Annotated in this window: 210 protein-coding genes, 3 tRNA genes, 2 pseudogenes and 1 riboswitch (2 of these 216 cut by a window edge); of the genes and pseudogenes, 135 read left to right on the top strand and 80 right to left on the bottom strand. The window is 65.9% G+C overall.

Annotation, left to right across the window (positions count from 1 at the left end):
* From ACQZF9_RS11035 to dkgB, 5 genes are all read left to right on the top strand, one after another.
* Nucleotides 1–228, top strand: the final stretch of a protein-coding gene (locus tag ACQZF9_RS11035; RefSeq protein ID WP_428313279.1) for a bifunctional transaldolase/phosoglucose isomerase. 2,604 nt of this gene lie to the left of the window's left edge; 228 of the gene's 2,832 nt are visible here — the last part of the coding sequence; its start codon lies beyond the left edge, outside the window; it ends in the stop codon at nt 226–228.
* Between the two features lie 105 nt (nt 229–333).
* The gene (gene gnd, locus ACQZF9_RS11030; protein ID WP_428313278.1) at nt 334–1,311 is read left to right on the top strand and encodes a phosphogluconate dehydrogenase (NAD(+)-dependent, decarboxylating); all 978 of its coding nucleotides are present in this window, start codon (nt 334–336) and stop codon (nt 1,309–1,311) included.
* On the top strand, nt 1,311–2,873 hold the full coding sequence (gene zwf / locus ACQZF9_RS11025) for a glucose-6-phosphate dehydrogenase (protein WP_428313277.1): 1,563 nt from the start codon (nt 1,311–1,313) through the stop codon (nt 2,871–2,873). The genes gnd and zwf overlap by 1 nt, the downstream gene beginning before the upstream one ends.
* Complete coding sequence (locus ACQZF9_RS11020) at nt 2,870–3,700, top strand: HAD family hydrolase (RefSeq protein ID WP_428313276.1); 831 nt, start codon at nt 2,870–2,872, stop codon at nt 3,698–3,700. Before zwf ends, ACQZF9_RS11020 begins: the two co-directional genes overlap by 4 nt.
* Before the next feature lie 15 nt (nt 3,701–3,715).
* Nucleotides 3,716–4,519 (top strand): 2,5-didehydrogluconate reductase DkgB, encoded by an 804-nt coding sequence (gene dkgB, locus ACQZF9_RS11015; protein ID WP_428313275.1) that lies wholly within the window; start codon nt 3,716–3,718, stop codon nt 4,517–4,519.
* Nucleotides 4,520–4,544: 25 nt separating this feature from the next.
* Here the strand turns inward: dkgB and ACQZF9_RS11010 are convergent, their stop codons facing one another.
* Nucleotides 4,545–5,435, bottom strand: a complete 891-nt coding sequence (locus tag ACQZF9_RS11010; RefSeq protein ID WP_428313274.1) for a LysR family transcriptional regulator — start codon at nt 5,433–5,435, stop codon at nt 4,545–4,547.
* Nucleotides 5,436–5,563: 128 nt separating this feature from the next.
* Here ACQZF9_RS11010 and ACQZF9_RS11005 point away from each other — a divergent pair, with 128 nt between their 5' ends.
* Nucleotides 5,564–6,385, top strand: coding sequence for an alpha/beta fold hydrolase (locus tag ACQZF9_RS11005; protein WP_428313273.1), 822 nt, complete (start codon nt 5,564–5,566; stop codon nt 6,383–6,385).
* An 11-nt stretch (nt 6,386–6,396) separates the two neighbouring features.
* Entirely contained in the window at nt 6,397–6,936 is a 540-nt protein-coding gene (locus ACQZF9_RS11000; RefSeq protein WP_428313272.1) for an HD domain-containing protein, read from the top strand.
* A 235-nt stretch (nt 6,937–7,171) separates the two neighbouring features.
* Here the strand turns inward: ACQZF9_RS11000 and ACQZF9_RS10995 are convergent, their stop codons facing one another.
* Entirely contained in the window at nt 7,172–7,561 is a 390-nt protein-coding gene (locus tag ACQZF9_RS10995) for a hypothetical protein (RefSeq protein ID WP_428313271.1), read from the bottom strand.
* 127 nt (nt 7,562–7,688) lie between these two features.
* On the opposite strand from ACQZF9_RS10995, the gene ACQZF9_RS10990 reads away from it, so the two are divergent.
* Complete coding sequence (locus ACQZF9_RS10990) at nt 7,689–8,141, top strand: PaaI family thioesterase (RefSeq protein ID WP_428313270.1); 453 nt, start codon at nt 7,689–7,691, stop codon at nt 8,139–8,141.
* 48 nt (nt 8,142–8,189) lie between these two features.
* Here the strand turns inward: ACQZF9_RS10990 and ACQZF9_RS10985 are convergent, their stop codons facing one another.
* The 3 genes from ACQZF9_RS10985 to ACQZF9_RS10975 all read right to left on the bottom strand — a co-directional run bounded on the left by ACQZF9_RS10985 (nt 8,190) and on the right by ACQZF9_RS10975 (nt 11,797).
* Nucleotides 8,190–8,729 (bottom strand): hypothetical protein, encoded by a 540-nt coding sequence (locus ACQZF9_RS10985; protein ID WP_428313269.1) that lies wholly within the window; start codon nt 8,727–8,729, stop codon nt 8,190–8,192.
* A gap of 174 nt (nt 8,730–8,903) precedes the next feature.
* Nucleotides 8,904–11,360 carry an endopeptidase La gene (lon, locus tag ACQZF9_RS10980; protein ID WP_428313268.1) on the bottom strand — a complete coding sequence of 819 codons (2,457 nt, stop codon included), beginning with the start codon at nt 11,358–11,360 and terminating at the stop codon, nt 8,904–8,906.
* Between the two features lie 41 nt (nt 11,361–11,401).
* Entirely contained in the window at nt 11,402–11,797 is a 396-nt protein-coding gene (locus ACQZF9_RS10975; protein ID WP_428313267.1) for an Hsp20/alpha crystallin family protein, read from the bottom strand.
* A 324-nt stretch (nt 11,798–12,121) separates the two neighbouring features.
* Between ACQZF9_RS10975 and ACQZF9_RS10970 the strand changes: the two genes are divergently transcribed.
* On the top strand, nt 12,122–13,423 hold the full coding sequence (locus tag ACQZF9_RS10970) for a DUF2272 domain-containing protein (RefSeq protein ID WP_428313266.1): 1,302 nt from the start codon (nt 12,122–12,124) through the stop codon (nt 13,421–13,423).
* Nucleotides 13,424–13,427: 4 nt separating this feature from the next.
* On the opposite strand, the gene ACQZF9_RS10965 is transcribed toward ACQZF9_RS10970, so the two are convergent.
* The 3 genes from ACQZF9_RS10965 to ACQZF9_RS10955 all read right to left on the bottom strand — a co-directional run bounded on the left by ACQZF9_RS10965 (nt 13,428) and on the right by ACQZF9_RS10955 (nt 18,253).
* Nucleotides 13,428–14,816 (bottom strand): ATP-binding protein, encoded by a 1,389-nt coding sequence (locus tag ACQZF9_RS10965; protein WP_428313265.1) that lies wholly within the window; start codon nt 14,814–14,816, stop codon nt 13,428–13,430.
* The gene (locus ACQZF9_RS10960; protein WP_428313264.1) at nt 14,813–15,502 is read right to left on the bottom strand and encodes a response regulator transcription factor; all 690 of its coding nucleotides are present in this window, start codon (nt 15,500–15,502) and stop codon (nt 14,813–14,815) included. Before ACQZF9_RS10960 ends, ACQZF9_RS10965 begins: the two co-directional genes overlap by 4 nt.
* Nucleotides 15,503–15,865: 363 nt before the next feature.
* Nucleotides 15,866–18,253, bottom strand: a complete 2,388-nt coding sequence (locus tag ACQZF9_RS10955) for a TonB-dependent receptor (protein ID WP_428313263.1) — start codon at nt 18,251–18,253, stop codon at nt 15,866–15,868.
* Nucleotides 18,254–18,508: 255 nt separating this feature from the next.
* Between ACQZF9_RS10955 and ACQZF9_RS10950 the strand changes: the two genes are divergently transcribed.
* Nucleotides 18,509–19,465 carry a beta-propeller fold lactonase family protein gene (locus tag ACQZF9_RS10950; RefSeq protein ID WP_428313262.1) on the top strand — a complete coding sequence of 319 codons (957 nt, stop codon included), beginning with the start codon at nt 18,509–18,511 and terminating at the stop codon, nt 19,463–19,465.
* Nucleotides 19,466–19,609: 144 nt separating this feature from the next.
* Here ACQZF9_RS10950 and ACQZF9_RS10945 read toward each other — a convergent pair whose 3' ends face one another.
* On the bottom strand, nt 19,610–20,356 hold the full coding sequence (locus ACQZF9_RS10945) for a hypothetical protein (RefSeq protein WP_428313261.1): 747 nt from the start codon (nt 20,354–20,356) through the stop codon (nt 19,610–19,612).
* 84 nt (nt 20,357–20,440) lie between these two features.
* Here ACQZF9_RS10945 and ACQZF9_RS10940 point away from each other — a divergent pair, with 84 nt between their 5' ends.
* The 4 genes from ACQZF9_RS10940 (at nt 20,441) to ACQZF9_RS10925 (ending at nt 24,267) form a co-directional block, all read left to right on the top strand.
* Nucleotides 20,441–21,325, top strand: a complete 885-nt coding sequence (locus ACQZF9_RS10940; RefSeq protein ID WP_428313260.1) for a pseudouridine synthase — start codon at nt 20,441–20,443, stop codon at nt 21,323–21,325.
* A 124-nt stretch (nt 21,326–21,449) separates the two neighbouring features.
* The gene (locus tag ACQZF9_RS10935) at nt 21,450–22,574 is read left to right on the top strand and encodes a ferredoxin reductase (RefSeq protein ID WP_428313259.1); all 1,125 of its coding nucleotides are present in this window, start codon (nt 21,450–21,452) and stop codon (nt 22,572–22,574) included.
* Between the two features lie 11 nt (nt 22,575–22,585).
* A complete protein-coding gene (locus tag ACQZF9_RS10930; protein ID WP_428313258.1) occupies nt 22,586–23,767 on the top strand; it encodes a fatty acid desaturase family protein in 1,182 nt (393 codons plus the stop codon).
* Entirely contained in the window at nt 23,767–24,267 is a 501-nt protein-coding gene (locus ACQZF9_RS10925) for a CinA family protein (RefSeq protein ID WP_428313257.1), read from the top strand. The genes ACQZF9_RS10930 and ACQZF9_RS10925 overlap by 1 nt, the downstream gene beginning before the upstream one ends.
* Before the next feature lie 517 nt (nt 24,268–24,784).
* Here the strand turns inward: ACQZF9_RS10925 and ACQZF9_RS10920 are convergent.
* The 4 genes from ACQZF9_RS10920 to ACQZF9_RS10905 all read right to left on the bottom strand — a co-directional run bounded on the left by ACQZF9_RS10920 (nt 24,785) and on the right by ACQZF9_RS10905 (nt 28,293).
* The gene (locus tag ACQZF9_RS10920; RefSeq protein WP_428313256.1) at nt 24,785–26,113 is read right to left on the bottom strand and encodes a HipA domain-containing protein; all 1,329 of its coding nucleotides are present in this window, start codon (nt 26,111–26,113) and stop codon (nt 24,785–24,787) included.
* Nucleotides 26,113–26,382, bottom strand: coding sequence for a hypothetical protein (locus ACQZF9_RS10915; RefSeq protein ID WP_428313255.1), 270 nt, complete (start codon nt 26,380–26,382; stop codon nt 26,113–26,115). The genes ACQZF9_RS10920 and ACQZF9_RS10915 overlap by 1 nt, the downstream gene beginning before the upstream one ends.
* 315 nt (nt 26,383–26,697) lie before the next feature.
* Entirely contained in the window at nt 26,698–27,507 is an 810-nt protein-coding gene (locus tag ACQZF9_RS10910) for a class I SAM-dependent methyltransferase (protein ID WP_428313254.1), read from the bottom strand.
* A 105-nt stretch (nt 27,508–27,612) separates the two neighbouring features.
* On the bottom strand, nt 27,613–28,293 hold the full coding sequence (locus tag ACQZF9_RS10905) for a DUF2845 domain-containing protein (RefSeq protein ID WP_428313253.1): 681 nt from the start codon (nt 28,291–28,293) through the stop codon (nt 27,613–27,615).
* Nucleotides 28,294–28,505: 212 nt separating this feature from the next.
* Here ACQZF9_RS10905 and ACQZF9_RS10900 point away from each other — a divergent pair, with 212 nt between their 5' ends.
* Nucleotides 28,506–29,798, top strand: a complete 1,293-nt coding sequence (locus ACQZF9_RS10900; protein WP_428313252.1) for a hypothetical protein — start codon at nt 28,506–28,508, stop codon at nt 29,796–29,798.
* On the opposite strand, the gene ACQZF9_RS10895 is transcribed toward ACQZF9_RS10900, so the two are convergent.
* A complete protein-coding gene (locus tag ACQZF9_RS10895) occupies nt 29,795–30,667 on the bottom strand; it encodes a DUF808 domain-containing protein (protein WP_428313251.1) in 873 nt (290 codons plus the stop codon). The genes ACQZF9_RS10900 and ACQZF9_RS10895 overlap by 4 nt on opposite strands.
* Nucleotides 30,668–30,791: 124 nt before the next feature.
* Between ACQZF9_RS10895 and ACQZF9_RS10890 the strand changes: the two genes are divergently transcribed.
* Nucleotides 30,792–31,865 carry an alkene reductase gene (locus ACQZF9_RS10890; protein WP_428313250.1) on the top strand — a complete coding sequence of 358 codons (1,074 nt, stop codon included), beginning with the start codon at nt 30,792–30,794 and terminating at the stop codon, nt 31,863–31,865.
* A gap of 15 nt (nt 31,866–31,880) precedes the next feature.
* Here ACQZF9_RS10890 and ACQZF9_RS10885 read toward each other — a convergent pair whose 3' ends face one another.
* The 4 genes from ACQZF9_RS10885 to ACQZF9_RS10870 all read right to left on the bottom strand — a co-directional run bounded on the left by ACQZF9_RS10885 (nt 31,881) and on the right by ACQZF9_RS10870 (nt 36,765).
* Nucleotides 31,881–32,516 (bottom strand): LysE/ArgO family amino acid transporter, encoded by a 636-nt coding sequence (locus ACQZF9_RS10885; protein ID WP_428313249.1) that lies wholly within the window; start codon nt 32,514–32,516, stop codon nt 31,881–31,883.
* A gap of 10 nt (nt 32,517–32,526) precedes the next feature.
* Nucleotides 32,527–33,408 (bottom strand): serine hydrolase, encoded by an 882-nt coding sequence (locus ACQZF9_RS10880; protein WP_428313248.1) that lies wholly within the window; start codon nt 33,406–33,408, stop codon nt 32,527–32,529.
* Between the two features lie 152 nt (nt 33,409–33,560).
* Nucleotides 33,561–35,792: an NADP-dependent isocitrate dehydrogenase gene (locus ACQZF9_RS10875; protein WP_428313247.1), complete on the bottom strand. Its 2,232-nt coding sequence runs from the start codon at nt 35,790–35,792 to the stop codon at nt 33,561–33,563.
* A gap of 307 nt (nt 35,793–36,099) precedes the next feature.
* Nucleotides 36,100–36,765, bottom strand: a complete 666-nt coding sequence (locus tag ACQZF9_RS10870; protein ID WP_428313246.1) for a MarC family protein — start codon at nt 36,763–36,765, stop codon at nt 36,100–36,102.
* 64 nt (nt 36,766–36,829) lie between these two features.
* Between ACQZF9_RS10870 and ACQZF9_RS10865 the strand changes: the two genes are divergently transcribed.
* Nucleotides 36,830–37,444 (top strand): DUF2939 domain-containing protein, encoded by a 615-nt coding sequence (locus ACQZF9_RS10865; RefSeq protein ID WP_428313245.1) that lies wholly within the window; start codon nt 36,830–36,832, stop codon nt 37,442–37,444.
* A gap of 15 nt (nt 37,445–37,459) precedes the next feature.
* On the opposite strand, the gene ACQZF9_RS10860 is transcribed toward ACQZF9_RS10865, so the two are convergent.
* The gene (locus tag ACQZF9_RS10860) at nt 37,460–38,953 is read right to left on the bottom strand and encodes a mannitol dehydrogenase family protein (RefSeq protein WP_428313244.1); all 1,494 of its coding nucleotides are present in this window, start codon (nt 38,951–38,953) and stop codon (nt 37,460–37,462) included.
* Nucleotides 38,953–39,585: a TetR/AcrR family transcriptional regulator gene (locus ACQZF9_RS10855; protein ID WP_428313243.1), complete on the bottom strand. Its 633-nt coding sequence runs from the start codon at nt 39,583–39,585 to the stop codon at nt 38,953–38,955. The genes ACQZF9_RS10860 and ACQZF9_RS10855 overlap by 1 nt, the downstream gene beginning before the upstream one ends.
* A 178-nt stretch (nt 39,586–39,763) precedes the next feature.
* Between ACQZF9_RS10855 and ACQZF9_RS10850 the strand changes: the two genes are divergently transcribed.
* On the top strand, nt 39,764–41,146 hold the full coding sequence (locus ACQZF9_RS10850) for an FAD-binding oxidoreductase (RefSeq protein WP_428313242.1): 1,383 nt from the start codon (nt 39,764–39,766) through the stop codon (nt 41,144–41,146).
* A 99-nt stretch (nt 41,147–41,245) separates the two neighbouring features.
* Here ACQZF9_RS10850 and ACQZF9_RS10845 read toward each other — a convergent pair whose 3' ends face one another.
* Nucleotides 41,246–41,725, bottom strand: a complete 480-nt coding sequence (locus ACQZF9_RS10845) for a DUF3574 domain-containing protein (RefSeq protein ID WP_428313241.1) — start codon at nt 41,723–41,725, stop codon at nt 41,246–41,248.
* Between the two features lie 95 nt (nt 41,726–41,820).
* A pseudogene (locus tag ACQZF9_RS10840) lies at nt 41,821–42,030 on the bottom strand (transposase); the annotation flags it as partial.
* Between the two features lie 20 nt (nt 42,031–42,050).
* Here ACQZF9_RS10840 and ACQZF9_RS10835 point away from each other — a divergent pair.
* Entirely contained in the window at nt 42,051–42,239 is a 189-nt protein-coding gene (locus ACQZF9_RS10835) for a hypothetical protein (protein ID WP_428313240.1), read from the top strand.
* Between the two features lie 59 nt (nt 42,240–42,298).
* Here the strand turns inward: ACQZF9_RS10835 and ACQZF9_RS10830 are convergent, their stop codons facing one another.
* Together ACQZF9_RS10830 and ACQZF9_RS10825 are read right to left on the bottom strand one after the other, a co-directional pair.
* Nucleotides 42,299–43,693, bottom strand: a complete 1,395-nt coding sequence (locus ACQZF9_RS10830) for a sigma-54-dependent transcriptional regulator (protein ID WP_428313239.1) — start codon at nt 43,691–43,693, stop codon at nt 42,299–42,301.
* On the bottom strand, nt 43,690–45,441 hold the full coding sequence (locus ACQZF9_RS10825) for a sensor histidine kinase (protein ID WP_428313238.1): 1,752 nt from the start codon (nt 45,439–45,441) through the stop codon (nt 43,690–43,692). Before ACQZF9_RS10825 ends, ACQZF9_RS10830 begins: the two co-directional genes overlap by 4 nt.
* A 125-nt stretch (nt 45,442–45,566) precedes the next feature.
* Between ACQZF9_RS10825 and ACQZF9_RS10820 the strand changes: the two genes are divergently transcribed.
* The 7 genes from ACQZF9_RS10820 to ACQZF9_RS10790 all read left to right on the top strand — a co-directional run bounded on the left by ACQZF9_RS10820 (nt 45,567) and on the right by ACQZF9_RS10790 (nt 51,644).
* On the top strand, nt 45,567–46,646 hold the full coding sequence (locus ACQZF9_RS10820) for a porin (protein ID WP_428313237.1): 1,080 nt from the start codon (nt 45,567–45,569) through the stop codon (nt 46,644–46,646).
* Entirely contained in the window at nt 46,646–47,122 is a 477-nt protein-coding gene (locus tag ACQZF9_RS10815; protein WP_428313236.1) for a hypothetical protein, read from the top strand. The genes ACQZF9_RS10820 and ACQZF9_RS10815 overlap by 1 nt, the downstream gene beginning before the upstream one ends.
* 190 nt (nt 47,123–47,312) lie before the next feature.
* Nucleotides 47,313–47,978: a thermostable hemolysin gene (locus ACQZF9_RS10810; RefSeq protein ID WP_428313235.1), complete on the top strand. Its 666-nt coding sequence runs from the start codon at nt 47,313–47,315 to the stop codon at nt 47,976–47,978.
* Between the two features lie 11 nt (nt 47,979–47,989).
* Entirely contained in the window at nt 47,990–49,486 is a 1,497-nt protein-coding gene (locus ACQZF9_RS10805; RefSeq protein WP_428313234.1) for an AMP-binding protein, read from the top strand.
* A 22-nt stretch (nt 49,487–49,508) separates the two neighbouring features.
* Complete coding sequence (locus ACQZF9_RS10800; RefSeq protein ID WP_428313233.1) at nt 49,509–50,171, top strand: TenA family transcriptional regulator; 663 nt, start codon at nt 49,509–49,511, stop codon at nt 50,169–50,171.
* Nucleotides 50,162–50,998 (top strand): SDR family oxidoreductase, encoded by an 837-nt coding sequence (locus tag ACQZF9_RS10795; protein WP_428313232.1) that lies wholly within the window; start codon nt 50,162–50,164, stop codon nt 50,996–50,998. The genes ACQZF9_RS10800 and ACQZF9_RS10795 overlap by 10 nt, the downstream gene beginning before the upstream one ends.
* Complete coding sequence (locus ACQZF9_RS10790; protein ID WP_428313231.1) at nt 50,988–51,644, top strand: tetratricopeptide repeat protein; 657 nt, start codon at nt 50,988–50,990, stop codon at nt 51,642–51,644. The genes ACQZF9_RS10795 and ACQZF9_RS10790 overlap by 11 nt, the downstream gene beginning before the upstream one ends.
* Before the next feature lie 242 nt (nt 51,645–51,886).
* Here ACQZF9_RS10790 and ACQZF9_RS10785 read toward each other — a convergent pair.
* Nucleotides 51,887–51,971: transfer RNA gene (locus ACQZF9_RS10785), tRNA-Leu, on the bottom strand.
* A gap of 73 nt (nt 51,972–52,044) precedes the next feature.
* On the opposite strand from ACQZF9_RS10785, the gene rnr reads away from it, so the two are divergent.
* From rnr to ACQZF9_RS10735, 10 genes are all read left to right on the top strand, one after another.
* The gene (rnr, locus tag ACQZF9_RS10780) at nt 52,045–54,372 is read left to right on the top strand and encodes a ribonuclease R (RefSeq protein ID WP_428313230.1); all 2,328 of its coding nucleotides are present in this window, start codon (nt 52,045–52,047) and stop codon (nt 54,370–54,372) included.
* Complete coding sequence (locus ACQZF9_RS10775) at nt 54,369–55,061, top strand: OmpA family protein (protein ID WP_428313229.1); 693 nt, start codon at nt 54,369–54,371, stop codon at nt 55,059–55,061. Before rnr ends, ACQZF9_RS10775 begins: the two co-directional genes overlap by 4 nt.
* Nucleotides 55,062–55,126: 65 nt before the next feature.
* Nucleotides 55,127–55,873 carry a 23S rRNA (guanosine(2251)-2'-O)-methyltransferase RlmB gene (gene rlmB, locus ACQZF9_RS10770; protein WP_428313228.1) on the top strand — a complete coding sequence of 249 codons (747 nt, stop codon included), beginning with the start codon at nt 55,127–55,129 and terminating at the stop codon, nt 55,871–55,873.
* Entirely contained in the window at nt 55,870–56,814 is a 945-nt protein-coding gene (locus tag ACQZF9_RS10765; RefSeq protein WP_428313227.1) for a hypothetical protein, read from the top strand. The genes rlmB and ACQZF9_RS10765 overlap by 4 nt, the downstream gene beginning before the upstream one ends.
* A 183-nt stretch (nt 56,815–56,997) precedes the next feature.
* Nucleotides 56,998–57,417, top strand: coding sequence for a 30S ribosomal protein S6 (gene rpsF, locus ACQZF9_RS10760; protein ID WP_428313226.1), 420 nt, complete (start codon nt 56,998–57,000; stop codon nt 57,415–57,417).
* A complete protein-coding gene (rpsR, locus tag ACQZF9_RS10755; protein WP_428313225.1) occupies nt 57,417–57,686 on the top strand; it encodes a 30S ribosomal protein S18 in 270 nt (89 codons plus the stop codon). Before rpsF ends, rpsR begins: the two co-directional genes overlap by 1 nt.
* Before the next feature lie 18 nt (nt 57,687–57,704).
* Nucleotides 57,705–58,163, top strand: coding sequence for a 50S ribosomal protein L9 (rplI, locus tag ACQZF9_RS10750; RefSeq protein ID WP_428313224.1), 459 nt, complete (start codon nt 57,705–57,707; stop codon nt 58,161–58,163).
* A 131-nt stretch (nt 58,164–58,294) separates the two neighbouring features.
* Nucleotides 58,295–59,647, top strand: a complete 1,353-nt coding sequence (gene dnaB / locus ACQZF9_RS10745) for a replicative DNA helicase (RefSeq protein WP_428313413.1) — start codon at nt 58,295–58,297, stop codon at nt 59,645–59,647.
* 7 nt (nt 59,648–59,654) lie between these two features.
* A complete protein-coding gene (gene alr, locus ACQZF9_RS10740; RefSeq protein WP_428313223.1) occupies nt 59,655–60,752 on the top strand; it encodes an alanine racemase in 1,098 nt (365 codons plus the stop codon).
* A gap of 294 nt (nt 60,753–61,046) precedes the next feature.
* Nucleotides 61,047–61,733: a sugar transferase gene (locus tag ACQZF9_RS10735; RefSeq protein ID WP_428313222.1), complete on the top strand. Its 687-nt coding sequence runs from the start codon at nt 61,047–61,049 to the stop codon at nt 61,731–61,733.
* A 16-nt stretch (nt 61,734–61,749) separates the two neighbouring features.
* Here the strand turns inward: ACQZF9_RS10735 and ACQZF9_RS10730 are convergent, their stop codons facing one another.
* A complete protein-coding gene (locus ACQZF9_RS10730) occupies nt 61,750–62,562 on the bottom strand; it encodes a Stp1/IreP family PP2C-type Ser/Thr phosphatase (RefSeq protein WP_428313221.1) in 813 nt (270 codons plus the stop codon).
* A gap of 118 nt (nt 62,563–62,680) precedes the next feature.
* On the opposite strand from ACQZF9_RS10730, the gene radA reads away from it, so the two are divergent.
* The gene (radA, locus tag ACQZF9_RS10725) at nt 62,681–64,048 is read left to right on the top strand and encodes a DNA repair protein RadA (RefSeq protein WP_428313220.1); all 1,368 of its coding nucleotides are present in this window, start codon (nt 62,681–62,683) and stop codon (nt 64,046–64,048) included.
* A gap of 37 nt (nt 64,049–64,085) precedes the next feature.
* Here the strand turns inward: radA and ACQZF9_RS10720 are convergent, their stop codons facing one another.
* From ACQZF9_RS10720 to ACQZF9_RS10705, 4 genes are all read right to left on the bottom strand, one after another.
* Nucleotides 64,086–64,415, bottom strand: a complete 330-nt coding sequence (locus ACQZF9_RS10720) for a hypothetical protein (RefSeq protein ID WP_428313219.1) — start codon at nt 64,413–64,415, stop codon at nt 64,086–64,088.
* A 12-nt stretch (nt 64,416–64,427) separates the two neighbouring features.
* Complete coding sequence (locus ACQZF9_RS10715) at nt 64,428–65,816, bottom strand: PhoH family protein (protein WP_428313412.1); 1,389 nt, start codon at nt 65,814–65,816, stop codon at nt 64,428–64,430.
* Between the two features lie 95 nt (nt 65,817–65,911).
* Nucleotides 65,912–66,379 (bottom strand): peroxiredoxin, encoded by a 468-nt coding sequence (locus tag ACQZF9_RS10710; RefSeq protein ID WP_428313218.1) that lies wholly within the window; start codon nt 66,377–66,379, stop codon nt 65,912–65,914.
* Nucleotides 66,380–66,431: 52 nt separating this feature from the next.
* Nucleotides 66,432–66,971, bottom strand: a complete 540-nt coding sequence (locus ACQZF9_RS10705) for a glycine cleavage system protein R (protein WP_299691302.1) — start codon at nt 66,969–66,971, stop codon at nt 66,432–66,434.
* Between the two features lie 228 nt (nt 66,972–67,199).
* Between ACQZF9_RS10705 and dapA the strand changes: the two genes are divergently transcribed.
* The 3 genes from dapA (at nt 67,200) to ACQZF9_RS10690 (ending at nt 68,559) form a co-directional block, all read left to right on the top strand.
* Nucleotides 67,200–68,081, top strand: a complete 882-nt coding sequence (gene dapA, locus ACQZF9_RS10700; RefSeq protein ID WP_428313217.1) for a 4-hydroxy-tetrahydrodipicolinate synthase — start codon at nt 67,200–67,202, stop codon at nt 68,079–68,081.
* Nucleotides 68,078–68,380: a hypothetical protein gene (locus ACQZF9_RS10695; protein WP_428313216.1), complete on the top strand. Its 303-nt coding sequence runs from the start codon at nt 68,078–68,080 to the stop codon at nt 68,378–68,380. Before dapA ends, ACQZF9_RS10695 begins: the two co-directional genes overlap by 4 nt.
* Nucleotides 68,381–68,467: 87 nt before the next feature.
* Nucleotides 68,468–68,559: transfer RNA gene (locus ACQZF9_RS10690), tRNA-Ser, on the top strand.
* Between the two features lie 83 nt (nt 68,560–68,642).
* Here the strand turns inward: ACQZF9_RS10690 and ACQZF9_RS10685 are convergent.
* Nucleotides 68,643–68,719, bottom strand: a tRNA-Arg gene (locus ACQZF9_RS10685).
* Between the two features lie 238 nt (nt 68,720–68,957).
* Here ACQZF9_RS10685 and ACQZF9_RS10680 point away from each other — a divergent pair.
* From ACQZF9_RS10680 to ACQZF9_RS10670, 3 genes are all read left to right on the top strand, one after another.
* Nucleotides 68,958–69,221: a hypothetical protein gene (locus tag ACQZF9_RS10680; protein ID WP_428313215.1), complete on the top strand. Its 264-nt coding sequence runs from the start codon at nt 68,958–68,960 to the stop codon at nt 69,219–69,221.
* A 178-nt stretch (nt 69,222–69,399) separates the two neighbouring features.
* Nucleotides 69,400–72,243: an SLBB domain-containing protein gene (locus ACQZF9_RS10675; protein ID WP_428313214.1), complete on the top strand. Its 2,844-nt coding sequence runs from the start codon at nt 69,400–69,402 to the stop codon at nt 72,241–72,243.
* Nucleotides 72,244–72,246: 3 nt separating this feature from the next.
* Nucleotides 72,247–74,394 carry a YjbH domain-containing protein gene (locus ACQZF9_RS10670; RefSeq protein ID WP_428313213.1) on the top strand — a complete coding sequence of 716 codons (2,148 nt, stop codon included), beginning with the start codon at nt 72,247–72,249 and terminating at the stop codon, nt 74,392–74,394.
* A gap of 19 nt (nt 74,395–74,413) precedes the next feature.
* Here the strand turns inward: ACQZF9_RS10670 and ACQZF9_RS10665 are convergent, their stop codons facing one another.
* Nucleotides 74,414–75,094: a YjbF family lipoprotein gene (locus ACQZF9_RS10665; RefSeq protein ID WP_428313212.1), complete on the bottom strand. Its 681-nt coding sequence runs from the start codon at nt 75,092–75,094 to the stop codon at nt 74,414–74,416.
* Nucleotides 75,095–75,310: 216 nt separating this feature from the next.
* On the opposite strand from ACQZF9_RS10665, the gene ACQZF9_RS10660 reads away from it, so the two are divergent.
* From ACQZF9_RS10660 to ACQZF9_RS10650, 3 genes are all read left to right on the top strand, one after another.
* Nucleotides 75,311–76,327, top strand: a complete 1,017-nt coding sequence (locus tag ACQZF9_RS10660; protein ID WP_428313211.1) for a class I fructose-bisphosphate aldolase — start codon at nt 75,311–75,313, stop codon at nt 76,325–76,327.
* Nucleotides 76,328–76,429: 102 nt separating this feature from the next.
* The gene (locus ACQZF9_RS10655) at nt 76,430–77,218 is read left to right on the top strand and encodes an SDR family NAD(P)-dependent oxidoreductase (RefSeq protein WP_428313210.1); all 789 of its coding nucleotides are present in this window, start codon (nt 76,430–76,432) and stop codon (nt 77,216–77,218) included.
* A gap of 3 nt (nt 77,219–77,221) precedes the next feature.
* Nucleotides 77,222–78,136 carry a 5'-nucleotidase gene (locus ACQZF9_RS10650; protein WP_428313209.1) on the top strand — a complete coding sequence of 305 codons (915 nt, stop codon included), beginning with the start codon at nt 77,222–77,224 and terminating at the stop codon, nt 78,134–78,136.
* A 14-nt stretch (nt 78,137–78,150) separates the two neighbouring features.
* Here the strand turns inward: ACQZF9_RS10650 and ACQZF9_RS10645 are convergent, their stop codons facing one another.
* The 6 genes from ACQZF9_RS10645 to map form a co-directional block, all read right to left on the bottom strand.
* Complete coding sequence (locus tag ACQZF9_RS10645) at nt 78,151–79,149, bottom strand: YheT family hydrolase (RefSeq protein ID WP_428313208.1); 999 nt, start codon at nt 79,147–79,149, stop codon at nt 78,151–78,153.
* A gap of 106 nt (nt 79,150–79,255) precedes the next feature.
* Entirely contained in the window at nt 79,256–80,524 is a 1,269-nt protein-coding gene (locus tag ACQZF9_RS10640) for an esterase-like activity of phytase family protein (RefSeq protein WP_428313207.1), read from the bottom strand.
* Between the two features lie 62 nt (nt 80,525–80,586).
* Nucleotides 80,587–81,738: a succinyl-diaminopimelate desuccinylase gene (dapE, locus tag ACQZF9_RS10635; protein WP_428313206.1), complete on the bottom strand. Its 1,152-nt coding sequence runs from the start codon at nt 81,736–81,738 to the stop codon at nt 80,587–80,589.
* Between the two features lie 4 nt (nt 81,739–81,742).
* Entirely contained in the window at nt 81,743–82,558 is an 816-nt protein-coding gene (gene dapD, locus ACQZF9_RS10630) for a 2,3,4,5-tetrahydropyridine-2,6-dicarboxylate N-succinyltransferase (protein WP_428313411.1), read from the bottom strand.
* An 18-nt stretch (nt 82,559–82,576) separates the two neighbouring features.
* Nucleotides 82,577–85,270: a [protein-PII] uridylyltransferase gene (gene glnD / locus ACQZF9_RS10625; RefSeq protein WP_428313205.1), complete on the bottom strand. Its 2,694-nt coding sequence runs from the start codon at nt 85,268–85,270 to the stop codon at nt 82,577–82,579.
* Nucleotides 85,271–85,359: 89 nt separating this feature from the next.
* Nucleotides 85,360–86,172 carry a type I methionyl aminopeptidase gene (map, locus tag ACQZF9_RS10620; RefSeq protein ID WP_428313204.1) on the bottom strand — a complete coding sequence of 271 codons (813 nt, stop codon included), beginning with the start codon at nt 86,170–86,172 and terminating at the stop codon, nt 85,360–85,362.
* Between the two features lie 202 nt (nt 86,173–86,374).
* Here map and rpsB point away from each other — a divergent pair, with 202 nt between their 5' ends.
* The 17 genes from rpsB to ACQZF9_RS10535 all read left to right on the top strand — a co-directional run bounded on the left by rpsB (nt 86,375) and on the right by ACQZF9_RS10535 (nt 105,873).
* Entirely contained in the window at nt 86,375–87,181 is an 807-nt protein-coding gene (rpsB, locus tag ACQZF9_RS10615; protein ID WP_428313203.1) for a 30S ribosomal protein S2, read from the top strand.
* Nucleotides 87,182–87,292: 111 nt separating this feature from the next.
* A complete protein-coding gene (tsf, locus tag ACQZF9_RS10610) occupies nt 87,293–88,174 on the top strand; it encodes a translation elongation factor Ts (protein ID WP_428313202.1) in 882 nt (293 codons plus the stop codon).
* A 122-nt stretch (nt 88,175–88,296) separates the two neighbouring features.
* Nucleotides 88,297–89,019 (top strand): UMP kinase, encoded by a 723-nt coding sequence (gene pyrH, locus ACQZF9_RS10605; protein ID WP_428313201.1) that lies wholly within the window; start codon nt 88,297–88,299, stop codon nt 89,017–89,019.
* Between the two features lie 53 nt (nt 89,020–89,072).
* The gene (frr, locus tag ACQZF9_RS10600; RefSeq protein ID WP_428313200.1) at nt 89,073–89,630 is read left to right on the top strand and encodes a ribosome recycling factor; all 558 of its coding nucleotides are present in this window, start codon (nt 89,073–89,075) and stop codon (nt 89,628–89,630) included.
* 44 nt (nt 89,631–89,674) lie between these two features.
* Nucleotides 89,675–90,394: a polyprenyl diphosphate synthase gene (gene uppS / locus ACQZF9_RS10595; RefSeq protein WP_428313199.1), complete on the top strand. Its 720-nt coding sequence runs from the start codon at nt 89,675–89,677 to the stop codon at nt 90,392–90,394.
* Nucleotides 90,395–90,461: 67 nt separating this feature from the next.
* Nucleotides 90,462–91,304: a phosphatidate cytidylyltransferase gene (locus ACQZF9_RS10590; RefSeq protein WP_428313198.1), complete on the top strand. Its 843-nt coding sequence runs from the start codon at nt 90,462–90,464 to the stop codon at nt 91,302–91,304.
* Nucleotides 91,304–92,545 (top strand): 1-deoxy-D-xylulose-5-phosphate reductoisomerase, encoded by a 1,242-nt coding sequence (locus tag ACQZF9_RS10585; protein ID WP_428313197.1) that lies wholly within the window; start codon nt 91,304–91,306, stop codon nt 92,543–92,545. The genes ACQZF9_RS10590 and ACQZF9_RS10585 overlap by 1 nt, the downstream gene beginning before the upstream one ends.
* Nucleotides 92,538–93,890 carry an RIP metalloprotease RseP gene (gene rseP / locus ACQZF9_RS10580; RefSeq protein WP_428313196.1) on the top strand — a complete coding sequence of 451 codons (1,353 nt, stop codon included), beginning with the start codon at nt 92,538–92,540 and terminating at the stop codon, nt 93,888–93,890. The genes ACQZF9_RS10585 and rseP overlap by 8 nt, the downstream gene beginning before the upstream one ends.
* A 42-nt stretch (nt 93,891–93,932) precedes the next feature.
* Nucleotides 93,933–96,245 carry an outer membrane protein assembly factor BamA gene (gene bamA, locus ACQZF9_RS10575; RefSeq protein ID WP_428313195.1) on the top strand — a complete coding sequence of 771 codons (2,313 nt, stop codon included), beginning with the start codon at nt 93,933–93,935 and terminating at the stop codon, nt 96,243–96,245.
* Nucleotides 96,246–96,316: 71 nt separating this feature from the next.
* Nucleotides 96,317–96,841: an OmpH family outer membrane protein gene (locus ACQZF9_RS10570; protein ID WP_428313194.1), complete on the top strand. Its 525-nt coding sequence runs from the start codon at nt 96,317–96,319 to the stop codon at nt 96,839–96,841.
* A 33-nt stretch (nt 96,842–96,874) separates the two neighbouring features.
* Nucleotides 96,875–97,954 (top strand): UDP-3-O-(3-hydroxymyristoyl)glucosamine N-acyltransferase, encoded by a 1,080-nt coding sequence (lpxD, locus tag ACQZF9_RS10565; protein WP_428313193.1) that lies wholly within the window; start codon nt 96,875–96,877, stop codon nt 97,952–97,954.
* Nucleotides 97,935–98,411, top strand: a complete 477-nt coding sequence (gene fabZ, locus ACQZF9_RS10560) for a 3-hydroxyacyl-ACP dehydratase FabZ (protein WP_428313192.1) — start codon at nt 97,935–97,937, stop codon at nt 98,409–98,411. Before lpxD ends, fabZ begins: the two co-directional genes overlap by 20 nt.
* Nucleotides 98,408–99,208, top strand: coding sequence for an acyl-ACP--UDP-N-acetylglucosamine O-acyltransferase (lpxA, locus tag ACQZF9_RS10555; protein ID WP_428313191.1), 801 nt, complete (start codon nt 98,408–98,410; stop codon nt 99,206–99,208). The genes fabZ and lpxA overlap by 4 nt, the downstream gene beginning before the upstream one ends.
* Before the next feature lie 7 nt (nt 99,209–99,215).
* Complete coding sequence (gene lpxB, locus ACQZF9_RS10550; RefSeq protein WP_428313190.1) at nt 99,216–100,448, top strand: lipid-A-disaccharide synthase; 1,233 nt, start codon at nt 99,216–99,218, stop codon at nt 100,446–100,448.
* A gap of 102 nt (nt 100,449–100,550) precedes the next feature.
* Nucleotides 100,551–101,309 carry a ribonuclease HII gene (locus tag ACQZF9_RS10545; protein WP_428313189.1) on the top strand — a complete coding sequence of 253 codons (759 nt, stop codon included), beginning with the start codon at nt 100,551–100,553 and terminating at the stop codon, nt 101,307–101,309.
* Nucleotides 101,306–104,896: a DNA polymerase III subunit alpha gene (dnaE, locus tag ACQZF9_RS10540; RefSeq protein WP_428313188.1), complete on the top strand. Its 3,591-nt coding sequence runs from the start codon at nt 101,306–101,308 to the stop codon at nt 104,894–104,896. Before ACQZF9_RS10545 ends, dnaE begins: the two co-directional genes overlap by 4 nt.
* Nucleotides 104,897–104,910: 14 nt before the next feature.
* Nucleotides 104,911–105,873, top strand: coding sequence for an acetyl-CoA carboxylase carboxyltransferase subunit alpha (locus ACQZF9_RS10535; protein ID WP_428313187.1), 963 nt, complete (start codon nt 104,911–104,913; stop codon nt 105,871–105,873).
* Nucleotides 105,874–106,009: 136 nt separating this feature from the next.
* Here the strand turns inward: ACQZF9_RS10535 and ACQZF9_RS10530 are convergent, their stop codons facing one another.
* The gene (locus tag ACQZF9_RS10530) at nt 106,010–106,390 is read right to left on the bottom strand and encodes a thioredoxin domain-containing protein (RefSeq protein WP_428313186.1); all 381 of its coding nucleotides are present in this window, start codon (nt 106,388–106,390) and stop codon (nt 106,010–106,012) included.
* Nucleotides 106,391–106,484: 94 nt separating this feature from the next.
* Here ACQZF9_RS10530 and tilS point away from each other — a divergent pair, with 94 nt between their 5' ends.
* From tilS to ACQZF9_RS10515, 3 genes are all read left to right on the top strand, one after another.
* Nucleotides 106,485–107,774 carry a tRNA lysidine(34) synthetase TilS gene (gene tilS / locus ACQZF9_RS10525; protein ID WP_428313185.1) on the top strand — a complete coding sequence of 430 codons (1,290 nt, stop codon included), beginning with the start codon at nt 106,485–106,487 and terminating at the stop codon, nt 107,772–107,774.
* An 88-nt stretch (nt 107,775–107,862) separates the two neighbouring features.
* The gene (locus tag ACQZF9_RS10520; protein WP_428313184.1) at nt 107,863–109,494 is read left to right on the top strand and encodes a 3-(methylthio)propionyl-CoA ligase; all 1,632 of its coding nucleotides are present in this window, start codon (nt 107,863–107,865) and stop codon (nt 109,492–109,494) included.
* Nucleotides 109,495–109,706: 212 nt separating this feature from the next.
* Nucleotides 109,707–111,365 (top strand): CTP synthase, encoded by a 1,659-nt coding sequence (locus ACQZF9_RS10515; RefSeq protein ID WP_428313183.1) that lies wholly within the window; start codon nt 109,707–109,709, stop codon nt 111,363–111,365.
* Nucleotides 111,366–111,491: 126 nt separating this feature from the next.
* Here ACQZF9_RS10515 and ACQZF9_RS10510 read toward each other — a convergent pair whose 3' ends face one another.
* Entirely contained in the window at nt 111,492–112,724 is a 1,233-nt protein-coding gene (locus tag ACQZF9_RS10510) for a cytochrome P450 (protein WP_428313182.1), read from the bottom strand.
* 28 nt (nt 112,725–112,752) lie between these two features.
* Nucleotides 112,753–113,088 carry a 2Fe-2S iron-sulfur cluster-binding protein gene (locus ACQZF9_RS10505; RefSeq protein ID WP_428313181.1) on the bottom strand — a complete coding sequence of 112 codons (336 nt, stop codon included), beginning with the start codon at nt 113,086–113,088 and terminating at the stop codon, nt 112,753–112,755.
* A 79-nt stretch (nt 113,089–113,167) separates the two neighbouring features.
* Here ACQZF9_RS10505 and ACQZF9_RS10500 point away from each other — a divergent pair, with 79 nt between their 5' ends.
* The gene (locus tag ACQZF9_RS10500; protein ID WP_428313180.1) at nt 113,168–113,836 is read left to right on the top strand and encodes a TetR/AcrR family transcriptional regulator; all 669 of its coding nucleotides are present in this window, start codon (nt 113,168–113,170) and stop codon (nt 113,834–113,836) included.
* A gap of 129 nt (nt 113,837–113,965) precedes the next feature.
* Here ACQZF9_RS10500 and ACQZF9_RS10495 read toward each other — a convergent pair whose 3' ends face one another.
* Complete coding sequence (locus ACQZF9_RS10495; RefSeq protein ID WP_428313179.1) at nt 113,966–115,267, bottom strand: hypothetical protein; 1,302 nt, start codon at nt 115,265–115,267, stop codon at nt 113,966–113,968.
* Between the two features lie 99 nt (nt 115,268–115,366).
* Between ACQZF9_RS10495 and kdsA the strand changes: the two genes are divergently transcribed.
* Complete coding sequence (kdsA, locus tag ACQZF9_RS10490; RefSeq protein ID WP_428313178.1) at nt 115,367–116,200, top strand: 3-deoxy-8-phosphooctulonate synthase; 834 nt, start codon at nt 115,367–115,369, stop codon at nt 116,198–116,200.
* Nucleotides 116,201–116,285: 85 nt separating this feature from the next.
* Here kdsA and ACQZF9_RS10485 read toward each other — a convergent pair whose 3' ends face one another.
* The 4 genes from ACQZF9_RS10485 to ACQZF9_RS10470 all read right to left on the bottom strand — a co-directional run bounded on the left by ACQZF9_RS10485 (nt 116,286) and on the right by ACQZF9_RS10470 (nt 120,170).
* Nucleotides 116,286–116,537 carry a hypothetical protein gene (locus ACQZF9_RS10485; RefSeq protein WP_428313177.1) on the bottom strand — a complete coding sequence of 84 codons (252 nt, stop codon included), beginning with the start codon at nt 116,535–116,537 and terminating at the stop codon, nt 116,286–116,288.
* Nucleotides 116,522–116,668 (bottom strand): hypothetical protein, encoded by a 147-nt coding sequence (locus ACQZF9_RS10480; RefSeq protein ID WP_428313176.1) that lies wholly within the window; start codon nt 116,666–116,668, stop codon nt 116,522–116,524. The genes ACQZF9_RS10485 and ACQZF9_RS10480 overlap by 16 nt, the downstream gene beginning before the upstream one ends.
* Nucleotides 116,669–116,830: 162 nt before the next feature.
* Nucleotides 116,831–119,773 (bottom strand): M4 family metallopeptidase, encoded by a 2,943-nt coding sequence (locus ACQZF9_RS10475; RefSeq protein WP_428313175.1) that lies wholly within the window; start codon nt 119,771–119,773, stop codon nt 116,831–116,833.
* 208 nt (nt 119,774–119,981) lie between these two features.
* Nucleotides 119,982–120,170: a hypothetical protein gene (locus tag ACQZF9_RS10470; RefSeq protein WP_428313174.1), complete on the bottom strand. Its 189-nt coding sequence runs from the start codon at nt 120,168–120,170 to the stop codon at nt 119,982–119,984.
* Between ACQZF9_RS10470 and eno the strand changes: the two genes are divergently transcribed.
* The 5 genes from eno to ACQZF9_RS10445 are packed head-to-tail and all read left to right on the top strand — an operon-like array spanning nt 120,157 to nt 123,747.
* Nucleotides 120,157–121,443, top strand: coding sequence for a phosphopyruvate hydratase (gene eno / locus ACQZF9_RS10465; RefSeq protein WP_428313173.1), 1,287 nt, complete (start codon nt 120,157–120,159; stop codon nt 121,441–121,443). The two genes, ACQZF9_RS10470 and eno, sit on opposite strands and share 14 nt — an antisense overlap.
* Nucleotides 121,444–121,482: 39 nt before the next feature.
* Nucleotides 121,483–121,761 (top strand): FtsB family cell division protein, encoded by a 279-nt coding sequence (locus ACQZF9_RS10460; RefSeq protein WP_428313172.1) that lies wholly within the window; start codon nt 121,483–121,485, stop codon nt 121,759–121,761.
* 52 nt (nt 121,762–121,813) lie between these two features.
* On the top strand, nt 121,814–122,548 hold the full coding sequence (ispD, locus tag ACQZF9_RS10455; RefSeq protein ID WP_428313171.1) for a 2-C-methyl-D-erythritol 4-phosphate cytidylyltransferase: 735 nt from the start codon (nt 121,814–121,816) through the stop codon (nt 122,546–122,548).
* A gap of 5 nt (nt 122,549–122,553) precedes the next feature.
* Entirely contained in the window at nt 122,554–123,051 is a 498-nt protein-coding gene (gene ispF, locus ACQZF9_RS10450; protein ID WP_428313410.1) for a 2-C-methyl-D-erythritol 2,4-cyclodiphosphate synthase, read from the top strand.
* A 51-nt stretch (nt 123,052–123,102) separates the two neighbouring features.
* A complete protein-coding gene (locus ACQZF9_RS10445; protein WP_428313170.1) occupies nt 123,103–123,747 on the top strand; it encodes a TetR/AcrR family transcriptional regulator in 645 nt (214 codons plus the stop codon).
* A gap of 31 nt (nt 123,748–123,778) precedes the next feature.
* On the opposite strand, the gene ACQZF9_RS10440 is transcribed toward ACQZF9_RS10445, so the two are convergent.
* Nucleotides 123,779–124,318, bottom strand: a complete 540-nt coding sequence (locus ACQZF9_RS10440) for a Smr/MutS family protein (protein WP_428313169.1) — start codon at nt 124,316–124,318, stop codon at nt 123,779–123,781.
* 87 nt (nt 124,319–124,405) lie between these two features.
* Between ACQZF9_RS10440 and surE the strand changes: the two genes are divergently transcribed.
* From surE to murI, 6 genes are all read left to right on the top strand, one after another.
* Complete coding sequence (gene surE, locus ACQZF9_RS10435; protein WP_428313168.1) at nt 124,406–125,152, top strand: 5'/3'-nucleotidase SurE; 747 nt, start codon at nt 124,406–124,408, stop codon at nt 125,150–125,152.
* Nucleotides 125,149–125,823: a protein-L-isoaspartate(D-aspartate) O-methyltransferase gene (locus tag ACQZF9_RS10430; protein ID WP_428313167.1), complete on the top strand. Its 675-nt coding sequence runs from the start codon at nt 125,149–125,151 to the stop codon at nt 125,821–125,823. The genes surE and ACQZF9_RS10430 overlap by 4 nt, the downstream gene beginning before the upstream one ends.
* The gene (locus ACQZF9_RS10425) at nt 125,823–126,437 is read left to right on the top strand and encodes a DedA family protein (protein WP_428313166.1); all 615 of its coding nucleotides are present in this window, start codon (nt 125,823–125,825) and stop codon (nt 126,435–126,437) included. Before ACQZF9_RS10430 ends, ACQZF9_RS10425 begins: the two co-directional genes overlap by 1 nt.
* Nucleotides 126,438–126,442: 5 nt before the next feature.
* Entirely contained in the window at nt 126,443–127,357 is a 915-nt protein-coding gene (locus ACQZF9_RS10420) for a peptidoglycan DD-metalloendopeptidase family protein (RefSeq protein WP_428313409.1), read from the top strand.
* A gap of 230 nt (nt 127,358–127,587) precedes the next feature.
* Nucleotides 127,588–129,477, top strand: coding sequence for a signal peptide peptidase SppA (sppA, locus tag ACQZF9_RS10415; RefSeq protein WP_428313165.1), 1,890 nt, complete (start codon nt 127,588–127,590; stop codon nt 129,475–129,477).
* A gap of 16 nt (nt 129,478–129,493) precedes the next feature.
* Nucleotides 129,494–130,258, top strand: a complete 765-nt coding sequence (gene murI / locus ACQZF9_RS10410; protein ID WP_428313164.1) for a glutamate racemase — start codon at nt 129,494–129,496, stop codon at nt 130,256–130,258.
* A 136-nt stretch (nt 130,259–130,394) separates the two neighbouring features.
* Here the strand turns inward: murI and nadC are convergent, their stop codons facing one another.
* The 3 genes from nadC to ACQZF9_RS10395 all read right to left on the bottom strand — a co-directional run bounded on the left by nadC (nt 130,395) and on the right by ACQZF9_RS10395 (nt 132,826).
* Nucleotides 130,395–131,255, bottom strand: coding sequence for a carboxylating nicotinate-nucleotide diphosphorylase (gene nadC, locus ACQZF9_RS10405; protein ID WP_428313163.1), 861 nt, complete (start codon nt 131,253–131,255; stop codon nt 130,395–130,397).
* 10 nt (nt 131,256–131,265) lie between these two features.
* Nucleotides 131,266–132,162 (bottom strand): ornithine carbamoyltransferase, encoded by an 897-nt coding sequence (argF, locus tag ACQZF9_RS10400; protein WP_428313162.1) that lies wholly within the window; start codon nt 132,160–132,162, stop codon nt 131,266–131,268.
* Between the two features lie 88 nt (nt 132,163–132,250).
* A complete protein-coding gene (locus tag ACQZF9_RS10395) occupies nt 132,251–132,826 on the bottom strand; it encodes a superoxide dismutase (RefSeq protein ID WP_428313161.1) in 576 nt (191 codons plus the stop codon).
* A 301-nt stretch (nt 132,827–133,127) separates the two neighbouring features.
* Between ACQZF9_RS10395 and grxD the strand changes: the two genes are divergently transcribed.
* The 3 genes from grxD (at nt 133,128) to ACQZF9_RS10380 (ending at nt 136,127) form a co-directional block, all read left to right on the top strand.
* Nucleotides 133,128–133,454 (top strand): Grx4 family monothiol glutaredoxin, encoded by a 327-nt coding sequence (grxD, locus tag ACQZF9_RS10390; RefSeq protein ID WP_428313160.1) that lies wholly within the window; start codon nt 133,128–133,130, stop codon nt 133,452–133,454.
* A gap of 139 nt (nt 133,455–133,593) precedes the next feature.
* The gene (gene icd / locus ACQZF9_RS10385) at nt 133,594–135,363 is read left to right on the top strand and encodes an isocitrate dehydrogenase (NADP(+)) (protein WP_428313159.1); all 1,770 of its coding nucleotides are present in this window, start codon (nt 133,594–133,596) and stop codon (nt 135,361–135,363) included.
* 2 nt (nt 135,364–135,365) lie between these two features.
* A complete protein-coding gene (locus ACQZF9_RS10380) occupies nt 135,366–136,127 on the top strand; it encodes a competence/damage-inducible protein A (RefSeq protein ID WP_428313158.1) in 762 nt (253 codons plus the stop codon).
* A gap of 2 nt (nt 136,128–136,129) precedes the next feature.
* Here ACQZF9_RS10380 and ACQZF9_RS10375 read toward each other — a convergent pair whose 3' ends face one another.
* Nucleotides 136,130–136,996: a DMT family transporter gene (locus tag ACQZF9_RS10375; protein WP_428313157.1), complete on the bottom strand. Its 867-nt coding sequence runs from the start codon at nt 136,994–136,996 to the stop codon at nt 136,130–136,132.
* Here ACQZF9_RS10375 and ACQZF9_RS10370 point away from each other — a divergent pair.
* The 4 genes from ACQZF9_RS10370 to yjgA all read left to right on the top strand — a co-directional run bounded on the left by ACQZF9_RS10370 (nt 136,979) and on the right by yjgA (nt 141,296).
* On the top strand, nt 136,979–137,611 hold the full coding sequence (locus tag ACQZF9_RS10370) for a response regulator (protein ID WP_428313156.1): 633 nt from the start codon (nt 136,979–136,981) through the stop codon (nt 137,609–137,611). The genes ACQZF9_RS10375 and ACQZF9_RS10370 overlap by 18 nt on opposite strands.
* Nucleotides 137,611–139,404, top strand: coding sequence for a putative bifunctional diguanylate cyclase/phosphodiesterase (locus ACQZF9_RS10365; protein WP_428313155.1), 1,794 nt, complete (start codon nt 137,611–137,613; stop codon nt 139,402–139,404). Before ACQZF9_RS10370 ends, ACQZF9_RS10365 begins: the two co-directional genes overlap by 1 nt.
* Before the next feature lie 13 nt (nt 139,405–139,417).
* Nucleotides 139,418–140,608, top strand: coding sequence for a sensor histidine kinase (locus ACQZF9_RS10360; protein ID WP_428313154.1), 1,191 nt, complete (start codon nt 139,418–139,420; stop codon nt 140,606–140,608).
* Between the two features lie 79 nt (nt 140,609–140,687).
* Nucleotides 140,688–141,296, top strand: a complete 609-nt coding sequence (yjgA, locus tag ACQZF9_RS10355) for a ribosome biogenesis factor YjgA (RefSeq protein WP_428313153.1) — start codon at nt 140,688–140,690, stop codon at nt 141,294–141,296.
* Nucleotides 141,297–141,427: 131 nt separating this feature from the next.
* On the opposite strand, the gene ACQZF9_RS10350 is transcribed toward yjgA, so the two are convergent.
* The 3 genes from ACQZF9_RS10350 to ppsA form a co-directional block, all read right to left on the bottom strand.
* On the bottom strand, nt 141,428–142,240 hold the full coding sequence (locus ACQZF9_RS10350; RefSeq protein WP_428313152.1) for a crotonase/enoyl-CoA hydratase family protein: 813 nt from the start codon (nt 142,238–142,240) through the stop codon (nt 141,428–141,430).
* Nucleotides 142,241–142,252: 12 nt separating this feature from the next.
* Nucleotides 142,253–142,816, bottom strand: coding sequence for a ribonuclease T2 family protein (locus ACQZF9_RS10345; RefSeq protein ID WP_428313151.1), 564 nt, complete (start codon nt 142,814–142,816; stop codon nt 142,253–142,255).
* Between the two features lie 98 nt (nt 142,817–142,914).
* Nucleotides 142,915–145,293 carry a phosphoenolpyruvate synthase gene (ppsA, locus tag ACQZF9_RS10340; RefSeq protein WP_428313408.1) on the bottom strand — a complete coding sequence of 793 codons (2,379 nt, stop codon included), beginning with the start codon at nt 145,291–145,293 and terminating at the stop codon, nt 142,915–142,917.
* A 137-nt stretch (nt 145,294–145,430) separates the two neighbouring features.
* Here ppsA and ppsR point away from each other — a divergent pair, with 137 nt between their 5' ends.
* Nucleotides 145,431–146,252, top strand: coding sequence for a posphoenolpyruvate synthetase regulatory kinase/phosphorylase PpsR (ppsR, locus tag ACQZF9_RS10335; RefSeq protein ID WP_428313150.1), 822 nt, complete (start codon nt 145,431–145,433; stop codon nt 146,250–146,252).
* Between the two features lie 132 nt (nt 146,253–146,384).
* On the opposite strand, the gene ACQZF9_RS10330 is transcribed toward ppsR, so the two are convergent.
* Genes ACQZF9_RS10330 through ispZ form a run of 3 tightly spaced genes read right to left on the bottom strand, consistent with a single transcriptional unit; the run spans nt 146,385 to nt 147,517 of the window.
* Entirely contained in the window at nt 146,385–146,669 is a 285-nt protein-coding gene (locus tag ACQZF9_RS10330) for a BolA family protein (RefSeq protein WP_428313149.1), read from the bottom strand.
* Nucleotides 146,666–146,965 carry a YciI family protein gene (locus tag ACQZF9_RS10325; RefSeq protein ID WP_428313148.1) on the bottom strand — a complete coding sequence of 100 codons (300 nt, stop codon included), beginning with the start codon at nt 146,963–146,965 and terminating at the stop codon, nt 146,666–146,668. Before ACQZF9_RS10325 ends, ACQZF9_RS10330 begins: the two co-directional genes overlap by 4 nt.
* Nucleotides 146,966–146,974: 9 nt before the next feature.
* Nucleotides 146,975–147,517 carry a septation protein IspZ gene (gene ispZ, locus ACQZF9_RS10320; protein ID WP_428313147.1) on the bottom strand — a complete coding sequence of 181 codons (543 nt, stop codon included), beginning with the start codon at nt 147,515–147,517 and terminating at the stop codon, nt 146,975–146,977.
* Between the two features lie 75 nt (nt 147,518–147,592).
* Between ispZ and ACQZF9_RS10315 the strand changes: the two genes are divergently transcribed.
* The 6 genes from ACQZF9_RS10315 to ACQZF9_RS10290 all read left to right on the top strand — a co-directional run bounded on the left by ACQZF9_RS10315 (nt 147,593) and on the right by ACQZF9_RS10290 (nt 153,103).
* Complete coding sequence (locus ACQZF9_RS10315; RefSeq protein WP_428313146.1) at nt 147,593–148,219, top strand: L-threonylcarbamoyladenylate synthase; 627 nt, start codon at nt 147,593–147,595, stop codon at nt 148,217–148,219.
* A 154-nt stretch (nt 148,220–148,373) separates the two neighbouring features.
* Nucleotides 148,374–149,045 (top strand): site-2 protease family protein, encoded by a 672-nt coding sequence (locus ACQZF9_RS10310; protein ID WP_428313145.1) that lies wholly within the window; start codon nt 148,374–148,376, stop codon nt 149,043–149,045.
* A 14-nt stretch (nt 149,046–149,059) separates the two neighbouring features.
* The gene (gene trpS, locus ACQZF9_RS10305) at nt 149,060–150,064 is read left to right on the top strand and encodes a tryptophan--tRNA ligase (RefSeq protein ID WP_428313144.1); all 1,005 of its coding nucleotides are present in this window, start codon (nt 149,060–149,062) and stop codon (nt 150,062–150,064) included.
* Nucleotides 150,061–150,918: a segregation and condensation protein A gene (locus ACQZF9_RS10300; protein WP_428313143.1), complete on the top strand. Its 858-nt coding sequence runs from the start codon at nt 150,061–150,063 to the stop codon at nt 150,916–150,918. Before trpS ends, ACQZF9_RS10300 begins: the two co-directional genes overlap by 4 nt.
* Entirely contained in the window at nt 150,911–151,729 is an 819-nt protein-coding gene (gene scpB / locus ACQZF9_RS10295; protein WP_428313142.1) for an SMC-Scp complex subunit ScpB, read from the top strand. The genes ACQZF9_RS10300 and scpB overlap by 8 nt, the downstream gene beginning before the upstream one ends.
* 147 nt (nt 151,730–151,876) lie before the next feature.
* Complete coding sequence (locus ACQZF9_RS10290; protein WP_428313141.1) at nt 151,877–153,103, top strand: pseudouridine synthase; 1,227 nt, start codon at nt 151,877–151,879, stop codon at nt 153,101–153,103.
* A 260-nt stretch (nt 153,104–153,363) separates the two neighbouring features.
* Here the strand turns inward: ACQZF9_RS10290 and ACQZF9_RS10285 are convergent, their stop codons facing one another.
* The 5 genes from ACQZF9_RS10285 to ACQZF9_RS10265 all read right to left on the bottom strand — a co-directional run bounded on the left by ACQZF9_RS10285 (nt 153,364) and on the right by ACQZF9_RS10265 (nt 157,882).
* Nucleotides 153,364–154,176 (bottom strand): TonB family protein, encoded by an 813-nt coding sequence (locus tag ACQZF9_RS10285; RefSeq protein ID WP_428313140.1) that lies wholly within the window; start codon nt 154,174–154,176, stop codon nt 153,364–153,366.
* A gap of 203 nt (nt 154,177–154,379) precedes the next feature.
* Nucleotides 154,380–155,150: an SDR family NAD(P)-dependent oxidoreductase gene (locus ACQZF9_RS10280; protein WP_428313139.1), complete on the bottom strand. Its 771-nt coding sequence runs from the start codon at nt 155,148–155,150 to the stop codon at nt 154,380–154,382.
* Nucleotides 155,151–155,182: 32 nt separating this feature from the next.
* Complete coding sequence (locus ACQZF9_RS10275; protein WP_428313138.1) at nt 155,183–155,845, bottom strand: HAD family hydrolase; 663 nt, start codon at nt 155,843–155,845, stop codon at nt 155,183–155,185.
* Nucleotides 155,842–156,543: a bifunctional 2-polyprenyl-6-hydroxyphenol methylase/3-demethylubiquinol 3-O-methyltransferase UbiG gene (gene ubiG, locus ACQZF9_RS10270; RefSeq protein ID WP_428313137.1), complete on the bottom strand. Its 702-nt coding sequence runs from the start codon at nt 156,541–156,543 to the stop codon at nt 155,842–155,844. The genes ACQZF9_RS10275 and ubiG overlap by 4 nt, the downstream gene beginning before the upstream one ends.
* Nucleotides 156,544–156,556: 13 nt before the next feature.
* Nucleotides 156,557–157,882 (bottom strand): TRZ/ATZ family hydrolase, encoded by a 1,326-nt coding sequence (locus ACQZF9_RS10265; RefSeq protein ID WP_428313136.1) that lies wholly within the window; start codon nt 157,880–157,882, stop codon nt 156,557–156,559.
* A 99-nt stretch (nt 157,883–157,981) separates the two neighbouring features.
* Between ACQZF9_RS10265 and mtnA the strand changes: the two genes are divergently transcribed.
* Nucleotides 157,982–158,980: an S-methyl-5-thioribose-1-phosphate isomerase gene (gene mtnA, locus ACQZF9_RS10260; protein ID WP_428313135.1), complete on the top strand. Its 999-nt coding sequence runs from the start codon at nt 157,982–157,984 to the stop codon at nt 158,978–158,980.
* A gap of 242 nt (nt 158,981–159,222) precedes the next feature.
* On the opposite strand, the gene ACQZF9_RS10255 is transcribed toward mtnA, so the two are convergent.
* The 5 genes from ACQZF9_RS10255 to ACQZF9_RS10235 all read right to left on the bottom strand — a co-directional run bounded on the left by ACQZF9_RS10255 (nt 159,223) and on the right by ACQZF9_RS10235 (nt 163,302).
* Entirely contained in the window at nt 159,223–160,770 is a 1,548-nt protein-coding gene (locus ACQZF9_RS10255; protein WP_428313134.1) for a M48 family metalloprotease, read from the bottom strand.
* An 85-nt stretch (nt 160,771–160,855) separates the two neighbouring features.
* Complete coding sequence (locus tag ACQZF9_RS10250) at nt 160,856–161,338, bottom strand: N-acetyltransferase family protein (protein WP_428313133.1); 483 nt, start codon at nt 161,336–161,338, stop codon at nt 160,856–160,858.
* Complete coding sequence (gene asd / locus ACQZF9_RS10245) at nt 161,335–162,249, bottom strand: archaetidylserine decarboxylase (RefSeq protein ID WP_428313132.1); 915 nt, start codon at nt 162,247–162,249, stop codon at nt 161,335–161,337. Before asd (ACQZF9_RS10245) ends, ACQZF9_RS10250 begins: the two co-directional genes overlap by 4 nt.
* A gap of 4 nt (nt 162,250–162,253) precedes the next feature.
* Nucleotides 162,254–162,682 carry a copper chaperone PCu(A)C gene (locus ACQZF9_RS10240; RefSeq protein WP_428313131.1) on the bottom strand — a complete coding sequence of 143 codons (429 nt, stop codon included), beginning with the start codon at nt 162,680–162,682 and terminating at the stop codon, nt 162,254–162,256.
* Nucleotides 162,682–163,302, bottom strand: a complete 621-nt coding sequence (locus tag ACQZF9_RS10235; protein ID WP_428313130.1) for an SCO family protein — start codon at nt 163,300–163,302, stop codon at nt 162,682–162,684. Before ACQZF9_RS10235 ends, ACQZF9_RS10240 begins: the two co-directional genes overlap by 1 nt.
* 296 nt (nt 163,303–163,598) lie before the next feature.
* Here ACQZF9_RS10235 and prmB point away from each other — a divergent pair, with 296 nt between their 5' ends.
* The 6 genes from prmB to ACQZF9_RS10205 all read left to right on the top strand — a co-directional run bounded on the left by prmB (nt 163,599) and on the right by ACQZF9_RS10205 (nt 171,094).
* A complete protein-coding gene (gene prmB, locus ACQZF9_RS10230) occupies nt 163,599–164,507 on the top strand; it encodes a 50S ribosomal protein L3 N(5)-glutamine methyltransferase (protein WP_428313129.1) in 909 nt (302 codons plus the stop codon).
* A gap of 155 nt (nt 164,508–164,662) precedes the next feature.
* Nucleotides 164,663–165,754, top strand: coding sequence for a chorismate synthase (gene aroC, locus ACQZF9_RS10225; RefSeq protein WP_428313128.1), 1,092 nt, complete (start codon nt 164,663–164,665; stop codon nt 165,752–165,754).
* A gap of 163 nt (nt 165,755–165,917) precedes the next feature.
* Nucleotides 165,918–166,643 (top strand): phosphatase PAP2 family protein, encoded by a 726-nt coding sequence (locus tag ACQZF9_RS10220; RefSeq protein ID WP_428313127.1) that lies wholly within the window; start codon nt 165,918–165,920, stop codon nt 166,641–166,643.
* A 20-nt stretch (nt 166,644–166,663) separates the two neighbouring features.
* Nucleotides 166,664–168,649 carry an LTA synthase family protein gene (locus ACQZF9_RS10215; protein ID WP_428313126.1) on the top strand — a complete coding sequence of 662 codons (1,986 nt, stop codon included), beginning with the start codon at nt 166,664–166,666 and terminating at the stop codon, nt 168,647–168,649.
* A gap of 61 nt (nt 168,650–168,710) precedes the next feature.
* Entirely contained in the window at nt 168,711–169,442 is a 732-nt protein-coding gene (locus ACQZF9_RS10210) for a phosphatase PAP2 family protein (RefSeq protein ID WP_428313125.1), read from the top strand.
* Between the two features lie 38 nt (nt 169,443–169,480).
* Nucleotides 169,481–171,094 carry a phosphoethanolamine transferase gene (locus ACQZF9_RS10205; RefSeq protein WP_428313124.1) on the top strand — a complete coding sequence of 538 codons (1,614 nt, stop codon included), beginning with the start codon at nt 169,481–169,483 and terminating at the stop codon, nt 171,092–171,094.
* 51 nt (nt 171,095–171,145) lie between these two features.
* On the opposite strand, the gene ACQZF9_RS10200 is transcribed toward ACQZF9_RS10205, so the two are convergent.
* Together ACQZF9_RS10200 and ACQZF9_RS10195 are read right to left on the bottom strand one after the other, a co-directional pair.
* Nucleotides 171,146–172,504: a sensor histidine kinase gene (locus tag ACQZF9_RS10200; protein ID WP_428313123.1), complete on the bottom strand. Its 1,359-nt coding sequence runs from the start codon at nt 172,502–172,504 to the stop codon at nt 171,146–171,148.
* Nucleotides 172,504–173,196 (bottom strand): winged helix-turn-helix domain-containing protein, encoded by a 693-nt coding sequence (locus tag ACQZF9_RS10195; RefSeq protein WP_428313122.1) that lies wholly within the window; start codon nt 173,194–173,196, stop codon nt 172,504–172,506. The genes ACQZF9_RS10200 and ACQZF9_RS10195 overlap by 1 nt, the downstream gene beginning before the upstream one ends.
* A gap of 112 nt (nt 173,197–173,308) precedes the next feature.
* Between ACQZF9_RS10195 and hutH the strand changes: the two genes are divergently transcribed.
* Nucleotides 173,309–174,853, top strand: coding sequence for a histidine ammonia-lyase (gene hutH, locus ACQZF9_RS10190; RefSeq protein ID WP_428313121.1), 1,545 nt, complete (start codon nt 173,309–173,311; stop codon nt 174,851–174,853).
* Entirely contained in the window at nt 174,853–175,308 is a 456-nt protein-coding gene (locus ACQZF9_RS10185) for an acyl-CoA thioesterase (RefSeq protein WP_428313120.1), read from the top strand. Before hutH ends, ACQZF9_RS10185 begins: the two co-directional genes overlap by 1 nt.
* Before the next feature lie 88 nt (nt 175,309–175,396).
* Here ACQZF9_RS10185 and ACQZF9_RS10180 read toward each other — a convergent pair whose 3' ends face one another.
* Together ACQZF9_RS10180 and ACQZF9_RS10175 are read right to left on the bottom strand one after the other, a co-directional pair.
* Nucleotides 175,397–175,993, bottom strand: coding sequence for a TMEM165/GDT1 family protein (locus ACQZF9_RS10180; RefSeq protein WP_428313119.1), 597 nt, complete (start codon nt 175,991–175,993; stop codon nt 175,397–175,399).
* 11 nt (nt 175,994–176,004) lie between these two features.
* Nucleotides 176,005–176,188, bottom strand: a riboswitch (yybP-ykoY riboswitch).
* A 53-nt stretch (nt 176,189–176,241) separates the two neighbouring features.
* Nucleotides 176,242–177,399 (bottom strand): diguanylate cyclase domain-containing protein, encoded by a 1,158-nt coding sequence (locus ACQZF9_RS10175; RefSeq protein ID WP_428313118.1) that lies wholly within the window; start codon nt 177,397–177,399, stop codon nt 176,242–176,244.
* Nucleotides 177,400–177,847: 448 nt separating this feature from the next.
* Here ACQZF9_RS10175 and ACQZF9_RS10170 point away from each other — a divergent pair, with 448 nt between their 5' ends.
* From ACQZF9_RS10170 to ACQZF9_RS10160, 3 genes are read left to right on the top strand one after another with little or no spacing between them, the layout of a single operon-like run.
* Nucleotides 177,848–181,336: a response regulator gene (locus ACQZF9_RS10170; RefSeq protein WP_428313117.1), complete on the top strand. Its 3,489-nt coding sequence runs from the start codon at nt 177,848–177,850 to the stop codon at nt 181,334–181,336.
* Nucleotides 181,337–181,374: 38 nt separating this feature from the next.
* Nucleotides 181,375–182,208, top strand: coding sequence for a CheR family methyltransferase (locus ACQZF9_RS10165; protein ID WP_428313407.1), 834 nt, complete (start codon nt 181,375–181,377; stop codon nt 182,206–182,208).
* Complete coding sequence (locus tag ACQZF9_RS10160; RefSeq protein ID WP_428313116.1) at nt 182,205–182,786, top strand: chemotaxis protein CheB; 582 nt, start codon at nt 182,205–182,207, stop codon at nt 182,784–182,786. Before ACQZF9_RS10165 ends, ACQZF9_RS10160 begins: the two co-directional genes overlap by 4 nt.
* 35 nt (nt 182,787–182,821) lie before the next feature.
* Here ACQZF9_RS10160 and ACQZF9_RS10155 read toward each other — a convergent pair whose 3' ends face one another.
* On the bottom strand, nt 182,822–185,932 hold the full coding sequence (locus ACQZF9_RS10155) for an error-prone DNA polymerase (RefSeq protein ID WP_428313115.1): 3,111 nt from the start codon (nt 185,930–185,932) through the stop codon (nt 182,822–182,824).
* A gap of 163 nt (nt 185,933–186,095) precedes the next feature.
* Here ACQZF9_RS10155 and ACQZF9_RS10150 point away from each other — a divergent pair, with 163 nt between their 5' ends.
* A complete protein-coding gene (locus tag ACQZF9_RS10150; RefSeq protein ID WP_428313114.1) occupies nt 186,096–186,653 on the top strand; it encodes a peroxiredoxin in 558 nt (185 codons plus the stop codon).
* Nucleotides 186,654–186,798: 145 nt separating this feature from the next.
* On the opposite strand, the gene ACQZF9_RS10145 is transcribed toward ACQZF9_RS10150, so the two are convergent.
* The 3 genes from ACQZF9_RS10145 to ACQZF9_RS10135 all read right to left on the bottom strand — a co-directional run bounded on the left by ACQZF9_RS10145 (nt 186,799) and on the right by ACQZF9_RS10135 (nt 189,401).
* Nucleotides 186,799–188,226, bottom strand: coding sequence for a Y-family DNA polymerase (locus ACQZF9_RS10145; protein WP_428313113.1), 1,428 nt, complete (start codon nt 188,224–188,226; stop codon nt 186,799–186,801).
* Complete coding sequence (imuA, locus tag ACQZF9_RS10140; protein WP_428313112.1) at nt 188,223–188,852, bottom strand: translesion DNA synthesis-associated protein ImuA; 630 nt, start codon at nt 188,850–188,852, stop codon at nt 188,223–188,225. The genes ACQZF9_RS10145 and imuA overlap by 4 nt, the downstream gene beginning before the upstream one ends.
* Before the next feature lie 165 nt (nt 188,853–189,017).
* Entirely contained in the window at nt 189,018–189,401 is a 384-nt protein-coding gene (locus tag ACQZF9_RS10135) for a hypothetical protein (RefSeq protein ID WP_428313111.1), read from the bottom strand.
* A 108-nt stretch (nt 189,402–189,509) separates the two neighbouring features.
* Between ACQZF9_RS10135 and ACQZF9_RS10130 the strand changes: the two genes are divergently transcribed.
* Nucleotides 189,510–190,688: an MFS transporter gene (locus ACQZF9_RS10130; RefSeq protein ID WP_428313110.1), complete on the top strand. Its 1,179-nt coding sequence runs from the start codon at nt 189,510–189,512 to the stop codon at nt 190,686–190,688.
* A 116-nt stretch (nt 190,689–190,804) separates the two neighbouring features.
* The gene (locus ACQZF9_RS10125) at nt 190,805–193,285 is read left to right on the top strand and encodes an EAL domain-containing protein (RefSeq protein ID WP_428313109.1); all 2,481 of its coding nucleotides are present in this window, start codon (nt 190,805–190,807) and stop codon (nt 193,283–193,285) included.
* A 138-nt stretch (nt 193,286–193,423) separates the two neighbouring features.
* Here the strand turns inward: ACQZF9_RS10125 and ACQZF9_RS10120 are convergent, their stop codons facing one another.
* Nucleotides 193,424–193,882, bottom strand: a complete 459-nt coding sequence (locus ACQZF9_RS10120; protein WP_428313108.1) for an RcnB family protein — start codon at nt 193,880–193,882, stop codon at nt 193,424–193,426.
* A 133-nt stretch (nt 193,883–194,015) separates the two neighbouring features.
* On the opposite strand from ACQZF9_RS10120, the gene baeS reads away from it, so the two are divergent.
* Both baeS and ACQZF9_RS10110 read left to right on the top strand, forming a co-directional pair.
* The gene (gene baeS, locus ACQZF9_RS10115; protein ID WP_428313107.1) at nt 194,016–195,473 is read left to right on the top strand and encodes a sensor histidine kinase efflux regulator BaeS; all 1,458 of its coding nucleotides are present in this window, start codon (nt 194,016–194,018) and stop codon (nt 195,471–195,473) included.
* Entirely contained in the window at nt 195,470–196,177 is a 708-nt protein-coding gene (locus tag ACQZF9_RS10110) for a response regulator (RefSeq protein WP_428313106.1), read from the top strand. Before baeS ends, ACQZF9_RS10110 begins: the two co-directional genes overlap by 4 nt.
* Nucleotides 196,178–196,200: 23 nt before the next feature.
* Here ACQZF9_RS10110 and ACQZF9_RS10105 read toward each other — a convergent pair whose 3' ends face one another.
* The 3 genes from ACQZF9_RS10105 to ACQZF9_RS10095 all read right to left on the bottom strand — a co-directional run bounded on the left by ACQZF9_RS10105 (nt 196,201) and on the right by ACQZF9_RS10095 (nt 198,604).
* Nucleotides 196,201–196,776: an alpha-ketoglutarate-dependent dioxygenase AlkB gene (locus ACQZF9_RS10105; protein WP_428313105.1), complete on the bottom strand. Its 576-nt coding sequence runs from the start codon at nt 196,774–196,776 to the stop codon at nt 196,201–196,203.
* Nucleotides 196,777–196,850: 74 nt separating this feature from the next.
* Nucleotides 196,851–197,705, bottom strand: a complete 855-nt coding sequence (locus ACQZF9_RS10100; RefSeq protein WP_428313104.1) for an alpha/beta fold hydrolase — start codon at nt 197,703–197,705, stop codon at nt 196,851–196,853.
* Between the two features lie 29 nt (nt 197,706–197,734).
* The gene (locus ACQZF9_RS10095) at nt 197,735–198,604 is read right to left on the bottom strand and encodes a LysR family transcriptional regulator (RefSeq protein ID WP_428313103.1); all 870 of its coding nucleotides are present in this window, start codon (nt 198,602–198,604) and stop codon (nt 197,735–197,737) included.
* Nucleotides 198,605–198,712: 108 nt separating this feature from the next.
* Between ACQZF9_RS10095 and leuC the strand changes: the two genes are divergently transcribed.
* The 6 genes and pseudogenes from leuC to asd (ACQZF9_RS10065) all read left to right on the top strand — a co-directional run bounded on the left by leuC (nt 198,713) and on the right by asd (ACQZF9_RS10065) (nt 203,481).
* Complete coding sequence (gene leuC / locus ACQZF9_RS10090) at nt 198,713–200,137, top strand: 3-isopropylmalate dehydratase large subunit (protein WP_428313102.1); 1,425 nt, start codon at nt 198,713–198,715, stop codon at nt 200,135–200,137.
* Nucleotides 200,137–200,256: pseudogene (locus ACQZF9_RS10085) on the top strand (3-isopropylmalate dehydratase small subunit); the annotation flags it as partial. The gene leuC and the pseudogene ACQZF9_RS10085, both read left to right, overlap by 1 nt.
* A 38-nt stretch (nt 200,257–200,294) precedes the next feature.
* Complete coding sequence (locus ACQZF9_RS10080) at nt 200,295–200,453, top strand: hypothetical protein (protein ID WP_428313101.1); 159 nt, start codon at nt 200,295–200,297, stop codon at nt 200,451–200,453.
* The gene (gene leuD / locus ACQZF9_RS10075; protein WP_428313100.1) at nt 200,453–201,094 is read left to right on the top strand and encodes a 3-isopropylmalate dehydratase small subunit; all 642 of its coding nucleotides are present in this window, start codon (nt 200,453–200,455) and stop codon (nt 201,092–201,094) included. Before ACQZF9_RS10080 ends, leuD begins: the two co-directional genes overlap by 1 nt.
* A gap of 41 nt (nt 201,095–201,135) precedes the next feature.
* Complete coding sequence (gene leuB, locus ACQZF9_RS10070; RefSeq protein ID WP_428313099.1) at nt 201,136–202,212, top strand: 3-isopropylmalate dehydrogenase; 1,077 nt, start codon at nt 201,136–201,138, stop codon at nt 202,210–202,212.
* A 153-nt stretch (nt 202,213–202,365) separates the two neighbouring features.
* Nucleotides 202,366–203,481 carry an aspartate-semialdehyde dehydrogenase gene (asd, locus tag ACQZF9_RS10065; RefSeq protein WP_428313098.1) on the top strand — a complete coding sequence of 372 codons (1,116 nt, stop codon included), beginning with the start codon at nt 202,366–202,368 and terminating at the stop codon, nt 203,479–203,481.
* A gap of 2 nt (nt 203,482–203,483) precedes the next feature.
* Here asd (ACQZF9_RS10065) and ACQZF9_RS10060 read toward each other — a convergent pair whose 3' ends face one another.
* Nucleotides 203,484–204,266 carry a DUF6683 family protein gene (locus ACQZF9_RS10060; protein WP_428313097.1) on the bottom strand — a complete coding sequence of 261 codons (783 nt, stop codon included), beginning with the start codon at nt 204,264–204,266 and terminating at the stop codon, nt 203,484–203,486.
* A 258-nt stretch (nt 204,267–204,524) separates the two neighbouring features.
* On the opposite strand from ACQZF9_RS10060, the gene ACQZF9_RS10055 reads away from it, so the two are divergent.
* The 19 genes from ACQZF9_RS10055 to ACQZF9_RS09965 form a co-directional block, all read left to right on the top strand.
* On the top strand, nt 204,525–206,780 hold the full coding sequence (locus ACQZF9_RS10055; RefSeq protein ID WP_428313096.1) for a FimV/HubP family polar landmark protein: 2,256 nt from the start codon (nt 204,525–204,527) through the stop codon (nt 206,778–206,780).
* 41 nt (nt 206,781–206,821) lie between these two features.
* Nucleotides 206,822–207,601, top strand: a complete 780-nt coding sequence (truA, locus tag ACQZF9_RS10050) for a tRNA pseudouridine(38-40) synthase TruA (RefSeq protein ID WP_428313095.1) — start codon at nt 206,822–206,824, stop codon at nt 207,599–207,601.
* A 39-nt stretch (nt 207,602–207,640) separates the two neighbouring features.
* A complete protein-coding gene (locus ACQZF9_RS10045; RefSeq protein ID WP_428313094.1) occupies nt 207,641–208,279 on the top strand; it encodes a phosphoribosylanthranilate isomerase in 639 nt (212 codons plus the stop codon).
* A complete protein-coding gene (gene trpB / locus ACQZF9_RS10040; RefSeq protein WP_428313093.1) occupies nt 208,276–209,484 on the top strand; it encodes a tryptophan synthase subunit beta in 1,209 nt (402 codons plus the stop codon). Before ACQZF9_RS10045 ends, trpB begins: the two co-directional genes overlap by 4 nt.
* A gap of 82 nt (nt 209,485–209,566) precedes the next feature.
* Nucleotides 209,567–209,725, top strand: a complete 159-nt coding sequence (locus ACQZF9_RS10035; RefSeq protein ID WP_428313092.1) for a DUF3309 family protein — start codon at nt 209,567–209,569, stop codon at nt 209,723–209,725.
* A gap of 218 nt (nt 209,726–209,943) precedes the next feature.
* Nucleotides 209,944–212,667 (top strand): DNA gyrase subunit A, encoded by a 2,724-nt coding sequence (gene gyrA / locus ACQZF9_RS10030; RefSeq protein ID WP_428313091.1) that lies wholly within the window; start codon nt 209,944–209,946, stop codon nt 212,665–212,667.
* A gap of 96 nt (nt 212,668–212,763) precedes the next feature.
* The gene (locus tag ACQZF9_RS10025; protein ID WP_428313090.1) at nt 212,764–212,991 is read left to right on the top strand and encodes a ribbon-helix-helix domain-containing protein; all 228 of its coding nucleotides are present in this window, start codon (nt 212,764–212,766) and stop codon (nt 212,989–212,991) included.
* A gap of 115 nt (nt 212,992–213,106) precedes the next feature.
* Complete coding sequence (locus tag ACQZF9_RS10020) at nt 213,107–213,532, top strand: type II toxin-antitoxin system VapC family toxin (protein ID WP_428313089.1); 426 nt, start codon at nt 213,107–213,109, stop codon at nt 213,530–213,532.
* A gap of 34 nt (nt 213,533–213,566) precedes the next feature.
* Nucleotides 213,567–214,649: a 3-phosphoserine/phosphohydroxythreonine transaminase gene (gene serC, locus ACQZF9_RS10015; protein ID WP_428313088.1), complete on the top strand. Its 1,083-nt coding sequence runs from the start codon at nt 213,567–213,569 to the stop codon at nt 214,647–214,649.
* Nucleotides 214,650–214,830: 181 nt separating this feature from the next.
* The gene (locus tag ACQZF9_RS10010; protein WP_428313087.1) at nt 214,831–216,006 is read left to right on the top strand and encodes a phosphoglycerate dehydrogenase; all 1,176 of its coding nucleotides are present in this window, start codon (nt 214,831–214,833) and stop codon (nt 216,004–216,006) included.
* Between the two features lie 74 nt (nt 216,007–216,080).
* A complete protein-coding gene (gene pheA, locus ACQZF9_RS10005) occupies nt 216,081–217,166 on the top strand; it encodes a prephenate dehydratase (protein WP_428313086.1) in 1,086 nt (361 codons plus the stop codon).
* An 80-nt stretch (nt 217,167–217,246) separates the two neighbouring features.
* Nucleotides 217,247–218,317, top strand: coding sequence for a histidinol-phosphate transaminase (hisC, locus tag ACQZF9_RS10000; RefSeq protein ID WP_428313406.1), 1,071 nt, complete (start codon nt 217,247–217,249; stop codon nt 218,315–218,317).
* 147 nt (nt 218,318–218,464) lie between these two features.
* Nucleotides 218,465–219,334 (top strand): prephenate dehydrogenase, encoded by an 870-nt coding sequence (locus tag ACQZF9_RS09995; RefSeq protein ID WP_428313085.1) that lies wholly within the window; start codon nt 218,465–218,467, stop codon nt 219,332–219,334.
* On the top strand, nt 219,331–220,647 hold the full coding sequence (gene aroA / locus ACQZF9_RS09990; protein WP_428313084.1) for a 3-phosphoshikimate 1-carboxyvinyltransferase: 1,317 nt from the start codon (nt 219,331–219,333) through the stop codon (nt 220,645–220,647). Before ACQZF9_RS09995 ends, aroA begins: the two co-directional genes overlap by 4 nt.
* A 10-nt stretch (nt 220,648–220,657) precedes the next feature.
* Nucleotides 220,658–221,353: a (d)CMP kinase gene (cmk, locus tag ACQZF9_RS09985; RefSeq protein ID WP_428313083.1), complete on the top strand. Its 696-nt coding sequence runs from the start codon at nt 220,658–220,660 to the stop codon at nt 221,351–221,353.
* 127 nt (nt 221,354–221,480) lie between these two features.
* Complete coding sequence (gene rpsA, locus ACQZF9_RS09980) at nt 221,481–223,157, top strand: 30S ribosomal protein S1 (RefSeq protein WP_428313082.1); 1,677 nt, start codon at nt 221,481–221,483, stop codon at nt 223,155–223,157.
* A 112-nt stretch (nt 223,158–223,269) separates the two neighbouring features.
* On the top strand, nt 223,270–223,560 hold the full coding sequence (locus ACQZF9_RS09975; protein ID WP_428313081.1) for an integration host factor subunit beta: 291 nt from the start codon (nt 223,270–223,272) through the stop codon (nt 223,558–223,560).
* Nucleotides 223,561–223,621: 61 nt separating this feature from the next.
* Entirely contained in the window at nt 223,622–223,912 is a 291-nt protein-coding gene (locus ACQZF9_RS09970) for a LapA family protein (RefSeq protein ID WP_428313080.1), read from the top strand.
* Nucleotides 223,905–224,289: the 5' end (the start) of a hypothetical protein gene (locus tag ACQZF9_RS09965; RefSeq protein WP_428313079.1), read on the top strand. The gene runs 809 nt beyond the window's last position; only the first 385 of its 1,194 coding nucleotides appear in the window; its start codon is at nt 223,905–223,907; its stop codon lies beyond the right edge, outside the window. The genes ACQZF9_RS09970 and ACQZF9_RS09965 overlap by 8 nt, the downstream gene beginning before the upstream one ends.

Below are 224,289 nucleotides of genomic sequence, written 5' to 3'. Positions count from 1 at the left end.
GGCGGCCCGAACAGCGGCGTGTTCCTGCAGATCACGTCTGACGCGGCGAAGGATCTGGCGATACCGGATCGCAAGGCCAGCTTCGGCGTGGTCCTGCTGGCGCAGGCTCAGGGCGATCTCGGCGTCCTGCGCGAACGCGGCCGCCGCTGGCTGCGCATCCATATCAAGGACGGCGATGTCGCCGGTGGGCTGGAGCGGATTGCGGCGGCGGTAAAGCAGGTGGTTTGAGCAGGATTTGAAACCACACTCCGTTCCTCCCAAGTAGTCGCTTGCGGCGTATCGAGGGACCGATCGCGACGTTGTAAACGGATCATCTTCAATCAGGAGTCAGTCATGCAGCTCGGCATCATCGGACTCGGTCGCATGGGCGGTAATATCGCCCGGCGCCTGATGCGCAAGGATCACACGACGGTCGTCTACGATCGCAGCAAGGACACCGTCGCGGCCCTGGTGAAAGAAGGCGCGACCGGCGCCGACGATCTCAAGGATTTCGTCGCCAAGCTCGACAAGCCGCGCGCGATCTGGGTGATGCTGCCGGCCGGTGCGCCGACCGAGGACACGATCAACCAACTCGCGGCGATGCTCGACGCCGACGACGCGATCATCGACGGCGGCAACAGCTTCTACAAGGACGACATCCGCCGCGCCAAGGCGCTGGCCGAGAAAAAAATCCACTACGTCGACGTCGGTACTTCCGGCGGCGTCTGGGGCCTGGAGCGCGGCTACTGCATGATGATCGGCGGCGACACGCCGGTATTCGAGCGGCTGGAGCCGCTGTTCGACACATTGGCGCCGGGCATCGGCACGATCGATCGCACGCCGGGCCTCGGCACGGCCAACGCGCGCGCGGAGCGCGGCTATATCCACGCCGGCCCGGCCGGCTCCGGGCACTTCGTCAAGATGGTGCACAACGGCATCGAGTACGGCCTGATGCAGGCCTATGCCGAAGGCTTCGACATCCTCAAGAACAAGAATTCGACGGCGCTGCCGGAAGATCAGCGCTTCGATCTGAACATGACCGACATCGCCGAAGTCTGGCGCCGCGGCAGCGTGGTGTCGTCGTGGCTGCTGGATCTGACTGCGCTGGCCCTGGCCGGCGATCCCGAACTGTCCAAGTACAGCGGCGACGTCGCCGACAGCGGCGAAGGCCGCTGGACCATCGACGCCGCGGTCGAGCAGGCGGTACCGGTGCCGGTGCTGGCGACCTCGCTGTTTGCGCGCTTCCGTTCGCGCGAGCAACACACTTACGCCGACAAGCTGTTGTCGGCGATGCGCTTCGGCTTCGGCGGCCACGTCGAGATTCCGCAGTAATGGCCAAGGCCAGGGATGGCGCGAGCGGCAAAAAAGCGCCGAAGCGGAAAGCCAGACCCGATCTGAAAGTGGCGCCGGTCGCCCCAGCGGCGACGCTGTTCCTGTTCGGCGCCGCAGGCGATCTGGTCAGGCGCCTGCTGATGCCGGCGCTGTGCAACCTGCGCCGCGACGGACTGATCGACGACGGCCTGCGCATCGTCGGCGTCGATCACAATGCGCGCAGCGATCGCGAATACGCCAATAGCCTGCGCGATTTCATCCGCGACGAAGTCAAGAATCAGAAGCTCGATACCAAGTTGTGGGCGAAGATCGCCAAGCGCATCTCCTACATACAGGGCGATTTCCTCGACGACGCGACTTACGCCGCGATCGCCGAGCGGATCGGCGACGGCGTCAACGGCAACGCGGTGTTCTATCTGGCGACGGCGCCGCGCTTCTTCGGTGACATCGTCGAGCACCTCGGCAAGGCGCAGCTGCTGCTTGAGACCCGGGCTACTTTCCGCCGTGTGATCATCGAAAAACCCTTCGGCTCCGACCTGAAATCCGCGCAGGAACTCAACGCGCGCATCCTCGAGGTCATGGCGGAGAAGCAGGTCTATCGCATGGACCATTTCCTCGGCAAGGAAACGGTGCAGAACATCCTGGTCAGCCGCTTTGCCAATGGTTTCTTCGAGGCGATCTGGAACCATCACTACATCGATCACATCCAGATCACCGCGGCCGAGACCGTCGGCGTCGAGCAGCGCGGCTCGTTCTACGAAGGCACCGGGGCGCTGCGCGACATGGTGCCGAATCACCTGATGCAGTTGCTGGCGATGGTCGCGATGGAGCCGCCGTCGGCTTTCGCGGCCGACGCGGTGCGCGACGAGAAAGCCAAGCTGCTCGGTGCGATCCGTCCGACCACGGCTGAAGAGGCTCGGAGCAATGGCGTGCGCGGCCAGTACGGCGCCGCCACCGTCGCCGGAGCGAGGCTGGCGGCGTATCGCAAGGAAGCGAAGGTCGCGCCCGACAGCGACACCGAAACCTACGTCGCGCTGAAACTGATGATCGACAACTGGCGCTGGGTCGGCGTGCCGTTCTATCTGCGCACCGGCAAGCGCCTGAGCGCGCGCGATACCGAGATCGCGGTCTGCTTCAAGCCGGCGCCGTATGCGCAGTTCCGCGGCACCAAGATCGGCGAGCTCAAGCCGAACTACCTGGTGATGCAGATCCAGCCGAACGAGGGACTGTGGCTGGATTTCCATGCCAAGCGCCCGGGGCCGGTGGTCGAGCTCGCCGACGTCGACATGGGTTTCGCCTACGCCGACGCGTTCGAACTACAGCCCTCGACCGGCTATGAAACCCTGGTCTATGACTGCCTGATCGGCGACCAGACCCTGTTCCAGCGAGCCGATGCGATCGAATCCGGCTGGCGCGCGGTGCAGCCTTTTCTCGATGCATGGAAAAAAGGCCAGGGCGAGGTGCAGCGCTACGCCGCCGGCAGCGCCGGCCCTCAATCTGCAGACGAACTGCTCGCGCGCGATGGCCGGCGTTGGCATGTGCTCGGCGACGAGGCCGCATGAGCAGCGCACTGCCGCCCATCGAGCTGATGATTTCCGATGTCGACGGCACCCTGGTGCACGCCGACAAGACGGTCGGCGAGGCGACCATCGCCGCGGTGCAGGAACTGCGTGCGGCCGGCGTGCCGTTCACCATCGTCAGCAGCCGGCCGCCGCGCGGCATGCTGTATCCGCGGCGCATGCTGGGTATCGACCAGCCTTTCGCCGCATTCAACGGCGGCAGTATCGTCAATGCGGACGGCAGCATCGCGCTCGCCAACCGGCTGACGAAGGCTGCGGCGAAAACCGCGCTGGACATGCTGCTCGGCTACCAGATCGAAACCTGGGTCTATGCCGACGACGACTGGATGGTGCTCGACGTCAATGGCGAATACGTGCCGCGCGAGCGCCGCACGATCGCGTCCGAGCCGGTGGTGGTCGAAAGCTACGAGCCTTTTCTGGACCGTATCGACAAGATCGTCGCCGCGAGCTCGGATCATCCGCGCCTGGCGCAGATCGAAAAGCAGCTGGCCGCCGCGGTCGACGGCCAGGCACGCGCGCTGCGCTCGCAGGCCTATTACATCGACGTCACCGCGCTGCAGGCGACCAAGGGCTACGCCGTCACCGCGCTGGCCGAACGCTACGGCGTGCCACTGGAGCGCGTCGCCGTGATCGGCGACGCCGACAACGATCTGCCGATGTTCGAGAAGGCGGGCCTGGCGATCGCGATGGGCCAGGCCAGCGACGCGGTGAAAGCCAGGGCGGCGTTCGTCACCGACAGCAACGTCGACGATGGCGTGGCCAGCGCGATCCGCCGATACGTATTGCCGCGAGTTCACGCCAACCGCTAGAAAATGGAGCAGCAGATGAGCATTCCCGCATTCGGTATCGGCACTTTCCGGCTCAAGGACCAGGTCGTGATCGACTCGGTGAGCAACGCGCTGGAGCTGGGTTATCGCGCGATCGATACCGCGCAGATTTACGACAACGAGGCCGAGGTCGGCAAGGCGATCGCCGACAGCGGCGTGCCGCGCAGCGAGCTGTTCCTGACCACCAAGATCTGGGTCGACAACTTTGCGCGCGACAAGCTGATCCCCAGTCTGAAAACCAGCCTGGAAAAACTACGCACGGATCACGTCGATCTGTGCCTGATCCACTGGCCGTCGCCGGGCGGCGCGGTACCGCTGCCCGAGTTCATGGGCGCGCTGGCCGAGGCCAAGGCGCAGGGGCTGACGAAGCACATCGGCGTTTCCAATTTCACCATCGACCTGACCAAGCAGGCCGTCGCCGCGGTCGGCGCCGGTGCAATAGCGACCAACCAGGTCGAGCTGCATCCCTATCTGCAGAACCGCAAGCTCGCCGACTGGTCGCGCCGCAACGGCGTGCATCTGACTTCCTACATGACGCTGGCCTACGGCGAAGTGCTGAAGGATCCGGTGATCATCAGGATCGCCAATGAACGCGGCGCAACGCCGGCACAGGTGGCGCTGGCCTGGGCCCTGCAGCTGGGCTATTCGATAATTCCGTCGTCGACGCGCCGCGAGAATCTGCAGAGCAACCTGCAGGCGCAGCAGCTCAAGCTCAGTGCCGACGACATCGCGCATATCGCGACGCTGGACCGTGGCCGCCGCCTGGCGGCTCCGGCGCGCTTGGTGCCGGACTGGGATTGACGCGCGGGCTCGCCCGCGACCACGCTCAGCCTCTCAGCCGGCGCGAGTCCATTTCGAAGGCTTCTACCAGCCAGTCGCCGACCGCGCGAAAGCGCCGGATTTTGGCCGCGTCGCGGTGGCTCAGCAGCCACAACTCGCGGTGCAGTTCCGGTGCAGCCGACAGCCGTTTGAGGCCGTGCTTTTCGCCGATGATGCAAGGCAGCAGCGCCAGGCCGAGGCCGGCTTCGCAGGCACGCAGCAGTGTGCCGACATTGCTGGCTTTCAGCACCTGTCGCGGTGCCGGCTGCAGCTGCGCCAGCCACTGCATCTCGGGCATCGTGGCCAGCTCGTCGTCGTAGGCGAGCCAGGGCTGCGCACTCCAGTGTTCGCATGACACGCCGGCGAAGCGCTGGCTGGCGTAGACCGCCATGCCGACTTCTCCAAGCTTGCGCATCAGCAGCGCCGCGTCCTGCGTCGGCTGAGCCAGGCGCAGTGCAAAGTCGGCTTCGCGGCGAGTGAAAGACAGATTGCTGTCGCTGCTGATCAACTTGATCTGCAACTGCGGGTGCTGTTGCAACAGCGACGGCAGATGGGCCATCAGCCAATGATCGAACAGCGCGTTGACCGCGGTCAGGCGCACCGTGCCGCCGATGCCTTCGGCCTCCGCGCGCGTCTCCAGTTGCAGTGCCTGCATGTCGCCAACGATCTGTTCGGCGCGGGCGATGAACACCGCACCGGCGTCGGTCGCCTGATAGCCGAGATTGCTGCGGATGAACAGCCGCGTGTTCAATGCCGCTTCCACCGCGGCGACGCGCCGGCTGATCGTCGACACGTCGACGCCCAGGTCGCGCGCGGCCGCGCTCATGCTGCCGGTGCGTGCCAGGCTCAGCATCAGCGGGATGTCGTTCCAGTCCAGTTGCGGCGCGGCCTTGCTCATCGGTGGCGTCTTCCCGGGCGGGCAGGGCGCTTTGCAGATTTGCAAAGCAGGCTTTCCAGTTTAGTGATTCCGTCGCGGGCTCGCGAAGCCCAAGCTGTTCCCACACCACGACAGCTGCTGGGAAGACGATGAGCAGTTTCACGGCGAAGGACGGCACGCGGATTTTCTACAAGGACTGGGGCAGGGGGCAGCCGGTGCTGTTCAGCCATGGCTGGCCGCTCAGCGCCGACGCCTGGGACGCGCAGTTGGTGTTCCTCGGCCACAAGGGTTTTCGCGTGATTGCCCACGATCGCCGCAGCCACGGTCGCTCCGACCAGACCTGGAACGGCAACGACATGGACACCTACGCCGACGACCTCTCCACGCTGATCGAGAAGCTGGAGCTGAAAGACCTGATCATGGTCGGCCATTCCACCGGCGGCGGCGAAGTCGCGCGCTATCTCGGCCGCCACGGCACGCGGCGCGTCGCCAAGGCGGTGCTGGTCGGTGCGGTGCCGCCGCTGATGCTGAAGACCGCGGCGAATCCGCTGGGCCTGCCGATCGAAGTCTTCGACGGCATCCGCGCCGGCACCAGCGACAATCGCTCGCAGTTCTTCAAGGACCTGAGTCTGCCGTTCTACGGCTACAACCGTGACGGCGCCAGGATCTCCGAAGGCGTGCGTGAATCGTTCTGGCTTCAGGGCATGATGGGCGGGATCAAGGGCCAGCTCGATTGCATACGCGAATTTTCCGAAGTCGATTACAGCGACGATCTGAAGAAGATCGACGTGCCGACCTTGTTCATCCACGGCGACGACGACCAGATCGTGCCGATCGACGCCGCGGCGCGCCAGGCGTCGAAGCTGGTCAAAGGCTCGGTGCTGAAAGTCTACAAGGGTGGTGATCACGGCCTGCCGACCACGCAGCCGGAGCGCTTCAACGAAGACCTGCTGGCGTTCATCAAGGCATGAGCGGCGGCGCGATGTTGAGGACTCGGATCGATCGTCTCGACGAGCTGCTGCAGCGCCACGCCGGCGTGCTCGGCGCGGACTTCGCCGGCTATCGCAACCACTGCTATCGCGTCGTCAATTTCGCGATGGCGTTCTGCACGAGCGTCGACGAGCAGACCGTCGACAAATTGGCCGTCGCCGCAGCCTTCCATGATCTCGGCATCTGGACCACCGGCAGCTTCGACTACCTCGATCCTTCCGAACGGCTGGCTCGGGAACATCTGCGCGAGCTGCGCCGCGAAGACTGGTCCGCCGATGTCGTCGCGATGATCCAGCAACATCACAAGATCAGACGCTGCAGCAGCGCTTCGGGCGATATGGCCGAGGTGTTTCGCAAGGCCGACCTGGTCGATGTCAGCCTCGGTGTGGTCGGCTTCGGTTTGAGCCGCGAATTCCGGCGGCAGGTGAAAGCCCGGTTTCCGAACGCCGGCTTTCATCGCTGCCTGTTGCGGCTGACCGCGGCGCGGCTGAGGAGCCATCCGTTGAGCCCGCTGCCGATGATGCGCTGGTGAAGTCGTGGCGCCTTCCATCGCGATGCAGCCACCGTTGACGCGGCCGGTACAGGGCGGCGCCAGCATCGCGACGCAAGCTCAGCGCTGACCTTGCGTGCCGCGCGTCGGCGCCGGCGTACTTCCCGCGACGGCGTACAGCGCGGCACCCTGGTCAGCCTCGATCTTTATCGCCCGTGTAGCTGAACGGTGAGACTCGTTGCGGCCATGGGCGGCTCCTGCGAGTGTCGCCGCAAACTCAGTCGCGGCAGAAGCCTTCGCTCTGCCGGATCGTCAGGCAGTTGGTTTTCCCCGCCAGCCACTTCATTCCGGTCTGCTGGCCGTTGGTCGCACGTATCGTCTCCAGCTTGCCGTCGCGCTGGAACTCGATGTGATCGCCGACGCCCTTGCCCTCGTAGGTGGCGGGGCCGTCGAGCGAGGTGACCTTCACGCTGTAGACGCCGCTGCTCCTGGACAGATCCAGCAGCGTGCCCTCGGGGCCGGTCCAGCGGCCCATCCAGGCTTCGGGCACCGAGTCTGCGGCGACGGCCGCCGTGGCGGCTGCGTCGCTGCTCGGCGTTTGTCTGTCGCAGGCACTGAGTGCGCCGAGCACGAAGATCGCCACCGCCGCGAGTTGGAATCGTTTCATCGTCGGCCCTGGTTGGTACAGGCTTGCAATTTAGCAGCGGATTGGCGGGCGCGAGCTGAATGCCGGCGTTGAAAGATGACGATTGTCATATTAGAGTCGGCCGAATCATCGAGGATGGATCAGGCATATGAACGTACACGACCGTTACGCCGGACTCAGCGGCATCGAGCAGATGCGCGCGCTGCAGGCCAGTGGCGGCAGGCCACCGATCATGGAGACCTTGCAGTTCGAGCTGCTCGAAGTCGAAGACGGACGCGTCGCATTTGTCGGCACGCCGGGGCCGCATGCCTACAATCCGATCGGCTCGATCCATGGCGGCTATGCCGCGACGCTGCTCGATTCGGCCTGTGGCTGCGCGGTGCATACGCGGCTGTCGGCGACGCAGGCGTATACGACTTTGGAGCTGAAGATTTCGTATCTGCGCGGCATGAGCGCCGACACCGGCCTGGTGAGGGCCGAAGGCAGCGTGATCTCCGTGGGCCGCCGCGTCGCCTTTGCCGAGGCCAGGCTGGTCGACGCCAAGGGCAAGCTGCTGGCGACCGCGAGTTCGACTTTGCTGGTGATCGACAAGGCGGCCTGATCCACCGCGTCCCTCAATACTCCGGCGGAAGCCGGCTGCTCGCGCGAATCAGGCCTCCGGCTTCCAGCGATAGCGATCCATCGGCGCGTATTCGCTGGTCAGCGTGCCGTCGGGGCGCATGATGCGCAGCACGATGTCGCCGAGGCCGGAGCGCAGTTTGTTGCTGGCCTCGTCGAAGGTGTCGCGGTTGACGATCTCGACGCGCGCGCGGCGCGGCGCGCGCTTGAGACGGCTGATCGCCTCCTCGTCCTCGATCATCACGCTGCCGACTGCGGGCGGCTCCGGCGAATTGGCGAAGCGCGGCGAGCTAGGGATGCCGGCGCGCGCCAGCGCGTCCTTTTCGTCTTCCAGTGCGGTTTCGATCGCCAGCAGGTCGGCGCCCAGCGCCTGTTCCTGGCGGCCATAGCGCTCCAGCACCTCGGCGGCGATGCGCTGGCGCGCCAGGTCCAGTTCGCGGCGCGCGTATTCGCCGGCTTCGACGCGGATCGCGGTGAGCGCATCGTTGGTCTGGTTGAAGGCCCGCTTCAGCTGGGGCAGCTTGCCGGGGCCGTCCAGCAGTTCGAGGTTGGCGTGCTTGTCGTCGCTCATCGGGAAAGTCTCTTGAAGGGTCGTTCCGGAATGCCGCAGGCGCCAAAGATAGCGGATCATGAGCCAACAGGCCCGACAGCGGAGAGCACTCCAGTGTCGGGCCGCGTTAGCCCTTGCTCATCGGTGCGGACTCGCCGTCGCCGAGTGCGATCCTGACGGCACGGGTCCGCGCGCTCATGCGGTCTGCGGTTGCCGGGCTTCGATGGCGTTGACCACCGCCTGATCGACCGTATCCAGCCAGACAAATTCCAGCGCTTCGCGCACGTCCGGCGGAATGTCGTCGAGATCGCGCTTGTTGCGCGCCGGCAGCAGCACCTTGCGGATACCGGCGCGGTGCGCGGCGATGACTTTCTCCTTGATGCCGCCGACCGGCAACACCAGGCCGCGCAGGCTGATTTCGCCGGTCATCGCGACATCGGCGCGCACGTTGCGGTCCATCAGCAGCGAGGCCAGCGCGGTGAACATCGCGACACCAGCGGACGGGCCGTCTTTCGGTGTCGCGCCGGCCGGCACGTGCACGTGGATGTCGGACTTGGCGAGCCGGTCGATGTCCAGGCCGAGTTCGGCATGGCGCGATTTGACCAGGGTCCAGGCCGCCTGCGCGCTTTCCTTCATCACGTCGCCGAGCTGGCCGGTCAGCTGCAGATGACCGCTGCCGGGCACGCGGCTGGCTTCGATGAACAGAATGTCGCCGCCGACCGGCGTCCAGGCCAGGCCGGTGGCGACGCCGGGCACGCTGGTGCGCTGCGCGACTTCGTTCTCGTAGTGAGGCTGGCCGAGAATCTCGTGCAGCTGCTCCCGATCGATCGTCACGTTCTCGGCCGTGCCTTCGGCGATCTTCATCGCCGCGCTGCGGAACACCGTGCCGATCTCGCGCTCGAGGCTGCGCACGCCGGATTCGCGCGTGTAGTGCTCGACGATCTCGGTCAGCGCGGCCTCGGTGACCTGTGCCTGTTCGGCCAGCAGTCCGTTGGCCTTGCGCTGACGCTCGATCAGATAGCGCCGGGCGATCTGCAACTTCTCGGCCGCGGTATAGCCGCTGAGCTGGATGATCTCCATGCGGTCGCGCAGCGGGCCCGGGATCGTGTCGAGCTGGTTCGCAGTGGCGATGAACATCACCTTGGACAGGTCGAAAGGCAGGCCCAGGTAATTGTCGCGGAACGTGCCGTTCTGCTCCGGATCGAGCACTTCGAGCAGCGCCGACGACGGGTCGCCGTGAAAGCCGCCGGCGCCGAGCTTGTCGATTTCGTCGAGCATGATCACCGGATCGCGCGTGCCGGCCTTGCGCAGCGCCTGGATGATGTTGCCCGGCAGCGAGCCCATGTAGGTGCGGCGATGGCCGCGGATCTCGGCCTCGTCATGCGTGCCGCCGAGGCTGACGCGCTGGAACGCGCGGCCGGTGGCCTTGGCGATGCTCTGGCCGAGCGAGGTCTTGCCGACGCCGGGCGGGCCGACGAAGCACAGGATCGGGCTGCGGCCTTGCGGGTTGAGCTTCTGCACTGCCAGAAATTCCAGAATGCGGCGCTTGATCTTGGCCAGGCCGAAGTGATCGCCGTCGAGGATCTCGCGCGCCTTGGTCACGTCCACGCCGTGGCCGCCGAGCTTGCTCCACGGCAGTTCGACCAGGGTGTCCAGATAAGTGCGCAGCATCGACGCTTCACCGCCGCCGCCGTTACCCATGCCGCGCAGGCGCTTCAACTCCTTGCGTGCCTGCTTCTCGACGTCTTCCGGCATGCCGGCATCGCTGATCGCCTGCGCCAGATGTTCGAGATCGGCGGCGCCGTTGTCGTCATCGTCGTCGCCGAGCTCCTTCTGGATGGTCTTGAGCTGTTCGCGCAGCATGAACTCGCGCTGGCGCTTCTCCATCGTGTCCTTGGTCTGCTGGCCGATGTCGCGCGACAGCCGCAGCACTTCGACCCGATGCGCGAGCAGCCACTGCAGCTTCTGCAGCCGCTTGAGGATGTCGAAGGTCTCCAGGTACTCCTGCTTCTCGGCCGGCTTGATATCGAGATAGCCGGCCACGAAATCGGCGAGCTGCCCCGGCGATTCGATCGCCTGCACCGCGGGCAGCATTTCGGCGGCCGCGTCCGGCAGCAGCTGGATCGCTTCCAGCGCGCGCTGCTTGAGCGTGTGGAATTGCGCCTCGATTTCGGTGCTGCTGATGTTCAGATCCGGAATGCGCTCGATACGCGCTGCAGCGAACGGCAGATCCTTGAGGAACTCGACCACGCGAAAGCGCTGCTCGCCCTGCAGCACCAAGTGATGCTTTCCGTCGCGCGCCGTGACCAGGCGCAGGATCGTCGCGACCGTGCCGACCCTGTACAGCTCATCGTCGCCGGGCGCATCCGTCTGTGGGTCTTTTTGCAGCAGCACGCCGACCGGGCGCTGGGTGCGCGCGGCCTCCTGTGCGGCGGCGACGGCCCAGTCGCGGCCCAGCGCCAGCGGCAGCACCATGCCCGGAAACAGCACCATGTTGCGCACCGGCAGCAGGATGATCGCGTCGTCCGGTAGCTCGGTGTGCGGCGGATTCGCTGCGCGCTGGCTGCCGCTGTTGTTCGAGGACGCGGTGGCGCTTTCCGCATTGAGCGGGCCGCGATTGGCGTTGCTCGGTGACTGCAGGGTTTCGTTCATTGTCGAAAGTCCTAATGAGATTTCGTAGAGAATCTTCTGGCTCAGCGCTTGTGCAGGCCGAGCGTCAAACAACCGTTTTCGAGCCGGCGTTCGAGCAGCTCGAAGCGGCCCTGCAGCGCAATGCGTCGCTCGAAGCGGCCGGCCGGCAGTTCCAGGCGATGGATCGCGGCGCCGCGCAGTTCGCGTGGCAGCGAGCGCGTGCCGCTGACGATCAGGGTGTTGCCGTCGATGATCAGCTCGACGTCGTCGGGTGCGACACCGGGTAGCGCGACGATCACCCACAGCGCATCGCCGGTTTCGAACACGTCCACCGGCGGTTCCCAGCCCGGCCGGGCAGAGCTGCGTGCCGGATGAAAGAACTGCCGCTGCAGACGATCGGCGCGATCCAGCATCTCGCGGGTCTCGGCCCACATCCACAAGGTTTCTTTGCGTCCCATCGTCGTCCTCGGCTTGCGCTTGGAGTGATAGATGGCGGCGATTTTTCTCCGTTCAATGTTCCAACCACTTTCCGTTCGTCCCGAGTAGCCGGGCTCGCCCGGCGTATCGAGGGAGCCGACGCGGTTCGGTCCCTCGATACGCGCCTTCGGCGCTACTCGGGAGGAACGGCGTTTTGCTTTTGTGCCCCAACAAAGGTCCGTTCGTCCCGAGTAGCCGCGCAGCGGCGTATCGAGGGACGCAGCGCAAGCTTGACGGCGATCACAAGCACAAACCCCCGCGTTCGCCAGACTGGCACTCAGTTTCCTTTTATTGGGGAGAGCCGCATGACATTCAATGCCGACATCGTTGCCCTGGCGCTGGCCGAGCGCGACTATTTCGAGAAGGGCGTGAAAAAGGAATACGACGATCCGCAGTACAAGCGCATCGGCGCGTACTGGAAAAAGATCGGCCGCAACTACGACGGACGGACCAAGGACGAGCACGGCGAGCGCATCGCGTGGTCGGCGGCTTTCATCGGCTACCTGGTGCGCACAGCCGGCGGCGCGGCGCTGGGTTTTCCGCCGACGGAATCGCATGCCGGCTACATCCGCTGGGCCGCTCAGAACCGGCGCGACAACGTCAAGACCGCGAGCTTCTTTGCCTACGCGCCAAATGAGCTGGCGCCGGTGGTCGGCGATATCGTCTGCAGCAATCGCGGCGGCGGCAAGGTGCAGCTGGGCAGCCTGCCGACCTACTTTCCGGCGCATGGGGCGCTGGTGGTCGAAGTCAATCCGGCGCAGCAATACATCGTGGTGGTCGGCGGCAACGAGTCCGACTCGGTCGGTTATTCGAAGCTGGCGCTGGACGCGAACCACTTGCTGGCGGCTCCGGCCCACGATCCGCTGCGCTACATTGCACTGATCCGCAACACCGTCGACGGCGCGGCCAAGACCAGCCTGCCGTTGGCAGCGACCGCCGAGACCGCGAAGAAGAGCGCGCCGCCGGCGCCGGTCAGCGGCAGCGGTGTCGACACCGTAGTGCGGCTGGACGCCGGCAGGATCGCCTGTCTGGCGCAGCAGCAGCAGCGCTTCGTGCTGAAATACCTCTATCCGGGCACGGCCAACGTCGACAAGAACTGGACGACGGCGGAACTGGCGCTGGCGCGCGACGCCGGCCTGCTATGCGGCGCGATCATGCAGCGGCGCAACAACAGTGTCGCCGATTTCAGCCGCGACGCCGGGGTCAAACAGGCCGGCGATGCGCATGCACGCGCCAGCGAACTCGGCCAGCCCGGCGGATCGGCGATCTATTTCGGCGTCGATTTCGATGCGTCGATCAAGGACTTCAACGCCGCGGTGCTGCCGTACTTCGAAGGCGTGCTCACCGCTTTCGAGCAACTCAAGTCGCCGTATCGCGTCGGCGCCTATGGCTCGGCCCTGGTGCTGCAGGAACTGCAGAAGCGCAAGCTGATCGCCTACGCCTGGCTGCCCGGTTCCAGCGGCTGGGGCTGGGGCCGCTACAAGGCCTATCTGGACTCGCGGCAATGGGATCTGCACCAGCGGCCCGACACCCAGATGTGCGGCTTCGACGTCGACCTCAACGAATGCCGCGACCTGTTCGCGGCCGGGCTGTTCCGGCCGGCCTGATCGCTCACGCGGTCGCGATCTGCGGCGCCAGCGCGGCGCGGCTGCGCGACCGCGCCGGCATCATCGCCGGCAGGCGGATCTGCAGCCGGCAGCCGGCGTCGCGGCCGGTGATCACGTCGATCTGGCCACCGAGCGCCTTGACGCGCTCGCGCAGGCCCATCAGACCCAGGCCGGCGGTCTGCGTCTGCGGATCGAAGCCGTGGCCGTCGTCGGCGACACGCAGACGGATTTCCTGATTGACGATCATCAGCTGCACCTGCACGCGCTCGGCCTGGGCATGACGCACGGCATTGCTCAGCGCCTCCTGCACGATGCGGTAGACGTGCGTCGCGGTGTAGGCGTCGATGCGATCGCACAGCGGGTCGATCTCGTCGATCACCAGCATCTGCGGCTGGCTGGTCTGCCAGTGCGACAGCAGCGCCTGCAGGCCGCCGGCGAGGCCCAGCGTGTCCAGCGCGGCCGGGCGCAGGCGCCGGATCATGCGCCGGCTGAGCTGATGAATTTCGCTGACCGAGTCGCGAATCCGCGCGGCGTTGGCCGAGGCCTCGATGCCGATCGTCGCCATCTCGATCGCGGTGACGTGCTGGCCGATTTCGTCATGCAGTTCGCGCGCAATCAGCCGGCGCTCTTCTTCGGCAATGTCCAGATTCTGCAGCAGCAGACGGCGATTTTCGCCGGCGCTGCGCGACAGTTTGAGCGCGAGCCGCTCGATGCCCTCGACCAGTGCGCGCAGATCGCGCGCCTGGGTGATGCGCGGCATCGGCAGGTCGAAGTCGCCGTCGTGCAGCCGGGCCAGCGCGCCGGTCGCCGCTTCCAGCGGACGCAGCGCCAGGGTCACCAGCAACAGGATCAGCGCATTGACCGCGAACGCCATCAGCACCATCAGCTGCAGCAGCTCGCGGGTTTCGTCCCAGGATTCGTTGAGCTCCTCGCGCGGATCGGCCAGCAGCAGGATCGTGTACCCGCGGCCGTCGATGCGCAGCTCGCGGCGCTCGAAATGCTGGCGCTCGACGACGCCGCGCGCGAACCAGGCCGGCGCCGACAGATCGGCGCTGTGGGTGCGCGGGCATTCGCTGCCGGTGACCGTGCCGATCGGCCCGGAGCGCAGCGCCACGCAAAGGTGACGGCTCGCCGTTTGCGCGGCGATCCAGTCGTAGAGCGCACCGTAGACTTCGGCCGGCGGAATCCGGTCGAGCAGCATCAAGGTCGCATCGAGGCTGCCGACGGTGGAATCGAGGCTGGCCTGCAACTCGTCGGCAACCGCATTGCGCGCGTTGCGCAGCACCACGCTGACGGCCAGCGCCAGCGTCGCGCCCAGCACCAGCACGATCGCCAGCGACAGCTGCCAGCGCAGCGACAGGCGCCGCGGATCGAGCCTGGCGACGGCGCTCATGCGGCCGCCAGGCGCACGACACCGGCTGCGATCGCCAGCCGTGCCAGCTCGGCGGAGTTGCCGATGCCGAGCTTGCCGCGGATCGCGGTGTTGTAGTTGGCGACGGTCTTGCCGCTCAGGGACAAATGCTGCGCGATCTGCGACACGCTGCGACCCTCGGCGAGTTGGCGGAACACTTCGAACTCGCGATCGGACAGCTGGCGCAGCAGCGTCGGCGGCTGTTGCGGCAGCGAGCGGCCGCGCGGCTCGACGCTGGGCAGCAGCGCCGGATCGACCGTGCGAATGCCGGCAGCGACACTCGTGACCGCATCGATCAGGCTGCGCGGATCGGAGCGCTTGCTCAGATAACCGGTGGCGCCGGCCGCGAGCGCGCGCTCCACGATCACCGGCTCCTCGTGCATGCTGAACACCAGCGCGTGCAGCCCGGGTTCGCGATGCTTCATGCGCCGCAGCACTTCGAGCCCGCCGACCCCGGGCATCGACAGGTCGATGACGACGACGTCGATGCCACCTTTCAGAAAGCGCCGGTAGCCAGCGGCGCCGGAATCCGCGTCGGCGACGACCGCGATGCGGCCGGTGCTGCCGAGCAGATGGCGATAACCTTCGCGGACCACGGCGTGATCGTCGATCAGCAGTACGCGGATCGGGCTGCCGTTGTTGTCGGCACTGACGGCGCTGGCGCTCATCGTGTCTGTCTCCTGTCGTTATACGGCGATGACGGCAAGGAGCAGGCCAGATTTTTGCGCGGCCCAAGTGCCTGAAATGCTTGAAGGCGAGGGCGCTGTGCCAGGCGCGGCGTGGCAGTGTGTATCAGCAATGACACAGGCGGTTTAGGGAGAAAGTCCCATGGTCAGGACGCTATCGGGACTCGATACTGGGCTTGTCGGTCGCGCACCTGCGAAGCACCTCCAACGGCCGACATCTCCTGAACATTTTCAGGCCCGGACTCCGGGCCATTTTTTTTGCGCGGCGAAAACGGTCGCGGGCAAGCCCGCTCCTACATCGACCCTGTAGGAGCGGGCTTGCCCGCGACTGTGAAACCTCAGCGCCTAGCTGTCCGCGAAACTCAGCCGTACGCCGACGAACACCCCACGCGGCGCGCCCGGCCCGACGAAGCGGCGCGCATCCTCGTAGTCGTCGCCGAGCACGTCTTCGCTGTCGCCGTAGACGCCGAAGCTGTTGTAGTGCGTGTTCAGCAGGTTGGTGACTTTGCCAAAGACGCTGAAGTGCGAGCCGAGCGCCTGCGAGGCGTAGCCGTTGAACAGCGCGAAGCCGCCGATGCGCTGGTCGTCGGTGTTGGACTCGTCGCCGCGATAACGCGCCGACGAGCGCGCCACCATCTCCAGGCCGAGCTGGCTGCCGCCGCGGTGCCAGTCGATGCCGCCGCGGAACAGGTGCTGCGGGATCAGCGGAATGCGGTCGCCGGAATGGACGTCGCCGGTGCCGGCCGCGGGCTGGTCTTCGTCGTCGTCATCGCGCAGCGGATGGTTCGGCGTGTTGACCTCGAAGTTCTCGCGGAACTCGGCGTCCACATACGTATACGAAGCCGACAGCTTCAGCGACGGCAGCACCGCCCAGTCGATCGCGACTTCCGCGCCCTGGCGCAAGGTGTCGCCGACATTGCTGAAATAACCTTCGTTGGTCAGCAAGCCGTCGGTGATGAAGATGATGTCGTCGCGGCTGACGCCGCGATACAGCGCGCCGTTCCAGTGCAACGTTCTGCTGCCGCCGCGCAGGCCGATTTCGTAGGTGCGCGTGACCACCTGTTTCAACGGCGGATCATCGACGAAGCCGTTGGGCAGCTTGCAGGGATCGTCCGGGTTGGCGCAGGTCAGCTCCACCGGCGTCGGCGCGCGCGAGGCCTCCGATGCCGAGCCGAACAGCGTCACGCCGTGGACGATTTCATAGGTCGCGCCGAGCAGCGGATTGAATCGGGAGAAGTGGTGATGGCCGTCGAGGTCGTCGTCTTCGCCCAGATCGGTGAGCTTGATTTCGGCGCGATTGAAGCGGCCGGATGCGGTGATGCTGAGGCGCTCGGTCGCCTGCCAGACGTCGGAGGCGAACACGCCGATGTTGCTGTTGATCGCGCGCAGTCGCACGAACGACTCCTCGTCGTACACGCCGCTGCCGACGGTGCCGCGATCGTCGGTCAGCGCCGCCAGCTCGGTTTCGGAATGGAACAGGGTGCGGCCGCGATCGTAGCTGGCGCCCAGGTACAAGCGGTTGCGCCGCTGCAACAGGGTGCCGCTGTAGGCCCATTGCGCGTTGGCGCCGTAGCCTTTCTGGATCGTGCTGCTGGTGTTTTGCGTGGCGCTGTCGTTGGCGTCGCTGGCGGTGACCGGTTCGCCGTCGGCGTCGTTGACCACTTCTTCGTCGCCGTCGTCGCTTTCGCACAGCAGCGGCTGGCCCTGGCCGTCGACGTTGCCCGGTTCGGCGCAGGCCGAAAACTCGGTACCGTCGCCGTTGAATGCATGAATGCGGTTCTGGCGGTAGTAGACGCCGCCGGAAATCGTCGATTTTTCATCCAGGCGATGGCGGCCGAGCAGGTTGGCGAAGAACAGCTGCGGCGACGTCTGGTCGGGATAAGTGAACACCGCGTCGCGGCCTTCGTTCTGCATCAGCTCGATCGGCACCGCGCCGTTGCCGCGCAGCTGGTTGTCGGCGGCGGTGATGATCAGGTCGGCGCCGTCGTCGCCCTTGCCATAGGACGCTCGCGTGAACAGCTGGCGCACGCGGCTGGCCGAGTGATCGCGCCAGCCGTCCTCGTCTTCGGTCTGCAGCGCCGCGAACAGCGCCATGTCGTCGCCGGCGACGCCGTATTCCAGCGAACTGCTGATGCGGCCGAACGAGCCGCCGCTGAGCTCGGCCTCGACGCCGGGCTGGTCCCAGCCGGTCTTGGTATGCACGGCCAGCGCGCCGCCCAGCGTGTTCTGGCCGAACACCGGGTTGGAGCCGGGGATCAGCTCGACTCTTTGAATCGCGGCTTCCGGAATCAGATCCCAGTTCACGGTGTCGCCGAAAGGCTCGTTGACGCGCACGCCGTCCTGGTACACGGCCAGGCCCTGCGGCAGGCCCAGCAGCGGCGACACGCCGTAGCCGCGATAGAACAGGTCGGCCTGGAACGGGTTGTTGGCCGCGTCCGACAGGTGCACCGAGCTGGCCGTGCTGCCGAGGAACTCACCGACGTTGAGCGTCTGCCGGTCGCGCAGGCTCTCGGCACCGAACACCTGGGCGTTGCCCGGGTAATGCTGCAGGTCGCCTTCGCCGCCGGGGATCGGTGTGACGCCGAAGACCACGACTTCCTCGGGCTCGGCGCTCTCGCCGTCGTCGGCTGTGGCTGGCGCCTGGGTCTGCGAAAACGCGGCCGGTGCCTGCGTCGACAGCAGCAAGGCGACCATCAGCGAGGCCGGCAGCGAGGGTCTTGAAGTGCATTGCACCAGGCTTCTCCCGTTTCTTTATCGTTTTGATCGGTGCTGGCCGGGCAAAGCGGCCTGCTGGCGCGCAGACTAACCAGCGCACCGCCCCAGCGGCAGCGCCGGCAGCGAACTCGGGACTTTCTCCTAGTGCGCCGCAGCGCTGCAGCGGCGATCTTTGACGGCAGCTGCGATGCTGCGCATCGCATGCCCGGGACTTTCCATACAAGAAGCGGCCGGCATCGATCGGCCGCGATCATCATCAGGAGCGCGGTAACCATGAACAAGCTTCATCTCGCAGCCGGCATCGCCGCCTCGCTGGCCTGCGGCGCGGCGCAGGCCGAGCGTGCCTATGTGCCCAACGAAGGCGACGGAACCATAAGCGTGTTCGAGCTGGTAATGGGCCAGCCGGCGACAGCCAAGCTGCTGACCAAGACCAGCCTCGGCAAGAAAATCCAGGGCGTGGCCCTGGACCATGCCGGCAAGACGCTGTTCGTGGTCGACGCCGACGCCAGCGTGGTGCTGGCAGTCGACACCGCCACCGGCGAGCTGAAAAAAACCATCCCGGCCGGCAAGGCACCCGAGGGCATCGACCTCTCTCCCGACGGCAAGACCCTGGCGGTGTGCTCGGAGGAATCCAACCAGGCGGTATTCATCGACGTCGCCAGCCTGGCCGAGACCGGCAAGGTCGCCATGCAGGGCCGCAATCCCGAGCACTGCGTGTACGACCCGAAAGGCCGCTGGCTGTTCGCTGGCAACGAGGAGACGCACGACGTCGACGTGATCGACCTGAAGGCGAAGAAGTCGGTGGCGCTGATCAAGGTCGACGGTGCCGCGCGCGGCATCGGCTTCACGCCCGACGGCAAGACCCTGTACCTGGCCAACGAGGGCGCCGGCAAGGTCGAGGTCGTCGACATCGCCACGCGCAAGATCACCAAGAGCATCACCAGCGCGCTGCGCACCGCCGGCATCGCCGTCAGCCCCGATGGCAAGCGCGTCTACGCGGCCAACGGCGGTGCCGGCACGATCTCGGTGATCGACACCGGCAGCAACGAGATCGTCGCGACGGTGACCGTGGGTCAGCGGCCCTGGAACATGGACTTCAGCCAGGACGGCGGCCTGCTACTGGTCGCCAACGGTCGCAGCGACAGCATTTCGGTGATCGACACGGCGAGCAACCAGGTTATCGATACCGTGGCCGTCGGCAAGAAGCCCTGGGGTGTGGTCGTGCACTGAGTCTGCTGTTTCAAGCCCTCTCCCTCCGGGAGAGGGTGGCCCGAAGGGCCGGGTGAGGGAGTCTCCGATTCAGGTCAGCTCGATCGCTGCGAGGACCTCACCCCTGGCCCCTCTGCCGGAGGGAGAGGGGGAATCGTTCCGCAATCAGCGGATCCGCGTTTTGCCCTTCAACTGCGTGCCCAGCGATTCACCCGCGGCGCTGGCGAGCTGCGATTCGATGACCACCGTATAGCGGCCCGGCTTCAGGTTCGGCGCGATCAGCGTGCGCGGATCGCTGCCTTGCTGCCAGGCGGTTTCCACCGGCTTGCCGTTCTTGCTCAGCTTGATGTTCTGCGTCGCCGCGTCGCGGCTGACGTCGCGCGAGAAGCGGATCAGCAACGCCGGCTGATCGGCCGCCTGGGCCACGTACTTCACACCGAAGCGGTCATTGCTGACCGACGGGCCCCACCACGGCGCTTTCGGCTTGACCGCCGCGCGGAAGTCGTCCTGACTGGCGACCGCCTCGGTAGCGGGCTCGCCGCTGCTGGCGGGCGCCGGTGCGGCGGGCGGCGGCTCGGCCGCGGCGGTTTGCTTCGGTGCCGATGAGGAACCCGGCGGCGGCGAGTTCGCGTCCGCACCGATGTCCTCGCTGGCCGTCGCGGCGCCCGGCTGGGCCGCGCCGGAAGAGCCAGGCGGAGGCGAATCGGCATCGGCGCCGATATCCTCCGCAGGCCCCGCGGATGCCGCGACCGCCTCGGCGGTCGTGGTCGGGTCGGCCTTGGGCCGGGGCAGTGCCGGGTTGGCGTTGGTGACGCTGGCGGTGTCGACCGGCGTGGCCGTCGCGTAGCTGGTGGCGGCGCACAGCAGCGCCGCGGCGCCGAACAGTGCAGGGGTGACTATTCTAGTTTTCATGGTGATGATCCCTGGTTGCAGTGTGGCGACTATCAGCCGCTCCCATGAATTGTGAATTAACCCGGCCGGCGACGTGAATCGACGATGAGCAGCCCCACGACGGTCGAAGGCGTCGGCGTCAGCCGGGTATTCCTGCCGGCCGGGTCGTGGACGCTGCTGCTGGATTTTCTCGATCAGCGTTTTCCCGACGTCGGTCGCGCGGTCTGGCAGACGCGGCTGCGGCAGGGGCGGGTCAGCGATGACTCCGGCCAATCGCTTCAAGCCGACGCGCCTTACATTGCCGGCCGCCGGATTCACTATTTTCGCGAGCTGCCGGACGAGCCGCGCATTCCGTTCGATGCCGTGATCCTGCATCGAGACGACGACCTGCTGGTCGTCGACAAGCCGCATTTTCTGCCGACGATGCCGGCCGGCCGCTACGTGCAGCAGTCGCTGCTGGTGCGGCTCAAGCGCGAGACCGGCCTCGACGATCTGGTGCCGCTGCACCGGCTGGATCGCGCCACCGCCGGCCTGGTGATGTTCTCGATACGGCCAAGCACGCGCGCCGCCTACACCGAACTGTTCGCGTCGCGGCGCATCACCAAAGTCTACGAGGCGCTGGCGCCGGCCTTGCCCGGCATCAGCTTTCCTCAAACGCGGCGTAGCCGCATTGCCGCAGCAGAGCCGTTCTTTCGGATGCACGAAGTCGACGGTGTCGCCAATGCCGACACGAACATCGACCTGATCGAAACGCGCGGCGATATTGCGCTGTACCGGCTGCAGCCGCAGACCGGCCGCAAGCACCAGCTGCGGGTGCACATGGCCGCGATCGGCGCCGCGATCCTGAACGATCCCTGGTATCCGCAACTGCTGGACGAGGCAGAGGACGACTACACGCGGCCCTTGAAGCTGCTGGCGCGGGCGCTGTCGTTTCGCGATCCGCTTGGTGGCGACTTGCGCTTGTTCGAGAGTCGTCGGTCCTTGTGGTGACAAAAATGGCGGCGCGACCGCCTCCGACCATCCGCTGTCGATCCAATACGACTGGCCGGACTTGCTCCTATACTCGGCTCGCTGAAAGGTCCCCGCAGTGGCACCCGGCACACGAGGAGAGATCGTGAACACCAGTGGTGAAAGCCCGCCCGTAGCAGCGCGTTCCCTGTGGTCGCGCATCGAAGCCATCACCGATTACTTTGCGTTTCCGCTGCGCACCTCGCATTACGTCGAACTGGTGAACCCGCTATGGGCGCGCCATGCGCTGCAGGCACGGGTCGAAAAAGTCTGGGACGAAACCCGCGACGCGCGCACCATCACGCTGCGCCCCGGCGTCAACTGGCGCGGCCATCGCGCCGGCCAGCATGCGCGGCTCGGTGTGCCGATCGCCGGCATGCATTACACGCGCACTTACACGATCTCGTCGGCGCCCGAGCGCGACGATCGCTGCATCACGATTACGGTCAAGGCGATCGCCGGCGGCCGCATGTCGCATCATCTGGTGCGGCAGATCAAGGTCGGCGACTACCTGCCGCTGGGCCTGCCGCAAGGCGATTTCTACCTGCCCGACGCGCAGCCGGTGCGACCGCTGTTCATCACCGCCGGCAGCGGCATCACGCCGGCGATGAGCATGCTGCGCGCGCTGATCGCCGAGGAGCGTCTGCCCGATTCGGTACACATCCATTACGCGCCGCACGAGTTCGACGTGATCTTCGGCCAGGAGCTGCGCGCAATGGCGGCGCAGCATCCGCGCTACAAGCTGCAGCTGCAGCTGACGCGCGAAATCGGCCATCAGGCGAGGGCCGGGCGGCATTTCTCCGCCGAGCAGTTGAACGAGCTGTGCCCGGACTGGCGCGATCGCGACGTCTACGCCTGCGGCCCGCCGTCCTTGCTGCAGTCGCTGGAGGATCACTGGGCCCAGGCCGGGCTGTCGCGGCGCCTGCATGTCGAACGTTTTCGCGCCGCGTACGCGGACCTGCCGCCGGATGCGGTCGGTGGCCTGGTGCGCTTCGGCAAAAGCAAGATCGCGGTCCAGGCCGACCATCTGACGCCGCTGCTGCGCGTGGCCGAGGACGCCGGCATGAATCCGCCGCACGGCTGCCGCATGGGCATCTGCCACACCTGCAACACCCGGCTGCTGTCCGGCTGCGTGCGCGACATGCGCACCGGCAAGCTGCTCAACGAAACCGGCGCGATCGTGCAGACCTGCATCTGCGCGGCGGCCGGCGATTGCGAACTCGACCTGTGAAAGGTGCCAGCATGAACGCACATGGTTTACCGACGCATCTCGGCGAAGCCCAGATCGACGAATTCGGCCGCGAGATGGACGCGATCTACGACGAGGTGATGGCCTCGCGCGGCGAGCGCGACCGCCAGTACATCCTCAAGGTGATCCGCACCCAGCGCAGCCTCGCGGTACTCGGCCGCTTCGTCATTTACGCCGGCCTGTTCTTCCTGCCGGCCTGGGGCCACCTGCTGGCGTCGTGGACCGCGGCGCTGGCGATCATCGGCCTGGGCACGTTGATGCTCGCCACCGCCAAGATCCTCGAGAACATGGAGATCGGCCACAACGTGATGCACGCTCAGTGGGACTGGATGAAGGACCCGAACATCCAGTCCAACACCTGGGAGTGGGACACGATGAGCCCGTCCGATCGCTGGATGCATTCGCACAACGTCGTGCACCACACCTGGACCAATGTCGTCGGCAAGGATCTGGACGTGGGCTACGGCATCATGCGCGTGACCGCGATGCAGAAATGGCATCCGGCCTACCTGTTCCAGCCGATTACGTTCGTTCTGCTGATGCTGCTGTTCGAAGAAGGCGTGGCGCTGCACGAGCAGGCGCTCGACGACCACATGCGCGGCAAGAAGACCTACGCCGAAATCAAGCCGGTGCTGCGCCATATCGGCCGCAAGGTCTGGCGCCAGGTGATCAAGGATTACATCGCCTGGCCGGCCGCGGCGGCGCTGGTGGCGATCCCGATTTCCTACTTCGTGCCGTTGTCGCCCCTGGCGATATTCGGCATCGTCGCGCTGGCCAACCTGATCGCCAACCTGATCCGCAACATCTGGACCTTCACGATCATTTTCTGCGGGCATTTTCCGGCCGGCGCCTACAACTTCACCAAGCAGCAGGTCGAGGGCGAAACGCGCGCGCGCTGGTACATGCGCCAGCTGCTCGGCTCCTGCGACATCCAGGGCGGCAAGCTGTTCCACGTGATGGCCGGCAACCTGTCGCACCAGATCGAGCACCATCTTTTCCCCGACATGTGCAGCAACCGCTATCCGGAAGTCGCGCCGCGCGTGCGCGCACTCGCGGCGCGTTACGGCCTGCCTTACAACGTCGGCTCGCTGACGCGGCAGTTCGGCACCACCTGGCTGAAGAACCTGCGTCTGGCCTTCCCCGGCGGCGGTGAGCCGGGCAGCCTGACCGCTTGATGCGCGACCTCGCTGCAATGGGCGCGCGCGCCGGCGAGCTGCTGAAACAACGCGGCGAGAAAATCGTCGTCGCCGAAACCTCGGCCGGTGGCCTGATTTCGGCCAGCCTGCTCGCGGTTCCCGGCGCGTCCGCGTACTACGTCGGCGGCGCGATCACCTACTCGGCGCGCGCGATCCGCGGCCTGGTCGATCTGTCGCTGAAAGACCTGCGCGAGCAGGGCATCCGCTCCAGCTCCGAGCCCTATGCGCAACTGCTGGCCAACGCGATCCGCGCCAAGCACGGCGCGATCACCTGGGCGCTGGCCGAAACCGGCGCCGCCGGCCCGCAGGGCAATCCTTATGGCGACCCGGCCGGCCACAGTTGCATCGCCATCTGCGGCCCGCTCGATCGTGTGATGACCTTGCGCACCGGCGTCGATGACCGCGTCGCCAATATGTGGGCGTTTGCGCAAGCCTCGCTGGCGTTTCTGGTGCAGGCGTTGGAAGAGGCGCCGAGCTGAGCTCAGTTTCCTCAACCTCAATCAGGAATAGCTTCTCGCAGTGTCATTGCGCCGCAGCGCCCGTTACGGCGCGTGCGACTTCAGCAGTGGGTCCGTCTTGCCACAAAGGCCGGGGTCAATCGGATCCGCGGTTGACGCCTGATCCGATCTATCTGGCGAAGTCATCTGATCCAGTAGAACGGACGGCCGCCTATCGTGACCTGTTCAGGCCGGAATTCGAGACGGTTGAAGACGGACAGAAAAATAATTCGACCTGACCTCTTTAATGTTCTCAAGGGATCGATCTTGCCCCGGGGGGACAGGGCAAGATTGACTTCGCCAGCGTCGGATCCGATGCATTGCCAAATGCCTCGGCTCCGTCGTTAGGCAAGGTCTGCAAAACCCTGTTTGAGTTGCGTGACGGTTGGTGCGGTAAGTGGACGATGGCGCGCTATTCGGGGATTCAGCACGGCCAGACGACATCGAATCCGGCACGATCCTTAAACTCTACGCTGCTGCTCCTCGAATCCTTGCATGGTTATGCTGTTGCGACCTGACGCAGCATGTCTTGGATCACAATGCCTCGGATACAACTCAGCAATCGCATTTCGTTGGGCACGAATTCAGAAGCCGCGCTCGGATTTGGGCACTGCGCGACTTCGGCCTCCGTCTCGGATTCTATTTCCGCGATGAGCTGATCGGCGGCTGCGAGCAACCCCGCCGACATTCGATCCAGCTCACGGTCGATCGCTCTTGGCGGCAAATTGAGCGCCCGGCCAGCATCAACCAGATGGGAGCGTCGTACCGCACCGAAGGTCGCAGCTCCGGGTAGCGGAAGTGCCAGATGCGTGGCAGGCCACTTTGCTTCGGTGTCGGCAATCGCGCGGGTGTCGTAGACCGCTGTCGACAGCAAGTCATAGGCGGGTGCCAGCTCGACACCGTCCGGGTGAACGAGGAAGGACAGGTTCTTCAGATGATTATCGCCATTGCCGATGAGAACATTGAAAGCCAGCCAGCGAAAAATCTCTTGTCGCGCGGAGGCCTTGCTGCGGCAGCGCTCAATGAGTTCATTGAGCGTTTCCACAGATGCTTCTGTGTATTTGAACGCCCGAGACTTGTTCAGCAACTGGCAGGCATCCACGGTATGGAGCCGCTTGAATAGCCTGCCGCCGTCATCGGGGACACGGTCGAAGCGATCGATCAGATACACCGGCTGCGGCACCCGGAGACGATGCACAGCTGGCACTCTCAACCGCATGCGGTCTGCCAGCCGCATCGTGAAATACTCGTTCAGGACGGAGGCGGGATACCCAGCATCCGGATGATTGGGTTTAAGCAAGTGCGTCGAGGGCGTTCCACCAACCGGCTCGAAAAGGGCGCCGTCTTCGTAAATCACCAGCAGCTTGTGCTGGGCGCCAGCCAGGGACATGCGCTTGGGTGCGTCACGATTGATCGGGGCTTTTGGCAGGCGGTCGATACGCTGGCTCAATGTCGCCTGTGAAAGTTCGTTGCGACCATGGTCTCCAGCCTCGCTTTCGCCCTGGCGAAGCAAGGTCAGCGAGCCCGCCGATTCGCGCCCGAAGTGAGCCAGCAAACCGAACGCATCGGCCTCCGGAATGCCGGCTTCATTGGACAGCAGGGTGCGCAGCCCCTCCTCCGGAAGCAGGTTATCGAAATACCACTGCACCGGACGCTGACTGGACCCGTCGCGATGAAGCAAGCTGCGCCGCGAAAGCGCGGGCGACAGATCGAAGACCTCCGGGCTCGCCTGCCACTGCGCGGTGTACTCGAACTCCCAGATGTCGTCCTGCTCGCGAAGCTGCCCGACCTGACGATCACCCGCCAATACGTTTAGGGCGCGTGCCATCAGGCCTTGCTCTTGCTTTTGCCCTTGCGTGCCGGGGAAGTGCCAGAAGCGGCATCTTCCTGCCGAATACGGTCAAGTACGGCCTCGACGTTGTCGGGCACATCCGCGACCAGCCGAATTCCGAGTTCATCGAGCAATCGGAGCACGCGGCCGATCTGCGCGGTTTCCTTGCCGCGTTCGACGTGACGCACGAACACCGGCCCCGCCATAGGCAAGTCGTCCATACGCACTTTTCCCGCTTTCCGCGCAGCACGGATCAGCAGGCCCAAGTCGTGGGTATTGGCAATAGGAATACGCATAAAATCGATTACCTCTGATCGATTCTGGGTTGAGATGCCGCCCTTGTCAACAAAATCGATTCGATCGAATCGATAGTTGCCTTGAATCTTTACTGAGCGACAAAATCGATTCGATCGTATCGATAACGGTGGGCGCGCGACGGTCGAAATAGCCTCCACTCGGGGGAGCTGGGCAACAGGCCAGCTCCGAGCCCCCACGGCGGCGAGTGGTGGGGCGTAGGGCGGGCGTTTGCGCAAGCCGCGTTGACGCTTGTGGTGCAGGTGCTGGAAGCGGCGCCGGTTTTATCAGCGGCGCGCGGCGTTTGCTTTTCTGATCGCCACGACGCCGTCGCCGTTGAACTCGGTGGAAAAGCCGGCGCGTTGCAGGCGCGTCGCGACCTCCGCCGGCACGTCGCGGCGGCTGGTCAGCTTGTTCGGCGAGCCGGTGTAGTGGAACAGGCGGCCGCGCGGGCGGATCACGCGCGCCAGCTGGTCGTAGAAGGCCTGCGAATACAGCTCGCCGGCGATGCCGAAGCGCGGCGGGTCGTGCAGGATCGCGTCGACCGAGCCGCTGGCCAGCGTCTTGATCTGCTCGGCGACGTCGGCGTTCTGCAGGCTCAAGGCGCCGCCTGCGACCGGCGACCAGGGGTTGAGGCTGCGCAGCCAGATCACGTCGAGATTCTTTTCATAGGACTGCACCTGCGCAGCGCCGCCGCTCAAACAACAGGCGGCGAAGTAGCCGAGGCCGCCGCAGGTGTCGAGCACCCGCTTGCCGCGCGGCTGGATCAGCCCGACCTTGCGCTCGGCGTCGGCGTAAGGCGACACCTGCGCGGTCGGCAGCATCTTGATGCCGTCGATTTCGAAGGTCGGCGCGCCCCATGGCGTCGGCACCAGCTTGATCAGCGAGCCGCCGAAGCGCGCGACCGGCTCGAACACGCGGCCATTCCAGTGATAGATCGTGCGGTCCTTGCAGACCTCGGGGATCGGGTAGCGCTGGCCGTCGTAGACGAAGCCGTCGGCAACCAGGTCGACTTGCGTCTTCGACCGGTCCAGATCGAACGAGCAGTCGACGCTCGTCGCGCCGCTGGCGCGCGCCGCGACCAGCGCGGCGTGCACGGGCAAAGTGAGCAGGGGACCGATGGCGCGGGGCGAGTTCGTCACGCCGCGGATTGTACGCAACCGTCGTTCCCGCGACGGCGGGAACGACGGTTGAAGGCGCGATTACTCGGCCGACGAAACCCGCGTCGAGTTCTCGTAAACGTCGAACACGCGGCCGTTCTGCACCGTCACCGTGGTGACGCCGCCGGCGACTTCGTACGACAGCGCCTCGCGATAAATCGCGACCTTGCCGTTTTGCTTGTCGCCTTCGATCAGCGCGGTGCCCTGGGTGAAGGTACTCGAGCCCGGGTCGAGCTGTTTGGGGTCGACCACGTAGGCCGAGCGCGACACCGGCTGGCCGCAGGCCTGGGCCAGGCGGTACTTGCTCAGTCCCTTGCTCAGGCTGGCGCCGACGCAGTCACCGCCGGCGGTGCGCGGATCGAAGCCGGCGCCGTCGCGGCTGACGGTGGCGACGCGGCCTTCGACGAAGCGCAGCACCTGCACTTCACCGTTCGGGCCGGGGTTGTAGTACCACTCTTCCACCGGTGCCAGCACGTTGGCCTGCGGGATTTCCGCGCTCATGCCCCAGGCATCGCGAAAGCTCGGCTGGCCGCAGGCGGCGAGCACCGCGTCGGCGGTGGCCTGCGGCGCCAGCGCGGTCGCGCCGTCGCAGCTGGCGAGCTGCGCGGCCGGTGTCGACGAGGACATCGATGACGCGCTCTGCGGCTGCGTCGGATGGGTGGAGCAGGCGGCAGTCAGCGCCAGCAAGGCCGTGGACAGGCCGTAGGGAATGATGCGGTTCATGTGATTTCTTCCTTGAGTGTGGCCGGGAGCCGTTGGGGTCAGCATCGCGGCCGGGAATGAATTGGCGGTTAACGCCGTTACCGATCAGCGCGCGCCGGGCGCCACTGGTCCGGCCAGCCGGCGCGTTGGCTGAGCCGGACGCGATGCGTGGCGGACTTCACCGCTAGCCTGATACGCGGGCGATACTGGCGGCGGGCGGGGAGATAACCACGGTGGGTCACGACGAAAATGCGCCGCTGAAGAAAGCGATTGCGGCCGGTCTGTGCGCGTTGTTGCTGCTGCTGTGTTGCGACGCCCGTGCGGCATCGCCGAGCTGGGCCTGCGCGCAGCGTCTGCCCGATGGCGAATGCATCGGCAGTGCGCGTTATCGCGATGGCAGCGACAACATCAGTGGCACGCGCGGCTTTCTCGGCTCGGATCGCCTGGTCTGGCTCGGCGAGCTGACGCGGGTCGACAACATGAACGTGCGCACGGTCTGCGCTTTCGCGCCGGACGGCCGCTGCCTCGGCGATCTGACCACCTTCTATCCCTACGGCAAGCGCCGCAGCGAAAGCCTGCGCGTGGTCGATGGCGTCGATCAGTATGTCGGCGTGTCGACGACGATCAATGCCGACGGCCAGCGCCTGGAATGCGTGGTCAATATCGCCGGCGACTGCGACGGTGAAGCGGTCCTGCAACTGCCGTCGAAGGAAATCCTGCACGGCGTGCGCAAGGCGCGCGGATACGAGTCGGCCTGGGTCGGCAGCGGCCGCTGGATTTTCCGCGGCGGCGAAGTCAAGGACTGCCTGCTCAACGAGGACGGCTCCTGCAAGCCCGGCCCGCTGACCTTCTGGGACAAGGACAGCAAGCGCGTCGGCACGCTCGGCAGCGACGGCCTGCTGGTCGGGCCGCTGACGATCTTCGATAGCAGCGGCCGGCAGAAATACTGCCCGATGGCGGTCAAGGGTGGCTGCCCGGTCCGCGATCTGGTGGTGACGCAGGCGCCGCCGGATGCCTGGAAAAAGCCGCTGCCGAAAACGGCTTCAACGGCGCGGCCGAACGAAATCCGCGCGAGCTTCGCCGCCGTCGCCACGGTCGTCATCGGCCCGCCGGACGACAGCGCCGAGCTGCGTTACCAGATGCTGGTCTGCGGCGACGAAGTGCGCCTTGCCTACAGCGTGCTGCGCACGGTGCGGCCCAGCGTGCCGTTCCGCGGCCAGGTGTGGATGGGCGAGGATCTGATCGGCGTATTCGACGATCCGGCCGCGCGGAAAACGCCGGCGACGCCGTTCAGCTGCCGCAGCCCGCAGACTCGCAGGATCGCGCCGCTGGCCTGGCAGCAGCCGCGGCTGCCGCAGCATCGCTTCGTCGACGGCTCCGAGCTGTGGACGATGGAAGAGCGCATCCGGCTGTTTCTCGACCGGCTGACGGTGCGGCCGTTCCGCGTGGTCAATCGCGCGGTCGTCGCCACCGCGCCACGGGCCTTGCCAGTTCCGCTGTTGCCGGCAAAACCTGCCGCGCGCTAGCGTCGCCTGTAGAGCTTCATCGCCGCTTCGACGACGACGAAGGCAAGCGCCCCGAGTACCACGCCGACGACGGTGTCGGCGAGAGCGGCCAGCCACGACGACGGCTCGCCGATGACAGCGATGATGGCGTGATGCAGCGCCGCGACGTGGTGCACCAGCAGGCCGCCGCCGACCGCGAACATCGCCGCGGTGCCGACCAGCGCCAGCAGCTTCATCAGCGCCGGCGCCGCGGCCAGAATCGCAAGCCCCAGTTTTTTTGCCGATGCCGAATCACGCCGCGTCAAAGCAAAGCCCACGTCGTCGAACTTCACCAGCAGCGCGACCAGGCCGTAGACGAACACGGTCATGCCGACCGCGAGCAGGCTGACACTGACGATCGTCGTCGCGAGCGGCGCCTCGCCGATCGCGGCCAGCGCGATCATGATGATTTCGCCGCTGAGAATGAAGTCGGTGCGGACCGCGCCCTTGATCTTGTCGCGCTCGGTCTGTGCCGTTTTCGGCTGTGCCTGCGCATGCGCATCGCCCTGCGCCTTGCGTCCCGGCCAGGGCGCGTGCAGCAGTTTTTCGAAAGCCTCGAAGCACAGGTAGGTGCCGCCGATGATCAGCACCGGCCCCAGCGCCCAGGGCGCGAAAGCCTCCAGCAGCAGCGCGATCGGTACCAGGATCAGCTTGTTGATCAGCGAGCCCTTGAACACCGCCCAGACGATGGGCAGCTCGCGCTCGGCGCTGCTGCCCGACACCTGCTCGGCGTTGACCGCGATGTCGTCGCCGACCACGCCGACGGTTTTCTTGGCCGCGACCTTCGACATTACGCCGATGTCGTCCATCAGCCCGGCCATATCGTCCAGCAGGGTCCACAACGACATCATCGCCCAGATCTCCAGTCGGTTGATGGCGTCACGATAGCAAGCCCGTCTGTCACGCAGCCGTTACGGTCGGGTCCGCGTCATGTCGGGCTGCTAGCATCGGATCGAATTCAAGCCGAGACCTGCGATGCCCACACTGTTCGACCCTATCAAGGCGGGAGCGCTGCAATGCCCGAACCGCGTCTGGATGGCGCCGCTGACGCGTGGCCGCGCCAGCCGCGACCATGTGCCGACCGAGCTGATGGCCGAGTACTACGCGCAGCGTGCCAGCGCTGGCCTGATCATCACCGAGGCCACCGGCATCAGCGTCGAAGGCAGCGGCTGGCCCTATGCCGGCGGCCTCTGGGGCGTCGAGCATGTGCGCCACTGGAAGACCGTGACCGAGGCAGTACATGCCGCCGGCGGCCGGATTTTCGCGCAGCTCTGGCATATGGGGCGCCTGGTGCATCCGTCGCTGCACGGCGTGCAGCCGGTGTCGGCCAGCGCAACCACCGCGCCGGGCCAGGCGCACACCTATGAAGGCAAGGCGCCGTATGTGCAGCCGCGCGAACTGGCGCTTGCCGAGATTCCGCGGCTGATCGCGGACTACGTGCATGCGGCGCGCAACGCGATCGCGGCCGGTTTCGACGGCGTGCAACTGCATGCGGCCAATGGCTACCTGATCGACCAGTTCCTGCGCGACGGCAGCAATCATCGTCAAGACGCCTACGGCGGCCCGGTCGAGAACCGCCTGCTGCTGTTGCGCCAGGTGACGCGCGCGCTGGTCGACGAAGTCGGTGCCGACCGCACCGCGGTGCGGCTGTCGCCGAACGGCGATTCGCAGGGCGTCGACGACAGCAACCAGAATGTGCTGTTCCCGGCGGCTGCGGCGGCGCTCGACGAACTCGGCATCGCGTTTCTGGAACTGCGTGAGCCGGGGCCGAACGGAACCTTCGGCAAGTCCGAACGCCCGCCGGTGGCGCCGCTGATTCGTGAGCGCTTCAAGGGCGTGCTGGTGCTGAACTCGGACTACGACCTGCAGCGCGGCCAGGCCGCGCTCGCATCCGGCGCGGCGGACGCGATCACCTTCGGCCGCAAATTCCTGGCGAACCCGGATCTGCCGGCGCGCCTGGCCCAGGGCATTGCGCTGACAGCAGACGACATGAAGACCTGGTATTCGCAGGGAGCGGAGGGATATACGACGTATCCGCGCGCGACGTAGTGATTGAACCTGAAACTACAGATTAAGCGCTCGCATCAGCAAGGCCGCCGCCAGCACCAGCATCGTCACGCCGACGCCCAGATCGAGCAGCTTCCACGCGATCGGCCGCGCGAAAACCGGCGTCAGCAGGCGAGCGCCGTAACCCAGCGCGGTGAACCAGATGTACGAGGCGCTGGCGGCGCCGGCGACGAACCACGGCCGAGACGCGGGCTGCACGCTCGATCCGACCGCGCCCATCAGCAGCACGGTGTCCAGATACACGTGCGGGTTGAGCAGCGTGAACGCGGCGCAGCCGGCGAGCGCGCGGCCCAGGCTCATCGACGGCTGCAGCTCCACCGCCATCGTCGCCGGATGCAGGGCGCGGCGCAGCGCGCCGATGCCATACCAGGCGAGGAAAGCGGCGCCGCCCAGTGTCAGCCATAGCGTGAGACCAGGGACGGCCTGCAGCAGCGCGCCCAGGCCGGCGACACCGGCGGCGATCAGCAGAGCGTCGGCGGAACCGCAGAACAGCACGATCGCGAAGACGTGTTCGCGGCGCAGGCCCTGGCGCAGCACGAAAAGGTTTTGCGCGCCGATCGCGACGATCAGCGCAGCCGACAGCGCGAAGCCCTTGCCGAAGACCGCCAGCAGCTGTGCCGCTTCGCCGTTCACGGCTTGCGGCTCAGGACGCCGTCTTGTTGACGTTGGCGGCTTCGGTGGCGGGGCGCGCCGGCTTGGCCTTGCCCTGGCGTTCCAGATGCTTGCGCACGCGGCCGGCGTCGGCGAAGCGGGTCAGGGTGCCGAAGGAGTTCAGGAACACCATCGTGATGTTGCGGTTGAGCGTGGTCGCGCGCATTACCAGGCAGCGGCCGGCCTCGTTGGTGAAGCCGGTTTTCTGCAGCTCGATGTCCCAGTCGCGATTGTTGCGCACCATGCGATTGGTGTTGACGAAGGTCAGCATCTGCTTCTTCACGCGCAGCGTCGCCTCGGGCTGCACCGTGTCCCTGCGGACCTGTTCCTGCGCGTCGGCGGCGCTGACCAGGCGCAGCAGATCGCGGGCGGTGGATACGGTGAGGCTGGACAGGCCGGCGGAATCGGCGAAGTAGGTCTTGCTCATGCCCAGCGATCGCGCCTTCTCATTCATCTTGGCGAGAAACGCCTTGCGGCCGCCCGGATAGGCGCGGCTCAGGCACATCGCCGCGCGATTCTCCGAGGCCATCAGCGCCAGCAGCATCATCTCGCCGCGGCTGAGCCGGGTCCCCACGGGCAGGCGCGAGGTGGTGTGCTTTTCGCGGTCGACGTCGTCGTTGCTGATCTCCAGCATTTCGTCCATCGGCAGCCGCGCGTCGGTGACCACCAGCGCGGTCATCAGCTTGGTCAGCGAGGCGATCGGCATGACCACGTCGGCGTTCTTGGCGAACAGCGATTCGCCGGTGTCCTGATCGACCACCAGCGCGGCATTGGATTTCAGCGACAGGGTTCCGGCGGCGGCAGACGCCGTGGCGGAGAGCGTTACGCCGAACGCAAGCGTCAGCGTGACCAACAGGCGGTGCAGATCATTCACTGATGCGTCGGCTTCTTGTCGAATAAAAACCGACTGTAACAATCCGGGGGCGGATTGTCTGCGGCCAGCCAAATGTAGGAGCGGATCCTATCCGCGACTGTGCCGTCGGGGCATCAGTCGCGGATAGGATCCGCTCCTACAGGTTCAGCAAGCTACGCCGCGGCGAGCGCCGCGTTGAACGTCGCGCTGGGGCGCATCACCGCTTCCACCTGCTTCGGGTCGGCGAGGTAGTAGCCGCCGATGTCGGCCGGCTTGCCCTGGACTTCGGCAAATTCGGCGACGATCTTCTGCTCGCTGTCGCCCAGCACCTTCGCCAGCTTGGCGAAGCGCGCCTTCAGCTCGGCGTCGTCGTTCTGCTCGGCCAGCGCCTGCGCCCAGTACATCGCCAGATAGAACTGGCTGCCACGGTTGTCGAGCTGGCCGGTTTTCGGCGACGGGTTCTTGTTGTTGTCGAGCAGCTTGCCGGTGGCCGCGTCGAGCGTCCGGGCGAGGATCTTCGCGCGCGCGTTGCCGGTCTTGATGCCGAGGTCTTCCAGGCTCACCGCCAGCGCCAGGAACTCGCCGAGCGAATCCCAACGCAGGTGGTTTTCCTCGACCAGCTGCTTGACATGCTTCGGCGCCGAGCCGCCGGCACCGGTTTCGTACATGCCGCCGCCGGCCATCAGCGGCACGATTGACAGCATCTTGGCGCTGGTGCCGAGTTCCATGATCGGGAACAGGTCGGTCAGGTAGTCGCGCAGGATGTTGCCGGTGACCGAGATCGTGTCCAGGCCGCGCATCGCGCGCTCCAGCGTGTAACGCATCGCGCGCACCTGCGACATGATCTGGATGTCCAGGCCGCTGGTGTCGTGATCCTTCAGGTAGGTTTTGACCTTGCGGATCATTTCGTTTTCATGCGGACGATACGGGTCGAGCCAGAACAGCGCCGGCATGCCGGAGTTGCGTGCGCGCGTGACCGCGAGCTTGACCCAGTCGCGGATCGGCGCGTCCTTGACCTGGCACATGCGCCAGATGTCGCCGGCCTCCACGTTCTGCGACAGCAGCACGTCGCCGGTTTCGATGTCGACGATGTTGGCGACGCCGGCTTCCGGGATCTCGAAGGTCTTGTCGTGCGAGCCGTATTCCTCGGCCTGCTGCGCCATCAGGCCGACATTGGGCACGGTGCCCATCGTCACCGGATCGAAGTTGCCGTTGGTCTTGCAGAAATTGATCATCTCCTGGTAGATGCGGGCAAACGTGCTCTCCGGGATCACCGCCTTGGTGTCTTTCGGACGGCCATCGGCGCCCCACATCTTGCCGCCGATGCGGATCATCGCCGGCATCGAGGCGTCGACGATGACGTCGTTCGGCGAATGGAAGTTGGAGATGCCCTTGGCCGAGTCCACCATCGCCAGTTCCGGACGGTGCTCGTGGCAGGCGTGCAGGTCGCGAATCACCTCGTCGCGCTTGCTCGACGGCAGCGTTTCGAGCTTGTCGTAGAGGTTGACCATGCCGTTGTTGACATTGACGCCGAGCTCCTTGAACAGCGCGTCGTGCTTGTCGAAGGCGTCCTTGTAGAACACCCGCACCGCGTGGCCGAACACGATCGGGTGCGACACCTTCATCATCGTCGCCTTGACGTGCAAGGACAGCATCACGCCGGTCTTGCGCGCGTCCTCGAACTGCTCCTCATAGAACGCCAGCAGCGCCTTCTTGCTCATGAACATGCTGTCGATGATCTCGCCGTCGAGCAGCTCGATATCGTTCTTCAGCACCACCGCCTTGCCGCTGCCGGTCTGCAGCTCCATCTTGACCTTGCGCGCACGATCCAATGTCAGCGACTTTTCGCCGTGATAGAAATCGCCGTGCTTCATGTGCGCCACATGGGTGCGCGAGGCCATGCTCCATTCGCCCATGCTGTGCGGATTCTTGCGTGCGTAATCCTTGACCGCCTTCGGCGCGCGGCGGTCGGAATTGCCTTCGCGCAGCACCGGGTTGACCGCGCTGCCCAGGCAACGGGAGTAGCGCTTGCGGGTTTGCTTCTCGACATCGGTCTTCGGGTCTTCGGGGAAGTCCGGCAGCTTGTAGCCCTTGCCCTGCAGTTCCTTGATTGCGTTGACCAGCTGCTGGACCGAGGCGCTGATGTTGGGCAGCTTGATGATGTTGGTGTCCGGCAGCAGGGTCAGCCGGCCGAGCTCGGCGAGGTTGTCGGGGACGCGCTGTTCAGCGGTCAGGTTTTCGGGAAACTCGGCGAGGATGCGCGCCGCCACCGAGATGTCGCTGGTGGTGATCTTGATGCCCGCCGGCTCAGTGAAGCTGCGGATGATCGGCAGGAAGGCGTGCGTCGCCAGCAGCGGCGCCTCGTCGGTCAAGGTGTAGATGATCGTCGGCTGCTCTTTGCTCATTTAGTCGAGTGTCCTGAATTTTGGGCCGCAGTCTCGGCAGGGAATGGCGGCTTTGACCGGATCTGGCCGGACAAGTGCATTCTCAAACTGCTCGGACTGTCGCATTGTCTGTTGCGCCTGGGCGCTCTAAGACTTTCCACGGCGGCGGACGGCGCTTTCGACGAACCGGCACGATGGGGAGCCGGTCCGTATGTTACGCCGCATCCGCGCTGAATCAATCGCTAAGCGGGTTCTGTATTTTCCCGACCCGGGTTTCACCCGGGCTACGCCGCACTTGTAGCCCGGGTGAAACCCGGGGTCTCTCCGGTCAGGGCGCCACCGCGATCAGCGCGCTGTAGCCGCTCCAGATGATCTGGATGCCGATGCAGATCAGCACGAAGGCCGACAGGCGTACCAGCACGTCGACGCCGGTCTCGCCGAGCAGCCGCGCCACGCGCGAGGCAAAGCGGTAGCTCAGATAAATGCTCGCCGCGATCGCGATCACGCCGGCCAGCGCGCCGATGCCGTGCAGCAACAGCAGCGGCAAGGAGTCCGGCGTCTCGGCCTTGCGGCTGCCGATCGTGATCGCCACCGAAATCGAGCCCGGGCCGACCGTCAGCGGCATCGTCAACGGATAGAAACTGCCCAGCGGCTTGCGCGCCGACGGCTCCAGGTTGGCGGCGGTGGCGCCGGAGTCCGACCAGCCGCTGTCGTTGCTGAGCAGCTTCCAGCCCATCGAGGTGACGATCAGGCCGCCGGCGATGCGCACGATCGGCAGCTCGATACCGAAGAACTGAAGGATCCACGGCCCCAGCAGCATCGAGCCGATCAGCAGGAAGAAGCCGTTGAACGCGACCTTGCGCGCCAGCACGTTGCGCTCGGCGTCATTGCAGCGGTTGGTCACCGCCAGAAAGAACGGCGCCGCTTCCAGCGGATTGACGATCGGGAACAGCGCGGCAAAAGTCAGCAGGAAGGCGTTGGTGACGTCGTTCATGGCGGCAGTATCGCCTGCGCGCCCGGTCAGGCGGCAGTTGGACGGGCGTTTTTATGCTGGACGGATGAACCAGGCGACCGTGCCATCTGTCGAGCGGGATTCTGCACCCGGGCCGGCAGGCGGGCTGGTCAGCGCCTGGGTTCTGCTGGCCTTGACCGCAGCGCTGGCGGCCTGGCTGGTGTCGACGCCGTTCCTGTCGCTGCACGCGCTGTCCGCCGCCGCCGACCGCCATGACGACGCGGCGCTGCAGCGCTATGCCGACCTGCCGACGATCCGCGCCAGCCTGGCGGCGCAGCTGGCGGCGGCGCCGGCCGACGCCGCCGTGCCGCGGCACTGGTGGTCGGGCGTGCAACGCTGGTTCGCGCAGCAGACCGACAACGCGATGCTGGCGGCCGTGGACACGCCGCAGGGGCTGGTGGCGCTGGCCAGCGGTTACGGGCGCTGGTCGCTGGCGCGTAGCGGCCAGGATCGCGCGCAGCAGGCCATCGGCATCGCGCCGCGCCGGCTCAGCCTGCCCGAGGGCACGCGCTGGCGGCTGGTTTCGCTGTCGCAGGTTCGGATCACGGTGCCGGATCGCATTGACCCCGCACAGACCATCGATCTGCTGCTGCAGCGCGACGGGCTGCGCTGGAGGCTGGTGGATATTCGCCTGCCTGCGACGCAAAACGGCGGGTCATGAGCCACCGTTTTTTTGTCAGGTGGCCAGCGTCGCCAGATGTGCCTCGTAGCCTGCATCACGCAAACCGCTCAAATGATGTTCGATCCGGGCGCACACCCGGCCGATATAGTCCGCCGGCAGCGGCATCCTTGCCTGCATGAAGCGGCGCGCATCACCGTCGTCGATCGCCGCTGCGGCCAGCGATATCAGCTCGTCCCTGTTCGTGTCCTGATAAGCCGCACGCGCCGCGCCATCCTGCTGCAGGCCGGCCAGATAGCGCATCCACAAGGCCAGCGTCGCGGCGAGATAGTCGAAACTCTGCCCGCGCTGCAGCCGCTTCAACAGCGGCGGCAGCAGTACCTGCTGGAATTTCTGCGAGCTGTCCTGTGCCAGCCGCTGCAGCCGATCCTCGATCGCCGGATTCAGGAAGCGGCGGATCAGCGAGGCCTGGTAGTCGTCGAAGCTGACGCCGTCCAGTGGCTCCAGCGTCGTCGCGACCTGATTCATGTAGCCGGCCAGCCAGCGCGCGATCGCCGGCTGCTGCAGCGCGGCGTGCACGCTGACGTGGCCGCACAGCAGGCCCAGATGCGACAGCGCCGAGTGGCCGCCGTTGAGCAGGCCAACCTTCATGTCCTCGTAGCGTTTGACCAGGCTACTGAGCACGACGCCGACTTTCTCGAAAGCCGGGCGGCCGGCGACGAAGTCGTCCTCGAGTATCCATTGCTGCCAGGGTTCGCACAGCACCAGCGCCGCGTCGTCCACGCCCCAGCGTTCGCACAACTGCCGGTTGCGCGCCGGGTCCGCGGCCGGGGTGATGCGGTCGACCATCGACGAAGGGAAGCTGACGTTATCGGCAATCCACTGCGCCAGGCTGGTATCGATCTGCGCGGCGAAGCCGAGGATGCTTGCACGCAGCCGGTGGCCGTTTTCGATCAGGTTGTCGCAGGACATCAGCGTGAGTCCGCCGCTGCCGGCGGCGCGGCGCTGCGCCAGCGAGCGAACGATCACACCCGGAGCGCTGCGCGGCTGCTCGAAGCGGGCAAGGTCGGCGGCGATGTCGGGATGCCCGAGGTTCAGCGTGCCGGCGTCGTCGAGACAGTAGCCGGCCTCGGTGATGGTCAGCGAGACGATGCGCGTCGCCGCATCGGCGATCACCGCGATCGCCGGCGCGGCGTCGGCACTGGCGTCGACATAGGCCATCAGCGAGCCGATCACTTTGACGCGGGTCGAGGCCGCGTCGACTTCCCACAGCGAATACAGCAGATCCTGATCTTGCAGTGTCCGGTACAGCGGCTGGTCGGCGGCGCGCAGCGCGATGCCGCAGATACCCCAGTCTTCTCCCAGGCCGAGCTGTAGCAGGCGATGCAGATAGTCCGCCTGGTGCGCGCGATGAAAACCGCCGACACCGATGTGGCAGATGCGCCGGCCGATGTGCCGCGGATAGTTCGGCACTTCGACGGCGACGCCGTCGACCCGCGTCGCGGCGATGGCATCCAGCTGCGCCAGGTTCAGAGGGACAGCTGCGGTCATCACGCCGCCTCGGTGAGTGTCAGGTGTACGAACACCTCGAACAGATCCTGGCTGCGCATGTAGTTGACGCCGGTCTGGAACTGCAGCATCGACAGGCCGTTGATGTGCGCGACCAGGTGCGCGGCAACCTGCTCCGGCTTGCCGCGCAGCTTCTCGCCGTCGGCCAGCGTGGACTGTTTGATCGCCTGCGCCAGGCGCCCGAGCACATCTTGGGTCGCCTGACTGACTCTCGCGGTCAGATCGGGCCGGCTCAGCGCGATGGTCTGCACGACGAAGAACAGGCTTTCGCCCTGCAGGGACGCGCCGGCCTTGGCGCGCTCGGTGGCGATCGCCGCCAGCCGCTTGAGGTTGGCGCGCAGCCCGGCACCGTGTTCGAAAGGCGTCAGCGCCAGCGTAGTCATTTCATCCAGCAGCCGCAGCCATAGTTCGAAGAACAGCGTCTGCTTGTCGCCAAACAGCGAGTAGATCGGCTTGCGCGAATAGCCCGCATGCTCGGCGACTTCGTCGATGGTCAGCGCGTCGTAGCCTTTTTCGCAGAACAGTTCCCAGGCCGCGTCCAGCAACTGCTGTGTTCGCTGCTCCTTCTGCTCGCCGCGGTTGAGCCGGACTCTCTTCACTGGGGTGGCTGCCATCGCGGGTCTTGGCGTCGGGGCTGGTTGCAATCGAGTATAGAACAGGTCAATCTTCGGAACATAGTGTTCCGAAGTACAAGTTGTGCAGTCCAAGAACGACGCGCCTCGATAGCGCGCAGATCAGGCCGCCGGCGCAAGAACCTGTTTATCAATCGCCGAGCCGAAGCCGGGAGCCGACATGACCGATGTTCTCGCCGCCTTGCGCGGCTTGCTTGGCAGCGACGCGGTGCTGGACCCGAGCCGCGTCGCCGATCGCGCGACCAGTTACTGGAACCCGGCGCCGATGCAGGCCGCAGCGCTGGTGCGGCCGCGCACGACGGCCGAGCTTTCGGCGGTGCTGAAGCTGTGCAACGAACGCGGACAGAGCGTGGTCACGCACGGCGGCCTGACCGGCTGCGTCGAAGGCGCGATCAGCGATTCGCGCGACGTGATCGTGTCGCTGGAGCGGATGAACGCGATCGAGGAGATCGACAGCATCGGCCGCACGGCGACGGTCCAGGCCGGCGTGGTGCTGCAGAAGCTGCAGGAGACGGTGCGCGAGCAGGGCCTGTATTTCCCGCTGGATCTGGGCGCCCGCGGTTCCTGCACGATCGGCGGCAATGTCGCGACCAATGCCGGCGGCATCAACGTGATCCGCTACGGCATGATGCGGCAGCGCGTGCTCGGCCTGGAGGCGGTGCTGGCCGACGGCAGCATCGTGTCGTCGATGAACCGCATGTTGAAGAACAATGCCGGGTACGACCTGAAGCATTTGTTCATCGGCAGCGAAGGTACGCTCGGCATTGTCACGCGCGTCATCGTGCAACTCGAAGAGGCGCCGAGCAGCCGCAACAGTGCGATGCTCGCACTCGACAGTTTCGCCCAGGTCACTTCGTTATTGAGGCATGTGCAGAAATCCCTTGGCGGCAAACTGTGCGCGTTCGAGGTGATGTGGGGGCAGTATTTCCACACTGTCACCGCGCCCGGTTTTCACCGCGCGCCGATGGGCCGTGATCACGCCTTCTACGTGATGCTCGAAGCCGAAGGCGCACAGCCCGAGGCCGATCAGGAAGGCTTTCTGGCGACGATGGAGCAGGCGCTGGAACAGCAGATCGCCGCCGACGTCGTGATCCCCGGCTCGGAGACCGAGCGCCGCGCCCTGTGGGAAATCCGCGAAAACTTCCAGGCGCTGTACGAGCACAAGCCGATCTTCCTGTACGACGTCAGCCTGCCGATCCGCGACATGGACGCCTACATTCGCGAGGTGCAGCAGCGGTTGAAAGCGCGCTGGCCCGACAGCATCTGCAACGTCATCGGCCACATCGGCGACGGCAACCTGCATCTGTTCGTGCACCCGGGCACCGAAGGCGAGGGCCTGCACAAGCTGGCCGACGATGACGTCTACCTGCCGCTGCAGGCGATCGGCGGCTCGATCTCCGCCGAGCACGGCATCGGCACCGAAAAATGCGCGCGCCTGCCGATCTCGCGCTCGGCCATCGAGATCGAGCTGATGCGCACGCTTAAGCGCACGCTCGACGCCAAGGGCATCCTCAATCCGGGCAAGGTCATCGGCAGCGTCTGAGCCCTGGGGCCTTCGCGGCGGTTGGCCGTGCGCTGCACGTGAGCCGGCGCGCCGACAGCAGCACCGGGTATTGGCGAACCAGCGCCGTGGCAAGCCCGATCAGAACGACACCTCGGCGGGCTGGCTCACGCGCAGCACCGACAGATCGCCGGTCAGCTTTTTCCAGGCGCTGCGGATCTGCTCGATTTTGGCGTCTTTGTCCGCGTTCGATTCGTGCAGCAGCACGACGACCTTGGAGCGCAGGCGCTCGGGCGCGGCCGCGCCCTTGTCCTGCCATTGGCCGTAGATGTCGAACACGCTGAGGCCGCTGGCAAAGCGCGGCGTGATCTCGCGATCGAGAAACGCGCGCCAGGCGGCTTCGTCGATACCCTGATGCGCGTCATCGGCCGGGCCGGTGCCGAAATACAGCTCGGTGCGAATCCAGTTCTGCGCCTGCGCCGGATGCGCGGCGTCGCCTTGCAGCCGCGACGATACGCCGCCGTCGCGGTTCGCCAGTGATGTCGGCGCTACGCAGCCGGCGAGCAGCAGCAACAGCAGGACGGCAGCGCCGGTCGGCACCCGCCGGACTAGGGATTTCATGACGGTTTTCCTGAAGATGAATTCGCGACGACAATACATCGCGGGTCGTTTTATTGCGGCAGTTCCATTGCATATGAATGGCCAGGCCAGCCACGATGCATGCGCTTGAGCTGCGACAGCTCCGCTTCCAGCTCCTTGGTCCGCTTCAGATCCGATGCCTGCATGCCGCCGTACTTCGACTTCCAGCTGTAGTAGATCGGCTCGCTGATGCCCGCCTTGCGACAGATGTCCTTCACGGCCATGCCGGCGTCCGCCTGCTTCAGAATCGTGACGATCTGGGTTTCGGTAAAACGTGACTTCTTCATCCCTGCCTCCTGGCGTTACGATGCCAGAAAGCTCTCGTTATGAGTTGTCGCTCAGACGGGGAAGATTACGCCAGGTCGCCACCAATGCACGCCAGCAGCAGATCGACCATTACCGTTGGGTGCTCGTGGCCGGCGCCGTGCTGTTGCTGGCGGCGCTGACCGCGCTGATCCGCCGGCTCCTGCGCCGTCGCTCTTTCAACCGCTCCTAGGCGCACGACGGTCCATAACCTTATAAGAAGTCATTCCTTCTGCATTCGCGCGGGCGTCTTCAGGATGCCGCGTTATCTGCCGCGGTCGCCAGCCCGTATTTTTTCAGCTTGTACCAGATCGACCTTTCGCTGATTTTCAGCAATTGCGCAGCCCGCGTCCGGTTTCCGCGGGTCTGCCGCAATGCTTCACGGATCAGCTGCGTCTCCAGCGCCTCGACGCTGGCTTCCAGGTTCAGATCGCTGCTGTCGTGCGCCGTGTCGTTCGGCAGTGCGGCCGGCACGATCGCGTCGCTGGACTCGTGGGAGAAGTGTTGCAGGTCCAGGGTCTTGCCATTCCCCAGGATCAGGGCTCTTTCGACGACGTTGCCGAGTTCGCGCACATTGCCCGGCCATCGATACTGCTGTAGCTGGCGCAGCGTGTCGGCCGAGGCGGCCGGCAGGCTGCGGCCCTCGCCCAGATGCTGCCTGGCGAAATGGGCGATCAGGTCGGGCAGATCCTCGCGGCGCTCACGCAGCGGCGGCAGCTCCAGAGCGAACACATTCAGGCGGTAGTACAAGTCCTCGCGCAGCCGGTTGTCGCGCACCGCCTGCTTGGGTGAGCGGTTGGTCGCCGCGATCACGCGCAGATCCAGCTTGACGCTGCGGTTGCCACCGAGTTTTTCGACCTCGCCCTCCTGCAGTACGCGCAGCAGTTTGGTCTGCAGCGCCAACGGCATTTCGGTGATCTCGTCGAGAAAGATCGTGCCCTTGTCGGCGAGCTCGAACTTGCCGATGCGTTCGCGCAGCGCGCCGGTGAACGCGCCTTTCTCGTGGCCGAACAGCTCGCTTTCGAGCATCTCGGATGGGATCGCCGCGCAATTGAGCGCGACGAACAGCTGCTCGCGGCGCTCCGAGGCGCGGTGTATCGCCCGCGCCACGACTTCCTTGCCGGTGCCGGTTTCGCCGGTCAGCAGCACCGTCGCGCGCGTCGGTGCCACCTGGCGGATCTGCTCGCGCAGTCGCTGCATCGCCGCGCTGCCGCCGACCAGGCCCTGCCAGTCGCGATCACTCTGTTCCTTCAGATACTGGTTCTGCTGCAGCACGCCGCGCACCGTCAGCACGCGCTGGATCGCCAGGTCGAGCGCGTTGATGTCGAAGGGCCGCAGCAGGTAGTCGCAGGCGCCGAGGCGCATCGCCTCCACGGCGCTTTCGATGCTGCCTTGCGCGGTGATCATGATCAGCGGTACGTCGATGCCGCTGTCACGCAGCTTGCGCAACAGCTCGATGCCGTTGATCACCGGCATGCGCAGATCGCTGATCACCAGATCGAAGCCACCGCCCTGCAGACGCTCGTAGGCCTGTTCGCCGTCGGCGGCGCTTTCGGTGCGATAGCCGTGGCGCGTCAACATGATCTCGAGGACGCGGCGCATGTTCGCCTCGTCGTCGACGACCAGCACCCGCAGTGCATTGCTCATGATTCCTCGTCTTGGGTTCGCGGCAGCCAGAAACGGAACAGCGCGCCGCCCAGTGGGCTGCTGTCGGCGACGATGTCGCCGCCATGTTGCCGCAGGATCTGGCTGACCACCGCAAGGCCCAGGCCGACGCCGCCTTCACGCTTGAACACGAAGGGCTCGAAGATCCGGCTGCGATCCTCCGGCGCGATACCCGGGCCGTCGTCGCCGACTTCGACGACCAGGCGCTGCGCCTCGTCGCGGCTGCGCACCTGCACGTGGCCGCCGTCGGCGACGATCTGCAGCGCGTTCATGATCAGGTTCAGCAGCACCTGCGAAATCTGCTCCGAATCGCAGTCGAGCATCGTACGGCTGGCGTCGGCGATGAATTCCAGATGCACGTGGCGGTCGCGCGCCTGCGAGCCGAGCAGGGTGATCGCGTGGCGGATGATGTCGTGAATGTCGTCGGGCCGGCGCTGCGGCGCGCGCGTCCGGGCGCTGTCGAGCATCGACGTGACCAGGCGGTTGAGACGCTCGGTTTCACTCTCGATGATGCCGACCAGTTCGCCGCCCTCGGCGCTCAGCGCCGGCTCGAGCTTCAGCATCTGCGCCGAGGAGCGCAGGATCCCCAGCGGCGTGCGCACCTCGTGCGCCATCAGCGCGGTGATCTCGCCGAGCGCCGCGAGTTTCGAGGCCTGGGTCAGCGTCGCCTGCGAGCGCTGCAGTTTTTCGACCAGGCGCACAAAGCTGCGATTGAGTTCGCCGATTTCACCGGGCCCCTGTTCCGGCGCCGCCGGCGGCGGGCCGGGCTCCAGGTAATGTCGCGTGAATTCTGTCAGCGCGATCACCGGCCGCGCGATCACGCCAGCGACCCAGCTCGACGCCAGGATCGTGATCAGCACGGTCGCGGCGAGCAGTCCGGCGAAAGTCCAGGCCATGTGCGTGACCGGCGCCAGCGCCGAATCGCGCGATTGCAGCAGCAGCGAGGTCCAGCCGAGGCCGCTAAAGCGGTCGAGGCCGTCGGATCGCGACGAGGCGATCAGCACCGGCATCGTCATCCACGGCGCGGCATCGCGATGCTCGATGACGCCCGGCGCTTCCGGCAACCAGGCCGTGGCCGCGACGCCGGGCAGGGCGCCGCGTGCGCGCAGCGCCGACGAGCCGATGACGATCCGTCCCTGCGCGTCCAGCACCAGCGCCTGGCGCGTCGAATCCGCGATGGCGTCCAGCGATTTCTCCAGCTGCGACCAGTCCAGCTCCAGTACCAGCTGGCCGAGTGCGCCGTCGGTGAATTGCGACTGCAGGCCGGTACGTATCGGCAGCCGGCCCTGCGCCACCGGGTCGATCTGCACATCGCCGCCGGGCAGCGTCGCGGTCCACCGCGGCGCGACCGCGGCAAAAGTCTGGCCGATACGCCGCGGCTCACTGCTGGCGACGATACGGCCGCTGGCATCCACCGCGAGCAAGTCGACGTAGAGACCACCGTAGCGATGCTTCATCTCCGCCAGGAAGTTGGACAGGCGCTTGTCGACGTCGTCGAGCCGCAGGTCCTGCATGACCTCGAGGTGGCTCCAGGTGGTGGCGTTGAGCAGGCGCTCGTAGAGCTGGCGGTCGAGGTCGTCGGACAACGCAGCGGCGCTGCGTTGCACGTTCTGCTTGATCTCGCCGAGCATCGCCGTGCGGGTCTGGCCGAACGCGAGCAGGGTCAGCCCGGCTGCCGGCAACAGGCCGACAATCAGGAACGCCGACAGCAACAGGCGCCGTATCGTCACCCGCAGCGTGTCCGCTTTGATTTACGATCCGCCACGCTCGCGGTAGCGGCATGGCAATCGCCGGAGCCGTAGCGGGTAAGAGGAAGGGTCGAGACCATGGGAATAGGGGCAGCGGTGCAGCGATCATGATAGTCCCGCGTTTCGGCGGCGGGTGGCTGCGTGTGGCTGCCTGCCTGCTGGCGATGGCGGCGTGGCGGCCGGCCGCTGCGCAGGAGTCTGCCGGCCTGCGCGACATCGGCTTCGACCCGTCGGCGCAGCGCTACCAGCTCGGCCAGGGCCTGCGCCTGGGCGATTCCGGTCTGGCGCTGGGGGGCTACGCCACCGCCAGCGCGGCCGAGCATGCCGAGACGGGCACGAACCTGCGGCTGCAGTCGCTGAGCGGCTTCCTGTGGTGGGACAACGGCGGCCGCTGGCACGCCTTCTCCGAGATCGAAGCCGAGGACCTGCTCAACGCCGACGAAGACACGCTGACCACGCGCAATGCCGATCTGGAACTGGAACGGCTGTACGTCGACTACACCGCGACCGATCTGCTGAAGTTCAGGGTCGGCAAGTTCCTGACCCCGGTGGGACGCTGGAATCTGATCCATGCCTCGCCGCTGGTCTGGACCACAACGCGGCCCTTGATCACCGAGCGCACGTTCCCGACCAATGCCACCGGCCTGATGGTCTACGGCAGCCTGCCGTGGACCGACGAGGGCGTCGAATACTCGCTGTACTACTCGCCGGGCGAAGAGCTGGCGCGCGACAAGGAGCTGGACACGTTCCGCGAGGCTTTCGGCGCGCACCTGTCTTTCTCGCCGCTGCCGCATGTTCACGCCGGCCTGTCCTATGTCAATTTCGAGCAGCGCTACTCGCCCGACGAGCACCGCAATCTGTATGGCTTCGACGCGGTCTGGGCTTGGCATCGCTACGAAGTCAGCGGCGAGTTCCACTATCGCGTGAACGACGGCTACGACTACCAGAGCAACGAGCGCGGCCTGTACCTGCAGGGGGTGGCGCCGCTGAGCGAGCGACTGTACGCGGTGGCCCGCTATGAAACCTTCCGCCGCTCCGATGCCGATCGCGACATCAATGTCTATCTCGTCGGCCTCAACTTCAAGTTGCAGCCGGCGCTGGTCCTGAAGGCCGAATACAGCCGCGCCACCGACAACGATCTGAACGTGCGCGATGGTTTCATGGCGTCGATCGCGGTGCTGTTCTGATGCGGCGATGGCTCAGCTTGCTGGCGGCGATGCTGCTCGTCGCGGCGTCACCGCGCAGCCTCGCCGAGGAACCGCTGCTGGCGGTGGTCGTCGCCGCGGCGCGCGGCGACCAGCCCGGCGCCGATGAAATCGCGCAGATCTTCAAGCGCCGCAAACTGTTCTGGAGCGATGGCACGCGCATCCAGCCGGTCAACCTGCCGGCCGACCATCCGCTGAGGCAGCGGCTCACGCGCCAGGTGCTGCACCAGTCGGCCGAGGCACAGCAGGAATACTGGAACGAACAGTACTTCCATGGCGTGCTGCCGCCGCATGTTCTGGCTTCCGAGGAGGCGATGTTGCGCTTCGTCGCCGACACCTCGGCGGCGATCGGCTATCTGCCGGCCTGCCCGCCGGACCCGCGCGTGCGGGTGGTGCTGCTGGTGACGGCGGAGGGGCGCCTGCTGAAGCCCGAGACCGCACCGGCCTGTGGCGGCTGAGCCCTCGGCACCCTGCAAAAATTGTCGACGCAGTTTGCGGACGTCGCGCTTTTGCAGGCTGCGCCGTCAGCCGCACAAGTCGGTATTGATATATAAATCATAGGCCTGCACGCCAGCAGGCGGCTGGCACCTGGCTTGCCATTACTGATCCGTGCCCCGCCGTTTCGCGGGCTTGGACTCAGGACCGATCATGCTCAGCGCCCGCCGCGCCGCCTCTCAAACCGTCGAACTGGAGCTGCTCGAAGCCGAGCCGCAGCGTCGCCCGGAACTGCAGGGCTTCATCGCCGAGCGCTTCGCCGAGGTCTACGGCGCCGAGCTGTACAACTTCATGCCGCGGCTGTTCGGACTTCAGGACGACAGCGGCGAGCTGCTCGCGGCCTTCGGCATGCGCGCCGCCGAACGCGACGGCAAGCGCGAGCTGCTGTTCCTCGAACACTATCTCGACCGGCCGGTCGAGGCGCTGGTCGCGCAAGTGGCCGGTCGGCCGGTGCCGCGTTGCCATATCGTCGAGGTCGGCAATCTCGCCGGCGCTTCGCCCGGCGCGCTGCGCCAGCTGATTCCGCTGCTTTGCGAACGCCTGCATCAGGACGGATTCCACTGGGTGGTGTTCACCGGCCCGGCGCGGCTGTGCAACAGCTTTTCGCGGCTCGGCCTGCCGCTGCAGGTGCTCGCACCGGCTCCGGTGGAAAAGCTCAGCGCGGAAGAACGCCGGCACTGGGGCCGCTACTACGATCATCGTCCTTCGGTGATGGCCGGCGACATCGGCCCGGCCGCGCGTCTGCTGCGCGAGCTGCGGCGTACGCCCGGTGGCTTGCAGCAGTTGCTGGCGCCGCTGGCCGGAGTGGGCGCACCGTGACGACGCGCTCGATGCCGACAAGTCGCGTGCTGCAGGCGATCCGCGAGCACGCGTTGGCGCGGCCGCAGGCGGTCGCGCTGGAAAGCCCGACGGCGCGGCTCGACTACGCCGAGCTGTCGCTGGCGATCGAGACCATCTCCGCAGAACTGCGGCGGCTCGGCTGCCAGCGCATCGCGCTGCTCGCCGACAACGGTATTTCGTGGGCGCTGGTCGAACTCGCCGCGCTGCGGCTGAAGATCCTGTGCGTGCCGCTGCCGCCTTTTTTCTCCACAGCACAGATGACGCATGCGCTGCGCGACGCCGGCGTCGACACGCTGCTGATCGACCCCAGGATCCCGCTGCCACCGGCGTTGGCGCGCCATCCGGCCTCGGCGCTGAGGAGCTGGCCTGCGGCTTTTGGCGCGCTCAACGCGGTCAACCTGTCGCTGCCGGCCACGCCGCTGCATCCGGGCACCTGCAAGATCACCTACACCTCCGGCACCACCGGAGAACCCAAGGGCGTGAGCCTGGGGCTCGAGGAGCAGGAGAACGTCGCCGCAGCGCTGCTGGCGGCCAGCGGCGCGGACAGGCAATCGCGCCATTTGAGCGTATTGCCGCTGTCCACCTTGCTGGAGAACATCGGCGGCCTCTACGCACCGCTGCTGGCCGGCGCGACCAGTTGCCTGTGGCCTTTGGCCGAGGTCGGCCTGTCCGGCGCCTCGCAACTCGATGTGCGCAGGCTGCTGGCCGCGATCAGCGGCGCGCGCGCCAGCAGCGTGATCCTGGTGCCGCAGATGCTGCTGGCGATGGTGTCGGCGATCGAGGCCGGCATGCCGGCGCCGGCTTGCCTGAGTTTCATCGCCGTGGGCGGTGCGTCGGTGTCGCCGCGCCTGCTGCAACGCGCGCAGGCGCTGGGTTTGCCGGTCTACGAAGGCTACGGGCTGTCGGAATGCGCGTCGGTGGTGGCGCTCAATTGCGCCGGCGCACAGCGCGCCGACAGCGTCGGCAAACCGCTGCCGCATGCGCGTGTCCGCATCGCGCCGGATGGCGAAATCCTGGTCTCGGGCAATGTCTATCGCGGTTACGTCGGTGAGCCGGCCGTGGATCGCGATGAGGAAGTGGCGACCGGCGACATCGGCCATTTCGACGGCGACGGCTTCCTGCATGTCACCGGTCGCAAGAAGAACATTTTCGTCACCTCGTTCGGCCGCAACGTCGCTCCGGAATGGGTCGAGCGTGAGCTGTGCCTGCAGCCGGCCATCGCGCAGGCCGCGGTATTCGGTGAGGCCGCGCCGTTCAATGTTGCGGTGATCGTCGCGCGCACGCCGGATGTGGCGGAGGCGATCGCGGCGGTCAATCGCGAACTGCCGGACTACGCCCGCATCCGTCGCTGGATCGCGGCGACCGCACCTTTCACTCCCGGCAACGATCAGGGCACCGCCAACGGCCGTCTGCGCCGTGCGCAGATTCGCCACGCCTACGCCGACGCCATCGCCGCGCTGTATTGCGACGAACTCGCTTTCGAATGACCTGCTGCGAGAAAAAATCCAGATGAGTTTCTACGAACACCTGCAAGCCGAAACCCAGCACGAGCGCGCGGCGCTGCTCGCGCAGCCGCTTTTCGCCGACGCCCTGGCCGGGCGCGTCACGGTGCCGCTGTATATCGCCTTCCTGACGCAGGCCTATTACCACGTCAAGCACACCGTGCCGCTGATGATGGCCTGCGGCGCGCGGCTCAACGACGACCGCGAATGGCTGCGCGCCAAGATCACCGCGTATATCGACGAGGAGTATGGCCATCACGAATGGGTACTCAACGACATCGCGGCCTGCGGCGGCGACCCCGCAGCGGTGCGCGCGGGAGCGCCGTCGTTCGAGACCGAGATGATGGTCGCCTATGCGTACGACCTGTGCGCACGCGGCAATCCGGCGGGCTTCTTCGGCATGGTGCATGTGCTCGAAGGCACGAGCACGGCGCTGGCGACTCAGGCCGCGCAGCAGATCGCCGGCGCACTGCAGTTGCCGAAAAAAGCCTTCAGCTATCTGAGCAGCCACGGCTCGCTCGATCTGGAGCACGTCGATTTCTTTCGCGAGCTGGTCGAGCAGATGACGCCGTCCGATCAGCAGGCCGTGGTGCAGGCGGCCAAACGTTTCTATCGGCTCTACGGCGACATCTTCGCCCATCTCCATCGGGAGCATCAGACATGCAACTGAAAAACAAGCGGGTACTACTGACCGGTGCGTCCGGCGGCATCGGCCGTGAACTGGCCTTCGAACTGGGCCGCCAGGGCGCGAGCCTGCTGTTGTCCGGACGCAAGACCCTGGTGCTGGACAACATCGCCAGTGCCATCGTCAATCTGGGCGGCAAGGCCGAGATTTTGCCGGGCGATCTGACCGTGGCGAGCGGCCCGCAGCGCCTGATAGCGGAGGCCACGCAGAACGGCCAAGTGCTGGACGTCGTCGTCAACTGCGCCGGCATTTCGTTCTTCGGCATGACCGAGGATCTGGGCGCCGAGAAGCTGCAACAGCTGTGGCGAACCAATGTGATCGCGCCGATGCAGCTGGCCCAGGCCGTGCTGCCCTTGTTCAAGGCCCAGCAAAGCGGCTTGATCGTCAACGTGGGTTCGATCTTCGGCTCGATCGGCTTCCCCTGTTTCAGCGCGTACTCCGCGAGCAAATTCGCATTGCGAGGGTTCTCCGAGGCGCTGCGCCGCGAACTCGAGGGCAGTGGCGTCGACGTGCTCTACGTGGCGCCGCGCTATACCCGTACCGCGATCAACGAGGGCTCGGTCAGCCGCATGGCGGAGGCGGTCGCGATGAAGCAGGACGAGCCGCAAAGAGTGGCACGGGCGATCGCCGACGCGATCGTCGGCAACGCCCGCGAGCGTTACTTCGGCTGGCCGGAGCGCTTCTTCGTCAAGCTCAATGGCCTGTTTCCGCGGCTCGTCGACAAGGGACTGCGCGAGCAGGGCCGGCGTATGCGGCCGTTCGCGCAGCTCGATCACAATGCAGTCACCGGAGTACTCAGCCATGTTCAATAATCCGATCAGCAAAAGCCTGGTGTTGCTGGCGCTGGGCCTTGTCCTGGCAATGGCGCTGCCGGCGCATGCCGACACGCTGGGCGATCGCATCGCCGAACTCCAGCATGGCTGGGCACAAGCCTATTACCAGGTACCCGAGGCGGAGAAGGAATCCCGCTTCGACGCACTGATAACGCGGTCCGAGAGCGTCGTGGCGGAATTTCCGGCACGCGCCGAGCCGATGATCTGGGAAGCCATCGTGCTCAGCAGCGCCGCCAAGTTCCAGGGCGGATTGGGCGCACTCGACAAGATAAAACGGGCGCGCGATCTGCTGCTGGCCGCCGAAAAGATCGACCCCAAGGCGCTGGATGGTTCGGTCTACACCTCGCTCGGCAGCCTGTATGCGAAGGCGCCCGGCTGGCCGCTGGCGTTCGGCGACAAGAAGCAGGCGGCGGCTTATCTGCAGAAAGCCCTGGCGATCAACCCCGACGGCATCGATCCGAATTATTTCTATGGCGACCTGTTGCTGGAGCAGAAGCAAAACGCCGAGGCGCAGATTTATCTGACCAAGGCGCTGGCGGCGGCGCCGCGGCCGGGCCGCGAAGATGCGGACGCGGGTCGTCGCGCCGAGGTGCAGCAGGCCCTGGCTCGCTTGTCCAAGCGCTAGTCTCGCAAGGCGTCGGGGTCGCTGTCGCGGCGACCACCGCTTGCGCAGCCGAGGCTCGTACGGGCGGCATCGGGGTCGACTGGTGATCGGCGCTCGCACCGGCGATGGCGCCCGGACCGTCGACCGGCTCGAGCGCGGCGCGCTCCCTGGATACAGCGGCGGCCCATCACCGTCGAGGCAACAAAAAACCCCGCATTTAGCGGGGTTTTCTGTGTGTCCCGATTCAGGTCGGGACTTGTGACTGGTGCCGAGAAGAGGACTCGAACCTCCACGGTTTTACCCGCTAGTACCTGAAACTAGTGCGTCTACCAATTCCGCCATCTCGGCTTTGAAGCGATCTCGCGGTCCGTGTTGAGGGCTGCGAGGGCGCGAATTGTGGCGATGCGAGTATGCTTTGTCAATGAAACGAAAGAACGACTCTCAAAACTCACGTAACAAGTCATCCGCGACCCCCGACTGGCAGGCCCGCGATCCCAATTACCAGGCCGAGCAGGGCCGCTACGAGGATCCGGTTCCGTCGCGCCAGCTGATCCTGGATACGCTGACCGAGCATGCCGGGCCGCTGAATGTCGACGACCTGATCGGCCACTTCCAGCTGACCAAGCTCAACCAGCAGTCGGCGCTGGAGAAGCGTCTCGGCGCGATGATCCGCGACGGCCAGGTGGTGCAGAACCGGCGTGGTTCCTACGGCCCGGTGGCGCAGATGAATGCGGTCGCTGGCGTGGTACAGGCGCATCGCGACGGCTTCGGCTTCCTGTGCCGCGACGAAGGCGGCCCGGACATCTTCCTGCCGCCGCGGCAGATGCGCTCGCTGATGAATGGCGATCGCGTGCTGGTGCGCATCACCGGCACCGACTTCAAGGGCCGGCCGGAAGGCTCGCTGGTGGAAGTGCTGGAGCGCGGCTCGCGCGAAGTGGTCGGGCGCATGCACGTCGACCAGGGCGTCTGCTACGTGATCCCGGACAACCCGCGCGTTCAGCAGGACCTGCTGATCCCGCCGGAAGCCAGCATGGGCGCCAAGCACGGCCAGATGGTGGTCGCCGAAATCGTCGCGCCGCCGGGCAACCGCACCTTGCCGGTCGGCAAGGTGCTCGAGATTCTCGGCGATCATCTCGCGCCGGGCATGGAGATCGAGGCGGCCGTGCGCGCGCACAGCCTGCCCAACGAATTCCCGGACAACGTGCTGATTGAGGCCGAGCGCATTCCGGACACGGTGCAGCCGCACCAGATCAAGGGCCGCGTCGATCTGCGCGACCTGCCGCTGATGACCATCGACGGTGCCGACTCGCGCGACTTCGACGACGCGGTCTACGCCAAGGCGATGCGCAAGGGGCCGTTCGGCACCGGCGGCGGCTGGACGCTGTGGGTCGCGATCGCCGACGTCGCCGCCTACGTCACGCCGGAATCCGCGCTGGACGCCGAAGCCGCGGCGCGCGGCAACTCGGTGTACTTCCCGCAGCGCGCGATCCCGATGCTGCCGGAGAAGCTGTCCAACGGCCTGTGCTCGCTGAACCCGAACGTCGACCGCCTGTGCATGGTCTGCGAAATGCGCGTCAAGCCCGATGGCGAAGTCGCCAAGTCGACCTTCTACGAAGGCGTGATGAATTCCAAGGCGCGGCTGATTTACGAAGACGTCGCCGCAATGCTGGAGAACCCCAACGGCCCCGAGGCCGCGCGCCAGCCGCATGCGGTGCCGCACGTGCAGGTGCTCAAGGAACTGTTCGAGGCCTTCTACAAGGCGCGCGAAAAGCGCGGCGCGATCGACTTCGAGACCCACGAAACCAAGATCGTGTTCGGCAGCGAGCGCAAGATCGACCGCATCGTGCCGATCAAGCGCAACGTCGCGCACCGGCTGATCGAGGAGTGCATGGTCGCGGCCAACGTCGAGTCGGCCAAGCGCGTCGCCAAGGCCAAGATCCCGTCGCCGTACCGCGTGCACGAAAAGCCGGACGCGATGAAGGTCACCGCCTTGCGTGAATTCCTGACCGAGCGCGGTCTCAAGCTCGGCGGCAGCGACCGTCCGGAAACCCAGGACTACGCGGCGATGCTGGCGCGCACCAAGGGCCGCCCGGACCAGCCGCTGATCCAGACGGTGATGCTGCGCTCGCTGATGCAGGCGCGTTACAGCGCCGAGAACCTCGGCCACTTCGGCCTGGCGCTGACGCACTACTCGCACTTCACGTCGCCGATCCGCCGCTATCCGGATCTGCTGCTGCATCGCGCGCTGAAGCACCTGATCCACAAGAAACCGGTCAAGGATTTCGCCTACAGCGTCGATGCGATGGAGAAGGCCGGTGCGCACAGTTCGATGACCGAGCGCCGCGCCGACGAGGCGACGCGCGACGTCACCACCTGGCTCAAGTGCGAGTACATGAGCCACCACGTCGGCGAAGAGCACGACGGCCTGGTGTCGGGCATCGCGCCGTTCGGCCTGTTCATCGAACTCGCCGGCCTGTATGTCGAAGGCCTGGTGCACGTCAGCCAGCTGAAGAACGACTACTACAAGTTCGAGGCGCGGCACCACCGGCTGATCGGCGAGCGCAGCGGCACCGCGTATAATCTCGGCGATTCGGTGCGAGTCAAAGTGGTCCGCGTGAACCTCGACGAACGCAAGGTCGATCTGGAGTTGATCCCGACCAAGGGATCCGGCCAGCGTTCATCCATAGTTCAGGACCGCGACACAGAATCGCGCGCACTTCCCAGCAAAAAGAAGCGGAGATCCAGATGAGTCTTGTCAGAGCGGCCGTAGTGGCGGCTGTGGTGATCAGCGTGGCCGGCTGTGCCGACGACCCGAATCGCAACGCCAAGCGCGGCGGCGGTATCGGTGCGGTGGTCGGCGGCGTGATCGGCAACAACGTCAGCCATGCGCGCGGCGCGCCCATCGTCGGCGCCGTGGTCGGTGCGCTGGCCGGTGCCGCGGTCGGCAATTACATGGACAAGCAGCGCAAGGAAGTCGAGCAGCAGATGGCGCCGGAGATCCAGCGCGGCGAACTGAGCACGACGACCTTGTCCGACGGTTCGCTGAAAGTGGCGATCGCCGCCGACGTCAGCTTCGATCTTGGCAGCGCGACGCTGCGCCCGGATGCGATGGACGCCTACGGCCGCGTCGCCGCGATCCTGCGTAACTATGACAAGACCGTAATTCACGTCGTCGGCCACACCGACACCAGCGGCGCTGCCGATTACAACCAGGGCCTGTCGGAGCGTCGCGCCCAGGCCGTCGGCAGCTTCCTGGCGTCGCAGGGCGTGCCCGGCTCGCGTCTGCGCGAGGAAGGCCGCGGCGAGCGTGAGCCGCTGATCCGCACCGGCGACAACGTCAAGGAAGCGCGCAACCGCCGCGTCGACATTGTCATCAAGCCGGTGGTCGAAGGCAACGAGCAGGCGGCCTGGGTGCCGCCACCGTATCTCGGCGGCTGAGGCTTCGGGTTGAAAAACAAAGGGCGCTTCGGCGCCCTTTGTCGTTGCAGGCCTTAAACTAGGCCATGAGTGAAAATTACATTGGCGGTTTCCACGCGGTGATGGCCGCGCTGGAAGACGGCGCAGTCAAGCCTTTCGAAATCCTGCTGTCCGATTCGCGCCAGGACGAGCGCGCTAGGCGCCTGCTGGCCGCGGCCAACGCGGCGGCGGTGCCGGTGCGCCAGGTCAGCAAGAGCGACATCGACATGCGCGCGCCGGAGCTGCGCCATCAAGGCGTGCTGGCGCTGATTCCGGAGCGCGAGTTGCTGGGCGAGGACGCGCTCGAGGCGCCGGCCTCGCCGGAGCGCATCTTCCTGGCGCTCGACGGCGTGCAGGACCCGCACAACCTGGGCGCCTGCCTGCGGACCGCGGAAGCCGTCGGTGCGACCGCGGTGATCATCCCCAAGGATCGCGCGGCCGGCCTGTCGCCGGTGGTGTTGAAAGCGGCGGCCGGGGCGGCCGAGCGCGTGCCGCTGATCGCGGTGACCAATCTGACGCGCACGCTCGAACAGTTGAAGGAACGCGGCTACTGGGTCACCGGCCTGGCCGGTGAGGCCACCGAGTCGCTGTTCGATGTCGATCTGACCGGCCCGCTGGTGCTGGTGATGGGCGCCGAAGGCGCCGGCATGCGCCGGCTGACGCGCGAAACCTGCGACCGCCTGGTCAAGATCCCGATGCTCGGCAAGACCGAGAGCCTCAACGTTTCGGTGGCCGCCGCGGTGTGCCTGTACGAAGCGTTCCGGCAACGTCAGCCGGGCGGCAAGCGCCGGTGAGCCGCAGCCGCATCGCGCTGCTGCTCGGCGCGCTGTCATTGCTGATCGCGGCAACCTGGTGGCTGACGCGCAGCGCGCCGGTCGCCGTCATGGTGCCGGCCGCCAGCGACGAGCCGGGCGAGCTGCCGGTCGAGCCTGCAGCGGTCGCCGAGCCGGCCAAGCCCAAGCCGGTGGTAATCGACGCGGTGACCGCGGGCGGCATCAAGCTGCATATCGTCAAGCCAGTGCCGCTGCTGCGTCCGCCGCCGCCCTATGGTCCGGCCTATGAGGCGCTGCTGCAGCAGGCGCACGCCGGCGATCGGCCGGCGCAATACCAGCTCGGCCTGCTGCTCTACGAGTGCCGCGACGTGCCGGCCGACAGCGAGCGGCTGGAGCGCGAAGTCGAGAGCATTTACCAGACCCGGCGGCGCGGCGGCTGGGACATCGACGATCCGGCGATCGAAGCCAGACAGCTGCGCCAGCAATACGCCGACTGCGCCGGTATTCCGGCCGATGAACGCGGGACCTATCGCGACTGGCTGCGCTCGGCCGCCGATGCCGGCCTGATCGAGGCCCAGCTCGACCTGATGTATCACCTGCCGCAGCGCGAGTTCTGCCAGTACCTGTACCAGTGCACGCCAAAGCAGCGCGAGGAACAGGCCGAGCTGCAGGCCGAGGCGCTGCGCTACGTGACGCAGGCGCGCGATGCGGGATCGGTGGCCGCGCTGTGGACCTTCGGTGCCTGGTACCAGAGCGACGAGGTGCTGCCGGTCAATGATGTCGAGGCCTACGCGCACTATTACGCGCTCGACCAGATCCAGGCCGCGGCCGGCGTCGACCGGCGTTTCTCGGCGATCCTGAAGGCGATCCGGGCCAAGCTGCGGCCGGTGGATCTGGCGCAGGGCGAGGCGCGGGCGACCGAGCTGCTGTCCAACCCGCGCTGCTGCGTGCTGACACCCTGAGCATCGCCGCCGGCACCCGCGTTGCTCCGCGGCCGGCGATCCCTTAAGATGCGCGCCCCTTGCGGCCGGCCACGGTCGCCAGGTGCTGTCCCACCGCGCAAGAGTTTCGATTCCCGGCGGGGGACTGTCCCGGCCAGCCCACACTTTCGTGAGCCGGCCGACATCCACAGACAGGAGTTATCCATGCGTCACTACGAAATCGTAGTCATGGTGCACCCGGACCAGAGCGATCAGGTTCCGGGCATGACCGAGCGTTACAAGGCAATGGTCGAAGGCGACGGCGGCAAGATCCACCGTCTCGAAGACTGGGGCCGCCGCCAGCTGGCGTACCCGATCGCCAAGCTGCACAAGGCGCACTACGTGCTGCTCAACGTCGAATGCTCCGACAAGGCCCTGGCCGAACTCGAAAGCGCGTTCAAGTTCAACGACGCCGTGATCCGCAAGCTGGTCATCCGCAAGGACGCGCCGGAATCCGTGCAGTCGCCGCTGTTCAAGGCGCCGGAAGAAGACAAGAAGCCGGAATACAAGTCGCGCCGTGACGACGCCGCGGCGCCGGATGCCGATGCGGATTCCGAAGAAGAGACCACCGAGGAGAGCGTCTAATGGCTTTCGAACGTAAAGAAGGCGGCGGTGGTGGTGGTTCCGGCGGTCGTTTCTTCCGTCGCAAGAAGTCGTGCAAGTTCAGCGCCGACAACGCCGCGCCGATCGACTACAAGGATCTGGCGATGCTCAAGGGCTATATCGGCGAGAACGGCAAGATCGTTCCGGCGCGCATCACCGGCACGCGCACGCGTTATCAGCGCCAGCTGGCGGTCGCGATCAAGCAGGCCCGTTTCCTGGCCCTGCTGCCGTACACCGACAAGCACGAATAAGAGCAGGAGCCCGCATACATGAACGTGATTCTGCTGGAACGAGTCAAAAACCTCGGCGACCTCGGCGACACCGTCAAGGTGACCCCGGGCTACGGCCGCAACTACCTGCTGCCGAAAGGCATCGCGCTGCCGGCGACCGATAGCAACCGCAAGGTCTTCGAAACCCGCAAGGCCGAGCTGGTCAAGAAGTCGAGCGAAAGCCTCAACGCCGCCAAGATTCGCGCCGAGAAGATCGGCGGCAAGTCGGTGACGGTGAAAGCGCTGGCCGCCGAAGAAGGCAAGCTGTACGGCTCGGTCGGCCCGGCCGAAATCGTGCGCGCCGCCGAGCTCGCCGGTATCGACGTCGCCAAGGCCGAGCTGGACATGGTCGACGGTCCGATCCGCGCGGTCGGCACCTACGATGTCATCGTGCGCCTGCATGGTGAAGTCGAGACCAGCCTGAGCGTCATCGTCGTCGAAGAGAAGGCCGCCGCCTAAGGCAGCCAGCTCTGGTTTCTATCGGGAGGCCGCAAGGCTTCTCGGCTAGACTAAACGGCCCGCAGCGATGCGGGCCGTTTTCGTTAGTGTCCAGGTTCTCGGCGCCGCCGCGGCGCTGCTTCGTGAGTGATATGCCGGATCCGAAACAACCGCCGTACTCGATCGAAGCCGAGCAGTCCGTGCTCGGCGGCCTGCTGCTCGACAACCGCGCCTGGAACGATCTGGCGGATCGACTGGCCGAGGCCGATTTCTACCGCGCCGACCACGGCCTGATCTATCGCGCGATCTGCGACCTGATCGGCGCCAACCGGCCCTGCGATTTCGTCACCTTGTCGGAGCATCTGCGCGCGCAGGAGAAGCTCGATCAGGCCGGTGGACTGGCGTATCTGGGCACCTTGGCCGCGGACACGCCGAGCGCGGCGAACATCGTCGCCTATGCCGATATCGTGCGCGAGCGCTCGGTGCTGCGCAGCCTGATCGCCGCCGGCCAGGACATCAGCGACCTGGGCTTTCGCGCCGAGGGCCGCAGCCCGTCCGAGCTGATCGACGTTGCCGAACAGAAAGTGTTCACGATCCGTGAACGCGGCGCACGCTCGCAGAGCGGCACCCACGACATGGCCTCGATCATGGCCGCGGTGTTCGAGCGCGTCTCCAATGTGCGCGACAGCGGCGGCTCGGCCGGCCTGCCGACCGGCTTCATCGAGTTCGACAACAAGACCAGCGGCCTGGGCGAGGGCGATCTGATGATCCTCGCGGCGCGACCGTCGATGGGCAAGACCACGCTGGCGGTCAACATCGCCGAGTACGTCGCCTTCGAGCGCAAGGAAGGCGTGGCGATTTTCTCGATGGAAATGTCGGCCGAGCAGATCGGCTATCGCGTGATCTCCTCGCGCGGCGGCATCCCGATGCAGAAGCTGCGCAGCGGCGAACTCAGCGACCAGGAAATGGACCAGCTGACCTGGACCATCAACCGGTTGCGCGAAGCGCCGATGTACATCGACGAGACCGGCGCGCTGAGCCCCAACGACCTGCGCGCGCGCGCACGCCGTCTGGCCATGCGCACCAATCTGAAACTGATCGTCGTGGATTACATCCAGCTGATGCAGGTGCCCGGCACCAAGGACAACCGCACCGGCGAAATTTCGGAAATTTCGCGCAGCCTGAAAGCGCTGGCCAAGGAGCTGAAGCTGCCGATCATCGCGCTGTCGCAGCTCAACCGCGGCGTCGAGCAGCGCGACAACAAGCGCCCGCGCATGGCCGACTTGCGCGAGTCAGGCGGTATCGAGCAGGACGCCGATCTGGTGGTGTTCATCTATCGCGACTGGGTCTATAACAAGACCAGCGACGAGACCCAGGCCGAGATCATCATCGCCAAGCAGCGTAATGGCCCGCTGGGTGCGGTGAACCTGGATTTTCACGGCCAGTACACGCGCTTCGAAAACGCGCGGACGCCCTACAGCGGCGCCGCCGATTATCAGGAATGACCGGGGCATGAGCGACCGCGTCATCGCGACCGTGGATTTGGCGGCGATCCGGCACAACCTGCAGCAGGTGCGGCGTTTCGCCCCGGGCTCCAGGGTCATGGCGGCGGTCAAGGCCGACGCCTACGGCCACGGCGCCGTGCCGGTGGCGCGCACGCTGGAAGCCGCCGGTGTCGATGCGCTCGCGGTCGCCTGCATCGAAGAGGCGCTGGAGTTGCGCGAAGCGCATGTGCGCACGCCGATCGCGCTGCTAGAAGGCATTCTCAGTGCCGAAGAAGCAACGCTGGCCGCCTACGAACGGCTGCAGATCGTGCTGAATGATTTCTGGCAGATCGAGCTGCTCGAATCGATGCCGGCCAGCGCCAGCCTGCAGGTCTGGTTCAAGCTCGACAGCGGCATGCACCGGCTCGGCTTTCCGCTGTCGGCCGTTCCCAGGCTGCAGGCGGTACTGGAGCGCAATCGCGGCTGGCAGTTCTGCGGCTGGATCACCCATCTGGCCTGCGCCGACGAGCCGGATAATCCGATGACGATGGCGCAGATCGAGGCCTTCGACGCCGCGCTGGCGGATCGCGCCGGCGCGCGTTCGATCGCCAATTCCGCCGGCCTGCTGGCATGGCCGCAGGCGCGTCGCCAATGGGTGCGGCCCGGCTTGGCGCTGTATGGCGCGAGCCCGCTGCCCGGCAAGACCGGGCCCCAGCTTGGCCTCAGGCCCGCGCTGACCCTGACCAGCCGGCTGATCGCGCGCCGCGAATACGCGGCCGGCAGCAGCATCGGCTACGGCAGCGCCTACATCTGCGAGCAGACGATGCCGGTCGGCGTCGCCGCCGTCGGCTACGCCGACGGTATTCACCGCAGCCTCGCCAGCGGTGCGCCGGTGCTGATCGCGGGACGCCGGGCTGCGCTCGCGGGGCGCGTGTCGATGGACATGATCACGCTGGATCTACGCCAGGCGCCGGACGCGCGCGTCGGTGACGAAGTGCTGCTGTGGGGCGCAGGCCTGCCGGCCGAGGAAGTCGCGGCGCACGCCGGCACGCTGGCCTACGAGTTGTTCTGCGGGCTGACCAATCGCGTCAGGTTTCGTCATATCAACAGCCCGGTCAGCTCTTAGACAGGTCGCGCCTTTACCCTTACGTTAAGGTGACACACAGCTCAGTGGCACTTATGAAGGGGCTTTCCATAAGTTCCATTACCCACTGAAAACCTTTATAAAGAAGCCGTAACAGAACTTTGCTGCAATGCAGTCTCGACGTACGTTACCGATGCCCGGCACAGCGACTGGAAGCCGGGGTTCGGATCTTGCGTAAATACGAACAAAACGACCTCGCCCTCGGGCGAGGCCTAACGAGCAAGGGTATTTCGATCAATGGCCGAAGCCGACTTTGACGGCGAGCTAGCCTTACCATTGGCTGCTGCGTCTGATGAAGCCTGGATTCACGATTCACGCGACTGGGGGCGGACCGACCGTCTGCCGTCTCGTGGATTCTACGACCGCCTCAAGCGCGCCTTCGACCTGTTCGGCTCGGCGCTGCTGGCGCTGGTTTTTGCGCCGGTCATGGTGTGCATCGTGCTGGCGGTCCGCCGCAGCGGCGGCCCGGTTTTCTTCCCGCACGAGCGCGTCGGTCTGAACGGTCGCAGCTTTCGCTGTTACAAGTTCCGGACGATGGTGCCCAACGCCGAGGAGCGCCTGAAAGAACTTCTCAATTCGGACGACGCGCTGGCCGCCGAATGGCAGGAAATCCGCAAGCTGCGCGACGATCCGCGGATCACCCCGATCGGCCGCTTTCTGCGCAAGACCAGCCTCGACGAGCTGCCGCAGGTCTGGAACGTGATCCGCGGCGACATGAGCCTGGTCGGCCCGCGGCCCATCGTCCGCGACGAGCTGCGCATGTACGGCCGCAACCTCGGTACTTACCTGGGCTCCAAGCCGGGGCTGACCGGCCTGTGGCAGGTGACGGGCCGCAGCGACGCCTGCTATCGCCGTCGCGTGGCGATGGATGTGTACTATTCGCGCAACAAGGGCCTGCTGCTGGACCTGTCGATCCTGGTGAAAACCGTCAGGGTCGTGGTTACCGGCAACGGCGCCTACTGAGTTCGCTCAGAGCGCTTCAGTCCGCCTGCCACCACTTGCGCAGGCGTTCGCTCCAGCTGACCGGGCCGGAGCCCTCCAACTGTTCCACCAGCGCCAATGCGACCGAGATATTGTCGCGGCCGCCGGCCGTCAGCGCGGCTTCGATCAAGGCCTGCGTCAAGGCTTTCAGCTCGCTGCCCGGTGCATCCAGGATGGCCGCGATCGCGGTGTCGTCGAGCATGTCGGTGAGGCCGTCGGAGCACAGCAGCAGCAGGTCGCCTGCATGGAGCGGCTGGTCGAGCAGATCCACGCTGATTTCGTCTTCCACCCCGAGCGCGCGGGTGACGATGTTCTTGCGTACCAGCCGGCTGGCGTCTTCCCGGCTGTAGTGGCCGCGGGACACCAGCTCTTCGAGCAGCGAGTGGTCCTGGGTCAGCTGGCTCAGGCTTTGCTCGCGCCAGCGATACAGCCGCGAGTCGCCGATATGCGCGATCCACATGCGGCTGCCGTTCAACAGGCAGGCGATCGCGGTCGTGCCCATCCCGGCGCAGTCCGGATCGGCGGCGGCACGCGAGCGGATGCGGTCGTGGGCGGTGTGCACGGCGAGGTTTAGCAGCGCCTTGATCGCGGCGTCGTCGGCGCCGGTCGTGGGCCAGTCGCGCTTGACGATTTCGACGATGGTCGACGTCGCGATCGAGCTGGCGACTTCGCCGGCGTTGTAGCCGCCCATGCCGTCGGCCAGCACCAGCAGGCCGAGGTCGCGATCCTCGGCCAGGGAGTCTTCGTTGTTGGTCCGTACGCGGCCGACATTGGTGGCGAGGCTGGTGGCCAGCTTGTTGTGCGATCCCATGATGCGAAGTCTATTAGCAGCGTGCCGGCCGCGACAGTGCGTGTCGTGCGTAGGCCACTGTCGGCGGCCCCAGCGGGCGCGTCCGGACGTTGCCGGCGGCAGCCGGCATACTGTGCGCATGGCAAAACTCGCAAACAAAAAGTCGGTTCGTTACATCTGCCAGGCCTGCGCCGCGGAGTCGCCGAAATGGGCCGGGCAGTGCGCCGAATGCGGTGCCTGGAACACGCTGGTCGAGACCGTCGGTGACAGCGCCACGCCCGATCGACGCGCCGCGATCGCGGGCGAAACGCGCATCGAGCGCCTGCACGAAGTCGAAACCGAAGACGCGCCGCGCGTCGCCTCCGGCCTGCCGGAAATGGACCGTGTGCTCGGTGGCGGTATCGTGCCGGGCGCGGTGATCCTGATCGGTGGCGATCCGGGCATCGGCAAATCCACCTTGCTGTTGCAGGTGCTCGCCGCGCTGGAAGGGCGGCTCGATACGCTCTATGTCACCGGCGAAGAATCGCTGTCGCAGGTGCGCCTGCGCGCGAGCCGTCTCGGACTGCCGCGGCTGGATCTGCCGGTGCTCGCCGAGACCGGTGTCGAGCGAATTCTCGACCAGCTGACGCGGCATAAGCCCGGTCTTGTCGTCATCGATTCGATCCAGACGCTGTACACCGACGCGCTGGATTCGGCTCCGGGTTCGGTGTCGCAGTTGCGCGAATGCGCGGCGCGGCTGGTGCGTCACGCCAAGGCCAGCGGTACCGCGGTGATTCTGGTCGGACACGTAACGAAGGAAGGCGCGATCGCCGGCCCGCGCGTGCTCGAACACATGGTCGACACCGTGCTGTATTTCGAGCACGACGCCGGCAGCCGCTTTCGCATCGTGCGCGCGGTCAAGAACCGCTTCGGCGCGGTCAACGAACTCGGCGTGTTCGCGATGACCGATGCGGGTCTGAAGGAGGTCAGCAATCCCTCGGCGCTGTTCCTGTCGCGCCACGATCAGCCGGTGCCGGGCAGCGTGATCACGGTGACGCGCCAGGGCAGCCGCCCTCTGCTGGTCGAGGTGCAGGCACTGGTTGACGCGAGCCACGGCGGCAGTCCGCGCCGCGTGACGCTAGGCCTCGAGAGCAATCGTCTGAACATGCTGCTGGCGGTGCTGCATCGTCATGGCGGCATCTCGCTGGCCGATCAGGACGTCTTCGCCAACGTCGTCGGCGGCATGCGCATCCAGGAGCCGGCGGCGGATCTGCCCTTGCTGCTGGCGGCACTGTCGAGCTTTCGTGGCAAGCCGGTGGCCAACGACACGGTGGTGTTCGGCGAAGTCGGGCTGGCCGGTGAAATCCGGCCGGTGCAGAACGGCGAAGAACGCCTGCAGGAAGCGGCCAAGCACGGATTCAAGCGCGCGATCGTGCCGGAATCGAATCGCCCGCGTAAGGCAGCGAAGCTCGATCTGGAAATCGTCGCGGTTGCGCGTATCGATCAGGCGCTGAACGAAGCGCTCTAGAACACGCGGCGACCTTGCGTCGCCGCGTTGCATCCCATCAAAGCAAGCCCGCGACCGCCGACGGCAACTTGAAAGGCTTGTCGGCGAGGCGCTGATTCAGCGCCAGGGCTATCCATTCACGAGAGCACGAAAAGGTCTTCAGGCGAATGAAGCGGTCGTCGCCGGCCCGTTCCACCTCGTAGCGATCGACCGCCAGATCGATCGCGCCTTGCTCGCCTTTCAGCATGACCTTCAGTTGCACGCGATTGCCGGCGGTGTCGACCTGGCATTCCAGCACTTCGCCGAACTTGGACAGCTTCTCGTTGATGAAGCTTTTCAGGAACAGCGAAATCGCGCCGTCCTTCATGCCCTTCAGTTTGCCGAGCATCGTCGCTGCGCCTCAGAGCACTTCTGATGCGTAAGCCGCCAGGCGCGAACGCTCGCCGCGCGCCAGCGTGACGTGGCCGCCGTGGCCCCAGCCGCGGAAGCGGTCGACGACGTAGGTCAGGCCCGAAGTCGTCTCGCTCAGGTACGGCGTGTCGATCTGGCCGAGGTTGCCCAGGCAGATCATCTTGCTGCCCGGGCCGCAGCGCGTGATCAGCGTTTTCATCTGCTTGCTGGTCAGGTTCTGCGCTTCGTCGATGATGATCAGGCGGTTGAGGAAAGTGCGGCCACGCATGAAGTTGATCGAGCGCACCTTGATGCGCTTGGAGAGCAGGTCATTGGTCGCCGCACGCTCCCAGTCGCCGGCGCTGCTGGTCTGTGTCAGCACCTCCAGGTTGTCCATCAGCGCGCCCATCCACGGCGTCATCTTTTCTTCTTCGGTGCCCGGCAGAAAGCCGATGTCGTCGCCCAGCGGCACGGTCACGCGCGTCATGATGATTTCGCGATAACGCGATTCGTCGAGCACCTGCGCGAGACCGGCAGCGAGCGTCAACAGGGTCTTGCCGGTGCCGGCCGTGCCGAGCAGGGTGACGAAGTCGATCTCGGGATCGAGCAACAGGTTCAGTGCGAAATTCTGCTCGCGATTCTTCGCGTGTATGCCCCAGACCGGCGTCTTGCCGGCGCGGTAGTCGCGGATCACGCGCAGCTTGGCGGTGTCGCCTTCGATGGCCTGCACCATCAGTTCGAGCCCACGCTCGTTTTCGTCGGGCATGAACAGGAACTGGTTGGCATGCCACTCTTTGACGCTGGGGCCGCGCAGCTTGTAGTTGGCGCGGCCGCGCTCGTCCTGCCAGCTTTCCATCTTGTCGCCGTGCGTCGACCAGAAGTCATCCGACAACTGCGTGTAGCCGCTGGGCAACAGATCCAGGTCGTCGAGCACCTGGTCGTTGTGATAATCCTCGGTGTGGACACCGACGATCGCGGCCTTCAGTCGCAGGTTGATGTCCTTGCTGACCAGCGTGACCTTGCGGCCCGACTGCTGGCCCTGCAGCGACAGCGCCGTCAGCAGGATGCTGTTGTCGGCCTTGTTGCCGGGAAGAATGCCGGGCAGCGTCTGCGCGGTGGCCTGGGTCTGGAAGAACAGCTTGCCGCTGGCTTCCTGGCCGTGACGTCCGCCGCTGGCGGGGCCGTTGTGGCGGCCAATGCCGGTCGGGATCGACAGGCCTTTTTCGATTTGCGCGTGGTCCTTGCCGGCGACCAGTTCGTCCAGCAGGCGGCTGATCTGGCGTGCGGTCCGCGCCGTGTCCGTCGTGCCTTTTTTCAGGCCATCCAGTTCTTCCAGTACCACCATCGGTATGAACAGGTCGTGTTCCTCGAAGCGGAACAGGCTGCTCGGGTCGTGCATCAGCACGTTGGTGTCCAGAACAAAGATTTTTTTCTTCACGGGTTCCTATTAGGTCGATAGAGAACTGCGAGACCGCTTGGGTTTGCTGCTGTTGCCTACATCGCCTTCACTGCGTCGAGCACCGCTTGCGCGTGGCCCTTGACCTTGACGCTGCGCCACTGTGTCACCAGCTTGCCTTTGCCATCGAACAGCCAGGTACTGCGATCGATGCCCAGATATTCGCGCCCGTAGAGTTTCTTCTGGACGATGGTGCCGAAGGCGCTACACATCGCCTCGTCGGTATCCGACAACAGCGCGAAGGGGAAGCCGAACTTGGCGCAGAAGTTGTCATGCGCGCGCACGCTGTCCTTGCTGACGCCGACGACATCGGCACCGGCTTTGACGAACTCGGGATAGAGCCGGGCAAAATCCTGGCCCTCGAGCGTGCAGCCCGGCGTGTTGTCCTTCGGGTAGAAGTAGACGACCAGCTTCTTGCCCTTGAACTCCTTTTTCAGGCTGATGCTGCGGCCGCCATTGGCGGGCAGGGTCAGGTCGGGGAGGGAGTCGCCGGGGCTCAGGCTCATTGTCGGTCTAGGTTCTCACTCGATAGCGGGGCGCGCGGATATCAGATGGCGATCAGGTCTTGATCGGGTCGAGCATGCCGTCGGCGTTCAGATCGTCACACAGATCCATGAAGGATTCGCGCAGCGCCTGCGGATGCTGGTTGACCGGCACGTGCAGCACCATCTGCACGCTGCACATCTCCGCGCCGGTGTAGTTGGACGCGTACTTTTGCGTGGAAATCTCGGCGACCTCGACGTCCTGGCTGTTGAAGAACTCCAGCAGGTGCACCAGCAGATCGGGCTGCTGCGGCGCGATCACGTCGGCGGCGTAGGGGCGAAATTCCGGGTTCTGTTCGCGCGGGCCGCAGCGCTCGAAGCGCACCTGCAGGTCCAGCTTCTGCGCGATGCCCGGCAGCGCGGTCTCCAGCCGGCCCAGCGCGCTCCAGTTGCCGGAGACGACCAAGTTGGCGGCCAGGCGGTCGCCGATCGGGGCGATGCGGCAATCTTCGACCTCACAGCCCCGTTCACGGATGGCGCGGAACAACTCGAGCGGGATATTGGCGCGGGCCCGGGCGAGAACGGAAATGGAAAGCAGGCTGTCTTGGGCGGACATCGTGTCGCTGTCAGAATGGATGAACGAGTTTAGGCAGCGGACCTGTAAAAGTCGAACGCTCAGCCGAACCTGTTTGCAGCCCGGCGGTCAGATCTCCCATACCCCTTCGCTGCGGCCCGTGCCTGGCTCGTGGCGGCGCGTCTGCGGGTATACTCCCGCGCCATCGCGGTCTGCTCAGGCCGGGCGATTCGAAGCTGTTCCACCACTTACTGCGATCCGCGCTCACTCATGATCAAGGGCAGTCTCGTTGCACTGGTGACGCCGATGGAGGCGTCCGGCGCTGTCGACTTTACGAGTCTGGACGCGCTGGTCGACTGGCATATCGCCGAAGGCACCGACGCCATCGTCGCGGTCGGTACCACCGGCGAATCGGCGACGCTCGACGTCGACGAGCACCTGGAAGTGATCCGCCGTGTGCTCGCTCGCGCCGCCGGCCGCGTGCCGGTGATCGCCGGGACCGGCGCCAATTCCACGACCGAGGCGATCGAGTTGACCGCCGCCGCCAAGAGCGCCGGCGCCGACGCTGCGCTGCTGGTCACGCCGTACTACAACAAGCCGCCGCAGGAAGGCCTGTACCGGCATTACAAGAAGATTGCCGAAAGCGTCGATTTGCCGCTGATCCTCTACAACGTGCCCGGCCGCACCGGCTGCGACATGCTGCCGGCGACGGTGGCGCGCCTCGCCGGAATCCCCGGCATCGTCGGGCTCAAGGAAGCCAAGGGTGAGTTGCAGCGTTCACGCGATTTGCTGGCGCTGAAGCTGCCGGCCGATTTCGCGCTGTATTCCGGCGACGACGCCACCGCCCGCGAATCCATTCTGCTCGGCTTCCACGGCGACATTTCGGTGACCGCGAACGTCGCGCCACGTCTGATGCACGAGCTGTGCATGGCCGCGTTGGCCGGCGATGGCGCGCGTGCCGCCGAGATCGATGCCGGTTTGGCGCCGCTACACCGCGACCTGTTTTGCGAACCCAATCCCATCCCGGTCAAGTGGGCGCTGCAGCAGATGGGCCGCCTGCCGGCCGGTATTCGCCTGCCGCTGGTGCCGCTCGATCCTTCTTTCCACGCTGTCGTCGCTGCTGCGCTGCGCGCGGCCGGAGTCCATTCATGAGGTCTTTCAGCGGCCCGCTGATCGTCATTGCCGCCGTCACGCTGCTGGCGGCTTGCGCACCCAACAACTACTGCCTGAAAGAGCAGAAGTACGCGCATGCCGAGAACCGCCCGCCGCTGACCCCGGTCGCCGGCCTCAGCCTGCCGGACTCCGCGACCGCGCTGCGCATCCCGCCGCCGCCGACCGCCGTCGTGCCGTTCGGCTACCGCAACGAGGAAGGCGCGGGCGTTTGCCTGGACAAGCCACCGACGATGCCGGCAGCGACGACCGCACCGGCTGCGGCGCCGTCTAAAACTTGATCGAATCGATCAAATAACGGCCCCGAATCGCCGATCGGGCCGCTATAATGCCGGCCCTCGCGGTTGCGAAGGGCCGGTTTTGTCCGCGGAGAGATGTCCGAGTGGTTTAAGGAGCACGCCTGGAAAGCGTGTATACGGGTCAAACCGTATCGAGGGTTCGAATCCCTCTCTCTCCGCCAATTATTCTGCAGCGCCTCGCGCCTGCGCTGGCCAAATTCCCTTGCTTGACTCGTTGCGGGCGACGTGTCTGTCTGGCGGTAGCTGGTGCGCCCGGCTGGATTCGAACCAGCGACCACTCGCTTAGAAGGCGAGTGCTCTATCCAACTGAGCTACGGGCGCGCGGCGCAATGTTAAGGGAAACGCCGCCATTCATCGCGTTTTTTTGATGCGCCAACACGACGTCCGCGGGCAAAAAGCGAACCTGCGGCGCGGTGGGCGAAGATCGTTCAGCCTGCCCTAAGGCTGCGAAGTGCTTCACTCCGTTCAGAAAACAAGGGTTGGCAATCGCTCCGTCATTGAGTAAAGTGGCCGGAAGAGTACTGCTCGCACGTGATCGTTCTACATATTGGAGATTGGCATGAAGAAGTTTTTGGCTGTTGCGTTACTGGGAATGCTCGCCAATGGAACGGCGTTCGCTGCTGAGCAGGGTTCCACCGGCGGCTCCGGTGCCGGCGCCGAAGAGGGCACCAACGTCGGCCTGACCGTCGGCATTGCGGCTGCTACCGCTGCGGTGATTGGTGTGGTCGTCAACGCCGCCGCCGGCGACGACGCCAACGACTCGTCGCCGTCCACCAGCACCAGCACGTCCACCAGCACCAGCACGGCAACCGCCACGAACTGATCGCTGACTTCGGGGCTCGGCTCCGGAGGTAAAAAGGCCAGCTCTTGCTGGCCTTTTTTCTGTTTTAAAATCGTCAATGAGTCCATTACGCATTCGCGTGATCGGCCAGTGAATGGCAATCCGATATCGATGTTGGTTGCTTCGCTTAGCTCCGGGGAATTTCTGAATGAGAGCTGTTGTGCGCTCGCTCTGCCGCCTGTCCGGCATTCTGCTGTTGATCTCGGCGAGCAATGTCTGGTCGCAGACTTCGCTGATCGATCCTTCGGTATTGTCTCAGCTGAGCAGCGAAGACAAGGAACGCTTGCTCAGCGGCATGGGCTCCGGTTCCAGTAGCACCAGCAATCAGGATCAGACGCTGCAGAATCCGCAGATCATCCGCTCGGATTCCGTCAATGACGACTCTTATGGCGGACCGGATGCGAACAACGCATATGACTACCCGTTGGCTGACGGCGCGGGGAGCCGGCGCGGCTCGCAATATGACAACCGCGAGTCCACGGTTCGGGACGCTTCGGAGGGAACCTTCGCCAATCCGCACAAGCAGGGCCAGGGGTCGGGCGACAACCGTGGCAACAATGCCCGTAGCAACCTGAGTCGCGACCCGCGACCGGATGCTCGCGACAGCTACGATCGTGACGCCGACGATCGGTTTGCCAGAAGTCAGCGAGCCAACGGTGCGATCTACAAGAAGCCGCGGCCTTTCGGCTACGAGTTGTTCTCCGGTGTGCCCAACACCTTCGCTCCGGCGACCGACATTCCGGTGCCCGGCGACTACGTGATCGGGCCGGGCGACAATATTCGCGTCCAGCTGTTCGGCAATCAGAACGAAACCTTCACCTTGCTGGTCTCGCGCGATGGCACCGTCAACTTCCCGAAGCTGGGGCCGATCAGCACCAACGGCCTGCGTTTCGACGAGCTGCAGACGCTGCTCGAAGGACGCGTTAGCAAGGAGATGATCGGCACCACGGCCAGCGTCACGCTGGGCCGCCTGCGCTCGATGCGGGTGTTCGTTCTTGGCGACGTGCGGCGCCCGGGCTCGTACACCGTGTCGTCGCTGTCGACGATGACGCACGCCCTGTTCGTCAGCGGCGGCGTCAGCGCGGTCGGTTCGCTGCGCCGCGTGCAGCTCAAGCGCGGCGGTCAGGTAGTGCAGACCATGGATCTGTATCGCTTCCTGCTCGGGGGCGATTCCAGCAACGACGTGCGCCTGCAACCCGGTGACGTGGTGTTTGTACCGCCGGTCGCATCGCGCGTGACGGTCGAGGGCGAAGTCAAACGCCCGGCGATTTACGAACTCAGCGGCGAACGTTCGCTGGCCGATGCCATCGCGCTGGCCGGTGGCCGGCTGGCGACCAGCGACCAGACGTCGGTGGAAGTCGAGCGAGTGACCGCCGCGGCCGAGCGCCAGGTGCTGAATTTCGACATCGCCAAGGCCGCCGATCTGGCGGCGCCGATTCATGACGGTGACGTGGTGCGCGTACGCAAGATTGCCCGGCAGATTTCCAACGAGATCCGCGTCACCGGCTACGTCAAATATCCCGGCAGTTACCCGTGGAGCGAAAGTCGCAGCCTGAGTTCGGTGCTGGAGCTCGCAGGCGTGCGCGAGTCGGATATCCAGGCCGAAGTCTATTTGCCGCTGGGCGCGATCGAGCGTACCAATCCGCAGACCGGCATTCGCGGCTTCGTTTCGTTTAATGTCGCCAATGCACTGAACGCCGTGGGCGAGCCGATCGCGCTGCAGCCCAACGACGTGGTGATCGTATTCGGCCGTGAGGACATCGCCTATCTGACGTCGCGCGACGTCGAATCCGCACTGGAAGGCAAGCCGGTCGCTGCCGCCAAGACTTGCGAGGGCCTGGTCGAGCTGCAGCGCATCGTCAACAGCCAGCGTGCGGTGCGCTTCCTGCGCGCGCTGTCGTCGGAGAGTCTGCGCCTGCAGAAGGCCTCGCGTAGCCGGGTCGAATGCCCGCAGATCTTTGAGGAGGTGCCGCGCGCATTGCCGTATCTGCTCGACAAGAGCGTCGGTGTCTACGGCGAAGTGGTGCGCCCCGGCGTTTATCCGGTTGCCGATGGCACCGACTTCAAGCTGCTGATGCAGGCGGTGGCCGGCCCGACCAGCGAGAGCGATTCGCGCAACGTCGAATATGTGTCGTACCAGGACGCCTTGAGCAACGGCAAGGCCAAGTACCAGACGCTGGATCTCACCCAGGCATCGACGGCGGAGCATGCGATTTCGGCCGGCGATGTATTCAATTTCCGCGCTCTGTACCTGGATCAGGAAATCGGCTCGGTGCGGCTGATCGGAGAAGTGCGCTTCCCCGGCACTTACAGTGTGATGCGCGGCGAAACCATGTCGCAGATCATCGAGCGCGCCGGCGGGCTGACCGTCAACGCCTATCCCTACGGCTCGGTGTTCACGCGCGAAAGCGCGCGCAGCGCCGAAGAGGCCTCGTACAAGCGCGCCGCCAACGAACTGCAGGAAGCCGTCGTCACGGTCGTGACCAGTGGCACCTTGACCGGCGATGTGTCATCGACTGCGACGTTCCTCGACGGCGTGATCAAGCGCTTGCAGAATGCCAAGGCCGCGGGTCGCGTCGTCGTGCAGGCCGACCCAGCCGTGTTGCGGCTGCGGCCCGAGCAGGACGTGCTGATGGAAGCCGGCGACGCTTTGCTGATTCCGAAGCGGCCGTCCTCGGTCAGCGTCGCCGGCCAGGTACTCAATCCCGGCTCGCAGAGTTTCGTCGCCGGCAACACGGCCGAGGACTACATCGAGCATGCCGGCGGCATCGGCCAGGCTGCGGACAAGAAACGCGCTTTCATCGTGTTCCCGAACGGCGAGGCCAAACCGCTCAAGCTCAGCGCCTGGAATTTCCAGAAGCAGGATGTTCCGCCAGGCAGCCTGATCATCGTGCCGCGCAATGCTGCTCCCCTGAACAAGCTGCTGCTGTCCGAGCGCCTGCTCAGCATCTTCTCCAGCCTGGCCATTTCGACGGCTGCGCTGGTCACCATCGGAAACAACTAGCCCTTGAAGATTTCCGGATGGGCGCGGCCCTGGACGATCACCGCGGCGATCAGCGTCGCAATCGTCGCACCCACCAGGGCCGCGGAAGAGTATTCGTCTAACGACTTCGGCTTCGTCGGCCTGATGCAGACGCCGACGGCGCGCATGGCCGAGGATGGCCAGCTGAACGTGGGCATTTCGCTGCAGTCGCCGTACAGCCAGCTGCTGATGGGTGTGCAGCTGCTGCCTTGGCTGGAAACGCAGCTGCGCTACGTGGAAATCAGCAACCGGCTGTATGGGCCCGAAGACTTCAGCGGCAATCAGACGTACAAGGATCGCGGTGTCGACTTCAAGATCAGGCTGATCGAGGAGGGCGACTATCTGCCGAATGTGTCGCTGGGCGTGATGGACATCGGCGGCACCGGCCTGTTCGCCAGCGAATATCTGGTCGCAAGCCGGCGCGTCCACGACCTGGATTTCAGCTTCGGTCTGGGCTGGGGGCGGCTGGGCACGCGCGGCGGTATTCGCAATCCGCTGGGACTGCTGTCCGGCAGCTTCGACGAACGCCCTGCGTCCGACGGCCCAGGTGGCTTCGAAGGCAAGCGATTTTTCCGCGGCAGGGAAGTGGCACCCTTCGGCGGCGTGCAGTGGCAGACGCCGCTGGAGCATCTGAGCCTGAAGCTGGAGTACGACGGCAACAACTACACAGCCGAGGCGCTCTCCAATAACCAGCAGGTGCACCTGCCGGTCAATTTCGCGTTCAATTGGCGGATCTGGGATTCGGTGGATCTGTCGGCCGGCCTGGAGCGCGGTGACACCGCCATGCTGCGCGTGTCGGCGTTCACCAATCTGATTCGCACTCGCGGCCCGGCCAAGGTGCTCGACAGCCCGCCGACGCCGGCTTATCTGGCGCAGGCCAAGGCCAACGGCGCCGCCGTCGAGAAAGCGCCGTCGATCGATGCGGCGGCCGTCGAAAAAATTCGCTCCGAACTCAAACGCCAGCAGATCGAGCTGGTGGCGCTGGATACGGATCCGGCCCGCGCGGACGTCACGGCCTGGGTGGTGCAGTCCTTCGCGCGTGACCCGCACCGCGTGGTCGGCCGCGTCGGTCAGACCTTGGCGACGATGGTGCCGGACGAGTATCAGTCCTTCACCGTGATCAACGTCTCCGGCAAGAACGAGACGTATCGCGTCACGGTGATGCGCAAGCAGTTACAGGATTTCATCGATTTCAAGGGCAGTTCCGAAGAGCTGCGTGCCAGCGCGCTGGTCGATGCACCGCGAGACGCAGCCTATCAGGCGGCCCAATACCAGGATTTCATCCATTACCCCGGTTTCTCATGGGGAATGGGCCCAGCGCTGCGCCAGCATGTCGGCGGCCCCGATGATTTTTATTTCGGCCAGCTGTGGTGGCGCACCAATGCCACGGTTACCTTGAACGAGCAGTGGTCGGTTTCGGGCGCGGTCGGCGTCAATATCTACAACAATTTCGATGGCCTGAAAGTGCGTGATACCAGCTCGCTGCCACATGTGCGCAGCGATATCGTCCAGTATCTGAAACAGGGCGAGAACAATCTGGTGAAGTTGGAGACCAACTATGTCTGGTCTCCGGCGACCGACTGGAAAGCGCGGCTTTCGGCCGGCATTTTTGAAGAAATGTATGGTGGCGTTGCCGGCGAAGTGCTGTACAGCAAGGCGTATTCACCCTGGGCGGTTGGGCTGGACACCAACTGGGTGCGCAAGCGCGACTTCGATCAGCGCCTCGGATTCCAGGACTATTCCGTCGCCACCGGCCATCTGACCGGCTATTTCGATCTGCCGTTCTACGACCTGCATTTGAACGTCAGCGTTGGCCGCTATCTGGCGCGCGACTACGGCAGCACGGTGGAACTGTCGCGGCAGTTCGCCAGCGGCGTCGTCGTCGGCGCCTTCGCGACCAAGACCAATGTGTCTGCCGAGGACTTCGGCGAAGGCAAGTTCGACAAGGGCTTCTTTATCTATCTGCCCTTCGACCTGTTCTTCCCGCGCTCCACGCGCAAAGGCGCGAATCTCGTGTTCCGTCCGCTGACGCGCGACGGCGGCCAGAAGGTCAGGGACGGCGTCAACCTCTATGGTATCGACGAGGCCGGCCGCTTCGACCCCGATTCCAGCTGGGTCGACGTGCTCAAGTGATGAGCCGAAGCGCGCTGGCTCAGGCCGGCCGCTTCAGTATTTCGAGCTCCAGAGGCGCGTCATTGGGTGTCACGTACTGCAGGCTGCGCCAGATCAGCGCGCTGCGCTTGCTCAGCCAGTAGCGGTTTGGCTTGCGCCATTTGCGGTCGCTGGAATCCAGGTCTTCGCGAATCCGCAGGCTGTCGATTTTCTGGTCGAGGATCGTGATGGTTTCCTCGCCTTCAATGGTGAATTTCGACTGCACCGGAATACCGAAGGCCGAACCGATGTCGATGCTGCGGCGGAGCACGCTGGCGGGCGCGGCCGGTGCTTCGAAGTTGTATTGCTCGAGCAGGTCGGGGCCGTAGAGCGCGCAGCCAGACAGGTCGGTGGGCAGACCCACGGTCCTGACGATGCGGCCGCGGCGTGTCAGCAGCATGATGCGATTGGCCGACAGCCATTGCAGGTCATCACCGTTTTTCTCGGCCAGCACCATGATGCCGCGTGCGCCGCTGCCGATGCGAACGCCGAGCTGGGCATAAGGCAGCGCGTCGACCTGCTCGCGCGTACGCGGGTAGGCCGAGCCCTGTGGCCCGACCAGCGAGAAACTGTCCTTGACCAGCTGCAGGGTCGGCGTCTGGCTGCAGCCGCTGGCGACGGCGGCGGCAGCGGCGGCGAGCAGTTTTCGCCGCGTCAGCGCGGGCGTGCGGGTGAACTCCATTGAACGGATTGGGTCCTTGATCGGCCGCCGATAGCGGCATTGAACCCGGCGGGCCGGGCTTGGTCTGCAGCCAGTATCGCTGATTGGCTCGATGTGATTCGCGGCTGGATTGCATCTGGACGAAAAGCCGCCGGGTCTGGTCAAGCCTGCGCTGCTCTCGTTACAATCTGCTAGCAAATATTGTGTCTATTCCGCTGCTTTCTATGGGGTTTAAGAGTGAACGAGAAGATTTTGAACGAAACCGCTCGCGCCATGGTGGCGCCGGGCCGTGGCATCCTCGCCGCTGACGAGTCGACCGGCACCATCAAGAAGCGCTTCGACAAGATCAACATCGAGAACGTCGAGGCCAATCGCCAGGCCTACCGCGACATGCTGTTCAACACGCCGGACTTCGAGAAGTACACCTCGGGTGTGATCCTGTTCGAGGAAACCCTGTTCCAGAAGAGCCTGGCCGGCGTGCCGTTCCCGGAACTGCTCGCGTCCAAGGGCGTGATCCCGGGCATCAAGGTCGACCAGGGCGCCAAGCCGCTGTTCGGCGGCGGCGCCGAGGAAACCATCACCGAAGGCCTCGACGGCCTGCGCGAGCGCCTGCAGAAGTACAAGGCGGCCGGTGCGCGCTTCGCCAAGTGGCGCGGCGTCATCGTCATCGGCGACGGCACCCCGTCCGATTACGCCATCCACACCAATGCGCATGCGCTGGCCCGTTACGCGGCGCTGTGCCAGGAAGCCGACATCGTGCCGATCGTCGAGCCGGAAGTGCTGATGGATGCCGACAACAGCGTTGAAGTCTGCGAAGCGGTCACCGATCGCGTACTCGCCGCGGTGTTCAACGAGCTGTACCAGCAAAAGGTGCTGCTGGAAGGCATCGTGCTGAAGCCGAACATGGTCGTCTCCGGCATCAAGTGCCCGACCCAGGCCGGCGTGCAGGAAGTGGCCGAGCGCACGCTGAAGGTGCTCAAGCGCCGCGTGCCGATCGCCGTTCCCGGCATCGCCTTCCTGTCCGGTGGCCAGAGCGACGAGCTTGCCACCGCGCATCTCGACGCGATGAACAAGATCGGCGGCTTCACCTGGGGCCTGACCTTCTCGTACGGTCGTGCGCTGCAGGCCGCGGCGCTGAAGGCCTGGGGCGGCAAGAATGTCGAGGCCGGCAAGGCCGCGCATCTGCACCGCGCCAAGATGAATGGCCTGGCCGCGCTCGGCAAGTGGGACAAGTCGCTGGAGAAGGCTGCCTGATCAGCCAGATTGGCGGCTAACCGGCGGCAGTAGCCGTACTACAATCGCCCCCGATCGGCATCGCCGGTCGGGGGCGATTGCTTTTGAGCGTAAGGAATAGACATGACCGATATTGCAGGCAAGACCGTCTGGATCACCGGCGCCTCCAGCGGCATCGGTGAGGCGCTCGCACTGGAAGCGAGCCAACGCAACGCGAAGCTGATCCTGTCGGCGCGCCGCGCCGGCGAACTCGAACGAGTGCGCGCGGCCTGTCTGCATCTGAAGAACGTCGCGGTGCTGCCGCTCGATTTGACCGACTTCGATCCGGCGTCGGCGCTGTCGCAGGCCGAGGCGTTCTTCGGCCCGATCGACGTGCTGGTCAACAACGCCGGCATCTCGCAGCGCAGCTCGGTGCTGCAGACGTCGATGGACGTCTACCGGCGCATTTTTGAGCTGGATTTCTTCGCGCCGGTGGCGCTGACCAAGGCCGTGCTGCCGGGCATGGTCGCGCGTGGCGGCGGACATGTCGTCACCATTTCCAGTGTCGTGGGTTATGTCGGCACGCCGCAGCGCAGCGGCTACGCCGCGGCCAAGCACGCGGTACAGGGCTTCTTCGACGCAGCGCGCTCCGAGCTGTGGCGCGAGAACGTGCGCTTTACCACGGTGTGCCCCGGCTACATCAAGACGAATGTGTCGATCAACGCGATCACCGGCAGCGGCGCCGCGCATGGCCAGATGGACCCGGGTCAAAGCCGCGGCATGGACGCCGGCCTGTGCGCGCGCAAGATCTGGAACGCGGTCGCCACCGACAAGGACGAAATCGCGATCGGCAAGGAGGCGCTGATCATCTGGGGCAAGCGCTTTCTGCCCGGCGTGATGTCGTATGCGCTCAAGCGCGCCAAAGTGACCTGAGCGATGGCCGTCAGTCTGCAGGGCAAACTCGTGGTTGCGCTGTCGTCGCGCGCGCTGTTCGATTTCGAGGAAGAAAACCTGGTCTTCGAGGGCAGCGACGATCGCGCCTACATGCGCCTGCAGCTCGATCGCCTCGATCGTATCGCCAAGCCCGGTGTCGCGTTTCCTTTGGTGCAGAAGCTGCTGTCGTTCAACACCAGCGAATCGAATCTGGTCGAGGTGGTGATCCTGTCTCGCAACGATCCGGTGTCGGGCTTGCGCGTGTTTCGTTCGGCTCAGGAATACAGGCTCGCGATCGAGCGTGGCGTGTTTACGCGCGGCCGTTCGCCGTATCGCTATCTGCGTCCGCTGGGCTCGGTGCTGTTCCTGTCTGCCAACGAGGCCGACGTGCGCGATGCGCTCGCCGCCGGTGTGCCGGCGGCCCGCGTGTATCCGGATTCGGCACGAGCGGCCCAGCAGTATCCGAACGAAGTACGCATTGCCTTCGACGGCGACGCGGTGCTGTTCTCGGACGAGGCCGAGCGCGTGTTCCAGAGCGACGGACTCAATGCGTTCATCGCACACGAGACCGAGAAAGCCGGGCTGCCTTTATTGCCTGGTCCGTTCCAGCCGTTGCTGCTCGCGCTGCATCGTTTGCAGCAGGCCAGTGAAGGTTTCGCGCCGATGCGCCTGCGCACCGCGCTGGTCACCGCGCGCAGCGCGCCGGCGCACGAGCGCGCGGTGCGCACCTTGATGGAATGGGGTCTGGAAGTCGACGAGGCGATGTTCCTTGGCGGTCTCGACAAAGGCGAATTCCTGCGTGAATTCGAGCCGGATTTCTTCTTCGACGACCAGACCCGGCACTGCGACTCGGCTTCGCTGTTCGCGCCGACCGGCCACGTCGCCTCAGGGATTTCCAATCCACTGAAACGGACCTAGGCGGCCTGTCGCAATTAAGCGGCTTGCCTCAGCAACTGCAGCACGCGCGGCTCGGTCCAGGCATTCAGGGCCCAGTCTTCGATGAAGCCGCAATGGCCGCCATGATCGAAGGCGTCGAAACCGAGGACCGAGGCGCGGGCCGATAGCCCGTCGAAGTCCGCTACCGGGATCACGCTGTCGTCTTTCGCGGTGATGATCGCCAGCGGCGAGGCCGAGTTCAGCAGCATGTCCGGCGTCAGCGTGTAGCGCTCGAAGTAGTCCTCGACGGTCGCGTACTCGCTGTAATCCTCGACGAAAAAGCGCGTGATCTCGACGAAGTTCTTCGACGCGCGGTGGCGCTCGAAGTCGTAGCGGCCGGGCCAGGCCTCGGATTTCAGATCCATCGTCAGCCGCCATTTCTTGAGGAAATAGCCGTGAAAAAGCTTCGGTCCGTTGTCGATCGCCTCTAGCGTGTGCCGCGGATGGATCGCCGGTGAAATGCCGATCGACAGTTTCGGCTCTACACCGGCCGCCGGGCCTTGCATGCCGACACGCAGCGCGAAGTTGCCGCCCAGCGAGAAGCCGACGACGAACAAGGGCAGCAACGGATCGAAAGCCTGCACCGCGCGAATCGCGCCGAACACTTCGCCCATGCGCGCCGAGTGGAACATATCGGCATTCAGATCATGCGTGCCGCCATGGTCGCGCAGGTTCAGTCGGAACACGCTGTAGCCCTCGCGGTGCAGCGCGCAGGCCATCGAATACTGGTAGTTGGATTCGTGGCTGCCTTCCCAGCCGTGGATCAGCACGACCAGGCCGAGCGCATGTTCGCGCGGCGTATGCCGTCCGGTCAGGCGCACGCCGTCGCCGCAGTCGAGCACGTGAGGTGTCGACAGCGGCTCGATGTCGATGCCGCGGCGCTGCCACAGCCGGCGCGCAGGCCGCTTGGTCGCGATGATGGTCTGCAGCGTGTTGCTGCGCAGCCCGAAGGGCGGGGTGAAGACAGGGCCGTGATCGGCGAGTGTTCGAATCAACGCGGGCTCCAGTGATGCTGCGCAGCCTAAGCCATCGCGAGGCCAGGCGGCAGTCATCCAATAAAAAGCCCGGCCGGAGCCGGGCTTTTTATGAAGCAAGCCTGGCTTACTCCAGCGTCGTGTCGCAGCTGCCGAACTGCTGCGGCTGGTAGCCGGGCAGGTCGGCCGCGTCGATGCCGAACACGTAGAAGTTCGACGGGTTGGCGGTGACGAAGTCGTTGTCGTTGGTGACGATCAGCGTGTGCTGGCCGCCTTTCAGATCGGGGCCGAAGGCCAGGCCTTCGATCTTCTCCGGGAAGCTGGCGCCGGCCAGGCCGTAGGCCGGGTCGAGCAGGTCCAGGAACAAGGTCTTGCTGACCGGCGTGACGCCGGACGGCACGCCGGTCGCCGGCAGGCTCTTGATACCGCGGATGTCGGTCGCGCCGGCGATGTCGATCAAATAGAGCTTCTTGAACGCGGCGGAGGCGCCGGCCTTGCCGTCGCGTTCGATCACCAGGAACTGGTGGTCGTTGACCGCGAGGATCTCGTTGAGGCCGTAGTCCTTGGTCTCCAGCGGATAGTAGTACTCCTTGATTTCGCCGCTGCTCTGGTTGATTTCGATCAGGCGCGAGTTCGTCGCCACTCGCTTCAGCGCCGGATCCAGCGCGCCATCCTGGATCAGCGCGTTCTGCATCAGGCCGAACAGCTTGCTGCCATCGGGACTGATCGCCAAGCCTTCCATGCCCCGGTTCGCCTGACGGCCGAAGGCATTGTTGGCGAGTTCGGCAGCCGGGTCGGACGACGGCAGGTCGATGCCGAGCTTGGCCGGGAGCTTGACCGGCTTGCCGGTCTGCTGGCCGTTGAGCTTGAACTGGTAGAGATAGGGGCCGTATTCGTCGGAGACGTAAACGCTGTCACCGCAGTGATCGGCGCGAATACCTTCGGGATCCAGGCGCAGGCTGTCGGTGGAGCCGGTGGCGTCGAACTCCAGGTTGTAGCCGGTGTACTGCTCGCCGCTCTTGTTTGACAGCAGCGAGGTGCCGCTCAGGGTCGGCGTCACCGTGTAGCTGTTCGGGCCGTAGGGGCCGGTTGATTTGAGCTTGAGGTCGATCTTGTACAGGCGATCGATGTAGCTGGTGGTGCCGTCGGCCGGGCCGCGATCGGGCGTAGCCAGGAAGCGATTGTTCTTGCCGCTATAGGTAATGGCGGAGCCGAAACCGCCGACCTGATTCTTCGGCGTCACGCCGTCTTCGAGCAGGCCGCTCAGACCGGACTGGTCGGTCGCATTGCCGGGGATGCTGCCGACACCGAGCAACACGACGGCGGCTTGCGCCGGAACTGCCACGGCGGCGCCGAACAGCAGGCCAGCCGCGAGCGCGATACGAGATTTCAGCATGAAACACTCCCCAGTCTTTTTTCGGAGCGCGAACAGTAGGGCGCTCAGATGACCGGGTCGTGTCAGCCCAGCAGTCGCCTCAGGATGCCTTCGTACAGCCGGCTCAGGCGCTCGAGATCTTCGATCTTCACGTGCTCGTTGAGCTTGTGGATGCTGTCGTTGATCGGCCCGAGTTCGACGGTCTGCGCGCCCCAGGGCGCGATGAAACGCGCGTCCGAGGTGCCGCCGCCGGTGAAGAATTCCGGTGCGCTGCCGGTGAGGTCCTGGATGCTCGCGACTGCAGCCCGGATCAGCTCGCCTTGCTCGGTCAGGAAGGGCTCACCGGTATGCCACCAGTCGGCCTCGTAGCGCGGGCAATGACGATCCAGGATCGCGTGCACGCGTGCTTTCAGGCTCTCGGCCGTGGACTCGGTGCAGTAGCGGAAGTTGAACACCACGTCCGCTTCGCCCGGGATCACGTTGTTGGCGCCGGTGCCGCTGTGGAAATTGGAAATCTGGAACGAGGTCGGCGGAAAGTGCGCATTGCCGGCGTCCCATTGCGTCGCGACCATTTCCGCCAGCGCCGGCATCAGCCTGTGCACCGGGTTGTCGCCCTTGTGCGGGTAGGCGACATGCCCCTGCTTGCCGAGCACGCGCAAATTGCAGCCCAGCGAACCGCGTCGGCCGACGACGATGCGATCGCCCAGCGTCTCGTTGCTCGAGGCTTCACCGACGATCGCGTAGTCCGGCTTGACGCCACGCGCGCGCAGCACCTCGACGACGTGACGCGTGCCGTGCCGCGCCATGCCTTCCTCGTCGCTGGTGATCAGGAACGCGAGGGTGCCGCGCAGCGGACCGGTGGCCAGCACTCGCTCTACCGCGCAGATCATCGCCGCGATGCCGGACTTCATGTCGGCGGCGCCGCGGCCGTAGAGCACGCCGTCGCGCACCGTCGGCGTGAACGGATCGCTGAGCCATTTCTCCAGCGGCCCGGTCGGCACCACGTCGGTGTGGCCGGCGAGGATCATCAACGGCGCGCCGCTGCCCAAGGTTGCCCACAGATTGGTCACGCCTTCGGCGTCGATGCGCTCGAAGCGGAAACCCAGCGGCGCCAGACGCGATTCCAGCAGATCGCAGCAGCCGGCATCGTCGGGCGTCAGCGAGCGCCGCGAGATCAGCTCGCTGAGCAGATCGAACACCGCGCCGTGCGGCGAGTTGTTGTTGCCGTCGGCCATCGCTTTAGTCGTCGCGCAGCAGCGCGTTGATACCGACCTTGGCGCGGGTCTGCGCGTCGACGCGCTTGACGATGATCGCCGCGTTCATGCTGTAGCGGCCGCCGTCTTTCGGCAGCGAACCGGCGACGACGACGGCGCCGGCCGGCACCTTGCCGTAACTGATTTCGCCAGTCGCGCGATCGTAGATCGGCGTGCTCTGGCCGATGAAAACGCCCATCGAAATGACCGCGCCTTTCTCAACGATGACGCCTTCGACGATCTCGCTGCGCGCGCCGATGAAGCAGTCGTCCTCGATGATCGTCGGCGAAGCCTGCAGCGGCTCGAGCACGCCGCCGATGCCGACGCCGCCGGACAGGTGCACGCGCTCACCGATCTGCGCGCAGCTGCCGACCGTGGCCCAGGTGTCGACCATCGTGCCCTTGCCCACATACGCGCCGATGTTGACGTAGCTCGGCATCAGGATCGCGCCGCCGGCGATATGCGCGCCCTTGCGCACCGCGGCCGGCGGCACCACGCGTGCGCCGAGCGCCTTGAAGTCGGCCGCTGTCCAGCCTTCGAACTTCAGCGGCACCTTGTCGTAACCGGACAGCGCGCCCATTTCGATCGGCACGTTGTCGTGCAGCCGAAAGAACAGCAGCACGGCTTTCTTCAGCCAGTCGTTAACCTGCCAGCCAGTGGCGGTGGGTTCGGCGACTCGGGCCTTGCCGCTGTCGAGCAGATCGATCGCCGACAGCACGGCCTGGCGCACGCCGGCGTCGCTGGCGCTCAGCGTATCCCGGCGCTCCCAGGCATGTTCGATGGTGACTCTTAGTTCGAGCAGATTCATTTTTCTTGGATGTCAGTTGGGGATCGCGTGGTCGAGCGTGCGGATCAGCACTTCGCGCAGCTCTTCCAGCAGCTTGTCGGTGATCGGCTGATGAGCCTGATCGGTGATGAAGAACACGTCCTCGGCGCGCTCGCCGATGGTGCCGATCTTGGCGGCGTCGAGCAGGATCGCGCGCTTGTGGAACACCCGGCCGATCAGCGACAGCAGGCCGGGCCGGTCAGCGGTGACGATCTCCAGGATGGTGCGGTTGCGCACTCCGTCGAGGCTGAAGCTGATGTTGGTCGGCGTGCTGAAGTGCTTGAGCTTCTGCGGCATGCGGCGGTTGACATCGACCACCGAGATCGCGGTGTCGGCCAGCACCTTGTGCAGCGAATCGCGGATTTCGTCGAAGCGGTGCGGCTGCGTGATCGGCGAGCCGTCGCCTTCCATGACCACGTAGGAGTCGAGCGTGAAGCCATCGGCGGTGGTGTTGATGCGCGCATCGAGAATGTTCAGGCCCAGGCGCGCCAGCACGCCGGTGGACAGGCCGAACAGATGATCGCGATCACGCGTGTAGACGAACACCGTGGTGCCGCGGCCGTCGAGCGCCTGCACCAGGATCAGCGGCAACGCATCCGCCGGCGCCTTGATGATTTCCGGCAGGTGCCAGGCCAGTTCCTCGGGTGAATGCCGCAGGAAATAGTCGTCTTCGAAACGCGCCCAGACTTCGCGCGCCTTCTCGGCGGAAATGCCGCTGCCGGCCAGCAGTATCAGCGCCGCGGCCTTGGCTTCGGCGGCCATGTCGTCGCTGCGCAGCGGGTTGTCGAGGCCGCGTTCCAGCGCGCGGCTGGTGCTGCGATATAGCTCGGTGAGCAGCGACTCGCGCCAGCTGTTCCACAACGCCGGATTGGTCGCGCGAATATCGGCGACCGTCATCAGGAACAGATAATCCAGCCACTCGCGATGCACGACCTTGGCGGCGAAATCCGCGACGATCTGCGGATCGCTGATGTCGGCGCGCTGCGCGGTCAGCGACATCATCAGGTGATGCTCGACCAGCCAGGCCACCAGCTCGGCGTCGCCATGCGACAGGCCGTGATCCAGGCAGAACCGGGTCGCCTCGATCGCGCCGAGTTCGGAATGATCGCCGCCGCTGCCCTTGCTCATGTCGTGGAAGAAGCCGGCGATGTACAGCAGCTCCGGCTTGGCCAGCTTCTTGAACAGCTCGTTGCAGAACGGCAGCTCGCTGGCGAAACGCGGGAGCGCCATGCGCCGCAGGTTGCGCAGCACGTAGAGCAGGTGCTCGTCGACGGTCAGGGTGTGGAACAAGTCGTACTGCATCAGACCGACGACCTTGCCGAACGCCGGTAAATAACGGCCGAGCACGCCGTAGCGGTTCATGCGCCGCAGGTTGCGCGTCAGCCCGGCGCCTTCGCGGAACATCTCGATGAAATAGCCACGCGCGCGCACGTCGTTGCGCACCTCCGCCGTGATCAGCCGGTTGTCGCGCAGCAGCAGGCGCACGGTCTGCGCGGAGACGCCGCCGATTTTCGGGTTCTGCTGCAGCAGCAGAAACATTTCGATCATCGCTGCCGGATTCTTGCGGAACAGCTCCTCGTCGCGCGCCTCGATGACGTCGCCGCGAATCTGGAAGCGCGAGTTCAGCGGCTTGACCGGCCGCTGCTGATCACCGTGGATGATCGCGTCGTCGAACAGCTGCAGCAGCATGTCGTTGAGGCAGGACAGCGACTTGATCGTGCGGTAATACAGCTGCATGAACTGCTCGACGGCCCAGTTCGGATGATGCTGCTGCTCGGCGTCGACATAGCCGAACAACGCGGCGACCTTGATCTGGTGGTCGAACAGCAGCCGGTCTTCGCGGCGGCCGGTGATCATGTGCAGCGCAAAGCGCACGCGCCACAGGAAATCCTGGCCGGCGAACAGCTCGTCGCACTCGGTCTTGGTCAGAAAGCCGCGATCGCGCAGCTCGTGCAGGGTCTGCGCGCCGAAGTGGCGCTTGGCGACCCAGCCGACGGTGTGGATGTCGCGCAGGCCGCCGGGGCTTTCCTTGACGTTGGGCTCAAGCTTGTAGCCGGTGTCGTCGTACTTGCGGTAACGCGCGGCCTGCTCCTCGCGCTTGGCGCGGAAGAAGTCGGCGACCGGCCAGACCTTGTCCGGCGTCAGCGCGGCCTGCATCTGCGAGTACAGCGAGGCGTCGCCGATCAGCAGCCTCGACTCGATCAGGTTGGTGATGACGGTGATGTCCTTGGCGGCCTCGTCTACGCATTCGGAGACCGAGCGCACGCTCTGGCCGACTTCCAGGCCGATGTCCCACAGGAAAGCGGTGAAGCGTTCCAGCGCGCCGCGATACTGCTCCAGCGCGCCCGGCACGTGCAGCAGCAGGATGTCGATATCCGAATGCGGCAGCAGCTCGCCACGACCGTAGCCACCGACCGCGACCAGGGTGACGCCGGCGGGCGCCTCGGGCAGCACGCGCAGCCAGGCCTCGCGCAGCACCTCGTCGACGATGTGCGCGCGCGCATGCACCAGCGAGTCGGCCGGTGCGCCGTCGTCGAACAGGCCATACAGCCGGTCGCGGCCCCAGGACAGGGTTTCGCGGAACGCGCTCACCGGTTTGAGGCCGTCGGCGCGCAGGCGCGTACGGATTTTGCGCGCCGAAAAAACGGTGGCGGCTTCGTCTTCTGCTAAATCGAGTTCGGCGCCCATCGGGAGGCTGAGTTGAACCACGGAAAATGACGGCGGATTGTCTCACGACCGGGCGGTCGTGGCGCGTCCGTCGTACCGATGAACTGCGTTTAGACGATCTCGTCGCTGCGTCGGGTCAGGATCTCGACGCCGTCCTGGGTCACCAGGATGGTGTGCTCCCACTGCGCCGACAGCGAGTGGTCCTTGGTCACCGCGGTCCAGGCGTCGGGCAGCAGCTTGGTCTCGGGGCGGCCGGCGTTGAGCATCGGCTCGATCGTGAAGCACATGCCGGCTTGCAGCACCGTGCCGCTGCCGGCGCGGCCGTAGTGCAGCACCTGCGGCTCTTCGTGGAAGATTTTGCCGATGCCGTGGCCGCAGTATTCGCGCACCACCGAAAAGCCGCGCGCCTCGGCGTATTTCTGGATCGCCGCGCCGATGTCGCCGAGCGTCGCGCCCGGGCGCACCTTGCGGATGCCCTCGAGCATGGCTTCGCGCGTGGTCTCGACCAGGCGCCGGGCGAGGATGCCGGGCTCGCCGGCATAGAAGGTCTGGCTGGTGTCGCCGTGCCAGCCGTCCTTGATCACGGTGATGTCGACGTTGACGATATCACCGCGCTTGAGCACTTTCGGCCCCGGGATGCCGTGGCAGACGACGTGGTTGATCGAGGTGCAGATCGATTTCGGGAAGGCCGGGCGGCCGGGCGCCGCGCCGTAGCCGAGCGGGGCGGGGATGCAGTCCAGCTCGTTGACGATGTAGTCATGGCACAGCTGGTCCAGTTCGCCGGTGGTCACGCCGGGTTTGACGTGCGGCGCGATCATCGTCAGCACGCTGGCGGCGGCACGGCCGGCGGCGCGCATGCCCTCGACCTCGGCAGGCGTGCTTTTGATCGAAATGCCGGAGTGCTGCTTGCCTGTAGAATCCATCGCTCGAATGTCCGTCCGGATTGTCTCCGTGAGCCGGGCATGATATAAAGCCGCGCTTTTTTAAGCAACGAATCAGTCCGGAAGCACCCGCAAAATCAACATTTTGCCAGCGCAATCAGGCTGATAATCCCATCCGCTGCCGATCTTGGGTGAGCTATCACTACGGCGCGGTTTGATTAACCCAAGTCCTTTGGAGCAATACATGTCCAGCATCACCATGCGCCAGCTTCTCGAAGCCGGCGTGCATTTCGGTCACCGCACCCGTTACTGGAACCCGAAGATGGAGTCCTACATCTTCGGCAGCCGCAACAAGATCCACATCATCAACCTCGAGCACACGCTGCCGATGTTGAAGGACGCCTGCAACTACGTCGGCAAGCTCGCCGCCAACGGCGGCCGCGTGCTGTTCGTCGGCACCAAGCGCGCCGCTCGTGAAGCGGTTGAAGCCGAGGCCGCGCGTTGTGGCATGCCCTTCGTTTCCCAGCGCTGGCTGGGCGGCACCCTGACCAACTTCAAGACCGTCAAGGGCTCGATCAAACGCCTGCACGAGATGGAAAAGCAGCTGGAAGACGGCACCACCGGCCGCCTGTCCAAGAAAGAGCAGCTGCTCGCCACCCGTGAGCTGGAAAAGCTGCGCAAGAGCCTCGGCGGCATCAAGAACCTGCCGACGCTGCCGGACTGCCTGTTCGTCGTCGACACCGGCTACGAGAAGATCGCGGTTGCCGAAGCGCGCAAGCTCGGCATCCCGGTCGTCGCCATCGTCGACAGCAACAACGATCCGCAGGGCATCGACGTGGTGATCCCGGGTAACGACGACGCCACCCGCGCGATCAAGGTTTACGCCCAGTGCATCGCCGACGCGATCATCGAAGCGCGCAGCGCCAACCCGGTGCCGTTCCGCGAAGCGCCGCCGGAGCCGGTTGCGCGTGACGAGCGTCCCCGCGCCCCGCGCCGCGCGCCGCGCGGTGGCAAGCCCGGCGACCGCCGTGGCGAGAAGGCCGAGGCCTGATCGCTGCTTGAGCCCAGTGGCCGGAAGCGATTCCGGCCACTCTTTCAACGCTATTTTCCGAACCCTGTGCGCGCGAGCGCATGGGGTTTCGAATCATTGAGGACTTTCATCATGAGCACTCCTGTTACTGCAGCCCTGGTCAAGGAACTGCGCGACCGCACCGGCGCCGGCATGGGCGATTGCAAGAAGGCGCTGGACGCGGTCGGCGGCGACGTCGAAAAGGCCGCTGAAAAGCTGCGCATCGACGGCATGGCCAAGGCCGACAAGAAAGGCGGCCGCACCGCCGCCGAAGGCGTGATCGCCACCGCCAGCGACGCCACCGCCGTGGCGCTGGTCGAAGTCAACTGCGAAACCGACTTCGTCTCCAAGGGCGACGATTTCAAGGCGCTCGGCGAGACCGCCGCCAAGTTGGCGCTGAAGCACCGCCCGGCGACGCTGGAAGCGCTGCTGGCACTGAAGGAAGGCGACCAGACGCTCGAAGAGCTGCGCCGCGCCTTCGTCGCCAAGGCCGGCGAGAACACCACGATCCGCCGTTTCGAAGTGGTGGAGAAGGCCGGTGGCGCCATCGCCCAGTATCTGCACGGCTCGCGCATCGGCGTGGTCGTGGCGATGTCGGCCGGTGAAGACGAGCTGGCCAAGGACATCGCGATGCACATCGCCGCGTCCAGCCCGCGCTTCCTCGACGCGTCGGCCGTCCCGGCCGATCTGATCGAGGCCGAGAAGAAAATCATCGAGGCGCAGAGCGCCGACCAGGTCATCGGCAAGAGCGCCGAGATCGTCGCCAAGATGCTCGAGGGCAAGGTGCGCAAGTTCCTGTCCGAGATCACGCTGGTGGGTCAGCCCTTCGTCAAGGATCCCGACCAGTCGGTTGAAAAGCTTCTGAAATCCAAGAATGCCGGCGTGGCGCGCTTCGTGCGTCTGGCCGTGGGTGAAGGTATCGAGAAGAAGCAGGTCGATTTCGCAGCGGAAGTCGCTGCGGCCAGTCAGGTCTGAACCCTCGCTGAGGTAAACTGTCAGCAGATCGGACCGCTGCATGAGTGAACACGAAGGCCCCGGAAACGGGGCCTTCTGTCGAATAAGGTCGATAATAGAAAAACCACCAGATGAGTACGCCTATGCCCGCCACGCCCGCCTATCACCGCATCCTGCTCAAGCTTTCCGGTGAAGCGCTGATGGGCAACATGGATTTCGGCATCGCGCCGGACGTGATGAGCTTCATCGCCAAGGAACTCAAGGCGGTGATGGACCTGGGCGTTCAGGTGGCACTGGTGGTTGGCGGCGGTAACATCTTCCGCGGCGAAGGCCTGGCCCGCGCCGGCATGGACCGCGTCACCGGCGACCACATGGGCATGCTGGCCACGGTGATCAATGCGCTGGCGATCCAGGACGCGGTCGAGCGCATCGGCCTGCAGGCGCGGGTGATGTCGGCGGTGCGCATCAACCAGGTCTGCGAGGACTACATCCGCCGGGTTGCGGTGCGCCATCTGGAAAAAGGCCGCGTCGTGGTGTTCGCGGCCGGTACCGGCAACCCGTTCTTCACCACCGATTCGGCGGCCGCGCTGCGCGCGGTGGAAATGAACGTGGATCTGATCCTGAAAGCGACCAAGGTCGACGGCATCTACACCGCCGATCCGAAGAAGGACAAGACCGCGACGCGCTACAGCGAGCTGACCTACGACCAGGCACTGGACCAGCGCCTCGGCGTGATGGACCAGACCGCGATGGTGCTTTGCCGCGACAACAAGATGAAACTGCGGGTCTACGACATGGATCGTCCGGGCGCTCTGATGAGCATCGTCTGCGGCGACGAGTCGATCGGCACCCGCGTGCACGTTTAAGTCCGGCCCCAAGTTCGACTTCGCCCCGGGCGAGCCTCAAGGAGCAAGCAGCCATGCTGAACGAAATCAAGAAAGAAGCCGGCGATCGCATGCAGAAAAGCATCGACGCGCTGAAGACCGCGCTGACCAAGATCCGTACCGGCCGCGCCAGTACCGCGCTGCTGGACCATCTGACCGTCGAGTACTACGGCTCGGAAGTGCCGCTGAGCCAGGCCGCGCAGATCACGGTCGAGGACGCGCGCACGATCTCGATCACCGCCTGGGACAAGAACATGATCGGGCCGATCGAGAAAGCGATCCTGAAGTCCGATCTCGGCCTGAACCCGAACACCGCCGGCACCATCATCCGCATCATCATGCCGCCGCTGACCGAGCAGCGCCGCAAGGATCTGGTCAAGGTCGTCAAGGGCGAGGCCGAGCAGGCCAAGGTCGGCATCCGCGCGGTGCGCCGCGACGCCAACCAGGACATCAAGGATCTGGTCAAGGAGAAACTGATCAGCACCGACGACGAGAAGCGCGGCGAAGCCGATATCCAGAAGCTCACCGACCAGTTCGTCGCCAAGATCGACGAAGCCACCGCGCTCAAAGAAAAAGAATTGATGTCGATGTAATGCGCGAGCCTGCGTCTTGCAGGCTCGGCCGGATCGAACCCTAAGTGACCCAGCTTCCTCCGAAAATTCCTGCGGAAAAAATCCCGGTCCATGTCGCGGTGATCATGGACGGCAACGGCCGCTGGGCGAAGCAGCGTATGCAGCCGCGCGCGTTCGGCCATCGCGCCGGCGTCAAGTCGGCGCGCAAGATCCTGCGCGCCGCGCACAAGGCCGGCGTGCGTTACCTGACCGTGTTCGCGTTCAGCCAGGAAAACTGGAAGCGCCCGGAACTCGAAGTCACGCTGTTGATGAAGCTGTTCATCAACACCCTGATGCGCGAAGCCCAGGCGCTGCACAAAAACGGCGTGCGCCTGCGCTTCATCGGCGACCACGGCGATTTCTCGCCGGAACTGCGCGAGCAGATGGATCAGTCGGTCAAGCTGACGCGCCACAACACCGGCCTGCAGCTGCAGGTCGCAGTCGGCTACGGCGGCCAGTGGGACGTCGTGCAGGCGGCCAAGCGCGCGATCGCGGCGGGGCAGGAAATCACTGCCGAAACCATCGAATCGCATCTGGACACCGCCGGCGTGCCGGCGCCGGATCTGCTGATCCGCACCGGCGGCGAAATGCGCATCAGCAACTTCCTGCTGTGGCAGCTGGCCTATACCGAGCTGTATTTCTGCGACACGCTATGGCCGGAGTTCGGCGACGCGGAGTTCGCCGCCGCGCTGCGCTGGTACTCTGAGCGCGACCGTCGTTTCGGCCGCGTCGCGGAACAGGTCTGAAAACCTTGGGCGCGACGCCCGCGGGTCCGCTTGCCCTATTTGCTGCTGCGCCAGACGAGGATCGTCCATGTTGATGCAGCGCGTGATCACCGCACTCGTTCTGCTGCCGCTGCTGCTGGCGGCGGTGTGGTTTTTGCCGACGATGTGGCTGTACGGCGTGTTCTCGTTTGCCGGTCTGCTGATCGCCTGGGAATGGTCGGCGCTGATGAAGTTGCAAAGCACCGGCGCGCGCTACGGCTACGTGCTGCTGGCGGCGCTGGCGCTGGTCGCGGCCTGGATGTTCCGCACGCGCTGGATCAACCTGTCGATCGCCTCGCTGATGTGGTGGTGCTATGCGGCGGCGCTGGTGCGCACGTATCCGGCGAGCTTCGCGTCGCGCGCGCCGGGCAAGGCGGCGATGGCGCTGATCGGCCTGCTGCTGATCGTGCCGACGATCCTGTCGCTGGCGGTGCTGCATTCCGGTGGCGACATCACTTCAGTGCATAGCGGCTCGCTGCGGCTGCTCTACGTGTTCTTCCTGATCTTTGCCGCCGACACCGGCGCGTACTTCGCTGGCCGCCGCTTCGGCAAGCGCAAGCTGGCGCCGGCGGTGTCGCCGGGCAAGTCGGTGGAAGGCGCGATCGGCGGCCTGCTGCTGTGCGCGGTCTGGGCTTTGACCGGCGGCGTTTACGTGTTCTTCGACGGTGTCTACGCGCCGGTGGGCCGGCTCGCCGCGTTCGTCGGCCTGTCGATGCTGGTGGCGATGATCTCGATTCTCGGCGACCTCGCCGAGAGCATGTTCAAGCGCGCCGCCGGCGTCAAAGACAGCGGCACGATTTTGCCCGGTCACGGCGGCATCCTCGACCGCACCGACAGCCTGCTCGCCGCCGCGCCGCTGATGGCGCTCGGCCTGTATCTGCTGAAGCTCTGATGCCGGCTCCCATGCGCCGCCTCGTCGTCCTGGGTGCCACCGGCAGCGTCGGGCGCAGCACGCTCGACGTCGCCGCTCGGCATCCACAGCGGCTGCAGGTGTTCGCGCTGACCGCGGCGCGCGACGCCGACGGCCTGCTCGAACTGTGCCGGCTGCACAAGCCGAGCATCGCGGTGCTGGTCGATGAAGCCGCGGCTTTGAAGCTGCGCGCTGCGTTGACCGCAGAAGAAATTCCTTGCGAAGTGCTGACCGGCGCCGCTGCGCTGAGCGAAGTCGCCGCCGCCGGCGAAGCCGACATCGTGATGTCGGCGATCGTCGGCGCCGCCGGCCTGCTGCCGACACTGGCGGCGGTGCGCGCCGGCAAGCAGACCCTGATCGCGAACAAGGAGCCCCTGGTGATGGCCGGGCGGCTGCTGATGCGCGAGGCGGCCCGCAGCGGCGCCTGCATCCTGCCGATCGACAGCGAGCACAACGCGATCTTCCAGTGCCTGCCGCCGGACTATCGTTGCGGCGAGTCGCCGCGGGGCGTGCGCAAGCTGCTGCTGACGGCGTCCGGCGGCCCGTTCCGCGAATGGAGCGCCGAGCAAATTGCGGCGGCGACGCCGGCCGAGGCGGTGCGCCATCCGAACTGGAGCATGGGGCAGAAAATTTCGGTGGACTCGGCGACGCTGATGAACAAGGGCCTGGAGCTGATCGAAGCCTCGATGCTGTACGGCGTCGACGACACGCAGCTCGACGTCGTCATCCACCCCGAGAGCGTGATCCACTCGCTGGTCGAGTACGTCGACGGCTCGCTGCTGGCGCAACTCGGCCAGCCCGACATGCGCGTGCCGATCGCGCATGCGTTGGCCTGGCCGGAGCGCTGGGAGTCCGGCGTCGGCGGCCTGGATCTGGCCGCGCTCGGCCGTTTTCGCTTCGAGTCGCCGGACCTGGAACGCTTCCCCTGCCTGGGCCTGGCGCGTGCCGCGCTGCGCGCGGGCGGCCACGCTCCAAATTTATTGAACGCGGCGAACGAGATCGCGGTCGAACGGTTCCTGAACGGCCACATCGGCCTGAGCCAGATAGCGCAAATGATCGCAGCCTGTGTCGACGCCGGTCTCGGCGTCCACGCCCTACAGTCGGACGAGCTGGAAGCCACCCTGGCGGTCGACGCCTGGGCGCGCGACTGGTGCCTGCGCGAGCTGCCGCGGTTCTCGAAGACCGCAACCCTCCACGCCGAGAGTGCACGCCTACATGCCTGACATCGTCTGGTCGGTTGCCGGTTTCATCGTCGCGATTTCCGTGCTGGTGTGCTTCCACGAGTTTGGCCACTACTGGGTCGCCAGGACCCTGGGCGTCAAGGTGCTGCGCTTTTCGCTGGGCTTCGGCACGCCGTTCAAGACCTTTGTCGCGCGCGACGGCGTCGAGTGGTCGATCGCGCCGCTGCCGATCGGCGGCTACGTCAAGATGCTCGACGAGCGCGAAGGCCCGGTGGCGCCGCACGAGCGCCATCTCGCCTTCAACAACCAGAGCCTCGCCAAGCGCGCGGCGATCGTCGCCGCCGGGCCGGTGTTCAATTTCATGCTGGCGATCGCGCTGTACTGGCTGGTGTTCGTGATCGGCACCGAGGGCCTGAAGCCGCTGATCGCGCAACCGCCGGCAGGCAGCGTCGCCGCCAGCGCCGGTTTGCAGGCCGGCGACGAGATCGTCGCCGTCGACGGCGAGGTGGTGCAGACCTGGGCGGTGCTCGGCACCGATCTGATCGAGCGCGTGCTCGACGGCGGGAATCTGCCGCTGACGGTGCAGAGCAAGGGCGGCGTGCCGAGAGAAGTGTCACTGGATGTATCGAAGGTTCGCGTCGATCCCGAGGTGCTGTTCGACGATCTGGGCCTGTCACCTTACGAGCCGATGGCGCCGCCGGTGCTGACGCAGATACTGAAAGGCAGCCCTGCTGAAGCTGCCGGCCTGCAGGAAGGCGACCGCGTGCTGAGCCTGGACGGCGCCGCGATCAACAGCCCGAGCCAGCTGGTGAGCTGGGTGCGCGCGCATCCGGGTGCGATTGCCGAAATCGAGATCGATCGCGGCGGCGAGCGCTCCAAGCGTCGCGTGGTGCTGGAGACCACGCAGACCGAAGGTAAAGCTTACGGACGCCTGGGTTCCGGCGTGGCGACGCCCCCCGACTTGTGGCAGGATTTGCGCGCCGAACGCCGGCTGGACTCTCTGGCAGCGATTCCAGCCGCGGCGGAGCAGACGTGGCGCATGAGCTGGCTGACCTTGCGCATGCTCGGGCGGATGGTGATCGGCGACGTGTCGGTGAAGAACGTCAGCGGTCCGATACAGATTGCACAGGTGGCCGGAGATTCCGCCCGGGTCGGGCTGGTGTCTTTCCTGAGCTTCATGGCGATCGTCAGCGTGAGCCTCGGCGTTTTGAATCTGTTGCCGGTGCCGGTACTGGACGGCGGGCATCTGCTGCTGTTTGCAATCGAAGGGGTCAAGGGCCGTCCGTTGTCTGAGCGGGCCATGGCGGCGAGTCAGTACCTGGGTTTTGCCTTTATCGGCACGCTGATGGTGCTGGCGTTCTATAACGACATCATGCGTCTCATCTAGACGCATCGATCGATTCTCGTATTCAGGGTAAAGACCCAAAAAATGGGCGCAAAGAAACCGCGTTTCAAGCTCAAGCTGATTGCCGGCGCTGCCGCCGCGATGTGGCTGCCCGCTGCCGTCGCCTTCACGCCGTTCACGATCAAGGAGATCAAGGCCGAAGGCCTGCAGCGTCTCGAGATCGGCACGGTGCTGACCTATCTGCCGCTATCAGTCGGTGACCAGCTCAACGACCAGACCTCGCGTCAGGCGATGCGCGCGCTGTATGGCTCGGGCCTGTTCGAAGACGTGAGTCTGGAGCGCGACGGCGAATCGCTGGTGATTCGCGTCAAGGAGCGCCCGGCGATTTCCGGATTCAAGATCGACGGCAACGACAAGATCGGCGGCGACGATTTGAAGAAGTCGCTGACCGAAGCGGGTTTGGCAGAAGGTGAACTCTTCAAGCGCGACCTGCTCGAGCAGGTCGGCCAGGAACTGCAGCGCCAGTACTTCGCCAACGGCTACTACGACGTGCAGATCGACACCGAGGTCAAGCCGGAGCCGAACAACCGCGTCAACATCAACATCAAGGTCATCGAAGGCAAGGTCACCAAGATCAAGGACATCAACTTGATCGGCAACCATGCCTTCACCAAGGACGAACTGCTCGAGGCGTTCAAGCTCAAGCGAACCAACTGGATGCCGTTCCAGAAGACCGACCGCTACTCCAAGCAGCAGCTGGTCGGCGATCTGGAATCGCTGACCTCGTATTACCAGGATCGCGGCTATCTGAAAGCCAACATCGATTCGGTGCAGGTGCAGCTGTCGCCCGACAAGAAAGACATCTACATCACCGCCAACGTCGAAGAAGGCCAGATCTACAAGGTCAGCAGCGCGCGCTTCTCCGGTGAAACCATCCTGCAGGTCGATTTCCTGGCCAAGCTGCTGTCGACCAAGGCCGGCGACATCTTCTCGCGCAAGCTGGCGACGGAAAGCTCGGACCGCATCGAGGCGGCGCTGTCGGACATCGGCTATGCCTTCGCCAAGGTCACGCCGCTGCCGGAAGTCGATGAAGAAAAGCGCGAAGTCGCGCTGAATTACGTGGTACAGCCGGGCAAGCGCACCTATGTGCGCCGCGTCAACTTCACCGGCCACGGCGACACCCACGACGACACCTTGCGCCGCGAAATGCGCCAGCTGGAAGCCGCGCCGTTTTCGAAGAGCTCGGTGGAGCGCTCGCGCGTGCGTCTGGCGCGCCTGCCGTTCGTCGAGGAGGCCGAAGTCGACACCCAGCCGGTGCCGGGCACCGACGACCTCGTCGACGTCAATTTCAAGATCAAGGAACGCGCGCCGGGCAGCGTGCAGTTCGGCGTCGGTTACTCCGGATCCGCGGGCTTCCTGGTCACCGGCAGCCTGACCCACACCAACTTCCTCGGTACCGGCAATCGCGTCAGCCTGGAAGCCAATCGCAGCCAGATTTCCAAGGTATTGAACCTGAGCTGGACCGATCCGTATTTCACCTCGGACGGCATCAGCCAGACCGCGTCGGTGTTCTACCGCAAGTCCGAATCGGTGATCCGCTATAGCTCGGGCTTCAACTCGAACATCATCGGTTTCAACCTGACTTACGGCATCCCGCTGTCGGAATACACCAGCCTGCGCGCCGGTTTCGGCATCGAAGAGACCGCGCTGGAAGCCTTCCCCGGCCAGACCTCCGACGAAGTGCTGCAGTTCATGCTCGACAACGGCTCGCGCTTCGACACCTACCAGTTGCGTACCGGTATCGCGCGTGACACCCGCAACAAAACCTTCTTCGCCACGCGCGGCTCGCTGCACCAGTTCTTCGTCGACGCCAGCGTGCCGGGCAGCGACCTGAACTACTACAGCGCGACCTATCGCGGCGAGCAGTACGTGCCCTTGCCCTACAAGTTCGTGTTCACCACCACCGCCAACGTCGGCGTCGTCGACGACTACGGCAGCGGCAAGAAGAGCGAAGTGCCGCCCTACGAGTACCTGTTCGCCGGCGGCGCGCGCACCGTGCGCGGCTACGACGACGGTACGCTGGGGCCACGCGACACGCCCTACGATAATCCGCTGGGCGGCAAGGTGCGCGCCACGATCCAGAACGAGCTGATCATCCCGCTGCCGGTCGAGACCGACCAGAAATCGACGCGCATGAGCCTGTTCTACGACGTCGGTCAGGTTTATGCTGCGCCCCGCGATGTCGATCTGGGCGAGTTGAGAACATCAGCCGGTGTCGCGTTCCAGTGGTTCACGCCGTTCCTGGGCCTGCTGGAAATGAGCTACGCCTGGCCGCTGAACGACGTGCCGACCGACGACACCAAGCGCTTCCAGATTACTTTCGGCAGCGGTTTCTAAGGCCGTTACGCCGAGTTTCGTTACACTGCATCCGACTATCACAAGCAACCACAAGAGTGTTTCCGACCGCTATGCATAAAGTTTCCAAGCTGATCGCCTCTGTATTCGCCGCCAGCCTGATGCTGGTCGTCGGCTCCGCCACCGCACAGGCCCAGGGCAAGATCGCCACGATCCGCGCCGCCGAGCTGGTGCAGCAGTCGCCGCAGTTCAAGGCCGGCCAGACCCAGATGAAGTCGGAGTTCGACAAGCGCAAGAGCGACCTCGAAGCCGAAGCCAAGAAGCTCGGCGAAGACCTGCAGAAGTTCAAGCGCGAGCAGGACGTGATGAGCGCCGACGCGCGTTCCAAGACCGAAAAGGATCTGAACACGCGCAAGATCGACTTCGACTACAAGCAGCGCCAGTTCGGTGAAGACTTCCAGAAGCGCGACAAGGAACTCACCGAAAGCATGATGGGCAAGATCAAGGCCGTGATCGAAGCCGTCGCCAAGGAGAAGGGTGTCGACGTCGTCGTCCAGGATCCGGTCTACGCGACCGCCGCGATCGACATCACCGACGACGTCCTGAAGCGCCTGCAGACCGCCGGCGCCGGCAAGTAATCGGTCTCAAGCGCCTGCGACGCCTCGGCTGACATGAGTCGCGTCGCTGCCGCTTATACGCTGGGCGAACTCGCCCAGCGCTTCGGCCTCGACGTTATCGGTGACGCTGCTGCCAGCATCTCCGGTGTCTGCACCTTGAGCCCCGGCGAGCCGGGGCGCATCGGCTTTCTCGCCAATCCCAAGTATCGCGCAACGCTGGCGCAGACCCGCGCCGGCGCCGTCGTGGTCGGCAAACGCGATGCCGCAGCGCTGGCCGGCAACGGTCTTGTTGCAGCCGACGCGGCGCGCGCGTTCGCGCAGATTGCGCGGCTGTTCGACCGCAATCGCGACTTCGAGCCCGGCGTGCACGTCAGTGCCGTGGTCGACAGCGACGCGGTGATCGGCCAGGGCGTGCATATCGGCCCGCAGGCGGTGATCGAGGCCGGCGCGCAGATCGGCGACGGCAGCTACATCGGCCCGGCCTGCATCGTCGGCGCCGGCGCGCAGATCGGGGCCGGCGCGCGACTGGAGGCGCGGGTGCATATCCATCGCGGCGTGCGCCTCGGCCTGCGCTGCCAGATCCAGCCCGGCGCGGTGATCGGCTCGCGCGGTTTCGGCAACGTGCCCGGCCCTCAGGGCTGGGAAGAAATGCCGCAGCTCGGCAGCGTGGTGATCGGCGACGACGTCGAAATCGGCGCCAACACCACGATCGACCGCGGCGCCATCGACGACACCGTGATCGCCAACGGCGTGCGCCTCGACAACCTGATCCAGATCGCGCACAACTGCCGCATCGGCGAGCACACTGCGATCGCGGCTTGCACGGGTATTGCAGGCAGTACCACGGTCGGCGCGCGATGCATGATCGGTGGTGCGGTCGGCATCAATGGCCACATCACGATTGTCGACGACGTGATCATCCTCGGCCGCGCGATGGTGACGACCTCGCTGCTGGAAAAAGGCGTATATGGATCGGGCCTGCCGATCGCGCCGGCAAAAGATTGGCGTAAAACCGTTGCGCGCGTCCGCCGGCTGGGGAAGCTGGAAGATCGCGTGCGCAGCCTCGAACAGAAAACAGGGATCAAGACGCATGACGACGGGGACGACGGGAACGATGGAAAAGATCAACTTTGACATCCGCGACATCATGGGGCTGCTGCCTCATCGATATCCGTTCCTGCTGGTGGATCGCATCATCAGCCACGAGCCGGGTGTCAGCATTGTCGGCATCAAGAACGTGACGATGAACGAGCATTTCTTCGTCGGCCATTTTCCGCAGCTGCCGACGATGCCGGGCGTGCTGATGCTGGAGGCGCTGGCGCAGGTCAGCGGCATTCTCGCGGTGCTGAAGTCCGGCCTGCGTCCGGACTGCGGCATGATTCTGTACTTCGCCGGCATCGACAACGCCCGCTTCAAGCGGCCGGTGATTCCGGGGGATCAGGTGCTGCTGCATGCGCGCCTCGACAAGCAGAAGCGTGATCTGTGGAAGTTCACCACCAAGGCGATGGTCGGCGACGAGCTCGCCTGCGAAGCCGAAATGCTGTGCGTGCTGAAAGACACCAGCCGCGCGGCGACGCCCGGCATGCCATGAGCGCGCCGCTGATCCATCCGACGGCGATCGTCAGCGCCAAGGCGCAGCTGCATGCCTCGGTCAAGGTCGGTCCGTACAGTGTGATCGGCGATCACGTCAGTATCGACGAGGGTACGGTGATCGGCCCGCATGCGGTGCTGGCCGGGCCGATGAAGATCGGCCGCAACAACCAGATCTTCCAGTTCACCAGCCTGGGCGAGGTTTCGCAGGACAAGACCGCCAGGCAGGACGAGCCGACCAGCGTCGTCATCGGCGACGACAACGTGATCCGCGAGTTCGTCACGATCCAGCGCGGCACGATGAAGGAATACGATACCAAGCAGGGCGAGACGCGGCTTGGTGATCGCAACCTGATCATGAATTACTGTCATCTGGCGCACGACTGCATCGTCGGCAGCGACACCATCTTCGCCAACAACGCCAGCCTTGCCGGGCATGTCGAAATCCAGGATTTCGTGATCCTCGGCGGCTATACGCTGGTGTATCAGTTCTGCCGTATCGGCGCCCATGCGTTCACCGCGTTTTCGGCCGGCGTGTCCGGTGATATTCCGCCGTTCGTGATGGTGCAGGGCAATCCGGCGTCGCCGCGCGGCATCAACAAGGAAGGCCTGCGCCGCCGCGGCTTCGCGGTGACCGAAATCAGCGCGATCGAGGACGCCTACAAGCTGATCTACCGCTCCGGCAAGGTCATGAGCGAGGTCAAGGCCGAGCTGCCGATGCTGGCGCAGAACTCGTCCAGCGTCGCGCTGATGAACGCCTTCATCGCATCCGGCGGCAAGCGCCCGCTGCAGCGTTGAGCGCAGCATGACCGGCTCGTCGCTGCTGCGGCCTCCGGTTTTTGCGCTGATCGCCGGTGAGCTGTCGGGTGACCTGCTCGGCGCCGCGCTGATCAAGGCACTGCGCGCCTTGCATCCGGGCGCGCGTTTTTACGGCGTCGCCGGCCCGCGCATGATCGAAGCCGGCTGCCAGGCCATCGCCTCGATCGAAACCCTGTCGGTGATGGGCCTGGCCGAAGTGCTGCCGGCGATTCCGCGCTTGCTGCGGCTGCGCAGCGAACTGATCACGCACCTGTCGAAAACCGACCGGCCCGACGTCGTCATCGGTATCGACGCGCCGGACTTCAACCTCGGCCTGGAAAAGCGCCTGCGCCGACTCGGCCTGCGCACCGTGCACGTGGTCAGCCCGTCGGTGTGGGCCTGGCGTCGCGGCCGCGTGCGCGGCATCGTCGAGGCCGCCGATCTGCTGCTGTGCCTGCTGCCGTTCGAGCCGCCGTTCTACGCGCAGGAGATTGAGCGCCAGGCGCTGCAGCCGGCGAAAGTGGAGGGTCTGCCACGGCGGCGCTTCCAGGCGCGCTACATCGGTCATCCGCTGGCCAACGAGCTGGACGCCTCGATCACGCAGCAGCAGGCGCGGGAGGCGCTGGGCCTCGGCGGCGACGGTGCGGTGCTGGCGGTGCTGCCGGGCAGCCGCGGTAGCGAGATCGAGCATCTGAGCGAAGCCTTCGTGCAGGCGGCGGCCTGGCTGCGGGTGCGCGTGCCGGGGCTGCGCTTCGTCACGCCGATCGCCAAGCCGGCGCTGCGCGAGCGCTTCGCCAAGGCGATCGCCATGCACGCGCCGCAGCTGGACTGGACGCTGCTCGAAGGCCAGTCGCGAGAGGCGATGCGCGCCGCCGACGCGGTGCTGCTGGCCTCCGGTACGGCGACGCTGGAATGCCTGCTGCTCGGCCGCGCGATGGTCGTCGCCTACAAGGGCTCGGCGATCACCGCCTGGCTGATGCTCAGCGCCGGCCTGCTGAAGACGCAATACGTCAGCCTGCCGAACCTGCTCAGCGCGCAGCCGCCGGTGACCGAGCTGCTGCAGAACGCGGCGACGCCGCAGCGCATCGGCGAGGCCCTGCTGCCGCTGCTGCGCGATCCGGCGGCGCGGCAGGTGCAGTTGGCCCAGTTCGACGCCGTGCGCGCGGAGCTGCGCCGCGACGCCGGTGCCGCGGCGGCCGAGGCGATCACCGATCTGCTGCGCAATCGCCGCGGTGATTGAGCGCCGCGGCGGCGAGTCGGACGCCGCAAACCCCGGCGCTTGCGATGTCCGCCGCTGTCAAGACTGGTCGTAGGACGCCGAGGGCCTAAAATCGACAGGCCGATGAAACGCCGAATTTCCCTGTCCACTCACCTGAGCTTGCTGGGCGTCCCGCTGGTCGCCGGTGTGGACGAGGCCGGGCGCGGCTGCCTGGCCGGGCCGGTATATGCGGCGGCGGTGATCCTGGAGCCGGGGCACGGCATCCGCGGGCTCGACGACTCCAAGAAGCTCAAGGCCGTCGAGCGCGAACGGCTGTTCGACAAGATCCAGGGCCGCGCGCGCGCGTTCGCGATCGCGCGCGCCGAACTCGACGAAATCGAGAGCCTGAATATCCTGCACGCGTCGATGCTGGCAATGCAGCGCGCGATCGAGGCGCTGCAGCCGGCGCCGCTGCATTGCCTGATCGACGGCAACCGGCTGCCGAGAAAGCTGCCTTGCCCGGGCGAGGCGGTGATCGGCGGCGATGGCATCCATGCGTCGATCATGGCCGCGTCGATACTGGCCAAGGTCGCGCGTGATCGCGAGATGCAGCGGCTCGATCGCGAGTATCCCGGCTATGGCTTCGCCCGTCACAAGGGTTACGGCACGGCGGACCACCTGCTGGCCTTGCGCAAGCTCGGCGTCAGCCCGCAGCACCGCATGGGCTTCGGGCCGTGCATGCGGCCGGATCTGTTCACCTCGGAGTCGGCGATCGAAGCCGCGCTCGGCCAGGCGCTGGTCGCCAGCGAACTCGACGACGGGACGGACGGCAGTAGCCCGAGTGAAACCCGGGATGAATCCGCAACGATGCCCGGTTTGCCCCGGCTTACGGCGGCACCGTGAGCTTCGTCCACCTGCGCCTGCACAGCGAGTATTCGCTGACCGATTCGATCGTGCGCATCGAGCCGCCCAAGCGCAAAGGCGGCGGCAGCGGCGGCACGCTGACCCTGGCCGTGGCCAAGCACCGGCAGCCGGCGGTGGCCCTGACCGATCGCATGAACCTGTTCGCGATGGTCAAGGTGTACAAGGCCGCCGAGGCCGCCGGCATCAAGTCCATCGTCGGCGCCGACGTCTGGCTGGCCGAGCGCGCCAAAGGCGATGGCCACGAACGCCTGACGCTGCTGGTGCAGAGCGATCTCGGCTATCGCAATCTGACCCGGCTGCTGTCGCGTGCGTATACCGAGGGCCAGAGCCGCGGCACACCGCTGCTGGAGCGCAGCTGGCTCGCCGATACCGGCGAAGGCCTGATCGCGCTGACCGGCCGCGACGGCGGCGCTTTCCGCGCGGCGGCGGCGGAGAACGTCGAGGCGGCGCTGGCCTCGCTCAACGAATTGAAGCTGCTGTATCCGGGCCGGCTGTACCTGGAGATTTCGCGCTGCCAGCGGCCGGGCGACGACGCCTGGGTCGATGCGGCCGTGGCGCTGGCAAAACATCGCGAGCTGCCGCTGGTGGCGACCAACGACGTGCGCTTTATCGAGCGCAAGGACTTCGCCGCCCACGAGGCGCGCGTCTGCATTGCGCAGGGCCGCGTCATCAACGACGACAAGCGCCCGCGCGAGTACACCGAAGAGCAGTACATCAAGAGCTCGGAAGAAATGCGCGAGCTGTTCGCCGATCTGCCGGAGGCGATCGAGAACACCCTGCAGATCGCGCGGCGCTGCAGCCTGTCGCTGAAATTCGGCACCTACTACCTGCCGGACTATCCGGTGCCGCAAGGTCACGACACCAACAGCTGGCTGAAGGCGCAGGCGCATGAAGGCCTGACCCAGCGTCTGGCCTCGATCACGCCGTATGCCGCGGAAGCGGTGTACCGCGCGCGTCTGGACTACGAACTCGGCATCATCGAAAAGATGCAGTTTCCCGGCTATTTCCTGGTGGTGGCCGACTTCATCCAATGGGCCAAGGCGCATGGCTGCCCGGTCGGGCCGGGGCGCGGTTCCGGCGCCGGTTCGCTGGTCGCGTATTCGATCGGCGTCACTGATCTTGATCCGCTGCCGTACAACCTGCTGTTCGAGCGCTTCCTGAATCCGGAGCGCGTGTCGATGCCGGACTTCGACATCGATTTCTGCATGGACAACCGCGATCGCGTGATCGAATACGTCGGCCAGAAATACGGCCGCGAGCGCGTCAGCCAGATCGTCACCTACGCGACGATGGCGGCGCGCGGCGTGGTCCGCGACGTCACCCGCGTGCTCGGCCACGGCTATGGCTTCGGCGATCGGCTGGCCAAGCTGATCCCCGGCACGCCGGGCGCGACCCTGGCCGACGCGGTCGAGGAAGTGCCCGAGCTGAAGCAGGCCTACGAGTCCGAGGAGGACGTGCGCGCGGTGCTGGATCTGGCGCTGGAACTGGAAGGCACCACGCGCGGCGTCGGCGTGCATGCCGGCGGTGTCGTCATCGCGCCGCGGCCGCTGACCGACTTCGCGCCGCTGATGTGCGAAGCCGACGGCGCCGGCATGCGCACCCAGTTCGACATGAAGGACATCGAGTCCATCGGCCTGGTCAAGTTCGACTTCCTGGGTTTGAAAACCTTGACGGTGATCCAGGAGGCGGTCGAGAACATCGAAAAGGCGCGCGGCGAGCGGCTCGAAATCCTCAAGCTGCCAATCGACGATGCGCCGACTTACCAGCTCTACGCCAGCGGCGACACCACCGCGGTGTTCCAGATGGAATCGCCGGGCATGCAGAAGGCCTCGCGCGATCTGAAGCCCGACACCTTCGAGGACATCATCGCGCTGGTGTCGCTGTATCGCCCGGGACCGATGGACCTGATTCCGGAATATTGCGCACGCAAGCGCGGCGACAGCGAAGTCAAATACGCGCACCCGCTGATGGAGACCGTGCTGCAGCCGACCTATGGCATCTTCGTCTACCAGGAGCAGGTGATGCAGATGTCGCAGCGCCTGGCCGGCTACACGCTGGGCGGCGCCGATCTTCTGCGCCGCGCCATGGGCAAGAAAAAAGCCGACGAGATGGCGCAGCAGCGCGCGATCTTCACCGAGGGCTCGCTGAAGAACGGCATCGACGAGGGCGTCGCGACCGAAGTTTTCGACCTGATGGAAAAGTTCGCCAACTACGGTTTCAACAAGTCGCATGCGGCGGCCTACGCGCTGGTGAGTTACCAGACCGCCTGGCTGAAGACGCATTACCCGGCCGAGTTCATGGCCGCGGTGCTGTCCTGCGAAATGGACCACACCGACGCCGTCGTGACCATGCTCGACGAATGCCGGCGCATGAAGATCAAGGTGCATGCCCCGCACATCAATCGCAGCTTCCTGCGCTTCACCGTGCCGGCGCCGGGCGAGATCGCCTACGGCCTGAGCGCGATCAAGGGCGTGGGCGAGGGCGCGGTCGAGGGCATCATCGCCGAGCGCAAGGCCCATGGGCCGTACAGGGACCTGTTCGATTTCTGCAGTCGCATCGACCTGAAGCGCGCGAACAAAAGAGTGCTGGAGGCGCTGATCTGTTCGGGCGCGCTTGACGACTTCGGGCTGAATCGTCCGTCGCTGATGGCGACCTTGCCGAAAGCGCTGCAGATCGCCGAGAAAGCCGCGCAAAGCGCCAGCTCCGGCGTCTTCGACATGTTCGGCCTCGGCGACGCCGGCACCCAGGTGCAGGACCAGGTCGCCGCCTCCAATCTGCCGGACTGGTCGCAGCACGAGCTGCTCGACAAGGAGCGCGAGACGCTGGGCTTTTATCTGAGCGGCCATCCGATCGAAGCCTGGCAGGACGTCATCGGCCCGACCTGCTCGGGCACGATGCGCGAGCTGATTCATCTGCATGCGCAGCCGGCGCCGGTCAATGCCGAAGGCAAGACCCAGTGGCAGCCGCGCACCAAGAGCCTGTTCGGCGCCTGGGTCACCGACCTGCGGTTCTTCAAGGGCGATGGCAAGTTCAGCCGCGCCAGCTACAAGGTCACGCTGGACGACCGCAGCGCGCAGTTGTCGACCTGGATCGACGCCGACAAGTGGGCGCGCTTCCAGGGCTACGTCAAGACCGACAGCCTGATCTTCGTCAACGCCGAAATCGCGCTGTCGCCGGGCAAGGAAGGCCGCGAGCCCGAGCCGCGGCTGTACAACCCGGAGTTCTATTCGCCGGCGCAGCTGATGAACGACTACGCCACGCGGCTGACCCTGAGCTTCCGCCGCAGCGCGCGCGAGGTGGTCGAGCTGCGCAAGCTGTTGACCCCGTTCAAGAGCGAGCGCGGCGCCGCGGTCACCGTGGAATATGCGAACGCGCGGGCGCGCACCGTGCTGGATTTCGCCCCGGACTGGCGCATCCGCGTCGAGCCGGCGAGCCTCGAGCTGCTGCACAAGCTGCTGGGCGCGGATTGCGTTAAAGTCGCCTACAAGCGGTACCAAGCCCCGGCACCGGAGCGCAAGTTCGACAACAAGCGCAGCTTCGCCAGTGCCGCCGCAGACGACGAGTGAAAACAGACGGATCTATGAACCTCAATTATCTGGATTTCGAACAGCCGATTGCCGATCTGCAGCAGAAGATCGAAGAACTGCGCTTCGCCACCGCCGGCAGCGAAGTCAATCTGACCGAAGAAATTTCCCGCCTGCAGGTCAAGAGCGAGGAACTGACGCGGCGCATTTTCAGCCAGCTCAATCCGTGGCAGGTGGCGCAGCTCGCCCGCCATCCGCAGCGGCCCTATGCGCTGGATTACGTCAAGGCGCTGTTCACCGACTGGGAAGAACTCCACGGCGATCGCCATTACATGGACGATCCGGCGATCGTCGGCGGCATGGCGCGCCTCGACGGCCGCGCGGTCATGGTGATCGGCCAGCAGAAGGGTCGCGACGCCAAGGAGCGCGTCTACCGTAATTTCGGCATGCCGATGCCCGAGGGCTACCGCAAGGCGCTGCGGCTGATGCAGATGGCCGAGCGCTTCAACCTGCCGGTGCTGACCTTCATCGACACGCCCGGCGCCTTCCCCGGCATTAGCGCCGAAGAGCGCAACCAGTCCGAAGCCATCGCGCGCAACCTGTTCGAGCTGTCCAAGCTGCGCACGCCGGTGATCGCGACGGTGACCGGCGAAGGCGGCTCCGGCGGCGCGCTGGCGATCGGCGTCGCCGACCACGTCATGATGCTGCAGCACAGCATCTACTCGGTGATTTCGCCGGAAGGCTGCGCCTCGATCCTGTTCAAGTCCGCCTCGCGTGCGCCGGAAGCGGCCGAGGCGATGCGCATGACGGCCAAGGACCTGTACGAGTTCAAGCTGATCGACGAAATCATCCCCGAGCCGCTGGGCGGCGCGCACCGCGACTACGCGGCGACGATGACGGCGGTCAAGAACCGCCTGGTCGCCAACCTCGAGCGCCTGCGCGCGCAGCCGATGACCAAGCTGCTCGGCGATCGCTACAACCGTCTGATGTCCTACGGCGCTTACGAGACCAAGCACTGATCGGCGATTCGTTGCGGTAATGAAAAGGCTCCTGAAAAGGAGCCTTTTTGTTTTGAGTGCGGCAGTCGAAATGTAGCCCGGGTGCAACCCGGGGTGCTTCCGCGCGACCGGCCGAAAATCCCGGGTTTCACCCGGGCTACGGTCCGGCCAGTTGGTTCAAAGCCTCGCGCATCTCGTCGACGCTCATGAAATGCCGGATCTCGCCGACCTGCTTGCCCTGGGTGTCGATCAGCGCGATCCAGCCGGTGGCCTTGTTGGCCATGTAGAGCGGGTAGACGCCGAGTTTCTTCGACTGCTCGCGTGAGGCCGCTTTGCGCTCCTCGTTGGTGACGTCGAGCTTGACGAACTCGATGCGCTGCTCGAACTCCGGCTGCACCTGCGCGAGCTTCGGCGCCAGCATTTTGCAGTTCATGCACCAGTCGGCGTAGAACCACACCGCCATCGGTTTGTCGCCGGCCTGCGCGAGGTTGGCGAACAGGCTCAGCAGCAGGGTCAGCGTCAGGCTCAGGGATTTCATCGGCGATATCGGCGGCAGGTTCGCCAGCAGATTAGCTGAAGTGGATGAACCGGAATCGCGGCCGGGATCGTGATCGGCACCGACGCGTCTTATCATGCGCGGCATGCGTTTGACTGCCGAGCAATTGCTGAGCGATACGCCGTTGCCGGAGGCTGCCGGCGGCGTGCTGGTGGCCTACAGCGGCGGTCTGGATTCGGTCGTGATGCTGCACCTGCTGGGCCGGCTGCGCGATAGCGGCTCGATCCGTAGCCTGCGCGCGCTGCACGTGCATCACGGCCTGCAGGCGGTGGCCGACGACTGGGTGCGGCATTGCGCCGCGCAGTGCGAGCGCCATGGCATCGACCTGCAAGTGCTGCGCGTGCAGATCGACGGCGCCGATCCGGCCGGGCCGGAAGGCGCGGCGCGGCGCGAACGTTATGCGGCGCTGTCCGGCGCGATGGGCGAGGGCGAGGTGCTCGCCACCGCGCACCAGCTCGACGATCAGGCCGAGACCTTCCTGATGCGGGCGCTGCGCGGCTCGGGTCAGCGCGGGCTGGCCGCGATGCGCGGCCTGCAGACCTTCGGGCCGGGATGGCTGTGGCGTCCTCTGCTCGGCCGCAGCCGCGCCGAACTCGAGGCCTACGCGCGGGCTCACGAGCTGCAGTGGATCGACGATCCGCACAACACCGACCCGCGCTACGAGCGCTCCTGGCTGCGCCAGCAACTGACGCCGCTGATGCGCCGGCGCTGGCCGGCCGCGACCCTGAACCTGGCGCGCAGCGCCGCGCTCAGCGCCGAGGCCGACGATCTGCTGGCCGAACTGGCCAGCATCGACGAAGCGGTCTGCGCGATACCCGGCGGGCTGTCATGCGCGGCGCTACTGCGGCTGTCGCCGGCGCGGCGGCGCAACCTGCTGCGCGCGCGCGTCGACGCGCTGGCCCTGCCGCCGCCGCCTCACGCGCTGCTGCTGCGGCTCGACGATCTGCTGCTGGCCCGGCAGGACGCGATGCCGCTGCTGCACTGGCCGGGCGGCGAGCTGCGCCGCTATCGCGACCTGCTGGCGATGATGCCGGCGCTGCCGGAGGAGCCTGGCGACTGGCAATGCGACTGGGACGGTCGCGGCCTGCTGATGCTGCCGGCCGGTTGCGGCGAACTTCATGGCGAGGCCGCGACCGGCCGTGCGCTGCAGGTGCGCTTTGCGCGCGGCGGCGAGCGCATCGTCATGCACGAGGGCGGACCGCATCGCAGCCTCAAGCATCTGTTCCAGGAGCATGCGGTGCCGCCATGGCGGCGCCGGCGCACGCCGCTGCTGTTCGACGGCGGCGAGCTGCTGTGGATCGGCGGCCTACCCGCAGCGGGTGGCGCCGACGCCGCGATCAGGGCCTTAAAGTGGCGGCCGGCGTAGCGCGGGTCGCGAACCGCCGTTGTAGGCTTGGCGAAAGACAAAAGCGGCGGCTTACGCCCGCCCGACGACAACAGGAGAAAGACGCAACATGATGGGACAGATGATGGAGCAGGGCCTGCTGATCAGCACGCTGCTCAAGCACGCCGAGAACTGCCATGCCGATACCGAGATCGTGTCGCGCATCGTCGAGCCGGCCGAAGGCGAGGCGCGCTTCCATCGCACCAACTGGGGCGAAGTCGCCGTGCGCTGCCGCAAGCTCGCCAACGCGCTGAAACGTCTCGGCGTCGGCGACAGCGACCGTGTCGGCACGCTGGCCTGGAACGGTTATCGCCACCTGGAGCTGTATTACGCGATCTCCGGCAGCGGTGCGGTGATCCACACGATCAACCCGCGGCTGTTTCCCGAGCAGATCGCCTGGATCATCAACCACGCCGAAGACCGCGTTCTGTGCTTCGACATCAATCTGGCGCCGCTGGTCGAAAAGCTGGTCCCGCTGTGCCCGACGGTCAAGACCTGGGTCGCGCTGACCGACGCCGCCAACAAGCCGAAGCAGGCGATCGCCAACCTGGTCTGCTACGAGGACCTGCTCGCCGCCGAGAACGACCGCTTCGAATGGCCGGAGCTGGACGAGCGCCAGGCCGCCTGCCTTTGCTACACCTCGGGCACCACCGGCAATCCCAAGGGCGCGCTGTATTCGCACCGCTCGACCCTGCTGCACACGTATGCGTCGTCGCTACCCGATGTGATGAACACCTCGGCGCGCGACGTGGTGCTGCCGATCGTGCCGATGTTCCATGTCAATGCCTGGGGCATTCCGTACTCGGCCGCGCTGGTCGGCTATAAGCTGGTGATGCCGGGCGCGGCGCTGGACGGCGCCAGCCTCTGCGAGATGTTCGTCAACGAAGGCGTCACGTTCTCGGCCGGCGTGCCGACGGTCTGGCTGGGCATGCTCAGCTACGTGCGCGAGCACGGCGTCAAGTTGCCGGCGTTCAAGCGCGCGATCGTCGGCGGCTCGGCCTGCCCGCCGTCGTTGCAGCAGGCGTTCAAGAAAGAGCTGGGCGTCAGCCTGCAGCCGGGCTGGGGCATGACCGAAATGTCGCCGCTGGGCGCGGTCAACGCGCTGAAGAAAAAGCATCTGGAACTCAGTGACGAGCCGCGCGGCACGCTGGAACTGAAGGCCGGGCGCCTGGTGTTCGGCGTCGAGGCCAAGATCGTCGACGGCGACGGCAAGGAGCTGCCGCGCGACGGCGTCGCCTTCGGCGACCTGCTGGTGCGCGGCCCCTGGGTGATCAAGGACTACTACCGCAGCGACAAGAGTCCGCTGGTCGACGGCTGGTTTCCCACCGGCGACGTCGCCACGCTGGATGCCGACGGCTTCATCGGCATCACCGACCGCTCCAAGGACGTGATCAAGTCCGGCGGCGAGTGGATCAGCTCGATCGACCTGGAAAACATCGCGATGAGCCATCCGGCGATCGCCGAGGCGGCGGTGATCGGCATCGCCCATCCGAAATGGGACGAGCGGCCGTTGCTGGTCGCGGTCAGGCGCCCCGGCGCCGAGGTCAGCGGCAAGGAGCTGATCGCGCATTACGAAGGCCGCATCGCCAAATGGTGGACGCCGGACGATGTCGCCTTCGTCGACGAGCTGCCGCATACCGCGACCGGCAAGGTGCAGAAGCTGAAGCTGCGCGAGCAGTTCAAAGAACATCAGTTGCCGTAGAGGGTCACCGGACTGAACCCGTTCCTCCCGAGTAGCGCCAACGGCGCGTATCGAGGGACTTGAGCGATGCGTCCCTCGATATGCCGCTGCGCGGCTACTCGGGAGGAACGGGGTTTCGTTCGCGGTTTCGGGGTCAGAAAAAAGCGCGCGTCATGGCAGCGATGCCTCCCTTGCCGTAAAATCCGCCAAACCCCCAGCCTGTTCCCCATCTCATGCCGAGCGTGAGTTCTACGCGTTTTATTTTCGTGACCGGCGGCGTCGTGTCCTCGCTGGGCAAGGGCATCGCCGCTGCGTCGCTGGCCGCCATCCTCGAGTCCCGCGGACTCAAGGTGCGGATGATCAAGCTCGACCCCTACATCAACGTCGACGCGGGCACGATGAGCCCGTTCCAGCACGGTGAGGTCTTCGTCACCGAAGACGGCGCCGAGACCGACCTCGATCTGGGCCACTACGAGCGCTATCTGCGCGGCAAGACCAACCGCCACAGCAACGTCACCACCGGCCAGATCTACCGCAACGTGCTCGAGAAGGAGCGCCGCGGCGAGTACCTGGGCCGCACCGTGCAGGTGATCCCGCACATCACCGACGAAATCCAGGCGCACATCCGCAAGGGTGCCGAAGGCGCCGACATCTGCATGGTCGAAATCGGCGGCACGGTCGGCGACATCGAGTCGCTGCCGTTCCTGGAGGCGATCCGCCAGATGGGCTTCGAGCTGGGCCGCGACAACGCGATGTACATGCACCTGACCCTGGTGCCGTTCGTGAAGGCGTCCGGCGAGCTGAAGACCAAGCCGACCCAGCACTCGGTCAAGGAGCTGCGCGGCATCGGTATCCAGCCCGACCTGCTGGTGTGCCGCTCCGAGAAGGCGCTGCCGGATTCGGAGAAGCGCAAGATCGCGCTGTTCACCAACGTGCCGTACAACGCGGTGATTTCGGCGATCGATCTCGACGACATCTACAAGATCCCGGCCTGGCTGCACCAGCAGGGCATGGACGATCTGGTGGTCAAGCATTTCGGCCTGGACGTGCGCCGCGCCGACCTGTCGAGCTGGGAGCGCGTGGTCGAAGCACGAGAGCAGCAGGACGCCGAAGTCAGCATCGCGATGGTCGGCAAGTACGTCGACCTGGCGGATGCCTACAAGAGCCTCAACGAGGCGCTATACCACGCCGGCCTGCATACGCATACGCGCGTCAAGATCCGCTACATCGAATCCGAAACCCTGGAGCAGCAGGGCACGCGCGTGATCCAGGGCGCCGACGCGATCCTGGTGCCGGGCGGATTCGGTGAGCGCGGTATCGAGGGCAAGATCCTGGCCGCGCGCTATGCGCGCGAGAACAAGATCCCGTACCTGGGTATCTGCCTGGGCATGCAGGTGGCGGTGATCGAATACGCGCGCAATGTCGTCGGCCTGGCCGGCGCACATTCCACCGAGTTCAATCCCAGCAGCGCGCATCCGGTGATCGGCCTGGTCACCGAATGGGTCGACAAGGCCGGCAATGTCGAGCGCCGCGACGCCAAGTCCGACATGGGCGGCACGATGCGCCTGGGCATCCAGAACTGCCGCCTGCGCAGCGGCAGCAAGTCGCGCGCGCTGTACAACGCCGAGGTGATCGCCGAGCGTCATCGTCACCGCTACGAGTTCAACAACAACTACCGCGACCAGCTCGGCGAAAAAGGCCTGGCGATCGTCGGCGTGTCGGAGAACGAGGAGCTGGTCGAGATGATCGAGCTGCCGGACCATCCCTGGTTCGTCGCCTGCCAGTTCCACCCGGAGTTCACGTCGACGCCGCGCGACGGCCATCCGCTGTTCGAGGGCTTCGTCAAGGCGGCGCGCGAGCAGCACCAGGCGCATCGCGCCAGCGCTGCTTAGTGCGGCAGGTAGAAAGCTAAAGCTTTTGTAGGAGCGGGCTCGCCCGCGACCCTGGTCGCGGCGCTACGCTGGGATGCCACAGTCGCGGGCAAGCCCGCTCCTACAGCTGAACCTGCAGGAAGTCCGCTACCAGACCAGCGGCAGCAGCTTCGGGCCGACTACGCCGCCGGGCCAGTATTCGACCTTGCAGCCGTCCTTGAGCTTGAACTCGGGAATGCGCCGCAGGAACTCGGTGATGCAGATCTTCACTTCCAGCCGAGCCAGATGCGCGCCCATGCAGCTGTGCACGCCGCCGGCAAACGCCAGCGTCGGCTTGCGCGGGCGGTTGAAGTTGACCTCGGTCGGCTTGGCGAAAATCGCCGGGTCGTAGTTGCAGGTCGGCAGCACGCTGGTGATCTTGTCGCCCTTCTTCATCTTGATGCCGTGCAGCTCGTAGTCCTGGGTGAGCGTGCGGCCGGAGAACGTCACCGAGTAGACGCGCAGCAGTTCCTCGACCACGGCGTTGATGTTGTCGGGATGGTCGATGATCTCCTGGCGCCGCTGCGGGTTCTCGGCAAGCCACAGGAAGATGTTGTTCAGGGTCGCGAACACCGTGTCCAGGCCGGCGATGAACAGGAAGAAGGTGAAGCCGAAAATCTCCGGCGCCGTCATCGGCACACCGTTGGGCTGGGCATGCACGATCCTGCTGATCGCGCCGTCGTCGGGCTGCTGCGCCTTTTCCTTGATCACGGTCGCCAGATAGGCGCAGGCCTCGCGCATGCTGGTTTCGGCGATCTTGCGGTCCTGGGCGTGCAACAGACCCATCGCCCAGCCGACGAAGGTGTCGAGCATGTGATGCGGCAGGCCCATGATGTCGAGGAACACCAGCACCGGCAGCGGCCGGCCGAAGTCCCTGGTGAACTCGCATTCGCGCTTGGCGATGAACGGGTCGATCAGGCCGTTGGCCATGTCGCGGATCTTGCCCTCGAGCAGCGCGATCGCCTTGGGCGACAGCATCGGGTCGAGGATCGCGCGGTATTTGCGGTGATCCGGCGGGTCGATCTCCAGCGGAATGAAATAAAAATAGTTGTTCGGGTCGCGCGGGAACGGCGTCGCGCCGGCGGTGGTGAAAATCTCCGGATGGCGCAGCACGAAGTAGGCGTCGTCGTAGTTCGTCAGCAGCCAGGAGCCGGGCATGTGCGCGCTGGTGTTGTAGAAAATCCGCGGCTGGCTGTTGTGCAGCTCGGCCATGAAAACATGCGGGGCGGCCAGGAACTCGGGGCCGTCGGTCAGACCGATGGAGCGCACCAACTCCGGTGGCACATGCGGCGGGATCGCGAAAACCGGGGCCGGCGGGCGGGCCGCTTGGGTGCTGTCCATCGTGCGCCTCCTGTTCGTTCTTGTCGTTTCAGAACTGCGTTTCGGGCAACTGCACGACCAGTCCGTCCAGCGCCGCGCTGACGCTGATCTGGCAGCTCAGCCGGCTGCCGGGCCGGCGCGGACTGCTGGTGGACTCCAGCATCTCCAGCTCGGTCTCCGACGGCGGCTCGATCTTGTCGACCCAGGCCGCGTCGACATAGCAATGGCAGGTGGCGCAGGCCAGACCGCCGCCGCATTCGCCGACGATGCCGGCGACCATGTGGTTCACCGCGCCCTGCATCACCGAATCGCCCTCGGCGACCTCGACCGGGTAGCGGCTGCCGTCGTGTTCGATATAGGTCACCAGCGCCACGGCTTGCTCCATGAGAACAGTGTTCTCATTTATGCTAGACAAGCGCTGATATATCGTCAACGCCTTCCCTGCGAATGCCTTCCCGAACCCGATGAGCCTGGCGTCCAAATCCGAGCCGCTGGCGCAGACGCCTGCCGACGCAGCCGAGCCACCGCCCGAGCAGCGCAGCCGGCGCATCGTCGAGGCGGCTTACGAGCTGCTCGACGAGGCCGGGCTGGAAGGCTTGACGATACGCGCCGTTCTCAGCCGCACCGGCCTGTCGCGGCGCGCGTTCTACGAGCGCTTCGTAGGCAAGGACGAGCTGATGCTGGCGGTGTTCGAACGCACCATCAGCCTGGCCGCCGAGCACTACCGCCAGCAGTTCGGCGCGGTACCGGATCCGGTCGAGCGGCTGCGGCTGATCGTCACCCACATCGTGCTCGGCAATGGCGCCTCGCCGGTCGAAGGCGAGTTTGCGAACCGCCGCGGCGCGGCGATGAGCCGCGAGCATCTGCGCCTGGCCGAGTCACGCCCGGACGCGCTGCAGCGGGCGCTGAGCCCGCTGATGAGCCTGATCGCGCAGCAGCTCGAAGACGGCATGCAGGCCGGCCTGGTGCGCCGCGATTCGGCGACCCAGCTGGCGACGCTGGTCTACAACCTGGTCGCCACCACGGTGCATACCGAGCTGCTGGCGCACGAAAGCGCGCGGCCCGATCCGCTGCGCCGGCAGCAGCTGGCTCACGACATCTGGGAATTCTGCCGGCGCGCGATCGCGGCCTAGCGCCGGCTGCCCGCCTCAGCCCGCAGCCGGTGCCCCCGCCGCTTCCGGCAAGCTGGGTGTGGCGGATCATGGGGTCACGCCAGAAGCAAATGCCCGGGCTTTTTTTGGCCCGCCGCTAGCGCATCAGGCTCAAGGCGCTGCCAGCACGCGATCCAGCAGCCTGCTGAAGTCTTCTGTCTGCCACAGGTGCAGCACCGTGCTCAACATGTGCAGCTGCACGCGCGCGGTCTCGTTGGCGCCGAAGCGCGGATCGCGGCGGCTTTCAATCGCCGACAGATCGGCGATCTGCGCCTGGATCAGCGCCGGCGCGTCGAGCAGCCAGGCCAGGCCCATCAGGGCGACCCACAGCAGCAGATGGGTTTTTAGCGCTTCGACATCCAGCGCTGCGCCGCCGCAGCCGTGGAACTCGTCGGCGAACAGTGTCAGCAGCTCGTACAGATGCGCGTCCCACAGCCCGATTTCGGCGGCGCTGAGCGCGCCGAACAGCGCCAGCGCGACGCTCATCTGGCCAACACGGCCCCAGTCCATCAACCCGCACTCGAGTTCGCCGTCGGCGCCGCGCCAGAACCAGGCGTTGTCGATGTTCGCGTTCCAGTGGCACAGCGCGATGAACTCCGGCCGGCTGTGGAGCAGGCGGCGGATCGGCTGCTCTTGTTGCAGAAATCGAGGGATGTCGCAGCCTAGCTGCGACAGAAATTCAGGCGTGCGGATCTGCGCCGGCAACAGCTGCGGATAGCGCTCGGCGAACTCGGCGTAGCGCGCGACGCGATTCAGCAGCTGCTGTTCGCTGTAACGGATGCGGTCGCTGGCGATCGCCTGTTCGGCATCGAACGCGAACTCGCTGGCGACGTCGGCCGACAGCCGCCCGGCCTGGTGCGTGCCGGCGAGGCGGGCGAGGGCCTTGATCAGCGCGCGGTAGTGCGCCAGCGGCTCGGGCAGATCGTAGTCGCGGCACTTGTCGTGCAGCGGCTCGATGCCGCCGCTGCCGAAGGCGATGCGCTGCGTGATCAGCAGGCCGCTGCCGGATTTCCGGTGGTAGTCGGCGAACAGGCAGGCGGGCACCGCGATCGGAAAGCCAGGCCGGCGCGACAGCCGCGCCAGGCGCACTTCCGGCTCCAGCTGGTTCTTCGCGCGGTCGCGGATCGCGTCGTCGAAGTCGCGTGAGAACTTCACGAACAGCTCGGTCGGCAGGCCGGGAATGTCGGGCTCGTAGGCCACCGACAGCAGTAGCTTGCGGCCGGTACTGCCGCCAGGGCAGTCCTCGAACCGGGTGATGCCTGCAACGCGCTGGTCCGCGGCCAGCGCGCCACTGGCCTGGAATGCGGCGGTCAGAAAATCCGCGCCGCCGTCGCGCAGCGCGCCGGCGTGCACCGGGATGCGCAGGGCCAGCGCGTCGCCCGCTACCCAGTCGATCACGGTGGTTGTGGTCATTATTGGCATCGCCTGTGTATACCGCGCCGGCGGGCGGCCGGCAGCGAAACTGCGCGGCAGGTAAAATCTGCGACCTTTCGCTGTAGCCAAGGACAAGCAATGAAACTCTGTGGCCGCGACATCGGCATCGACCAACCGCTGTTCATCATCGCGGGCCCGGACACGCTGGAATCGCAGGAGCTGGCGATCGAGGTCGCCGGCACCATCGCCGAGATCGCCAAAAAGCTGGACATCCTCTACATCTTCAAAGGCAGCTTCGACAAGGCCAACCGCAGCTCGCACGAGAGCTACCGCGGCCCGGGTCTGGAAGAAGGCCTGAAGATGATGGAGAACGTGAAAAAGCAGATCGGCGTGCCGGTGCTGACCGACGTGCACGAAGACACGCCGGTCGACGAGGTCGCCGCGGTGATCGACGTGATCCAGACGCCGGCCTTCCTGTGCCGCCAGACCAACTTCATGCAGAAGTGGGCCAGGAGCGGCCGGCCGATCAACGTCAAGAAAGGCCAGTTCATGTCGCCCTGGGAAATGGGCAACGTGATCGCCAAGATGAAGGCTGTCGCGCCGGACCAGTTCCTGCTGTGCGAGCGCGGCTTCAGCTTCGGCTATAACAATCTTGTCGCCGACATGCGCGGCCTGGCGATCATGCGCAAATACTCGCCGGTGGTGTTCGACGCCACGCACACGGTGCAGCTGCCCGGCGGCCAGGGCAACGCCTCCGGCGGCATGCGCGAAATGATCCCGGTGCTGGCTCGCGCCGCGGTCGGCGCCGGCGTCTCCGGCGTGTTCATGGAAACCCATCCCAAGCCGGACGAAGCGCTGTGCGACGGCCCGAACTCACTGCCGCTGGCCAAGATCAAGGGGCTGCTGGAATCCCTGGTCGCGCTGGACAAGCTGGTCAAGTCCAAGCCGCTGCTGGAGTCCGAACTCAGCTGATAGAGCGGGGGGCTAACCATTGATGATGGACTTCCCCCGGAGCATCGGGGGAACCTGCCGGGGCTTCCGGCAACCGCCTGGGTGCCTATGCCGGGTCGTTGACTGCGGTGGCGGCCGCGGTTGGCGGCAACCATTGCTTGCCTGCTTCCGTGGCCTGCCATGCCGCCACGCCGAGCTTCTCGACCAGGCCGAGCTTTTCTAGCGTCAGCATCGTCGCCGTGGTGCAGACCGGATGACCGTTGACTTCGACCCGGGTGCCATGGGCGACATACGCCTTCCATCCCTTGTTCAGCCACTTCATTACGGCGACCTGCGACTCCGTCAGTTTCCGTGCCACTCGATTCTCCCGTTTGTGTAGGCGGCGAGGGCCGCCGCGTTGCCGTCATGGATGCGCTGGCTATCGGCCGGCATCGTGTGCTCGCCGTGCTGGTCTTCAGCACCGGCAGGCCGTGACAGGATCGAGCCCATGTTAGCGGATGAGCTGCGGCTGGCAGCAGCCGACCGAAAGCGCTGGCCTGTCGGGCCTGCGCTCAATAATAAGCGGCCCCGAAGGCCGCTTTTTTTGCATCTTCTTGCATCGGCGAATCTGCGGTGGGCGAACGAAAGCCGTTTGCCCACCCAGGGTTCTGCTTAACGCGAACGCTTGCGCCTGCGCAGCGCCGCCAGGCCGAGCAGCGGCAGCAGCAGGCCGCCACCGAGCGCGCCGCCACCACCGCCGCCGCTACCGGACCCCCCGCCGCCCGAGCCGCCGGTGCCGCCGCTGGCGTCGGTCGCCTTGATCAGCTGGCTGCTGGCGGCGCTGCTGCCGCCGTTACTGTCGGTGACCGTGAGCTTGGCGGTGTACTGGCCGATCGCGGTGTAGGTGTGCTTCAGCACGACCGAGTTGGTGCCTTCGGCGAAGGTCGCCGCGGCAACCGGGCTGCCGTCGCCAAAGTCCAGGCTGTAGCCGGTGATCTTGTCGCCCAGATCCGGGTCCGAACCGCCGACGGTGAAGCTGATTTCGATCGGCGCCACGCCCGAGACCACGCCGGCCAGCAGGTTGGCGATCGGCAGCGTGTTCAGCGGAGCCGTCGCCGAGCAGTAGCCGTAGCTGACGTCGTCGACGTACCAGCCGTCGCTGCCGCCGCAACCGTCGTTGCCGAAGTCGAAGCGGAACACCACCTTGTCGCCCTTCTTCGGCGCCATCGCCAGCTTGGACAGGTCGACGACCGTCGTGCCCCAGCTGCCGGTGGTCTTGCCCTGGTCGGCGCCGGTCCAGCCGGCTTCACCGGCCAGCGGGCTGGTGTTGTTGCCGCTCAGGCCGACCGGGTCGGGCACGCCCGGCAGCAGCGGGGCATCGGTGAACGCGCCGCTGTGGCCGTTGTAGCTGAAGGCTTCGCCGGGAACGATGACGAAGTCGCCGTCGCCGACCTTGACCTTCAGGTTGCCGCCGTCGAAGCCGGCCTCGGTGTGCACGTAGTGCGTGAACGTGAAGAACGAGGCGTCGTCCTGCAGCGTGGTCTCCGGCGTGTCGATCCAGTGCTCGGCCGACTGGTCGCCGCCGGTGGTGCAGGTGCCGCCGGTATCGTTGGCGAAGAATGCCGCCGAGCCGCTGTGCGGCGCCGGCAGCGTCGTGCTGATGGTCCACGGCGCGATGTCGGTATCGCCGGTGACGTTCTTGCCCTGGACCCAGCTTGCCGGCAGCGTCGCGCCGTCGAAACGCTCGGTCGATGTCGCGGTCGGGAACTTGCCGACAGCGCACAGCGCCGGCGTGGTCGCTTCCGGCTTCAGGATCGGCTGGAAGCCACACTGCGTGGCCAGCTCGCTGTCGCGGCGGAACTCGACCGCCTCGGTCATCTCGTGCACCGAGGCGCAGTCGGCGGCGGTGATCCTGTCGGTGGAGACGGCGCCGCTCGGGTCGTTCAGCGGCACGCCGATCAGCTCCGAGCAGGACAGCTCCAGCGCGTCCGCATGCTGGGCAAAGTTCGTGGTCGGCGTCTGGTGATGGGTTTCGGCCTGGAAGTAGATGTGCGCGGCCTTGGTCATGCCGATGCCGGTGATCGTGTGGCCGTTGTATTCCTTGCCGTCGACCAGCATCGCGTAGCCGTGGTTGGGCACACCGGAGTTGGTATGCACCTCCTCGCCGCAGTCGTAGTTCTCGGAGCTGGTCTTGCCGGGGTTGGCGGCCGGGAAGCTGTCCGGGTCCCACATGTCGCGCAGCAGGATGATCGCCAGCGCCTCCGAAAGATCTTCGCCGACGACCCAGCGGCTGCCGCGGTTTTCGTAGTAGTCGCCCTCGGTCAGCGAGGCGCCGAGCGGGCCTTCGATCTCGTTCACCAGGTCGTAGGTTTCGCCGAAGATGTCGGAGTAGCTTTCGTTCAGCGCGCCCGACTGGCCCTGGTAGATCAGGCCATGGGTGTACTCGGTGTAGGCGTGGCTCCACTCGTGGCTGACCACGTCGTCGGCGTCGAACGCCGGGCAGTAGTTGGTGGCGTCGCCGTCCCAGTAGGCGTTCGGGCACTGGTCGTTGACCAGGTAGACGCTCTTCTGGCGCTGCACGCCGTCGGTGGCCTTGACCGCGCCGTCGTCGTAACCCTCGCGGCCGAACATGTTCTTGTACAGCGCGTAGGTGCCGCCGGCGAACAGGTAGAGGTTGTCGGTGGGCGCGCGCGGGCTGCGCGCCGAGGCCTTGGTGCGGTCGTCGACGCCCAGCGGGATGTCGGTCGGCGCCAGTGCGCTGCCTTCGCTCAGCACCGGCGACAGCGGAATGCTGAGCCCTAAGCCCAGCGGGTCCGGCGTGGTCTGGCCCGGCGTGTAGATCTCGCGGTTGAGCACGCTCTGGATGCCGTTGATGCGGTTGAGCACCGCGCCGGTGTTGGCGTTCAGAATCATGCGCTCGCGCACGGGCGTGCCCGGCGTGCCCTTGACCACCACTTCATAGGCCAGGAAGTTCTTGCCCTCGACGCCACGCAGCAGGCCGCTGGCGTAGACCATCAGGCGCGAGGACTCGACCTTGAGCACGGCCTTCGGATGCAGCTTGGAGGCGGCGGTGACCGCGCGCGCGCGCAGGTCGGCCACCGACATCTTCGGCGTGATCTCCAGGCCGTCGAGGTTCTTGACGAACACGCCGTTGGTGCCAGTGATGCCCAGCGAGTTCATGTCGACGATGACGCGCGCGCCGAATACCGGCAGGCCGCGGTAGTACTGGTCCATGTGTACGTGGGTGCCGCCATGGCCGTCCTTGGAGATGCGCGCCTGGCGCAGCTCGCTGAGCGCGTCCTTGACGCCGAGCACGGCGCCGTAGTTCGACAGGAACTGCTGCGCGCGGCTCAGCGGCTCGGCGCTGCTGTTGTCGCTGGTCAGCACCTGCTTGCCGATCGCGTGAACGCTGGCGTAGGCGCTACCGACCAGTTCGTTGTGCGTCAGGGCGCCGGCCGTGTTCTGCGTCAGCAGCTGCAGCGCTTCCGCGGGGCTGTTGGCCGTGCGATCCAGCGCGGCGACAGCGGGTTGGGCGGCTGCGGCCAGGCCGGCGGCAGTCAGGGCGAGCAATAGCGGGCTGCGGCGCAGCGGGCGCCGGGTGTGACGATCGGACATGGGCAGGGAAGGCCGTGTGTAAGGAAAAGGCGAATGGAGTATCAGATTGTTGTTGGGCGTAACACAGTGGGGGAAATGCCCATGCCGCGTAGATAAGACCTACCGGTCCACCGACATCCCGGAACTTCTGGGGTGGCCATGGATCGGGGAAGGTCTGCTGGACGAGGCAGGGGCAGTATCTGTTCGTTGTCCGCTGTTACAGAAGGGGCTAAGTACCCAGGGGGCGCGTGGTAAATCCGACCCTGTCAATACCCTGATGGGTTCCGGCGATCGCCCCCAGCGTGCCGTTGGTCGCTTGCAGGGAAAACCGGGATTTTTGTTTGTCGCCGCCCTCGTCCACTACAATCATTGCTTCGTTCCCATTGGCCAAAAGCACAAGACGCATGTCGAAAATCACGCAAGTCTCCGCTCTGGAAATCATCGACTCCCGTGGCAACCCGACCGTGGAGGCCGAGGTGACCTTGGCATCCGGCGCGGTGGGCCGTGCCGCTTCGCCGTCGGGTGCCTCGACCGGCAGCCGCGAGGCGATGGAACTGCGTGACGGCGACAAGAAGCGCTACATGGGCAAGGGCGTGCTGGAAGCGGTCAACAACGCCAACACCGAGCTGGCCAAGGCGGTGATCGGCCTCGACGCCCAGGACCAGTACGGCATCGACCAGGCTTTGATCGACACCGACGGCAGCGACAACAAGGATCGCCTTGGCGCTAACGCGATCCTCGCCGTGTCGCTGGCCGCGGCGCATGCGGCCGCCGCCGAGAACGGCGTGCCGCTGTACCGCCATCTGGGTGGCCTGCAGGCGGACACCTTGCCGGTGCCGATGATGAACGTCATCAACGGCGGCGCGCATGCCGACAACAACATCGACATCCAGGAATTCATGATCCTGCCGGTCGGCGCGGCGAGCTTTTCGGAAGCGATGCGCTGCGGCGCCGAGATCTTCCACACGCTGAAGAAGGTGCTGAAGGAAGGCGGCCACAACACCGCGGTCGGCGACGAAGGCGGCTTCGCACCGAACCTGCCGTCGACCGAGGCGGCGCTGAAGTGCCTGGTCGAGGCCATCGACAAGGCCGGCTACAAGTGCGGCAAGGATGTGTTCCTGGGCCTGGACGTTGCCTCCAGCGAGTTCTACAAGGACGGCAAGTACGATCTGGAAGGCGAGCACAAGGTGCTGACCTCGGCGCAGTTCACCGACTACCTGGCCGACCTGGTCAACCGCTATCCGATCATCTCGATCGAAGACGGCTGCGCGGAAAACGACTGGGAAGGCTGGGCGCTGCTGACCAAGAAGCTCGGCAACCGCGTGCAGCTGGTCGGCGACGACCTGTTCGTCACCAACACCCGCATCCTCTCCAGCGGCATCGAGCAGGGCATCGCCAACTCGATCCTGATCAAACCCAACCAGATCGGCACGCTCAGCGAGACCCTGGCCGCGATCCGCATGGCGGTCGACGCCGGCTATTCCGCCGTGGTCTCGCACCGCTCCGGCGAGACCGAGGACAGCACCATCGCCGACATCGCGGTCGGCACCGTCGCCACGCAGATCAAGACCGGCTCGCTGTGCCGCTCGGACCGCATGGCCAAGTACAACCAGCTGCTGCGCATCGAGCGTGATCTTGGCAGCCGCGCGCGCTATCCTGGCGCATCCGCTTTCCCGGTCAAGATCGGCTGATCAAACAAAGTCGGGTAAAACGAGGCTAAACTCGCGAGCATGCCGAAAACCGTATTCGCCAGCGCTTTCTTCGCCGTACTGGGCCTGGGCCTGGTATGGCGGCTGGTGGTTGCCGACGGCGGCATGAACAGCACGCACAAGCTGCAGGGGCAGGTTGCCGATGCGCGTGCCGAGCTCGAGGTTCTGCGCGTGCGCAACGCCGCGCTCGACGCCGAAGTACAGGATCTGAACTCCGGCAAGGCCGCGATCGAATCGCGCGCCCGCATCACCCTGGGCATGATCAAGCCGGAAGAGACCTTCTACCTGGTCGTCGAGTAAGCCGGCCCGACTGGCCTCGCCCGGCGCTGTTCAGCAAAAATCCATTCTGACCATGAGCGTCGCCGGACGCAGTAAACCCGCGTCGAAAACCCGCTATTGGGCGGTGATTCCGGCCGCCGGTGGCGGCTCGCGCATGGGTCTGGCCAAACCCAAGCAATATCTGCCGCTGCGCGAACGCACGCTGCTCGAATGGAGCCTGGCGCCGTTTCTGGACTGCGGCTGGATTGACGGCGTGGTGCTGGTGCTGGCCAAGTCCGACAGCGATTTCGCCCGGCTTCCGGTGGCGCGCCATCCGAAAATCATCACCACGCAGGGCGGCGCGGCGCGCGCCGAGTCGGTGATGTCCGGGCTCGACGCGGTGGCGCTGGCCACCGCCGGTTTCAGCGACGTCAATGTGCTGGTCCACGACGCCGCGCGTCCCTGCCTGGACTGGGCCGATCTGGATCGCCTGCGCGACGAGGCCAACGACGAGCACGGCGGCCTGCTGGCGATGCCGATGTCCGACACCCTGAAGCTCGCCAGGCAGAGCAAGGTCGCCTCGACGGTGGATCGCACGAGCTACTGGCGCGCGCAGACGCCACAGTTGTTCCGGCTCGACCTGCTGACGCGCGCGCTGCGCGACGCCAGCGCTCGCAAGCTCGAAATCACCGACGAGGCCAGCGCGATGGAAAGCGCCGGCTACAGCCCGAGGCTGGTGCGCGGCCGTGAAAGCAATCTGAAAGTGACCTTCCCCGAAGACATGCTGCTCGCCGACTTCTGGCTACAGCAGCAGGAACTGCAACCGTGAGCGCGCTGCCGTTTCGCATCGGCCACGGCTTCGACTCGCATCGGCTCGCCGTCGGCGAGGGCATGCGCCTCGGCGGCGTCTGGATCGAATGCGAGTACCGGCTGGTCGCGCATTCCGATGGCGATGCCTTGATACACGCGCTGTGCGACGCGCTGCTGGGCGCGATTGCCGGCGGCGACATCGGCCGGCTGTTTCCGGACCACGACGCCGCGCACAAAGGCCAGGATTCCGGCGTGTTTCTGCGTGAGGTGATGTGCCGCGTGCGCGCCGCCGGCTACGCGGTCGGCAATGCCGATCTGACGCTGGTCGCGCAGTCGCCGAAGATGGCGCCGCATGCGCCGGCGATCGTCGCGACGCTGGCGCGCGAACTCGGCGTCGACGCCAGCGCGGTCAACTTCAAGGCCAAGACCAACGAAGGCATGGGCCATCTCGGCCGCAAGGAAGGCATCGCGGCCTACGCCGTGGTTTTGCTGCAGCGCGTTGACCCGCCGCCTTCCGTCTGATCGCCGCCGGCGCGGTACCCGCGGCCGCGGCTGACTGACTATAATCAAAGGATGCCGAGCGCCATTCTGAAATCCGGTCGTCGCCGCCCCATTCGTGGCGGACGCGATACGCGTGAGGAAATCCTGGTCGCTGCCGAAGAGCTTTTGCTGCGGCGTGGCTTCAACGGTTTCAGCTACCAGCACATCGCGGTGCGTCTGGGCATCCGCAATGCGGCGATCCATTACCACTTTCCGACCAAGGAAGACCTCGGGGTCGCGCTGGTGCGCCGCTACCGTCTGCGCTTCCTGGCCTGGACCGACGAAGCCGGCAAGTGCTGCGCCGCGCTGGATCGCCTGGCCGCGTATTTCCAGACCTATGTCGATCATCTCGATGGCCGCTTGCAGATCTGCCCGGTCGGCATTTTCGGCGCCGAGTTCGACGCGATCCCCGACCTGATGCAGCGCGAAGCGCAGATGATGATGCGCGACGTCTACGAGTGGATGGTCGCGACCTTGCAGGAGGGTCGCCGCGACGCCTCGGTCGCTTTCGAAGGCGATCCGCGCGACAAGGCGATGGAGCTGGCCGCGGCGATGCAGGGCGCGATCCAGTTCGCCGGCATCGCCGGCCGCGAGCGCTTCGAGCAGGTGCTGCGCCAGATCACGCTGGAACTGCAGCCGCCGGCACGGCCCGCGGTCGCTGCAGTCAGAGCCGCCTGATCACGACGTAGCGCGGCTCGCGCCCGGGTCTTCAGTCGGGTCTTCTCAGCAAAACGTAGACCGCCCCCGTTCCACCATCCTCCGGCCGCGCGCTGGCGAACGCCAGCACGTCGCGGCGTTTGCGCAGCCAGCCGTCGAGCAGGCGCTTCAGCACCGGCCCCGAATTCGGCGAACCATTGCCCTTGCCGTGAATGATGCGCACGCAGCGGTGATCGCGATCCGCGCAGCGCGCCAGGAACGCGACGATCGCGAGCTTGGCCTTGTCGCGATTCAGGCCATGCAGATCGAGTTCGGCCTGGCGCACGTAGCCGCCGCGACGCAGCCGCTTCCACACGCTGTCCTGGATGCCGGGCGCGCGATAGGTCAGCGTGTCGCCGCTTTCGAAATTTTCCGGGTCGGGGCCGTCGAGCATTTCGGCGAGCACCGCCAGATCGTCGAGCTGGCTCTGTGTCGGCTGTGTCGAAGGCCGGCGCGACTGCGGCGGCACATGCTTCGCCGGGCCCTGCAGGCGCACGCCGGCCATCGCGCTGCGGAATACGGCGGGCTCGTCGTGGTCGTCGGGCGAACTCATTGCTATCCATCTCGATCGCGCAACCGATCGGCATATGCCCCGGCTGCACGGGTACACTAGCGTCTCTCACGACCTCTTTCGAGGCCCATGCGGATTCTTCTTTCGAACGACGACGGCTGTACGGCGCCAGGCTTGCTGTGCCTGCGCGACATGGTCGGCGCCGTGCATCAGGTTACCGTGGTCGCGCCCGACCGCAACCGCAGCGGCGCCAGCAATTCGCTGACCATCCTCAATCCGCTGCGCGTGCAGCGCCATGCCGACGGCGTCTGGTGCGTCGACGGCACGCCGGCGGACTCGGTGCATCTGGCGCTCAACGGGCTGATCGATGAAATGCCCGAGATGGTCGTGTCCGGCATCAACGCCGGCGACAACCTCGGCGACGACACCCTGTATTCCGGCACCGTCGCCGCGGCGATGGAAGGCCGCTGGCTGGGCTTCCCGGCGATCGCGATCTCCTGCGCTTCGATTGCGCCCAAGCACTACGAGACCGCGGCGAAAGTCGCGCTGATGCTGATCGAGCGCCTGCGCAGCCATCCGCTGCCGAAAGACACGATCCTCAACGTCAACGTGCCGGATGTTGCGTTCGATGAACTCGCTGGTTTCGAGGTGACGCGCCTGGGCCATCGCCATCGCGCCGAGTCGGTGACCAAGGCCGCCGATCCGCGCGGCCGCGCAATCTACTGGATCAATGCCGCCGGCCGCGGTGCCGACGCCGGGCCGGGGACCGACTTCCATGCGATCGAAAACAAGCGGGTGTCGATCACGCCGCTGCTGGTCGATCTGACGCGCCACAGCGCACTGGAATCGCTGACGACCTGGGTCAAAGACCTGTGACGGCAACGCGGCATCACCACTCGCGCGGCCTGGGTCTGACGTCTTCCTCGGTACGCGGACGGCTGGTCGACGAGCTGCGCGCGCAGGGCATCGTCGACGAGCGCGTGCTCGCGACCATCGGCCGTATCGCGCGCCACGAGTTCGTCGAAGAGGCGCTGTCTTCGGAGGCCTACAAGAACCGTTCGTTGCCGATCGGCCATGCGCAGACCATTTCGCAGCCGTACATCGTCGCGTTGATGACCCAGGCCGCGCTGGCCGGCGCGACGCGGCTGAGCAAGATCCTCGAAGTCGGCACCGGCAGCGGCTACCAGACCGCGGTGCTGGCCGAGCATGCGGAGACGGTGTTCACCGTCGAACGCCTGCGGCCGCTGACCGAGGCCGCGCGCACGCGCCTGCAGCGGCTCGGCTATCGCAACGTGCATTTCGGTTACGCCGACGGCATGAACGGCTGGACGCCGTATGCGCCTTACGACGCGATCGTCGTCACCGCTGCGGCGCAGACGATTCCGCCGGGGCTCAGCGATCAGCTCGCGATCGGCGGCCGCCTGGTGATTCCGGTCGGGCCCAATGGCGCTCAGCAGCTGAAGCTGATCGAGCGCAGTGCCACCGGTCTGCGCGAAAGCGTGCTCGCTTCGGTGGTCTTCGTTCCTCTACTCGCAGGTCGCGCCTGATGGATGCTTTCGGTCACTGGCTGCAGGAGCTGGTCAGCCGCCTCGGTTACTTCGAGATCGTGCTGCTGATGGCGCTGGAATCCAGCCTGTTCCCAGTGCCGTCGGAGCTGGTGATGATTCCGGCCGGCTACCTGGCCGCGCGCGGTGAGCTCGATCCCTGGCTGGCGACGCTGGCCGGCGCCGGCGGCTCGGTGATCGGCGCCAGCGCCAACTATCTGCTCGGCCGTTACGTCGGCCGCGCCTTCCTGCTGCGCTGGGGCCGCTATCTGCTGATCGACCAGACCAAGTACGAAGAGGCCGAGGCGCTGTTCATGCGCAATGCGCACCTGGCCACGTTCATCGGCCGCTTCATTCCGGTGGTGCGTCACCTGATCTCGTTGCCGGCCGGCGTGTTCGGCATGGGCCCGCTGGGCTTCGCGCTGCTGACCGGCCTCGGCGCCGGCCTTTGGTGCGGCGTGCTGGTCGCGCTCGGCTATTTCTTCGGCGAGCCGGTGGTCGCGGTCGTCGTCGCCTACACCCACGAGGCGGCGCTGCTCACGGTCGCCGGCCTGGTGATCTTCGGCGCCTGGTTCATGCTGCGCCGGCGCAAGCCGCAGGCGAAAAAGCCCACGTGAAAATCATGATGAACATGTCGCTGCGTCGCCTCCTCGTCCTGCTTCTGCTGCTGCTGCTGAGCGCCTGCGCCGGCATGGGCAGCTGGGAGCCGCTGTCCTCGCGCCAGCCCGAGCAGCAGAGCTACAACGTCGAGGCCGCGCCGCCGCGCGAGCCCGATCCGTTGCCGTCGCGGCCCTACGGCCCGAACGACTATCTGGTGAAGAAGGGCGACACGCTGTACTCGATCGCGTTCCGCAACCAGGTCGACTACCGCGACCTGGCCCGTTGGAACAACATCCGCTCGGAGAACCTGATCTATCCCGGCCAGGTGCTGCGCCTGAGCGCGACGTCGCCGATGGTGCCGCGCAACGGCCAGATCACCGCGCAGGGCATCGACATGAACGACGTCGACCGGCCGCAGGCGCTGTCGACCCAGCCGACGCCGGTGATCATGGGCTCGCCGGCGCCGTCGTATCCGACACCGGTGCCGGTCGGGCCGCCGCCGGTGGTGACGCCGCCGACCACGGTCGCGACCACGCCGATCGTCGCCACGCCCAGTGGCGGCGGCGGCCAGCCCGGCTGGCGCTGGCCGGTCGACGGCACCGTGATCCGCGGTTTCAACGTCGATGCCGGCGCGCGCGGCCTGGACTTTACCGGCACGCTGGGCCAGCCGGTGGTCGCTGCCAGCGGCGGCAAGGTGGTCTACAGCGGCAGCGCGCTGAAAGGCTACGGCGAGCTGGTGATCATCAAGCACGACGACCTGCACCTGTCGGCCTATGGCTACAACCAGCGCCGCCTGGTCAAGGAAGGCGACGTGGTCGACGCCGGCCAGCAGATCGCCGAGCTCGGCAACGGCCCGGAGAACAAGCCGCTGCTGCACTTCGAGATCCGCGAACGCGGCAAGCCGGTGAACCCGGTGCCGTACCTGCCGGCGCGCTGAGCTTTTTGAATTAACCCATCACGCCCGTTCCTCCCGAGTAGCGGGCTTTGCCCGCGTATCGAGGGACGCAACCGGGCCTCGATGTGTCCCTCGATACGCCCACTGAAATGGGCTTCTCGGGAGGAACGGGGGTGTAGAGCCTAACCGCCGGGCATGAGCATTGAACCGCGCATGCCATACTCCGGTCTTAGGCCCGGCCTGTCTGGCCTTGATCCCATCGAACTGGAAGCATGAGCGACAAACCCGCGCAGAAAAAATCCTTCATCCGCCGCTTCTTCGGCGGCCTCTGGTCGCTGATCGTCAACCTGTATCGCGCGGTCATCATCGTTGGCTTCTGCGTGTTCCTGTACACGCTGTACATGGCCTTCACCGGCGGCCCGGCCAAGCATGTCGATAGCAATGTCGCGCTGGTGCTGTGGCCCAGCGGCGCGCTGGTCGACCAGCTCGACAGCGATCCGGGGCAGCGCCTGATCGAGCAGTTCAACGGCGAGCCGCCGTCGCAGACGCGTCTGGCCGACCTCACCGACGCGCTCGAGGCCGCGGCCACCGACGACCGCATTTCGGTTGCGGTGCTCAAGCTCGACAACCTCAGCGGCGCGAGCATGCCGCAGCTCGAGGAGCTGGGCGCGGCGATGAAGAAATTCCGCGCCTCTAACAAGCCGATCTACGCCTACGGCCCTAGCTACGACCAGATCGGCTACTTCGCCGCGGCGCAGGCCGACGATGTGTCGATGGACCCGTTCGGCAGCATCATGCTCGAGGGTCTGGCCTCGTATCAGAACTACTTCAAGGACGGCCTCGACAAGCTCGGCGTCACCATCAACGTGTTCCGCGTCGGCGAATACAAGTCGGCGGTCGAGCCGTTCCTGCGCAACGACATGTCCGAAGACGCCAAGGCCGCGAACAAGGAATGGCTCGGCGATCTGTGGAAAAGCTACGACGACACCGTGTCCACCAGCCGCAAGCTCGACGCCGGTTTCGCCGACCGCTACGTCGCCAGCTTCGCCAAGGAGCTGAGCGCGCACAACGGCGACGCCGCCAAGCTGGCGCTGGACGCCGGCCTGGTCAATCACCTGGAAACGCTGGCGGAATTCCGCAAGCGCGTCGCCGAGAAAGTCGGCGAGGACGAGGACAGCGGCAGCTTCCGCCAGATCCATTTCCACGATTACCTGAGCGCGGTGCATCGCGAGAAGCGCCAGCACGAAGCCCACGGCGACAAGAGCGAAGTGGCGATGATCGCGGTCCAGGGCGAGATCGTCGACGGCATCGGCCAGGCCGGCCAGGCCGGCGGCGATTCGATCTCCGACCTGCTCGACCAGGCGCGTCGCGACGACCACGTCGCCGCCGTGGTGCTGCGCGTCGATTCACCCGGCGGCAGCGTCTGGGCCAGCGAGCAGATCCGTCGCGGCGTGCAGCAGTTGCGCGCCGACGGCAAGCCGGTGGTGGTGTCGATGTCCGGTGTCGCCGCCAGCGGCGGTTACTGGGTCAGCATGGCCTCGGATCGCATTTTTGCGCACGAATCGACCATCACCGGCTCGATCGGCATCTTCGGCCTGATCCCGACCATCGACAAGCCGCTGGAGAAGCTCGGCATCCACACCGATGGCATCGGCACGACGCCACTGGCCGGCGCCTTCCGCATGGACCGGCCCCTGAGCGACGACGTCAAGGCGATCGTGCAGTCGCAGATCGATCACGGTTATCGCCAGTTCATCGAAGGCGTTGCGGCGGGCCGCAAGCTCGACGTCAAGAAAGTCGACGAGCTCGCCCGTGGCCGCGTCTGGAGCGGCCACGACGCCAAGGATCTGGGCCTGATCGACGAGTTCGGCGGCATGGAGCAGGCCGCCGATGCGGCAGCCAAACTCGCCGGCCTGACCGATGGCCAGTGGCGCCTGGAGCCGTTCGAGAATGCACCGAGCGGCCCGCTGTCGATGCTGACGCAGTTCTTCGGCAGCGCGCAGATCAACGTCAACTGGCTGCCGGGCGGCGTCAACAGCAAGCTGCAGCAGTGGCTCAAACAGGGTGACGTCAATCAGGCGCTGTCGCTGCTGACCGATCGCCGCGCGATGTACTCGATGTGCTTCTGCGAGGCGACGCTGAGCAGCAGCGCGCCGCGCTAGTTCGAGCCGTTCGAGAGTGACAGCCGCGCCGATCGGCGTCTTCGATTCCGGCGTCGGCGGCTTGTCGGTGCTGCGCGAAATTCGCCGCAAATTGCCGGCGGAACGGCTGATCTATTTCGCCGACAGCGGCCATTGCCCCTACGGCGGCAAGCCACAGGCGCAGATCCAGCAACGCAGCATGGTGATCACCGACGAACTGCTCGCCGCCGGCGCCAAGCTGATCGTCGTCGCCTGCAATACCGCGACGATCGCCGCGGTCGAGCATTTGCGCGCGACCTATCCGGTTCCTTTCGTCGGCATGGAGCCGGCAGTGAAGCCGGCGGTCGCGGCCACGCGCAGCGGCGTCGTCGGCGTGCTCGCGACCGGTGCAGCACTCGGTGGCCAGAAATTCCACCATCTGCTGCAGCAGCATGCGCGCGACGTTCGCATGATCACTCAGCCCTGCCCGGGGCTGGTCGAGCATGTCGAGCGCGGTGATGTTTCGAGCCCCGAATTGCGCTCGCTGCTACGCGGTTATGTGCAGCCGCTGCTCGATGCCGGCGCCGATGTGCTGGTGCTCGGGTGCACGCACTATCCATTTCTGCGGGCTGCGATCGCGGAAATCGCAGGACCGCATGTACTGCTGCTGGATACCGGCGAAGCGGTCGCGCGCCAGACGCAGCGCGTGCTGGAGCGTGAGGGCCTGCTGGCGACGCAGGGCGAGGGCGGTGTCGAGTGGCGCAGCAGTGGCGATGTGGTGGCGGTGCAGAGCGTGATCGATCGGCTCTGGTCTGCAGGCTGACGCCGGCGGGTCATGACCCGCCGCTTTTCACCGCAGTCCTATCGTTCCTGTAGGAGCGGATCCTATCCGCGACTCCGCTCTTCAAGGGCACAGTCGCGGACAGGGTCCGCTCCTACCGTTGCGGATTGCGGTGCCGCTAGTCCTCGAACCGCATCGACAAATCCACCGCGTGCACATGCTTGGTCAGCGCGCCGATGGCGATGCGGTCGATGCCCGTTTCGGCGTAGGAGCGCGCCGTACTCAAGGTCGCGCCGCCGGAATATTCCAGCAGCGTGACGCCGCCGTTGGCGCGATGCGCGCGCGTCAACTTGACGGCTTCGCGCAACATGTCCAGATCGAAGTCGTCGACCAGCAGCAGGTCGACGTTTGCGCCGATCGCGATCTTTGCCTCTTCCAGCGTTTCCGCCTCGGTCATCAGCGGCACGCCGGACTTCAGCGCGCGTGCCTGCGCGATTGCCGCGGCAATGCCGCCGGCGGCGGCGATATGGTTTTCCTTGATCAGAATGCCGTCGTACAGGCCAATGCGATGGTTGTAGCCGCCACCGCACAGCACCGCGTATTTCTGCGCGCGACGCAGCCCGGGCAGGGTCTTGCGCGTGTCGACGATCCGGCAGCCGGTGCCGGCCACCGCGTCCACATAGCGGCGCACCGTGGTCGCGGTGCCGGACAGGGTCTGCAGAAAATTCAGCGCGCTGCGCTCGCCGGTCAGCAGCGCGCGCGCCGGTCCCTGCAGCGTGAACAGGCGCTGGTCGGCCACCACGCTGTCGCCTTCCGCCACCCGCCACTCGATCTTGATGCCGGCGTCGACCTGGCGAAACACTTCGTCGACCCAGGCGCGGCCGCAGATCACCGCGTTTTCACGTGCGATGACGCGCGCGCGGCCCTGCTTGCCGGCATCGACCAGCCGTGCGGTGACGTCGCCGCTGCCGATGTCCTCGGCCAGCGCCTGCGCGACGCTTGCCGCGATGCCTTCGGGAATCGGATAGCGCGTGCTCATTGCAAAAATCTCAGGCCGCCAGCAGGAATTCGAGCAGTGCCATCTGCGCCCATAGCCGGTTCTCGGCCTCGTCCCAGACCACCGACTGCGCGCCGTCGATGACGTTGGCGGTGACTTCTTCGCCGCGGTGCGCCGGCAGGCAGTGCATGAACAGCGCATCGGGCTTTGCCAGCTGCATCAGCGCGTCGTCGACCTGATAGCCGTCGAAAGCCTTGAGCCGCTTCGCGGTCTCGGCTTCCTGGCCCATGCTGGTCCAGGTGTCGGTGGCGACGAGGTCGACACCGGCCACCGCTTCTGCGGCGCTGCCGCACAGGCTGACCGCGTCGCCGGCGATGGCGACGATGCCGGCATCCGGCAGATAGCCGTCCGGCGCGGCGATGCGCAGCTTGAAGCCGAACAGCGTCGCGGCCTGGATCATCGAATGGCAGACGTTGTTGCCGTCGCCGATCCAGGCCGCGGTCTTGCCGGCGGCGTCGCCGCGATGCTCGACCCAGGTCTGCATGTCGGCGAGCAGCTGACAGGGATGATGCAGCTCGGAGAGGCCATTGATCACCGGCACGCGCGAATACGCGGCCAGCTCGGCCTGGTCGGCCTGCGAATCGTTGCGGATCATGATCGCGTCGCACATGCGCGACAGCACGCGCGCGGTGTCGGCGATCGGCTCGTCGCGGCCGAGCTGCGTGACGCCGGAATGCAGGAACAGCGCGTGGCCACCGAACCTGGCCATGCCGGCTTCGAAGCTGACACGCGTGCGCGTCGAGTTCTTCGCAAAGATCATGGCCAGCGTCTTGCCGACGAAGGGGCGGTAGCTCGTGTCGCGGCTGGCCTTGAGCTGTTGCGCGCGGCTGATGACACTGGCGGCTTCGGCTGCGGACAGGTCGCTGAGCTGCAGGAAATGGCGCGTCATGACGTTTTAAGCGGTGGTGGTTCTTGACCGTAAAAAATAAAACGGGCCGCGCGGTCAGCGCGGCCCGTCGATGCAGCTGGACCCGATCCTAGCCGAGGTTCTTCTCGACGAACTCCCAGTTCGCCAGCGCCCAGAAGTGCTCGAGGAAGCTCGGGCGCGCGTTGCGGTAGTCGATGTAGTAGGCGTGCTCCCAGACATCGCAGGTCAGCAGCGGCGTCTTGCCCTCGGTCAGCGGCGTCGCGGCGTTGGACGTGGTGGTGATCGCCAGGCTGCCATCGGCGTTCTTCACCAGCCAGGCCCAGCCGGAGCCGAACTGGCCGACCGCGGCTTCGGTGAACTGCTTCTTGAAGTCTTCGACGCCACCGAAGGCCTTCACCAGCGCGTCGGTCAGCTTCTTGCTCGGCGGCGTCTGCTTCGGCGTCAGCGAGTTCCAGAAGAAATTGTGGTTCCAGACCTGCGCGGCATTGTTGAAAATCTTGCCCGAGGACTTCTTGACGATGTCTTCCAGCGCCATGTTCTCGAACTCGGTGCCGGCGATCAGCTTGTTGCCGTTGTCGACATAAGCCTTGTGATGCTTGCTGTAGTGATAGTCGAAGGTCTCGGGCGACATGTGCGGCAGCAGCGCATCTTTGGCGTAGGGCAGTTCGGGGAGCGTGAGGGCCATGGTTATTCCTTAGTCTTGCTGGGGCCGGTTAGGGCAGCTGGCTCGATGACGCGGCCGCGTCGGTCGCGTGGGACGGCCACGATAAGCCGCGTTTCATGCAGTTTCAATACGCAGGCTCGGCGCAAGCTATTGTAATCGCGCCGATCGGCCGCATCGATCAGGCCTCGGCCGAGATCGCCTAGTGTGCGGAACGAATCTTGCTCCGCCCTGAAGGTCGGAAGGGCGAAGCCGGCAACGCGGCGCGATCCGCATCGGTATAATCGGCGGCTGCCAACCGCCCACTCATCACCGGAGGGTGCCCATGGATGCTCTGGAACGCATCAAGAAGCAAGTTACTGACAACCCCATCATTGTGTACATGAAGGGCACGCCCGATTTCCCGCAGTGCGGATTTTCGGCGCGCACCGTGCAGGCGCTGAACGCCTGCGACGTGGAGTACGCCTACGTCAATATCTATGAAGACGAAGAGATTTACCGCGCGCTGCCCAAGTTCGCCAACTGGCCGACGTTCCCGCAGCTGTACGTGAAGGGCGAGCTGGTCGGTGGCTGCGACATCGCGCTGGATCTGCACCAGTCCGGCGAACTCGCCAAGATGCTGCAGGAAGCGGCGACCAAGAAAGCGGCCTGAGCTTTTTGCAAGCTGTCGACGATGCCCGCGCAAGCGGGCATCGTCGTTTTCGCCGGGCGCTTGTGTAGGATTTTGCCGCGTCGTCCAGCGATCCATCGCGCTAAGATCGGCCGATAACGACAGTGGAGCGAGATCGGTCATGAGCGCGTCATATCGGCACATCGAGGTCCCGCCCCGCGGTCAGAAAATAAGCGTCGTCGACGGCAAGCCGCAGGTGCCGGATCAGCCCATCGTCGGCTATGTCGAGGGCGACGGCATCGGCCCGGACATCACCCGGGCCTGCCTGCGCATCTGGGACGCGGCCGTGGCCAAGGCCTACGGCGGCAAGCGCCAGATCCACTGGTGCGAAGTGTTCCTCGGCGAAAAAGCCGCGAGGCTCTATGACGGCAATTACTGTCCGGACGAAACCATCCAGGCGCTGCGCGATCTGGTGGTGTCGATCAAGGGGCCGCTGACGACGCCGGTCGGCGGCGGCTTTCGCAGCCTCAACGTCGCGCTGCGCCAGGATCTGGACCTGTATGCCTGCGTGCGCCCGGTGCGTCACTACGCCGGCGTACCGAGCCCGCTGAAGAATCCGGGCAAGGTCGACGTGGTGATTTTCCGCGAGAACACCGAGGACGTTTACACCGGCATCGAGTTCAAGGCCGGCTCGCCGGAAAACGACAAGCTGGCGAAGTTTCTGCGCGAAGAACTGCAGGCCAGGTTCTTCGACGGCGCCGGTCTCGGCGTCAAGCCGATCTCGGCGTTCGGCAGCAAACGCCTGGTGCGCAAGGCGATCCAGTACGCCATCGACAACGGCCGCGAATCGGTGACCCTGGTGCACAAGGGCAACATCATGAAGTTCACCGAAGGCGCGTTCCGCAACTGGGGCTATGAAGTCGCGCGCGATGAATTCGGCGGTGTCACGATCACCGAAGAACAGCTCTACGGCGAGTTCAAGGGCAAGCAGCCGGCTGGCAAGATCGTGATCAAGGATCGCATCGCCGACATCATGTTCCAGATGATGCTGCTGCGGCCCGAAGAGTTCGACGTGCTGGCGACGATGAATCTCAACGGCGACTATCTGTCGGACGCGATCGCCGCCGAAGTCGGCGGCGTCGGCATCGCGCCCGGTGCCAATATCGGTGATGCCGTGGCTGTCTTCGAGGCGACGCACGGCACCGCGCCCAAGTATGCCGGCCTGAACAAGGTCAACCCGGGTTCGCTGCTGTTTTCCGGCGTGATGATGCTGGAGTACATGGGCTGGTCCGAGGCCGCGGATCTGATCACGCTGGTGTATCCGGAAGTGGTCAGCGACGGCATCGTCACTTACGACTTCGCGCGGCAGATCGACGGCGCCAGAGAAGTCAGCACCAGCGCGTTCGCCGATGCGCTGATCGAGCGCATGCAGGGCGGCGTCGACGTCGAGGCCAAGCGCCGGGCGCAGCAGGAGCAGCTGATCAAGGAGCGCAAGCAGCGCGAAATCCGCCGCCTGCTGCAGCCCACCGAAGAAATGATCGCCACCGGCCGCGTGCCGCACAGCGTCGGCGATCTGATGACGCGCTCGCTGATCACCGTCGCCGAGATCGAGAGCATCGAAACCGTGATGGGCGTGATGGCGGACAACGGCGTCAGCTCGGTGGTCGTCGATCCGGACGCGCGCGGCCAGTGGGGCATCCTGACGCGCCGCGATATCGTCACCAAGGTCGTGCAGGGCAATCGCAATCCGGCGACGACGACGGTCGGCGAGCTGGCATCCAGGCCGGTGGTGTCGGTGCCGGCGGAAACCACGATCCGCGACGCCGCCGCCTTGCTCACGGAAAAGAAAATCAGCCGGCTGCCGATCGAGCAGAGCGGCCGCATCATCGGCATCGTCACCGAAACCGATCTGTTCAACTCGATCAAGAAATTCGGCTGGTCACTGGAGTAGCCATGGCATTGGTGTTGATGATCGTCGGCGACGAAATCCTGTCCGGCAAACGCCAGGACAAGCATTTGTCGAAAGTGCGCGAGCTGTTGCAGGCGCGCGGTATCGAGCTGGCCGAGGTGCGCATCGTCGGCGACGACGAGGAACGCATCGCCCAGACCGTCGCGCAGCTGCAGGCGCGCGGCGACACGGTGCTCAGCTGCGGTGGCATCGGCGCGACGCCCGACGATCGCACGCGTCAGGCCGTGGCGCGCGCGTTCGGCGTGCCGGTGCTGCGTCATGCCGAAGGCGAGGCGCTGATCGTCAACGAGTACGCCGAGAAGGCGTTCCCGAATCGCGTGCTGATGGCGGATTTCCCGGCCGGCGCCGCACTGATTCCGAACCCGGTCAATCGCGTCGCCGGCTTCTCCCTGAATGGCGTCTACTGCGTTCCCGGTTTCCCGGAAATGGCCTGGCCGATGCTGGAATGGGTGCTGGATACGCAGCTGCAGCATCTGCATCGCGCGACGCCACCGGTCGAATACAGCCTGCGCATCACCGGTACCTCGTCGGAGGGTGATCTGCTGCATCTGATGGAGCAGGTGCTACGTGATTTTCCCGGCGTGTCGCTGTCGAGCCTGCCGGGCCGCGGCGACGCCAGCCGTCCGCGGCACATCGAATTCGGCATCAAGGGTCCGGCTGAAATCGCGGCGCCGGCCTTTCTCTGGTTTCGCGAGCAGCTGCGGATCGGGTATCCGGTGCAGATCGAGGATCTGAAAGCGCCTTAGATTCACTCCTCCAGCCGCGGCTCCGCGCGCCGCAGGCTGACCAGGATGCAGCTGGCAATCACCACCAGCCCGCCGGCGATCGACAGCGCGTCCAGCGCCTCGTCCCAGACGATCCACGCGATCAGCGCCGAGAACAGCACGCAGGTGTAGGTGTAAGGCCCGACCCGCGCCGCCGCGGCGAGGCTGTAGGCGCGGGTCAGCGCCAGCTGGCCGATGGTCGCGGCCAGGCCGGCGCCGAGCAGCGCCCACCAGGCGGAGGCCGGCAAAGGCTGCCACGCCCACAGGGTCGGCGGCAGCGACAGCAGGCTCGAACAGGCGGCGAAATAGAACACGATACGCAAGGTCGGCTCGGTATTGGCAATGCGCCGGATGCTGACCATCGCCGTCGCCGCCAGCAGGCCCGAGAACCAGCCGATCAGCGCGGCGCCGCTGGTGAAGCCGCCGAAGCCGGGCTTGACGATCATCGCGATGCCGATCAGGCCGATCGCTGCCGCCAGCAGCGAGCTCGCCGGCGGTTTTTCGCGGATCCACAGCCAGGCCACAAAAGGCAAATACAGCGGCGACGAGTAATTGAGCAGCATCGCCTCGGCCAGCGGCAGCCGCGGAATCGCGTAGAAGAAGCAGTACATCGCCGCCAGGCCCAGGCCGCTGCGCCACAGATGCCCGCCGAGCCGCTGCGTCGCCAGGCCCTGCGCGCCGACACGCAGCGCCCAGGGCAGCAGCACCAGAAAATTCACCAGGCTGCGAAAGAAAACGATCTGCTCGTTGCTGGCCCACACCGCGGCGGCCTTGATGCAGGCGCCGGTGATCGAGAACGCGGCGGCGCCGAGCACGGCGTGCAGCGCGGCGCTATGTCTGTCGGGGTTCATGTCGGCAAGGCTAACGGCAGCGGAAATCGGATTGCACGGTACGCCGACGCGCACTTTCCCTACCGATCGGCCGACGCCGCGCGTCTAACATTGGCACTCCGCGCGGAGTGCCGTAGTCTGGCTCGGCCCATTAGGTGGCGAATGGAGCAAGTGGTCGCTATGTCTAATAATAAAACTGGTAAGCCGCCGGTTATTCTGCTCGTAGAAGACAATCCCGCCGATGTACGGCTGGCCTGCGAGGTTTTGGAAGAAGCCGGTGTCAGTGGTGCGCTGATGATCGCCCGAGACGGCGAGCAGGCGCTGAAGATGGTCCGTGGCCAGGACGAGTATGCCGGCAGCCCGACTCCGGATCTGATCCTGCTCGATCTGAACCTGCCGCGTAAATCCGGACTCGAGGTGCTGGAGCAGCTGAAGCAGAGCCCCCAGCTGCGCCGCATCCCGGTGCTGATCCTGACCACCTCGCGTGCCGACAGCGACGTACTGGCCTGCTACGACTCCCATGCCAACGCGTTTCTGACCAAGCCGGTGGACATGAGCCAGTTCTCCGAGCTGGCGACGCTGATCCGCGACTTCTGGTTCGGCGCCGTGCAGCTGCCGGGCCGGAACGACAGTTGATGGGCGCTGTGGCCGCCAGCCGACGTCAGCCCATCGGCCTGCTACTGGTCGAAGACAATCCCGCCGACGCGCGGCTGCTGTCAGAGAGCCTGCGCGAGGTCGCCGCGACCGAGCCGGTGGTGATCCGCACCGTGCGCACCTTGAGCGAGGCGCTGCTCGAGATGCAGCGCTACAGCTTTACCTGCGTGCTGCTCGATCTGAACCTGCCCGACGGCAAGGGCGTGCACAACGTCGAGGCGCTGCGCGCCATCGACCGGCGCGTCGCCATCGTCGTGCTGACCGGCACCGACGACGATCAGGTCGCCGCCGAAGCGATCCGCCTCGGTGCTCAGGAATATCTGGTCAAGGGCCAGTTCGACGGCGGCAAGATCCTGCGCCTGCTGCGCCACGCGGTGGAGCGCAACAAACAGGTCCACGAACTCGAGGATCAGCGCTATCGCGAGTTCCAGCGTGCCACCCATGACGGCCTCACCGGCCTGGCCAATCGCGAGCTGCTGTACGACCGCCTCGAACAGTCGATGGCGCAGGCACAGCTGACCGGCGAGACTTTCGCGCTGTGCTACATCGATCTCGACGGCTTCAAGGCGGTCAACGATCGATATGGCCACCGCGCCGGAGACGATCTGCTGGTGCGCGTTGCGCACATCCTGCGCGAGAGCGTGCGCGCCACCGACAGCGTTGCCAGAGTCGGCGGTGACGAATTCCTGGTGCTGATGCGCCAGTTCGACGGCAAGCTCGATCCCGGCCCGCGCGCGCGCCGGCTGCGCGAGCGGGTCAGGGCGATCCGCCAGATCGGCGAGCTTCCTATCGAGCTCGACGCCAGCGTCGGCATCGTGATGTATCCGCAGCACGGCGAAGGCGTCGAGATGCTGATGGAGCGCGCCGACCGCGCGATGTACGAGGCCAAGCGCGGCGGCGGCGGTGTCGCGTTCTACGAAGGCAGCCTGACCATGCGCGCCGCCGACCGCGCCGCCGAATTCCGTGCCGAGCTGGAGCAGGCGCTGGAGCAGGATCGCTTCTCGCTGCTGTACCACCCCTGGATCGACATCCAGACCCAGCGCTTCGTCGCTGTGGAAGTGCTGCTGCGTTGGGATCGTGACGGCGGCGTGCAGGGGCCCGAGGATTTTCTGCGCGCGGCGGCGGCCAGCGGCCGCGGCTGCGAGATCGGCCTGCACGTGGCGATGAAAGCCTTCATGCAATGGCGCGCCTGGCGCGAGCTCGGCCTGGAGCTGGGCCAGCTGTCGCTGAACCTGGGCGAAGCCGAACTCGAAGACGAGCGTTATCTGTCGGCACTGGCAACCGTGGCGACCTCCTGCGGCATCGATCCGGCCGAAATACGCCTCGAAGTGCCGGTGTCGCTGCTCGGCGGCCAGTCTGCACACAACCTGGCGGCGAAGCTGCGCGAGGCACGCGAATTCGGATTCGGCGTCCTGCTCGACCAGTTCGGCCCCGACGGCGAGGCGCTGAAGTGGCTGACGACCTTGCCGTTGTCCGGCATCAAGCTCGGCCGCCACGTGATGCGCGCGCTGCACGAGGAAGGCGAGCGCGGCGCGATGTACCGCTCGGTGCTGGCGATCTGCGGCGCGGCCGCGGCGCTCGGCCTGCCGGTGGTGGTCACCGGCGTCGAAACCACGCAGGAACGCAACACGCTTCAGGCGATGGGCTGCCTGTTGATGCAGGGCCAACTATTCAGTCCGGCCGAGACTGCGGAGCGCCTGCCGGTGCGCCTGCAGCAGGGTCCGGACGGCTTCGACGAGGCCCGGTGGCCCGTCGAAGCTTCAGGTCAAGGATAAACGGGAGATGGCGATGGATTCCCTGGTTGAAAGTGGAAGCTTTCTTCCGCATGGCGTTTGCTACCTGCAACAGCCCAATCTGATCCTGCTGCACGTGGTTTCCGACGCGCTGGTCGCGCTCGCTTATTTCATGATTCCGCTGGCGCTGATCTATGTCAGCCGGAGCATAGGCCGACGCCTCTCGTTCAGCTGGGCGATCGGCCTGTTCGCCGCGTTCATCATCCTGTGCGGCGCCGGCCACGTGCTCGACATCGTCGTCGTCTGGAAGCCGGTGTACTGGCTGCAGGGCTGGCAGCGCGCGATGACGGCGGTGGTCTCGCTGGCGACGGCACTCGCGATCATTCCGCTGATTCCGCGGCTGCTGTCGATGCGCACCCCCGAGGAACTGGAGACCGCCAATCTTCGGCTGCGCGAGGAAATCAAGCTGCGCGAGGGCGCCGAGTCCGATCTGCGCCGCTCGCTGGCCGAGTACAAGCGCGCGGTGCAGGAACTCGAGCAGTTCGCCTACATCACCTCGCACGATCTGCAGGCGCCGCTGCGCAACGTCGCCGGTTTCTCGCAGCTGCTGACGCGGCGTCATCGCGACAAGCTCAGCGGCGACGCGATCGAGTTTCTCGATTTCATCGACAAGGGGGTGCGCCAGATGCAGACCCTGATCACCGACCTGCTGGCGCTGTCGCGAGTCGGCCGAGGCGATTCCTCGTTTGCGCGCGCCTCGCTCGAAGGCACTTTCCACAAGGCCTTGTCGGCACTCAAGCCGACGCTGGAGAGCCGCGGCGCCAGCGTGGTGCTCGACGACTCGATGCCCGAGATCAAGGCCGATCACGGCCTGCTGACGCAGCTGTTCCAGAACCTGATCGACAATGCCAGCAAGTTCCATCGCCCCGGCGTTGCGCCGCTGGTGCGGGTCAGCGCCTGGCCCGAAGGCGGGCACTGGCACCTGATGATCAAGGACAATGGCATCGGCGTGCCGGCCGACCAGCTGGAGACGATTTTCGCCGTGTTCCGGCGCCTGCACCATGCCGACGACTACGAGGGCACCGGCATCGGCCTGGCGATCTGCCGTAAAATCGTTCGCCACCACGGCGGCGAGATCTGGGCCGAGTCGAAAGTGGGCGAGGGCACCGAGTTCCACATCCGGCTGCCGCGCGAGCCGGTGACCCCGGCGGTCGGCGTCGGCCCCAAGGCCGAGATGGTGCTCTGAATGACGAGCTGAAAGCAGGGCCGCGGGTTCATCCGAACGTTTGCGGGTAGTTGCAGGCAAACGAGCGGCGGGAGCAGGCATGGCAGCAAGCGGCAAATCAGGCAGCACCAAGGGCAGCGACTGGCGCCCGGATCTGCGCAGTGCGCTTGATTCTGAGCCTGAGGATTTCGGGCCGAGCAAGACCCAGGTCAAGCAGGCCATGCACGAGCTGCAGGACCTCGGCCTGGCGTTGCTCGAGTTGCCGCCAGCGCAGCTCGCCGCGCTGGAGATGGAAGACCGTCTGCGCAACGCGCTGGTCGAGCTGCAGCGGCTGACGTCGCGCGAGGCGATCCGCCGCCAGGCGCAGTTCATCGGCAAGATGCTGCGCGAGGCCGAAGTCGAGCCTTATCGCGCCGCGATCCACGCCTGGCGCCATGGACAGAACAAGGTATTGCAGGACGCCGAAGTCTGGCGCACCAAGCTGCTCGACGACGACGCCGCGGTCACCGAATGGGCGGCGCTGTTTCCGGAAACCAACCTGCAGCAGCTGCGCTCGCTGATCCGCACCACGCGCCGCGAACAGACGCGGCTGCAGGACAGCATGCCGGACAAGGAAGCGCCGGTGCCGAAGGGGCGGCTGTATCGCGAGCTGTTCCAGAAACTGCGGATCGCGCTGCAGCAGCGCTTCGAGCAGCAGTCGGTGGTGTAGCGGATTTTTCAGCGAACCCCGTTCGTCCCGAGTAGCGGGCTTGCCTGCGTATCGAGGGGCCGGATCGCGTTCTAGTCCCTCGATACGCCGCTAAGGCGGCGACTCGGGACGAACGGAATTTGTTAAGGCGGCTAGCCGCCGAAGCTGCGCGGCTTGAACACCGGCGCACGCTTCTCGACATTGGCCTTGCCCGCTTCGCGCTGATTCGGCCCCAGCAGCATGCGCAGCTGGATCTTGCGTTCCAGCCCCAGCGCGCCGGCCTCGCCGACGCTGCGCCAGTTGCTGTCGAACAGTTGCTTGGTGCCGGCCAGCGCGTCTGGCGATCTGGCGATCAGGGCCTGCGCCAGTTCCAGCGCCGCCGCATACGGATCGGCCGCAACCTCGGTGACCAGGTGCAGTGCCAGGGCTTCCATGCCGCTGACGATCTGTCCGGTCATCGCCAGCTTCTTGGCGACATCCAGCGGCATCAGTTCGCGCAGGGTCACCGTGCCGGACATGTCCGGCACCAAGCCCCATTTGACTTCCATGATCGATAGCTTGGCGTCGGCCGCGGCGATGCGAAAATCCGCGCCGAGCGCGATCTGCAGGCCGCCGCCGTAGCAGCTGCCGTGGATCGCGGCGATCACCGGCACCGGCAGTTCGCGCCAGCACAGGCCGACCTGCTGGAACACATTGGCACGTCTGAGTCCGTAGGTGGCGAAGCTGCGGGCCATTTTCAGCGGCTTGCCGAGCACGCTGCCCACGTCGAGGCCCGAGCAGAACGACGGCCCTGCACCGCGCAGGATCACGACGCGCAGATCCTTGCGCTTGCGCAGCTGCGCGGCGGCGTCGACGATCGCATCGAACATCGGCAGGTCCAGCGCGTTGTGCTTGTCGGCGCGATTCAGGCTGACGGTGGCGATGCCGTCGCGAACATCCACGAGCACGCGATTCGAATCGGGCATGTCAGGTCCAGGCTAGGGTTGTAGCGGAACCAGCCGACCGCCCGCTGGCCTGAGCATCAGCGTCTTGCCGCAGCGGTCGTCCAGATCAGGGCCGCACTGGCGCGGCGCGCCGGCGGTGTCGAAGCAGATTCGCACTTCGGCCAGATACGGGCCGCGACACTGCAGCGAGATGCCGTCCGGCTTCAGCTGTGGATTGGCGGCGATCAGCGCGGCCTCGAACGCCGAGGGCTTCAGGCTCAGCGCCTTGTCGACATGCCGGTAGGCATCCGGAATGCGGAGGCCGCGATAGGTCGCCTCGATCCTGTCGACATAGGCCTGCGCCTCCAGACCGCTGCAGGTGCCGTGCGTTTTCCACTCGTGCAGGATCAGGCCCTTGCTCGGCATGATCGGCAGCAAGCGATCGATCAGCGGCTGCGGCAGATAGGGCGCCTTGTTGCAGTTGCTCGGGAAGCCGCGCTCGAACTGCGGCCACAGGCCATGCACGACGAAGCCGTAAGGCTGCTCGCGATTGCACTGGAATTCCGAAGGTTTGCCGGCGGTGGCGCAGTATTGCGGCGACCAGGACAGCGCCAGCACCCAGTAGTCGAACTTGCCGGGCGTGCCGCTGGCGTTCGCACTGCTGCCGATGAGCAGCAGCAGCGCGAGCGCCGCGATGAGACCTGGCGCGAGTGGCTTCAGGCGGCCGGGCTCTGGCCGGCCAGGAACAGCCAGGTTTCGACCACGGTGTCCGGGTTCAGCGACATCGATTCGATGCCCTGATCGAGCAGCCACTTGGCCAGATCCGGATGGTCCGACGGGCCCTGGCCGCAGATGCCGACGTACTTGTTGGCCTTCTTGCAGGCCTTGATCGCCATGCTCAGCATCGCCTTGACCGCGTCGTTGCGCTCGTCGAACAGGTGCGCGATCAGGCCGGAGTCGCGATCCAGGCCCAGCGTCAGCTGCGTCATGTCGTTGGAGCCGATCGAGAAACCGTCGAAGTGCTCCAGGAACTGGTCGGCCAGCACCGCGTTGCTCGGCAGCTCGCACATCATGATGACCTGCAGGCCGTTTTCGCCGCGCTTGAGGCCATTCTCGGCGAGGATCTCGTTGACGCGCTTGGCTTCACCGACGGTGCGCACGAACGGGATCATGATCTTGACGTTGGTCAGACCCATTTCCTCGCGCACGAACTTCATCGCCTCGCATTCCATGTCGAAGCAGGGACGGAAGCTTTCGGCGATGTAGCGCGAGGCGCCGCGGAAGCCGATCATCGGGTTTTCTTCGTGCGGCTCGTAACGCTTGCCGCCGACCAGGTTGGCGTACTCGTTGGACTTGAAGTCCGACATGCGCACGATCACCGGCTCCGGCGCGAAGGCCGCGGCGATGGTGGCGATGCCTTCGGCCAGGCGCTTGACGAAGTAGTCGCGCGGGCTGGCGTAGGCGGCGATCATCGAGTCGATCGTGCGGCGAATCTCGGGCGGCTGGTTGTCGATGTCCAGCAGGGCCTGCGGATGAATGCCGATCTGGCGGTTGACGATGAACTCGGTGCGCGCCAGGCCGACGCCGCGATGCGGCAGCGCGGCGAAGTCGAACGCCTGCTCCGGCGTGCCGACGTTCATCATGATCTTGACCGGAATCTCCGGCATCTTGTCGAGCGCGATTTCGTCGACGACGAAGTCGATGTTGCCGTCATAGATCTGGCCGGTGTCGCCTTCGGCGCAGCTGACCGTGACCAGCTGGCCGTCTTTCAGCACCGCGGTAGCGTCGCCGCAGCCGACCACGGCCGGGATACCCAGCTCGCGGGCGATGATCGCCGCGTGGCAGGTGCGGCCGCCGCGGTTGGTGACGATGGCGCTGGCGCGCTTCATCACCGGCTCCCAATCGGGATCCGTCATGTCGGTGACGAGCACGTCGCCGATCTGCACGCGCGCCATTTCGTCGAGCGACTTCAGCAGGCGTACCTTGCCGGCGCCGATCTTCTGGCCGATCGCGCGGCCCGAGGCCAGCACCGTGCTCTTGCCCTTGAGCTTGTAGCGACGCAGCGTGTTGGCGCTGCTGCGCGACTGCACCGTCTCCGGGCGTGCCTGCAGGATGTACAGGCCGCCGTCGACGCCGTCCTTGCCCCATTCGATGTCCATCGGGCGGCCGTAATGGTCCTCGATGATCAGCGCCTGTCGCGACAGGTTCTCGACGTCGTCGTCGTTGATGCAGAACTTCTGGCGCTCTTCGGTCGACACCGGCACGAACTCGACGGTGCGGCCGAGCATGCGGTCCTTGGTGTAGATCATCTTCTTGGCTTTTTCGCCAAGGCCACGCTTCAGGATTGACGGCTTGCCGCTGCGCAGCGAGGGCTTGTAGGCGTAGAACTCGTCGGGGTTGACCGCGCCCTGGACCACGGCTTCGCCGAGGCCATAGCTGGCGGTGATGAACACCGCGTCGCGGAAACCGGACTCGGTGTCCATCGTGAACATGACGCCGGAGGCGCCGCGGTCGGAGCGCACCATGCGCTGGATGCCGGCGGACAGCGCGACCTGGCTGTGCGCGAAGTTCTGATGCACGCGGTAGCTGATCGCGCGGTCGTTGAACAGCGAGGCGAACACTTCCTTGATCGCGTGCAGCACGCTTTCGATGCCCTGCACGTTGAGGAAGGTTTCCTGCTGGCCGGCGAAGGAGGCGTCCGGCAGGTCTTCGGCGGTGGCGGAGGAGCGCACCGCGACCGAGATCTCGGCGGTGCTTTCGGCCAGCAGCACGTCGTAGGCGGCGCGGATTTCCTTTTCCAGCTCGGCCGGGAACGGCGCCTTGACCACGGCTTCGCGGATCGCCTTGCCCACCTTGGCCAGCTCCTGCACGTCGTCGACGTCGAGCGCGTCGAGCTGGGCGTTGATCTTGTCGGCCAGGCCTTCGAACGCGAGGAACTCGCGGTAGGCGGAGGCGGTGGTCGCAAAGCCGTTCGGCACCTTGACGCCCGACGCGGCGAGGTTGCCGATCATTTCACCGAGCGAGGCGTTCTTGCCGCCGACGATCTCGACGTCCTTCATGCCCAGCTGCGAATACCACAGCACGTTCTGGCTCATGGCGCCGAGGTTGTGATCGCTTCCCATGTCGTCTAAATGCTCCGCTTGCTTGTTTCTTGGTGGTGACCCAGAGGTGTTTCTGTTATCTACTGCAACCCACAACCACTTGTTCGCGACCCGGGCACCAGCCGCAGATCATGACCAATCAGCGTTACGTATTCTTTTTGTCCGATGGCACGGGCATCACCGCCGAGACCCTTGGCGGGACGATCCTGACCCAATTCGAGCAGATCGATTTCAAGAAAACGACCTTGCCGTTCATCAACAGCCCGGACAAGGCGCGCAACACGGTGGACTATATCAACCACCTTGCGTCTCAGGGTAGCCGGCCTATCGTTTTCTCCACGACGGTCAGTGACGAAATCCGCGGCATCCTGCGCCAGTGCCAGGCGCTGTTCCTGGATCTGTTCGATACCTACCTGCCGTCGATCGAGGCTGAACTCGGACTGAAGTCGATCCACCTCGCCGGACGTGCCCACGGTCTGGCCGACGCGCGCCGCTACAACGCGCGCATCGACGCAATGAATTTCGCGATGGAGCACGACGACGGCCAGAGCACCCGCGACATGGCCAAGGCCGACGTGATCCTGATCGCGCCGAGCCGCTGCGGCAAAACGCCGACGACGCTGTACCTGGCGCTGCAGCACGGCATCTTCGCCACCAACTTCCCGTTGACCGAAGAAGACCTGGAGTCGCAGAAGATGCCCGGCTCGCTGAATGGTCTGACCAGCAAATGCTTCGGCCTGACCTCGGAGCCCGAGCGCCTCCACCAGGTACGCACCGAGCGCCGCCCCGGGTCCAAGTACGCGTCGCTGCCGCAATGCGCCTACGAGCTGCGCCAGGCCGAGAGCCTGTACCGCAAGCTCAATATCCCGTTCATCAACTCGGCGAACATGTCGATCGAGGAGATCTCGGCGATGATCATGCAGGAGAAGACCCTGCGGCGGACCCAGGGCTGAGCCGCCGCCGCGCTTGATGCACTACGCCGTTGGCGCCACTCGGGACGAACGGGTCCGGGCGCCTCAACCAAACCGTGCTCGTCCCGAGTAGCCGCGCTGCGGGGTATCGAGGGACTCGACCGCTGCCGCAACTCAGGCCCCGGCTTCGCCCGGCGCCTTTGCGTCGATCGACAGCGCATGGATGTCGCTCTGCATCAGAGCGCCGAGCGCGTCGTAGACCGCGCGATGCCGGTGGATCAGCAGCATGCCCTTGAATGCCCCGGCGACCAGGCGCACGCGGAAATGGCCGCGGCCGGTCGCGGCGCCGGCGTGGCCGGCATGCAGATGGCTTTCGTCGATGACTTCCAGCTGCTCCGGCCCGAAACGCAGCTGCAGAGCGATGCGGATCATCTCGACCCGCTCGGCGCCCAGACTCATTCCGGAAACACTTTCAGGAAGGGCTTGACCGTGACCTCGGCGTAGACGCCGGCGGCGACATACGGGTCCGCATCGGCCCAGGCCTGAGCGGCTTCCAGGCTGTCGAATTCCAGCAACAGCAAGCTGCCGGTAACGCCGCCGCTGGTGTCGGGCGCGTCCACCGCCGGGAACGGGCCGGCGGCGACGACGCGGCCGAGCTTCTGCAGTTCCTTCAGTCGCTCCAGGTGCGCGGGGCGGGCAGCCTTGCGTGCCGGCAGGCTGTTTTCGACATCGCGGCCGATGATTGCGTACAGCATCGGTCCGGCTTATTCCTTGGCCGATTCGGGCTGGAGGTAACGCATCAGGAACGGCGCGTGGCCGATCATGAAAACGAACATCAGCGCGGTGAAGCCAAAGGCCTTGAACTTGACCCAGGTGGCCTCGTCGTAATTGTGGGCGACGTAGTAGTTCAGCACCGCGCAGAACGCGAAGAAGATCGCCCAGGCGAGATTGACCTTGCGCCACACTGCGTCGGGCAGCTGCACCGCCTGCTGCGGAATGCGCGCCAGCAGCACGCGCTCGCCGATCAGATGGCTGCCCAGCAGCGCCAGCGAGAACGCGGCGTAGACCACGGTCGGTTTGAGCTTGATGAAGGCCGGGTCGTGCACGTACAGCGTCAGCCCACCGAGCGCGCCGGCAATGATCGCCGTGGCCAGGTGCGCCTTGTGCCAGTGGCCGTAGCCGAAGCGGTAGATCAGCACGACCAGGAACAGCGAGGCCACCAGCACGATGGTCGCGGTGTAGATATCGGAAAGCAGGTAGGCCGCGAAGAAGGCGATCGCGGGCAGCATGTCGACGAGCATTTTCATGTGCTTAGTATATCGAGGCGCCGGTTAAGACGCGGTTGCAGCCGTCGTTTTGGCGAAGGCACGTTACAATGGAGGATGGCGCACTGGTTCGACATCCATCCGGTTAACCCGCAGGCGAGGCTGCTCGCCCAGGCGGCGGTCCACTTGCGGCAGGGCGCGGTGATCGCGTACCCGACCGACAGCTGTTACGCACTCGGCTGCCATTTGGATGACAAGGCCGCCGCCGAGCGCCTGCGCAAGATCCGCAAGTTCGACAAGGACAAGCAGTTCACGCTGGTGTGCCGCGACCTGTCCGAGATCGCGACCTATGCGCGCGTCGACAACTGGCAGTTCCGCCTGCTGCGTCAGCTGACGCCGGGGCCGTACACCTTCGTGCTCGAGGCGACCAAGGAGCTGCCGCGGCGGGTCATGCACGAGAAGCGCAAGACCATCGGCATCCGCGTGCCGCAGAACGCGGTCACCCAGGCGCTGCTGGCGACGCTAGGCGAGCCGCTGATCAGCTGCACGCTGCAGTTCCCCGACGAGGCGCTGCCGGTCAGCGACCCCTATGAGTTCGAGGACAGGCTGGAGCGCGAGGTCGACGTGGTGCTCAACGGCGGCAATTGCGGCCTGGAGCCGACCACGGTGATCGACCTGACCGATGGCCGCGTGCAGGTGATCCGCCAGGGCAAGGGCCCGGTGCACGGCATTCTCAGCGAGTAGGGCCGGCAGTATGGGCGGCTATCACGACTCTGCGTTCGTCCCGAGTAGCCCGCGTTGTCGCGGGCGTATCGAGAGAGCCCGGAACCTGCGATCCAGTCCCTCGATATGCCTCGCCTTGCGAGGCTACTCGGGACGAACGGACCGCGAGTAGCCCATGGAATTCGATCTGACTCTGGCCCAGAAGCTGGCGATCTGGGCGCTGCCGGTGCTGTTCGCGATCACCTTTCGCGAGATCGCCCACGGCTACGCGGCGCGTGCGCTGGGCGATCGCACCGCCACCGCGCTGGGACGGCTGTCGCCGAACCCGCTGAAGCATATCGACCCGGTCGGCACCGTCGTCGTGCCCGGGCTGCTGATCGTGCTCGGCGGCTTTCTGATGGGCTGGCCGCGGCCGATTCCGATCGACTACAGCCGCCTGAAACGGCCCAAGCGCGACCTGGCGCTGGTCGCCGCCGCCGGTCTGGGCGCGAACGCGGCCATGGCGATCGCCTGGGCGATCCTGCTCAAGGTCGGGATCAGCGCCGGCGACGGCCCCGGCGTGTGGCTGGGCCTGAGCTACATGGGCGTTGCCGGCATCACCATCAACCTGGCGCTGCTGGTGCTGAACCTGTTGCCGATCCCGCCGCTCGACGGCGGCCGCATCCTGATCGGCCTGCTGCCGCTGCGACAGGCCCGCGCGCTGGCGCGCATCGAGCCCTACAGCTTGTTTATCCTGATCGCGCTGATGATGACGCCGGTGCTGCAGAAGCTGCTGTACTGGCCCATGCTGATCCTGCAGAGCCTGCTGTTCATGGCGCTGGACATCGACACCTCTTCCTTGCTCTGACCGACCTTCTTCGCATGACCGACACCGCGCGCCCCATCGTTCTCTCCGGCATCCAGCCCTCCGGCCGGCTGACGCTAGGCAATTACCTGGGCGCGATCAAGAACTGGCTGCCGCTGAGCGAGCGCTACGACTGCTACTACATGCTGGTCGACTTGCACGCGATCACCGTGCGCCAGGACCCCGCTCAGCTGCGCGAGCGCTCCTACGAATTCCTCGCCTTGTACATCGCCTGTGGCCTGGACCCGCAGCGCAACGTGCTGTTCGCGCAGAGCCACGTGCCGGCGCACGCGCGCCTGGGCTGGATCCTCAACTGCTACACGCAGATGGGCGAGCTCAATCGCATGACCCAGTTCAAGGACAAGAGCGCCAAGCATGTCGACAACATCAACGCCGGCCTCTACAGCTATCCGGTGCTGATGGCCGCCGACATCCTGCTGTACCAGGCTTCGCAGGTGCCGGTCGGCGACGACCAGAAGCAGCATCTGGAGCTGACGCGCGACGTCGCGCAGCGCTTCAACAATCTCTACGGCAAGGTCTTCACGGTGCCCGAGCCGATGATCCCGCCGGTCGGCGCGCGCATCATGAGCCTCAAGGAGCCGACCAAGAAGATGAGCAAGTCGGACGAGGCCGAGACCAATGCGATCTACCTGCTCGACCCGCCCGATACCATCGTGCGCAAGCTCAAGAAAGCGGAGATGGACTCGGGCAACGAAATCCGTTTCGACATCGCCGGGAAGCCCGGCGTCAGCAACCTGATGTCGATCCTGTCGGCGACCAGCGGCGAGTCCTTCGACGCGATCGCCGAGCGCTACAACGGCCAGGGCTACGGCAAGTTCAAGCAGGCAGTGGCCGACGCGGTCGTCGAGTGCCTGGCGCCGGTGCAGGCGAAATATCGTGAGTTGCGGGCGGACGAGGAAGGCCTGCGCAAGGTACTGCGCAGCGGCGCCGATCGCGCTTCGGCCAAAGCCGATGCGACCCTGAAAAAAGTGCACGACGTGCTGGGCTTCATTCCGGAATGAGCGAGGACGTCGTCATCGACGAGAGCCTTGCTGCCGCTGAGCCGGAGGCCGACAAGCGCCCGAAAGTCCACGGCCACGCGCTGGAGAAGCTGCCCGAGGATCTGTACATCCCGCCGGATGCGCTGCAGGTTTTTCTCGAAGCCTTCGAAGGCCCGCTGGACTTGCTGTTGTACCTGATCCGCCGTCAGAACCTCAACATTCTCGACATTCCGGTGCTGAAGATCACGCAGCAGTATCTGCAGTACATCGCGCTGATGCAGGAACTGCGGCTGGAGCTGGCCGCCGAATATCTGCTGATGGCCGCGCTGCTGGCCGAGATCAAGTCGCGCATGCTGCTGCCGCGTCCGGTCGAACTCGAGGAAGAGCAGGGCGATCCGCGCATGGAGCTGGTGCGTCGCCTGCAGGAGTACGAACGCTTCAAGACCGCCGCCGAGCAGCTCGACAAGCTGCCGCGCATGGGCCGCGAGCTGCATGGCGCCTCGGCCAAACCCGAGGTGATCCCGATCGTCGTGCCGATGATCATGCCGAACCTGCGCGAGCTGATGCTGGCGTTTCGCGATGTGATGATGCGCGCCGCGCTGTTCACGCGGCACCAGGTATCGCGCGAGCCGCTGTCGGTGCGCGAGCGCATGACGCGGCTGCTGACGCTGGTGCAGACCGGGCCGAAGCGCTTCATCGAGCTGATCGATCCGGAAGAAGGCCGCGCCGGCGTCGTCGTCTGCCTGCTGGCGATCCTGGAGCTGGTCAAACTGTCCGCGATCGACCTGGTGCAGGAAGGTCCATTCACCGAAATCATGATCGACACCGGCCGCCCGGTGTCGAACGCCGCCATCGAGGAAGCTGTCGATGACTGAGCCGCAAGAGCACGAAGCAACCGAAGTCGCAGTCGAACCGGCCGCGCCTGTCGCCGAACTGGTTGCGCCGGTCGCAGCCGATTCGCCGCTGGAGAAAATTCTCGAAGCGCTGCTGCTGGCCTCCGACCAGCCGCTGTCGCTGGACCAGCTCGGCCGCCTGCTCGGCGAGGAGCTCGGCGTCGGCCGCAAGGAAATCCGCGAAGCCCTGGAGCGTCTCGATATGCGCCTGCAGGCCGGCGCGTCCGAGCTGACCGAAGTCGCCAGCGGCTTCCGCATCCAGGTTCGCGCCGACTACGCCGAATGGGTCGCGCGGCTGTGGCAGGAAAAGCCGCAGAAATTTTCGCGCGCCTTGCTCGAAACGCTGGCCCTGGTCTGCTACCGCCAGCCGATCACGCGCGGCGAAATCGAGGAGATCCGCGGCGTCCAGGTGTCCAGCAATATCCTGCGCACACTGCTCGAACGCGGCTGGGTGCGCGAACTCGGCGTCAAGGAAGTACCCGGGCGCCCGGCGCTGTTCGGCACCACGCCGCAGTTTCTCGACGACTTCAACCTGAAGTCGCTGGACCAGCTGCCGAGCCTGCCGGAGATCAAGGATCTGGCGCAGCTCGACGCCGCGCTGGCGCAGCTGACCGGCGAGCTGCCGCATGCAGGTGACGAGGATCAGGCGGTCGAGTCCACCGAAGAGACGGAACTCGAACAGCCGGTGACCGCGGACGCAGCACCGGTAGAAGAAGCGGAATTGCCGGGCATCGAGCCCGATGCCGACGAAAAACCATCCGGCGCCGCGGACGAAACCGCCTCGTCAACTTGAAGATGCGCAGCTTGCTTGTCTCCTTCCCCCGCCCACGGGGGAAGGCCGGGATGGGGGCGAGTCGACCCAGCGTCGCTCAGTCGTCGCGCCCCCTCCCTAACCCTCCCCCGCAGGCGGGGGAGGGAATCATGTTATAGGCGTACTCAAATGTCGGAAAGAATCCAGAAGCTGCTCGCTACCGCCGGCATCGCCTCGCGTCGCGCGATCGAAACGATGATCGCCGAAGGCCGCGTCACCGTGAACGGCCGGCCCGCCGAAGTCGGCCAGCGCATCGATCACAACGATCACGTCCGCATCGACACGCGGCTGATTTCGCTGAACCGCAAGCCCGAGCCGGTGCGCGTGCTGCTGTATCGCAAGAAGACCGGTGAACTGGTCACGCGAGACGACCCCGAAGGCCGCCGCACCGTGTTCCGCAAACTGCCGGAGCTGAGCACCGGCCGCTGGATCGCGATCGGCCGTCTCGACATCAACACCTCCGGCCTGCTGCTGATGACCAACGACGGCGAACTGGCGCGCCGGCTGATGCATCCGAGTTTCGAGATGCAGCGAGAATACGCAGTGCGCGTGCTCGGCACGATCGACGCGGCGGCGCAGGCGCGGCTGCGCGCCGGCGTCGAACTCGAAGACGGCTTCGCCAAGTTCGAGACGATCAAGCCCGGCGACAACAACGTGGTCGTCGACGACGAGGCGGATGACGCTGCTTCGGCCGCGAACAGCTGGTGGACGGTGACGGTGAAGCAGGGCCGCAACCGCGTCGTGCGTCGATTGTTCGAATCGCAGAACACCCAGGTCAGCCGGCTGATGCGCGTGTCCTACGGGCCGATCAGCCTCGGCCGCGGCATCAAGGCCGGTACCGCGCGCGAAGCCACGCCGGAAGAGCTGCAGGCGCTGCTGGAAGCGGTCGATCTGGCGGAAAAGAAAGCCGCGCGCGGTGGTACCGCGAAAAAGAAAGCGCCGACCGCGCGGCGCCGGCCGGCCGCGCAGGCCAGCGAGCGCCCGGTGCCGACGCACAAGCCGCGTCGTTCCCCGCGCGCCGCCGCCGAGGCCGAGCGCAAGCGCGAGTTCTTCGATCGCGGCGATGGCGCGCCAGCCGGTGCCGGCAAGGGCGGACCGAAACGCGAGTTCAAGCCAGGCGCAGCCAAGCCCGGAGCCAAGCGTGAATTCCGCAAGGACGACGGCAGCGCGGCGCCGAAGCGCGAGCCGCGCCGCGACGACAGCAGGCCCAAGCCGGCCGCCGGCAAGGGCATCACGCGCGGCGATTCCAAGAAGAAATCGTCTGCCGCCTCGAGCGAGCGCGCCAAACCCGCACCGCGCCGCGGCGAGTCCAAGCCCTACGTCAAGCCGGACAAGAGCAAGCCGCGCCGCAAGTAGCGGCGGGCTTCTGCTGTGTCTCTCGATACGCGGGCGAGCCCGCTACTCGGGAGGAACGGGGTTTAGCTGTTGCTTTACGGGCTTGACCAAATCCCGTTCGTCCCGAGTAGCCGCTTGCGGCGTATCGAGGGACCCGATTGCGATCCGGTCCCTCGATACGCCGGGATAAAGCCCCGGCTACTCGGGACGAACGGAGATCGTCTCGGTAGCCCGGGTGAAATCCGGGATCGTCATGCATCCTCACCCCGGGTTTCACCCGGCTAAGCCGGCCCGAAGCGCATCGGCTGATCGAGCAGCAGGAACTCGTCGTTGGGCCGCAGCCGACTCGGCACCGGCATGAACCGCCCGATGCGCAGCACCACGGCGCGCGCCTCCTCGTCGAGCCGCGCATAGCCGGTGGCGCGCAGTAACTGGGCGTCGACGACTCTCCCGTCGCGCGCGATTTTCAGGCGCACCATCGCGATGCCGGTTTCGCCCATCTGCTTGGACATCAGCGGCCATTTCTGGCTGGAGCTGATCATGCGGCTGACCACGCCGGCGTACTGGCGGGCGAGGCGGTCGGTTTCAGCAGGGCTCAGCGTCGGCCGCGGGCTGGCTATGCCCTGCATCGCGGTCGGCGCCGAAGTGACTGCGGCAGTCGAGTTCGGCGAGGTGATTGCCTGGGGCGGAGGCGCCGCCGCGGTGACAACCGGTTCGGCGGGTGCCGGCGTCGGTTCGGCCACCGCAACCGGCGGTGCCGGAGTCGGCTTGGCCGCCGCGATCACCGGCTTTTCGACCGGCCTGGGTTTGGGCTTCGGCTTGGGTTTGACCACCGGCTTCTCGACCGGTTTTTCAAGCGCCGGCGGCGCCGGCGCGGCGACGTTGATCTGCGCTGACACCAGTTCGGCCGGAATCGAGAACACGGTCAGCATCGCCGGCGGTTCCGGCAGCTTCAGCGGCGCCGGTGTGATCTGCAGCATCGCGACTGCCAGCACCAGTGCGTGCAGCAGCACCGCGATCGCGATGCCGACGCGGCTCGCCAGCTTGGGGTTCGTCGCCGGCACCCGTTGCGGGTGGCTCAGCGGAAGACTCATCGATGCGGTCGGGCTGTACATGGCTAGATCGGGGGCTGAATCCGGTGCTTGCATCGGGCTCGCGCGACCGGAATCTCGCGAGTTTGCGTTGCTGGCCGGAGGACGCCGCCGTTAGCGCCTCGTCATTGCCTACACCGATATTTTCAGCACGATCCGCGCCAGTGCGGCCCGGTCGGGCGCCTGTCGCCGTCGCTGTCCAGCCTCTATAGCGCCTTCGCGGTAACGCCGCGGCTGGCCGGGCCGAGCAGCCACAACAGTTGCGGGATCACCCGCTCGGGCGGATTGACCAGGGTCGAGGCATCGCTGGCGAAGCCCTTGCCGCGGATTTCGGTGCCCATCGGCCCCGGATGCCAGGTGTTGAAGCGCAGATGGCTGCCTTCGCGCGACTCGGCCTCCAGCTCCATTGCCCAGCTGCGGAACAGGGTTTCGCCGGCCGCCTTGGTCACGCCGTAGGCGGCCTGGAACGGCTTGGGCACGCGGCCGCCGTCGTCGGTGACGAACACCACCGAGGCGTCTTTCGACTCGCGCAGCATCGGCAGGCACAGCCGGGTCAGCGTAAAAGGTGCGGTCAGATTGACCTGCAGGCTGTCCATCCAGTCGCGCGGTTCCAGGTCTTCGAGCCGGGTGAAGCTCTTGAAGTGTGCGGCGGCGTGGACGATGCCGTCGAGCTTGCCGAATTCCTTCTCGATGGTCTGCGCCAGTTCGTCGTAGGCGGCCCAGGTCGCGGTCATCAGGTTCATCGGCACGATCGCCGGCTGCGCGCCGCCGCCGGCCTCGATGGCGTCGTAGAGCTTTTCCAGCTTGGGCACGCTGCGGCCGAGCAGGATCACCTGCGCGCCGAGTCTGGCCAGCGCATGCGAGGCGGCCGAGCCGAGGCCGCCGCTGGCGCCGGTGACGAGGATCACGCGGCCCTTGAAGTCCTCGGCCTGCGGCTGGTAGTCGGCGGGCGGTTTTTGTATGGCGTTTTCGGTCACGTTTTTATCGAAAATTTCCGAGATTGCTAAGTTCAGGCCAGCAGTTGCGCCAGATCGGCCGGCGTCGCGACCAGATGGTCCGCGTCCCAGCTCGCCGGTTGCTCGGCGCCGAGATAGCCCCAGGCGGCGGCGATGCTGCGGATGCCGGCGGCCTTGGCGGCGTCAATATCGCGTCGGTCGTCGCCGACGTAGACGCAGCGCGCCGCACCGATGCCGACCCGCTTCAGTGCCAGCAGCAGCGAGTCCGGCGCCGGCTTGGGCCTGGGCACCTGGTCGCCGCTGATGCAGCAGGCCGCGCGTGTGGCGAGCTTGAGTTCGGCCATCAGAGGATCGGTCAGGAAGGCAGGCTTGTTGGTGACCACGCCCCAGGGTTTCTTCGCCAGTTCCAGTGCGACCAGGAACTGGTTCATGCCGGGAAACAGCTTGGATCGTCTGCTCAAATTGGCGCGGTAATGCGCCAGCAGCGCGTCGCGACGCACCGGATATTCGGGATGATCCGGCGCCATATCCAGCGCCACTTTCAGCAGGCCGCGAGCACCGGCCGACGCCACCGGCCGATAGTCCGCATCCGGCAGCGGCGGCATGCCCAGCTCGATGCGCACCGAGTTCGCCGCGTCGCCGAGATCGGGCGCGGTGTCGACCAGGGTTCCGTCGAGATCGAACAGCACGCAGTCCACATCTTCGATGCGCGTCATGCGTCGCGTCGGCAGTGCATCAGGTAATTCACGTCCATGTCGTGGCCGACCGTCGCCGATTTCAGCAGCGGGTTGTAGCGCATGCCCTTGATCTCGATCGCGCTCAGGCCGGCGGCGCGGCACCAGGCTTCCAGCTCCGAGGGTTTGATGAACTTGGCGTACTCGTGCGTGCCGCGCGGCACCAGCTGCGTCAGCATTTCGGCGCCGACGATCATCAGCGCATAGGCCTTGGGATTGCGGTTGATGGTGCTGAAGACGACGTCGCCGCCCGGCTTGACCAGCGCCGCGCAGGCGGCGATCACCGATGCCGGGTCGGGCACGTGTTCGAGCATTTCCAGGCAGCAGACGACGTCGAAAGCGCCTGGCATTTCAGCCGCCAGATCTTCGGCTGAAACGCAGCGGTATTCGCACTTGATGCCCGATTCCAGGCCATGCAGTTTCGCCACTTCCAACGAAGCTTCGGCCAGATCGATACCGATGGCTTTGGCGCCGCGAGCGGCGAGGGCTTCGGTCAAAATGCCGGCGCCGCAGCCGACGTCGGCGATGTGCTTGCCGCGCAGGCCACCGACTGCGTTCTCGATGTAGCGCACGCGCGCCGGATTGATGTGATGCAGCGCGGCCATCTCGCCGCGCGGATCCCACCAGCGCGAGGCCATGGAAGAGAAGTGGCGGATTTCCGCGGCGTCGACATTGCTCATCAGTGCGTGCTCATCACTTGTTCGTAATCTTGTTGCGCCATTCGCTGGCTTTGGCGCGCAGTTCGTCTTCGACCAGCGTCTGCAGCTGTCCTTCGATCAGCAGCGGCTTGCCGGCGACCCAGACGTAATCGACCTGGCGCGAGTTCAGCGCATAGGCCAGCTGCGAAATCACGTGATACACCGGCTGCGTGTTGAGCGCGGCCAGGTCGACGGCGATGAAGTCAGCGGCTTTTCCGGGTAACAGCGAGCCGATCGACTCATCCCAGCCCAGCGCCTTGGCGCCGGCCAGCGTCGCCATCTCCAGCGCCTTGGCCGCCGGCAGCGCGCGCGCGTCGCCGGACACTACCTTGGCCAGCAGGCTGGCGCTGCGCAGTTCGCCGAACAGGTCCAGATCGTTGTTGCTGGCGGCGCCGTCGGTGCCGACGCAGACATTGGCGCCGGCGTGCATCAGCCGGTGCACCGGGCAGAAACCGCTGGCGAGTTTCATGTTCGACTCGGGACAGTGCGCGACATGCACGCCGTAATGCGCGACCTCCTCGATTTCTTCGTCGGTGAGCTGCGTCATGTGCACCGCGATCAGGTCGGGGCCGAGCAGGTCGAGTTCTTTCAGCCGTTGCAGCGGCCGCTTGCCGGTCTGCGCCACGGCCTGTTCGACTTCGAACGCGGTCTCGTGAATATGCATGTTGATCGGGATCTGCAGCTCGGTCGCGTACTGGCGGACCTGGCGCAGCGCCTCGTCGTTGACGGTGTACGGTGCGTGCGGCGCGAACGTGGTCTTCAGCAAGGGCTTGCCGCGCAGCGAGTCGTGCAGCGCCAGGCCCTTGTGGATGTACTCGCCGGGCTGCGCCCAGGCGCTCGGGAAATCGATGACGATCAAACCCACCGCGGCGCGCATGCCGGCAGCTTCGACGGCGGCCGCGGTCGCGTCGGGGAAAAAGTACATGTCGTTGAAACAGGTCTGGCCGCCGCGGATCATCTCCGCCATCGCCAGGCGCACGCCGTCGTGGCAGAACTGGTAACTCATGTTCGCGCCTTCGGCCGGCCAGATATGCCCCTGCAGCCAGTCCATCAGCGGCAGGTCGTCGGCGATGCCGCGCAGCAGGCTCATCGCCGAATGCGTGTGCATGTTGATCAGGCCCGGCATCAGCGCGTGGCCGGGCAGGTCGAGGGTCTTGCGCGGTGCGTAACGCGCGCGCGCCTCATTGACCGGCAGCAGCGCCAGGATGCGGCCCTGGTCCACCGCCAGCGCATGGTTCTCCAGCACCACGCCGGCGGGCTCGATGGGCACGATGTGGCCGGCGCTCACCAGCAGGTCGATATTGATCGGCGGAAACGGCATAACGGTCATTTTAAGCGCGGTAGAATGTGGCCGATTCGCCTCGCATCGAGGCGCCAGGCCGCCAGTTTACCCGCGCGCGCGGCCCAACCAGGGAATGACATGAGTGGCAGCGTACAGCCCATCGTCTGGGCCGGTGACCATCTACGCCTGATCGACCAGCGCGTGCTGCCGCATGAGGAACGCTGGGTCGATTGCCGCAATGCGTTCCAGGTCGCCGAAGCGATCCACGGCATGGCGGTGCGCGGCGCGCCGGCGATCGGTATCGCCGCCGCCTACGGCCTGGTGCTCGACGCGCTGCAGCACCGCGACTACGAGGCGGCCGAACTGGTGCTGGCCGAAAGCCGGCCGACCGCGGTGAACCTGCGCTGGGCGCTGGCGCGCATGCGCGGCGTTTGGCGCGGCGGCGCCGACGCGGCGCGGCTGCTGGCCGAGGCCGAGCTGATCCACGCCGAAGATCTTGCGCAGAATCTGACGATGGGCAAGCTCGGCGCCGCGCTGCTGCCGAAGAACGCCACCGTGATCACCCATTGCAACACCGGTGCGCTCGCCACCGGCGGTCACGGCACCGCGCTCGGCGTGATCCGCAGCGCTTTTCAGATCGGCCATCTGTCGCAGGTCTACAACACCGAAACGCGGCCCTGGCTGCAGGGCGCGCGGCTGACCGCCTGGGAGCTGATGCAGGAAAAAATCCCGGCAAAACTTATCGCCGACGGCGCCGCCGCGCATCTGATGGCGACGCACAAGATCGACTGGGTCATCGTCGGCGCCGACCGCATCGCCGGCAACGGCGACACCGCCAACAAGATCGGCACCTATTCGCTGGCGGTCGCGGCCAGGCGCCACGGCGTCAAGTTCATGGTGGTGGCGCCGACCGGCACCTTCGATCTGACGATCCGCAGCGGCCGCATGATTCCGATCGAAGAAAGAGTGCCGCGCGAACTGACCGAATTCCGCGGCGCGCCGATCGCACCGATCGACATGGACGCCTGGAACCCGGTGTTCGACGTCACGCCGGCGGAGCTGATCGACGCCATCGTCTGCGAGAAAGGCGTGATCGAGCAGCCGACCGAGAAGAAGGTACGGGAGCTGGTGGGCTGAGGCCTTGGTCCGGTCCCTCGATACGCCCGCAAAAAGCGCGGGCTACTCGGGACGAACGGAGTTTTGGCTTTTCTTCAAGATCAAAAACGAAACCCGTTCATCCCGAGTAGCCGGGCTTGCCCGGCGTATCGAGGGACACATCGGGACGAACGGAGTTTTGGCTTTTCTTCAAGATCAAAAACGAAACCCGTTCATCCCGAGTAGCCGGGCTTGCCCGGCGTATCGAGGGACACAACAAAACTTCAGCGCCGCCGATCCGGGCGTTCATACGGATTGAAATTGCGCGGCAGCGCCTCGCGCACTTCCGCCCGCCGCGCCGCCATGCGCGCGCGCTGGTTCGGCGGTAGCGACTCGATACGCAGTCCGGCGTCGAGCTGGGCCAGCGCGCCGCCGTAGTCGCCGCGGTAGTACAGGTAGTTGGCCATCTCGTAGCTGGCTTCGCCGTTGTTGCCGGCGTCGCGTGCGGCCTGCGACAGCAAGCGATACGTCTCCAGCCGCGTGCCGTAGGACTGTTCGCTGGCCAGCAGGATCTGGCGCGCGTCGTCGGGCTTGCCGGTTTCGATCAGCGCCTGCGCGTAGCGCAGGATCGCCGGTGCATAGGCCGGATACATGCGGAAGGTCTTGTCGAACAGCGCCAGCGCGTCGGCGTTCTGGCCCGCGCCGAGTTGCATCTGCGCCATCAGCAGCATCACCGTCGCCTGGCGCGGGTAGGCCTCGAGCGTCGGCTTGAGCGCGACGATGGCCTGCTTGTAGTTGCCGGTGCCGCTGAGCGCGAAGGCCAGGCCGTAGCGGTTCTCCGGCGTGTCGCGGTTTTTCAGTTCGGCGGCAAAAATTTCCACCGCTTCGCTGGCCGAATCCGCCGCCAGCACGCGCGTGCGCGCCTTCATCAACGAATAGTCCACCGAGTCGACGACCTTGCGCGGCTTGCCGGCTTCGATCGCCACCGCGCGCTCGCGCGCCTCGGCGATACGCGTGGTGTTGACCGGATGCGTCTGCAGGATTTCCGGCATGCCGGTGCCGTAAAGCCGCGACTGCTGCTCCAGGCGCTGAAAGAAATCCGCCATGCCTTCGGGATCGAAGCCGGCGTCGGCCATGATCTGGATGCCGATGCGGTCGGCCTCGAGTTCGTTGGCGCGGGTGAAGTTGACCTGTTTCTGGTACAGCGAGCCCTGGCCGACGGCCAGCGCCGCCAGCACGATGTTCGGGTCGGCCGAGCCGGCGATGATCGCCGCCAGCACCGCGGCCCAGGTGGCGAAGGTGCCGACGCCGCCCTGGTCGGCCTGCGAGCGCGCGACATGGCGCTGGATCACATGGGTGAGTTCGTGGCCCATGACGCCGGCGAGTTCGCTTTCGTTGCGGCTGGCGATCAGCAGGCCGGCGTTGAAGCCCATGTGGCCGCCGGGCAGCGCGAAGGCGTTGATGCGCGGGTCGGCGACCATGAACACGTCGACTTTCGGCGGCTTCTGCGGCGCTGCCGCGACCAGCCGGTAGCCGAGATTGGACAGGTATTCGGCGATCTCCAGATCGTCGACGACGTAGTCGTACTGGTACAGCTCGGCCATCACGCTGGCGCCGATCGCGGCCTCCTGCTGCGGCGACATCGCCGCATCGGCGGGCTCGCCCATCTGCGGCAGGTTGAGCACGCTGGGTGCGCCGCTGCCGACCGAGTTGATCGGCTCGCGCAGATCGGCCGGCGGCAGCGAGGCGTCGGCGGCCATCGCGCTGCCGACCATCAGCAGCGCGATGGCGGCCGCGAGCGCGGAACGGGCGGGGAGACGTGAAGGCGTCATGCGCAGGAGTCGAAGGAGGCTGATCGAGTTTACGCGGGATCGCGCACGACGGATGTTGTGGCGCTTAGAGCGGGCGAGGCGCGGCTTAGTTCGACGACGCCAGCGCTTTTAATGCGTCGCCGCTCAGCCGCATGATCGTCCACTCGTCCTGGGGCAGCGCGCCGAGGCTGCGGTAGAAACCGATCGCGGGCGCGTTCCAGTCCAGCACCGACCATTCGAAGCGGCCGCAGTCGCGCGCGACCGCGAGCCTGGCGATGTGCGTGAGCAAAGCGCGGCCGATGCCGTGGCCGCGCTGCTCGGGCTTCACATACAGGTCTTCCAGGTAGATGCCGGGCTTGGCCAGGAACGTCGAGTAGTTCTGGAAGAACAGCGCGAAGCCGGCGGCGACGCCGTCCTGTCGGGCGATCAGCACTTCTGCTGCGGGGCGCTCGCCGAACAGCGTCGCCTGCAGCGCGGCCTCGGTGGCGCTGACCTGGTCGGACAGGCGCTCGTAGTCGGCGAGTTCGCGGATGAAGCCGAGGATCAGCGGCACGTCGGCCGCGGTCGCGGCAGTGATGCTCAGGCTCAAGCGCGGGCTCCGCCGACATCGATCAGCTTGGTGCCGAGCACCTGGCCCATGCGCAGCGGCGTCGCGGGTCCCAGCGCCGGGTTCCAGCTCAGCGCGCCCGGAGGGGCCAGCAGGATCACCGTCGAGCCCATGTTGAAGCGGCCCATCTCCATGCCGCGCTCCAGGCTCGGCGGATGCACCGGCTTGTAGCGCGCCAGCGGCGAGCGCCGGTGCGGTGGCGAAATCATGCCGGCCCAGACCGTCTCGATCGATCCGACGAAGAACGCGCCGACCAGCACCATCGCGAACGGCCCGAGCTCGGTGTCGAAGATCGCGGTTACGCGCTCGTTGCGCGCGAACACTTTCGGCATCGCGCGCGCGGTCGCGGGGTTGACGCTGAACAGCCGGCCCGGCACGTAGACCCATTCGCGCAGGGTGCCGGCCAGCGGCATGTGGATGCGGTGGTAGTTGTTCGGCGCCAGGTAAATCGTCGCGAACTCGCCGCCGATGAAGGGCCTGGCCAGGTCTTCGCCGCCGAGCAGTTCGGCCGCGGTGTAGTGATGGCCCTTGGCCTGGAAGATGCGGTCGCCGTCGATCTGGCCGAGCTGGCTGACCGCGCCGTCGACCGGCGACAGCAGCACCTCGGCGCCGTCGCTCAGCGGCCGCGCGCCCGGCTTCAGCGCACGGGTGAAGAACTCGTTGAAGCTCCGGTACGACTCCGGCAGCTCGAACTCGGCCTCGGCCAGGCTGATGTTGAAGCGGCTCATGAACACGCGAATGAACGCGTTCTTGAAGCCCTGGCTCTCGATGCGCGTCAGCTTGTAGATGCACCAGGACAGGAAACGCGTCGGCAGGATCAGCTGCAGCAGAGAGAACAGGCGGTCGCCGAGGCTGGCGTCGGTTGCCGCCTGATGATGATTCGATGGGTTCATCGGCTCATTCTGCCGCAGCCGCGCGTACCGGGACATCCGCGGCGAGATCACCGTCGACGCAATGCAGGCTGAGCCGGCTGCTGCCCGCCAGCGCCGGCTGCTTCGGCTGCATCAGCATCAGGTGATAGCCGCCGGGCGCCAGATCGATGCTCTGGCCCGGCGCGATCGTCACCGGGTCGACGCGGCGCATGCGCATCTTGCCGTCGGCCATACTGCTCTGGTGCAGCTCGACCTTGCCGAAGTCGGTGCTGGCAAAACTCTCGATCGTGACCGGCTTGCGGCCGTTGTTGACCAGCTTGCCGAAGCCCGCCATCACCGCCGCGCCCGGCGGCGCCTGGCGTATCCAGGCCTGGCTCAGCGCCAGGCCGTCGCAGGCCAGCCCCGGCAAGGGCAGCAACAGCGCGGCGGCGATCAGGGCGCGTGCGCCGCGCATCAGCCCTGCCCCCGCACCACGCGCTGCATATCGGCGGCGAGCTGATCCACCCGGTGCGGTGGCAGGAAGTAGGCGGTGACCTGACCCTGCGGGTTGATCAGCACCAGTGCCGCGGAATGGTCCATGGTGTAACTCTCAGGCGTCTCGCCCGGCACCTTGGCATAGACCAGGCTCAACGAGCGCGCGAGCTTTTCCAGCTCGTCGTCGCTGCCGGTGACGCCGACGAACTCCGGACTGAAGTAATGCACGTAGCGCTCGAGCACCGCCGGCGTGTCGCGCTGCGGGTCCACCGACAGGAACACCACCTGCACCGGCGTGTTCGCCGCGTCGAGCCGCGTCGTCAGGCCCTTGAGCATCTGCAAGGTCGACGGGCAGACGTCGGGGCAGTAGGTGAAGCCGGCGAACACCATCGACCAGTGACCGGCGAGGCGAGCGTTGTCGAAGACGGCGCCGCTGCTGTCCTTGAGCGCGAACGCCTCGATCGTGCGCGGTGTTTTCAGCAAGGTGCCGGTTTCCAGTTCGATGTTCTTGGTACCGCTCATCAGGCTGGCGGCGACCAGGCCGCCGAGGGCGGCCAGCGCGGCGACCATGCCGATGGTGATGGCTTTTGCGGGCGACATTAAGGAACCTCTGATCGAGTCCTGCACGTCCGCGCCGGTACCAAAACGGGCGCTGTGCAAGAAAGGAGTGACGAAGTGTATTGGACATACATGAGGAGCGGCTGACGCCGCACAGCGCCCGTTTTGGTGCCGGCCCTTCGGGTTGCCCCGGAAATGCCGGGCGCGCAGGACTCAATCAGCGGTTCCTCAGGTGTGGGGCTCGGCCTGTTCAATTGCTGGCGGGGGTGGCGCGCCGCATAATTCGCGTTCTTTGGCGCCTGTAGCGCGCCATTATTTCATGGATCAGAAGCCACTCGATGACCGATACCCGCGACACCCAGGCCCTGACGACGGTACGCGACCTGGTCCGCTGGGGCGCCAGCGAGTTCGGCCGCCGCGGCCTGGTGTTCGGACACGGCACAGACAACGCGCTCGACGAGGCGTTCCATCTGGTGCTGCACAAGCTGCACCTGGGCGCCGACCTGCCGACGCTGTACCTGGAATCGGCGCTGACGCCGTCCGAGCGCGAGGCAGTGCTGGCCCTGCTGCAGCAGCGCATCGACACGCGCAAGCCGGCGGCCTACCTGATCGGCGAAATCCAGTTCTGCGGGCTGAGCTTTTATGTGGACGAGCGCGTGCTGGTGCCGCGCTCGCCGATCGCGGAAATGATCGAGCAGCGCTTTTCGCCATGGATCGGTGAAGACCCGCTGCAGATCCTGGACCTGTGCACCGGCAGCGGCTGCATCGGTATCGCCACTGCGGTCGAGTTCGAGGACGCCGAAGTGGATCTTGCCGACATCGACGGCGGCGCGCTGGAGGTCTGCCGCCGCAACATCGCGCGCCATGACCTGGCGACGCGCGTCACCGCGATCCAGTCCGACCTGTTCGACGCGCTGGTCGGCCGCCGCTACGACCTGATCGTCAGCAATCCGCCCTATGTGCCGACCGCCGAGTGGGAAGCGCTGTCCACCGAGTACAAGCGTGAGCCCAAGCTGGCGCTGGAGGCCGGCGAAGACGGCATGGACATCATCGAGCGCATCCTGTGCGAGGCGCCGGATTACCTGACCGAAGACGGCCTGCTGATCTGCGAAATCGGCGGCTCGCTGGAAGAGTTCGACGCACGCTATCCGACCATCCCGGTCGCTTGGCCGGAGTTCGTGCGCGGCGGCGACGGCGTGTTCGTGATCTCGCGCGCCGATCTGGTGGCTTATCTGGAAACCCGATGATTTTTAGCCGTCCTTGAAAAGAAATCCCCTCTCCCTCCAGGAGAGGGGCAGGGGTGAGGGCCTCGACGTTCGCACGAACCCGAACGCCCTCATCCGCCCCTTCGGGGCACCTTCTCCCCAAGGGAGAAGGGAACACGCTTCATGAGTGCAGGAAAATGTCCGGCAACACCTTCGGCAAACTGTTCACCGTCACCAGCTTCGGCGAAAGCCACGGCCCGGCGATCGGCTGCGTGATCGACGGCTGCCCGCCGGGCATGGCCTTGAACGAAACCGACATCCAGCCCGACCTGGACCGGCGCAAGCCCGGCACCAACAAGTACGTCACCCAGCGCAAGGAGGAGGACAAGGTCCGGATCCTGTCGGGCGTGTTCGAGGGCAAAACCACCGGCACGCCGATCGCGCTGCTGATCGAGAACACCGACCAGCGCTCCTACGACTACGCCAAGATCGCGCAGGTGTTCCGGCCGAATCACGCCGACTATGCCTACATACAGAAATACGGCATCCGCGACCATCGCGGCGGCGGCCGCAGCTCGGCGCGCGAGACCGCGGTGCGCGTTGCCGCCGGCGCGGTGGCGAAGAAATACCTCGCTGAGAAACTCGGCGTGAAAGTGCGCGGCTATCTGGCGCAGATGGGGCCGATCGTGGTCGATCTCGTCGACTGGGATCAGGTCGAGCAGAATTCATTCTTTTCGCCGGATGCTTCGCGCATCGCCGAAATGGAAGCGCTGATCGACCGCTTGCGCAGTGAAGGCGATTCGGTCGGCGCGCTGATCAAGGTCGTCGCCGGCGGCATTCCGCCGGGGCTCGGCGAGCCGGTGTTCGACCGGCTCGACGCGGATCTGGCGCATGCGCTGATGGGCATCAACGCGGTCAAGGGCGTGGAGATCGGCGACGGCATGAAAGTCGCCGGCATGCGCGGCACCGAGCATCGCGACGAAATGACGCCGCAAGCGTTCCTGTCGAACCATTCCGGCGGTGTCGCCGGCGGCATCAGCACCGGGCAGGACATCGTCTGCGCGCTGGCGATCAAGCCGACCTCGAGCATCACCACGCCGGGCAAGTCGATCGACAGCGACGGCAAGGCCGTCGACATGCGCACCACCGGCCGCCACGATCCCTGCGTCGGCATTCGCGCGACGCCGATCGCCGAGGCGATGGTGGCGCTGGTGCTGATCGATCACCTGCTGCGGCATCGCGCGCAGAATGCGGACGTGGTGCCGGGTACGCCGCGAATTCCGGGCTGAGCCTGGTCATTCCCGCGCAGGCGGGAATGACGCTTATCATCGTTAACCTTAATTAATTCCTCCGCCACGTCCGCGATAGGCGGCACTCGTCATTCTCTGCATCGTCCATAACCGGGCGCCTGTTTCGGGCGTGCCGCCCTGGATGGGTGGGGGGAGTGCGTGAATGAAGCCATGGGCCGGGTTGCTTGCGCTGGGCTGCTGTGCGGTGGCCCAGGCTTCGGCACCGGACGCCGGATACGACACGCGCAACACCCAGGTCGGCAGCTACCTGCAGATCGGCCTGCCGCTGCTCGGTGTCGGTCTGACCTACCTCTTCACCGGCCACGGCAAGTCCGAAAGCGATAGCAAGGCCGCGAGCCTGTTCGACGCTGCGGGCGCCGAATCCGGCGGCGGACTGTTCGACTGGAACCGCATGAACGGTTCGCCGCGCCACGATTTCTTCCTTGCCTTCGGCCGCATGGAAGTCATCACCTACGGCCTGAAATACAGCGTCGACGAACAGCGTCCGAACGGCGAGCCGCATTCGTTTCCGTCGGGCCATACCTCGGCTTCGTTCATGGGCGCCGAGTTCATTCGCAAGGAGTACGGCTGGTGGGCCGGTGCGCCGGCTTATCTGGCCGCGTCCTACGTCGGCTGGACGCGCCAGCAGAGCCGCAACCACTACAGCCGCGACGTCTTCGCCGGCGCCGCCATCGGCATCCTGAGCAATCACGACATCAGCGATTTCACGACCCGCGCCGGCGATGTGCATATCGGCGTTTCACCGATTTCCACCGGCTTTGCCGGCTGGAGCGTCGACGACGCCACGCTCGATGCGCGCGGCGATGCCGGCAATCCACGCGACCTGCCGCTGATCGCGCCGGGCCTTCGCTTCGAAATGAATTTCTAGAGTATTACTTGAGCAAACCGATGAGCACACTCGCCAAGCCGCATCCTTCGATCGCCAGCAAGGCGCAGATCGCCCGCCGCGTCGGCGCTTTCCGGCCGCTGTGGATCATGCTCGCGGTATTCCTTGCCCTGTCGGCGGCGCTGCGGGTTTATCTGTGGTATCGCTTCGGCGTCGCCGCCGCGGTGCCGGCGATCCGCCTGCCATCGATCGTCGGCCTCGGCCTGATCAACGACGCCGTCGAGGCGCTGTACCTGTTCGTGCCGTTCGCCTTGTACCTGGCGCTGACGCCGACGCGCTGGCATCGCAGCAAGACCGGCCGCGTGCTGCTCTACGGCGGTGCCTGGCTGATGATCTATGGCATGTTGTTCGTTTGCGCGTCGGAGTATTTCTTCTTCGAGGAGTTCGATTCGCGCTTCAACCTGGTCGCGGTCGATTACCTGATCTACCCGACCGAAGTGATCGGCGACATCCGCTCGGAATATCCGGTGACCCCGCTGTTCCTGATCTTCGGCGTGCTGGCGGCGGTGATTACTTTCACGCTACGCACCGGCTTCGCCGGCTGGCCGATGGCTGCGGGCAGTGCATCAGGCCGGCAGCGCCTGGGTCTGGTCGCGGGCATGAGCCTGCTGATCGCCGCCGCGATCGTGGCATGGCCGGCCGACCGGCTGTCGCTGTTTCGCAATCGCGTCGCCAACGAACTTGCGGCGAATGGACCGGCACTGTTCTTCGCCGCATTCCGCACCAACCACATCGACTATCACGCGTTCTATCGCAGCGGTGATCCGCAGCAGATGCAGCAGCTGCTGGTGAAGGATCTGCAGAAAGGCGGCGGCGAATTCATCGCGCTGCAGAGCGGCGATCTGACGCGCCGCTTCCCGGCTCGCGCCGATGGCCTGGGCAAAATGAACGTGGTGCTGCTGTCCGAGGAATCGCTGGGGTCGGAGTTCGTCGGCACGTATGGCAACACGCGCGGCCTGACGCCGGAGTTCGACGAACTCGCCAAACAGGGCATCCTGTTCAACCACGCCTATTCCACCGGCACGCGCACCGTGCGCGGCCTGGAAGCGTTCAGTGCCTCGTTCCCGCCGATTCCGAGCGAGTCGATCATGAAGCGCCCCGGCAACGAGGACATCGCGACCTGGGGCAAGGTGATGCGCGGCCTCGGCTATCACACCAGCTTTCTGTATGGCGGCTACGGCGCCTTCGACAACATGAATGCCTACTTCGGCGGCAACGGCTTCGCGCTGTCGGATCGCAGCGATATCCAGCATCCGAAGTTCGCGAACATCTGGGGCGTGTCCGACGAGGATCTTTTTCGTCACGCGCTGGACTATTTCGACGCGCGCACCAAGGAAAATCAGCCGTTCTTCTCGATCGTGATGTCGACATCCAATCACAAGCCGTTCACGTTTCCGGAGGGAATTCCGGGTATCAAGGCCAAGGGTGGCGGTCGCGACGCCGGCGCAAAGTACGCCGATCATTCGATCGGCGAATTCTTCCGCGAAGCGCGTCACCATGCATGGTTCGACAACACCATCTTCATCATCGCCGCCGACCACGGCGCGCGCGCCTACGGCAAGGCCGACATCCCGCTGTACAGCTACGAAATTCCGCTGCTGATCCTGGCGCCGAAGCATCTGGAGCCGCGCAAGATCGACACCTTGACCAGCCAGATCGACGTCGCCCCGACCGTGCTCGGCCTGCTGGGCCTGCCGTATCAGGCGCCGTTCTTCGGCCAGGACGTGCTGCACTGGCCGGAGGGCGAGTCGCGCACCTTGCTGTTCAATCACAACCATGACGTTGCGCTGCTGCGCGACGGCAAGCTGTGCATCCTCGGTCTGCGCCAGAGCGCCGAATGCGAGAGCTACGTGCGCACGCCGGGCGCGCCCGGCCCCGCGACCACGCATTTCTCACATCTGGACCAGGCCGATCCCGAACTGGTGGACCTGGCGACGGCGTATTACCAGACGGCCTACGACCAGTTCCAGTCGCGTCGCTATCGGTGAGCGCGGACCGCATTTCAAATTCTTCCTTCCCCCGCACGCGGGGGAGGCAGACGAGCGACCGATGAATCCTGAGCTGCTGCGCCGGCTGTGGGTGACGCCCGCGCTGTTGCTGCTGGCGCTGCTGTTCCAGCAGATGCACTGGGACTGGTTGGTGACCGATCATTTTTTCGACTACGTCGACTCGCGTTTCCCGATGCGCGGCCTGTGGTGGAGCGACGGCCTGCTGCATGACGGCGGCACGATGATCGTCGCCGGCATCGCCAGCGTCTCGCTGATCGCCCTGGTCGCGTCGTATCGCATCGCCAGACTCAGGCCGCTGCGCGGCGACTTCGCCTATCTGCTGGCCTGCATCGCGCTGACCACCGGCGTCGTCGCGCTGATCAAGAGTGTCAGCGGCATTCATTGCCCGGTGGAACTGGCGCGCTATGGCGGGCGCTTTCACTACGAGGCGCTGATCGATCGGCTGCTGCGGCCGGTCGTGGGCGAGGGCAGGCCCGGCGCCTGTTTTCCGGGCGGGCATTCCTCCGGCGGGCTGTCCTTGCTGGCGCTGTATTTTCTGGCGCTGCATCACCGCTGGGCTTATGCGCCGCGCGTGCTGATGGCGACGGTCGCGATCGGCTTCGTGTTTGCGCTGACGCAATGGATACGCGGTGCGCATTTTCCGTCGCACGATCTGACGACGGCGGCGATCGCCTGGGCGATCTGCCTGCTGCTCGCGGCCACGCGCCGCCGCTTGCCGACGATGCCCGCGGTCGCGGCGCCGCCGGAACATGCGAACATAGTCGGCTCCTGAGGCTCCCCCGAGGCTGCGCTTTGCCCAACCGAATTTCGATGCCGCGGCCGCGCCTGAGCGCGGGGCAGTTGCTGTTGCTGGTCGCGCTGTATCTGTCGACGACGCAGAACGCCTCGTTCTGGCAGGTTGCGTTCAACAGCCTGGCGCATCTGCAGGGCACGTCGAAATGGCTGTTTCTCGGCGTACTGGCGCTGGTGCTGAACGCGGCGCTGCTGTTCTGCCTGGGCCTGCTGACACCGCGGATCATCCTCAAGCCGATGCTCAGCGCGCTGCTGCTGATCGCGGCGGTGTGCAGCTATTTCATGGACAGTTTCCACGTCGTCGTCGACCTGCCGATGATGACCAACGTCGTCCAAACCGATGCGCGCGAATCCGCCGAGCTGCTCGGCCGTGCCTGGTGGCTGCACCTGGCGCTGTACGGCCTGCTGCCGGTGGCGCTGATCTGGTGGACGCGCATCGTCTCGGCCGGCGCGGTGCGCGAGATCGGCCGCCGCGTCGTGCTGCTGGCGGTCGCGCTGGCCGTGGTCGCGGGAGCAGTCGGCCTGGACTACAAGAATGTCTCGCTGTGGGCGCGCGAGAACGAGCACATCCGCACTTTCATCAATCCCTCGTATCCCATTTACTCTGCAGCGCGGCTGATCTCCGAGCAGCTGCAGGACCTGCATCCGCCGCCGGTGGTCACGACCTTGCCCGGGGCCAGCCGTGTCGCCACCGAGCGGCCTCTGCTGGTGGTGCTGGTGGTCGGTGAGACCGCGCGCGCCGCGAACTTCCAGCTCAACGGCTACGAGCGCGCGACCAACCCGGAACTCGCCGCGATCCCTGACCTGATCAACTTCGGCCAGACCGTGTCCTGCGGCACCTCCACCGCGATTTCGGTGCCATGCATGTTCAGCGATCTGGGCCGCAAGCGCTTCAGCAAGGAGCGCGCGGAGCGCCAGGAGAACTTGCTGGACGTGCTGGCGCGGGTCGGCGTCGACGTGCACTGGCTGGACAACGACTCCGGCTGCAAGGGCGTCTGCGCGCGCGTGGCGTATCAGGACCGCTCGCGCGAAACCGATGCGGCGTTGTGCCAGGACGACAACTGCTACGACGGCGTGCTGTTCAAGGACCTGCAGACGCTGTGGCCGCGCGGCGCGCTCAGCCGGCTGGTGGTGCTGCACCAGAAAGGCAGCCACGGGCCCTCGTACTACCGGCGCTATCCGGCCGAATTCCGCCGCTTTCTGCCGGCCTGCGAACTCGACGACGTGCAGACCTGCAGCCGCGAGCAGATCGTCAATGCCTACGACAACACGATCCTGTACACCGATCACCTGCTGGCCGGACTGATCACCGAACTGCGCGGCCAGCAGCAGTTCGACTCGGTGGTGCTGTACCTGTCCGACCACGGCGAAAGCCTGGGCGAGGACGGCGTTTATCTTCACGGCCTGCCGTATGCGGTGGCGCCGATGATGCAGAAGCATGTGCCGATGCTCGCCTGGTTCTCGGAGCGCGCCTTGCTGCGTCAGCGCCTCGACCCTGCGTGCCTCAAGGCCGCCAGCGCGCAGCCGCATTCGCAGGACGATCTGTTCGACACGATGCTGGGATTGTTCGGTGTCCGTGCGCCGGATTACCAGGGCGCGGCGAATCTGTTCGCAGGCTGCGCTTCACCGTAGCCCGGGTGAAACCCGGGATTGCGCGGCCCCGGGTTTCACCCGGGCTACCGGCTACCGGCGTAGCGGCAGCCTCAGCACCACGCGTGCACCCGGATAATTGTCCTCGATGCCGCAAGTGCCATCGTGCAGCAGCGCGACGGCCCGCACCAGCGACAGGCCCAGGCCGTTGCCGGCGGTGCTGCGGCTGGGGTCGACGCGGTACAGTCGCTGAAACACCTTCTCGCGTTCTTCGGGGGCGACACCGGGCCCGTTGTCGGCGACCGCCAGCTGCACCACGTCGTGATGCGTGCTCAGTTCGATCAGGATGCGGCCGCCTTCGGGCGTGTACTTCAGCGCGTTGTCGACCAGGTTGGCCAGCGCCTGGAACAGCAGGTCGCGGCTGCCGTCGATGTGCACCTGCTGCTCGACGCTGATCTCCAGCGTCTTGCCGTCGGCGCTGGCGATGGGCTCGAACAGCTGCTCGGCGTCGAGCGCGATCGCGCTCAAATCGACATCTGAAAAGCTCTCGCGCAGGCGCCCGGACTCGACGTTGGCGATACGCAGCAGCGCGCCGAAGGTGTGCAGGATCGAATCGACCTCTTCGATCGAATGGCCGATCGCACGCTCCAGATCGTCGCGATTGCCGCCGCCGCCGAGGCTGGCTTCGAGTCGCGCGCGCAGCCGCGCCAGCGGCAGCCGCAGATCGTGCGCGATGTTGTCGGTGACGCCGCGGATCGCCTCCATCAGCACGCCGATGCGGTCGAGCATGGCATTGATGTTGCGGCCCAGCGCGTCGAACTCGTCGTTGCTGCCGCCGACCGGCACACGCTGGCGCAGATCGCCGGCCATGATGTCGTGCGCGACGCGGTTGATCGACTCGATCTGGCGCAAGGTCGCCATCGTCACCAGCAGGCCGCCGCCGATCGCCAGCAGCAGCATCGCGCCCAGGCCGAAGCCCATCGAGCGGGCCAGCGCCGAGCGCATTTCGCCGACTTCGTAATCGTTGAGTCCGACCAGGATCTGGCTGCCGTCGGGAAAGTGCGCCTCGCGTGCGCGAATCTGTCCGGCGCCGGCGCGCGTCGGCAGCGTCAGAAAACCATCCGGTCCCGGTGTGGCCGATGGCCAGGGATCGTTGTCGCCGGCGATGCGCCGGCCGTGCTTGTCGATGTACAGATACAGCCAGTGATTGTTGCGGTCCGAGGCGTCGCGTGAATTGACCAGGCCGGTGACGCCGTCGATGCCGTCGATTTCGTAATCGGCCGACAGCATCTCCAGCTCGGACGAGACGAACTCGTCGACATGGCTCTTCACATAGTTGCCGGCGATCAGATAGATGAAGCCGAGCAGCGCGGTGATCGACACGCCGAACAGCGCCGCATACAACAGCGCCAGGCGCAGCGCGCGCGAGCGCAGCAGCTCCCGTGCGCGCATCAGCGCGTGGGGGCTGACGGCACGCGCAGGCAGTAACCGGCGCCGCGCACGGTGTGGATCAGCGGCGGGTCGCCGTCTTCGTCGATCTTGCCGCGCAGGCGCGAGATGTGCACGTCGATGACATTGGTCTGCGGGTCGAAGTGGTAATCCCAGACGTTCTCGAACAGCATCGTGCGCGTCACCACCTGGCCGGCGTTGCGCATCAGGTATTCGAGCAGGCGGAATTCCTGGGGCTTCAGATCGACACTGCGGCTGCCGCGGCGCACGCTGCGCGCCAGCAGGTCCATCTCCAGATTGGCCACGCGCAGCACGGTCTCGGCCGCGTTGCCGCCACGGCCGCGGCGCAGCACCGCTTCCAGCCGCGCCAGCAGCTCGGCGAACGAGAACGGCTTGACCAGGTAGTCGTCGCCGCCGGCGCGCAGGCCGCGGACGCGGTCGTCGACTTCGCCCAGCGCCGACAGGATGATCGTCGGCGTGGTGTTGCCGGAGGCGCGCAGGGTGGAAATGATGGTCAGGCCATCGACCTGCGGCAGCAGCCGGTCGACGATCATGCCGTCGTAGGGTTCGGAAGCGGCCATGAACAGACCGTCCTTGCCGTTGGCGGCATGGTCGACGGTATGGCCGGCTTCACGCAGGCCCTTGACCAGGTAGGCCGCGGTATCGGCGTCGTCTTCGATGATCAGCAGTCGCATGGCTGGCATTGTGCCGTATCGGCGATAGCCTGGCCCGGGGTGAAACCCGGGAGAGCGCGGTCATAATGCGGGCACAGACCCGGATTCCACCCGGGCTACGATGGAGAACGTCATGGCCGAATGGCACCTCAAACCCGGGCAGCTGAAGCTGCGCGAGCTGCGCCATCTGCTCGACGGCCGGCCGCGCCTGTCGATCGACCCCGCAGCCTGGCCCGCCGTCGAGGCTTCGGCACTGGCGGTGCAGGCCGCGGTCGACAAGGGCGCTCCGCTGTACGGCATCAACACCGGCTTCGGCAAGCTCGCCAGGACCCACATTGCGCAGGATCGGCTGACGCAGCTGCAGCGCAACCTGGTGCGCTCGCACGCGGTCGGCACCGGCCATTTGCTCGACGACGAAACCGTGCGCCTGGTGCTGGTGCTGAAGGCGACCAGCCTGGCGCGCGGCTATTCCGGTGTGCGCCGCGAACTCGTCGACAAGCTGCTGGCGCTGTACAACGCCGGCGTGCTGCCCTGCATCCCGTCGAAAGGCTCGGTCGGCGCTTCCGGCGATCTGGCGCCGCTGGCGCACATGACGATGGCGCTGATGGGCGAGGGCGATGTGCGCGTGGACGGCCTGATCATGCCGGCGAAGCTCGGTCTTTCGCAGGCCGGCATCACGCCGATCGAACTCGCCGCGAAAGAAGGCCTGGCGCTGTTGAATGGCACCCAGGTTTCCACGGCGCTGGCGCTGCGCGCGCTGATGGAGGCCGAAGACGTGTTCGCCGCCGCCGTGGTCACCGGCGCCCTGTCGGTGGACGCGGCGCGCGGCTCCGACGCGCCGTTCGATGCGCGCATCCACGAAGTGCGCGGCCAGATCGGGCAGATCGCGGTGGCCGAAGCCTATCGCCGGCTGCTCGAAGGCAGCGCGATCCGCCGCTCGCACCTCGACAACGACGATCGGGTGCAGGACCCGTACAGCCTGCGCTGCCAGCCGCAGGTGATGGGTGCCTGCCTCGACCTGATCAACCAGGCGGCGCGTACCCTGGTGATCGAAGCCAACGCGGTCAGCGACAACCCGCTGGTTTTCACCAGTGCGTCGGGTGACGAGGTGATTTCCGGCGGCAACTTCCACGCCGAGCCGGTGGCGCTGGCGGCCGATACGCTGGCGCTGGCGATCGCCGAAATCGGCGCGCTGTCGGAGCGGCGTATCGCGCTGCTGATCGATGCCAGCCTGTCCGGCCTGCCGGCGTTTCTGGTGCGCGAGCCCGGCATCAATTCCGGCTACATGATGGCGCACGTCACCGCGGCGGCACTGGCGTCGGAGAACAAGTCGCTGGCGCATCCTGCCAGCGTCGACAGCCTGCCGACGTCGGCCAACCAGGAGGATCACGTCAGCATGGCGACGTTCGCCGCGCGTCGCCTGCTGGAGATGACCGCGAACACGCGCACCATCGTCGCCATCGAGCTGCTCGCCGCGGCGCAGGGCATCGACTTCCACGCGCCGCTGCAGACCAGCGAGCCGCTGCGCTTCGTCCACGCCGCGTTGCGCGAGAAAGTTGCTTTCTATGCTGAAGATCGCTACTTCGCGCCGGACATCGCCGCGGCCGACGACCTGCTCGCCGACGAGCTGTTGACACCGATGGTTTCGGATCTGCTGCCGTCCTGGAGCACCGCCTGATGTCACAGCCGTTCCGCTATTACCTGAAAGTCCGTTACGGCGAATGCGATGCGCAGAAAGTGGTATTCAACGCGCGCTATGGCGACTACGTCGATCTGGCCAGCAGTGAGTTCATCAACGCGCTGGGCTTCGTCAGCGAAGCCGGCAGCGGCCAGCTCGACTGGCAGCTGGTCAAACAGACCATCGAATGGAAAGCGCCGGCGCGTTTCGGCGACGTCGTCGAAATCAGCGTCAGCACGCTCAGGCTCGGCAGCACCTCGTTCACGCTGGGCTTCGACTTTCGCGTGCTCGGCCGCGAGGGCATCACTGCGCACTGCGAAACGGTCTACGTGCTGGTCGACGACAAGACTTTGGGCAAGCGCGAACTGCCGGCGAACTTCCGCGCCAGCCTGGAGCGCGGCGCCTCAGGCAGGATCTGCGATCACGCCGGCGTGTATGCCGTAAACGCCGAATAAGAAATTCCGTCATTCCCGCGCAAGCGGGAATCCGGGGATGTCACCGTCGCGCTTGCCACACTGGATCCCGCCTTCGCGGGAATGACAGCTAGGACGCGCCGCCGGCCTGCAGTGCGCCAGACCCGACGCCGAGCAGCGTCAGGATGCCGATCACGGCGAACACGCCGGCGGCGATGCGGCGCATCAGCTCCGCTGGCATGCGCTTGGCGAAGCGGTCGCCCAGGAACACCGCCGGCACGTTGGCCAGCATCATGCCGAAGGTGGTGCCGGAGACCACCGCGAGCAGGCTTTCGTAGCGCATCGCCAGGCCGATCGTCGCGATCTGCGTCTTGTCGCCGATTTCGGCGATGAAGAACAGCCAGATCGTGGTGAAGAAGATCGTGCCGCGGCTTCTGATCGTGGAATCGTCCTCGTCGATCTTGTCCGGCACCAGCAGCCAGGCCGCCATCGCGATGAACGACAGGCCGAGGAACCAGCGCAGGTAGACCTCGGGCACGTGCTGGCTGATCCAGACGCCGACGTAGCCGGCGACCGCGTGGTTGAGCAAGGTCGCGGCGAGAATGCCGAGCACGATCGGCAGCGGCTTGCGAAAACGGGCGGCCAGCACGATGGCCAGCAACTGCGTCTTGTCGCCCATCTCGGCGAGCGCGACGACACCGGTCGAGACCAGGAAAGCTTCTAACATGGGATTGACTCGGCCGGGAGTGGACGACAACGACTGACGGCCACCGCCCGGCAATGCCGGCGTCCGTAGTCGTTGGTCTCGCCCGATCCCTGCAGCTGGATCACCTCGCGCCATGCCTGTGTGAGGCAAGTATGTTGACGCGGGTTCTTCGAGCCTGATTGAAGCTCGAAGCGGCTACTCCCCAAAGAGTGCGGTGATTGTAGGGGCGGCGCGGTGTGGCGCACAACCCGGCCACCGTGCGCCGGGCTTCAAATGTCCGCGATCACCAGCGACTCGCCGTTGCGGCGGCTCTTGACTTGGTAGAGCGCCTCGTCGGCGCGGCGGCGGAAGCGCTCGAAATCCTGCGATGTGCCGGGGATGCCGACCACGGCACCGACGCTGACGGTCAGGCCGCGGGTTTCGGAGGCGTTGTTGACGATGCCGGCCGCGGCGATCGCGCGCAGCAGCTGCCGGCACAGTTCTTCGCCGCGGCGCGGCGTGATGTCGGACCAGATCATCAGGAATTCGTCGCCGCCGATGCGCGCGGCGATGTCGCCGGGCCGGCTCGCGTACTGGCGCAGTTCCTGACCGACACGCTGCAGCGCCGCGTCGCCGGCCAGGTGGCCGTGGCTGTCGTTGAGCCCCTTGAAGCGATCCAGGTCGACCAGCGCCAGGCCGACGCGTTTCTGTTCGTGCTGAGCCTGGCGGAAGATGTCGCCGACGCGGTCTTCCAGATAGTGGCGGTTGGCCAAGCCAGTCAGCGGATCGCGGAACGCCATCGCGTTGAGGCGGGTTTTCAGCGCCCAGGCCACGCTGGCCTCGTGGCGCAGCATCATCGCGATCAGGAACGCCACGCAGATGCCGACCAGATCGAAATACAGCTTGAAACCGGCGGCCGGTGTCCACGAATCGAAGTGTTCGAACACCGCGACGTTCAGCCCGAGGAACAGCACGCACAGCGCCAGCACGGTGCGACCGGGCAGGCCGCCGACCGACAGGAAGCCGACGAAGCACAGCGCCGAGTATTCGTGCGGGATCGGCACGCCGCTGCGCTGCCAGATGACGATATCGCCGACCAGCGCCGAGACATTCAGCGCGATCAGCAGCGAGGTCCAGCGCGCAACGGTGCGCGCCGGGCGGCCCGACGAGCGCAGCCAGGCCGTCGCCAGGCAGGCCGGCACCATCGCGCCCCATTCCAGCAGCGCGGCCCAGGCGTTGGGGAACACCGGCAGCCCGAAAACCAGCGATCGCACCGGCACGATCAGCACCAGCAATACCGCGAAAAACAGGTTGATGTAGATCGCCGGCTGGCGTGTCGAGTGCAGGTAGAAATCCGCAAAGCCATCGCCGGTGGGATCGGCGGCGACGCTGTCGCGGTCCTGGTGCGGCGCGTCCAGCAGCATCAGGGAAGCGTCACGCGCGTTCATGCGCGCGGGCTCCCCTGCGGCGGCTGAAGATCGAAGTCCATTGCCTGCAGGATAAAGGCTGGCGCCCGAGCCCTGATGCCGTTGATCATTCGTCCTTTGCCGTATGTTCGTTGCCGACCTGGCACTGGCGGAAATGCCGGTCCGGTCTGTCGTTCGTTGCCGATTGTGACCATCCACTGCAGCCAAAGCTGTAGGAATAGCTAGGTATTGACTGGCGCTCGCACCGGCGGTGGCCGGCCACCGTTGCGGCGGCTGGGATATGATTCCTGGGAATGAGGCTGCAGGCGGGCGTTGCCCCGAGCATCGGGTTGCATGCCGCTCATCACTGCCATATCAACTTCTGACCACCGCCCTGTCCGCGCCCTGTTCGCCGGTCATGCGTTCCCCCGGAACGCCCGCGAGCGCCGAGCCGGGCGCAGTGTGAACGCATGACCGAAAGGACTCATCCATGACGCAGGCATCCAGCGCCACCGGCGCGGTTCCGGTGCTCAAATCCGCCCGCGGCGGGCTGTCCGGGCGGATTCTGCCGCCGACCACGCTGATCGGCTTCGTCGTCGCGATCATTGCCGTGGTACTGATCGGCGCCGTGTCCTACCGCTCGCTGCAAGGCGCGACCAACGCCTCGGTCAGCGTCACCCATACGCTGGAGATGACCGAGCACCTGCAGCGCGTGCTGTCGCGGCTCAAGGATGCCGAGACCGGCCAGCGCGGCTACCTGCTGACCGGCAACGACGGCTATCTGGCGCCGTTCAACGAAGCCCAGGCGACGCTGCCGGCCGAACTCAAGAGCCTCAAGCACCTGGTGGCGAACGACGCCCCGCAGCAGCGCCGCTTCGACATGCTCGAACAGCTCAGCATCGAGAAGATGGAAGAACTCGGGCAGACCATCGAGCTGCGACGCGGCGGCGACGCGGCCGGGGCGATGGCGATCGTGCTGACCAACCGCGGCAAGACCGCCATGGACCTGATCCGCTCGGTGATCGGCGAGATGCAGGTGCAGGAGCGCAACGTGCTCGACCAGCGCCAGCACGAATGGCAGGAAGCGGCCAGGTTCTCGATCAACTTCACCTGGGGCAGTTCGCTGCTGCTGCTGATCCTGATCGTCGCCGCGGCCAGCATCGCCTCGCGCGACTTCATGGCGCGCGAGGCCCAGGCCTGGATCCGCAGCGGCCAGATGGGCATGAGCGCGCGCATCCAGGGCGAGCAGCGGCTCGACGTGCTCGGCAACAACGTGCTCGAGTTCCTCGGCGCCTATCTGGGCGCCCAGGTCGGCGCGATCTACATCACCGAAGGCGGCCGCTTCCGCCGCTTCGCCGGCTACGCGGTGCCTGGCGGCGCCGACCACGACGAGCTGCGCCCCGGCGACGGCCTGCTCGGCCAGGCCGCCAAGGAACAGCGCGCACTGCACGTCACCGACGTGCCCGATGGCTATCTGGAAGTGGCATCCAGCACCGGCCGCTCCCGGTCGCGCGAACTGCTGCTGGCGCCGGCGACCATCGACGGCGCGGTCCAGGCGGTGCTCGAGTTGGGCTTCTTCCGCAAGATCACGCCGATCGACCGTGAACTGATGGAGCGACTGTCCGAATCCCTGGGCGTGGCGGTGCGCTCGGCCAAGGACCGCAGCCGGCTCGAGGAACTGCTGGAAGAAACCCAGCGCCAGGCCGAGGAGCTGCAGGCGCAGCAGGAAGAGCTGCGGGTCAGCAACGAGGAGCTGGAGGAGCAGGGCAGCGCGCTGAAGCAGTCGCAGACGCAGCTCGAGGCGCAGCAGGCCGAGCTGGAGCAGACCAATTCGCAGCTGGAGGAGCAGATGCAGCTGCTCGAGGACCAGCGCGACCACCTGTCGCGCGCCCAGCAAACGCTGACCGAAAAGGCGCAGGAGCTGGAGCGCTCCAACCAGTACAAGAGCGAGTTCCTGGCCAACATGAGCCACGAGCTGCGCACGCCGCTGAACTCGACGCTGATCCTGGCCGGCCTGCTCGCCGACAACAAGAGCGGCAATCTGACCGACCAGCAGGTCAAGTTCGCGCAAACGATTTTCTCGGCCGGCAACGACCTGCTGGCGCTGATCAACGATATTCTGGATCTGTCCAAGATCGAGTCCGGCAAGGTCGAGGTATCGCCCGAGCAGGTGCTGGTGGTGCGCGCGGTCGACACCTTGCAGAAGTCCTTCGAGCCGGTGGCGCAGCAGAAGAAGCTCAAACTGCTCGTGGAAATCGCCGAGGGCACGCCGGCCTATCTGCAGACCGACGCACAGCGCCTCGGCCAGATATTGAAGAACCTGCTGAGCAATGCGCTCAAGTTCACCGAGAAAGGCGAAGTCTCGCTGAAGGTGTTCCAGCCTTCGGACAGCAGCCTCTCGTTCGCGGTGCGCGATACCGGCATCGGCATCTCCGAGCATCAGCAGGACATCATCTTCGAAGCCTTCCGCCAGGCTGACGGCAGCACCCATCGCAAGTACGGCGGCACCGGCCTGGGCCTGTCGATCTCGCGCGACCTGGCGCGGTTGCTCGGCGGCGACATCGTCGTGTACAGCACGCCGGGCGAGGGCAGCGTGTTCACGCTGACCCTGCCGCTGGTCTACGTCGGCCGGATCGAGGCCAGCGCGACGCCCGGCGAGGCGCCGACGCTGGCCCCGGCCCAGCCGGCAACGGCGCCCGTGCCCGCTTTGGCGCCGGCACCGACCGCGTCCGGCGCGGCCAAGCTCAGGCCGGCGCCGGTCGAGGACGATCGCGATCAGCTGCACAGCGACACGCGGCTGATCCTGGCGATCGAGGACGACACGCGCTTCTCGACGATCCTGCGCGATCTGGTGCACGAGATGGGCTTCCAGTTCATTGCCGCGCATTCGGCCAACGAGGGCCTGGCCGCGGTCGCCAGCTATCGCCCGAGCGCGATCCTGCTCGACATCAACCTGCCGGATTATTCCGGCCTGGGCGTGCTCGACCAGCTCAAGCACAACCCGAAGACGCGGCATATCCCGGTGCACGTGCTGTCGGTGGCCGACTACACCCAGGAGGCGCTGGAGCGCGGCGCGATCGGCTACGGGCTCAAGCCGGTCAAGCGCGAGCAGCTGGTCGAGGCGATCCAGCGGCTCGAGGAGCGGTTCTCGCAGAGCCTGCGCCGTGTGCTGGTGGTCGAGGACGACGAACGCCAGCGCGACAGCATCGGCCAGCTGCTGGGCAACGGCGACGTGCAGATCGTCGGCGTCGCCACCGCTGCCGAGGCCTTGCAGCAGCTGCAGAAGACCACGTTCGACTGCATGGTCATCGACCTCAACCTGCCGGACCTCAGCGGCTACGAATTCCTGAAGAAGATCGCCGAGCAGGACGAGATCGCGTTCCCGCCGGTGATCGTCTACACCGGCCGCTCGCTGACCCGCGACGAGGAGCAGCAGCTGCGGCGCTTTTCCAAGTCCATCATCATCAAGGACGCGCGTTCACCGGAGCGACTGCTGGACGAAGTTACGCTGTTCATCCATCAGGTCGAATCGAAGCTGCCGGTCGAGCGCCAGCGGATGCTCAAAGAGGTCCGCGACCGCGACGCGACGCTCGAAGGCCGGCGCATCCTGATCGTGGAGGACGACGTGCGTAACGTGTTTGCACTGACCAGCGTGCTCGAGCCCAAGGGGGCCAAGATCGAGATCGCCCGCAATGGCATCGAGGCCATCGACGCGCTGACGCGCAGTCATGGCCAGCCGTCCAAGACCATCGACCTGGTGCTGATGGACATCATGATGCCGGAGATGGACGGCATCACCGCGATGCGCGAAATCCGTAAAAACCCGGCCTGGAAAAAACTGCCGATCATCGCGCTGACCGCCAAGGCGATGAAGGACGACCAGGAGAAATGCCTGGCCGCCGGCGCCAACGACTACATTGCCAAGCCGCTCGACGTCGAGAAGCTGCTGTCGCTGGTCCGGGTGTGGATTCCGAAGTAGCCGCACCGGAAGAAGCCGCCATCACTGAAAAAACCATCATCCGCGACGAGGCCCAGGATTTCGAGATCGAGCTGCAGCTGCTGATCGACGCGATCTACCTGAAGTATCACTATGATTTTCGCGGCTACGCCGAGGCCTCGCTGCGTCGCCGGCTGCGCACCGCGATGCTGCGCTTCAACTGCAAGACCCTGTCACAGCTGCAGGACAAGCTGCTGCACGAACCGGGCGTATTCGCCGCACTGATGGATTTTCTGACGGTGCAGGTCAGCGAGATGTTTCGCGACCCGGCGTACTTCCGCGCGCTGCGCGAGAAAGTCGTGCCGCTGCTGCGCACCTATCCCTCGCTGAAAATCTGGATCGCCGGCTGCAGCACCGGTGAAGAAGCCTATTCGCTGGCGATCCTGCTGCGCGAGGAGCGACTGCTCGAACGCAGCCTGATCTACGCCACCGACATCAATGCCCATGCGCTGCAGAAGGCCGAGGCCGGCATCTTCGATCTGGAGCGCATCGCCGGCTTCACCGAAAACCATCGCCGCTCCGGTGCGCAGACTTCGCTGTCGGACTACTACACGGCCGCGTATGGCAGGGCCGTATTCGACAAGTCGCTGCGCAAGAACATCGTGTTCTCGGATCACAGCCTGGCTACCGACAGCGTGTTCGCCGAAGTGCAGCTGGTGTCCTGCCGCAACGTGCTGATCTATTTCAATCGCGAGCTGCAGGATCGCGCGATCGGCCTGTTCCGCGAGGCGCTGTGCCGCAAAGGCTTTCTCGGCATCGGCTCCAAGGAATCGCTGCGCTTTTCTGCTCATGCGGATGCCTTCAGCGAGATCAATCGCGAGGAGCGCCTGTTCCAGAAGAAGGACCGCCCTTGAGTCCCTTCGACACACTGAAAGGCCGCGTCGACGGCATCGTCATCGGTGCATCGGCCGGTGGCGTCGAAGCCTTGAGCGTGCTGTTGCCGGCCTTGCCGAAAAGCCTGCAGGCTTCGGTGTTCGTGGTGCTGCACATTCCGCGCGAGCGGCCGAGCCTGCTGGTCGAAATCTTCCGGCCCAAATGTGCCATGGCGGTGATCGAAGCCATGGACAAGGAGCCGGCGGAGAAGTCGGCGATCTATTTCGCGCCGCCGGATTATCACTTGCTCGTCGACAAGGGCCCGCAGCTTTCCTTGTCGGCCGACGAACTGGTGAACTTCTCGCGGCCGTCGATCGACGTGCTGTTCGAATCCGCCGCGGACGTCTACCGCAAGCGCCTGCTCGGTATCGTGCTGTCGGGCGGCAACGACGACGGCGCCGCCGGCTTGCAGGCGGTGATCCGCGCCGGCGGCATCGGCGTCGTGCAGCAGCCGGATTCCGCGCAGGTATCGGCAATGCCGCTGGCGGCGATCAAGCGCGGCGGTGTCGACTACGTGCTGACGCTGCCGGAAATCGCCGAGCTGTTGAAGTCCCTGTGAACCTGTAGGAGCGGGCAAGCCCGCTCCTGCCGCGTTCAGTGGAAATCCCGCGACTGATACGGCAGCTCGGAAAACCAGCCGCTGATGTCGACGATCTTCTCGACCATCAGGTGAATCACGCCGCCGCTGCGCTGCACTTCGCCGGCGACGACCATGATGCGCGAGCCGAGCACGACTTCGCGATGGTTGTCGATATAGCGCGGCCTCAGGATCAGGTTGACCGAGCCGGTTTCATCCTCGATGGTCATGAACATCACGCCTTTGGCGGCCGGTGGCCGCTGCCGAAACATGACCATGCCGGCGACGCGAATCTTGGCCTTGTCGGCGACTTCGATCAGCGATTTGGCGGTGCTGACTTTCTTCGCCGCGAGCTTTTCGCGGAACAGCGACAGTGGATGCTGACGCAGCGACAGGCCGATGCTCCGGTAATCGGTCAGCACGTCTTCGCCGACACTGGGCACGCGCAGATCGAACACCGGCTCGCTGGCGCGCGCCAGCGACAGCGCGGTGTCCGGCGTCTGCGCCGCGACTTCCCAGCGCGCCGCATGCCGATGCCCGGTCAGCGCTTCAAGCGCACCGGCATTGGCCAGTGCCGCCAGTTCACGCCGCGTCAGCCTGGCACGGCGAGCGAGATCGTCGACGTTGCGGAAAGGCGCTTGCAATCGTGCATCGGCAATCGCGTTGCCGGCGGCTTCCGATAAGCCGCTCACCTGCAGCAATCCGAGGCGCAACGCCGGCTTGTCGTCTTCATCGCGCGGCTCCAGCGTGCATAAGCGCTCGCTGTGCATCACGTCGACGGCACGCACTTCGACGCCGGCGCGGCGCACATCGCCGACCAGCATCGACGGCGGATAAAAACCCATCGGCTGGCTGTTCAACAGCGCCGCGGTGAATGCCGCCGGATGATGGCGCTTCAGATAAGACGAGGCGTAAGCCAGCAACGCGAAGCTGGCCGAATGCGATTCGGGGAAGCCATAAGAGCCGAAGCCGAGGATGCGCTGGTAGATCTGCTCGGCAAAGTCGCGGTCGTACTGGTTTTTGACCATGCCCTCGACCAGGCGCTCGTGCAGATGTTCGAGGCCGCCATTGCGTTTCCAGGCCGCCATCGAGCGCCGCATCTGGTCGGCTTCCCCGGGTGTGAACTTCGCCGCGGTGATCGCGATCTGCATCACCTGTTCCTGGAAGATCGGCACGCCCAGCGTGCGGCCCAGGATCGATTCCAGCTGTGGCGGATATTCCGGAACTTCCTCCTGGTTACGCCGCCGCAGATAGGGATGCACCATGCCACCGGTGATCGGCCCGGGCCGCACGATCGCGATCTGTACGACCAGGTCGTAGAAGGTTTTCGGCTTCAGCCTCGGCAGCATGTTCTGCTGCGCGCGCGATTCGATCTGGAATACGCCGACGGTTTCGGCGCGCTGGATCATTTCGTAAGTGGCGGTGTCGTCCTGCGGAATATTCGCGAGAGTGTAGTCGATGCCCTCAAAGTTTCTGATCAGGTCGAAGCTGCGCCGCAAGGCCGTCAGCATGCCGAGCGCGAGCACGTCGACTTTTAGCAGGCCCAGCGATTCCAGATCGTCCTTGTCCCACTGGATCACCTGGCGGCCTTCCATCGCCGCGTTCTCGATCGGCACCATTTCGTCCAGTGAATTCTGTGCGATGACGAAACCGCCGACATGTTGCGACAGATGGCGTGGAAAGCCGGCCAGCGCCTGCGTCAGCTCTATCCATTGCTGCATGCGCGGCGCCTTGGGATCGAAGCCCTGTTCGCCCAGGCGCTCGGTCAGTTCATCAGGCTTGTCCCACCAGGCCAGGGTTTTGCCGAGCCGGTCGATGTCCTCGGTTTCCATGCCTAGCGCGCGGCCGACGTCGCGCAGCGCCGAACGCGTGCGATAGCAGATCACCGTCGCCGCGATCGCCGTGCGATGCCTGCCGTATTTGTCGAACACGTACTGGATGACTTCTTCGCGTCGCTGGTGCTCGAAGTCGACATCGATGTCCGGCGGCTCCTTGCGCTCCTTCGACAGAAAGCGCTCGAACAGCAGGTTCTCGGCTTCGGGCCGCACCGAGGTCACGCCGATCGCGTAACAGACGGCGGAATTGGCGGCGCTGCCGCGACCCTGGCACAGAATGTTTTGCGAGCGCGCGTGGCGGACGATGTCTTCGACGGTCAGGAAGAAGGCTTCGTATTTCAGCTCGGCGATCAGCGCGAGTTCTTTTTCGATCTGCTTGCGAATCCTGTCGGGAATACCGTCGGGCCAGCGCCAGCGCAGGCCGGCCTCGGTCAGCTTGCGCAGCTGGCTGGTCGGAGTTTCGCCTTCGTCCACCAGTTCGGCGGGGTATTCGTAACCCAGCGTCTGCAGATTGAAGCTGCAGCGTGCCGCGATCTCGCCGGTTTCCTGCAGCATTGCCTTGGGATACAGGCTTGCCAGTTGCTTCCGGCTGCGCAGGTAGCGCTCGGCATTGGGCAGCAGTTCCAGCCCGCATTCGGTTACCGGACGGCCGACCCGGATCGAGGTCAGCACGTCGTGCAAGGGCTTGCGCGAGCGCTCGTGAAACAGCACGCCGCCGGTGGCGACGCAGCGCAGCCCGGTCTGCGCCGACAAGGCCAGGGCATGCGCCATGCGCGACGCGTCGTCGGCCTGGCGATGCTGATGCACGGCGATCCAGCATTGCGCGACACGCTCGGCGAGCCAGTGTCCGTCGGCAGCCGTGGAGGTTTCGCCGGGCAACCACAAGGCCAGACACAGCGCCAGCGAATCGCAGTTCAGGCGACTCAGCTGATAGCGGCCCTTCTTCGTGTACTGACGGCCGCGCGTGATCAGCCGGCTGATCTGCGCATAGGCGGCGCGATCCGGCGCCAGCAGCACGAACGACGGGCCGTCTTCGAGATGGAACTCGGCGCCGATGATCAGCTTCAGGCTCGCGGCCTTGTCCGGCTCTTTTTCGGCGAGTTTCTTCAGGGCATCGTGTGCGCGCACCACGCCGGCCACCGAGCACTCGTCGGTGATCGCGATCGCGCTGTATTCCAGCGCGATCGCGCGATGCACCAGCTCGTCCGCATGCGAGGCGCCGCGCTGGAAGCTGAAGTTGCTCAGGCAGTGCAGCTCGGCGTAGCCGGGGGGCGGCGGCATCACGTTATTCATGCTGTCATTCCCGCGAAAGCGGGAATCCAGTTTTGCCGTCAAAGCGCCGCGCCGCGTCGTCCCTGGATTGCCGTTTTCGCTGCGATGACAAAACCAGCGGCGCATCCGCCGGCAAGCCTGGACCGTAAGATGCCGGTATCCGTCCATGCCTCAAGGAAAGCCCATGTCCGTTTCGCGCCTGCGTGTTTCGCCTCGTCTGCTGGCTTCGATCGCGTTGCTGGTCGCGATGCCGGTGTTCGCCAGCCTCAAGGTCGGCGTGAGCGCGCCGCTGTTCACCGCCGATGCCTCGCTGGCCGGCAAGCCGTACTCGTTCTCGCTGGCCGAAGCCTTGAAGAAAGGCCCGGTGGTGCTGTACTTCTATCCGGCCGCGTTCACTGCCGGCTGCAATATCGAGGCGCACAAGTTCGCCGAGGCCACCGAGCAGTTCAAGGCGCTGGGCGCGCAGGTGATCGGCGTGTCCAAGGACGACGTCGATACCCTGCACAAGTTCTCGGTCAGCGAATGCGGCGGCAAGTTCGCCGTCGCCGCCGATCCGAAACTGGTGGTCGCCAAGTCCTACGACGCGAAGATTCCGCTGGTGGGTTATGCCGATCGCACGTCCTACGTGATCACGCCGGACGGCAAGATTCTCTACGTGTATTCGTCGCTGAGCCCGGACGATCACGTCAAGAACACCCTGGCCGCGCTGAAGACCTGGCACGATGCGCAGCCCAAGGGTTGAGATATCCGCGCCGCTGCCTCGATAGGCCAGGGCCGCGCTTGGCCTGCGGCACGAACGCAGTGGGCTGGCGGCGGCGGGGTTCAACAAAACTCCGTTCATCCCGAGTAGCCCGCTTGCGGGCGTGTCGAGGGACGCAGACGCGGGCTCAATGCCACAACCCGTGCACATACCAGCTGCCGTCGCTGCGATCCTGATAAACCCATAGATCGTCGGCGCGGTAGTAATCGCGCGACACCGGCGCGTCGTCCCACCAGCCGCTGCTGATGCGCTCGGGAGCGTGAGTCATCGGCGCACGCGGCGTCCATTTCTGCGGACGCTGCAGCAGCCACGGTGGACGCGCCGGCAAGGCGCGCGTGCCCTGTGTTGCGCCGTCACGTATCCAAGCGCGTTCCGGCCGATGATCCTCGGCCAGGCCGGGGCGCCACAGCGATGCGTCGCCGAGCCGCGCGCGCAGGCGGTCGACCAGCGAGTTCCAGGCTTCGCCCTCGCCGTGGCCGTCGTCGAACAGCTGGGTCTGCGGTGATTGCGGCGCGACGAAGCGATCCGCGCGCAGCCGCAGTTCGCTGGCCGGTGCGCTCGGCGGTCGCGCGTTCCAGCGCTCGCGCAGCAGGCGCAGGAAGACGCTCGCGTCGTGCGTCGGCGTGGTCGTGCGCAGCACGAACGTCTCGTTCTCGGTGCGTCGCCGCGACAGCACCACCGACAGCTCGCTCGCGGTCACCTGGCGCGCGCGCAGATAGGCTTCGAATTCGTCGAGCAAGCGCCGCAGCGGAAACAGCAGCGCCTGCCAGTCGTCGATCTCGACGTCGAGATCGAGGCGGCGGCGGTAGCGCGGCGGCGGCGTGAACCAGGGCCGCGGATCGGGCGCGCTGCCGAGCAGCCGCGCCAGTGCCAGCGGGAATTCGCGGCCCAGCCGCGCGGCCAGGCTCTTGGCGTCGTGACGCAGTACGTCGCCGAGACTCACATGCCCGGAATTCAGCAGCAGATCTTCGGCCGCCGAAGGCCAGCGCAGCCGCGACAGCGGCAACTGGACAAGCCGATCGCGCAGCGATCGGGAGTCGAGGATGGGCGACAACTGCGCCCGCACCGCGACCGCGGCAGCTTCAATGGTCGGCGCGATTGCCAGTTGCGTGCTGTAGGGCAGGGCCGCCAGCAGCAGGTGCGCCCGCTCGATCAGCGCATCGATCCCGCCGAACAACTTCAGGCTCGGCGCGACATCGACGTGCACCGCCTGGAACGGCGAGTCGAACAGCCCGCGCGGCGACTCGTTGGCGAGCACGATGCGATCGCTCAAGCCGTAGGCGAGGCAGCCGACCGCCTGCAGCGCGGCGGCTTCGGCGGCGGTATCGCGCGGCAGAACGCGCAGATCGGGAAACCGCGCCTGCACGCTGCCCAAAGCCTCGCCATTGGCGATACGCGGCTGCTGGCTGGCGACGACCCAGCGCCGCGAACCGTGCTGCGCATAGATCACCACCGGCGCGGCTTCGTCGGCCGGCGGCAGCGCCAGCGCCTGTAGCGGCAGTTGCGGCAGCGCGATGCACAGCCACAGATTCGCCGGGCCCTTGCTTTGGCTCATGCGGCGAGTCTTGCGCTCTGGCCGACGCGGCCGCCGCGCGCTTTCAGCACTTCGACGAGGGCGCCGCGCGGGTCCGGCTTGAGCGCCAGCCGCAGCGCCGCGACCGAGGGCTGGCTGCGCGCCTGCGGCGGCCGCAGCAGCAGGCCGATCGCGCCACTGCCGTTGCCGTTGTCCTCGGCGGCGAGTTGCAGGCGGCGCTGCACGCGCTCGTCGGCGCTGCCCAGCCAACCGGCGACCGCGCCAACGCCGGGGCAACGCAGCATCTGCTCGATCGTCCAGATGCAGTCGGCGGCATTGTCGGGCTCGGCCACCCAGCAGTGGCGCAGATCCACGCCGGCGGCGAGCAGCGCCGGCGCATACGGAATATGCGGCGGCGCGACCAGCGCGACGCGGCGGCCGGCCTGCGACAGCCGCGCCAGCAGCGGCAGCATCAGCTGCATCTCGCCGACGCCGGGCCGCGGCAGGATCAGTTCGCTGAGCGCGCCCAGCGGCCAGCCGCCTCCCGGCAGCAGGCGGTCCAGCGCGGCATGACCGGTAGCTTCGGCGGCGACCGCAGCCAGCCGCGAGCCGACCCAAAGATCGGCGCGTTGCAGCAGGTGTTCGGGGAGCGGTCGCGGGGACGGCATGAGGGCGCAGCGGGGGATGGGAGGCCACGTTAGCGCCTGACTTGCCCGGCGAAAACAGCCTACCCCCTACCATTTTAGAAAGTGCCGGATTCGCTTAAGAATTCTGTTGAAAGTGACTGAAAGGGCTCGTGTTTGTGATTTTTTGTCGACTTCCGGCAGCGACGTTCAGCGCGAACGCTCGATGCGCTCGCGCTCGCGTTCCATGCGTTCGCGCCAGCGCTCGAAGGCTTCGCGCCGCTCCTCGAAGTCCTCGCGCAGGCGTTCGGATTCGCGCTCGCCGACATCGCGCCGTCGGCGATCGGTTTCGCGGCGGTCGCGTTCCAGGTCGGCGCGCGCGTCGTCGATCTCGTCGCGGATATGCTCGACCTCGCGGCGGCGCTGCTCGTCGCTCATGCGCCGGTAGTCGCGGTCGTCGTCATCGCCGCGGTCGCGATGCTCGTCGTAGTACGGGCGATCGTCGCGGCCATCGCGCGCCTGCGCCGGGGCGGCGACGGACAGCAGCAGGCTCGCGCTGAGCAGCGACAGGCAAGGGACCAGCAGACGGCGCATGAGGGATCTCGTGGGACAGGGCATCCGATTTCTAGCGCCACGTGCTGAGTCGCGGATGAATCGTCATCGGCTTGCGAGTAGAGTGCGCGGCCGCCATCGCCCCTCGCCATGTTCAGCCTCAAGTTCCGACTTGCCGCGTTCTACTTCTGCTACTACGGCACGGTCGGCGCGTTCATGGCGTACTGGACGCCGTATCTGCTGGCGCGTGGCCTGAGCGCAACCGAAGTCGGCATCGCCTTTGGCCTGATGGGCGTATCGCGCGCCACCGTGCCGATTCTGTGGGGCTGGTGGGCGGACAAGCGCGGCGAGCGCATGGGCATGATCCGCATCGCCGCGCTGGCCAGCCTGCTGATCTTCGCGGCGATCCCGCTGGTGGATTCGGTACCGGCGGTGATGGCGCTGATGCTGTGCTACACCCTGTTCTGGAACGCGCTGCTGCCGCAGTTCGAGGTGGTGGCACTAAATCACCTGCGCGACGGCGGCGGCGAATATTCGCGCGTGCGGCTGTGGGGCTCGGTCGGCTTTGTCGGCGCCGTGCTGACGGTCGGGCCGCTGCTGGATCATGTCGGTATCGCCTGGGAGCCGTGGCTGGTCGCGGTGCTGTTCGCCGGCATGGCGCTGGCGGCCTGGGCGGTGCCGGACCATCGCGCGGTGCCGCTGGCGGTCGGCGCGGCGCCGGCCGGGCCGCTGCCGTCGATGCTGGCGATGCTGCGCCGGCCGGCGGTGCAGGCGCTGCTGCTGGTCGGGTTTTTTTCGCAGCTCAGCTACGCGCCGTACAACAACTTCTTCACCGTGTTTCTGGAGCGCCATCATTACAGCCGCGGTTTCGCGGGCCAGCTGTGGTCGCTGGCGGTGGTCGCCGAGATCGTGTTCTTCGTGTTCGCGACGCGCCTGCTCGGCGCCGTCGGCGCGCGGCGGATGATGATCGCGGCGCTGGTGACGACGGTGCTGCGCTGGCTGCTGATCGCGTTCGGCGTCGATTCGCTGCTGCTGCTGATCGGTGCGCAGCTGCTGCACGCCAGCAGCTTCGCCTGCTATCACCTGGTGGCGATGCATTACGTCCAGACGCTGTTTCCAGCCGGCCTGCACGGGCGCGCCCAGGCGGTCTACAACTCCGCGGCCTACGGCCTGGGCGGCTCGATCGGCTCGGTTGGCGCCGGCTATCTGTGGGACGCGGCGTCGCCGCAATGGCTGTTCACGATTGCCGCTCTGGTTGCCATGGTTGGCTCGGTCATCGCCTGGAAACGCCTGCCCGGCGATCGCGCCGCGGCGTTTCAGTGCACATGAACTATTGATCAGGACTGCGACAAGGTCTACAAAAGGCCACTAGAAAAACTATAGCGCCTGAGTCCGCATGGATGATCGGTGCCGATGCCAGCAAAGCGTTCGCCTGGAGGGAAATGTTGAATTTTTTCAAAGCTCTCCATCGGCGTCAGCTGGACTGGCTGATGTTCGCCGCTGTCTGTAGTGCCGCCTGTTCGGCGATGGAGCTGCTGGTTCTGAGGGAAACCGGCATCTCCAGTCTGCTCAGACCCGCTCCGGGGGTGATGTTCATCACCACACTGTGCCTGGGCTGGCGCGGCGCGCTGGCGTCGATCGCCGGCATTGCGCTGGGCTACATGCTGTCGGTACAGACCGGCTGGCCGGTGGTGTTCAAGGCGGTGGTCGACCCGATCGCCTCGGCCGGCATCATCGCCGGCATCGGTCTTCAGGCGCTGTTCCAGGTCTGGCTGCTGCGGCGCTTCGAGGGCATCGCCGGCCGGCGGGTTCACCGGCTGATCGGTATTGTCGTCGTCGCGCCGCTGGGTTGCCTGGTCAGCCCGACGATCACCACTCTGCTGCTGGACTGGCAGAACGCGATCCATCATCTGACGCCGCTGCATTTCTGGCTGGTGGCCTGCGTCGGCTCGATGCTCGGCGTGACCGTGATCTACCCCCTGGCCTGGCTGCTCGACCGGGGCATCGCCAGCGAAGGGGCGAGCCCGCCGCAGGCCGGCCTGATCCTGGCGATCACATCGATGGTGATCGGCAGCTGGGTCGTCACCTACGAGTTGCTGTCCAGCTCGATCAATCTCGAGCGCAGCAGCCTCAGCAGCCGTTTCCGCGACACCGGCGAGGCCCTGAGCGATCAGGCCAACGATATCGACCTGATGGGCATCAGCATGCAGGCGCTGTTCCGCCAGCGCGATGTCGACCCGCAGGTGCTCGACGACCTGGTGGCCGAGCTGGGCAGCAAGACCTCGACGGTGGCCGGGCTGGCGCTGGTCGAGCCGCTGAGCGCGGCGCAGCAGTCGGCCTACGAGAAGCAGGCCAGCGAGCGCGCCGGCGCGCCGATCCGGGTGCGGGTTTATGCGCCCGACGGTCACACCAGGCCGGTGCGCCTGGAGCAGCCGGAGATGCTGATCGAGCAGGTGGCGCCACAGGCGCTGGCCAGGAACCTGCTCGGTCTGGTGGTGGGCGGCGATGCGGATCTGCAGCGGGTGCTGGCCGATGCTTCGCAGCGCTCGCGCGCACGCCTGAGCGCGCCGCTGGACATGCTGCTCAATGCCGGCGGCGATCGCCTGGCCGCCTGGGTGATTCCGCTGCGCCGCGCCGCGGACCAGTCGCCTGGATTCCTGCTGCTGCTGCAGCGCCCGGCCGACCTGGTCAGGAGCGCGCTGGAACACTCCGCGCCGCTGCCCAACGCGGCCTGGGTGCAGCTCAGCGATGTCAGCGGCGCGGTGCCGGTGCGCCTGTTCACCGGCGACCAGGACGGCTCCGAACTCCTGATCCACGACAGCCAGGAGTTGCCCGAAAACGAAGTCCGCTCACGCCAGCAGCTGATGATCGGCGGCAGGGTCTGGGAGCTGCTGATGGCGCTGCCGACGGCGGCCGCGTTTCAGTTCTCCACCGACTGGTGGGTGGTGCAGGTGATCGTGCAGCTGCTCGGCGCGGCGCTGGCCTCGGTGCTGGTGGTGTCGGTGGACCGTCGCCGCACCATGCGCGAAATGGAGCGCCAGGTGTCGGTTCTGAGCCGGCGCTACCTGAATTTCGAACGCGCGCTGGCGTCGCAGCCAACGCCGAGTGCGATGACCGCCGCGCGCATGCAGGCGCCGGTCAACAGCCGCGATGCGCTGATGCTCAAGGCTTTCGATAACGGCGCCTTCCGCCAGTTCTACGAACCGGTGATCAGCCTCAGTACCGGCGATATCGTCGGCTTCGAGTCATTGCTGCGCTGGCCGGAGGCGCCGTTCCCGGTGGCGATTCCGGAGATCATCGCCTGGGCCGAGCGCACCCATCACGTGCATCAACTCACGCTGGGCGCGATGCGCCAGGCGATCGAAATGGTCGAGCTGTGGAAGTCGGCCGCGTCGGATCGCCCGTCACCCTGGATTTCGATCAACGTCTCGCCCGACGACGTCGCCGACGTCGACTTCATGGAACAGCTGATGGATCTGTTCAAACGCCATCCGCTGGCGCGCAGGCAGATCAAGCTGGAAATCACCGAAGGCGTGCTGGTGCGCGATTTCAAGGGCGTGGCGCAGCGGCTGCGCTGGGTGCGCGATCAGGGCATGGGCATTTCGCTGGACGATTTCGGCACCGGCTATTCGTCGCTGAGCTACCTGCACCAGCTGCCGGTGGACTCGATCAAGATCGATCGCAGTTTCATCGCCAGCCTCGATACCGATCCGCGCGTGCGCGAGATCGTGCTGGCCACGGTGGAACTCGCGCACCGGCTGAAGCTGGACATCGTCGCCGAAGGCGTCGAAGAGCCGGCCACTGCAGCCTATCTGCACAGCATCGGCTGCCAGGCGGTGCAGGGTTGGCTGTTCTCCAAGGCGCAGCCATCGACCGTGGTCGACGAGTGGATCCGCACCGAGCGGCGGTTCGAGTACGCGGCCTGACGGGATGTAACCCTCTCCCCTTGCGGGAGAGGGTGGCCCGAAGGGCCGGAGAGGGGTGGCAGGCTCGGGCTTCGCTACCCCTCTCCCGTCGCTGACGCGACACCCTCTCCCACAGGGGGAGAGGGCAGCAAGACGAACTCAATAAAACAGCCCGCCGACGCGCTCGGTAATCATGCCGTTGGAGATCGTGATCAGCAGCACGTCGTTGTTGACGCGCACCCAGCGATAACCACGCGGCGGCGAGTGCAGACGATACTTCTGGTAGTCATAGACCACGTACTTCGACACCCGGTAGTTCGCCGGCAGCCTCTGGCCACGATCCCAGTTGCGCGGCTGGTAGCCGCGCGGCGGGTAGTACCTGGTGACGTGGTAGCGCTGCGGCGGGCCGCGATGGTCGTTGCGGTTGTCGTGATGATCGTCATGGTGATCATCACGATGGTCGTCATGGCGGTCGTCGTGGCGCTCGTTCCACTGGCTCTGATCCGGGCGGCCATGATGATCGTCGTCGCGCGCGGAGCTGCTGCCCGAATAGCTGACGGCCAGCGCCGCGAGCAGCGCGGCGGCAAAAGCGGTTTTGTTGAAGGTCTTGTTGCTCATGGCATCTTCCTTATTGCGTGGTGGAACTGCGGCTGAGATTGAGCCGGATGCGTGCATCAAAAATGGAAAAACCATGGATTCGGCGTTCAGCGCTTGATCAGCGGGCGCGGTGAACGTACAACGGTTGCCCTGAATGGGAACCGCGATCAGAACCAGCGTCACCGCCAAGCTGTTTGTCGCCATCTTCGCCACCAGCCTGCTGGTCGCGGTGGCGATGGGCGTCGCGGCGCGCATCAGCTTCTCGCAGGGCTTTCTCGGCTACGTCAACGAGCAGGGCCGCGCGCGCATGGAGGCGGTGCTGCCGGATCTGGTCGAGGCGTATCGGCAGCACGGCAACAACTGGGATTTTCTCCGCAACAACCCGCGCGCCTGGTTCAGCCTGATCCGGCCGCCGCGGCCGGATGCCGATCCTGACAAACCCGGCATCCAGCAGGACCCGCGCGAGCAGCGCGTGCCGACCGATGTCGAACTCACCGGCCTGAACCTGCGTGTCGCGGTGCTCGACGATCAGCGCCAGCTGGTGATCGGCTATGCGCAGATCAGCCCGACCGCGGAAACCCGGCCGATCGTCGTCGACGGCCACACCGTTGGCTGGCTGGCGATGGCGCCGTTCCAGGAAGTCACGGTCGCCGCCGACATTCGCTTCCAACGCCAGCAGCTGCACGCCAACCTGATCATCGGCGGGCTCGCCGGCCTGCTCGCGGCCGCGGTCGCTTTCGGCCTGGCGCGCGCGTTTCTGGCGCCGGTGCGGCGCATCGCGCTGGCGACACGGCGGCTCGCCAGCGGCAATTACGCGGCGCGCGTATCGGTGTCGTCCAGCGACGAAATCGGCGCGCTCGCCGGCGACTTCAACCAGCTCGCGATCACGCTTGAAAAGAACGAGCAGATGCGTCGCGCGTTCATGGCCGACGTATCGCACGAGCTGCGCACGCCGCTGTCGGTGCTGCAAGGCGAGATGGAGGCGCTGGAAGACGGCGTGCGGCCGCTGACCACCGACGCGATCAAGTCCCTGCAGGCCGAAGCGCGCCATCTGAACAAGCTGATCAGCGATCTCTACGATCTGTCGCTGTCGGATGCCGGAGCGCTGACCTATCGAAAAGTGGAGGTCGACGTCGCCGAAGTGCTGCACGGCAGCCTCGATCTGTTCCGCGAGCGCTTCGCCTCGCGTGGCCTGCGCCTGAACGAGTCGCAGTCGACTTCGGAGATGCTGGTGCTCGCCGATGAGAGCCGGCTGCGCCAGCTGTTCGTCAATCTGCTGGAAAACAGCCTGCGCTATACGCAGGCGCAGGACGACGGCAGTGGCCAGCTGCTGGTCAGTATCCGTTGCGAGGCCGGCACGGCGCGTATCGACTTCGAGGATTCGGCGCCGGGCGTCGAGGCCGAATTGCTGCCGCGCCTGTTCGAGCGCTTCTATCGCGTCGAAGCTTCGCGCAATCGCGCACACGGCGGTGCCGGCCTTGGCTTGGCGATCTGCCGCAACATCGTCGAAGCCCACGGCGGGCGCCTGTCCGCCGCGGCTTCGCGCTTCGGCGGCGTGCACATGACCGTGTCACTGCCGTTGCTGGCGTCGCCCACCAGGAGTCGCGCATGAGCCCCCCATCCACCACGCCGCTACGCCGCGTGCTGATCGTCGAGGACGAGCCCAAGCTCGCCGCCGTGGTTTCGGATTATCTGAAAGCCGCGGCTTTCGAGACGCGCATCGTCGGCGACGGTCGCCATGTCGTCGACGCCGTCAAAGCCGACAAGCCCGACCTGGTGCTGCTCGATCTGATGCTGCCCGGCCGCGACGGTCTCGATGTCTGCCGCGCGCTGCGCGCCTTCAGCGACGTGCCGATCGTGATGATGACGGCCAAAGTCGAGGAGATCGACCGGCTGATCGGCCTGGAACTCGGCGCCGACGACTACATCTGCAAGCCCTTCAGTCCGCGCGAGGTGGTGGCGCGGGTCAAGGCGATACTGCGGCGCAGCCAGCGCAGCGACACTGCGGCCGCCGAAGCGCAGTCGTCGGACGCCGGTCTGGTGATCAACGAGGAGCGCTATACCGCGAGCTTCAACGATCAGCTGCTGGATCTGACGCCGGTCGAGTTTCGTCTGCTGAAGACCCTGGCGGCGGCACCGGGCCGGGTGTTTTCACGCGATCAGCTGCTCGACAACCTGTACACCGACCACCGCGTCGTTACCGACCGCACCGTCGACAGCCACATCAAGAACCTGCGCCGAAAACTCGACGCGGCGAGCCCGGAGCAGGAGCTGATCCGGTCGATTTACGGTGTCGGCTACAAGCTCGAGCTCTGACGGCAGCGCCTCGACCGCGATGCTCATCGCGGCCTGACTCGAAACGCCAGGCTGATACGCGGCGGCTGATCGCCCGGCTGCTTGGGAATGCCGTGCAGCCATTGCAGCTGCGAGGCGTAGCTCATCGTCAACAGGCTGCCGGGCTCGAGATCGATCTGCAGATGGCGCCTCGGCACCGCCTGCGTGCTGAGGCGCATCTGCCGCGTCGCACCCAGAGACAGCAGCGCGATCGGATAGCCCGGCTGCAGCTCGTGCAGCTTGTCGTGATGCGGCGCGACGCTGTCGCGGCCGTCGCGGTAGTAGTTCATGCCCAGGCTGTTGTAGCGCACACCGCTGGCGTCGGCGACGGCCTGAGCGGCGACTTTCAGCAGCGGTGGCAGCTGCGCATCGTCGAGCTGGAAATGTGCCATCAGCCGCGGTACGTCGACTTCGCGCTCGTACATCATCCGCCGCTCGTGGCCCCAGGCGATCTCGTCGCGCAGCCGCTCGAACCAGCGCTGCGCCTGCGCCGGCGTCAGCAGCCCGGGGCGGTAGACGATGCCGCCCTGCTCGTCCTCGGCGAGGCTGCGCGGGCCGGCAGTAAACAGATCGGACGTCATCGGCGGTTTTTGTAGGAGCGGACCCTGTCCGCGACTGAGGCGATCAAGAGCACAGTCGCGGACAGGGTCCGCTCCTACAATTGCGGCACCAGACGACGAACAATATCCGCGGTCTCGTTGACCCGCTCCAGATGCGCGTGATGCCCACAGCCGGCAAACACCGTCAGATTCACCTGCGCCAGTGCCTCCACGTAACGATCCGCGCCCTTGACCGGCGCCATGCGGTCCAGCTCGCCCCAGATCATTTCGATCGGCAGCTTCAGCTGTGACAAGGCCAGCGGCTGCTGCAGCTCGGCGCCGATCGCATTCAGCGAGCTCATGTGGCGGGCGATGCGCGTCGGCGTGTAGTGGCTCAGGTAATCGGCATACACCGATTCCGGCACCCGTTCCGGTTGCGCCAGGCAGGTGCGCTTGAAGCTTTTGAGGAACTCGGCCTGGGTCTGCTCCCAGCTGAGCTCGTCGCCGAGCTTGCTGGCGCTGGGGGCCAGCGAGCCATTGCGCACCAGCATGCGCATCCACGGTGGCAGTTCCAGCGGCGCCGGTCCGATGACGACGCAGCCGGGGATAGCCAGATCGAGTTCGCGGTTCAGCGCCATCAGCAGGCTGCGACCGCCCAGCGACTGGGCGACCGGCAACAGGCTGGTGCCGCGGCCGTAATGCTCGAGCGCGGCGCCGACGAAGCCGACGAACTGCGGCAGCCCCGGCCCCGGCAGCAGCTCGTCGGCGGCGCCGAAGCTCGGCAGATCGATCGCGATCATTCGCGCCGGCACGTCGGCCAGCGCCGCCATCAGCGGCCGATAGGTGTCGGCGCTGTCGGCCCAGCCGTGGATGAACAACAGGGTCAGTGCCGCCGGGCCGGGGCGTTCGAGCTGGCGCGTGCGGTAGCCGCCGATATCGAGAAAGCTTTGCTGCAGATTCAGTTCTTGCATGAGCGGGAAATAAGGTGAGCTAAAGATATTCAAGCAGAGGCGAGCAGATCCTCGATCAGCGCGCGCGCTGCTGCCGACTGCGTGCGCCTTTGATGCCAGACGATGCCCAGCTCGCGCTGCAGCGCCAGGCCGTCGACGTCGATCGCGCGGATGCTGTCGTCGAGCATCGAACGCGGCAGCACGCTCCAGCCCAGGCCGATCGCGACCAGCATTTTCAAGGTTTCCAGATAGTTCGTCGCCAGCCGCACGCGCGGTGCCACGCCGTGACGCTGCAGCGCTGAGGTGATGATGCGATGAGTGTAAGTGTCCGCGTCCGGCAATACCGCCGGATACTTCGCCAGCGTCGGCAGATCGACCGTCTGCAGGCCGGACAATTCATGCTCCGGTGAAATGACTACGGCCAGCGGGTCGGGCCAGATGCGCCGCTGTTCCAGGTTGGCCAGCGGCGCCAGCGGCAAGGTGACGATACCCAGCTCCAGCTTGCCGGCGAGCACCGCGTCGCAGGCGTCCTCGGAGTCCATGAAGTGCAGGTCGAGATCGACTTCGGGGTATTGCTGGGTAAAGCGTTTCAGCACCGGTGGCAGCCGGTGCAGGCCGATGTGGTGGCTGGTGCCGATCGACAACCGTCCGCCGATCTCGGTGGACAGCTTCGAGAGCGCGCGCCGCGCGTCCTCCAGCTCCTGCGCGACGCGCCGCGCATAGGGCAGCAGCGCGATGCCGGCATCGGTCAGCGTGATGCGCCGGCCGACACGGTCGAACAGCGGCCGGCCGAGCCGCGCCTCCAGCGAGGCGACGCGCTTGCTGATCGCCGGCTGGGTCAGGTGCAGGCGCTCGGCCGCGGCCGAGAACGAGCCGGTCTCGGCAACTTCGACGAAGGCATGGAGGTCTTGCGTGTCCACCGGTTATCGAATTCCATAAAGGAATGCCGGATATTCAAACGATTCATTGGAGTTATGGCAAGCCCGGTCCTAGACTGCGCGCCATCCGATAGCCGACCGAGCGATCCAATGGTCTCCACAGCGCGCCCCCCAGCACGAACCCTGTACGAAAAAATCTGGGACGAGCATGTCGTCCAGGACAATGGCGACGGCTCCTGCCTGATCTACATCGACCGCCACCTGGTACATGAAGTCACCAGCCCGCAGGCGTTCGACGGCCTTCGTCTGAATGGCCGCAAGCCCTGGAGCATCGCCGCGAACCTGGCGGTGGCCGACCACAACGTGCCGACCACCGACCGCGCCGGCGGCATCACCGACGCCATCTCGCGCACCCAGGTCGACGCGCTCGACAGCAATTGCGACGAGTTCGGCATCACCGAATTCAAGATGAGCGATCTGCGCCAGGGCATCGTCCACGTGATCGGCCCGGAGCAGGGCGCGACGCTGCCGGGCATGACCGTGGTCTGCGGCGACTCGCACACCTCCACGCACGGCGCCTTCGGTGCGCTGGCTTTCGGCATCGGCACTTCCGAAGTCGAGCACGTGCTGGCGACGCAGTGCCTGATCGCGAAGAAGACCAAGACCCTGCGCATCACCGTGCGCGGCAAGGTCGGCCCCGGTGTCACCGCCAAGGACATCGTGCTGGCGATCATCGGCCGCATCGGCACCGCTGGCGGCAATGGCCATTCGATCGAATTCGCCGGTGAGGCGATCACCGCGCTGTCGATGGAAGGCCGCATGACGGTGTGCAACATGGCAATCGAAGGCGGCGCGCGCGCCGGCCTGATCGCGGTGGATCAGACCACGATCGATTACTGCAAGGGCCGGCCGTTTTCGCCCAAGGGCGAGAGCTGGGATCGCGCGGTCGCGCACTGGAACACGCTGCATTCGGACGCGGGCGCGGTGTTCGACAAGGAAGTCGTGATCGAGGCCAGCGAGATCCAGCCGCAGGTGACCTGGGGCACTTCGCCGGAGATGGTGCTGCCGGTGTCGGCCGCGGTGCCCGATCCGGCCAAGGTGACCGACGCGGTCAAGCGCAGCGGCATGGAAAAGGCGCTGGCCTACATGGGCCTGCACGCGAACCAGCCGATCGAGCAGATCATGATCGACAAGGTGTTCATCGGCTCCTGCACCAACTCGCGTATCGAGGACCTGCGCGCGGCCGCGCAGATCGTGCGCGGGAAGACCAAGGCCGCCAACGTGAAGCTGGCGCTGGTCGTGCCGGGTTCGGGCCTGGTCAAGGCCCAGGCCGAAAAAGAAGGCCTGCACCGGATTTTTCTGGACGCCGGATTCGAATGGCGCGAGCCGGGCTGCTCGATGTGCCTGGCGATGAACGCCGATCGGCTGGAGCCGGGCGAGCGCTGCGCGTCCACCAGCAACCGCAATTTCGAAGGGCGCCAGGGGCAGGGCGGCCGCACCCATCTGGTGTCGCCGGCGATGGCCGCCGCCGCCGGCATCGCCGGGCATTTCGTCGACGTCAGGAGCTTCCACTAATGCGCGCCTTCACCACCGTCACCGCCAAGGTCGCGCCGTTGGACCGGCCGAATGTCGACACCGACGCGATCATTCCCATGAGCAATGTCCTGAAGTCGATCAAGCGTGGCAGTGCTGGCTGCGCCGCGATTTTCGTTGCTTCGAGGAGCTTTCACTAATGCGCGCCTTCACCACCGTTACCGCCAAGGTCGCGCCGTTGGACCGGCCGAATGTCGACACCGACGCGATCATTCCCATGAGCAATGTCCTGAAGTCGATCAAGCGTGGCAGTGCTGGCTGCGCCGCGATTTTCGTTGCTTCGAGGAGCTTTCACTAATGCGCGCCTTCACCACCGTTACCGCCAAGGTCGCGCCGTTGGACCGGCCGAATGTCGACACCGACGCGATCATTCCCAAGCAGTACCTGAAGTCGATCAAGCGCACCGGCTTCGGCCCGTTTTTGTTCGACGACTGGCGTTATCTGGACGCCGGCGATCTGGACATTCCGGTGGCCTCGCGCCGGCCGAATCCGGACTTCGTGCTGAACCAGCCGGCTTATCGCGACGCGCAGATTCTGCTGAGCCGCGAGAACTTCGGCTGCGGCTCGTCGCGCGAGCATGCGGTGTGGGCGCTGGACGATTTCGGTTTTCGCGCGGTGATCGCCAGCAGCTTTGCCGACATCTTCTACAACAACAGTTTCAAGACCGGCTTTCTGCCGGTGGCGCTGTCGGCGGACGTGGTCGACTCGCTGTTCAAGGAACTCGCCGCGGCGCCGGGCTACCAGCTGAGCATCGATCTGCCGGAGCAGGTCGTGATCACGCCGGGCGGCGCGCGCCATCGCTTCGACATCGACGAATTCCGCAAGGACTGCCTGGTGCGCGGCCTCGACGAAATCGGCCTGACCTTGCAGAACGGCGATGCGATTCGTGCGTATGAAGCGCGGCGCCGCGCCGAAGCGCCGTGGTTGTTTACTGCCTAGAACGACACTTTAAAAAATCCGGCAGGAACTGACAGAACAACATGACCAAGAAAATCGCGATCCTTCCCGGCGACTACATCGGCATCGAAGTAATGGCCGAGGCCGTCAAAGTGCTGGACTTGCTGCGCGCCGAAGGAGAGAAGCTCGAATACGACTTCGGCCTGCTCGGCGGCGCGGCGGTGGATGCCGAAGGCCATCCTTACCCCGAGTCCACGCAGAAGCTCGCACGCGCCGCCGATGCGATCCTGCTCGGTGCGGTCGGCGGACCGAAGTACGACGAGCTGCCGCGCGAGCTGCGCCCGGAGCGCGGCCTGCTGGGCATCCGCAAGGACCTGGGCCTGTTCGCGAACTTCCGCCCGGCGCTGGCGTATGAAGAACTGGCCGCCGCGTCTTCGCTGAAGCCGGAAGTCATCGCCGGACTCGATCTGCTGATCCTGCGCGAACTCACCGGCGACATTTATTTCGGCCAGCCGCGCGGCCGGCGCACCAATGCGGCGGGCATCGAGGAGGGCTACGACACAATGCACTACGCGCGCGATGAGGTCGCGCGCATCGCCAGGCTCGGCTTCGAGGCCGCGCGCAAGCGCAGCCGCAAGCTGTGTTCGGTGGACAAGGAAAATGTGCTTGACACGTCGCGGCTGTGGCGCGAAGTGGTGATCGAAGTCGGCAAGGACTATCCCGACGTCGAACTCAGCCACATGTACGTCGACAATGCGGCGATGCAGCTGATTCGCCGGCCCAAGCAGTTCGACGTGATCGTGACCGGCAATATCTTCGGCGACATCCTGTCGGACGAGGCCTCGATGCTCGGCGGCTCGATCGGCATGCTGCCGTCGGCTTCGCTCGACATCAACGGCAAGGGCATGTACGAGCCGATCCACGGCAGCGCACCGGATATCGCCGGACAGAACAAGGCCAATCCGCTGGCGACGATCCTGTCGGTCGGCATGATGTTCAAGTACAGCTTCGACCGCGGCGACATCGCCGATCGCATCGACGCCGCGGTGAAGCAGGTGCTGAAAGCCGGCCATCGCACCGGCGATATCGCGCAGGCCGGCGAGAGGGTCATCGGCACGCGTGAAATGGGTGACGCGGTGATCGCGGCGCTGAAGCGCTAGCGCTTTCCCCTCTCCCTTCGGGAGAGGGTGCCCCAAAGGGGCGGGTGAGGGCCTGCAGCCTCAAGCTTGGTCAATCAGCGCAGCACCCTCATCCGGTGCTTCGCACCACCTTCTCCCGGAGGGAGAAGGATGAATAACATTTAGAGAGTCGTTATGAAGAAGCTCGGATTGGTCGGTTGGCGCGGCATGGTCGGCTCGGTGCTGATGCAGCGCATGCAGCAGGAAAATGATTTCGCGCTGGTGGAATCGCATTTCTTCACCACCTCGAACGTCGGCGGCGCTGCGCCGGCGTTTGCGAAAAATGCCAGCACGCTGCTCGATGCCAACAGCATCGATGCGCTGCGCGCGATGGACGTGATCATCAGCTGCCAGGGCGGCGACTACACCACGGAGATTTTCCCGAAGCTGCGCGCCAGCGGCTGGAACGGCTACTGGATCGACGCGGCCTCGACGCTGCGCATGAAGGACGACGCGGTGATCGTGCTCGATCCGGTTAACCGCAATGTGATCGACCAGGCGCTGGACAAGGGCATCAAGAACTACATCGGCGGCAACTGCACCAACTCGATTTTGCTGATGGGCGTCGGCGGCCTGTTCCGCGAAAACCTCGTCGAATGGGTCAGCTCGATGACCTACCAGGCGGCCAGCGGCGGCGGCGCCAATCACATGCGCGAGCTGCTGCAGGGCATGGGCGTGATCAACCACGCGGTCGCCGACGAGCTGGCGACGCCGTCGTCGGCGATTCTCGACATCGACCGCAAGGTTGCGGCCAGCATCCGTCAGGACGTGCCGACTGAGTTCTTCGGCGCGCCGCTGGCCGGCGGCCTGATTCCGTGGATCGACGCGCAGCTCGACAACGGCCAGTCCAAGGAAGAATGGAAGGGCCAGGCCGAGGTCAACAAGATCCTCGGCAACAGCAAGCCCGAATCCGTGATCCCGGTCGATGGCCTGTGTGTGCGCATCGGCGCGATGCGTTGCCACAGCTTGGCGCTGACCTTGAAGCTGAAGCGCGATCTGCCGCTGAGCGAAATCGAATCCATCATCCGCAGCGGCAACGACTGGGTGAAGTGGGTGCCGAACGAGCGCGCGATCACGGTCAAGGAGCTGACGCCGGCGTCGATCACCGGCGAGCTGCAGGTCGGCGTCGGCCGCGTGCGCAAGCTCAATCTGGGGCCGGAATACGTGTCGGCGTTCGTGATCGGCGATCAGCTGCTGTGGGGCGCGGCGGAGCCCTTGCGGCGGATGCTGCGGATTCTGCTCGGCGCCTGAGTTCAGCCCGGCTCGAAACCCTGATATCCCAGGCGCAGCCGCTTCAGATCGATACCCTGTTCCAGCAGCGATTCGTAGACCGCGGTCTGCATCGCCAGGTAGCCGATCTGGTCGCCCTTGAGCAGCAGTGCCCGGCTGCCGTTGCCGGCGACCGCGGTCAGGATGCCCAGCGCCTCCGAGGTGCGCTGCTTCTCCGGGTCGGTCATCAGGATGATTTCCGGGCTGTGCGCAAGCGATTCGGCGATCTGGTCGCGCGCCGCGCGGAACACACCGGGCGTCGCCGAGCGGCGATGGACGATCTCCCAGGCGCCGACGTAATACGAGGCCATCACGTCGGCGAGGTTGCGGCTGGAGTAGCCGATGCCGGACAGCAGCGATTCGAACTGGCGCCAGATCGAGCCGCTGGCCAGCGCGCTGCGCACTTCCGGCTCCTGCTCGGGTTCAGCATTGGCGACGCGTTGCACGAGTTGTTCGCGCAAGGTCCGGCTGATGCCCTCCTGCGCCCGGTAGTCCAGATTGGCGCTGAGGCCCGCGGTCGTCGTCACCCGCACCGCGGCCGGCGAGGGCGGCGCGCTGTCGCCGAGCAGGCTGCGCTGCCCGGCGGCGAGGATAGGCTTGCCGATTTTCTGCAGCACGCTCTGCTGGAACGTCGGCGAGGCGTAAAGGCTGGACAGTTCGGCCGGATCGGCCTCCTGGGCGAAGCCGGGGGCCGACAGGCTTGCCAGCAGCAGGCTGACGATCAGGTACTGACTGAAGAACCGATTGCTGAAGTTGCGTTCGATCATGTGATTCGTCGAAGCAAGATGGTGGCCCGACCGTGTAAGCGATTTGCGCAACGAGCTGTTGGATTTTGTATCGGCTGCGGCGATGACTGCCGTTAATCCCGTCGCATCGGCCGCTGGAGCGGGCCATGTGTTGGGCAGCGCTGGAGTTTCGGTCGCTTTTGTTACTGTAGTGCGGCCTGCGGATCGCGCTGCCCGGCGGTGCCGGTCATCAGGACTTATTCGATGCGGGTTTCCGCGGTCGCGGTACGGGGAGCAATGATGTTGCAGAGACTGGCTATCGGGACAGCGTTGTTTGCGGGTGTTTTCTGCACGGCTGCCTGGTCGCTGGGCCTGGGCGACATCCAGGTGAGTTCGCGGTTGAACCAGCCGCTGTCGGCGACGATCCCGTTGACCTCGCTGTCGGAAGACGACCTCGACAGCCTGCGCGTGCAGCTGGCATCGCCGGCGGATTTCGAAAAGGCCGGCATCGAACGCAGCGACTATCTGTCCAGCCTCAAATTCAGCGTCAGCGGCTCCAAAGTGCGCATCAGCAGCGGCGACATCGCCCGCGAGCCCTATATCGCGCTGCTGGTGGAGGCGCGCGCCGGCGGCAGTCGCGTGCTGCGCGGCTACACCGTGTTGCTCGATCTGCCGGCTGCGGCCAGCGCCGGCCAGCCCAGCGCCGCCGCCACCGAGCAGCCCGAAGCGCCGGCAGCGGCCAGTGCCGAGCCTTTGTCCGATGCTGCCGCGGCCGAGAGCGCGCGCCAGCAGCAGCCGAAGACTTACGGCCCGATCCGCTCCGGGCAGACCTTCTGGAGCGTCGCCACCAAGCTGCGTCCGGACCCGGCGCTGGTGTCGCAGGACCAGACGATGCTGGCGCTGTATACCGCCAATCCGCAGGCTTTTCTCGGCGGCATCAACGGCCTGCTGATCGGCTCGACCTTGCAGGTGCCGAGCGTCGAGCAGATGCGCGCGGTGCCGGAGCTGGAAGCACGGCGTCGGGTGCAGGCACTGCGGGCAGCGTCGGTGGCGCCGGGCACGGCGGTTGCGCAAGCGCCGGCCAAGCCGGCTGTCGCGGTCGCGCCCCAAGCACCGCCGGCTGCGCCGGCGGTCGAGGCCGAAACGCCGATCGCGGCGGCGCCCGCCGACGCTGCGGTGACGCCGCCAGTTGAGACCCGTATCGAAACCGCCGTCCAAACCCCAGCCGAAACCCCAGTCGAGACCTCGGTTGAAGCGGCGACGGCGTCCCCGACCAACGAAGCACCGCCGGCTGCGGTCGATGTCACCGTGCCGCCGCCGGACAATGCCGTCAGCCAAGCCGCCGCAGCGCCGGCCGTCGCCGAAGCGCCCGCGCCGCCCGCCGTGCCGGCGCCGCTGCCGCCGTCCAATCCGGACCTGCTCAGCCTGCCATTGCTGATGCCGGCCCTGCTGTTGCTCGCACTGCTGGCGCTGTTGCTCCTGTGGAGCCGCCGTCGCAAAGCGAAAGCGGCAGTCGCGGCTGCGTCCGTCACCGCGCCGGTCGCGGCGACGGCGGCGGTCGCGGCTGCGGCGTCCGAATCCGAGCCGCCGCCGGTGGAGGCTGTCGTCGGCGAGCCCGCCGACCCAGCGGCCGTGCCGGTGGCGCCGCCGCCGGTGGTCGATATCCTCAGCGAGGCACCGCCGGCCGACAGCCAGGTGCCGCCGCCGGAACACGACGAGGCGCAGCCGGTCGAAATCGACCTGGCCGGTGGTGCCGAAACGCTACCCCCGGCCTACGACCAGCTGCAGCCGCTCGATCCGGTCGCCGAAGCTGATTTCCATCTGTCCTACGGGCTGTACGACGAGGCGGTGCGCGGACTGATCGAGGCGATCGCGCTCGAGCCGGACCGCAACGATCTGCAGCTGAAGCTGGCCGAGACCTATTTCGCCGCCGGGCGATCTGCGGACTTCGAAGCGCTGGCGGCGTCCCTTCAGCCGCGCCTGGGCGCCGCGGAATGGAGCCGGCTGGTGTTCATGGGCAGCCAGCTGTGCCCGGAGTCGCCGCTGTTCCGCGATCCAGAGGCCGAGCGGCCGGTCGAGGCGTCTCGCGGCCATCACATCGAGTTCACGCTGGAACCGGTGGCGGACCTGCCGCCGCCCGTGGCACCCGCGCCATCGGATAACGGCAACCGCGTCGAGTTCGAACTCAACACCTTCGACGGCGGCGCGCCGGTCGACGTCGCCAGCTGGCACAGCCCGACACCGGCGCAAACGCCGATGCAGACGCAGTGGCAGCCGCCGTCGGCACCGGCCGTGCTGGACCTCGCCGACCCCGGCGCGATCGAGTTCGACGCGCTGCCGGAAATCGACCCGAACGACATCGACCTGTTTGAACCCGAGCCCGAAGTCGACATCGCCACCGACGACGAGGTCGGCACCAAGCTCGATCTGGCGCGCGCCTATCTCGACATGGGCGACAACCAGATGGCGCGCGACCTGCTCGCCGAGGTGGCGGTGCAGGGCACGGCTGCGCAGCAGGCCGACGCCGAGGCCCTGTTGCGGCGCCTGCCGGCATAGCAGCTGCTAGGCTGCGGCTTTAACCGCCGAAGGATCCTTGCATGGGCCGTTGGGCCGCCGAGGTCGAGTACCTCGGCACACGTTATTCGGGCTGGCAATCGCAGCCGCATGCGATCTCGGTGCAGGGCGAGCTCGAAGCGGTGCTGTCGAAGGTCGCGGCACAGCCGGTGGCGATTTCCGCGGCCGGGCGTACCGACGCCGGCGTGCATGGCTACGCGCAGATCATCCATTTCGATTCGGTTGCCGAGCGCAGTCCTCATGCCTGGCTGCTCGGCAGCAATTCGCAGCTGCCGTCGGACATTTCGCTGCGCTGGGTGCAGGGTGTGCGCGCGGATTTTCACGCGCGGCATAGCGCGCTGGCGCGGCGCTATCGCTACGTGATCCACAATCATCGCGCGCGCTCGGCCTTGCTCGGTGATCGCGTCGCCTGGCTGAAATGGCCGCTGGACGCCGAGCCCATGCACCGCGCGGCGCAGGCGCTGGTCGGCGAGCTGGATTTCTCCGCGTTCCGCGGCGCGCAATGCCAGTCGAGCACGCCGATGCGCTGTGTCACCGACATCGCGGTGTATCGCCGCGGCGAGTTCGTGCTGCTGGACATTCGCGCCAACGCCTTCCTGCATCACATGGTGCGCAACATCGCCGGCACGCTGATGGAAGTCGGCAGCGGCCGGCGTCCGGAAGCCTGGGTCAGGCAGGTGCTGGACGGCCGCGACCGCAGCCAGGCCGGCATGAACGCGCCCCCCGAGGGTCTATACTTGGTGGCTGCCGATTACCCTGCGGAATTCGGCATTCCGGCCGCTCCGGAGTTCTGGTTGCCCTGAGCGGTATTGCTGTATCCAGACGACATACGCGAAGGCCGCTTGTCCACACGCATCAAGTTCTGTGGCTTCACCCGCAGCGAAGACCTCGACGTCGCGCTGAGCCTGGGTGTGGACGCGGTCGGACTGATCTTCGACGCCCGCAGCAAGCGCGTGGTGCCGCTGGATGTGGCCGACCAACTGCGCCGGCGCGTGCCGGTGTTCGTCAGCGTCGTCGCGCTGTTCCGCGACGCCGACGCGGCCTTGGTCCATCAGGTGATCGAGCGCATCGATCCCGACCTGCTGCAATTCCACGGCAAGGAGTCGCCCGAGTTCTGCGAGCGCTGGGCGCGGCCGTATCTCAAAGCCGTGCCGATGGCCGAAAGCCAGGACCTGGAAGACTGGTGCGCGCGATATCCGAAAGCGCGCGGCCTGTTGCTCGACAGTCACGCGCCCGGCGCGCTCGGCGGCACGGGCCATCGCTTCGACTGGTCGCGTGCGCCGCGAGGCTTGAGCAAATCCTGGGTGCTGGCCGGCGGATTGGACGCGGCAAACGTGGGGCAGGCGCTTACAATGGCGGCCCCGCCCGCCGTGGACGTGTCCAGCGGTATCGAATCGGCGCCGGGCATCAAAGATCCCGCCAAGATGCGGGCTTTCGTCGACGCGGTACGCCGCGCCGACAGGCAACCATCCAAAGAATGAAAGACGACACACTGCAGTACCCGGATTCCCGCGGCCATTTCGGCCCTTACGGCGGCCGCTTCGTCGCCGAAACCCTGATGGAGCCGCTGCGCCAGCTGGAGGAGGCCTACGCGCAGTTCAAGGCCGACCCCAAATTCCAGGCCGAACTCGATTTCGACCTGAAGCATTACGTCGGCCGGCCGTCGCCGCTGTATCCGGCGGACCGCATGACCAAGGCCTGGGGCGGCGCGCGCATCTGGCTCAAACGCGAGGATCTGAACCACACCGGCGCGCACAAGGTGAACAACACCGTGGGCCAGGCGCTGCTGGCCAAGCACCTCGGCAAGACGCGGATCATCGCCGAGACCGGCGCCGGCCAGCACGGCGTCGCCTCGGCGACGATCGCCGCGCGGCTCGGCCTCAAATGCGTGGTCTACATGGGCGCCGACGACATCGAGCGGCAGTCGCCCAACGTCTACCGCATGAAGCTGCTCGGCGCCGAAGTGGTGCCGGTGACCTCGGGCACGCGCACCCTGAAAGACGCGCTGAACGAGGCGATGCGCGACTGGGTGACCAACGTCGACGACACCTTCTACATCATCGGCACCGTCGCCGGGCCGCATCCGTACCCGATGCTGGTGCGCGACTTCAACGCCGTGGTCGGCCGCGAAGTCATCGTGCAGTCGCGCGAACAGATCGGCCGTTTGCCGGACGCGCTGGTGGCCTGCGTCGGCGGCGGCTCGAACGCGATCGGCCTGTTCCATCCCTTGCTCGGCTTTCCGGAAGTGAAGATGTACGGCGTCGAAGCCGGCGGTGACGGTGTCGAAACCGGCCGCCACGCCGCGCCGCTGTCGGCCGGCAAGCCGGGTGTGCTGCACGGTAACCGGACCTACATCATGGCCGACGAAAACGGCCAGATTCAGGGCACGCATTCGATCTCGGCCGGCCTGGATTATCCCGGCGTCGGCCCCGAGCATTCCTGGCTCAAGGACCAGGGCCGCGTGCAGTACACCGCTATCAACGACGATGCCGCGCTCGCCTCTTTCCACGAATGCGCACGCATCGAAGGCATCATCCCGGCGCTGGAATCGGCGCACGCGGTGGCGTATGCCAAGGTGCTCGCGCCGACGATGAGGAAGGACCAGAACATCGTCGTCAATCTTTCGGGCCGCGGCGACAAGGACATCTTCACGGTCGCCAAGCACGACGGCATTTCACTGGGCTAACAGCCGCGCAGGCGGATGGCGTTCAGCATCACGCAGCTAGCTTTGTTTGCCCATCCGGGCATAGAAAGCATAGGGAGTCGCGATGACACTTGGAACCATTCTGCTGATCGTGCTGCTGCTGTTGCTGGTTGGCGCACTGCCGGTGCATACGCACAGCCGTTCCTGGGGCTACTTCCCGGCCGGCGGCCTCGGCACCGCGCTGATCGTGGTGCTGGTGCTGATTTTCATGGGCGCCATCTAGGGCAGCAGCCTTCAGTACGCCCGGCCGGTCGACTGAGCGGCTTGGGCGCCGCGTAAAGCGGGCTCGATCCCGATCCGACTATCCCCCTACAGCCTCCGCGTCGGCGCGTCTATAGCGTCAGGCGCGGCCGCGCGTGTTAGAATTTAGCGCATAAAGATTGCACCCTTTCGACTATACGAGGCGGCCTTCATGAGCTGCCCGAGCCTGCTACTGCGCTAATGACCGAATTCGCCAAGGAAGTCCTGTCCGTCAATCTCGAAGACGAGATGCGGCGCTCTTATCTGGATTACGCAATGAGCGTAATCGTCGGCCGCGCACTCCCGGATGCCCGGGACGGCCTGAAGCCGGTGCATCGCCGCATCCTGTATGCGATGAGCCAGCTCAACAACGTCTGGAACCGCCCGTACATCAAGTGCGCGCGCGTGGTCGGCGACGTCATCGGCAAATATCACCCGCACGGCGACACCGCCGCCTACGACGCGCTGGTGCGTCTGGCCCAGCCGTTTTCGATGCGTTACCTGCTGGTCGACGGCCAGGGCAACTTCGGCTCGGTCGACGGCGACCGCGCCGCGGCGATGCGTTACACCGAATGCCGCATGGCGCGGCTGACCTCGGAGATGCTGTCCGACATCGATTCGGAGACCGTCGACTTCGTCCCGAACTACGACGAAAAAGACGTCGAGCCGCTGGTGCTGCCGACGCGCGTGCCGCAGCTGCTGGTCAACGGCTCGGCCGGTATCGCCGTCGGCCTCGCCACCAACATCCCGCCACATAACCTCGGCGAAGTGATCTCGGGCTGCATCGCGCTGATCGACAACCCGGACATCGACACCGCCGGTCTGATGAAGCTGATCCCGGCGCCGGACTTTCCCACCGCCGGCCTGATCCTCGACGCGCACGGCCTGCAGGAAGCCTACGAGACCGGCCGCGGTCGCATCGTCATCCGCGCGCGCACCCACTTCGAAACCGTGGGCAACGACAAGCAGGCGATCATCGTCACCGAGCTGCCCTACCAGGTGAACAAGGCGCGCCTGCAGGAGCGCATCGCCGAGCTGGTCAAGGAAAAGAAAGTCGAAGGCATTGCCGAAATTCGCGACGAGTCCGACAAGGACGGCATGCGCGTCTACATCGAGCTCAAGCGCGGCGAGAACGAAGAGGTCGTGCTGAACAACCTGTTCCAGCAGACCTCGTTGCAGGTCACGTTCGGCATCAACATGGTCGCGCTCGACGGCGGCCAGCCGAAGACCATGTCGCTGAAGACGCTGCTCGAAATCTTCGTGCGCCATCGCCGCGAAGTGGTCACGCGCCGCACCCGCTACCTGCTGCGCGAAGCGCGCAAGCGCGCGCATATCCTCGAAGGCCTGGCGGTAGCGCTGGCCAACATCGACGAAATGATCGAGCTGATCCGCAGCTCGCCGAATTCCGCCGAAGCCAAGACCAAGATGATGGCGCGCACCTGGGACGCGGGCCTGGTGACGACGCTGCTGGCGCGTGCGGATTCGTCGGCGTCGCGGCCGGAAGATCTGGCCGCCGAATTCGGCATCATCGACGAAGACGGCAAGGCGGCCTATCGCCTGTCCGACGCGCAGTCCTCGGCGATCCTGGAAATGCGCCTGTCGCGACTGACCGGTCTGGAACAGGACAAGATCCACAACGAGTTCAAGGAACTGCTCGACGCGATCATCGACTACCTCGACATCCTCGCCTCGGAAGATCGCCTGCTGACGGTGATCCGCGACGAGCTGCTGGCGATCAAGGAGCAGTACGGCGACGAGCGCCGCACCGAAATCACCGACGCCGCGCTGAATATGGCGCGCGAAGACCTGATCGCGCCGCAGGACATGGTCGTGACCTTGAGCCACGAAGGCTACGTCAAGAGCGTGCCGCTGACCGAGTACCAGGCGCAGAAGCGCGGCGGCCGCGGCAAGCTCGCCACCGCCAACAAGCAGGAAGATTTCGTCGATCGGCTGTGGGTCGCGCATACGCACGACTGGCTGCTGTGCTTCGGCTCCACCGGCAAGGTCTACAAGCTGCGCGTATTCGAGCTGCCGGGTGGTTCGCGCGGCTCGCGCGGTCGGCCGTTCGTCAACCTGCTGCCGCTGGAAGCCGGCGAGAAAATCAGCGCGGTGCTGTCGGTCAAGAAGTTCGAGAACGAGGACGGCTCGCCGCGCTACATCTTCATGGCGACGCGCCTGGGCACGGTCAAGAAGACCGATCTGGCCGCGTTCGCCAACATCCGCAGCAACGGCATCATCGCGCTGGACCTGCGCGTCGACGATTCCCTGGTCGGCGTCGCGCTGACCACCGGCAACAGCGACGTGCTGATGTTCAGTGACGCCGGCCGCGTGATCCGCTTCAATGAGAACGACGTGCGCGCGATGGGCCGCACCGCGACGGGCGTGCGCGGCATGCGCCTGGTGCGTCGCGACGAAGCGGCGGCCGACGAGTCCGGCGAAGGCACGGAAACCGAGACCAGCGAAGAGGTGCTGCCGGCGCATGCGCAGATCATCTCGCTGATCGTGGTGTCGCCGGAAACCGAAGGCGAGGCGCGTGCCGACGTGCTGACCGCGTCCGAGTTCGGCTACGGCAAGCGCACCCCGATCGACCAGTTCCCGCTGCGCGGCCGTGGCGGCATGGGCGTGATCGCGCAGTCGCTGACCGACAAGACCGGCAACTTGATCGGCGCGGTCGAGGTCACCGATGGTCACCAGGTGATGCTGATCAGCGAGTCCGCGAACCTGATCCGCTTCAAGGCCACTGACGTTCGCACGATGGGCCGCAACACCCAGGGCGTGAGGCTGATGAAGCCCAACGCCGGCGACCGCCTGGTCGGCGTCGACAGGATCGAGATCGAAGCCGAGGACGAGGTCGCGGTCGACGACACCGCGGCGCCGCTGGAAGGGCCGAGCGACGCGGGCGAGGGCGAGGCCACCGAGGAATAGCCCCTTGGCGGCAAACGAAGAGGCGCGGAGATTCCGCGCCTTTTCTTTGCCCGAAGCCGTTGTCTAACATGTCCTGTTATGTTTTAATCCGCGCCGATGAATTTCAGTGTCCATTTCGACGACGACACCCTCGAGCGCCTCAACCGGGCGGTCGAGCTGGCCGGCATGACCCGCAACCGGCTGATTTCGATCGCGGTCAAGGACTGGCTGGCGCGCTTCGAGGCCACTGACTGGCCGCCGGCGCTGCGCGAGCACTTTCGCAACCCGGCGCCGGAGTTGGCGGCCGGCATCGCCGACTTCCAGGTCTGGAAGCCGAATGAATAAGCACACATGTCATGCCCGCACAGGCGGGCATCCAGTGCTCGCTGTAAGGCCGCAACCGACGTCCGGTCCTCACGACTGGATGCCCGCTTTCGCGACCATGACGGTTAGGCGCTAGATGGGCGTGCTGCTAGACGCCGCGACTTTGGCGGCCGCCGTCAAAGGAAGGCTGCCGGTCGTGCTGGCGCTCGGCCAGCTCAAGCCCGGCGAAGTCGCGATCTCCGTCGTCAGCCAGGTTCAGGCCGAGACCGGCCTGCGCCTGCAGCCGCGTGCGCTGGCGCGCTACGGCGAGCTGATGAAGACGATGCTCGCGACGCTGCGCGTGATCGAGTTCGGCAGCGCCGAGGCGCAGAAGGCGAGCCAGCTCGCCGGTTACCTGGCGCAGCAGCATGAAAGCCTCAGCGGCTTCGAGCTGATCCTGGCCGCTACCGCGCTGACGCATGGCCTGACGCTGATCACCGACGAGCCACAGCGTTATCTGTCGGTGCCCGGCCTTGAAGTAGAAAACTGGCTGCGGGCGACGCGTTCGTCCGCGGCGGCATGAACCCCGATCAAAAAACTAGAACAGGAGATACAACATGAGCCGCATCCACAACTTCAGCGCCGGCCCCGCGACCTTGCCGCTGGCCGTGCTTGAGGAAGTCAAAGCCGAGCTGCTGGACTGGCACGGCTCGGGCATGGGCGTGATGGAAATGAGCCATCGCGACAAGGAGTTCACGCAGATCGCGCAGGACTGCGAACGCGACATGCGCGAAGTGCTGGGCATCCCGGCGAACTACAAAGTGCTGTTCATGCAGGGCGGGGCGACCGCGCAGTTCGCGGTGGTGCCGCAGAACCTGCTTCGCGGCAAAACCGGCGCCGACTTCATCGTCAACGGCGACTGGGGCAAGAAGGCGTACAAGGAATTCGCGAATCACGGCAAGGCCAATCTCGCGGCGAGCAGCGAAGCCGGCAAGTTCACCGACATCCCCGCGCTAGCCACCTGGAAGCTCGATCCGGATGCGGCCTACGTGCACATCACCTCGAACGAAACCATCCACGGCGTCGAGTTTCCGGACGCGCCGGATGTCGGCAAGGTGCCGCTGGTCAGCGACATGTCGTCGAGCTTCGCGTCGCGTCCGTTCGACGTGTCGAAGTACGGCCTGATCTACGCCGGCGCGCAGAAGAACATCGGTCCGGCTGGTCTGACCGTGGTCATCGTGCGTGACGATCTGATCGGCCAGGTCGCGCCCGGCACCTTCCAGATCCACGACTACAAGAATGTCGCCGACAACGATTCGATGTTGAACACGCCGCCGACCTTCTCCTGGTACGTCTGCGGCCTGGTGTTCAAGTGGATGAAGGCCCGCGGCGGGCTGGCCGCGATCGGCGAACACAACGCGCGCAAAGCCAAGCTGCTGTACGACTACCTCGACAGCCAGGACTTCTACCGCAACCCGGTGGCAAAGGCGGTGCGCTCCAAGATGAACGTGCCGTTCGTTCTGGCCAACTCCGAGCTGGACGCCGACTTCCTGAAAGGCTCGAAGGCAGCCGGCCTGATCGGCCTGAAAGGCCACCGCTCGGTCGGCGGCATGCGCGCCTCGATCTACAACGCGATGTCACAGGAAGGCGTTGCGGCGCTGGTCGACTACATGAAGGAGTTTGCGCGCACCCGCGGCTGATTCGTCCCCTCTCCCGCATGCGGGAGAGGGTTAGGGAGAGGGGCTTTTGTCGTGTCCGAAAGAACCCTCTCCCGGCGCTGCGCGCGCAGTTGGCCTAACTCGAAGCGACATCGGTCGCTTCTCGCTGGAGCCAACTGCTCTCCCGCACGCGGGAGAGGGGATAACAACGAGGAGAATTCCAATGTTCAAAATTCAGACGATTAACAGCATCTCCGCGCAGGGCCTGGAGCGCCTGCCGGCGCCGCGGTTCCAGACCGGGCCGGATGTCGCCGCGCCGGACGCGATCCTGGTGCGGTCCGCGGACCTGCACAAGACCGAGCTGCCGGCCAGCGTCAAGGCGATCGGCCGCGCTGGCGCCGGCACCAACAACATTCCGGTCGCGCTGATGAGCAAGCGCGGCGTGCCGGTGTTCAATGCGCCGGGCGCCAACGCCAATGCGGTCAAAGAGCTGGTGCTGGCCGGCCTGCTGCTGGCGTCACGCAATATCGCGCCGGCGCTGGACTTCGTGCGCAAGCTAGACGGCGACGATCACGCGATGCACGAGGCAGTCGAAGCCGGCAAGAAGAAGTTCGTCGGCATGGAACTGCCGGGCCGTTCGCTGGGTGTCGTCGGCCTCGGTGCGATCGGCGTCAAGCTGGCGAATGCGGCGATCGATCTGGGCATGGAAGTCTGGGGCTTTGATCCGGCGATGACGGTGCAGAACGCGTGGAAGCTCGACGCACGCGTCAAGCAGGCGCTGACCGTCGACGAAGTTCTGGCCAAGTCGCAGTTCGTCTCCTTGCACGTGCCGCTGGCTCCGGCGACGCGCAACCTGATCAACGCCGAGCGCATCCGGCTGCTGAAGCCGCGCGGCGTGGTGCTGAATTTTGCGCGCGAAGGCATCGTCGACGAGGCCGCCGTGGTCGAGGCGCTCAACGAGAACCGGCTGCACGCCTACGTCTGCGACTTTCCGTCGAATGCGCTCAAGGGCAACCCGCGCGTGGTCGCGCTGCCGCATCTGGGGGCGTCCACCAACGAGGCCGAGGACAACTGTGCGGTCATGGTCGCCGAGCAGCTGCGCGATTTTCTGGAGACCGGCAATGTCACCAACTCGGTGAATTTTCCGGAAGCGGTGCTGGCGCTGCTGCCGGGCAAGTACCGGCTGTGCATCGTCAACGAGAACGTGCCGAACATGGTCGGGCAGATCTCGACCGCGCTGGCGCGGCGCAATCTCAACATTGCCGACCTGCTGAACAAGTCGCGCGGCGATCTGGCCTACACGCTGGTCGACGTCGATACCTCGATACCGCAGACCGTGGTCGACGAGATCGCGGCCATCCCCGGCGTGCTGTCGACGCGCGTGATCGCGGCTCGCTGAGGCCGCGGTCCCCTCTCCCGGTGGGAGAGGGGAACAAACCGCTGTATTCTTCGCGTCCTTTCGAATCCGCTCCTATGAAACCGACCACGCTGCCCGAAGCTCGCGCCCTGATCGATGCGCTGGACGAGAAGATCCAGGCCCTGATCAGCGAGCGCGCCCACGTTGCCGAGGCCGTGCGCGACATCAAGGCCAAGGCCGGCGCCGACGGCGACCACTACCGCCCGGCGCGCGAGGCCGAAGTTCTGCGCCGCGCGATGGAACGCAACAAGGGCCCGATAGGCGACGAGGTGATGGCGCGGCTGATGCGCGAAATCATGTCGGCCTGCCTGGCGCTGGAGTCGCCTCTGACGGTGGCCTATCTCGGCCCGGAAGGCACCTACACGCAGGAAGCCGTCTACAAGCACTTCGGCCACTCGGTCGAGGCGCGCGCCAAGCGCGCGATCGACGAAATCTTCCGCGACGTCGACTCCGGGGAAACCGCCTACGGCGTCGTCCCGGTGGAAAACTCCATCGGCGGTATCGTCAGCAACACCCTGGACGAACTGGCGACGGCGAACCTGAGCATCTGCGGCGAAGTGCTGCTGCCGGTGCATCACCACCTGATGGCCAAGGTCGAGCGGCTGGACCAGGTCAAAGTGATCTTCTCGCACGCGCAGTCGCTGTCGCAGTGCCGCCACTGGCTGGATGCGAACCTGCCCAATGCCTCGCAGGCGGTGGTGTCGAGCAATGGCGCGGCGGCGCAGCAGGTGTCCGAAACCGGCATCGGCGCGGCGATCGCCAGCAAGGCCGCCGCCGAGCTGTACGGCCTCAACGTGCTGGCCTCGAACATCGAGGACGATCCCAGCAATACCACGCGCTTCCTGATCATCGGCCGCAAGCTGTCCGACCCTAGCGGTCGCGACAAGACCTCGCTGGTGTTCTCGGCGCACAAGGGCAGCCCGGGCGCGCTGTTCGAGCTGCTGGCGCCGTTCGCCAAAGCCGGTATCAACCTGACCAAGCTGGAGTCGCGGCCATCGCGCCGCGCCGCCTGGGACTACAACTTCTACGTCGATATCGACGGCCACTGCGAAGACCCTTTGATCAAGCCGGTACTCGACGAAATCCGCCAGCGCGCCGCTCTGTTCCGCGTGCTCGGCTCCTATCCGCAAGCGGTGATTTGAGCGTGACCAAACCCAACAACGAAGTGCTGCAGCGCAATGCGCTGCCCGGCGTGCTGTCTTTGCACGCCTACACCCCCGGCATGCCGATCGACGAGCTGCAGCGCAGGCTCGGCATCAAGGACGTGCTCAAGCTCGCGTCCAACGAAAACCCCCTGGGTGCGAGCCCGAAAGTGCGCGCCGCGGTTGCGTCGGCGGCCGGCGAGCAGAATCTGGGCCTGTATCCGGACGGCAGCGGTTTTGCGCTGAAGGCGGCGATCGGCCGATATCACGGCATCGCGCCCGAGCAGATCACGTTGGGCAACGGCTCCAACGACATCCTCGAATTCCTGTCGCGCATCTACGCCGGCCCCGGCCGCGCGGTGATGTATTCGGATTTCGCGTTCGCGGTCTATGCGCTGGCAACACAGGCGCAGAACGCCGAAGCCGTGGTGGTGCCGAGCTTCCCGGCCGATCACCCGACCATGCCGTATGGCCACGATCTCGATGCCTTCGCGCGCGTGCTGAAGACGCGTGCCGACGTCAGCCTGGTGTTCATCGCCAACCCGAACAATCCGACCGGCACCTGGAACACGCCGCAGGAGATCGAGCGCTTTCTGGACACCGTGCCGCCGCACGTGATCGTCGCGCTCGACGAGGCCTACTACGATTATCAGGACGCGGAGCTGCGCTCCGACGCGCGCGCCTGGCTGGATCGCTATCCGAACCTGCTGGTCTGCCGCACGTTCTCGAAGATCTACGGCATCGCCGGCCTTCGCGTCGGCTACGCGCTGTCGCATCCCACGGTCGCCGATCTGCTGAATCGCGTACGTCAGCCGTTCAACAACAACTCGCTGGCGCTGATCGGCGCCGAAGCGGCGCTGGCCGATCAGGAGCATGTGCGTCTGTCGGTAGAGTTGAATGCGCGCGAGCGTCTGCGTCTGCCGCCGCTGCTGGCCAAGCTCGGCCTGAAATGTCTGCCGTCTCAGGCCAACTTCCTGACCATCGACTTCGGCCGTGATGCGTCGCCGGTTCATCAGGGCCTGCTGGAGCGCGGCATCATCGTGCGGCCCATGGGTTCGTATGGCCTGCCGAACTTTTTGCGCGTGACGCTGGGTACCGAGAGCGAGGACGATCGTTTTCTGGCGGCGCTGCGTGATGTGCTGGGCGCTTGATGGGTTCGATGCGGACCTTATATCGCCTCCCGTTTGCCCCGAGTAGCCGCTTGCGGCGTATCGAGGGGCCAGCACCGATCGGGTCCCTCGATACGGCTCGCAAGCGAGCCTACTCGGGACGAACGGAGTTTCCTTGGATTTCAGTTGATGCTCGCTAAGCACCTCGCCGTCATCGGCCTGGGCCTGATCGGTGGCAGCGTCGCCCGCGCGCTGCGCGCCGCCGGCGGCGTCGGCAGCATCAGCGGCTACGATCCCGATCCGCAGCGGCGTGAGCAGGCGGTGACGCTGGGCGTGATCGATCATGCCGGCGACAGTCCCGCTGCCACGGTGAAGAACGCCGACCTGGTGATCATCGCGGTGCCGGTGCTGCGCACCGCCGATGCGCTGAACGCGATCCGCGGCGCGATCGCGGCGGGCGCCGTCGTCACCGACGTCGGCAGCACCAAGCAGTCGGTCGCCGCCGATGTTGAAACCGTGTTCGGCGAACTGCCGCCCTGGTTCGTGCTCGGCCATCCGATCGCCGGCACCGAGAAAAGCGGCGTCGCCAATTCGCTGGCTGATCTGTTTCGCAAGCATCGTGTGATCCTGACGCCGCATGCGCGCCAGGATGAGAAAGCGTTGGCACTGGTGCGAGCACTCTGGGAAGCCTGCGGCGCGCGCGTGGTCGAGATGACACCGTCCCAGCACGACGCCATTTTCGCGGCGACGTCGCATTTGCCGCATGTGCTCGCGTACAGCTTCGTCGACGTGGTCGGCAAGCTCGACGACAGCCGCCATATTTTTCCGAACGCCGGTGGCGGCTTTCGCGACTTCACCCGCATCGCCAGCAGTTCGCCGCAGATGTGGCATGACATCGTGCGTGCCAATGCGCCGGCCGTCAGCGAGCTGCTGACACGGCAGATCGCCGACCTGCAGGCGCTGCAGGGCATGATCACGGACGGTCGCTGGGACGAAATGAAAGCCGCGTTCGAGCGCGCCCGCGCAGCGCGTGAGTACTATCTGACGCAGATCGAATGAGCGACGTCTCGTACCTCGACCTGGCGCCGATACGCGCCGCGCGCGGCGAGCTGCGTCTGCCGGGCTCCAAGAGCGTGTCGATACGCGCGCTGCTGCTGGCGGCGCTGGCTCAAGGCGAAACGCAGTTGAGCGGCCTGCTCGAGTCCGACGACGCCCGCGTGATGCGCGAGGCGCTGATCGCCTGCGGCGTGCCGTTGCAGCAGGTCGGCGACGTTTGGCAGGTTCGCGGCGCAGCGCGGTTTCCACGGCGCGAGTCGGATATTTTCGTCGGCAACTCCGGGCTGTCGGTGCGCACGCTGGTCGCGGTGCTGGCGTTCATGGACGGGCGCTATCGACTGTCCGGCGTACCGCGCATGCACGAGCGGCCGATCGGCGATCTGGTCGACGCGCTGCGTCCTCTGGGCGCGCAGATCGGTTATCTGCAACAGGCCGGTTTTCCGCCGCTGCTGATCGAGCCGGCGCAGGCGCGTGCGCTGCAGCCGGTACGGGTACGCGGCGACGCTTCCAGCCAGTTCCTCACCGGCATCCTGCAATCCGCGCCGCTGCTGGCGCGCGAGCATGATCTGGTGATCGACGTCGAAGGCGAGCTGATTTCCAAGCCCTACATCGAGCTGAGCATCGCGCTGATGCGCCGCTTCGGTGTCGATGTGCAGCGCTCGCAGACCGGGGCGGGTGCGCCGCGTTTCATGGTCGCGGCAGGCTCGCAGTACGCGGCGCCGGGTCACTTCGCGGTGGAGGGCGATGCCTCGTCCGCATCGTATTTTCTGGCGCTCGGCGCACTTGCTGGCGGGCCGGTCCGCGTACACGGCATGGGTAGCGCGAGCCTGCAGGGCGACGTGCGCTTCGTCGACGTGTTGGCCGCAATGGGCGCCGAGGTGAAGCAGGGCGAGGACTGGAGCGAAGTCAGTTCACCGGGTCTCGCAGGCGGTTTTCGTCCGGCGGCTTTCGATACCGACTTCAACCATATTCCGGATGCGGCGATGACGGCCGCGGTGATGGCGCTGTTTGCGGACGGCCCCTGCGTGCTGCGCAACATCGGCAGCTGGCGCGTCAAGGAAACCGACCGCATCGCGGCGATGGCGGCGGAGCTCGCCAAGCTAGGCGCCACGGTCGAAGCCGGGCCGGATTTCCTGCGCATCAAGCCGCCGGCAGTACTCGCGCGCGCGGCCATCGATACCTACGACGACCATCGCATGGCCATGAGTTTCTCGCTCGCCGCCTGCGGCGTGGCGCTACGCATCAACGATCCGGGCTGCGTGGCCAAGACTTTCCCGGACTACTTTTTGCAGCTCGCTGCCTTGACCTCGGCTTGAGACGGCTTCCATGAACAGCGGCATCGCGACTCCCGTCATCACCGTCGATGGCCCTTCCGGCGTCGGCAAGGGCACGGTGTCGCGCGGCCTGGCAGAAAGGCTCGGCTGGCATCGGCTCGACAGCGGTGCGCTGTACCGGATCCTGGCTTTGGCCGCGGTCGATGCCGGCATCGCGCTGAGCGATACCGACGCGGTTGCCGCGCTGGCGCCGAATCTCGATATCCGCTTTACCGGCGCCCACGAGGACGACGAGGCGATCTGGGTCGGTGGCGTCAACGTCAAGGATCGGGTGCGCGCCGAGACCACTGGCGGCCTGGCCTCGCAGATCGCGGCCGCGCCCGCCGTGCGCACTGCCTTGCTTCAGCGGCAGAAGGATTTCCGCGTCGCGCCCGGCCTGATCGGCGACGGCCGCGACATGGGCACGGTGGTGTTTCCGGATGCGGCGCTGAAGCTGTTTCTGACCGCCAGCGCCGAGGAGCGGGCGCGGCGCCGGCTGCGTCAGTTGAGTGCGGCCGGCCAAACCGCTATATTGGCAGACCTCTGCACCGAAATAAGCACCCGCGATGAGCGGGACCGCACTCGCAGCGTGGCGCCATTGGTGCCGGCGAGTGACGCGATCCTGATCGACACGACGCTACTGAATCCCACGCAAGTGGCTCAGCGTATTGACGATTTGTTAAAGGATCGGGGTTTCCTCCGAAGCTAGCTGGCAACAGTTCTTCGCGAGGCCGTGCTTTTTCCACGCAGGGGTGACGGGCCGCAAACGGATGCGGCCTTTGATAACCAACACGACTGCCGTCTCCGTCCCGGGCAGGCTATTGAGAGTTAACTGAATGATTGAGTCTTTTGCTGAAATGTTTGAGGCCAGCCTCAAGGGCGGCCAGTCGATGCAGCCGGGCACCATCGTCAACGCGATCGTGCTGGAACTGAAGCCCGACGTCGTCATCGTCGACGCCGGCCTGAAGTCCGAAGGCGTGATCCCGATCATCGAGTTCATGGTCGACGGCGTGCTCACCATCGCCGTTGGCGATCAGGTCGAAGTCGCGCTGGAAACCGTCGAAGACGGCTTCGGCGAAACCAAGTTCAGCAAGGAAAAGGCCGAGCGGATCAAGACCTGGGAGCGCCTGCAGAAGGCGTTCGACGGCAAGGAAACCGTCATCGGCATCATCACCGGCAAGGTCAAGGGCGGTTTCACCGTCGACATCGGCACGGTCCGCGCGTTCCTGCCGGGCTCGCTGGTCGACGTCCGTCCGGTCCGCGACACGTCCTACCTCGAAGGCAAGCCGCTCGAGTTCAAGGTCATCAAGCTCGACCGTCTGCGTAACAACGTCGTTGTCAGCCGCCGCGAAGTGCTCGAAGCCGAGTACAGCGCCGAGCGCGACAGCCTGCTCGCCAACCTGCAGGAAGGCATCGTCCTCAAGGGCGTGGTCAAGAACCTCGTCGAGTACGGCGCGTTCGTGGATCTGGGCGGCATCGACGGCCTGCTCCACATCACCGACATGACCTGGAAGCGCATCAAGGATCCGGCGGAAGTCGTCCAGGTCGGCCAGGAAATCGAAGTCAAGGTGCTGAAGTACGACCGCGAGCGTCGCCGCGTCAGCCTCGGCCTGAAGCAGTTGGGTGCCGATCCGTGGGTCGACATTGCCCGCCGCTACCCGGAAAAGACCCGCCTGTTCGGCAAGGTCACCAACATCACCGATTACGGCGCGTTCGTCGAAATCGAGCCGGGCGTCGAAGGCCTGGTCCACGTTTCCGAAATGGACTGGACCAACAAGAACATCAACCCGAACAAGGCCGTCACCATCGGCCAGGAAGTCGAGGTGATGATCCTGGATATCGACGGCGAGCGCCGCCGTATCAGCCTGGGCATGAAGCAGTGCGTGCCCAACCCATGGGAAGAGTTCAGCCAGAACTACCAGAAGGGCGACAAGGTCAGCGGCCAGATCAAGTCGATCACCGACTTCGGCGTGTTCATCGGCCTCAACGGTGGCATCGACGGCCTGGTTCACCTGTCTGACCTCGACTGGAACGACGACGGCGCCAACGCCGTGCGCAAGTACCAGAAGGGCATGGAAGTCAACGCCGTGGTGCTGGCGATCGACTCCGCCCGTGAGCGCATCAGCCTGGGCGTGAAGCAGGTTGCCCAGGATCCGCTGACCCAGTTCATGGCCGAGAATGTCAAGGGCGCCATGGTCAAGGGCACCGTCAAGTCGGTCGAGGCGCGTGGCGCCGTGATCGAACTCGCCGGTGGCGTCGAGGGCTACATCAAGGCCAACGACCTGTCCCGCGAGCGCGTGGAAGATGCCACCAAGGTGCTGAAGGAAGGCGATACGCTGGAAGCGCGCTTCATCGGCGTGGACCGCAAGACCCGCATCGTGACGCTGAGCGTCCGCGAGAAGGAGATCCAGGAAGAAGCCGAGATCGTCACGGAATACAGCCGTAACGCTTCCACCGGCAAGACTTCGCTGGGTGACCTGCTCAAGGATCAGCTGGGCGGCGGCGAGGGCTAAGCCTCTCCAAGCTGTATCTCCCCAGAAGTATTGGGAAAAATCGAAGGGCCGCGCTTGCGCGGCCCTTCTTTTTTGACTATCGTCACAGCTGCGGCCTTATTCCATAACCTATATGACGAAGTCGGAGCTGATTGAACGTCTGGCCGCACGGCAGACCCACCTTATGCATAAGGATGTGGAGCTGGCCGTCAAACTGATACTCGACCGCGTCAGCCTGGCCCTGGCCAAGCAGGACCGTGTCGAAATTCGTGGTTTTGGCAGCTTCGCGCTGCATCATCGTCCCAGCCGTGTCGGTCGCAACCCGAAAACCGGCGAGGCAGTGACGATCCCGGCCAAGCACGTGCCGCACTTCAAGCCCGGCAAGGAAATGCGCGAGCGCGTCAACGACAGCGCCTCGGAGTAAGCTTTTCCTCTGCGGCCGTTGTCGCCGGCGTCAGCCGCGTCATTCAAAAGGATTTCTGATCGTGTACCGGATCTTTGTCACCGTCGTGCTGGTCCTGGTGCTCTGCGTCGGCGCGACCGTCGGCTACTTCAATGCGCAGCCGATCCATTTCGACTATCTCGCCGGCCAGATCGAGCTGCCGCTGATCGCGCTGGTGCTGGCCGATTTCTTCATCGCCGTGCTGCTGACGCTGCTGATCTGCGGCGGCCGCATTCTCACGCTGAAAGCCGAAGCGCGCCGCCTGCGCAAGCAGCTGCGCGACGCCGAGGCCGAGCTGAAGAACCTGCGCAACATTCCGCTAAAGGATGTCTGACAGCGTCGCCGCCTGGCTGATCCTGCCGCTCGGGATCGCCCTGGGCTGGTACATCCGCGGAAAAGGGCCCGGCGGCGTCGGCAACGGTGTCTCCATGCCCGGTGCGGCCGATGACCGGCCGACTGCCGAGGCCATGGCCGGCATGAGCAGCCTGGTCAACGACGATCCCGACCAGGCACTCGCCGCGCTGCTCCGGGTCGGCGAATTCGATAGCCAGGCGATCGAGCTGCACCTGACCCTGGGCGCGCTGTTCCGCAAGCGCGGCGAAGTCGACCGCGCGCTGCGCGTGCACGAGGCCCTGGTCGAGCGCGCTCCGCTGCGTCCGGACCAGTTCGATCGCGCGCGCTACGAGCTGGCGCTGGATTACCTCAAGGCCG

This window comes from Hydrocarboniphaga sp. (assembly GCF_965279055.1).
Lineage (GTDB): Bacteria > Pseudomonadota > Gammaproteobacteria > Nevskiales > Nevskiaceae > Hydrocarboniphaga.
This window is presented reverse-complemented; position numbering and strand designations above follow the sequence as displayed.

Bases quoted from the DNA above. Each gene is read 5' to 3' on its own strand.
- ACQZF9_RS10025 (WP_428313090.1), top strand. From the start codon at position 212,764: ATGAATTTCAGTGTCCATTTCGACGACGACACCCTCGAGCGCCTCAAC.
- tilS (WP_428313185.1), top strand. From the start codon at position 106,485: ATGCGCGGCATGCGTTTGACTGCCGAGCAATTGCTGAGCGATACGCCG.
- ACQZF9_RS11020 (WP_428313276.1), top strand. From the start codon at position 2,870: ATGAGCAGCGCACTGCCGCCCATCGAGCTGATGATTTCCGATGTCGAC.
- map (WP_428313204.1), bottom strand. From the start codon at position 86,172: ATGGATTCTACAGGCAAGCAGCACTCCGGCATTTCGATCAAAAGCACG.
- ACQZF9_RS10105 (WP_428313105.1), bottom strand. From the start codon at position 196,776: ATGACGTCCGATCTGTTTACTGCCGGCCCGCGCAGCCTCGCCGAGGAC.
- ACQZF9_RS10255 (WP_428313134.1), bottom strand. From the start codon at position 160,770: ATGACGCCTTCACGTCTCCCCGCCCGTTCCGCGCTCGCGGCCGCCATC.
- ACQZF9_RS10680 (WP_428313215.1), top strand. From the start codon at position 68,958: ATGAAGAAGTTTTTGGCTGTTGCGTTACTGGGAATGCTCGCCAATGGA.
- ACQZF9_RS10170 (WP_428313117.1), top strand. From the start codon at position 177,848: ATGACGCAGGCATCCAGCGCCACCGGCGCGGTTCCGGTGCTCAAATCC.
- ACQZF9_RS10590 (WP_428313198.1), top strand. From the start codon at position 90,462: ATGTTGATGCAGCGCGTGATCACCGCACTCGTTCTGCTGCCGCTGCTG.
- ACQZF9_RS10120 (WP_428313108.1), bottom strand. From the start codon at position 193,882: ATGAGCAACAAGACCTTCAACAAAACCGCTTTTGCCGCCGCGCTGCTC.
- tsf (WP_428313202.1), top strand. From the start codon at position 87,293: ATGAGCACTCCTGTTACTGCAGCCCTGGTCAAGGAACTGCGCGACCGC.
- ACQZF9_RS10130 (WP_428313110.1), top strand. From the start codon at position 189,510: ATGTTCAGCCTCAAGTTCCGACTTGCCGCGTTCTACTTCTGCTACTAC.
- ACQZF9_RS10715 (WP_428313412.1), bottom strand. From the start codon at position 65,816: ATGCACGACCCGAGCAGCCTGTTCCGCTTCGAGGAACACGACCTGTTC.
- dkgB (WP_428313275.1), top strand. From the start codon at position 3,716: ATGAGCATTCCCGCATTCGGTATCGGCACTTTCCGGCTCAAGGACCAG.
- ispD (WP_428313171.1), top strand. From the start codon at position 121,814: ATGAGCGTCGCCGGACGCAGTAAACCCGCGTCGAAAACCCGCTATTGG.
- ACQZF9_RS10285 (WP_428313140.1), bottom strand. From the start codon at position 154,176: ATGAGTCTTCCGCTGAGCCACCCGCAACGGGTGCCGGCGACGAACCCC.
- rnr (WP_428313230.1), top strand. From the start codon at position 52,045: ATGAAACGAAAGAACGACTCTCAAAACTCACGTAACAAGTCATCCGCG.
- gnd (WP_428313278.1), top strand. From the start codon at position 334: ATGCAGCTCGGCATCATCGGACTCGGTCGCATGGGCGGTAATATCGCC.
- rpsA (WP_428313082.1), top strand. From the start codon at position 221,481: ATGATTGAGTCTTTTGCTGAAATGTTTGAGGCCAGCCTCAAGGGCGGC.
- glnD (WP_428313205.1), bottom strand. From the start codon at position 85,270: ATGGGCGCCGAACTCGATTTAGCAGAAGACGAAGCCGCCACCGTTTTT.
- ACQZF9_RS10210 (WP_428313125.1), top strand. From the start codon at position 168,711: ATGAATCCTGAGCTGCTGCGCCGGCTGTGGGTGACGCCCGCGCTGTTG.
- ACQZF9_RS10835 (WP_428313240.1), top strand. From the start codon at position 42,051: ATGCCAGAAAGCTCTCGTTATGAGTTGTCGCTCAGACGGGGAAGATTA.
- grxD (WP_428313160.1), top strand. From the start codon at position 133,128: ATGGATGCTCTGGAACGCATCAAGAAGCAAGTTACTGACAACCCCATC.
- ACQZF9_RS10515 (WP_428313183.1), top strand. From the start codon at position 109,707: ATGCCGAGCGTGAGTTCTACGCGTTTTATTTTCGTGACCGGCGGCGTC.
- ACQZF9_RS10360 (WP_428313154.1), top strand. From the start codon at position 139,418: ATGGATTCCCTGGTTGAAAGTGGAAGCTTTCTTCCGCATGGCGTTTGC.
- ACQZF9_RS10500 (WP_428313180.1), top strand. From the start codon at position 113,168: ATGAGCCTGGCGTCCAAATCCGAGCCGCTGGCGCAGACGCCTGCCGAC.
- ACQZF9_RS10110 (WP_428313106.1), top strand. From the start codon at position 195,470: ATGAGCCCCCCATCCACCACGCCGCTACGCCGCGTGCTGATCGTCGAG.
- ACQZF9_RS10830 (WP_428313239.1), bottom strand. From the start codon at position 43,693: ATGAGCAATGCACTGCGGGTGCTGGTCGTCGACGACGAGGCGAACATG.
- ACQZF9_RS10240 (WP_428313131.1), bottom strand. From the start codon at position 162,682: ATGCGCGGCGCACGCGCCCTGATCGCCGCCGCGCTGTTGCTGCCCTTG.
- ACQZF9_RS10945 (WP_428313261.1), bottom strand. From the start codon at position 20,356: ATGAAAACTAGAATAGTCACCCCTGCACTGTTCGGCGCCGCGGCGCTG.
- ACQZF9_RS10420 (WP_428313409.1), top strand. From the start codon at position 126,443: ATGATGAACATGTCGCTGCGTCGCCTCCTCGTCCTGCTTCTGCTGCTG.
- ACQZF9_RS10775 (WP_428313229.1), top strand. From the start codon at position 54,369: ATGAGTCTTGTCAGAGCGGCCGTAGTGGCGGCTGTGGTGATCAGCGTG.
- ACQZF9_RS10060 (WP_428313097.1), bottom strand. From the start codon at position 204,266: ATGATCGAACGCAACTTCAGCAATCGGTTCTTCAGTCAGTACCTGATC.
- lpxA (WP_428313191.1), top strand. From the start codon at position 98,408: ATGAGCGCGCCGCTGATCCATCCGACGGCGATCGTCAGCGCCAAGGCG.
- ACQZF9_RS10875 (WP_428313247.1), bottom strand. From the start codon at position 35,792: ATGAGCAAAGAGCAGCCGACGATCATCTACACCTTGACCGACGAGGCG.
- ACQZF9_RS10810 (WP_428313235.1), top strand. From the start codon at position 47,313: ATGCTCAGCGCCCGCCGCGCCGCCTCTCAAACCGTCGAACTGGAGCTG.
- ACQZF9_RS10805 (WP_428313234.1), top strand. From the start codon at position 47,990: ATGCCGACAAGTCGCGTGCTGCAGGCGATCCGCGAGCACGCGTTGGCG.
- ACQZF9_RS10155 (WP_428313115.1), bottom strand. From the start codon at position 185,932: ATGAATAACGTGATGCCGCCGCCCCCCGGCTACGCCGAGCTGCACTGC.
- ACQZF9_RS10150 (WP_428313114.1), top strand. From the start codon at position 186,096: ATGTCCGTTTCGCGCCTGCGTGTTTCGCCTCGTCTGCTGGCTTCGATC.
- hutH (WP_428313121.1), top strand. From the start codon at position 173,309: ATGGCCGAATGGCACCTCAAACCCGGGCAGCTGAAGCTGCGCGAGCTG.
- bamA (WP_428313195.1), top strand. From the start codon at position 93,933: ATGGGCGCAAAGAAACCGCGTTTCAAGCTCAAGCTGATTGCCGGCGCT.
- hisC (WP_428313406.1), top strand. From the start codon at position 217,247: ATGCCGATCGACGAGCTGCAGCGCAGGCTCGGCATCAAGGACGTGCTC.
- ACQZF9_RS10795 (WP_428313232.1), top strand. From the start codon at position 50,162: ATGCAACTGAAAAACAAGCGGGTACTACTGACCGGTGCGTCCGGCGGC.
- ACQZF9_RS10445 (WP_428313170.1), top strand. From the start codon at position 123,103: ATGCCGAGCGCCATTCTGAAATCCGGTCGTCGCCGCCCCATTCGTGGC.
- ACQZF9_RS10300 (WP_428313143.1), top strand. From the start codon at position 150,061: ATGAGCGAGGACGTCGTCATCGACGAGAGCCTTGCTGCCGCTGAGCCG.
- ACQZF9_RS10310 (WP_428313145.1), top strand. From the start codon at position 148,374: ATGGAATTCGATCTGACTCTGGCCCAGAAGCTGGCGATCTGGGCGCTG.
- ACQZF9_RS10995 (WP_428313271.1), bottom strand. From the start codon at position 7,561: ATGAAACGATTCCAACTCGCGGCGGTGGCGATCTTCGTGCTCGGCGCA.
- ACQZF9_RS10990 (WP_428313270.1), top strand. From the start codon at position 7,689: ATGAACGTACACGACCGTTACGCCGGACTCAGCGGCATCGAGCAGATG.
- ACQZF9_RS10505 (WP_428313181.1), bottom strand. From the start codon at position 113,088: ATGGAGCAAGCCGTGGCGCTGGTGACCTATATCGAACACGACGGCAGC.
- ACQZF9_RS10370 (WP_428313156.1), top strand. From the start codon at position 136,979: ATGTCTGTCGGGGTTCATGTCGGCAAGGCTAACGGCAGCGGAAATCGG.
- ACQZF9_RS10395 (WP_428313161.1), bottom strand. From the start codon at position 132,826: ATGGCCCTCACGCTCCCCGAACTGCCCTACGCCAAAGATGCGCTGCTG.
- ACQZF9_RS10055 (WP_428313096.1), top strand. From the start codon at position 204,525: ATGTTGCAGAGACTGGCTATCGGGACAGCGTTGTTTGCGGGTGTTTTC.
- ACQZF9_RS10020 (WP_428313089.1), top strand. From the start codon at position 213,107: ATGGGCGTGCTGCTAGACGCCGCGACTTTGGCGGCCGCCGTCAAAGGA.
- ACQZF9_RS10235 (WP_428313130.1), bottom strand. From the start codon at position 163,302: ATGTCGCCCGCAAAAGCCATCACCATCGGCATGGTCGCCGCGCTGGCC.
- ACQZF9_RS10510 (WP_428313182.1), bottom strand. From the start codon at position 112,724: ATGGACAGCACCCAAGCGGCCCGCCCGCCGGCCCCGGTTTTCGCGATC.
- ACQZF9_RS10185 (WP_428313120.1), top strand. From the start codon at position 174,853: ATGTCACAGCCGTTCCGCTATTACCTGAAAGTCCGTTACGGCGAATGC.
- ubiG (WP_428313137.1), bottom strand. From the start codon at position 156,543: ATGAGCAATGTCGACGCCGCGGAAATCCGCCACTTCTCTTCCATGGCC.
- ACQZF9_RS10960 (WP_428313264.1), bottom strand. From the start codon at position 15,502: ATGAGCGCCAGCGCCGTCAGTGCCGACAACAACGGCAGCCCGATCCGC.
- lpxD (WP_428313193.1), top strand. From the start codon at position 96,875: ATGAGTCGCGTCGCTGCCGCTTATACGCTGGGCGAACTCGCCCAGCGC.
- eno (WP_428313173.1), top strand. From the start codon at position 120,157: ATGTCGAAAATCACGCAAGTCTCCGCTCTGGAAATCATCGACTCCCGT.
- frr (WP_428313200.1), top strand. From the start codon at position 89,073: ATGCTGAACGAAATCAAGAAAGAAGCCGGCGATCGCATGCAGAAAAGC.
- ACQZF9_RS10710 (WP_428313218.1), bottom strand. From the start codon at position 66,379: ATGAGCCTGAGCCCCGGCGACTCCCTCCCCGACCTGACCCTGCCCGCC.
- baeS (WP_428313107.1), top strand. From the start codon at position 194,016: ATGGGAACCGCGATCAGAACCAGCGTCACCGCCAAGCTGTTTGTCGCC.
- kdsA (WP_428313178.1), top strand. From the start codon at position 115,367: ATGAAACTCTGTGGCCGCGACATCGGCATCGACCAACCGCTGTTCATC.
- ACQZF9_RS10965 (WP_428313265.1), bottom strand. From the start codon at position 14,816: ATGAGCGCCGTCGCCAGGCTCGATCCGCGGCGCCTGTCGCTGCGCTGG.
- asd (WP_428313098.1), top strand. From the start codon at position 202,366: ATGAAGAAGCTCGGATTGGTCGGTTGGCGCGGCATGGTCGGCTCGGTG.
- ACQZF9_RS10375 (WP_428313157.1), bottom strand. From the start codon at position 136,996: ATGAACCCCGACAGACATAGCGCCGCGCTGCACGCCGTGCTCGGCGCC.
- argF (WP_428313162.1), bottom strand. From the start codon at position 132,162: ATGACGCGCCATTTCCTGCAGCTCAGCGACCTGTCCGCAGCCGAAGCC.
- rplI (WP_428313224.1), top strand. From the start codon at position 57,705: ATGAACGTGATTCTGCTGGAACGAGTCAAAAACCTCGGCGACCTCGGC.
- ACQZF9_RS10495 (WP_428313179.1), bottom strand. From the start codon at position 115,267: ATGACCACAACCACCGTGATCGACTGGGTAGCGGGCGACGCGCTGGCC.
- prmB (WP_428313129.1), top strand. From the start codon at position 163,599: ATGACCGATACCCGCGACACCCAGGCCCTGACGACGGTACGCGACCTG.
- leuC (WP_428313102.1), top strand. From the start codon at position 198,713: ATGGTCTCCACAGCGCGCCCCCCAGCACGAACCCTGTACGAAAAAATC.
- trpS (WP_428313144.1), top strand. From the start codon at position 149,060: ATGACCGACACCGCGCGCCCCATCGTTCTCTCCGGCATCCAGCCCTCC.
- ACQZF9_RS10180 (WP_428313119.1), bottom strand. From the start codon at position 175,993: ATGTTAGAAGCTTTCCTGGTCTCGACCGGTGTCGTCGCGCTCGCCGAG.
- ACQZF9_RS10820 (WP_428313237.1), top strand. From the start codon at position 45,567: ATGATAGTCCCGCGTTTCGGCGGCGGGTGGCTGCGTGTGGCTGCCTGC.
- ppsR (WP_428313150.1), top strand. From the start codon at position 145,431: ATGACCAATCAGCGTTACGTATTCTTTTTGTCCGATGGCACGGGCATC.
- nadC (WP_428313163.1), bottom strand. From the start codon at position 131,255: ATGAGCACGCGCTATCCGATTCCCGAAGGCATCGCGGCAAGCGTCGCG.
- ACQZF9_RS10800 (WP_428313233.1), top strand. From the start codon at position 49,509: ATGAGTTTCTACGAACACCTGCAAGCCGAAACCCAGCACGAGCGCGCG.
- ACQZF9_RS10530 (WP_428313186.1), bottom strand. From the start codon at position 106,390: ATGAAATCCCTGAGCCTGACGCTGACCCTGCTGCTGAGCCTGTTCGCC.
- ACQZF9_RS10325 (WP_428313148.1), bottom strand. From the start codon at position 146,965: ATGCTGTACGCAATCATCGGCCGCGATGTCGAAAACAGCCTGCCGGCA.
- ACQZF9_RS10650 (WP_428313209.1), top strand. From the start codon at position 77,222: ATGGCCGTCAGTCTGCAGGGCAAACTCGTGGTTGCGCTGTCGTCGCGC.
- rlmB (WP_428313228.1), top strand. From the start codon at position 55,127: ATGAGTGAAAATTACATTGGCGGTTTCCACGCGGTGATGGCCGCGCTG.
- ACQZF9_RS10205 (WP_428313124.1), top strand. From the start codon at position 169,481: ATGCCGCGGCCGCGCCTGAGCGCGGGGCAGTTGCTGTTGCTGGTCGCG.
- ACQZF9_RS10920 (WP_428313256.1), bottom strand. From the start codon at position 26,113: ATGGCACGCGCCCTAAACGTATTGGCGGGTGATCGTCAGGTCGGGCAG.
- ACQZF9_RS10655 (WP_428313210.1), top strand. From the start codon at position 76,430: ATGACCGATATTGCAGGCAAGACCGTCTGGATCACCGGCGCCTCCAGC.
- ACQZF9_RS10730 (WP_428313221.1), bottom strand. From the start codon at position 62,562: ATGGGATCGCACAACAAGCTGGCCACCAGCCTCGCCACCAATGTCGGC.
- trpB (WP_428313093.1), top strand. From the start codon at position 208,276: ATGAAAGACGACACACTGCAGTACCCGGATTCCCGCGGCCATTTCGGC.
- ppsA (WP_428313408.1), bottom strand. From the start codon at position 145,293: ATGAGCCAGAACGTGCTGTGGTATTCGCAGCTGGGCATGAAGGACGTC.
- ACQZF9_RS10520 (WP_428313184.1), top strand. From the start codon at position 107,863: ATGATGGGACAGATGATGGAGCAGGGCCTGCTGATCAGCACGCTGCTC.
- fabZ (WP_428313192.1), top strand. From the start codon at position 97,935: ATGGAAAAGATCAACTTTGACATCCGCGACATCATGGGGCTGCTGCCT.
- ACQZF9_RS10440 (WP_428313169.1), bottom strand. From the start codon at position 124,318: ATGAGTTCGCCCGACGACCACGACGAGCCCGCCGTATTCCGCAGCGCG.
- ACQZF9_RS10665 (WP_428313212.1), bottom strand. From the start codon at position 75,094: ATGGAGTTCACCCGCACGCCCGCGCTGACGCGGCGAAAACTGCTCGCC.
- ACQZF9_RS10350 (WP_428313152.1), bottom strand. From the start codon at position 142,240: ATGCCCGATTCGAATCGCGTGCTCGTGGATGTTCGCGACGGCATCGCC.
- ACQZF9_RS10365 (WP_428313155.1), top strand. From the start codon at position 137,611: ATGGGCGCTGTGGCCGCCAGCCGACGTCAGCCCATCGGCCTGCTACTG.
- ACQZF9_RS10380 (WP_428313158.1), top strand. From the start codon at position 135,366: ATGGCATTGGTGTTGATGATCGTCGGCGACGAAATCCTGTCCGGCAAA.
- ACQZF9_RS11010 (WP_428313274.1), bottom strand. From the start codon at position 5,435: ATGAGCAAGGCCGCGCCGCAACTGGACTGGAACGACATCCCGCTGATG.
- ACQZF9_RS10135 (WP_428313111.1), bottom strand. From the start codon at position 189,401: ATGCGCCGTCTGCTGGTCCCTTGCCTGTCGCTGCTCAGCGCGAGCCTG.
- ACQZF9_RS10815 (WP_428313236.1), top strand. From the start codon at position 46,646: ATGCGGCGATGGCTCAGCTTGCTGGCGGCGATGCTGCTCGTCGCGGCG.
- gyrA (WP_428313091.1), top strand. From the start codon at position 209,944: ATGACCGAATTCGCCAAGGAAGTCCTGTCCGTCAATCTCGAAGACGAG.
- ACQZF9_RS10100 (WP_428313104.1), bottom strand. From the start codon at position 197,705: ATGCAAGAACTGAATCTGCAGCAAAGCTTTCTCGATATCGGCGGCTAC.
- ACQZF9_RS11005 (WP_428313273.1), top strand. From the start codon at position 5,564: ATGAGCAGTTTCACGGCGAAGGACGGCACGCGGATTTTCTACAAGGAC.
- ACQZF9_RS10535 (WP_428313187.1), top strand. From the start codon at position 104,911: ATGAACCTCAATTATCTGGATTTCGAACAGCCGATTGCCGATCTGCAG.
- dnaB (WP_428313413.1), top strand. From the start codon at position 58,295: ATGCCGGATCCGAAACAACCGCCGTACTCGATCGAAGCCGAGCAGTCC.
- dapE (WP_428313206.1), bottom strand. From the start codon at position 81,738: ATGGCCGACGGCAACAACAACTCGCCGCACGGCGCGGTGTTCGATCTG.
- ACQZF9_RS10035 (WP_428313092.1), top strand. From the start codon at position 209,567: ATGACACTTGGAACCATTCTGCTGATCGTGCTGCTGCTGTTGCTGGTT.
- ACQZF9_RS10585 (WP_428313197.1), top strand. From the start codon at position 91,304: ATGCCGGCTCCCATGCGCCGCCTCGTCGTCCTGGGTGCCACCGGCAGC.
- asd (WP_428313132.1), bottom strand. From the start codon at position 162,249: ATGAACCCATCGAATCATCATCAGGCGGCAACCGACGCCAGCCTCGGC.
- ACQZF9_RS10855 (WP_428313243.1), bottom strand. From the start codon at position 39,585: ATGGCAGCCACCCCAGTGAAGAGAGTCCGGCTCAACCGCGGCGAGCAG.
- dapA (WP_428313217.1), top strand. From the start codon at position 67,200: ATGATCAAGGGCAGTCTCGTTGCACTGGTGACGCCGATGGAGGCGTCC.
- aroC (WP_428313128.1), top strand. From the start codon at position 164,663: ATGTCCGGCAACACCTTCGGCAAACTGTTCACCGTCACCAGCTTCGGC.
- ACQZF9_RS10545 (WP_428313189.1), top strand. From the start codon at position 100,551: ATGAAACGCCGAATTTCCCTGTCCACTCACCTGAGCTTGCTGGGCGTC.
- ACQZF9_RS10870 (WP_428313246.1), bottom strand. From the start codon at position 36,765: ATGAACGACGTCACCAACGCCTTCCTGCTGACTTTTGCCGCGCTGTTC.
- rpsF (WP_428313226.1), top strand. From the start codon at position 56,998: ATGCGTCACTACGAAATCGTAGTCATGGTGCACCCGGACCAGAGCGAT.
- ACQZF9_RS10720 (WP_428313219.1), bottom strand. From the start codon at position 64,415: ATGCTCGGCAAACTGAAGGGCATGAAGGACGGCGCGATTTCGCTGTTC.
- ACQZF9_RS10895 (WP_428313251.1), bottom strand. From the start codon at position 30,667: ATGATGTCGTTGTGGACCCTGCTGGACGATATGGCCGGGCTGATGGAC.
- ACQZF9_RS10705 (WP_299691302.1), bottom strand. From the start codon at position 66,971: ATGTCCGCCCAAGACAGCCTGCTTTCCATTTCCGTTCTCGCCCGGGCC.
- ACQZF9_RS10220 (WP_428313127.1), top strand. From the start codon at position 165,918: ATGAAGCCATGGGCCGGGTTGCTTGCGCTGGGCTGCTGTGCGGTGGCC.
- leuD (WP_428313100.1), top strand. From the start codon at position 200,453: ATGCGCGCCTTCACCACCGTTACCGCCAAGGTCGCGCCGTTGGACCGG.
- ACQZF9_RS10460 (WP_428313172.1), top strand. From the start codon at position 121,483: ATGCCGAAAACCGTATTCGCCAGCGCTTTCTTCGCCGTACTGGGCCTG.
- icd (WP_428313159.1), top strand. From the start codon at position 133,594: ATGAGCGCGTCATATCGGCACATCGAGGTCCCGCCCCGCGGTCAGAAA.
- ACQZF9_RS10570 (WP_428313194.1), top strand. From the start codon at position 96,317: ATGCATAAAGTTTCCAAGCTGATCGCCTCTGTATTCGCCGCCAGCCTG.
- ACQZF9_RS10905 (WP_428313253.1), bottom strand. From the start codon at position 28,293: ATGAACCGCATCATTCCCTACGGCCTGTCCACGGCCTTGCTGGCGCTG.
- ACQZF9_RS10950 (WP_428313262.1), top strand. From the start codon at position 18,509: ATGAACAAGCTTCATCTCGCAGCCGGCATCGCCGCCTCGCTGGCCTGC.
- ACQZF9_RS10985 (WP_428313269.1), bottom strand. From the start codon at position 8,729: ATGAGCGACGACAAGCACGCCAACCTCGAACTGCTGGACGGCCCCGGC.
- serC (WP_428313088.1), top strand. From the start codon at position 213,567: ATGAGCCGCATCCACAACTTCAGCGCCGGCCCCGCGACCTTGCCGCTG.
- zwf (WP_428313277.1), top strand. From the start codon at position 1,311: ATGGCCAAGGCCAGGGATGGCGCGAGCGGCAAAAAAGCGCCGAAGCGG.
- lpxB (WP_428313190.1), top strand. From the start codon at position 99,216: ATGACCGGCTCGTCGCTGCTGCGGCCTCCGGTTTTTGCGCTGATCGCC.
- ACQZF9_RS10640 (WP_428313207.1), bottom strand. From the start codon at position 80,524: ATGCTGAAATCTCGTATCGCGCTCGCGGCTGGCCTGCTGTTCGGCGCC.
- yjgA (WP_428313153.1), top strand. From the start codon at position 140,688: ATGGCAGCAAGCGGCAAATCAGGCAGCACCAAGGGCAGCGACTGGCGC.
- ACQZF9_RS10925 (WP_428313257.1), top strand. From the start codon at position 23,767: ATGCGCGACCTCGCTGCAATGGGCGCGCGCGCCGGCGAGCTGCTGAAA.
- ACQZF9_RS10200 (WP_428313123.1), bottom strand. From the start codon at position 172,504: ATGCGCGCACGGGAGCTGCTGCGCTCGCGCGCGCTGCGCCTGGCGCTG.
- imuA (WP_428313112.1), bottom strand. From the start codon at position 188,852: ATGCCGTCCCCGCGACCGCTCCCCGAACACCTGCTGCAACGCGCCGAT.
- ACQZF9_RS11000 (WP_428313272.1), top strand. From the start codon at position 6,397: ATGTTGAGGACTCGGATCGATCGTCTCGACGAGCTGCTGCAGCGCCAC.
- ACQZF9_RS10790 (WP_428313231.1), top strand. From the start codon at position 50,988: ATGTTCAATAATCCGATCAGCAAAAGCCTGGTGTTGCTGGCGCTGGGC.
- ACQZF9_RS10975 (WP_428313267.1), bottom strand. From the start codon at position 11,797: ATGGGACGCAAAGAAACCTTGTGGATGTGGGCCGAGACCCGCGAGATG.
- scpB (WP_428313142.1), top strand. From the start codon at position 150,911: ATGACTGAGCCGCAAGAGCACGAAGCAACCGAAGTCGCAGTCGAACCG.
- ACQZF9_RS10145 (WP_428313113.1), bottom strand. From the start codon at position 188,226: ATGAGCCAAAGCAAGGGCCCGGCGAATCTGTGGCTGTGCATCGCGCTG.
- ACQZF9_RS10930 (WP_428313258.1), top strand. From the start codon at position 22,586: ATGAACGCACATGGTTTACCGACGCATCTCGGCGAAGCCCAGATCGAC.
- truA (WP_428313095.1), top strand. From the start codon at position 206,822: ATGGGCCGTTGGGCCGCCGAGGTCGAGTACCTCGGCACACGTTATTCG.
- ACQZF9_RS10970 (WP_428313266.1), top strand. From the start codon at position 12,122: ATGACATTCAATGCCGACATCGTTGCCCTGGCGCTGGCCGAGCGCGAC.
- ACQZF9_RS10475 (WP_428313175.1), bottom strand. From the start codon at position 119,773: ATGTCCGATCGTCACACCCGGCGCCCGCTGCGCCGCAGCCCGCTATTG.
- radA (WP_428313220.1), top strand. From the start codon at position 62,681: ATGGCAAAACTCGCAAACAAAAAGTCGGTTCGTTACATCTGCCAGGCC.
- lon (WP_428313268.1), bottom strand. From the start codon at position 11,360: ATGAACGAAACCCTGCAGTCACCGAGCAACGCCAATCGCGGCCCGCTC.
- ACQZF9_RS10290 (WP_428313141.1), top strand. From the start codon at position 151,877: ATGTCGGAAAGAATCCAGAAGCTGCTCGCTACCGCCGGCATCGCCTCG.
- ACQZF9_RS10315 (WP_428313146.1), top strand. From the start codon at position 147,593: ATGGCGCACTGGTTCGACATCCATCCGGTTAACCCGCAGGCGAGGCTG.
- ACQZF9_RS10080 (WP_428313101.1), top strand. From the start codon at position 200,295: ATGCGCGCCTTCACCACCGTTACCGCCAAGGTCGCGCCGTTGGACCGG.
- ispZ (WP_428313147.1), bottom strand. From the start codon at position 147,517: ATGAAAATGCTCGTCGACATGCTGCCCGCGATCGCCTTCTTCGCGGCC.
- ACQZF9_RS10275 (WP_428313138.1), bottom strand. From the start codon at position 155,845: ATGACGCGCATCGAAGATGTGGACTGCGTGCTGTTCGATCTCGACGGA.
- pyrH (WP_428313201.1), top strand. From the start codon at position 88,297: ATGCCCGCCACGCCCGCCTATCACCGCATCCTGCTCAAGCTTTCCGGT.
- aroA (WP_428313084.1), top strand. From the start codon at position 219,331: ATGAGCGACGTCTCGTACCTCGACCTGGCGCCGATACGCGCCGCGCGC.
- ACQZF9_RS09975 (WP_428313081.1), top strand. From the start codon at position 223,270: ATGACGAAGTCGGAGCTGATTGAACGTCTGGCCGCACGGCAGACCCAC.
- cmk (WP_428313083.1), top strand. From the start codon at position 220,658: ATGAACAGCGGCATCGCGACTCCCGTCATCACCGTCGATGGCCCTTCC.
- rpsR (WP_428313225.1), top strand. From the start codon at position 57,417: ATGGCTTTCGAACGTAAAGAAGGCGGCGGTGGTGGTGGTTCCGGCGGT.
- ACQZF9_RS10860 (WP_428313244.1), bottom strand. From the start codon at position 38,953: ATGACCGCAGCTGTCCCTCTGAACCTGGCGCAGCTGGATGCCATCGCC.
- rpsB (WP_428313203.1), top strand. From the start codon at position 86,375: ATGTCCAGCATCACCATGCGCCAGCTTCTCGAAGCCGGCGTGCATTTC.
- ACQZF9_RS10175 (WP_428313118.1), bottom strand. From the start codon at position 177,399: ATGAACGCGCGTGACGCTTCCCTGATGCTGCTGGACGCGCCGCACCAG.
- ACQZF9_RS10195 (WP_428313122.1), bottom strand. From the start codon at position 173,196: ATGCGACTGCTGATCATCGAAGACGACGCCGATACCGCGGCCTACCTG.
- ACQZF9_RS10850 (WP_428313242.1), top strand. From the start codon at position 39,764: ATGACCGATGTTCTCGCCGCCTTGCGCGGCTTGCTTGGCAGCGACGCG.
- ACQZF9_RS10215 (WP_428313126.1), top strand. From the start codon at position 166,664: ATGAGCACACTCGCCAAGCCGCATCCTTCGATCGCCAGCAAGGCGCAG.
- ACQZF9_RS10890 (WP_428313250.1), top strand. From the start codon at position 30,792: ATGCCCACACTGTTCGACCCTATCAAGGCGGGAGCGCTGCAATGCCCG.
- ACQZF9_RS10010 (WP_428313087.1), top strand. From the start codon at position 214,831: ATGTTCAAAATTCAGACGATTAACAGCATCTCCGCGCAGGGCCTGGAG.
- ACQZF9_RS10265 (WP_428313136.1), bottom strand. From the start codon at position 157,882: ATGCCGTTTCCGCCGATCAATATCGACCTGCTGGTGAGCGCCGGCCAC.
- ACQZF9_RS10695 (WP_428313216.1), top strand. From the start codon at position 68,078: ATGAGGTCTTTCAGCGGCCCGCTGATCGTCATTGCCGCCGTCACGCTG.
- sppA (WP_428313165.1), top strand. From the start codon at position 127,588: ATGAGCGACAAACCCGCGCAGAAAAAATCCTTCATCCGCCGCTTCTTC.
- pheA (WP_428313086.1), top strand. From the start codon at position 216,081: ATGAAACCGACCACGCTGCCCGAAGCTCGCGCCCTGATCGATGCGCTG.
- ACQZF9_RS10330 (WP_428313149.1), bottom strand. From the start codon at position 146,669: ATGAGTCTGGGCGCCGAGCGGGTCGAGATGATCCGCATCGCTCTGCAG.
- leuB (WP_428313099.1), top strand. From the start codon at position 201,136: ATGACCAAGAAAATCGCGATCCTTCCCGGCGACTACATCGGCATCGAA.
- ACQZF9_RS10480 (WP_428313176.1), bottom strand. From the start codon at position 116,668: ATGGGCTCGATCCTGTCACGGCCTGCCGGTGCTGAAGACCAGCACGGC.
- ACQZF9_RS10940 (WP_428313260.1), top strand. From the start codon at position 20,441: ATGAGCAGCCCCACGACGGTCGAAGGCGTCGGCGTCAGCCGGGTATTC.
- ACQZF9_RS10865 (WP_428313245.1), top strand. From the start codon at position 36,830: ATGAACCAGGCGACCGTGCCATCTGTCGAGCGGGATTCTGCACCCGGG.
- ACQZF9_RS10425 (WP_428313166.1), top strand. From the start codon at position 125,823: ATGGATGCTTTCGGTCACTGGCTGCAGGAGCTGGTCAGCCGCCTCGGT.
- alr (WP_428313223.1), top strand. From the start codon at position 59,655: ATGAGCGACCGCGTCATCGCGACCGTGGATTTGGCGGCGATCCGGCAC.
- ACQZF9_RS09995 (WP_428313085.1), top strand. From the start codon at position 218,465: ATGCTCGCTAAGCACCTCGCCGTCATCGGCCTGGGCCTGATCGGTGGC.
- surE (WP_428313168.1), top strand. From the start codon at position 124,406: ATGCGGATTCTTCTTTCGAACGACGACGGCTGTACGGCGCCAGGCTTG.
- ACQZF9_RS10845 (WP_428313241.1), bottom strand. From the start codon at position 41,725: ATGAAATCCCTAGTCCGGCGGGTGCCGACCGGCGCTGCCGTCCTGCTG.
- rseP (WP_428313196.1), top strand. From the start codon at position 92,538: ATGCCTGACATCGTCTGGTCGGTTGCCGGTTTCATCGTCGCGATTTCC.
- mtnA (WP_428313135.1), top strand. From the start codon at position 157,982: ATGAGTGGCAGCGTACAGCCCATCGTCTGGGCCGGTGACCATCTACGC.